This is a genomic window from Sphingomonas sp. DC4900 (genome assembly GCF_049896485.1).
GTDB classification, from domain to species: Bacteria; Pseudomonadota; Alphaproteobacteria; order Sphingomonadales; family Sphingomonadaceae; genus Sphingomonas; species Sphingomonas aquatilis.
The window spans coordinates 113,970-340,350 of sequence record NZ_JAFCUK010000003.1; the positions used below are offsets into that span (position 1 = coordinate 113,970).

Sequence of the window (226,381 nt, forward strand, 5' to 3'; positions counted from 1 at the left end):
AAGCGAGGGAGGACTTTTCAGCCATTCCTCCCCCGCCAGGGGGAGGTGGCAGCGAAGCTGACGGAGGGGGAGGTCACGGCGCGCTCGCGTCCCCCCGCCCCTCACTTTTTCCGCGGCAGCACCGCCAGCGTCCAGTCCTTCTCCGGCACCAGATATTTGGCCGCGGTCGCCTGCAACACCTGCGGCGTCACTTCGCCGAAGTCGCGGCCCAGGCGGCGGACCGCGTCGATGCGGCGTTCGTCGAACGTGCCGCCCGACATTTCGCGCAGCCAGAACAGGCTGCTCGTCGCGGCGCGGGCGTAGCTTTGTTGCAGCGGGCCCTTCACGCGCTCCAACTCGTCGGCGGTGACCGGCGTCTTGGCGAGGTCCGCGGCGATCTTGCGGGCGAGGCTGAAGAACAGCGGCACGTTGGCGGGCGCGACCTGGCTTACCGCCATCAGGCGGCCGCCGCCGGGCAGGCCGCGGGGCCAGCTGCTCGCGACGCCGGGGCTGTAGCTCGCGCCCTCGGCCTGGCGCATCTGTTCGAACAGACGGTCGCTGAACACCTGGGCCAGCACGTCCAGTCGCCGCGCCTCTGCGATATCGGTCAGGCCCGCGCCGGTCGGCCAGGCGATCACCGCGCTCGCCTGATTGTCGGGACCGTTGTGATAGCGCAGCACGGGGCTCGCGACATGCGCGGGGAAGCGCACCGGCGGCGGCGCGGTGGTGGTGTCCACGCGCGGCGGCAGCGCGCCGAAGCTCTTGGCCACCGCGGCGATCGCCTCGTCCGGGTTGATCTGGCCGAAGACGTCGACCTCGATCGGGCCGCTGGCGAGCAGCGGCGCCCAGAACGCCTTGAACTGCTCCGGCGTCAGCGACGACACCGTCTTGGCACTCGGCGTCAGCCAGCGCTGGTCGCCATCGTGCAGCAGCCCTTCCAGATCGCGCGACAACACGCCGTCCGCCGACGAATCATAGCCGGGGATCGCGGTCAGCGCAGACGACTTCGCCCGCGCGACCGGCGCCGCATCCCAGCGCGGATAGGCGAGCTTCGCCGCCGCCAGCGTCAGTTCGTCGGCATAGTCCTTTGGACTGCTCAGCGTCGCGATCGAAAAGGCATCGTCGTCGATCCCGAAGTCGAGGCCCAATTGCCGCCCCGCGGTCAGCTGATCGAGGTCGTCCTGGCTGAGGGTGCCGATGCCGCTTTCCATCAGCGCGAGGTCGCCCGCCCAGGCGGGGCTCGGCTTGCTTGCGGGCAAGGCGTTATAGCCGCGCCCGAAGCGCACGCGCACGAAGACGCGGCCGGTATCGTCGGGATTGGCGAAGGTCAGCAGCCGCACGCCGTTCGAAAACACCACCTTTTCCGATGGCAGCCCGGCGATCTGCGTCCGCGACACGACCGTGCCCGGCTTGCCCAGCGCGGGCAGCTTGCTGAAATCGACCGCCGCCTGCGAGGCGCGCTTGATCGTCAGTGTCGACACGTCGGCCTTCAGCGCCGCCGCCAGCTTTTCCGCCGCGCCCTTTTCGGCGGTGCGCGTGTTGACCAGCGCGCGCGTCGCGACGCCGGCGAAGATCTTCTTCGTCGAGGCGAGCACGTCGGCGGGGTTGAACATGCCCTTCGCCTTGGCGTCGGTCAGGATGGCATAGCTGTTGGCGGGTGCGGTCACGGTTTCGCGGATATCGAGCGCGCCGGCCATGTCGTCGGCCTGCTTGGCGCTCGCTTCGACCTGCGCGGTCTCCACGCCGTTGCGGATCGCGACTTCGTAATCGGCATATTCGCGGTCGATCTCGGCCTGCGTCGGCGGCGTCTTCTGCGCGTCGGCGATCACCGCGCGCACGTCCTTCAGCGCCTGTTCCCACTGATCGCCGACGGGCAGGATCATGACCGTCGTCATGTTCGCCGAGCGCGACCGGTCGTCGAGGTCGACGCCCGCCTGCACGAAGCTGGCACCGGCACGCGCACGCCGCTCCAGCCGCCGGCTGATGACGCGTGCCGCGATCGTGTCGACCATCCGCTTCTGATTGAAGATCTTGGTGTCGTCATTGTACTGCCATGGCCGCACGACGCCCATCATGACGAGCGGCGGCAGGCCCGGTTCGACCATCACGGCAGAGGTCGGCTCGTTGGGCGACGGCTTGCCGAAATCGGGTGCGGGCGTCGCCGTGCCGTTGCCCTTCCAGCCAGCGAAATGCTGCGTCACCATCCGGCCGAGCGTCGCCGGATCCATATCGCCCGAGATGATCACGACCGCGTTTTCGGGCCGATACCAGCGATCGTGGAACGCCTTGACGCTCGCGCCATTCGCCGCCTCCAGCGTCTGGAGCGTGCCGATCGGCGACCGTTCGGCGAGCGGCTGGCCGGCGAAGAACAATTTGCTCATCGCCTCCTGCAACTTCACCTGCGGCCCCGGCTGTTCCCGGCGCTCGGCCAGCACGATCGGCCGTTCGGCGGAGACCGCCGCATCGGTCAGCGTCGGCTGCTCCATCATGCCCGACAGGATCTTCAGGCTTTCATCGACCGTCTGCTCGGTCGCGGACGGGAGGTCGAGCTTGTAGAGCGTCTGCGTCGGCGTGGTCGAGGCGTTGCTGTCCGACCCGAAGGTCGCGCCGAACCGCTGCCATACGCGCTTCGCCTCGCCATCGGGCACATATTCCGATCCGCGGAACGAGAGATGCTCGATGAAATGGGCGTAGCCGCGTTCGCTGTCCTTTTCATTGAGCGAGCCTGCGTCGATGCGCACGCGGATCGACACCTGGCCCGGCGGCACGCCGTTCTTGCGCACCGCATAGCGCAACCCGTTCGGCAGGGTGCCGAACACCCAGGCCGGATCGTGCGGCAGGTCGCTGCCCTTGTAGAGCCAGGCGGTCGGATCGACCTTGACCGCGGGGGTCGCCTGAGCCGCTACCGCGGAGCGGGGCGCCTTGACCTGGGCGATGCCGCCGGTGGCCAGAGCGAGGACGAGTACGGGCGCGAATGCGCGGGAAAGATACGCCATGGCCCCTGCTGTAGCGTGGCACGACGGACGCCGCCAGCGAGGACACCATCTGTGCCGACGCTCCATGTTTCGGTCATGATTTGGCCCCGGTATGCCGATACCCAAGCCCTACAGAATAATCAGGATAAGCGACGCCCGCGCCTCTTGGCCGCGGCGAACGCCAGGATGACGACGGCAGGGGCATGACGATCGCGACGACCAGGACGGCATCGGCAATGTGGCGGGATTCGGGCGCCCCGGCCCCGACTCCCCCGACGCAGCCACAGCCGCACGGCCTGCTGCGTGGGCTCGACCTGCCTGCGGGCCTGCGCCGCCGGATCGATCGCGTGATCGCCGCCTCGTCGCTGGTCGCCACCGATCCGGTGCTCGACATGCGCCAGTTCGCCTGGACCGCCCTGCTGCGCGATCACTGGCGAACGATCCGCGACGAGGCGATGAGCGCGCTGTCTGCCGACACCGCCCCCGCCGACCGCACCGTGACGCTGTGGAGCCGAGACGACGACACGCCCGCCCCCTGCCCGCAGACGCATCGCATCGTGTCGACCATCCCCGGTCTCGACAGCGCCGCGCTCGCCATCCTGCCGCCGGGCGCGCATCATGCGATCCGGCGCGGTGCCACCAAGGGGCTGATCACCTGCCACCTCGGCCTCGTCGTGCCGCGCGACGGCGACGTCCGCATGCGCGTCGGCGACCGCGTCGTGCGCTGGTCGGAGGGCGAGACGCTGGTGTTTGACGACACCTACGACCACGAAGTCTGGAACGAGGCGAGCGGCACCCGCATCGTCCTGCGCATCCGCTTCGACCGCCCGCTGCGCAACCCCGGCAAATGGGTCGCCGACCGCGTCCGGCGCCTGCCGGGCTTGCGGGTGCCGGACGAGGCGTAACGCGCGATACTGCCGCCCCTACTCCCCCTACTCCCGTCACCCCGGACTTGATCCGGGGCCCCGCTTTATCCGGCGGCGAAGAAAAAGAAGCGGGACCCCGGATCAAGTCCGGGGTGACGATGGACGAGGGACCCACTGATCGCCCCACCCGATCACAGCCTTCGCGATTAAGCGTTATCCCGATCAGACGGACTGCGATATCCCTAAGCAACAGCATCGCTGCGGCCGCGTTCATGCCCGCAGCGGACGTAGCGTTTTGAGGGAGAGCAGGACATGGACGCGATCACCGAAGGCAGCCCACTCAGCGACCCGAACAAGAAGCCCGCAGCGCTGCGCAGCCTGCTGGGCCGCACCTCGCGCGACTGGTGGCCGGAGGCGTTGTCGGTCGACATCCTTCATCAGAAGGGCGTCAGCGGCAATCCGATGGGCGACGACTTCGACTATCGCTCCGAATTCCTGACGCTCGATTACGACCAGCTGAAGCGCGACCTCACCGCGCTGATGACCGACAGCCAGCCCTGGTGGCCGGCCGATTATGGTCACTACGGCCCCTTCTTCATCCGCATGGCCTGGCATTCCGCCGGCACCTATCGCACCGGCGACGGCCGCGGCGGCTCGTCGGCGGGCCAGCAGCGCTTTGCCCCGCTCAACTCGTGGCCCGACAACGGCAACCTCGACAAAGCGCGCCGCCTGCTGTGGCCGATCAAGCAAAAGTACGGCCGCAAGCTCAGCTGGGCGGACCTGTTCATCCTGGCGGGCAATGTCGCGATCGAATCGATGGGTGGCCCGACCTTCGGCTTCTCCGGCGGCCGCGAGGACGTCTTCGAGCCCGAGAAGGACGTCTACTGGGGCACCGAGGAGGAATGGCTCGGCCAGACCCGCATCGAGGAACAGGAGGGCCGCGCGCTCGAAAATCCGCTCGCCGCGATCCAGATGGGCCTCATCTACGTCAATCCGGAAGGCCCCGGCGGTTGCCCGATGCCCCAGGGTTCGGCACGCGACATGCGTGAAACGTTCGCCCGCATGGGCATGAACGACGAGGAAACCGTCGCGCTCACCGCCGGCGGCCACACCTTCGGCAAAGCACATGGCGCGGGCGATCCGAAGCTGGTCGGCGTCGAGCCGGAAGGCGCCGACATCGCCTCGCAGGGCCTCGGCTGGGCGTCGACGCACGAAAGCGGCATGGGCGATCACACGATCACCAGCGGCATCGAAGGCGCGTGGACGCCGACGCCGACGACGTGGGACATGAGCTATTTCGACATGCTCTTCGACCACGAATATGAGCTGACCAAAAGCCCCGCCGGTGCGCATCAATGGCACCCCGTCGGCGATCCCGACGAGACGCTGGCGCCGGCCGCGCACACCGCGGGCAAGCGCGTGCCGACGATGATGACCACCGCCGACATGGCGCTGAAGGTCGACCCGTCGTACAATGCGATCTGCCAGAAATTTCGTGCGGACCCGGCCTATTTCGCCGACGTCTGGGCGCGCGCCTGGTACAAGCTGACGCACCGCGACATGGGCCCGAAGATCCGCCTGATCGGCCCGGAAGTGCCGCAGGAAGAGCTGATCTGGCAGGATCCGATCCCGGTCGCGGACTATTCGCAGATCGACGACGGCGACGTCGCCGACCTCAAGGCCGCGATCGCCAATTCCGGCCTGTCGATTGCCGAGCTGGTCACGACCGCCTGGGCGTCGGCCTCGACGTGGCGCGGGTCGGATCATCGCGGCGGCGCCAATGGCGGCCGCATCCGCCTGGCGCCCCAGAAGGACTGGGAGGTCAACAACCCCGAACAGCTCTCCAAGGTGCTCGGTGTCTATGAGGGCATCAAGGCCGACTTCGACAGCAAGGGTGAGAAGAAGGTATCGATCGCCGACCTGATCGTGCTCGGCGGTTCGGTGGGGATCGAGGCGGCGGCCAAGGCCGCGGGCCATGCGATCGAGGCGCCCTTCACCCCCGGCCGCACCGACGCCTCGGCCGAGCAGACCGACGCCGAAAGCTTCGACGTGCTGGAGCCGAAGGCCGATGCCTTCCGCAACTATCTGCAGGTCAAGTATAACGTGCCGACCGAGGAGCTGATGATCGATCGGGCGCAGTTGCTCGGCCTGTCGGCGCCCGAGATGGCGGTGCTGGTCGCGGGCCTCCGCGTCCTCGGCACCAACCATCCCAAGGCGGGCCAGCACGGCGTCTTCACCGACCGGCCGGGTCAGCTGACCAACGACTTCTTCGTGAACCTGCTCGACATGGGCACCGCGTGGAAGCAGGTCAGCGATGACAGCGACGAGGAATTCGTCGGCACCGATCGCCACACGCACGAACAGAAGTGGACCGCCTCGCGCACCGACCTGGTGTTCGGCTCCAATTCGCAGCTGCGCGCGATCGCCGAAGTCTATGCGTGCAGCGATGCCGCGCCGATGTTCGCCGATCACTTCGTGAAGGCGTGGACCAAGGTGATGAACGCCGACCGCTACGACCTGCTGGTCGGTTCGCCGGCCTGAGACATACGGTTCGTCCCGGTCACCGGGAAGGAGCGACCCTTCCGGCCGGGATGACGGACCGCCGGTGCGATCCCCTCTCGCACCGGCGGTCTTTTTTCGTAGGTGTCTGAGATTTAGGCACGTCCTCGCCCCGTTCGTGTTGAGCCTGTCGAAGCACGGTGGCCGCGGGCGACCGCCGCGCGTGTGGAAACACGCCCTTCGACAGGCAACGCGGCGCAGCCCCCTTCCCCGCCAGCCCCACTCCTCTTATCGTAGTGCCATGCTGAAGCACGTCCTGCGCGTCGCCGCGCTCATCGCCGTCATCGCCGTGGCGGTCGTCGTCTATCTCGCCTGGCCGGATACGGCGAAGCTGTCGGTCGATCAGGTCGCCGGAAAGCGCCCCGCCATCACCGAACCCCGCGACCAGACGCTGCCCACCGTCAAGGTCGCTGACGTCGTCGGCTGGCAGGGCAATGAAACGCCCACCCCCGCCGCGGGCCTGACGGTGAAGGCGTTCGCCCGCGGCCTCGAGCATCCGCGCTGGCTGTATCGCCTGCCCAACGGCGACGTGCTGGCCGCCGAAACCAATTCGCCGCCCCGCGAAGGTGGCGGCATCGAAGCCTGGGTGATGGGCCGCCTGCTCAACAAGGCGGGCGCGGGCGTGCCCTCTGCCAATCGCATCACGCTGCTGCGCGACGCGAACGGCGATGGCGTTGCCGAGGAACGGCATGTCTTCATGACCGGGCTGAACTCGCCGACGGGCATGGCCCTGCTCAATGGCCAGCTCTACATCGCCAACACCGACGCGCTCGTCCGCGTGCCCTATGCCGACGGCGCGACGCAGATCACCGCCAAGCCCGAACTGGTCGTCAAGCTGAACGGCGGCGGCAACCATTGGGCGCGTACGCTGATCGCGGCACCGGACGGCAAGACGCTGTTCGTCGGCGTCGGCTCGGCCTCGAACATCGCCGAAAAGGGGCTGGAGGCGGAGAAATTCCGCGCCAACATCCTGCAGGTCTATCCCGATCAGAAGACCTTCCGCATCTACGCATCCGGCCTGCGCAACCCACAGGGCATGGCGATCAGCCCCTACAATCAGCAGCTGTGGACCGTCGTCAACGAACGCGACATGCTCGGCTCCGACCTCGCGCCCGATTATTTGACGCAGGTCGAGCTCGGCGACCAGTTCGGCTGGCCGTGGTTCTATTGGGGCGGCTATCCCGACAATCGCGTCGAGCCGCAGCGCCCGGACCTGCAGCAATATTCGAAGCGCCCCGATTACGCGCTCGGGCCCCACGTCGCCGCCCTCGGCCTCGCCTTCGCCAACGGCATGAAACTCGGCGACCGCTACGCGCAAGGCGCGCTGATCGGTGAGCATGGCTCGTGGAACCGCAAGCCGGTATCGGGCTATAAGGTCGTCTTCGTGCCCTTCGCGGCGCGCGGCTTCCCCGTCGATGGCGTCAAGCCGCAGGACGTGCTGACCGGCTTCCTTAACGCCGACGGCAAGGCGCGCGGCCGCCCGGTGGGCCTGGAATCGGATCGCACCGGCGCGCTGCTGGTCGCCGACGACGTCGGCAACACGATCTGGCGCGTCGCGGCGAAGTAACACTCGCCCGCCCCAAATCCCCCGTCACCCCGGACCCGTTCCGGGGTCCACTCATCAGCACGGGGACGGCCAGAGGCTCCAGCCGCGCCATGCCAGCCTCATCCGGCCTTACGCACGCAGCGATGCAATCCAAGGCGGCCTGGTCCGGCTCTGGATGGCTTCGCTACGCACGCAACGACAGCCAAGGTTCGATCCACCATTAGCGCTGTCAAACAAACGCCGCGCCGAACCGCGCGCGCGCCTATTTTCCCGCGTCGGTAAACTTCACCGCCGTACCCGTGGCATTCGTCTTGCCCCAACTGATCGCCGTCACGTGCGCCTCGCCATATTTGGCATTGATGACCGCATCGGCGCCCATCTTCTTCGCCCGCTCCCACAGCTCGCGATAGATTTTCGCTTCGGACGACGCCTTGCTGAACACCGTCGCCTTGCGCACCCCGGCCTTCACCTCGCCGATCACCTGATAGGGCCGATCCGTGATGTCGCCGGCAAAGACGGGCACGCCCGCCTCCGGATTGACGAGCGGCGCCTTCGCCTCCTGCGCAGCGGCGACCCCAGCACACCCCAACAGCGCGGCACACAGCGCCATGCGAACGATCGTCATGAAAACCCCTCCTGCCTCACCGCACGCCTGATCCGCGCGGCCGCCCGAATGTGCCCAAGGTCGCGCCGCGAATCCAGCGCCACCGGATCGCCCCGATGCGCGTCACCCACCGGCAAAGATCGTCCTCGCGATACCGCTCCCAACCGCCTACAGATCGGACGATATGGCTCCGCTCGATTCCGTCCCTGCCCATCCGTCTCAACCGGCCTCCAGCGTGACGCCCACCGGCGATGCCGCGAAGCAGCTCGCCACCGTAATGGCGCATATGCGCCATGGCATGGTCGTGTACGGCGCTGACGAGCGTATCCGCCTCATCAACCCTCAGGTCAGCGCGATCTTCGGTCTGGAGCCGGCCAATCTGCCCGTCGGCACGATGCTGGGCGACTATCTTGCGCAGATCGGCCGGGCCGTCGGCTGGTCGACCGATCGCGTCGCCCGCGTCCTCGACAACCACCGTATCTGGCTCGCGCAGGGCGAGCGCCAGACGCTGGACCACCATTTCGACGATGGGCAGGTTTTCGAAATCATCTTCACGCCCGGATGTGGGGGCGGCGCGGTGCTGACCTACGTCGACGTCACCTACGAACGCTCGATGCAGCGCGTCGTCGACGAGCGCGCAGCCCTGACGCGCCGCGCGCATGCCATGCTCGCCACGGTGACGAAGATCGCCGCCGACACCCGCGTCCTCGCCTTCAATGCCCGGATCGAAGCCGCCCGTCTCGGCGACCATGGCCGCGGCTTTGCCGTTCTGGCCGATGAAGTGCGCGAATTGTCGCGCCAGACATCCGACGTCCTGCTCGAAATCGCCCAGGTCAACGAAGCCTCGCTCAACCTCGCTTAGGCTCGGGCAAGGGCGCGACAGCCCACGTCCTGCTACACTCGTAACAGTCGCTCAGGCCTTAGATTTATTGGGAAAATTGAATCAGGCTTTTCAGCCTCTTCGGAACGGATGGTGGAGCCGAGGGGGATCGAACCCCTGACCTCTGCAATGCCATTGCAGCGCTCTCCCAGCTGAGCTACGGCCCCATCGTTCCGGGAGGCGCCCCACTAACCGGGGCGCCCTGGCATGGCAAGCGCCGATTTGCGCCTGCCATGCACTTATCCACAATTATGTTTGAAATTCGCGGAAGAGCGAATTTGCGGCGGTTCCGGCCCGCTCCCCCTCCCGGCCACCCATCAAGGATACTTTGTGGGTGGCCGGGAAGGTTAGCGGGCCGGAACCGCGAAACGCGCCTCGGCGCGTTTCAAAACTTAATGATCGTCATCTTCGGTCGGCGCTTCCACGCCCAGATCGTCGTCGCCGCCGAGGTCCACCTCGTCGTCGGCCGAGGGTTCTTCCTCCTCGCCCAGCGCTTCCAGATCCTCGTCCTCACCCTCGAGATCGCTGTCCGCTTCCTTCGAATCGGGCTTGATCTGCTCGAACGGCAGCGGCTGCTTGGACTTCAGGATGGGCTCCGGGTTCCACGTCGTGCCGCAGTTGATGCAGGTGACGGGATCGTCCTTTTCGAGGTCGTAGAAGCGCGTCGCGCATTTCGGGCACGTACGCTTCGTGCCCCACTCCGGCTTGACCATGCCGTCTGATACCTTTCGGAAATGGGTTTCGCGAGCCAAAGGTCGCCCTTGGCCCGAGGTGGAGCGCGCCTTGCCATAGCGCAAGGGGACTGTCAAAGCCCGCGGCCAGCCATGTCGAACGCCTCCCCTCCCCGCCCGCTCTCCATCGCCGCCGCAGGGCCCCTGCGCGGCACCGTCACCGTGCCCGGCGACAAGTCGATCAGCCACCGTTCGCTGATGTTCTCCAGCCTCGCGATCGGCGAGAGCCGCATCCAGGGCCTGCTGGAGGGCGAGGACGTGCTCGCCACCGCCGCCGCGATGCGGGCGATGGGCGCGCGGATCGATCGCAGCGACGACGGCATCTGGACCGTCCATGGCGTTGGCGTCGGCGGGCTGCTCCAGCCGCAGACCGCGCTCGACATGGGCAATTCGGGCACCTCAACCCGATTGCTGATGGGCCTCGTCGCCAGCCATCCGATCACCGCGACCTTCGTCGGCGACGCCAGCCTGTCGAAGCGGCCGATGGCACGCGTCACTGAGCCGCTGGCGCAGATGGGCGCCGATTTCATGACCAGCCCGGGCACGCGCCTGCCGCTCACCATGCGCGGCGCCTGCCCGGCAGTGCCGATCACCTATACGCTGCCCGTCGCCTCGGCGCAGGTGAAGTCGGCGGTGCTGCTCGCCGGCCTCAACACCCCCGGCATCACCCGCGTCATCGAACCCGTGCCGACGCGCGACCATAGCGAGCGCATGCTGCGCGGCTTCGGCGCGGAGCTGACCGTAGAGGACACACCTGAGGGCAGGCTGATCGCGATCCATGGCGAGGCAGAACTAAAGCCGCAGGACATCACCGTCCCCGGCGATCCCTCATCCGCCGGCTTCTGGATGGTCGCCGCGTCGATCGTGCCGGGATCGGACGTGACGATCCGCAACGTGCTGATGAACCCGACGCGTACCGGCCTGCTCACCGCACTGCGGCTGATGGGCGCGTCGATCGACGAGGTCGACGGCCGCGAGATCGGCGGCGAGCGCGTCGCCGACCTGCGCGTCCGCCACGCAAGCCTGTCGGCGATCGAAGTCCCGGCCGATCTCGCCCCCAGCATGATCGACGAATATCCCATCCTGTTCGTCGCCGCCGCCTTCGCGCGCGGCACGACGGTCGCCCGCGGCGCGCACGAACTGCGCGTCAAGGAATCGGACAGGATCGCCGCCATGGCCGCCGCGCTCGGCCTCGCCGGCGTTAGCGTCACCGAGCACGAGGATGGCCTGTCAATCGAAGGCCGTGACGGTGAGCCCCTGACCGGCACCGGCAATGACCGCGTCGCCTCGCTGCTCGACCACCGCATCGCGATGAGCATGGCGGTCGCCGGCATGCACAGCAGCCGCCCCGTCCGCATCGACGACGCCGCGCCGATCGCGACCAGCTACCCGGCTTTCGTCGACACCGCGACGCGCCTGGGCGCCGCCCCGCAATGGCTCAACGCATGATCATCGCCGTCGATGGACCCGCCGCGAGCGGCAAGGGCACGATCGCCAAGGCGCTCGCCCGCCATTACGGCCTGCCGCATCTCGATACCGGCCTGCTCTACCGCGCGGTCGCGCTGACCGTGCAGCGGATGGAGCTGGACCCAGCCATCGAGGCCGACGCCGTCGCCGCCTGCAACTTCGACGAAGGCCTGCTCGACGACCCCGCGCTGCGCCAGGACGCGATCGGCCAGCTCGCCTCGATCGTCTCGGCGCACCCACTCGTCCGCGCCGCCTTGCTCCAGCGCCAGAAGCGCTTCGCCCGCCAGCCCGGCGGCGCGGTGCTCGACGGCCGCGACATCGGCACCGTCATCGCCCCCGACGCCGACGCGAAGCTGTTCGTGAAGGCCACCCCCCAGGTCCGCGCCCAACGCCGGCACCGCGAATTGCAGAGCCACGGCAGCGACGTATCCTTCGACAAGGTTCTCGCCGACATTCGCGCCCGCGACGCCCGCGACAGCGCCCGCTCCACCGCCCCGCTGACGATGGCCGCCGACGCTGCCCTGCTCGATACGAGCGCGCTCACCATCGAGGCGAGCGTGGCCAAGGCGATCGCCATGGTCGAGGCGCGGCGGGCCGGCCGGGCATAACGCCCCGCCGATCCGCCGCACGCCCGCTCAGAACTCGAAGTGCAGGCTGGCGACGACCGTGCGCCCATTGCCGAAATTGACCCAGCCGCCATCCCGGATCCGCGCGGCCGTCCCGACGTTGCTGTAATAGCGCGTGTCGAGCAGGTTGGTGACGTTGATCTGCAGATAGGTCTTGGGCAGGCCGGCCCAATCCAGCTTCGCCTGGGCATCCAGGTCGACCAGCGTGTACCCCGCCGAGATGGCGTCATTCTCGTCGGTGATGAAGCGATCGCCGACGTGCTTGGCCGACGCCCCCACCACGACGTACGGCAGCGTCACCTGCGCACGGCCGCCATATTGCCAGTTTGGCGTATCGACCAGCGACTTGCCCTTGGTGGCGATCAGCACCGCGCCCGTCGCGGCGTTCAGGATATTCTCCTTCAGCTCGGCCTTCAGATACGATCCGAAGCCGTACAGCGACAGCCAGCGCGTCGGGTTGACGATCAGCGTCCCATCGATCCCCTTGCTGTCGACCCGGCCGACGTTGCGGCTGGCGCTGATCGTGCCGCCACCGTCCAGCGGCACCGTCGTGCTGACGATGCGGTTGTCGTAGCGGATGTACCAGCCGCCCAGCTGCGCCTGCACGATGCCGCGCGAATAACGCAGGCCCGCGTCGTAGGAGTCCGTACGCTCGGGCACCGCCTCCTGATCCTTCAACGAGATGACCTTGTCGTCATATGCGTAGATGTCCGTGGTCGGCGCCGAGAAGCCGCGGTTGTAGCTTGCGTACAGGCTCGCCGTCGGCGTCATCTGCCAAACCAAGCCGGCATTGGGCAGGAAGGCGTGATATTCGCGGATGCGCCCCACGTACGGCGCGCCGAACGTCGCGCCGCGGCCGTCCGCCGCGACCTGCTGCGCGCTCTGCGAGGTGCAATAGGCCTCGTTGCTGCTGCCCGGGATCGTGTAGCAGGCGTTGCTCATGTTGCGGCGGAAGAAGGCCGCGCGCAGGCCCAGCGTGATCGACAGATCGTCCGAGAAGGGTCGGCCGCGATATTCGCCCGACAGCTGGTGCAGGATCGAATAGGTCAGCCGGTTGCGCTTGTTCAGCACGTTGCCCGCCGCATCGCGCACCGCGACCGACCCGTCGCGTCCGCCGAAATCGGCGCTCGGATAGCCGTTGACGCCCAGATACGCCGCCTCGCCCGTCTGCGCGGTCCGCGCGCGATCCCAGGTATAGGCGAGCCGCAGCAGGTTGGCGGCGTCGATATCGTACCGCAGGCCCGCGATCGCGATCAGCCGGTGCGTCTGCGTGTTGGAGGGGTAGAAGACGCGGACATAGTCGAGCATGTCGCCATCGCCGTTCAGGTCGCGCCCCGCCGCGATCCCGGCACCGATGCGGCCGATCTGGTTACGAGACACGCCGCGCGAGCCGGCATTGGCGTCGCTCTCGGCAAACACGGTCGAGCCGCCGCCATTGGCCATCGTATAGCTATAGCCGCCGTCCAGCGTGAAGGTCAGCCGATCGGACAGCGTGAACAGGCTGTTGAAGCGCGCATTGCCGGTATCGACCGGGTTGATCCCGACCTGACGCGTGTTGGTGCAGAGCGACCGGTCGTCCTGCACCGTGCCCTTGCCGGGCGTCGCGGAGGCGAGCGTGCAGTCTGCCGTGTTGGTGAACGTCGTCGCCGCGCCCAGCACGCGGTCATATTGCGCGCGGGTCAGGTCGACGCGCAATGGCGTCGCGGTGGTCGCGGTGGCGATCGGCAGCACGCCGCCCAGGATCGTGTTGACCGTGGCGACCGACGCCCCCCCAAAGCCCATGTTGCGATGCTGGTAGAAGAAGCCGGCCAGCGACAGGAAATCCTTGCCCGACCCCAGCGGCTGATAGAGGCGCGCATTATACTGGCTCTTGCGCACGATCGAATAGGGATAGAGCGCGTAGCTCTGGTGGCTTGCCGACACCCAGGCCCGCGTACCGCTGGCGTTGAGGTCGCCGGTGTTGATGAGGCCGAACACGCGGTTCATGTTGCCGCGGCCGTGCGAATAGACCGCGGTCGCGCTCACCTGTTCGGTCGGCATGATCGTGCGATAGTTGACCGTGCCGCCGGAGGCGCTGGCGGTGGGCGTATCGACGTCGGTCGACCCGAAGCTGACGTTGACCGTCTGCACCAGTTCGGGATCGATCTGCTGGCTCGAATAGATGGCGTAATTGCCGGCATCGTTCAGCGGCAGCCCGTCGAAGCTGAAGGCGATGCGCGACGCATCGAACCCGCGAATACGGATACTGCCGCCGTTGCCGCCATAGGGATCGCCCGCGACGTAATTGACGCCCGGCACCATGTTGATCGCATTGAAGATCGACTGCCCCGGAACGGTATGTTCGATATAGTCCCGCGTCACGATCGCGCGCGCCTTGGGCGCATCGACGATCTCGATCCCCGTGGTCGGCAGCTTCTTGCCCGACACGATGATGTCCTCGCCGGCCTTGTCCTCGGCAGCGATCGTTCCGGCCGTTTGCGCCAGCACCAGTTGCGGTGCGACAAGCATCAGGCACGCGCCACCGACCCCGGCGACGCGGATGAATTTGGATGTCATGATGTTCCCCAGACGACCTTATTGGCCTGCTGGGTCCATTATGGACTGTTTACGACGGGACAGTTACACAGGCGCAAATTGGCGGCGATAGTCCGGCATCCGCGACAGCGCCGCTGCGGCGCTGATGATCGCGGAAGAAGCGGCAAATGCGATCGCGCTGGCCGGGGCTAGAACAGCGATCCGCGGCATCGACGGCGATTAATGCCGTGAAAACGCATATTCGCTACCATCAAGTCGAATGCCGCATCGCACGACCGTCGAATTGCGCCGTTCGCCAATCGTATCGGGTGGAGGATCAATTGAATTTCCCCTCATCAGAGAACCAATGGGAGCTGCGGACGGAGAGGGTCGTACCCTGCAAACGTCATCATGCCTACCGCGTCTTGGTCAACAACTTCGACGACCTTTGGTGGCATCGATCGGATCGGTCGGATTGCGCCTTCTACGCCGACATATGGTCCGGTGGACACTTCTCATTGCGAAGCTCTGAACGAGAATTCATGAATGCAGGCACGGTTTTCAACAAGCGGCCGGGATGGTTCTTCAGCATCACCGATGCCATTGCCCACGGCCGTCCGGGAATAGCATCGATGGTTGCACGCTGGTCTATCGTCACCACGCCGCGCAACGATCCGGGCTACTCACAATGCAACCGGTCGACCTACTCCGTCACGATTCGCCATTTTTCGGAAGCGGCTTACCGACGCAACATTTCCCTCGGCATCGAGCGGTCGTTGAAAGACTCCGCAGATCGCTTCGTCAGGCTCTGCGAGGAACGAGCGCTCAAATACAATTAGGACCCATTCCAGTCAGTCCCTTCCGTGTCGGCACCTGTCCTACACACCCCGTTTCTGCTACACCCCCTCCATGACCCGCCCGTCCCCCGCCCCGCCACCTTCGGCCGGGCGCTGCGGACCCCTGGTTTCCGACGATTACGTACCGTCCACTTCGTCCACTTCCGCGGGCCCTCGCGCCCCCGAACGGCGATTCGCGGCTACCCCGTCGCGCCCCCGCCGCGCCTTGCCAAAAGCCCGCATTTCCCCTATGGCGCGCCGGTCCGGCGAGCAGGTGTTCGGCGGGGGACGGCGCGACCGCTTGGCGGACCGCGCCCTTTTCGCATTCAGCGCATCGCATTCCTCCCGCTGCACGCCCGCCCGATGGATGCCGCGACCGGCATGGGGTCGCCGCGGCGTTTTCAGCCAAGACCAGCGGACCCAACCGCTTGGCCGGAAACAGAATAACTCGAGGACACTCTAACCCTATGGCTACCCAGCCCCAACCCACCCGCGACGATTTCGCCGCGATGCTCGATGACATGTTCGGCGGTGCCGACAGCTTCGAGGGCCGTGTCGTTCACGGCACCGTCACCGCGATCGAAAACGACATGGCCGTCATCGACGTCGGCCTGAAGTCGGAAGGCCGCGTGCCGCTGCGCGAATTCGCCGCACCGGGCCAGAAGGCCGATCTGAAGGTCGGTGACGAAGTCGAAGTCTATGTCGACCGCGTCGAGAACATGCATGGCGAAGCGATGCTCAGCCGCGACCGCGCCCGCCGCGAAGCCGCCTGGGACAAGCTGGAGCTGGAATTCAGCAAGACCGCCCGCGTCGAAGGCGTGATCTTCGGCCGCGTCAAGGGCGGCTTCACCGTCGACCTGTCGGGCGCCGTTGCGTTCCTGCCGGGTTCGCAGGTCGATATCCGTCCGGTGCGTGACGTCACGCCGCTGATGGACATCCCGCAGCCGTTCCAGATCCTGAAGATGGACCGCAAGCGCGGCAACATCGTCGTGTCGCGTCGCGCCGTTCTGGAAGAAACCCGCGCCGAGCAGCGTTCGGGCCTCATCCAGAGCCTGGCCGAGGGTCAGATCATCGACGGCGTCGTCAAGAACATCACCGATTACGGTGCGTTCGTCGACCTGGGCGGCATCGACGGCCTGCTGCACGTCACCGACCTCAGCTACAAGCGCGTCAACCACCCGTCGGAAATGATCGCGATCGGCGACACCGTGAAGGTGCAGATCATCCGCATCAACAAGGACACGCAGCGCATCAGCCTCGGCATGAAGCAGCTCGAGTCCGATCCGTGGGATGGCGCGAGCGCGAAGTATCCGGTCGGCGCCAAGCTGTCGGGCCGCGTCACGAACATCACCGAATATGGTGCGTTCGTCGAGCTGGAGCCGGGCATCGAAGGCCTGGTCCACGTTTCGGAAATGTCCTGGACCAAGAAGAACGTCCACCCGGGCAAGATCGTCTCGACCTCGCAGGAAGTCGATGTCGTGGTGCTCGAGGTCGACGAGGACAAGCGTCGCATCAGCCTCGGCCTCAAGCAGGCGCAGAACAATCCGTGGGAAGCGTTCGCCGCCGCCCATCCGATCGGTTCGACCGTCGAGGGCGAAGTCAAGAACGCGACCGAGTTCGGCCTGTTCATCGGCCTGGACAACGACGTCGACGGCATGGTCCACATGTCGGACATCGCCTGGGGCGTGTCGGGTGAGGATGCCCTCAACCTGCACCGCAAGGGCGAGACCGTTCAGGCGATCGTTCTGGACATCGACGCCGAGAAGGAGCGCATCAGCCTCGGCATGAAGCAGCTCGAGCGCGGCGGCCCGGCGGCCGGCGGTATCGCGGCAGCGGGCGACCGTCTGAACAAGAACGCGATCGTCACCGTCACCGTCCTCGAAGTCCGCGACGCGGGCCTCGAAGTGCAGCAGGGCGACGATGGCGCGACCGGCTTCATCAAGCGCACCGATCTCGGCCGCGACCGTGACGAACAGCGTCCGGAGCGTTTCCAGGTCGGCCAGAAGTTCGACGCGATGGTCACCGGCTTCGATCGTTCGAAGAAGCCCACCTTCTCGATCAAGGCGATGCAGATCGCCGAAGAGAAGCAGGCGGTTGCTCAGTACGGCTCGTCCGACTCGGGCGCGACGCTCGGCAACATTCTGGGCGAGGCGCTGAAGGCCCGCTCGGACGCCGAAAAGAAGTAAGTAACGCTTACCCATGTGTCAGGTCGGGGCAGAAATGTCCTGACCTGACATATTTTTCATTGGATCGGCTTCGTTGCGGCCCTATACGTCGTGGGCATTGATCTTCATCAATCTCCGCAACCTGGCGCCGGGGGGAGCCCGTACCGTGATCCGATCTGAACTCGTTCAAAAACTCTGCGATCTCAACCCTGAGCTGACGAGCCACGACGTCGAGGCGATCGTGAGCACGTTCTTCGATGAGATCACGCTGCGGCTTGCCGCGAACGGCCGCGTCGAATTGCGCGGCTTCGGTGCCTTTTCGACCCGCGCCCGCGATGCCCGCGTCGGTCGCAACCCGCGCACCGGCGAAACCGTCGATGTCGACGCCAAGCGCGTCCCCTATTTCAAGCCCGGCAAGGAAATGCGCGCCCGTCTCAACGTGTGACGTGACGCACCGCGTGGTCGCCCGGCGGGCTATCTTCGCTTCGCACGGCGATGAAATGCCGGTCGTGACTTGACGCCCGCACCCACGTGCGCTTGTCGTGCCCCTGTGTGCGGACGTGGCGAAACCGGTAGACGCAGCCGACTTAAAATCGGCTTCCTATGGAGTGCGGGTTCGAGTCCCGCCGTCCGCACCATGGCTTTTGCGCTGGCGTTGACCGCGACGCTGGCCGGTTGTGACCGGCGGCCCGATTCGGGGCCGGTCGTTGCCAGTGCGATCGGCACCGCACCGCGGCTTGCCGATCCCAGCCGCACGTTGCCCAATACGCCGACCCGGCTGCTGCTCGATGCGACGGCAGAGGGGCTGGTGCGGTTCGACGCCAGCGGCCAGATCGAACCGGGGCTCGCCGAACGCTGGATCGTCATCGATCAGGGCACCAGCTACATCTTCCGCCTCCGCGACGCCCAATGGCCGGATGGCAGCGCGGTCACCGCCGACCAGGTCGTCGCGCAGCTGCGGCGCCAGATCGCCCCCGGCTCACGCAACCCCCTCGCCCCCTTCCTGACGGCGATCGACGAGATCGTCACGATGACGCCGCAGGTCATCGAAGTGCGGCTGCTGCGCCCTCGCCCCGATCTGCTCAAGCTGTTCGCCCAGCCCGAACTCGCGCTGTGGCGCAGCGGCGGGATCGGCAGTGCAGGTGGCGCGGGGCCGATGCGGATCGTCAGCGCCGCCCATCACAGCCTGCTGCTCCGCCCGGCGTTCGACCGGACGCGTGCCGATCCCGAGGATCACCGCACCACCCGCCCCGAAGACGACGTGCGGCTGATCGGCGAACGGGCGGCGCGCGCCATCGTCCGCTTCGTCGCCCGCGATTCGGACTACGTCACCGGCGGCACCTTCGCCGACTGGCCGCTGCTGAGCCTCGCGCAGGTCGCGCCAGCCAATCTCCGCCTCGATCCCGCCGTCGGCCTGTTTGGCTTCGCGATCGCCTCACGCGACGGCTTCCTCGCCGATCCCGGCAATCGCGCAGCCCTGAACGGCGCGATCGATCGCGCCGCAGTGACCGCGGCAGTGATGCCGGGTTGGGAGACGGCCGAGCGCATCCTGCCAGAGTCGCTCGATTCGGGGGCACCGCCAGCGATCCCCGGCTGGGCACTGCTGTCGCCCGAGCAGCGGATCGCGGACGCCCAGGCGCGGGTCGCGGCGTTCGGTGCGCCTGTGCGGATGCGGATTGCCCTGCCGCTGGGGCCCGGCGCGACGTTGCTTTATGGTCAGATGGCCGCGGCGCTCTATGCGATCGGGATCACGCCGGAACGCGTCGCGATGACCGCACCCGCTGAATTGCGCCTCATCGATCAGGTCGCGCCCTATGACAGCGCGCGCTGGTATCTCGCCACCGCCTGTGCGCCGTGCGGGGACGAGGCCCGTGCCGCACTGATCGCCGCCCGCGATGCGCCGACGATGGCCGACCGCGCCCGGCTGATCGGCCAGGCCGATGCCGCGCTGGCAGTCGACACCGCCTTCATCCCGATCGCGCGGCCGCTGCGCTGGTCGCTGGTCGCGCTGCGGCTGAGGCAGTGGCGCCCCAACACGCGCGCCTGGCACCCGTTGAACCGGCTGCGCGACGACACCAATTAAGCGGCATGGCACAGACCACGCCCCGCCGGCCCCGTCCCATGGACATGCGTCCGCTGATCGCAACCTTGCCGACCGGGCGCGACCCAGCCTCGGTCCGCATCCGCCTGGAAGCGATGGAACGCGTGATGGAGGGGCTGTTCACGCTGCCCGGCACCAATCGCAAGGTGGGCATGGACGTGTTGCTCGACCTCGTGCCCGTCGTCGGGACGACGATCGCGGCGCTGATCGGGTCGTGGCTGGTCTGGGAAGCGCGCAACCTCGGCATGTCGAAGCTGCAGATGGCGCGGATGTTCGGCAATGTCGGGATCGACTGGGCGCTGGGCCTCATCCCCTTCGTCGGCGCGGTGCCCGACTTCTTCTTTCGATCGAACACGCGCAACCTGCGGATCATCCGCAAGCATCTGGACCGTCATCACCCGGCGACAGCGACGATCATCGGCTGACCGCCGGGCCGGTGCGTACCGGCCCGGACGGCAACGGGATCAGCGCATGCCGCGCCAGATCTTCACGCTGGCGTTGGGCGCCAGTCCGCCCTGATGCGCCGGACAGCGTTGGTAACGGAACGTCTTGTCGAGGCAGAGCCAGATTTCGTCCAGCCAGCCGCGACGGTTCGCGGTGATCCGCATCATGTCGGCGGTGAGGCCCGGATTGGCATCCGCCACCGCCTGCGCCAGCTTGCCCGCGGTCAGCGGACGGCGCGACAGGGCATTCATGTCGGGATAGCGCAGCTTCGCGTACAGGCCGGTGGACTGCGCGAAATAGCGCTCCGGCGTGTAGCCCGACATGCAGGTGCCGTGCTTCGACCATTCGTGCTGGAGCAGCTGCGCCGACGGCGTCGAGCAGATGCTCTGCTGGATCACCTCTCGCGACAGCAGCGGCGTCGCCTGGCAATATTGCGGCCAGTCCTTGCCCACGCCATCCGGCCACAGGCCGTGCAGCGTGAAGCCGAAGCGATTGCCGCTGCCGCACTGAAAGCGGGCCGAGGCGTCGCGCGCATGCTCGTGGCAGAATTGCGGAGCCCAGGTGATCGCCAGCGTATAGCCGCCGATCGGCAGCAGCCGCTGCGGCTGGCGGGCGTCGGCCAGATCGGGGCGCGGCCGATCGATCTGGGTCGGGGCCGAGCAGCGATAGCTTTGTGCCTGCGCCGCGGCCGGCACCGCGATCGCCGTGGCGGCGAGCAGAAGTCGGCCGATCATACGCGCGGCGCCTCGATATCGTCGGGGTCGCGCCCCTCGCCCAGCCATTCCTTGGCGTCCGGCTTGAACAGCATCACTGCGGCGGCGATGTAGAGGATGTTGGCCACGAGCCCGAGCACAACCTGGATGGTGACCGGCACACGCCCCATCGCCAGCATGAACAGCGCCGAGGCTATGCCGAACGCGCCGAGAGCAGCGAAGACGACCTGGATCCACTTGGCCACGACGCTGGGCCGGCGGACGATGAAGAACCAGAGCAGCACGGCGATAATCAGGCCGATCACTTGCGTTACCGGTACGATCCAGCTGGCGCCGGCGAGGACCGGATTGGCGGCAATCAGCGCCTGCGAGGTCTTCCAGTTGAGGGCGGTGTTGATCAGGCCGAGGATGACCGAGGCCCAGTAGAATTGTTCGAAACGCGCGATCGACGGTGGTTTGATCATGGGTGCCCCCAAGCAGAACAGATGCGCGGCAGCCTAGCCGCGTAGCGGCGCCGTGCAAGCCGCCACGCTCACAGCAGCGCGAAATCCAGGCCGATATCCGCCGCCGGCGCCGACTGGGTCAGCCGCCCCACCGAAATATAGGTCACGCCCGTTTCGGCGATGGCGCGGATCGTGTCGAGACGGACGCCGCCCGACGCCTCGGTCGGCACGCGGCCGCCGATCATCGCCACCGCCTGTCGCAGCGTATCGGGCCCCATATTGTCGAGCAGCAGATGCGTCGCACCCCCGTCCAGCGCAGGCGCGATCTGGTCGAGCGAATCGACCTCGACGATGATCCGCTCGATTTCGGCTGCGACTGCACGCTGCACCGCCGCAGTGATGCCGCCCGCGACCGCGACGTGATTGTCTTTGATCATCGCGGCATCCCACAGACCCATGCGATGGTTCTGCGCCCCGCCGACGCGCGTGGCGTATTTTTCGAGCCGGCGCAGCCCCGGAATCGTCTTGCGCGTATCGAGCAGGGTCGCGCCCGTACCCGCGATCGCATCGACGTACTGACGGGTCAGCGTGGCGATGCCGGACAGATGCTGCACGGTGTTGAGCGCCGAACGTTCGGCGGTCAGCATCGCACGCGCCGATCCCTCGATCCGCATCAGGTCTGTGCCGGCCGGCACACGATCGCCATCGGCCGCGAGCGGCGTGATCACCGCCTGCGGATCGAGCGCGCGAAAAAAGCCATCTGCCAGCGCCAGCCCCGCGACCACGATCGGCTCGCGCGTGTCCATCACGCCTGCGAAGCGCGCCTCTGCCGGGATCACCGCGGCAGAGGTGATATCGCCCGCCCCCCCCAGGTCCTCCGCCAGGGTGGCGGCGATAAAGGCGTCGGTGTCGAAGCCGTCCAGACGGAAGCGCATGGCTGGATCATCCTATTGGGGCGCCGGAAGGAAAAAGCGGCGATCACATGTGACGGGAACGGGAGGGCGACAGATGGATGACGATGCTGACGAGGCCGAATTGCGCCGGTTGCTTGCGGCTGCTTTGGCCTTGGCCGATACGCTGGAGCTGACGATGGTGGCGATCCACCTCGGTTCCGCGCACGATCTTCTCGGGGCGCCGACCCCGACATCGTCACGCTGACGCGTCAGTCCCCCGTGACGGGGACCGGCGCCACCGGCGCCGGCCCCAGATCGCCCTTGCCGACGCTGGTCGAGGCGAGCGCCAGCATGGCATCCAGGCTCTTCTTCGCCTTGATCCGGAGCCCTTCCTCGATTTCGATGCGTGGCGTGAGGTCGCGCAGGGCGATATACAGCTTTTCCAGCGTGTTGAGCGCCATGTACGGGCAGATGTTGCAGTTGCAATTGCCGTCCGCGCCCGGCGCACCGATGAAGCGCTTGGTCGGCATCGCCTTTTCCATCTGGTGGATGATGTGCGGCTCGGTCGCGACGATCAGCGTGTCGCCGGGCATCGCATTGGCATATTCCAGAATGCCGCGCGTCGAACCGACGTAATCGGCGTGATCCAGGATCACCGCGGGGCATTCGGGGTGCGCCGCGACGGGGGCGCCGGGATATTCCGCCTTGAGCTTCAGCAGCTCGGTCTCGCTGAATGCCTCATGTACAATGCATACGCCCGGCCAGAGCAATAGCTCGCGCCCGGTCTTGCGCTGGAGGTAGCCGCCGAGATTGCGGTCGGGGCCGAAGATGATCTTCTGATCGCGCGGCAATTGGGCGAGGATCGTTTCCGCGGATGAGGAGGTGACGATGATGTCGCTGAGCGCCTTCACCTCGGTCGAGCAGTTAATGTACGTCAGCGCGATGTGATCGGGATGCGCGGCGCGGAAGGCAGCGAATTGTTCGGGCGGGCAGCTGTCTTCCAGACTGCACCCGGCATCCATGTCGGGCAGCACGACCGTCTTGTCGGGACTGAGAATCTTCGCGGTTTCGGCCATGAAGCGCACGCCGCAAAAGGCGATGACGTCGGCATCGGTCGCCTGCGCCTTGCGGCTGAGATCCAGACTGTCACCGACGAAATCGGCTAGGTCCTGCAACTCGGGCTTTTGATAGTAATGCGCGAGGATGACGGCGTTGCGCTCCTTGCGGAGGCGGTCGATCTCGGCGCGCAGGTCCAGCCCTGCCAGATTGGTCGTCAGTTCCATGACACCCCCGTTAGGCGATACCCACGCCGGGCTCAACGCCGGGCCTCACTCCGCGTTGCCAAGAACTTCCTGCAACGACCGGCTGGTATCCCAACGCTCGCCCGATGGCGTCGGGTCGTCGGCAAAGCGCACTTTCACCTGCGCGTCGATCCCGGCCGCGCGCAACGGCATGGCGAAGCTGGTCTCCACCGCGCGGCGCGTCGCATCGCGGGCGAGCTTCATCGGTGCGGCGTCGCGCGCCTGCCGCACCAGTTCCGCCTGACCGGCCCGCCGGTTGGCCGTATCGAGCCGCGCTTCGGCATCGGTGACGTGCGACAGGATGCCGCCGCTGCCATATTCGCGCAGCTGCGCCAGATCGATCTGCGGCCCGTCGATCTCCACCGGCGGCAGGCGTACCGACAATGTCTTGGTGCCGGCGTCCCAAATGACGTCGGATGGCGTCAGCTTGGCGAGGTCCACTTCGTAGCGGACAGTGCCCGGCATGATCAGCGTCTTTTCGGTCGAGAGGCCAAGCTGCGACTGGCGCGAGGTCGATACCGCGACGAAGCGCGCCGCGAAGGCGGACAGCCGGTTCTGTTCGCGCAATCCCTGCAGGCTGGCGCTGGCGACCGTGGTGGGATCGGGCGCGAGCCGCCGTTCGACATAGCGCTGGATCGCCCACAGGCCGAGCAGCACGGCGAGCGCCAGCAAGACGATGACGCCCGCGGCCTTGCCCAGAAACGATCCGGTCGATCCGCGGGCCGGCGGCGTTGCGGGATCGATCACGCGCGTATCCGCCATGTGTCTCCTTCCTCCTCCACCAGTAAGCGATGGCGCAGGTCGTACAGATGCGCGAGCACCGATCGCTCCGCCGCGCCGAGCAGCCGCGGATCGAGCCCGACGTACATGCGCGCGGTCATCGCCGGGATGGCCATGGGAGCTTCGCGGAGCAGGCGCAGGATCTGCCCCTCGCGCTGCTTGCGATGACCGAGCATGCCGCGCACCAGCCGCTGCGGATTGTCCACCGCCTCGCCATGCCCCGGATAATAGACGCGATCGTCGCGGCCCATCAGCTTGTCGAGGCTCGCCATATAGTCGCCCATGTCGCCATCGGGCGGCGAAACGACGCTGGTCGCCCAGCCCATCACATGGTCGCCCGAAAACAACGCGCCGCTTTCGGGCAGCGCATAGGCGAGATGGTTGGAGGTGTGGCCGGGCGTCGCGATGGCGCGCAATGTCCAGCCCTCGCCGCTCACGGTGTCGCCCTCCTCAAGCACACGGTCGGGCGCGTAATCGGCGTCGAAGGCGGCATCCAAAGGCAGGGCATCGTCCGCGACATGGTGCGCGCGGGGGCCGACGATCGGCGCGCCGGTGGTGGCGGCAAGCGGCCGGCTGGCGGGGCTGTGATCGCGATGATGATGCGTGATGACGATCGCCGTCACCGGCCGGCCGGCGACAACGTCCAGCAGGGCGGCGATATGCGCGGGATCATCGGGACCCGGATCGATGATCGCGAGATCGGTGGTGCCGACGACGTGCGTCTGCGTGCCGCTATACGTGTAGGGCGAGGCGTTGGGCGCGAGCACGCGCGTGACGAGCGGCTCGAGCTGGATCGGGATTCCGGTCGGATGCGCGGGCATTGTCCATGGATGTGGCGTGCGGTGGCCCTGGGCGCAAGCAAAACCTCCCCACGCGGGACCGTGCGCGGGGAGGTTCGAGGCCGGTATCGGATCGGGACGTCAGTCCTTGCCGATATCCGCCATCTCGTTGCGCAGCTCGACCAGCGCGTCGTCTATGTCCTTCAGGGCGGAGGCGCGATCGGCGGGCGGGATGCTGGCGTTGTTGGCGATGCTGGCGCGCGTCACCATGACGCTCGACAGCGCCGTTTGCAGCGCGTCGCGCTTCACGACCGCGGCATGGGCGGATGCCATCGCACCCGCTGTGGCCGCCGCCTCGATCCGGTTGGTGCAGACGATCATCGCGCGCTTGCCGGCACGCGTCGTGTGGACCACCAGCTGGCGCGGGCCGCCGTCGCGGCCATCGGCGCAGTTGCGCGAGCTGACCTCGGGGGCGCGGCTGCGGGCATCCGCGGCCATGCGCTCGATCGCGGCATCGTCGAAATGGCCATCGGCGTTCGACGTGAACGTGGCGACCTTGCCATCCTGCATCGTGTTGATGACGATGCGATGAGCCTTTGCAGGCACGGCGGGGACCCGCGGTGCGGCAGGCGCGTCGGGCGCCTCGAGAGCCGGGGGCGGCGCAGGCACGGCCGCGATCGCCGCCACGTCGGGCGCTGTAGCGGGTGCCGGGTGCGCTGGCGCGACGGGAGGGGCCGGCGGCGCCGGCGGCTGGGCTTGCAGGTCGACGCCGATCGTATCACCCACCTTGCCGCTGATCGCCTTGGCAGCGCTGGTGCCCGAGGCGGTGAGGCCAAGGCCGGTAAGGACGACGGCGGACATCAGCACACCCCCGGTCGCGAGACGCCGACGCGAACGGGGCATGGTGGTCAGCATACGGATTCTCCCTTTCAGATCGTCGATGGTGTGCAGGTGGCAGGCGGCGGACACGGCCCCGCCGTGCGCCGCCTTCACGATGGCGCAGGCATAGGCGTGACGGTCGATGGCGGAGCGGCCGGCGAGCACGCGGGCGTCGTTGGCCAGCTCCTGATCGGCGCGGAAGGCGCGGAAGGCGCGCCAGGCGACGGGATTGAACCAGTGGAGCGCGAGCACCGCCAGGGCGACCCAGTTGGCGATCAGATCGCCGCGCTGGTGGTGGCCGATCTCATGCTCCAGCGCGAGTTCGCGCTCGTCGGCATCGTAGCGATCGGCGAAGTCGAGCGGGAAGGCGACGTAGCGGCGGAGCACGCCGAAGGCGAGTGGACCGGGCGCCGCATCGCTGGCGATCACGCACACGCCGCGCATCTCCTCCACGTGCGCGGCGGTGCCGAGCAGGCGACGGCAGAAGCGCGTATGACTTGTAAGATGCCACAGCAGGAAGCCGAGCGCGCCGACGCCCCATAGCAGCGCTAGGGATCCACCGACGATCGGGCCCCAGGCGATCGGCGCACCTTCGGTCATCGGCGCGACGGCGGGCGCGACCGCGGTGGCGCCCTGCCCCACGACCATGATCGTGATCGTCTCGCTCGCCTGGCTGAGCGGGGTGGCTGCGGCCTGCCGCAGGCCGGCCGGCAAAGGCGGTAATAGCAGCCGGAGCAGCGGCAGCGCCCAGAGCGAATAGGCGATCTGCGGTCCGAATGCCTCGCGGACCGGACGGCGGATGACCAACGCCAGCCCCATCAATAGCGTGGAGGCGGCCAGCGCCTCGATCAGCCAACCTAGGAACGGCGCGCCGGGTAGCAGCACGCTCATTGTTTCAGGTCCTTCAGCAGCGCCTCGATTTCGGCGATATCCTGCGCGCTCAATTCGTCACGCTCGGCGAGGTGGGCGACGAGCGGGGTCAGCTTGCCGCCGAAGAGACGGTCAATCAGCCGCTTCGATTCGCCGGACACGTAATCGTCCCGTGCGACGATCGGGCGGTAGAGATACCGGCGGCCATCCTCCTGATGCGCGATCGCCGATTTGGCGAGCAGCCGGCCGAGCAGTGTCTTGACCGTATTGGCGCTCCAGCCCCGCGCCGGATCGACCCGCTCCGCCACGTCCTGCGCGGTGAGTGGCGATTCGTCCCACAGGACCTCCATCACCGCATGCTCGGCATCGCTGATTCGTTCGGCCACGGTTACGCTCCTCTATCGACTACAGCTGTGATCACTTCGATTACGAGCGTAGTCAATAGGGCATGTGGCTGTTCCAAATCGCGAGAGGCGACGGTGCGCGGCCCTTGTCGAAGAATTTTACAGCTGCGTCTGCGAGCCTCGTGGCGTTAACCAATCGGGGGCAGCCATTTTCGTCGGTTGGCGCAATTGGCACGCCGGTTGCTTATGCCAGGGCAGCCGAGCGTTCGACGCTTCAGCAGGGTGGGCCAGACGCGGGATCGTATCCCGCACCGGCCCACCCGCACCCGGCAGATGTGCCATGCGAGGCCCATCCTCCCTAAGCGGACCGCCAGACCGGCAAGCAAACAACAGCCCGAACAAACAAAAGGCGGACGCCATACGGCGCCCGCCCGATGCCCGATCCTGCCGGGCAGGCATCGAAGCCCGCGCTTACTGCGCGGCGGCTTCGCCCTTCAGCAGCGTCGCCAGTTCGCCGCTTTCGTACATCTCCATCATGATGTCCGACCCGCCGATGAATTCGCCGCCGGCATAGAGCTGCGGGATCGTCGGCCAATCGGAATAGGCCTTGATGCCCTGACGGATGGCCTGGTCCTGCAGCACGTCGACGCTTTCGTAGCTGACGCCGAGATGGTCGAGGATCGCCACCGCGCGGCTGGAAAAGCCACATTGCGGGAACAGCGGGCTGCCCTTCATGAACAGCACCACCGCGTTGTTCTTTACGACGGCGTCGATGCGGGCGTGGGTATCGTCGGTCATGGTGTCTATCCTCAGGCTGCTGCGGTCTTGAGTTGCAGCGCATGGAGTTCGCCGCCCATCCGGCCGCCGAGCGCCGCATAGACCGCCTGATGCTGCTGGCGCAGCGGCAGGCCCGCGAAGCTCGCCGACACGACGCGTGCGGCATAATGGTCTCCGTCGCCGGCAAGATCGGTGATCTCGACCTCGGCATCGGGAATGGCGGCGCGGATCAGCGCGGCGATATCGTCAGCGGCCATCGGCATCGCGATGCTTACTCCGGCTGCATCAACTGGCGACGCGCTTCGATCGCCTTGTCGGCGAGCGCGCGGCGCACGGTGGCATCGTCGGTCTCGACACGCGCGGCGGTGAGATCGCCCAGCAACTTGCGAACGACGTCTTCATCGCCCGCTTCCTCGAAATCCGCCTGGACTACCGACTTCGCATAGGAGTCCGTTTCCTCCGGCGTCAAACCCATCAGCTCCGCGGCCCACTGGCCCAGCAGACGGTTGCGGCGCGCGGTGATGCGAAACGCCATTTCCTCGGCGCGGGCGAACTGCCCCTCAAATGCCTTTTCCCGATCGTCGAACATCGTCATCGCGGCCATTTCCCCCGGGGCGGTCTGTTTCGGTCTCCACATAGGAGCGGGTGACCGCCCGCGCAACGCACGCTGCTGTGCCGCGCGTTCAGCCCTCGAGACGGGACATGCAAAATAAGTAAAACGTAACGCCTACGTTATGGAACCGTTAAGCGGGTTATGAGATATTGAATATAGGGTACGACGCAAAGATCGGCCCGCTGGAGAAGGACAATGACCAACGCGCCTCTCACCGCCGGCACACATTCCGGCACTCACGACCACCGCGCCACGCCGCTGACCGGCGTGATGATCGGCACGGGGATCTCGCTGTTTTTGTGGGCGATGATCCTGGCTGTCGTATTCGCGGTACGCTAACCGCCCCGCCCGGTGGCCGAGGTCAACCGACCTCGACCACCAGTTTGCCGATCGCCCCGCGTGCGGCCATCTTGGCGATCGCATCGCCACCCCGTTCGAACGCAAAGGTTTCCGTGACGCGCGGCGCGATGCGCCCCTCCCGCCACAAACGGAACAGCGTGTCGACATGCGCCGCATTCGCCTGCGGATCGCGTGCGGCGAACGCGCCCCAGAACACGCCGCAGACATCGCAGCTCTTCAGCAGCGTGAGATTGAGCGGCAGCTTCGGGATACCCGCCGGGAAACCGACGACCAGATAGCGCCCTTCCCAGGCGATCGAACGCAGCGCCGGCTCAGCATAGTCACCGCCCACCGGATCGTAGATCACATCGAAGCCGCCGCGGCCGCCCGCCGCCTTGAACTGTTCGGCGAGCGCCTTGGACTGATCCTTATCGAACGGCGCGCGGCCATAGAGGATCGTCTCGTCCGCGCCCGCAGCCTTGGCGGCCGCCGCCTTCTCCTCCGACGACACCGCCGCGACGACCCGCGCGCCATAGGCCTTGCCGAGTTCGATCGCCGCCAAGCCGACACCGCCGGCCGCACCGAGCACGAGCAGCGACTGCCCTTCCGCCAGGCGTCCGCGGTCGAGCAGTGCATGGATGGTGGTGGCGTAGGTGAGGATCAGCGCCGCGCCCTCGGCGAAGCTGCGGTCTTCCGGCAATCGGTAGAGGCGCTGCGGCTCGGTGGCGATCTTGCTCGCAAGGCCGCCGTGGCCGATGACGCCCATCACGCGATCGCCGACCTGCCAGTTGGTGACGCCCTCGCCCAGCGCCTCGATCACGCCGGCGATCTCGCCACCGGGTGCGAAGGGGCGCTGCGGCTTGAATTGATATTTGTCTTCGATGATCAGTACATCGGGATAGTTGATCGCGCAGGCCTTCACCGCGACCAGGACCTGCCCCTTGGCAGGTACGGGATCGGGCGATTCCGTCAGCTCTAGAGTTTCAGGTCCGCCCGGCGCCGTCGACAGCAATGCTCGCATACCCGCTCCTACTCCCGATCCAGGGGCGGCTCTGCTCGACCGCACCTTCGAATTTCGAAATCGCGGTATCTCTTGCCAGTGTCAGACCGACTTCGTCCAGCCCCTCCATCAGGCAACGGCGACGAAACGGGTCGAGTTCGAAGGTGAAGCGATCCTGATAGGGGGTCGTGACCGTCATCGTCTCGAGATCGACGGTAATCGGCTGCTCCCTCGCAACCTCGACCAGCCGGTCGACCGCTTCCTGCGGCAGCACCACCGGGACAATGCCGTTCTTGAAGGCGTTGCCGGAGAAGATGTCGGAGAAACTGGGCGCGATGACGGCTTTTACGCCCATGTCGGCGAGCGCCCAGGCGGCGTGTTCGCGGCTCGATCCGCAGCCGAAATTGTCGCCCGCGATCAGGATGGGCGCGCCGGCATAGCGGGGATCGTCGAAGACGTTACCCGGCTGCGCGCGTACCGTTTCGAACGCGCCGCGGCCGAGCCCGGAGCGCGTGATGGTTTTCAGCCAATGCGCCGGGATGATGATGTCGGTGTCGATATTCTTGGCACCCCAGGGGTAGGCGGTGCCACTGACGATCGTAACGGGCTGCATCGGCGTCAGCGCTGGGTCGCGGCCGGATGGGTGAGCACACGCGCACCGGCGACATAGGCGGCGACGCCGCTCATCATCGCGCCGGCCACGAGCAACACCAGAACCTTCTTCATCATCGTCCTCCCATCACATCGCGCACATCGGCGAGCCGTCCCGTCACCGCGGCAGCAGCCGCCATTGCCGGCGACAACAAATGAGTACGCGCGCCAGGTCCTTGACGTCCCACGAAATTTCTATTGGAGGTCGAGGCACAGCGCTCGCCCGCGGGCACCTTGTCCGGGTTCATCGCGAGGCACATCGAGCAGCCGGGCTCGCGCCATTCGAAGCCCGCCGAGACGAACACGCGGTCGAGGCCCTCCGCCTCCGCCTGCCGCTTGACCAGCCCCGATCCGGGGACGACCATCGCGCGCACGCCATCCGCGACGCGGCGTCCATCCGCCACCGCCGCTGCGGCGCGCAGATCCTCGATTCGGCTGTTGGTGCAGCTACCGATGAAGACGTGCTGGATCGCGACGTCCTGCATCGCGGTGCCCGGCGTCAGGCCCATATAGTCGAGGCTGCGCCGCGCCGCCTCGCGCTTGGCGGGATCGGAGAAGCTGTCGGGTTCGGGGACGACGCCGGTGATCGGCACGACATCCTCGGGACTCGTACCCCAGGTGAGCGACGGTGCGATCTCGCTGGCGCGCAAAGTAACGCTCTTGTCGTAGCGCGCGCCAGCATCGGTCGCGAGGCTGCGCCACCAGGCCACCGCCCGCTCCCACTCGTCGCCCTTGGGCGCCATCGGCCGGCCCTTCAGATAGGCGAAGGTCGTGTCGTCCGGCGCGACGAGTCCGGCACGTGCACCGCCCTCGATCGACATATTGGCGAGCGTCATCCGCCCCTCGATCGACATGTCGCGCACGACGTCGCCGGTATATTCGAAGACATGGCCGGTGCCGCCCGCCGCGCCGACGCGGCCCATGATCGCGAGGATCACGTCCTTGGGGCTGACGCCATAGCCGAGCGTGCCGTCGACGCGGACCTCCATCGTCTTCGACGGACTGAGCAGCAGCGTCTGCGTGGCAAGGACATGCTCGACCTCGCTGGTGCCGATCCCGAAGGCGAGCGCGCCGAGCGCACCGTGGGTCGAGGTATGGCTGTCGCCGCAGACGAGCGTCGTGCCGGGCAGCGTGAAGCCTAGCTCCGGGCCCACAACATGGACGATGCCCTGCTCCGCCGCGGTCGCATCGATATAGTCGACGCCGAACTCCGCGGTGTTGCGGCGGAGCGCGTCGAGCTGCTGCGCGCTTTCGGGGTCTGCGATCGGGATCAGGCGCCCGCTGGCATCGACGCGCGGCGTCGTCGGCAGATTGTGGTCGGGCACCGCTAGCGTCAGCTCGGGACGGCGCACCCGGCGCCCGGCGGCGCGCAGCCCCTCGAACGCCTGCGGGCTGGTGACTTCGTGGACGAGGTGGCGGTCGATGTAGATGAGGCACGTGCCATCGTCGCGCGTTTCGACGACGTGCGCGTTCCAGATCTTTTCGTACAGGGTCTGTGGTCGGGATGCCATGATGGCGCTCGCGTTAACCGAAACGATGCGTCGGCGAAAGGCTGTGCGACAGATTATTGCCGGGAGGATCGCCTATTTGCGATGGTCTGCCGTTATCGTCCCGCAGGCACGAATATCCGCCTCATGCGCCTGCTCACGCCAGGTCTCGGTCAGCGCCACCGCCTCCCAGCGAAGGACATCGGGATGCGCCAGGATCGTATCGACCCAGCGCCGCCCCGCCTTTCCCACGTCGATCCCATAGGTGCGCACGCGGAAGGCGACGGGAGCGTAAAAGGCGTCGACCGCGGTGAAGGCGCCACCAGCCAGCCATGGTCCACCGAATCGATCGAGCCCCTCGCCCCACAATTCCGCGATCCGCGCGACATCGCGCGCAAGAGCGGCGGAGCCCGGCTTAGGATCGGCACGCACCCCGACGTTCATCGTCCGCTCGTTGCGCAACGCCGCGAACCCGCCATGCATTTCCGCGACCGCGCTTTGCGCCCAGGCGCGCGCATCCTCGTGCGCCGGCCTGACACCCTCGTGCCGATCGGCGAGGTACATCACAATGCCGAGCGAGTCCCAGATCTTGCGGTCACCGTCGATCAGGACGGGCACCTGACCCGTCGGCGAGAAGGCGCGGAACGCCTGCCAACTGTCGGCCTGTGCGAAGGGTTCGATCCGATCCTCGAATGGAATGCCGAGGGCCGTCATCAACAGCCAGGGCCGCAACGACCAGCTGGAATAATTGCGGTTGGCGGTGATCAACGTATAGCTCATCGCACCCTCCCCTTCCCCAATATTCGGTCCAGGAACGCGACGCTGTCATGCAGCACCGGCGCCTTGCCGCGGAACGGCACCGAGAGCGCCATGACGACGTCCTCGTGGCTGAGGCCGCTATAGTTGCGCAGTTCCACCGGCGAACCCGCTGCCTTCAGCCGCTGCGCCAACGCAATGGCGTTGCGCGGCTTCACCTGCGTGTCGGCGCTGCCCGTCACCAGCAGCATGGGCGGCAATTCGGGGCGGGCATAGTGGATCGGCTGCGTCGCGGGGCCGTCCGCTACTCCCGCGAAAGCGTCGATTGATCGTTTCGAATCGAACGGGAAGAAGTCGTACGGGCCGCACAGCCCCACCACCGCCTTGATCGTATCGGGCGCCAGCCCGACGTCGCGCAGCCAGCGTGGGTCGATCGCCAGCATCACCGCATTATAGGCGCCGGCCGAATGGCCCGCGACCGCGATCCGCTCCGGATCGCCGCCGTATTGCGCGACGTGATCATGCACCCAGCGCAACGCATCGGCGCCGTCCTGAACGAAGGCCGGGAATCGCACGCCCGGCACCTTGCGGTAATCGGGCGCCACCACGACGAACCCCGCCTTGGCGAAGGCCCGCGCGGCAAAGGCATAGGCGGCGCGGTCGCCATTCACCCAGCCGCCGCCATAGATGAAGATCACAACGGGCCGCCGGCTCGCTGCCCCGCTGGGCCGCCACACGTCGAGCGTCTGCCCGTGCGACCCGAACGGCACGCCGTCCGCGACCCGCTCGACCCCGCGGCCACCGCCCATCACGCCATCGGCTATACTGAGCCATCGCGGCCCGGACACGGTCGCGTAGAGGATGCCGACGATCAGCCCGATCAACCCGATCCCGATCAGCCAGCGCATCGTCCCTCCTCAGGCGTCCGGGCGCAGCGTGCCGATCGTTACAGCGCCACCTGATAGGCAGCCGTCGTCTTGGCCGCGACCTCGTCCGCGGTCACGCCGGGTGCGAGTTCGACCAGCTGGAAGCGCGAATCGTGATCGGGCCGCCGGAACACGGCGAGGTCGGTGACGATCATGTCGACGACGTTCTTGCCCGTCAGCGGCAGCGTGCAGGCGGGGATGAACTTCGGGCTGCCATCCTTGGCATTGTGATCCATCACGACGATGATCTGCTTGACGCCGGCGACGAGGTCCATCGCGCCGCCCATGCCCTTGATCATCTTGCCGGGGATCATCCAGTTGGCGATGTCGCCACCCTCGCTGACCTCCATCGCACCCAGAACGGTCAGGTCGATATGCCCACCGCGGATCATCGCGAAGCTCTGTTCGCTGCCAAAATAGGCGCTCTGCGGCAGCTCGCTGATCGTCTGCTTGCCGGCGTTGATCAGATCGGGATCGACCTCGTCGTCAAACGGGAACGGCCCGATGCCGAGCATGCCGTTCTCGCTCTGCAGCGTGACGGTCATGCCCGCGGGGATGTTGTTCGCGACGAGCGTCGGTATGCCGATGCCGAGGTTGACGTAATAGCCGTCACGCAGTTCCTGCGCGGCGCGTGCCGCCATCTGATTGCGGTCCCAAGCCATTAATGCACATCCCTGTTGGCGGTGATGGAGATCGGATCGGTGGTGGGCGCAGCCCGCTCGGCGTCGAGCCCTTCCCAGATGCGCGCGAGCGCTGCCTCCTCGTCGATGTTCACCGCACGGGCATAGGCCCTGGCGGCGTGGCGGACGCAATCGACCATGGCGAGGCCGAAGGCGAAGGGATCCGGCCCGATCGGCACCGGATTGACGAAGCAGGTGACGGGGCCGTCCTGCTTGGCCCAGACGCGCAGGAACTCGGCGCTGCCGCCGATCATGTCGGCGTAGCGATCGAGGTTCATCGGAACGGGCTTGTCGCTCATCGCGCACCCCCGTCGACCCAGCGTTTGTCGGCCGGGAAGACGTCGTCGAAGCCGCCCTTCAGCCCGGTGCCGTAGACGGGATTGGGCAGGACGAACCAGCCATTGCCCCACATCTCGCCGATCGCGCCCGCATCGGTGGCGCGACGGCGGTCCGCCGGAGAGGCGATCGCACCGAACAGGTCGCTGAAATCGCCGAGCTGATCGCCCGCCATCGCGACGACGCAATACCGTTGGGCAATGGCGGCGCGGCGTGCGTCCTTGCCATTGATGCCCTGGCGCAGGAACAGATTGTCCCCCGGCGTGAAGTCGCCGAGACCGGCAGCCTTCAGCGTGGCGACCGTGCCCGGCGCTGTGGAGGCATCGCGATTGGTGTTGATGATGATCGCGATGTTCGCGGCGCGCAGCGCGGCGAAGGCCTCGATCGCGCCGGGCGCCGCCACGACGGCCTTCGCGCCCGTCCGCTCCCATCGCGCCCATTGCGCGGCATCGAAGGGGGCGGCGGGATCGCGCGCGGCCAGCGCCTCGACCCCGAGATTGAGGATCACGGTTTCGTCCGCGTCGAACACGGCAGCGCGCGGCTTGCCGGCGCAGGCGGTCCAGCTCGGCGCGGCGAGCGTGGCATTGGGTGCGAGGACGACGCTGTCGCCCGCCGCCTTGCGATAGGTGGCGTAGGAAACGAGCGCGCGGAACGCCTGCCGGCTGAGCGCCAGCGCTTCGCCCGAACCGTAGAGGAACTGGAACTGCGGCGGGACGACGGCCGTATCGGCGCTGGCGGCACCGCCGGGCGCAGGCAAAGCCTTCAGCCGGGTGATCTGCACGACCTTGCCGTCGGCGGTGTAGCTCTGCCCCGGCGCGGGCAGCGTCGCCACCCGTTCGCCGCGCCCGCCACAGGCCGTCAGCAGCGCCGTGGTGGCCAGCGCGAGGACGAGGCGGCGCATCATGCGCTCTCCCGCTCGCGGACCGTGCGGAACTCGATCTTCTTGTCGTAAGGACTGCCGACGATCATCCGCTTCACGTAGATGCCCGGCAGATGGATGTGATCGGGGTCGAGGCTACCGACCGGCACGACCTCTTCGACCTCGGCGACGCAGATCTTGCCCGCGGTGGCCATCGGCTGGTTGAAGTTGCGCGCCGTCTTGCGGAAGATGAGGTTGCCGCTTTCGTCCGCCTTCCAGCCCTTGATGATGCTGAGGTCGGCGCGGATGCCGCGTTCGAGGATATAGTCCTGACCGTCGAAGGTCTTCACCTCCTTGCCCTCGGCCATCAAAGTGCCGACGCCGGTTTTGGTGTAGAAGCCCGGGATGCCCGCGCCCCCTGCCCGGCAGCGTTCGGCGAGCGTGCCCTGCGGGCAGAATTCCACCTCCAGCTCGCCGGAGAGATACTGGCGCTCGAACTCCTTGTTCTCGCCGACGTAGCTCGAGATCATTTTCTTGACCTGGCGGCTGCGCAGCAGCTTGCCGAGGCCTTCGCCATCGATGCCGGCATTGTTGCTGGCGATCGTCAGGTCCTTGACGCCCGAGGCCTGGATCGCGTCGATCAGCCGTTCGGGAATGCCGCACAGGCCGAAGCCGCCCGCGCAGATCGTCATGCCGTCATGCAGCAGGCCTTCTAGGGCCGCGGCGGCATCGGGATAGAGCTTCTTCAACGCCTCTCTCCTGTCGTTGCCGCGGCGATAGCGGGGCCGGCGGCGCGGGGTCAAGCAAACCTGAATGAGGTTTCAGGTTTGTTGTGGGGGCTGTCACCCCGGGCTTGCCCCGGGGTCCCGCTTCTTCCTCTTAGCCAGGGCAAAAGCGGGACCCCGGCTCTTCGGCCGGGGTGACGTGAACAGGGTTACTTCAGCGCCGCCTGCGCCGCCGCGAGGCGCGCGATGGGCACGCGGTAGGGGCTGGCCGAGACGTAATCCAGGCCGACCTTTTCGCAGAAGGCGATGCTCGCGGGATCGCCGCCGTGCTCGCCGCAGATGCCGAGCTTGATGCCGGGACGCGTTTTCCGCCCGCGCTCCGCCGCCAGCTCGACCAGCTCGCCAACGCCATCGACATCGAGGCTGACGAACGGGTCCTTGGCGTAGATGCCCTTTTCGACATAAGCGCCGAGGAAGCGGGCGGCGTCGTCGCGACTGACGCCCAAAGTCGTCTGCGTCAGGTCGTTGGTCCCGAAGGAGAAGAATTCGCCCGTCTCGGCGATCTCGCCTGCCTTCAGTGCGGCGCGGGGCAATTCGATCATCGTTCCAACGAGATAGTCGATGGTCTTGCCACGTTCTGCGAACACCGCCTGCGCCGCCTGATCGACCACCGCCTTCATCAGATCGAGCTCGCGCTTGGTGGCGACGAGCGGGATCATGACCTCGGGGATCGGCGCCGCGCCCGATTTGTCGGCGACGTCGAGCGCGGCTTCGAAGATCGCGCGGGCCTGCGTTTCGTAGATTTCCGGGTAGGTGACGCCCAGGCGGCAGCCGCGGTGGCCGAGCATCGGGTTGAATTCGTGCAGCTCGGCGGCGCGGCGCTTGAGCACCTCGACATCGACGTCAGCCGCCGCGGCGACCTCGGCGAACTCATTCTCCTCGTGCGGCAGGAATTCGTGCAGCGGCGGATCGAGCAGGCGCACCGTCACCGGCAGGCCGGCCATCACCTCGAAGATCGCGGTGAAGTCGCTGCGCTGCGCGGGGAGCAGCTTAGCGAGCGCGGCACGGCGGCCGGCCTCGCTGTCGGCGAGGATCATCTGGCGGACCGCGGTGATGCGGTCGGCGTCAAAGAACATGTGCTCGGTGCGGCACAGCCCGACGCCTTCCGCGCCGAAATCGCGCGCGGTCTGGCAGTCGAGCGGGGTTTCGGCATTGGCGCGCACCTTCAGGCGGCGGACGCCGTCGGCCCATTCCATCAGCGTGCCGAAGTCGCCGGCGAGTTCGGGCTGCACGGTCGCCACCGCGCCGAACATCACCTCGCCACTGGCGCCGTCAATGGTGATGACGTCGCCTTCGCGGATCTCGCGGCCCGCGACCTTCATCACCTTGTCCTTGGCGGAGATCGACAGCGATCCGGCACCCGAGACGCAGGGGCGGCCCATGCCGCGCGCGACGACGGCGGCGTGGCTGGTCATGCCGCCGCGAGCGGTGAGGATGCCCTCCGCGGCGTGCATGCCGTGGATATCTTCCGGCGACGTTTCGACGCGGACGAGGATGACCTTGTCGCCCGCCGCCTTGCGCTTTTCGGCGGTGTCGGCGTCGAACACGACCGCACCGGACGCCGCGCCCGGCGAGGCGGGCAGGCCCTTGGCGATCACGTCGCGCGGGGCGTCGGGGTCGAGCGTCGGGTGGAGCAATTGATCGAGCGCCATGGGATCGACGCGCAGGATCGCCTCTTCGCGGGTGATGAGCCCTTCGCTCGCCATGTCGACCGCGATCTTGAGCGCGGCCTTGGCGGTGCGCTTGCCCGAGCGGGTCTGGAGCATCCAGAGCTTGGCCTGTTCGACCGTGAACTCGATGTCCTGCATGTCGCGGTAATGCTTTTCGAGCCGGTCGAAGACCGCCGCCAGCTCGGCATAGACCTCGGGCATCGCCTCTTCCATCGAGGCGGGCTTGGCGCCGGCCTCTTCGCGGGCGGTCCTGGTGAGATATTGCGGCGTGCGGATGCCGGCGACGACGTCCTCACCCTGCGCATTGATCAGGAATTCGCCGTAATAAGCGTTCGCGCCGGTCGAGGGATCGCGGGTGAAGGCGACACCGGTGGCGGACGTATCGCCCATGTTGCCGAAGACCATCGCCTGGACGTTGACCGCGGTGCCCCAGTCGGCGGGAATGTCGTTGAGGCGGCGATAGACCTTGGCGCGTTCCGACTGCCACGAGCCGAACACCGCGCCCACCGCGCCCCATAATTGGTCATGCACGTCCTGCGGGAAGGGCTTGCCCCATTCCTTCTCGACCAGGCTCTTATATTCGGCGACCAAGGCCTTGAGATCGCTGGCGGTCAGCTCGGTATCGAGTGTGAAGCCGTTGTCTTCCTTGGCGATCTCAAGTGCCTCTTCGAAGGCGCCATGGTCGAGTTCGAGCACGACGTCCGCGTACATCTGGATGAAGCGGCGGTAGCTGTCCCAGGCGAAGCGTTCGTCGCCGGACTTGATTGCGAGGCCCTCTACAGTCGTGTCGTTGAGACCGAGGTTGAGGACGGTGTCCATCATGCCCGGCATCGAAACGCGGGCACCGGAGCGGACCGAGACGAGCAGCGGATTTGATGCGTCGCCGAAGCTCTTGCCCGTAACCCCTTCGATATGGGCGATACCCTGCGCCACTTCGTCGCGCAGCGACTGGGGGAATTGCTCGCCCTCTTCGTAGTAGCGCGTACACATGGCGGTGCTGATCGTGAAGCCGGGGGGCACGGGCAGGCCGATCGACGCCATTTCGGCAAGGTTCGCGCCCTTGCCGCCGAGCAGATTCTTGTCGCCCTTTCCGCCGTCCGAAACTCCGCCACCGAAACGGTACACGTATTGGGTCATCGCTGGTCCTTAAGAGCTGACGTGTTGGCCTGATCCCCGGGGAGGAAAGAGCATACCGAACGTTCGGAAGTGGACGATGTGGAATAGGCGTGGGGGCTTGGTTCCTACCCCTCGATTTTCGAAAAGTCGGCGACGGTGTGGACCGCCGCGCGGACGCGGGCGAGCAGCGCGAGGCGCGCGGTGCGCTTCGCCGGATCGGCATCGTTGACGGTCACACTGTCAAAGAACGCATCGATCGGCGCGCGCAACGACGCGAGGGCCGCCATCGCGCGCTCGAAATCTTCCGCCTCCACCGCAGCCGCGGCGGCGGGTTCGGCCGAGTCGAGCGCGGCGATCAGATCAGCCTCTGCCTTTTCGGGCGTGTAGGACAGCGTTTTCGGATTCCCCTCGGTATCCGGGGTGTACGCCTCCTTCTTGAGGATGTTGGCGGCGCGCTTGTAGCCGGCGAGCAGGTTGGCGCCGTCGTCGGTGGTGACGAAAGCTTGCAGCGCGTGAACGCGGGCGAGCAGGCGGACGAGGTCGCGCTCCCCACCGAACTCACTTTCGCCGCCGGGCAGGACCACAGCATCGATCACATCGTGCCGAACGCCATTGCTGCGCTGCTGAACCTTCAGGCGGTCGATAATGAAATCGTGGAAATATCCACCTGCCACAACGGTGCCAACGTTCGCATTTGCGTCCCCAACGGCTTGATAGAACAAGTCAAAGTCGGAACAGCGCAGCGAATTGTCGAGTATCAGCCCGATCAGGCCAAGCGCAGCGCGACGCAAGGCAAAGGGATCCTTAGACCCGGTCGGCCGCTCATCGATCTGGAAGAAGGATACAAGCGTATCCAGCTTGTCCGCCAGCGACACCGCCACCGTCACCGGCGCGGTGGGCACGTCGTCGCCCTGCCCGACCGGCTTGTAATGGTCGCGGATGGCGTCGGCGACTTCGCGGGGTTCGCCCTGGGCGGCAGCGTAATAGCCGCCCATCAGGCCCTGGAGTTCGGGGAATTCGCCGACCATGCCGGTGACGAGGTCCGCCTTGGCGAGGCGCGCGGCGCGTTCGGCCATGTCCGCGAGGGACGGTCCCTCTCCCCCTGTGGGAGAGGGAGGGAGCGCCGTAGGCGCGGAAGGGTGAGGGGGAGTTTGGGGCGCGACAGTTGCCGCGTCCCCCTCACCCTTCCCACTCGCTGACGCGAGCGGGCCCCTTCCCTCTCCCACGAGGGGAGAGGGAGATTGGATGATGCCCTCTTCGACCAACCACCTTGCCAGCTTGGCGACGCGGTCGACCTTGTCCGCCACGGTGCCGAGCTTTTCGTGAAAGACGATGTTCGAGAGCTTTGCGGCCTGTTCCTCGAGCGGGGTCTTCAGATCGGTGTCGTAGAAGAAGCGCGCGTCCGACAGGCGGGCAGCAAGGACCTTGCGGTTGCCCTCTACGATCTTTGCGCCGCCGTCGGTCGCTTCGATATTGGCGGTGCAGACGAAGGCGTTCGCCAATGCGCCGGACGCGTCGCGGCAGACAAAATACTTCTGGTTCACGCGCGCGGTGAGCTGGATCACCTCGGGCGGTACGCTGAGGAAGTCGGCGTCAAAACGGCCGAGCAGCGGCACCGGCCATTCGGTGAGGCCGGCGTTTTCGGCGACGAGGCCTTCGTCTTCAACGAGGGTCAGGCCCGCATCGGCGGCGAGCGCGGTGGCTTGGGTGCGGATCAGCGCACGGCGTTCGTCCTGATCGACGATGACGTGACAGGCGCGCAGCTTTTCGACGTAATCCGCGGCCGAGCCGATCGTGATCTGGCCCGGGTGGTGGAAGCGGTGGCCATAGGTGGCGACGCCCGAACGGATGCCGGCGATCTCGACGTCGACGAGGGTTTCGCCGAGCAGCGCGACGATACCGTGCAGCGGGCGGACCCAGCGCAGCGCTTCAGTCGAGGCGGAGGCGGCGCCCCAGCGCATCGACTTCGGCCAGGGGAAGGCGCGGACGATCGCGGGGATCGCCTCGGCAAGCACGGCGGCGGTGGCGCGGCCGGGCTTTTCCGTGACGGCGTAGAGGACGCCATCACGCTCGGTGAGCTGGTCGCGCGTCAGGCCGGTCTTGCGCAGGAAGCCGGCGAGCGCCTGTTCGGGGGCGTTGGCCTTGGGACCCTTCAGCTCTTCGCTGACCGCCTGCGTTTCGGTCGGCAGACCGCGTGCGATCAGCGCGAGGCGGCGCGGCGTGGCGTAGGTGACGGTTTCGGTCGCGGCGAGGCCGGTCTTGGCGAGTTCGGCGGCGAACAGGCGGGCGAGATCCTCGCGCGCCTTGTCCTGCATGCGCGCGGGGATTTCTTCGGAGCGGAGTTCGAGGAGGAAGTCGGTCATTGGGTGGCGCCGAAGAAGAGGTTTGGTTCACGCGAAGACGCGAAGACGCGAAGAGGATTTGGTTCGCGCAGAGGCGCAGAGAGCGCAGAGGTGTTGCACTCGACGCGGAGCGTCCCTTCACAACCGCTACCGCTCGACATGTGCTGGCCGCTAACGCGGCCGGATTGCCGCGGGCGGCTCTGCGTCCTCTGCGCCTCTGCGCGAAACCCCTTCGCGTCTTCGCGTCTTTGCGCGAACAACAGGATGCTCACGCCGCCCATCCGTTCTTCTCCATCCAGGCGCCGCAGGCGCCTTTGGCGAGGTCGCGGACCCGGCCGATATAGGCTTGGCGTTCCGCCACCGAGATGACGCCGCGCGCCTGGAGCAGGTTGAAGGTGTGGCTGGCCTTGATCGCCTGTTCGTACGCCGGGATTGGCAGGCCGGCGGCGAGGCTGTTCTCGCATTCCGCCGCGGCCTTTTTGAAGGCGTCGAAGAGGGTGGCGGTGTCGGCGACCTCGAAGTTCCACGTCGACATCTGACGCTCGTTCTCAAGGAAGACGTCGCCATAGCTGACGCCATGGTCGTTGAAGCGCAGGTCGTAGACGTTGTCGACGTCCTGGATGTACATCGCGAGGCGCTCGAGGCCGTAGGTCAGCTCGCCCGCCACGGGCTTCATGTCGAAGCCGCCCATCTGCTGGAAATAGGTGAACTGCGTCACCTCCATGCCGTCGCACCACACTTCCCAGCCGAGGCCCCAGGCGCCCAGCGTGGGCGATTCCCAGTCATCCTCGACGAAGCGGATATCGTGTTTGGTCATGTCGACGCCGATCGCGGCGAGCGACCCCAGATACAGGTCCTGCAGATCGGGCGGCGACGGCTTCAGGATGACCTGATACTGGTAATAATGCTGCAGGCGATTGGGGTTTTCGCCATAGCGGCCGTCGGTCGGCCGGCGGCAGGGCTGGACGAAGGCGGCGTTCCACGTCTCCGGCCCCAGCGCGCGCAGCGTCGTGGCGGGGTGGAAGGTGCCGGCGCCCATTTCCATGTCGTAGGGCTGGAGGATCACGCAACCCTTGTCGCTCCAGTAATCGTGGAGCGTCAGGATCATCTTCTGGAAGGAAAGCGGTGTGGCAGCCATGACGCGCCCGGCTTTGGCCGATGGCGCCGCGTCTAGCAAGTGGTGCGGCGCGGCATTAGGTGAAGGTCTGGCCCCACCACCCGGATACTTCCCGCATGATACGAACCCTTGCCGCCGCCGTGTCCGCGGTCGCCTTGTGCCTGTCGCTGCCGGCCTGTGCACAGCAACCCGCCCAGGCACCTGCGCGCGCCGCGAACGATGCCGATCCGGCGCTGTGGGTGGTGAAGGGCAAGCAGACGACCGTCTATCTGTTCGGGACGATCCATGTGCTCAAACCCGGCCTCACCTGGTTCGACGAGGCGGTCAAAAGCGCGTTCGACAAGGCGGACGAGGTGAAGCTGGAGATCGTGATGCCCGATCCCGCCACGATGCAAGGACTGGTGCAGGCGACCGGCGTCGCGCCCGCCGGCACGCCGCCGCTGACGCAGCGCCTGCCCGAGGGCAAGCGCGCGGCCTTTACCAAGGCGGTGACCGATCTGGGACTGCCGGCCAATGCGCTCGACCGGTTCAAGCCGTGGCTCGCGGCGACGCAGTTGTCGGTCGCACCGCTGTCGAAGCTGGGGTACGATAGCGCCAATGGGCCGGAAGAGGTGATCACCGAAGCGGCGAAACAGGCGCACAAGCCGCTGTCGGGGCTGGAGACGCCGCAACAGCAACTGGGTTTCTTCGGCAGCCTGTCGGACAAGGCGCAGCTCCAGTTCCTGGAAAGCACGGTCGACGAATTGCCTACGCTGGACAAGCAGATGGCATCGATGGTCGACGAATGGGCGCGCGGCGACCCCGAGGCGCTGGCGCGCGAGATGAACGACGAGCTGAAGAGCTCGCCCGAGGTCGCCAAGGTCCTGCTGGTGGATCGCAACCGCAATTGGGCCCAGTGGATCAAGCAGCGGATGACCAAGCCGGGGACGGTGTTCATCGCGGTTGGCGCGGGGCATCTGGCGGGGCCGGATTCGGTGCAGGCGCAGCTCGCCAAGCTGGGGCTGAAGGCGGAGCGGGTGAAATATTGAGCGCGAGACCGTAATAGCGCGAGCCGCCCCCACTCCCGTTCGCCCTGAGCCTGTCGAAGGGCGGGTTACCGCAAGCGCCGCCGTCGCCTGTGGACACCCGTGCTTCGACAGGCTCAGCACGAACGGTAAGGAACGGTGAGAAGGTCGGGTTCACCGTAACCGAGTTGCTTTTTCCCGCCCTTCTCGCTATGCGCGCCCGCTTCCGGCCTTGGTCATCCCTGGAGGCGAGGCTGCGGAAAGACACTTTAGCACGTTTCGGAAGGTATTCTGCATGAGCGACACCATCACGCTCGCAGCCGAGACGCGCGACCGGGTTGGCAAGGGAGCCTCCCGGGCGCTGCGTCGTGACGGCCGCGTCCCCGCCGTGATCTACGGCCAGAACAAGGAGCCGGCCTCGGTTCATCTCGAGGAGAAGGCGCTGGTCAAGGCGCTGATGACGGGTCACTTCATGAACTCGGTCATCATGGTCGGCGGTCAGCGCACGCTGGCGAAGGACGTTGCGTTCCACCCGGTCACCGACCGTCCGGTGCATGTCGACTTCCTGCGCATCGGTGAGCACACCACCGTCACCGTCGCGGTGCCGGTCGTGTTCGCGGACGAGGACGAGTGCCGCGGCCTGAAGCAGGGCGGCGTGCTCAACATCACCCGCCACGAGGTCGAGCTGGTCGTCGACGCCGCCGACATCCCCAGCGAGATCACGATTTCGCTGAAGGGCCGCGAGATCGGCGATTCGATCCACATCAGCGACGTGACCCTGCCCAAGGGCGCGACGCCGGCGATCGAAGACCGCGACTTCGCGATCGCGACGATCGTGCCGCCGACCGTCCCGACCGCCGAGGACGAGGCGCTCGAGGCCGAGGTCGCCGAGACCCAGGCTGCCGAAGCCGCCGCGGAGTCGGACGCCGAGAGCGACGAGGATTCGGCCGAGGGCTGATCCGGATCGATCCGGTTTGCGAAAGGGGCAGGGTGGCGAGCAGCTCCCCTGCCCTTTTTGTTATCACCGTCATTCCCGCGAAGGCGGGAATCCATAACCTCTGACGTCTGCGCTCCTGCCGTGAGGTCAGCCAGTCTGGATTCCCGCCTTCGCGGGAATGACGAATACCGGTAGGAGGGCGCGCCTTCCGCCAACGTTGAGGAAAGACACCGCGCCATGCAGATCTGGGCAGGCCTGGGCAATCCGGGGCCGCAATATGCGATGCACCGGCACAATGTCGGGTTCATGGCGCTCGACCTGATCGCCGACATGCACGGCTTCGGGCCGGTGAAGAAGCAGTTCCAGGGCTGGACGCAGGAAGGGCGGATCGGCAGCCATAAGGTGCTGCTGCTGAAGCCGGCGACCTTCATGAACGAGAGCGGCCGTGCGATCGGCGAGGCGCTGCGCTTCTACAAATTGGGGCCGGACGCGCTGACCGTGTTCCACGACGAGCTCGACCTCGCGCCGTTCAAGGTGAAGGTGAAGCGCGGCGGCGGCACCGCGGGGCATAACGGGCTGCGCTCGACCGACCAGCATCTGGGGCCGGAGTTCCGCCGGGTGCGGATCGGCATCGGCCATCCGGGGCATAAGGATCGCGTTACCGGCTATGTGCTGGGGAATTACGCCAAGGCGGAGCTGGACGCGCTGTCCGACATGCTGGGCGCGATCGGGGCGGAGGCGCCGTGGCTGGCGACAGGCGACGACGTGCGGTTCATGAACGATATCGCGATGAGGTTGGCACAATGACGGTCCGTACGCTGTTCGCGACGCGCTTCTACGAGGGCGAGCTGAGCGATGCCGGGCTGATCGAGGAGCTGGAGGAGGCGTGCCTCGATCTGGCGCGGGAGGATCGCGCGGGCGTCGCCTGGTCGAAGGCGCATGGCTATCGCGGCTATACCTCTTATGCGTCGCTGAACGACCTGCCCGCGCGCGACCCGCGCTTTGCCGACCTGGTCAAACTGCTGAACAAGCATGTCGCGCGCTTTGCGGAGGCGTGCGCGTTCGACCTGGGCGGGCGCAAGCTGAAGCTCGACAGCCTGTGGGTCAACGTGCTGAAGCCCGGCGGCACGCATTCGGGGCATATCCACCCGCATAGTGCGGTGAGCGGCACGATCTATATCGCCACCCCGGCGGGGGCGGGCGCGCTGAAGCTGGAGGATCCGCGGCTGCCGATGATGATGGCGGCCCCAACGCGGCGCGCCGATGCGGGCGAGGATCACGCGACCTTCGTCTATGCCGAACCGAAGCCGGGCAGCGTCTTTCTGTGGGAAAGCTGGCTGCGGCACGAGGTGGTGCCCAATGCCGCCAAGGGCGAGCGGATCAGCATCAGCTTCAACTATCGGTAAGGCCGGCCATCGCTTTGCCGTAATCGACGGTCAGCTTTCCCCAAAATTGGGAGAGCGGACCCCATGCGGCTGGCGATGATGATGGCGATGCAGGCGGTCGCGGGGCCACCGCTGCCGGCGGACATGCGGCCGGTGAAGCCCGCCCCTGCCCCGGATGCGCCCAAGGCCACGTGCGGCGAGCCCGACGCCGACGGCACGATCGTGATCTGCGGACGACCCGTCAATGCCAACCGGCTGCGCCCCGTCGACGAGCCGCGCTACGCCGAAAAGCCGATCCGCGCGCGGACGACGATCGGCAAGGTCGGGGTATCGGGTGAGGCGGAACAGGGCAGTCTGCCCAACGGCATGAGCAGCCCGCGCGCGATGGTGAAGTTCAAGGTGCCGTTTTAGAGGAGGCTTTGCCGCTCTTTCCGTCCCCCGGCCTTGAGCCGGGGTCCCGCTTTTCGGGCGGTGAACGAAGAAGCGGGACCCCGGCTCAAGGCCGGGGTGACGGGCTGGGAGGGGTACAGCGCGACAAGCCGTCGTTCACCTGTCGCTACTATCCTGTGCGCCATGTCCATCACCAAACGCCAGATCGGCCTAGCCGCCGTCATCCTGCTCGCACCCGGCGGGTTCATCCTGGGGGCGGCGTTGCTGGCCAACCGTTATCGCAAACCCAGAGCCGAGGCGGAGACGGAAACCCCGCCGAAACCCTGAATGGTTTCCTGAACGGAACGTTGTGCCCAGTTCATGCAACCGTCATTATAGCCCGACGTTATCGAAACCACAGTCAAACGATGACGGGAGATTCAGATGCGTAAGTTGATGCTGGCGATGGGGTGTGCCGCGATGGTCGTACCGGCGACGATGGTCGTGCCGGTCTCGCAGGCGGGCGCACAGCGCTACAAGTATCGCGAATGGCGCGACAATCGCGGTCGCCTGCGCTGCCGCAAGCCCGATGGTACGACCGGTGCCGTCGTCGGCGCGGTCGGTGGCGCGCTGCTGGGCCGCACGATCGACACCCGCGGCGACCGGACGCTGGGCACGCTGGGCGGCGCCGTCGCCGGCGGCCTGCTGGGCCGCGAGATCGAGCGCAGCGGTGGCAACCGTCGCTGCCGCTAAGCTCCGGATAAATTAGACCGGAACGGGCGCTGTGGGGCAACCTGCGGCGCCCGTTCTGCGTATGGCCTCGTGAAACACGAGGAGACGTATATGACGACCCGCAGCGCATCGGCCCGGTACGAGGGCCTGGGCAAGGACGGCAAGGGCCATATCTCGACCCAGTCGGGCCTGCTGACCGACGCCCAATATGGCTTCAACACGCGGTTCGAGGACGGCCCCGGCACCAATCCCGAAGAGCTGATCGCCGCGGCCCACGCCGGCTGCTTCACGATGGCGCTCGCGTTCGCACTGGCCGGCGCCGGCAAGACGCAGGGCAATCTGGAGACCAAGGCGAAGGTGACGCTGGAGAAGGATGGCGACGGATTCACCATCACGCGGTCCGACCTGACGCTGACCGGCCATGTCGACGGCATGGAGCGCGATGAGTTCGAGCGGATCGCCAATGAGGCGAAGGCGGGCTGCCCGGTGTCCAAGGTGCTCAACTGCGACATCACGCTGGATACCACGTTCGGCTGATCGACCGCGCCGCCGGCGCCTGTCGCGGGGATGAACCGACGGTAGTTTTCGGTTCACGCAACTCTCTTTGCGCGCTGGCGGTTCTTTGCCCACATCATCCGAAAGGAGCCCAGACGATGCGTATTGCCCTTCTGACCGCCGCGCTGGCGGCGACCACGCTGAGCGCGATCCCCGCGCAGGCGCAGGACACACGCCGCGAAGCGGATCGTGAATATCGCAACGAGGTGCGTGACGCGCGCCGCGATTATCGCAACGACCTGCGCGATGCCGATTCGCGTCGCGACGTCCGCGATGCGCGCCGCGAATATGCCGAGCAGGTGCGCGACGCCCGCCGCGATCGCCGCGAAGACCTGCGCGATATCCGCCAGGATCGCCGCAACGATTGGCGCCGCTATCGCAACTACGACTATAACCGCCTGCCGCCGGGTCAGCGCGCCTATTATGCGGAAAACTATTATCGCGATGGCCGCTATTACCAGCCGCGCCGGCTGACCCGGAATGACCGCATCTATCGCGGTGGCAACGGGCGTTATTACTGCCGCCGCAACGACGGGACGACCGGTCTGGTGGTCGGCGGTCTGGCCGGCGGCGCTCTGGGCAATGTGATCGCGGGCGGCGGATCGCGCTTGCTCGGCACGCTGATCGGCGCGGGCGGCGGCGCGTTGCTCGGCCAGTCGATCGATCGCGGTCAGGTGACCTGCCGCTGATCATCCAGAGACGCTGACGATACGGGCCCGGTCGACAGACCGGGCCCGTTGTCGTTTAGAAGATGCCGCCGCCGAGGCTGAGGCGGATCGCGAAGATGACGATCAGCACGAGGTTGAGGTTGCGCCCGCTGGTCGAGGACGACAGCGCGCCCACCGCGGCGCCGACGATGCCGATCGGGATGACCAGCCAGTTCATCCAGCCGAGCAGCGGCACGAACGCGACCAGACCCAGCACCAGGGTGACGAGGCCGATCGCAACGGAGATGATGTTCAGCATGACGGGAACATGGCCCCTGCCCCATCGCGCGGCAAGATGCGGGGGCGATCGGCGAAGCGCACGTTAACCAAGCCCGCGGATGGCGACTTAACGGCCGATGCGCCATGGTCGCCCGCGATGCACGCGAATCGCCTTCTTGCCGCTGCTGCGCTGTTGCTCGCCGGATGTGCCAAGCCGGCGGCGACGCAGCAGGACCTCGACAGTCTGGACAAGGAACTGACCGCGGGCGCGGCCGGGAACGAGCGCGACCCGGCGCTGACCGCGGCGCTGCGCGACCAGATCATGGTCGATCCCGCGCTGACCCGGACCGCCAATACCGACGCCGTGCGCCCCCCGAGCCGGCCGGACCCGCTGTCGATCCCCGCCGACCCCACCGCCGGCCGGCCGGATGGCGTCACCGCTGCCGACCTGAAGGCGACGCCGCCCGCCAAGGGCGACTGCCCGTCGTGCAAGGCGGCGGCGGGGGCGCTGACGCTGGCGGAGCTGGCGGCACGGCAGCGGCCGGCGGATGCGGGCTGTGCACAGCGCGTCTCCTATTCCGCCACCTGGGCGGCGCGCCTGCCCGCCGCGGTGCCGCTCTACCCCGACGCGCGCGTGCAGGAGGCGGCGGGCAACGATGCCTGCGGGCTGCGCGTCGTCAGCTTCGCAAGCAATGCGCCGGCTGCGCGCATTCTCGACTGGTACAATGCGCGGGTGACGCGAGCGGGCTATAGCGCGGAGCATCAGGCTGAGGGCGACGAGCATGTGCTGGGCGGCACCCGCGGCGATGCGTCCTATGTGGTGCACGTGACGCCGGGACCGGGCGGCGGCAGCCGGGTGGACCTGCTGGTCCGGTAGCGCACGTCCCGGCCGCAGAACCGATCGGCGCTTGCCTTCGGCTCGCCCACGCCCATATTGTGCGATGCAGCAAGACGGGTTCGCCGATGATCCCGCCCGGTCGGAGACCCCAACATGCCCCGCTTGTCGGATACGATCGGTCGCCTCGTCGGCCAGCGCATGGCCGATGCCATGACGACCGCCCCTGGCGAGGACCGGCTGAGCAACCTGACCGATTTCGGTCCCAATCCGGGCAATCTGCGCGCGCGCATGTACGTGCCGGCGCAGCTGCAACCCCGCCCCGCGCTGGTGGTCGTGCTGCATGGCTGTACGCAGACGGCGGCGGGTTATGACAGCGGCGCGGGCTGGTCGCAGCTCGCCGACGAAGCCGGGTTCGTGCTGCTGTTTCCCGAGCAGCGGCGCGCCAACAATCCCAATCTGTGCTTCAACTGGTTCGCGCCCGAGGACATGGCCGGCGGCCATGGCGAGGTGGCGTCGATCCGCGCGATGATCGCGGCGATGGTCGCGGCGCATGGTATCGATCCGTCGCGTGTGTTCGTCACCGGCCTGTCGGCGGGTGGCGCGATGGCGGCGGCGATGTTGGCCAATTACCCTGAGGTGTTCGCCGGCGGCGCGGTCATCGGCGGGCTGCCCTATGGCACCGCGCAGGGCGTCAGCCAGGCGCTGGAGCGGATGCGTGGGCGTGACCTGCCCGATGCCGCAGCGCTGACCGCCGCCGTGCGGGGTGCCAGCCGCCACGACGGGCCGTGGCCGACGCTGTCGGTCTGGCATGGCGGCACCGACGCCACCGTCCACCCCGCCAATGCCGAAGCGCTGCTGAGCCAATGGCGCGGGCTGTTCGGAATCGGCGAGACGCCCGCCGAGGAGACGCTGGTCGGCGGCAATCCGCATCGCGTGTGGCGTGACCGGCATGGCCGCGCGGTGATCGAGGATCATCGTATCCTCGCCATGGGCCATGGCACGCCGATCGCGACGCAGGGGGCCGAGGCCGCCGGTCAGGCCGGGCCGTTCATGCTGGATGTCGGCCTGTCCTCGACCCGGCGGATCGCCGCTTTCTGGGGCATCGCGCGGGCGGTCGGCGCGGCACAGGCGCGCGCGGCCGATGCGGGCGGCGTGCGGGATGGCGGCGTGGCGGGGATCGTGAACGACGCGCTGAGGGCGGCGGGGTTGTTGCGGTAGAGCCCTTCGTCACCCCGGACTTGTTCCGGGGTCCACTCTGCGGCGAGGGGGATGGTTCGAGGCTCCAGCCATCCCCCTGCGGCCCGGTGGACCCCGGAACGAGTCCGGGGTGACGGGGTGGAGGGGGCAGCGTTAGCCACCCCCCTCACCCACGCATTTCCTCTTTGCACGAACTTGCTCTAGGGCAGCGATCATGCCTCCTCTTCTTCTCGTCATGGCCGGCGGTGCGCTGGGTTCGGCGGCGCGGTATCTGACCGGCCGGATCGCCCTCACTGCGCTCGGCCCGAATTTTCCTTATGGTACGCTGGCCGTGAACCTGGTCGGCGGGCTGCTGATGGGCTTGCTGGCAGGTGTGCTCGCACGGATCGGGGGCAGCGAGAACTGGCGCCTGTTCTTAGGCATCGGCGTGCTGGGCGGGTTCACGACCTTTTCGTCGTTCAGCCTCGACGTCGTGACGCTGGTCGAGCGTGGCGCGGTGGCCACGGCGGCCCTGTACGTCTTCGTATCGGTCGCGGGCGCGATCGGCGCGCTGTTTGCCGGGCTGATGCTGGCCCGCGGCCTGTTTGGGAGTGCGGTGGCATGAGCGGCGACGAGGGCAGCATTCGCCAATTCAACGTCGGCTATGACGACGACGGCATCCGGCTGGATCGCTGGTTCAAGCGGCATCTGCCCGACACGAGCTTCACGACGGTCGCCAAATGGGCGCGGACCGGCCAGCTGCGCGTCGATGGCGCGCGCGCGACGCCGGGAGACCGGATCAAGGCGGGCCAAACGCTGCGCGTGCCGCCGCCCGAACCCGAGGTGAAGGACGAAACCGGCGCCATCGTCGCCAAGCCGAAGCGCGAACGGCCGCCGCTGAGCGAGGACCAGATCGCCTTCGCGCGCGAGATGGTGATCCACAAGGATCTGCAGGCGCTGGTCCTCAACAAGCCGCCGGGCCTCGCAACGCAGGGTGGCACCAAGACCGCCGAGCATGTCGACGGGCTGCTGGATGCGTTGCAATATGATGCCGAGGGACGGCCGAAGCTGGTTCACCGGCTCGACAAGGATACGTCGGGCGCGCTGCTGATCGCGCGCACCAGCCGTGCCGCCGCCTTCTTCGCCAAGGCGTTTTCGGGGCGGACCGCGCGAAAGGTCTATTGGGCGCTGGTCGTCGGCGTGCCATCGATCGAGGATGGCATGGTCGACCTGCCGATCGCCAAGCAGCCGGGCACCGGCGGCGAGAAGATGCACGTCGACGAGGAGAACGGCCAGGCCGCGCGCAGCCGCTATCGCGTGATCGAACGGGCGGGCAACCGTTGCGCCTGGGTTGAGCTGCAACCCTTTACGGGCCGCACGCACCAGCTGCGCGTCCACATGGCGGCGATCGGCCATCCGATCGTCGGCGACGGCAAGTACGGCGGCGCGGCGGCGTTCCTGACCGGCGGGATCAGCCGCAAGATGCACCTCCACGCCCGGCGCATCCGCGTCGACCATCCCGATGGCGGCAGCATCGACGAGACGGCGAGCCTGCCGACGCACTTCGCCGAAAGCCTGAAGAGCCTGGGCTTCGAAGAGGCGCAGGGCGATGCGCTGCCGCTGGAGGAGCCCAAGAAGGGCCCGCCGCCCAAGGACGTGCTGAAGCAGCGCGCCAAGGCGCATGCGAAGACGGTGCGCAAGGAAAACCGCGGCGAGCGGCGGCGGCGTGGCGCAGCCCCGACCGGCAAGGATGGCGGCAAAGGCAGCGGTCCGAAGGCGGGTAAGCCGAAGACGGGTGGCCCGAAAAGCAGTGGTCCGGGCGGCCGCCGGGGCTGATGCATCCCAATCCGCTCTTCCGGCCGGAGGCGGCGGCATTGCTGGCGGAGGCCGAGCGGATCGGCTTCGCGCATGTCTTTGCCGCGACCGCCGATGGCCCGATGGTGGTGCATGCACCCGTGACGCTGCATGACGACGGTTTGCGCTTTCACGTCTCGCGCGCGAATCGCATCGTCCGCCACCTGGAGGGCGCGGCGGTGGTGGCGAGCGTGGCGGGGCCGCACGGCTATGTCAGCGCGAACTGGTATGCGGTGCCGGGTGATCAGGTGCCGACGTGGAATTACCAGACGATCGAGATCGACGGCGTGGCGCATGAGGTGAACGCCGCGGGCCTGACCGAACAGCTGGACCGACTGGCGGCGCTCCACGAGCCACGCGACAATCCCTGGGATCGCGGCAAGGTGGCGCCCGAGGCCTTTGCGAAGCAACTGTCGGGCATTCGCGGGTTCACCATTACCGTCAGCGCAGTGCGCGGCACGACCAAGCTGAGCCAGAACAAGACCGCCGCCGACCGGGCGGGGGTGATCGCGGGCTTCGACCGGCAGGGCAAGGACGACATCGCCGCGCTGATGCGGTGGGCGGCCGCGAAGGATTAGGGCTGGGATTCGCTGGGGCGGAGCGTTTTGCGGTTTGGGACGCAGCGGGACCCCGGCTCAAGGCCCAGGTGACGGTGGGGGCATTGAGGGCCGAGCGATTTGCGCTTTGCGTGCCCGCCCTTGCCCGGTAGGCGTCTGGGAATGACCAAACTTGCCGTGTTCGACTGCGACGGCACGCTCGTCGATAGCCAGGCCAATATCTGCCAGGCGATGGAGGATGCGTTCCGGATCGCCGCTCTGCCCGCGCCGCCGCGCAGCGCGATCCGCCGGATCGTCGGCCTGAGCCTGGTCGAGGCGATCGCGACCTTGCTTCCGCAAGCGGAGGATGCGCTGCACCGGCAGATGGCGGCGGATTACAAGGCCGCCTTCTTCCACCTACGGACGACCGGCGCGATGGCGGAAGAGCCACTGTTCGACGGGATCGCTGCGGTCTTGCAGGGCCTTGCGGACGATGGCTGGCTGTTGGGCGTGGCGACGGGCAAGTCGGACCGCGGTCTTGCGCATATTTTGGCGCATCATGGCCTGACCGATCATTTCGTCACCCTACAAACCGCGGACCGGCACCCCTCCAAGCCCGACCCCGCGATGCTGATCGCCGCGATGGACGAAGCGGGCGCGACGGCGCAGGAGACGGCGATGATCGGCGACACCAGTTTCGACATGGCGATGGCCAAGGCCGCGGGCGCGCGGGCGGTGGGCGTCGCCTGGGGCTATCACGACGTCCGCGACCTGGCCGATGCGGGCGCGGACGTGGTGGCGGAGCGCGTGGCCGCGCTGCCCGGGCTGCTGGCGTGAGCGGCGATGCCCTCGCACGGCGCCGCTGGCTGGCGATGGTCGGCAGCCGCATCGCCGGCAGCCTCGGCGCGGTGTTCGGCCTGATGCTGGCGGTGCGTGCGCCCGATATGGTCACCAAGGTGCTGGGTGTCGCGATCACGCTGTCGGCGCTGGTCGTCATCGCCACGGTGCCCGCCGCCCTCGCCCACCGCTGGCGGACGCCGCCCCGGCCATGAAGCGTTTCTGGACAGAGGTAACAATCGACGCCGATCGGGTGGTGACGCTCGACGGGCGGCCGGTGCGAACGCCGGGCCGCGTGCCGCTGGCGCTACCGACCGACGCGCTGGCAGAGGCGGTCGCGGGCGAATGGCGCGCGGTGCCCGAGGTGGTGGACCCGCGCGCGATGCCGCTGACCGGCCTTGCCAATGCGGCGATCGACCGGATCGCGGCCGACCCCGCGTCCTTCGCGGCGGGGCTGGCCGCCTATGGCGCGACCGACCTACTCTATTATCGGGCCGAATCGCCCGACGATCTGATTGCACGGCAGCAGGCGGCGTGGGATCCCTGGCTCGACTGGGCCCGGACCCGCTACGACGTCCATTTCGAGCCGACCGCGGGGATCGTCCACCGCGCCCAGCCACCCGCGACGCTGACGCGCCTCGGCGAGGCGGTAGCGACGCTCGACGCCTTCCACCTCGCAGGCCTGTCGCCGGTGGTGACGATCACCGGGTCGCTGGTGCTGGCACTCGCGCTGATCGAACGGGCGGGCGATCCCGATACGCTATGGGCCGCCGCGCATGTCGACGAGGATTGGCAGGCGGAATTGTGGGGCAGCGATCTGCTGGCCGAACAGGCGCGGGCGAACAGGCGGCGTGACTATGACGCCGCCGTCGCGTTTCTGGCCGCGCTCGACTGACCACCGTCAGGCGGTGACCGCCCTCGGCATCACCGCCGCCTCGTAATCGCTCTCGGCCAGGCGGATCAGGTCCCGGTCGTCGTGCTTCCACGGGTGGAAGCCGGGCAGGAAATAAGCCGCCCAGACGCCCGCCACCTTGCGCGCCATGCCGGGATTGCCGAACGCATACCAGGCGAGCCGCGCCCAGACGCGCGGACCGGTGAGGCCATCCTGCCGCAACAGCTCGAGCATGCCGCGCGTCCGGCCGACGAAGAAATGCTTCGTCGTCATCAGCATGACGAACGACTTGACCCACCAGCGGCGGAAGCGCGGCCAGTCGCGCGTCGCGTGCAGCCACGTGTCATAGGCGACGCCCTTGTGCTCGATCTCCTCGGCCGCGTGCCACAGCCACAGAGCGCGCGCCTGGTCCTCGCCACCAGCAAGATGGCGGGGATTGGCGATCAGCTCATGCGCCAGCATCGCGGTGAAATGTTCGAGCGCGGTGGTCGCTGCAAGGCTGGCGATCGGCGGACGCCCCTTGGTCAATGCCAGCGCCGCATCGACGTCGCGGTCGAGCAGCGTCACGTCATAGCCCTGGTCGTTGACATGACGGTTGAACGCGACATGTTCGCGCGTGTGCAGCACCTCTTGCTTGATGAAGGCGTTGATCTCGCGCGTCAGGCGTGGCGACGTGGCCTCGCGAAAGCGGCGCACGCTGTCGACGAAGAAGCCCTCCCCCTTGGGAAAGGTGACGGACAAGGCGTTGTAGAAGGCGGTCGCGATCGGATCGTCGTTCAGCCACCAGCGGCCCATCCGGGCGCCACGACCGAAGCGGCGATCGCGCGCAGTAATGACCAGATCGTGCGGCGTGGTTGCTTTCGCCATGATTTCCTCCGTACTAGGACGATATCCGCATTTGCTTACATCAATGTAAATAGGCCATCGTCCTGAGCGCTTCAACCCCCGTCCCGGCCCCTTTGCGCCGCCGCCTGTCCCCCACCGAAAGCCGGGAAGCCGCGCTGATCGCTGCCCAGCAATTGCTGGTCGAAAGCGGCCCGCAGGCGGTGACGCTGAAGGCGGTCGGCGCGCGGATCGGCCGCACGCATGCCAATCTGCTGCATCACTTTGGCTCGGCGGAAGGGCTGCAACAGGCACTGATCGCGCGGATGGCGGCGCAGATCACGGGGGTGATTCGCGATGCCGTGCTGGGCAACCGCGGCGGGGAGCCCGATCCGCGGCGCATCGTCGACCTCGTCTTCGATGCCTTCGACAGCGGCGGCGCGGGTGCGCTGGCGAGCTGGATGATCCTGTCGGGCAATCGCGATGCGCTCGATCCGATCCTGTCCGCCGTCCACGATCTGGTCGACGAACTTGCCGATGGCGTGCAACCACCCGAGCGGCCGATCCAGGAAGAGACGCTGCACCTGATGCTGATGGCGCTGGGCGACGCGCTGCTCGGCGCGGCAATGGCGCGCGCGCTCGACCTGCCGCGCAGCAAGGCGCGCGATCTGGCGGTTGGGATGCTGTTGCGCAACGAAGCACCCGGCGAGACGCCAGCGTGAGACGCGATCAATAGCGCCTGCAACACCGACAATGGCCAAGCCCCTGATGCGGCACGCTCTCTTTCCCTAAAGAGGCCGCATCGAGTGGATGACCTGGCATGAAACGCGTTTTAGCTCCCATCTGTCTGGTCATCGGCCACAAGCGTTCGCGTCGTCGGGTCTGGTCGGACGGATCACGGTGGCGGTGTACGTGCAGCCGCTGCGGCACCGAATTGGTCAAATCCCAGAGCGGTGGAACGTGGGGCGTACTCGATCGATCCGAACGCGATCCGGCCTGATGGCTTCGATCGCGGGACGGATGCGCGTTGCTGCCGAACCGCTTGTCGCGGCCTAGGGAGTGACGATGCGGCCGGCCGGCATTGCGATGGGGGTCGCGATGCCGGTCGGTGGCAAGCCGCTTGCGTGCATCGCGTGATAGTCGCCCGGCGTCATGCCATAGGTTTCGCGAAACGCGCGCCCCAGATAGGCGGCATCGCAAAAGCCCCATCGGTCAGCGAGCGCCGCGATCGTCTGGCGGTCGCCGCGCCGCTGCAAGGCCTCTGCCACCTTGGCCAGCCGGCGCGCACGGATATAGGCCTGTACGCCGCCCTCATCCTGCAACAAGCGATATAGCGTCGAGCGTGACACCCCGAGCGTGCGGCTGAGACGCGCGACGCTGAGCGAGGGCGAGCCGAGGTTGCGTTCGATCTCGTCACGCAACTGGACGCGCAGCGCGCGGTCATGCTGTTCGCGGTCGCCGGGGCGCTCGCCGAGGCTGGCATGGACCACCAGTGCGAGCAGATCGACGACGGTCTGCGCCACCGCGGGGCCGCTGCTTGCTGGCAGGTGACGGGCGTGGTGCCGCAGCGCCGTGAGGTGGCTGGTCAGCAATGCTGCCTGCTCGGCGGGCACGACATGGCCGTGCAGGCTGCGGACCGAGGGCAGGACACGTTCGGCAAGCGCGCGCGGCAGCACGAAGCTGGTCGAGACCGAGGCTTCGGACACATGCGTATTGCCCAGCGCCATGTCGGTCAGCACCACCGCGCCATCCCGCGCGCGAACGTCGCGATCGCCCATCCGACCCCAGGCGCCGCCGGCGTGTCGCACGTTGACGACGAGCCCGTCGGCCTGATCGCGCAGATGCGCCGCGCCGCGGTGCCAGTCCTGGGCCGAGATATGGACGTGGTTGAGCAACATCGTGCCGAGATCGAGCCCTTCGATCCGTGCCTGGAACGGCTGGGTCGGCCGGGTTTCGAAATGCTGTGAGAGATTGCGGATGTCGGAATCGCGCCACGCGCTGAACCGGTCCCGCTCCGCCAGCGCTGCCGTATCGAAAAAGGGAATCCAGCCCAAGCGGGAGGATGATGGCGCCGAAGGGAAGCGTTCGTTCTCAGGGACCTGCGACATGGTGCTGACGATAGAGTTTGGTCCCGAACCGGTCCATAGGCATGACGGCCTATATCGTGCTGCCGGTGCGCGTCAGACCCGCGGATGGGCGGCGTGCATCGCGTGATAGTCGCCGGGCGTCATGCCATAGGTCTCGCGAAAGGCGCGCCCCAGATAGGCGGCATCGCAAAAGCCCCAGCGTTCGGCCAGCGCCGCGATCGTCCCCCGCCCGCCTTCGCGGCGCAACGCCTCCGCGACCTTTTCCAGACGCCGCGTGCGGACATAGGCCTGCACGCCGCCTTCGTCCTGCAACAATCGGTACAAGGTGGAGCGCGAGACGCCGAGCGAACGGCTGAGGCGCGCCACGGTGAGCGAGGGGGAGCCGAGGTTGCGTTCGATCTCGTCGCGCAGCTGGACGCGTAAGGCGCGCTCATGCCGATCGCGATCCACCGGCCGCTCGGCGAAGCTCGCCGCGACCGATACCGACAGGAGATCGAGGATCGTCTGCGCCAGCATCGGCCCGCTGGCCGCCGGCAAATGCTCCGCCTGCCCGCGCAACAGCGCCAAATGCGACACGAGAAGCGCGGCATGTTCCGGCGCGACGACGTGGCCGTGCAGCGCGCGGGTCGAGGGGAACAGGCGCTCCACATCTGCCCGTTTCAACGCCATGCCGGTGCTGATCGAAGCTTCCGAGAAATGGTGCTTCGGACGCGCCATGTCGGCGATGACGATCGATCCGGTCGGCGCAATGGCCTCCCGCCCGTCCATCTCGAAGATCGCGGCGCCGGCATGGCGCACGTTGATCACAAAATCGTCATTGTCGTCGCGCGCCGCTTTCTGCCGGGTGCGCTCCCACTGCTGCGACGTGAAGACCGCATGGCCGATCCCAAGCGTACCGAGATCGAGCCAATCCATCGCCGCCGTAAAGGGTTCTTCCGGCGTCGTTTCGTAGCGGGTCGACAGATTGGCGACGTCGCCGTCGCGCCAGACCTCATAGCGCTCGTTTGCCGGCAAGGAGGCGGTATCGAAAGCGCGCACCCACCCCAGCCGAGCGGGGGGTGGCAACGAGGCTTGGGGATCGGACGCCGACTTCACTGCGCCCCTCATAGCGCTACTCATTATGGCGGTACAACCTCGTCGCCCTGCGGGGCGTCAGGATGCGCCGGCAGGGGTGGCCGTTCGCGCGCCTTTCGCTAAAGAGGCGGCATGCATTTCCTCGACCAAGCCAAGATTTTCGTCCGTTCGGGCACCGGCGGCCCCGGCGCCGTCAGCTTCCGGCGCGAAAAGTTCATCGAATATGGCGGCCCTGATGGCGGCAACGGCGGCAAGGGCGGCGACATCGTCTTCGAAGCGGTCGCCGGCCTGAATACGCTGATCGACTTCCGGTACACGCAGCACTTCCGCGCGCAACGCGGCCATGGCGGATCGGGCAGCAACCGCACCGGCGGCGGTGGCGACGATCTGGTCATCAAGGTGCCGGTCGGCACGCAGGTGCTGTCCGAAGACAAGGAAGAGGTGTTGCTCGACTTCACCAAGGTCGGCCAGCGCGAGGTGTTCCTGCGCGGCGGCGACGGCGGGCGCGGCAATGCAAGCTACAAGACCTCGACCAACCGCACGCCGCGCCAGCACGGCACCGGCTGGCCGTGCGAAGAGGCGTGGGTATGGCTGCGGCTGAAGCTGCTCGCCGATGCCGGGCTGGTGGGGCTGCCCAATGCCGGCAAATCGACCTTCATCAACGCCGTCACCAATGCGCAGGCGAAGGTCGGCGCCTATGCCTTCACCACGACCCGCCCGCAGCTGGGCGTGGTGCGCCACCGCAACCGCGAATTTGTCGTTGCCGACATCCCCGGCCTGATCGAGGGCGCGGCGGACGGCGCCGGCATCGGCGACCGCTTCCTGGGGCATATCGAACGCTGCCGCGTGTTGCTGCATCTGGTCGACGCCAACGACGCCGACGTCGCCGAAAGCTATCGCATCGTCCGCGACGAGCTGGAGGCCTATGGCGGCGGGCTGATCGACAAGCCGCACGTCATCGCGCTCAACAAGATCGACATGCTCGACGACGAACTGATCGAGGCGCTCTCCGCCGAACTCGCCGAGGCGAGTGGTGCGGACGTCATCCCGCTGTCCGGCGCGGCCGGCACGGGGGTCGACTGGGTGCTCGACCGCCTGCTCGACAGCATCGGGCCCGGCCCCGAAGCGGTGCCCGACAGCGACGAGGGCGAAGACGAGATCAGCTGGTCGCCGCTCTGATCCCATGCAGGACGCACTCTTCCCGCCGACCGCCTGCTCTCGCCTGATCGTCAAGGTCGGGTCGGCGTTGCTCGTGGCGCCGGACGGAGCAGTGCGGCGCGCGTGGCTGGCGACGCTGGTGGCGGATATCGCCGGGCGCGTCGCGGCGGGGCAGCAGGTGGCGGTGGTATCGTCCGGAGCGATCGCGCTGGGTGCGCGGCGGCTAGGCCTTGCCAAGGGCGGGCGCGCCAGTCTGGAAGATGCGCAGGCGGCGGCGGCGACGGGGCAGATCGCGCTCAGCCAGACCTGGACGGAGCTGCTCGGCGCGCACGGGCTGACGGCGGCGCAGATGCTGGTGACGCTGGACGATCTGGAGGATCGGCGGCGCTATCTGAATGCCGCGGCGACGCTGGGGCGGCTGCTGGGCCTGGGCGTCGTGCCGATCATCAACGAGAATGACAGCGTCGCGACCGAGGAAATCCGCTTTGGCGACAACGACCGGCTGGCGGCACGCGTCGCGCAGGCGGCGGGCGCGCAGGGCGTGGTGCTGCTGTCCGACGTCGATGGTCTGTACGACGCCAACCCGCATACAAACCCCGACGCGCGCCACGTCGCGCGGGTCGAGCGGATCGATGCGGTCGCAGGCATGGCGGACGGCGGATCGGCGTCGGGCATGGGATCGGGCGGCATGGTGTCGAAGATCGCCGCCGCGCGGATTGCGACCGGGGCGGGCGCGCACCTCGCCATCGCGAGCGGCCGGATGGAGCATCCGTTGGCCGGCGATCCCCGCCATACGCTGTTCGTGGCGGAGCGGGCAGCGTCGGCACGCAAGGCGTGGCTGGCGGGCGGGCTGACGGCGCGCGGGCGCGTGCATGTCGACGCTGGGGCAGCGCGTGCTTTGGCCGCAGGTGGCAGCCTGCTGGCAGCGGGCGTGACGGGGGTCGAAGGTGCGTTCGGGCGCGGTGACCTGGTGTCGATCGAGGGACCCGACGGGACGGTCGCGCGGGGGCTGTCGGAATATGACGCCGCCGAGGCGGTGCGGCTGGTGGGGACGCGGTCGGAGGAGCAGGCGGCGATCCTGGGCTATGCGCCGCGCGCGGCTCTGGTGCATCGCAACCATCTGGCGTTGGTGTGATGCGGCCCGCCCCGTCATCCCCGCGGAGGCGGGGATCCATAACCTCCAGCGTTGGCGATGGAGCCGAGAGGTTCGCCAGTCTGGATCCCCGCCTGCGCGGGGATGACGGTGAGTGTGGAGCGGGGTTTGGGTCGTGACCACCCTCGCCATCACCGGGGCGACCGGCTTCGTTGGCGGGGCGCTGGTCGAGCGGGCGCTGTCCGTCGGCCATAGCGTGCGGGCCCTCACCCGCCGGCCGCAACGGGCGCGGGACGGCGTGACGTGGATCGAGGGCGCGCTCGATCGACCCGAAAGCCTCGCCGCACTGGTCGAGGGCGCCGACGCGATCGTGCATGTCGCGGGTGTCGTCAGCACGCCGACGAAGGCGGGCTTCGTCGCCGGCAATATCGATGGCACGCGGGCGATGATCGCCGCCGCGCAGGCCGCAGGCGTCCGGCGGTTCGTCCATGTCTCGTCGCTGTCGGCGCGCGAGCCGGATCTGTCGATCTACGGCTGGTCGAAGGCCGAGGCCGAGACGCTGGTCGAAGCGAGCGGGCTCGACTGGAGCATCGTGCGGCCGAGCGGCGTCTACGGCCCCGGCGACATGGAGATGCGCGACCTGTTCCGCGCCGCGCGGATGGGCCTCGCCTTGCTGCCACCGCGCGGGCGCGTGTCGCTGATCGCGGTGGACGATCTGGCGCGGCTGCTGCTGGCGCTCGCTACGACGCAGGTGCCGCCGGCGGTGTACGAGGTCGATGACGGCCATGTGCTGACCCATGCCGCGATGGCGCAGGCGATCGCGCGCGCGGTGGGGCGGAAGCGCGTGCTGACGCTGCATCTGCCCAAGGCGGCGCTGATGCTGGGCGCCAAATTGGATCGCGCGGTCCGCCGCGACGGGGCGAAGCTCACCGCCGATCGTGTCGGCTATCTCGCGCACCCGGACTGGACCGCCCGCCCCGCGATGCGACCGCCCGCCGACCTGTGGACGCCGGAGATCGCGCCCGAGCATGGCCTCGCCGCAACGGCACGATGGTATCGCGCCCGCGGGCTGCTATAGCGCCGCAACACCGCCGCATTTGGCCGCCATTCGGATGACCATCATGACCGACCGCACCCAGATCCTCGATACGATCAAGAGCCAGATCGAACCGTTCAACAAGAAGGGCGTAGCGCTGACCGAAGCGACGACCTTTCAGGGCGACCTCGAATGGGACAGCCTGACCGTGATGGACTTCGTCGCGGCGATCGAGGACGAGTTCGACATCATCATCACGATGAACATGCAGGCGGAGATCGAGAATATCGGCCAGCTGACCGATGCGGTCGCCAAGCTGAAGGCCGAGGCATGACCGAGACCGGCCTGCAGCCCGAGGCGCTGGACCTCGACCCCGCCCCGGTCGCTCCGGAACGCGATCTGATGTCGAAGTTCGACGGCCTGATCGCCGAGCGGCAGGCGCTGATCGATACCGGCGTCACCGATCCGTTCGCAATCGTGATGGAACAGGTGAAGAGCCCGACCGAAGCGGTGATCGCCGGCCGCGACACGATCCTGCTCGGCACCTACAATTACATGGGCATGACGTTCGACCCCGACGTCATCGCCGCCGGCCATGCCGCGCTCGACCAGTTCGGATCTGGCACCAACGGCAGCCGCATGCTCAACGGCACCTTCCGCGACCATATGGAAGCCGAGGCGGCACTGCGCGACTTCTACGGCGTCAGCGGTGCGATCGTCTTTTCGACGGGCTACATGGCCAATCTGGGCATGATCTCGACATTGGTCGGCAAGGGCGAATATGTCATCCTCGACGCCGACAGCCACGCCTCGATCTACGATGGCTGCAAGCAGGGCGTCGCCGAGATCGTCCGCTTCCGCCACAACAGCGTCGAGGATCTCGACAAGCGGCTGGGTCGCCTGCCGAAGGACGCGGGCAAGCTCGTCGTGCTGGAGGGCGTCTATTCGATGCTCGGCGACGTTGCGCCGCTGAAGGAAATGGTCGCGGTCGCCAAGAAGCATGGCGCGATGGTGCTGTCCGACGAGGCGCATTCGATGGGCTTCTACGGTCCCAACGGCCGCGGCGTGTATGAGGCGCAGGGGCTGGAGGGCGAGGTCGACTTCGTCGTCGGCACCTTCTCCAAATCGGTCGGCACGGTCGGCGGCTTCTGCATTTCGAACCATCCCAAGTTCGAGGCGATCCGCCTCGCCTGCCGCGCATACATCTTCACCGCCAGCCTGCCGCCGAGCGTCGTCGCGACCGCGACCGCATCGATCCGCAAGCTGATGACCGCGACTGCCAAGCGCGAGCAATTGTGGTCGAACGCGCGCCAGTTGCATGGCGGGCTGAAGGCGCTGGGCTTCCGCCTCGGCACCGAACAGCCGGACAGCGCGATCGTCGCGGTGATCCTGGATGACCAGACGCAGGCGGTCGCGATGTGGCAGGGGCTGCTGGAAGCGGGCGTCTACGTCAACATGGCGCGCCCGCCCGCAACGCCGGCCGGCACGTTCCTGCTGCGCTGTTCGCTGTGCGCGGAGCATACGCCGGCCCAGCTGGATACGGTGATCGAACGATTCCGGGCGGCGGGCCAGGCCGTGGGCGCGATCGGCTGAAGCCGGTCGCCCTCACCTTTCCTTGACCGGACAAACGCGTTAGCGTCGCTGCCGTGATGCGGGACGGCGCCGAGATGGCCCCGGGGGGGGATTCCGAACGCAATGCGGCGTGGCGGACCGTCACGCTGGTCGTAATGGGTCTGCTCGGCGCGGCGGTGCTCGTCGCACTGATCGTGACGCTGGGCGAGGCGAACCGGCAGCGGGACCGGGCGCTGGCGGCACAGGCGCATAGCTATGACGTGATGATCCTGGCCCGCACCCTGTCGGGCACGATCGCCCGATCGGAGGCGTCGTTGGGCCGCTACGTCATCAGCGGCAAGGCCGAGCAGGAGCTGGGCCAGCTCTATTACGATCAGTGGCGGCTGGCGGGTACGCAGCTCAACAAGCTGGAAGGGCTGACGCGCGAGACCGGCGAGCAGAGCGCACGCGTGGCGCGGCTGCGCGAGGCGTACCAGCAGCGCGGCGAGGAGCTGTCGCTGACCGCACTCAGCACCACTTATGGCAAGAACGCCCAGGCGCTCGCCCGCTATTACAAGGCGCGCCAGTCGCCGACGCTGGCGGCGATCGACCGGACGTTGGACGAGATCATAGAGGGCGAGCGCGCGTTGCTCGATGCGCGCACCGCGGATGCGATGCGCACCGTCGACCGGTCGAGCCGGATCGCGGGCGTGCTGGCGGTGTTCGGCGGGCTGATCGTGATCGGCGCGGTCGTGCTCGGCTGGCTGACGGTGCGGGCGATCGGCGAGCGGGCGCTGGCGCGGGCCGATGCCGATGCCGCGCGCGAACGGGCCGAGGCGCTGGCGAATGCGGTGCGGCAGGCGACCGACGAATTGCGCGTGCAGGAGGCCAAGCTGCGGCAGGCGCAGAAGATGGACGCGGTCGGGCAGCTGACCGGCGGCATCGCGCATGACTTCAACAATATGCTCGCGGTGGTTCTGGGCGGACTCGAGTTGGCGCGACGGTCGCTGGTGGGGGATCCCGACGCGGCGGCGCGACACCTCGACAATGCAGCCGACGGCGCCAATCGTGCGGCGGCGCTGACCCGGCGGCTACTCGCCTTCAGCCGTGAGGAATCGCTGAAGCCCGAACCCATCGCGGTGGCCCAATTGGTGTCGGGCATGTCGGAGCTGATCGACCGCACGCTGGGCGACGGCATCACCGTGACGACGCGCGACAGTGCCGGGGGATGGCAGGTACGCGCCGACCGCGTGCAGCTGGAAAATGCGATCCTGAACCTCGCGGTCAATGCGCGCGATGCGATGCATGGCCGAGGCGAGCTGGCCATTGCGACCGGCGCGGTGACGCTGGACGAGCATCAGGTCGATCATTGCGCGGCGGGCGATTACGTGACGATCGCGGTGACCGACACCGGCGAGGGCATGACGCCCGAGGTGGTCGAGCGGGTCTACGAACCCTTCTTCACCACCAAGGCCGCCGGCAAGGGCACGGGGCTGGGCCTCAGCCAGATCTTCGCGCTGGTGCAGCAGCTGGGCGGCGCGATCGCGATCGACACCGCGCCGGGCGAAGGCACCACCGTGACGCTGTACCTGCCGCGCGACCGGCAGCAGCCGCAGGCCGAGACGACCGTCGTGGCCGCGACCCCGCCGGCACCGGCCGTCGCGCCGGAGGGCCTCCACGTGCTGGTCGTCGAGGACGATCCGCGCGTGCTGATGGCGACGATGGGCGCGCTCGACGAGCTGGGCCACCATGCCATCGCCTGCGACGCGCCGACCAAGGCGGCGGGGCTGCTGGCGAGCCATGCGGGGATCGACCTCATCATCTCCGACGTGCTGATGCCGGGGCAGACGGGGCCCGAGCTGATCGCGGAGATCGGGCCTGCCTATCCGCATATCGCCGTGCTGTTCGTCACCGGCTTTGCGGGCGAGGCGAATGCGAGCGAGTTCGGCCACCATCAGGTGCTGCGCAAGCCGTTCACGCTGGGCGGTCTGGAGCGCGCGATCGCGACCGCCATGGCGCAGGGCGACCGCCCCGCCCCGCCGCACCAGATCGCCGCGGAGTGACGGGCGGCGACACAGGCTGTCGCCGGGGGCTGACGTGCCCCGCCATCCCGCTTATAGCCTTGGCTCCTTTCCCTGGCGCGAGCCTTCGTTCAGCATGACTTCCCTCGATCGTTACATGGCCCGGCTGATCGCGTTGCCGTTGTTTTCGACGCTGACGATCGCCGCCATGCTGCTGGTGCTCGACCGCATCCGCCGGCTGTTCGACTTCGTCGCGACCGAGGGCGGGCCGATCAGCGTCGTGTGGCGGATGCTCGCCAACCTGCTGCCCGAATATCTCGGCCTTGGCATTCCGATCGGGCTGTTGCTCGGCATCCTGCTCGCCTTCCGCCGGCTTGCCGCCAATTCGGAGCTGGATGTGCTGCGTGCGGTGGGGGTGAGCTATTCGCGGCTGCTGCGCGTGCCGTTCATGTATGCGCTGATCCTCGCCGCACTCAACATCGCGATCGTCGGCTTCGTCCAGCCCAAGGCGCGATACTATTATGAGCAGCTGCGCTTCGAGCTGCGCACGGGTGCGCTGGGGGCGTCGATCAAGGTCGGCGAATTCACCCATTTCGGCGACCGCATGACGCTGCGCATCGAGCAGAGCCATGACAGCGGGCGCAAGCTGGACGGCATCTTCGTGCGCTACAGCGACAAGGGCACGACCTATTCGGTGACGGCGCAGTCGGGCCAGTTCCTCGCGACCGACGATCCCAACACGATCATCTTCCGCCTGACCAATGGCACGTTGGTGCACAAGGCGCCCAATTTCGCCGTGCCGCGCGTGCTGACCTTCACCAGCCACGATCTGCCTATCCCCCTGCCCCGCTACGAGAATTTCCGCCAGCGCGGGGGACGCAACCTGGAGTTCACGCTGCCCGAACTGGCCAAGCTGGGCCATGCCTCGGCCAGCGAGCAGCAGCGCGACAGCAGCCGGTCGGAGTTCCATTTCCGCCTGGTCGAGGTGGCGACGATGTTCCTGTTGCCACTGCTCGCGGTGGCGCTGGGCGTGCCGCCGAAGCGATCAAGCTCGGGCGTCGGCGTGTTCCTGGCGATCGTGATGATCGTCGCGTACCACAAGGTGAACGAATATGCCGCGTCGATCGGCGAACTGGGGCGGATCGACCCGCTGATCGCGCTCTGGGTGCCGTTCGTGATCTTCGCCGGCCTGATCATCTGGATGTATTATCAGATCGCCTATGTGCCCGGCGGCCAGCCGATCGGCGCGATCGAGCGTGCCTTCGGCAAGATCGGAAAGGCGATCACCCGCTACCTGCCCGGCCGCGGTCGCAAGAAGGGAGTGGCGGCATGAGCAGCTTCTTCCCGTCACGTACCGTCGCCATCTACATGGGGCGGATGTTCCTGGTGCGCACCTTCGGGCTGCTCGCCGCGCTGCTGCTGATCCTGCAGACGCTCGATCTGCTGAGCGAATCGGGATCGATCCTGGCGCATCCCGGCAACACGCAGGCGCAGGTGTGGACGTACGTGACGCTGCGCGCGCCGCAGATCATCGCGTTCCTGCTGCCCTTCTCCGTCCTGCTCGGCACGATCCTGACGCTGATCACGATGAACCAGAACAGCGAGGTCATCGCGCTGAAGGCCGCCGGCCTGTCGGCGCATCAGGTGCTAGCGCCGCTGCTCGTCGCGAGCCTGGGGGTCGCGGCGGTGAGCTTCGTGTTCAACGAGCGGATCGTGACGCGCGCGACCGCGACGCTCGACCAGTGGAAGGACGTCGATTACGGCGCACTGCCGATCGATCGGGGCGAGCGCACCAACGTCTGGGTGCGCGATGGCGACGACCTGATCGCGGTGCAACAGGTGCGCGGGCGGGGCAATGCCACGCGCCTGGGCAACATCACCGTCTACGACCGGACCGCCGGGCGGCTGGAGGCGATCATCACCGCGCCGCACGGCCACCGCGTAGCCAACGGCTGGGACATCGAACCGGCGACGCGCTTCGACGTGGCGAGCGGCAAGCTCCAGTCGCTGGGCCGGGTGACGATCGCCGGCGACGTGCGCCCCGACCAGTTCACGCTGGGCAACGTCAATCCCGACGGGCTGGACTTCACGCAGCTCAATGCCGCGATCGGCGACCTGCGCGATGCGGGGCGGCCGACCAAGTCGCTGGAGGGCACGCTGTGGCACAAATTCTCCGGGCCGCTGTCCGCAGTGCTGATGCCGTTGCTGGGTGCGGTGGCGGCGTTCGGCATCGCGCGATCGGGGCAGCTGTTCGTGCGCGCGGTGATCGGCATGGCGCTGGGCTTCGCCTATTTCGTCGCGGACAATTTCGCGCTGGCGATGGGCAATCTGGGCGCTTACCCGCCCTTCCTCGCTGCCTGGGCGCCGTTCCTGCTGTTCCTGCTGATCGGCGAGGCGGTGCTGATCCGCACCGAGGAATAGGGTCACGCGGAAAGTCACAAAAGTCTCACCCGCGCAGGTGTTTTCCGAATCCCGCGTCGGGGAGTGAAAGAGCGGTGGCGCATGACCGACACACGGGTGGCACATCCCGTTGCGTGTAGGACAGCGGCATATCTGCCGATCCTATGATGAGCTGGCGGCCCAAGGACTTACAGCATGATATTCGGGTCTGTTCACGACCCGCGATCCAACAGCGCCCGGTCCTGACGCTTCGTTAACCATGGAGACCTATCCTCCTCCGGCGTCGTGCGCTGTGTCGCACGGCGGCAGGGGATATCGGGCGATGGCCAATCTGACCGGAACGGGTGCTGCGGCACTGATGCAGGCGCAACTGGCATCACGCTATGGCGTGACGGCCCGCACGTCGACCGCTGCCGTCACCGCGACCGGCACCGCGCCGGCGGCACAGCCGGCCAAGGCCGCGACGAGCGCGAGCAAGGGGGACGTGGCGACGATCTCCCCCGCCGCCAGGCGCGCGTCCGCCCAGATCGCCGACGCGAAGAAGGATTTCACCGCACTGTCCAAGGAGGTGCGCGCGACGCTGGACGCGCAGTATAAGAGCGCGGGCAAGACGGCGACGCCCAAGCTGGACGAGCTGTCGGGCCGGGCGCTGGCGGCGATCGCGCTCAACCAGACCGGCGGCTTTTCGCGGACCGAGGTGAGCGCCGCCAAGGCCGCGTTGCAATCGCGCGAGCGGGAGAGTGCGACGGGCGCGATCAAGGGCGGCAGCTTTGCGGCCTACAGCCAGACACTGGTGACGCAATACGATGCGATGAGCAGCGAGGAACGTCAGGCACGCGGGTGGAGCGAGCGCACGCGCGATGCGGCCGCGACGCTGGCGGCGCAGACGAACGGAGCGATGCCGAGCCTGTTCGACCAGATGGGGTGATCCGCCGGTCAGGGGATCGACAGCGCGCCATCCAGAATGGCGGGCATGCGCACCACCAGCGCATCGGCTAGCTTCGTGCCGAGCACGTGCGGATCGTCGGCAGGCGTGCCACCGACCTGCGTCGTCACCGCGGTGCCGGTCCATAGGGTGCGATCGCTGCGCACGTCGACGAGGGTCAGCGTCATCCGCGTCACGACCAGGGGCCGCAGATCCTGCTTGCGGGTCGGCAGGCTGATCCGGACGCCACTGCCCCAATTGCCGACGCTGACGTCGGGGCCCGCCACGGGAGCGGGTGCCGTGACGAGGCCGCGGACGTCGCGATCGATCGTGACGCGGGCTTGGTAGCGGCTCGGCCCGGCCGGCGGGAGGACGAGGAAGTCGGCGGCGGAGAGCGACGATCCGACCGTTTCGGCAAAGGCCGCCGCCTGATCGTCGTCAGCGCGTATCGCGACCGTGACGGTGCCCTTCGGAAGCGGGTTCGGCGTTGCGGTGACCGCTTCGGCAAGCAGGGCCATGACCAACACGATGCTCATGCGGCCATTCCCCCTCGATATGCCCCAATCGGCCGACCCTACGCCGGTTTAGCGGGCGACGAAAGTGCTCCGCACGATCTTGTTCACCAGGCCCGGCAGGCCAGCGTAGCTCGCCTTGTGATAGGGCGAGTCCTGCTCCAGCGCGGCGGTGATGCGGCGGTGCGCCTCGCCAAGCGAATGATAGGGCAGGCTAGGCAGCAGGTGGTGCAGCGCGTGGTAGCGCAGGCCGACGGGCGCCCATAAAGCCGGCAACAGCGCGGGCGGGGGCACGTTGACCGAGTCGAGATATTGCGCGGTGACGCTCATCGGCTCGCCGTCATTTTCCCACAGGTGCGCCACCAGCGTACGCACCTGATTGACCACCGCGACGCCCGATCCAATTCCCAGCGCGATCAGCACGCCACGCAGAGAGAAGACGCCGGTCGCGGTCAGCACGACGATCGCGATCGCCCAGAGGCTTGCGGCGGTTTCGACGCGGTTCCACAGCACCTTCGCCTCGCCCTCCGGCGCGCGGCGGCGGAAGGCCGGGTTGATCGCCAGCGCCGAATAGCGTTCGACGATCGTCGTGCGCAGCTTGGGCGACAGCAGCGAGATCGGCGACAGGATCGCATAGCGGATCAGCAGACCGATCGGCGCGAGCGCGGAAATGACGACGAACGCGGGCAGCGTCCACGGCTTCATCAGCGCGAGCGGCAGATATTCGGGATCCTCCGACGTGCCGTAGCGCGTCTTGGCATGGTGCAGGTTATGCACGCCTTCGTACATGAAGCTGGGGGTGAGCATCGGCACGCCGACCAGCGCGTTCCAGCCGCCACGGAAGCGCGGCAGCGCGCTGTGCTTCATGTGGCTGACTTCGTGGATGAAGCTGAGCGCGCGGTACAGCGCCAGCGCCGACACCACTGCCGCCAGCACGACCCAGCCGGTGCCCTGCACCGTCACCGCAACCGCCAACGCGCCATAGCCGATCACCGCCGAGGCGATCAGATCGGCCCAGTAGATGCTGGGGCGCGGCGCGATGAGGTCGCGCGTCAGTTCGGCAGCGGCGCGCAGCATCGCCTTGTCGTCGGCGATCCGCGGGCGCGGGGTCCGCGCGGCGGCCGCCGCCGGAGCGGGGCTGCGCGAGAGGGTCAGCGAGCTTTCCATGGCGTGGTCCATTGCGCTTAGATAGTGGCGACAGCGTGGCATTTACAGGCGTGCGACGGCGCATCCTCTCGATCACAGATGACGGAATCGTCACTCGACCCCGTTGTCCGACGTGCTAGAGCCGACCGATGTTCGGCGCCGCAGCTTAGTCCTCCCCCGCCAAGGGGGAGGTGGCGCCGCCGAAGGCGGTGACGGAGGGGGCGGACAGGAATGTCCTCGATTACGAGGCGCTTCCCTAACCTCCCCCTCCGTCATGCCTCACGGCATGCCACCTCCCCCTGGCGGGGGAGGACTGAATGGAGTGCATGGTCCGACATGGGAGGGATATGTTGAGCGACCTGACGATTACGCCCGTCACCAGCAAGAGCGACCGCAAGGCGTTCGTCGACCTGCCGTTCCGGCTGTACAAGGATGATCCCAATTGGGTGCCGCCGCTGAAGGGCGAGGCGCTGGGCCTGATCACGCCCGAAAAGAACGGCTGGTACAGCCACGCCAAGGCGCAGCTGTTCCTGGCGCGCGAGGGCGGCCGCGTGGTCGGGCGCATCTCTGCGCATATCGATACGCTGGCGCTGACCATGCCGGCGGTGCAGGGCTTCGGCCCCGGTGTCGGCCAATGGGGCCTGATGGATGCCGAGCGCGAGGATATCTTCGTCGCGCTGCTCGCCAAGGCCGAGGGCTGGCTGCGCGCGCAGGGCATCACGCGCGCGCTGGGGCCGATCTCGCAGTCGATCTGGGAAGAGCCGGGCCTGCTGGTGCAGGGTTTCGACCATGCGCCGACGATCATGATGGGCCATGCCAAACCGGAGTATCAGGGGTGGATCGAGCGTGCGGGCTATACGGCGGCCAAGCAGCTCTTCACCTACGAGCTGGATATCACCCAGGAATTCCCGCCGATCGTCAAACGGATCATCAAATCGGGCGAGAACAATCCGCGCATCGTCGTGCGCGAGGTCGACAAGCGTAAGTTTGAGGAAGAGGCGGCGATCATCCTCGCCATCCTGAACGATGCGTGGAGCGACAATTGGGGGTTCGTCCCCCTCACCCCGCCCGAAATCAAGGACGTGGGCGTCAAGCTGAAGCCGATCGTGTTCAACGACCTGATCCGTATCGCCGAGTTGGACGGCAAGCCGGTGGCGTTCATGATCACGCTTCCCGACCTCAATGAAGCAATCAAACCGCTGAACGGGTCGCTGCTGCCGTTCGGCTGGGCGAAGCTGTTGCTGTGGCTGCGCCATCCCAAGGTGCGCACGATGCGCGTGCCGTTGATGGGCGTGGTGAAGGAGCTGCAATCGTCGCGGATGGCGAGCCAGCTCGCCTTCATGATGATCGAATATATCCGCCGCGCGTCGGTGGAGCGCTATGGCGCGAGCCGCGGCGAGATCGGCTGGATCCTGGAGGACAATCAGGGGATGCGCTCGATCGCCGAGACGATCCAGAGCCGGGTCAACAAGACCTACACCGTCTACGAAAAGACGCTGTAGGCGATAGCGTCAGGCCGCGTTGCGCGGCGCGGCCTGACGGGCGGCCTGTCGGTGGCGGCGGCGCTTGGCGGCATAGAGGGCGGCATCCGCATCGGCAAGCAGCCGCGCGGCGCCATCGACCACGAGCGAGCCGCTCGCGCAGCCGAGGCTGACGCCGACGCTGACCAAGGCGCCGTGTTCGCGCAGATGGATCGGGCGGGTGATGGCTTCGCGTACGGCGGCGGCCATGACCTCCGCCATCTGGGCGCCGGCATCGGGCAGGACGATCACGAATTCGTCGCCGCCGAGCCGCGCCACCACCTGTTCCCCGGCCACCGCACGCAGCCGGGCGCCGATCTCCACCAGCAGCCGATCGCCCGCGGCATGGCCGTAGCGATCGTTGATGCCCTTGAACCCGTCGAGGTCGAGGAACAGCAGCGACACGGATCGGGTGCTGGTGCCGGCCAGGCGTTCGAGCTCGATATCGAGGCCGGCGCGGTTGACCAGCTGCGTTAGCACGTCGGTGCGCGCGAGCTGCTGCGCCTGGCGCTTGGCGGCGAGGACCGCCAGCAGCGTGCGATTGTTCTGGACGGTCAGCACGATCGACCCGATCGCGAGCACCGCGAACAGCAGGAGCACGAACGCGCCGATCCCGGCGAGTGCGCAGGCCATCGGCGCGCCCACGACCACGTGCATCGCGATGCTGAGCCGCGGCAGCGCCGCCCAGCGGATCGCGAGGCCGGTGAACAACGCCATGACCGCCATCGTCGCGGCCAGCTGCAATTCCTGGATGCCGGTCGCGAAGCTGAACGCACAGCCGACGCCGAAGGTCGCGAACATCAGGCTGGCGAGCAGGAGGATGATGCGGGCGATGCGATAGGGCACGCGGCTGTTCGTCCGCCACGCGATCCACGCCGGCACGATGCGCGCAGCGAGCAGGACAAGGTCCGTGACGAGCCAGGCGACGGCCCAGCCGGTCCGTGCGAACCAGCAGGCCGACGCGCTCATCAGCAGAAAGCCGAGGCTTGCGGTCAAGACGCCGACGGGGCGCAGCATCATCGTGTCGATCAGATCGGCGCGCAACGCTATATCATCACGTGGGACACCCAGCGCGCGATCGAACGCCCGCTCCGCCCTTCGCAGGAATGTCCCGATGACCGACACAACCAACTCCGTTCCGGCGAGACTCATATCCGGCGCGTCTTAACATTTTGTGCAAAACGGACCAATCACGCGTGGCCGCGATCGCGACGAGGCAGAGGCGGCGTCACACCGTGACGCTGCGCGCCGGCCGGCCCTCGTCGCCGAAGATGCGACGATAGCGGGCGATTTCAGCAGGATCGCCGGTCGCCTTGGCGGGATTGTCCGAGAGTTTCACCGCCGGGCGGCCGTTGGCGGCGATGACCTTCGCGACCAGCGAAATGGGTTCGAGCGCATGGCCGCCCTCAGGATCGCAGCCCCGGAAGTCGTTGGTGAGGTTCGTGCCCCAACCGAAGCTGGTCCGCACCCGGCCGCGGAAATGGCGCGCGGTCGCCTCGATGCTGTCGACGTCCATCCCGTCCGAAAAGATCAGCAGCCGCTGGCGCGGGTCGACGCCATGCGCCTGCCACCAGGCCATGATCTGTTCGCCACCCTCGATCGGCGGCATCGAATCGGGGCGGAAGCCGGTCCAGTCGGCCAGCCAGTCGGGGGCGTGCCGCAGGAAGGCCGCGGTGCCGAAGGCGTCGGGCAGCGCGATCAGCAGATTGCCGTCGTAATGCGCGCGCCACTCCTCCAGCACGCGATAGGGCGCAGCGGCGACCCCGGCATCGTCGCCCGCCAGAGCCGCCAGCACCATCGGCAGTTCGTGCGCGTTGGTGCCGATCGCCTCCAGGTCGTTGTCCATCGCGAGCAGGACGTTGGAGGTGCCGATGAAGCGGCTGCCCAGCCCTTCCTTCACCGCCTCGACGCACCAGCGCTGCCACAGGAAGCCGTGGCGCCGGCGCGTCCCGAAGTCCGACAGGGCGAGATCGGGGATGGCGCGCAACCGCTCCACCTTGTCCCACAATTTCGCCTTGGCGCGGGCGTAGAGGATGTCGAGCTCGAACCGCCCCCTGCCCTTCAGCGCGGCGCGCGAGCGCAGTTCGTTGACGATGGCGAGCGCCGGGATTTCCCACATCGTCGTGTGTGTCCAAGGCCCGTCGAAATGGAGTTCGAACTGGCCGTCGATGGTGCGCAGTTCGTAGTCGGGCAGGCGGAAGTCGGCGAGCCAGGCGAGGAAATCGGGTGCGAACATGCGCTGCTTGCCGTAGAAGCTGTTGCCGGCGAGCCAGATCAGCTCACGCTTCGAGAAGCGCAGCGACCGGGCGTGGTCGAGCTGTTCGCGCAGCTCGCGTTCGTCGATCACCGCGCCGAGGCGCACCGAGGTGGTGCGGTTGATCAGCGCGAAGGTCGCCTGCACGTCAGCGTGCCGCTGCCAGATGAGCTGCAACATCAGCAATTTGTAGAAATCGGTGTCGAGCAGGCTGCGCACCACCGGGTCCAGCCGCCAGCCGTGATTGTAGACGCGCGTGGCGATATCGGTGACGGGCATGAGAAATCCTGAGGCGCGAAGAATGTTTAGCGATCGGGTGTAGCCGATCGCCGGGCGAGGTCACACACGCGACGGCGCGGCCGCCGCGTCCTGCTCCAGCGCGCGCATCGGGGCGGCGAACACCTTGGGACCCGCCAGCGCCGCGGCGAGATCGGCCTCGCGGAACGGCTTGGGGAGATGGGCGAGATCGGGCGAGAGCGTCTCGACATCGGCATAGCCCGAGACGATCAGCACACCCAGATCGGGCCTGTCGGCGCGCAGGCGGCGCGCCAGTTCGGTGCCGGTCATGCCGGGCATCAGATGATCCGACACGAGCAGGTCGGGCGACAGGCCGCCGCGCATCAGGCGCAGCGCCGCGTCTGCACTGTCCGCCTCGACCACGCGATAGCCGATATCGTACAGCATCTGCGCCGCCGCGGCCCGTACCGCGCCCTCGTCGTCGACCAGCAACACGCAGCCCGCACCATGCACCGGCGCCGCGCCGGCCGCGTCAGGAGCGGGCGCGACGGAGACGAGGCTGGCCGGCAGCCACAATTCGGCGACCGTCCCCGCACCCGGCGTGCTGGCGAGCCGGAACGTGCCGCCGAGCTGGCTGGCGAGACCATGGACCATCGACAGGCCCAGCCCGGTGCCGCGGCCGACGCCCTTGGTGGAAAAGAACGGCTCGATCGCGCGGGCGAGCGTGGCGGCGTCCATGCCGTGGCCCGTGTCAGAGACGCTGAGACAGACATAGTCACCGGGCGCGAGCGGGTCTTCCGCCTCTGTCAGGCGCGTGTGACCCAAAGCGACACGCATCACGCCGCCGGTGGGCATGGCGTCGCGAGCATTCACCGCGAGGTTGAGGAGCGCCATTTCGATCTGGTTGCGATCGGCGATCGCCGGCAGCAGCCGTTCGGGCGCGTCGATGACCAGCTGTATCTGCGGGCCGACCGTCGTCGTGAGCAGCGACGCCATGTCGCGCGTCAGGGCGACCAGATCGACCGCATCGGGCTGCAACGGCTGGCGCCGCGCGAAGGCGAGCAGGCGCTGCACCAGGGTGCTGGCGCGCTCGGCAGACTGGATCGCGCTGTCCAGCAGGCGGGCGCCACGGTCGCCATCGGGGAGCTTGCGGCGGAGGAAATCGAGACCGCCGAGGATCGGGGTCAGGAGATTGTTGAAATCGTGCGCGACGCCGCCGGTCAGCTGGCCGATCGCCTCCATCTTCTGGCTCTGCCGCAGCGCTTCTTCGGTGCGTTGCAGCGCCTCGTCCTTCCGCCGCGCCTCGGTCACGTCGCGGCCCGAACCATAGATCAGGCCGCCCTCGGTCGAGGTCAGCCAGGAGATCCAGCGCAGCGATCCGTCATGGGCGAGATAGCGGTTTTCGACGACCGGTACGTCGGCGCCCGACGCCGCCGCCGCGAGGGCCGCCTGGGTCATGGCGATATCGTCGGGGTGGACGAAATCCGTTACGGGACGCCCCGCGACATCGTGCTGCGAATGGCCGAACAATGCCGTCCAGGCGGGGTTGACCGAGCGGAACCTGCCATCGGGTTCGACCACGACGAGAAGGTCGCGCGAGAGATTCCAGACGCGGTCGCGCTCGGCGGTGCGTTCCTCGACCCGCCGTTCGAGCCGTTCGTTGGCGGACTGGACCGCGGCGAGCAGGCGCGCATTCTCGATCGCCACCGCCGCCTGCGCGGCAAGGCCGAGGATAAGGTCCTCGTGACGCTGCGAGAAGCGATCGGCATGGGGGTGGCCGAACAGTAGGCCGCCCAGCACCTGTCCATGTCGCGACACCACCGGTACGGCGAGGTAGCTCGTCACCTCGGGATGGCCCGGCGGCATGCCGGCAAAGGGCGCGTTGGCGCCGTAGCGGGGATCGCGGGTGATGTTGCCCGACCGGATCACCTCGTTGCGGAAGATCGGGCCCAGCACGTTGGTGCCACGCGGGCGGCCCAGCCGGATGAAGTCGCTGCGTTCGCCGCCCGACAGCGTGAACAGGTGCAGCCGTTCGCCGCTGTCGTCCATGACGTTATGGAAGAACGCGCCGACCGACGCGCCGGTCAGCTCGACCCCGGCATCGGTGACCATCTGTACGAGCCGTTCGAGATCGTGTTCGGCCGCGAGCGCTGTGTTGATCCGGTTGAGCGTGGCGATGGCGCGTTCGGCGCGACGTTCCTCCGTCACCTCCTGCACCGACACGCCGATGCCGGTGAGCTGGCCGGCGTCGTCGCGGATCGGCAGCCAGTTCTGCCGCCACATACTGGCGCCATCAGGGCCGGTCATCTCCAGCCCCTTGACCGTTTCGCCCGCCAGCACTCGGGCGGCCAGCGCTACAGCGGGGTCGGCGCGGTCGGGCGTGATCTCACTCACGGTGCGCCCGATGTGATCGGCGACCGATACGCCGCTGAGCCGCGCGAAGCGATCGTCCACCCAGACGTAGCGCAGATCGGGATCGAGGATGGCGAGCCCGACCGACGATGCCGCATACATCGCCGCCAGCTGTTCGGCCGGATGCGCCTTAGACCCCGAATGCCTCACTCGACCCTCAATCCTCGAAGGCGCCTGGCCTTCCGAACCGCACGCACAACGCCGTTGCGTCGCGGAAGTTCTGAGGGTCTGCTTTAACGCTTTGAAGGGCAAGCGCTATCCGTCATGCGGCCAGCGGGGCCGTTCGCCGGCGCGGCCGATGTCTGCCCGTTCCAACGTCAATATTGCGCAAAGGCCATGGCCGTTCGCCCCGGTCGATAGATGGAGCGCCCCGTCGTGCGCCGCCGCGACCCGCGCGACGATCGAGAGGCCCAGGCCGCTGCCGCCGCTGCGCGTCGCGCTGCCGCGCCAGAAGCGCCGCGTCATCTGCGCCAGCGTGGCGGGGTCGATCGGCGGTCCGTCGTCGGTGACGCTCACCTGCGCGCCCGGCCCGACCGCGACGGTGATGCCGGTGCCCGGCGGGGTGTGGCGCAGGACGTTCTCGATGAGGTTTTCGACCGCAAGCTGAATGGCGTGGGCGTAGCCGCGGACCGGCGTCGGCCCGCGATCCTCCAACGCGATACGATAGCCTGCGTCGATGACCATCGGTGCGCGGTCGGCGACGACCTGTTCGGCGAGGGCGAGCAGGTCGACCGGCGTGCCAGCGTCCTCCGGCGGGCGTTCGAGGTCGGCGAGCGCGAGCAATTGGGCGATGACGTGCGCGGCGCGGTCCACCTCGGCAAGCAGCGCGATGCGCACCGCGGGATCGGTGACGCCGTCGGCGCGCAGGCGGATGACCGACAGCGGCGTGCGCAGTTCATGCGCGACGTCGGCGGCGAAGGCGGCTTGGGTCACGAACGACTGTTCGAGGCGGTCGAGCGCGGCATTGGTGGCGATCGCCAGCGGCTCGACCTCGGCGGGCAACGTGCCCTGCGGCAGGCGGCGGTCCAGCGTGCGCGGGCCGATGTCAGCGGCGATCGTCGAGACCGCGCTCATCCGCCGGGTCAGCCGCCGGGCCATCCACGCGCCGACCAGCGGCACGATGAGCGTCACCGGCAACAGCAGCCACACGAAGCGCGACAGGAAGGTGCGGACGATATCGTCGGTCACCACCTCCGGCGCGGCGGCATCCTGCGACACCACGACCCAGCGCCCCCCGACCGGCCGGCTGACCGCGGCGAGCGCGCCACGGCGGACATGCCGGGTGCGCGAATCGAGCGCGATCCCCGTCACCAGTTCGGGCCGCGCGGGCCCGCGTTCGGCGAGCACGTGGCGCGAGCGATCGACGACGGCGAGCGTCAATCCGCCCGCCAGCAGATCCACCGCGCGCACCGCGCGATGCGGCCGGTCACCGGGCAGCAGCATCGCCACCGCATCCGCCTGCCGTTCCAGCATCACGCGCTGATATTGGCCCGCGATCTGGTGGAGCAGCATCGCCGTGCCGAAGGGCAGCAGGATCGCCGCGGCGAGTGCCGTCGCGCCGTAGAGCAGCGCCACCTGCCCGAACAGCGAGCGCGGCAGGCGCAGCCGCCAGCCCTTGCTCATGTCGCCGGGCGAAGCAGGTAGCCGACGCCGCGCACCGTCTCGATCCGCACGCCGCTGCCCGCATCGTCCAGTCGCTTGCGCAGGCGGTGGACATAGACCTCGACCGCGTTCGAGCCGAGATCGCCGCCGACGCCGAACAGATGGTCCTCGACCAGGCGCTTGGGCACCACCTTGCCGAGGCGGCGGAGCAGCAGGTCGAGCAACTCCGTCTCGCGCGCCGACAGCGTCAACCGCTGCTCGCCCACCCAGGCGACGCGCGTGTCGACGTCGAAGCGTAACGCCCCGCACGCCAGCGCATTGCCGAGGTAGCCGCCCTGCCGGCGCAACACCGCGAGGATGCGCGCGTGCAGCTCGTCCGGGTCGAACGGCTTGACCAGGATATCGTCGGCGCCGTCGTTGAGGCCGCGGATGCGCACGTCGACGCCGCCGCGCGCGGTGAGGACCAGCACGGGACAGGTGTTGCCGCGCGCGCGCATGCGGCGCAGCACCGCGAGGCCGTCATCGTCAGGCAGGCCCAGATCGAGCAGCACCGCGGCATGGCCGGCGGTCGCAAGATAGGCCTCCGCCTCCTCGGCATCGGTGGCGAGATCGACCGTCAGCCCGCGCTGCACCATCGCCGCCGTCAGGGCGTCGGCCAGCCCGCGATCGTCCTCCACCAACAAAATCCGCATCGGACCCTTTCGCGCCGCAGCATTTGTCAGCATTCTGTAAGCGAGCCGGCCTACCGGCTCCAGCCTCATTGCCTGCGAGACGCATCATGCACGCCACCGATACCCCGGAGACGCTTCCCCCCGCCACGACCCTGGGTCGGTCGGCGCAATGGCGGTGGCTGGGGATCGCCGCGGCAGTGCTGATCGGCATCGGCCTGCTCGTTTCGCTGATCGGCAAACTGACGCACCATGAGGAGGCGCCGCCGCCCGCGTCGCCGCCGGGCACCTTCCGCCCCAGCGCCGAACAGATGGCCGCGCTGACGACGATGCGCGTCGGCGATTCGCTGTCGGACGCGGCGACGCTGGCGAGCGGTGCGATTACCGTGGACGGCGATCGCAGCACGCCGGTCGTCATGCCCTATTCGGGCCAGGTCGTGCGCGTGCTGGTCGATGCGGGCCAGCGCGTCAGCCGGGGCCAGGCGCTGATGCTGGTGCGGACCACCGATTTCGTCGATGCGCGCAGCGGCCTGTTCGCGGCACGCGCGGCGTATCAGAATGCGCAGGCACAACTCGCGACGGCGCAGCGGACCGCGGAACGGCAGAAGCAAATCTACGAAACCGCGGGCGGCGCGCTGAAGGATTACCAGCAGGCGCAGGCCGACCTCGCCGCCGCACAGGCGACCGCGCGCACCAACGCCGCAGCCCTGGGTGCGGCGCGCGACAAGCTCGCGGTGCTGGGCAAGTCGCCGGGCGAGATCAATCGGCTGGAGGGCGTCGGCGAGGTCACCGGCATCCATGACGTCACCACGCTGCATGCGCCGATCAGCGGCCTGGTCGCCTCGCGCGATGTGGCGCCCGGTCAATATGTCACGCAGGGCGGCGACAAGCCGGTGATGACGATCACCGACCCCTCGCGCGTCTGGCTGGTCGCGCAGGTGCCCGAAACGCAGGCCGCGTCGATCCATGTCGGCGATGCCGCGACCGTCACCACCCCCGCCCTGCCCGGCCGCCAGTTCACCGCGCGCATCGATCTGGTCGGCGCCGCGCTCGATCCCGTGACGCACCGCCTGCCGGTGCGCGCCGCGATCGCCAATCCCGACGGCGCGCTGAAACCCCAGATGTTCGCGAGCTTCGCGATCCACCGCGCCACCTCGACCAAGGCCATCGTCGTGCCCGCGGTCGCGGTGATCCACGAAGGCGACAATGCGCGCGTCTGGGTCGTGCGGCCTGACGGCCTGCTCGTCTCGCGCAATGTCACCACGGGCGATGCGCAGGACGGCAAGGTCACGATCACGTCCGGCCTGCAACCGGGCGAGCGCATCGTCACGGCGGGCGCGCTGTTCGTCAACGAAGCGGGCCTTGGCGAATGAACCGGATCGTCGCCTTCGCGCTGCGCCAGCGGCTGCTCATCGTCGGCGTCTTCGTCACGATGCTGCTCGCCGGCGTCATCGGCTTCATCAACCTGAATATCGAGGCCTATCCCGATCCCGTCCCGCCGATGGTCGAGGTCATCACGCAGACGCAAGGCCTGTCCGCGGAGGAGATGGAGCGCAACGTCACCATCCCGATCGAGGTGCAGATGGCGGGCATTCCGCACCTGACCGCGATCCGCGCGATCAGCCTGTTCGGCCTGTCCGACATCAAGATTCAGTTCAGCTACGATTACACCAACGAACAGGCCAAGCAGCAGGTCATCAATCGCCTGTCGCAGCTGCCGCCGCTGACCGGCGGGGCGCAGCCGACGCTGTCGCCGACGAGCCCCGTGGGCGAAATCTTCCGCTACAAGCTCACCGCGCCCAAGGGCTATTCGGTGATGGACCTGAAGACGTTGCAGGACTGGGTGCTGCAACGCCGCTTCAAGCGAATCCCGGGCGTGATCGACGTCACCGGCTGGGGCGGCAAGCTGCGCGCGTATGACGTGGTGATCGACAACGACCGGCTCGCCGCGCACAACGTCACCGTCAGCCAGGTGTTGCAGGCGATCGCTAAGAGCGACGGCAACGTCGGCGGCCAGACGATCAACTTCGGCAGCCAGGCCGCGATCGTCCGCGGCGTCGGCCTGATCCAGTCGGTCAGCGGCATCGAGAACGTGCTGGTCGGCAGTGCCAACGGCCAGCCGATCCTGCTGAAGGACGTGGCGCACGTCACGATCGGCAACAGCCCGCGGCTCGGCATCGCCGGCTACAACGACCAGGACGATATCGTGCAGGGCATCGTGCTGATGCAGCGCGGCGCCCAATCGATGCCGACGATCAAAGCGGTGCAGAAGGAGGTGGCGGATATCAACGCCTCCGGAATCCTGCCGCCGGGCGTGCAGTTGCAGCGCATCTACGACCGGTCGGACCTGATCAATCTGACCATCCACACCGTGCTCGAAAACATGGTGGTCGGCATCCTGCTGATCTTCGCGCTGCAATGGCTGTTCCTGGGCAATCTGCGCAGTGCGATCATCGTCGCCGCTACCATCCCCTTCGCGCTCGCCTTCGCGATCCTGATCCTGGTGTTGCAGGGGGAAAGCGCGAACCTGTTGTCGGTCGGTGCGCTCGACTTCGGCCTGGTGGTCGATGCCAGCGTCATCATGGTCGAGAACATCTTCCGCCACATGGTGGAGCGATCGGCGCATGTGGAGAGCGGCAAGGGGCATTTCACGCTGGCCAACCGCTTCTCGGCGGTGCTGGGCGCGTCGAGCGAGGTCAGCCGCGGCATCTTCTTCGCCGCCGCGATCATCATCGCGAGCTTCCTGCCGCTGTTCACGCTGACCGGCGTCGAAGGCCATATCTTTGGCCCGATGGCCAAGACCTATGCCTATGCCATCACCGGCGGCCTGATCGCGACCTTTACCGTCGCGCCGGTGCTGGCGACGCTGCTGCTGCCGGACAAATTGTCCGAGGTGGAGACGTGGATCGTCGGCAAGCTGCGCCGCGTCTACGAACCCGCCGCCGCCTTCGCGCTGGGCAACCGGGTGATCGCGCTGGGCGGTGCGGTGCTGATGCTGCTGGTCGCCGTCGTCGGTGTGCGCTCGCTCGGCATCGAGTTCCTACCGCACCTCGAAGAGGGCAATATGTACATCCGCGCGACGCTCCCTGCGTCGATCAGCCTCGAAGGCGGCCAGCCGGTCGTCAACGAGGTGCGGCGGATCATCATGAAATATCCGGAGGTCCAGTCGGTCCTGTCGGCGCAGGGTCGCCCCGACGACGGCACCGATTCGACCGGGTTCTTCAACGCCGAATTCTTCGTGCCCCTGAAGCCGTTCGACAGCTGGCCCAGCGGGGTGACCAAGGAAACGCTGACCGAGGAATTGTCGAAGAAGCTGCAACAGCGCTTCCCCGGCGTCGATTTCTCCTTCTCGCAATATATCGAGGACAACGTCGAAGAAGCGGCATCGGGCGTGAAGGGCGCCAATTCGATCAAGCTGTTCGGCCCCGACCTGCCGACGCTGGAAAAGTACGCCGACCAGATCAAGGACCAGATGAGCAAGGTCCGCGGCATCGAGGATCTGGGCGTGTTCCAGTCGCTGGGCCAGCCGACCGTGCGCGTCGACGTCGATCGCGCCAAGGCCGCGCGCTATGGCCTGACGCCCGACGACGTGAACCAGACGGTCGCCGCGGCGATCGGCGGCAGCTCGACCGCCGACCTGTACGAGGCCGGCACCGACCGCCACTTCCCGATCATCGTCCGGCTGAAATCGGAACAACGCGATTCGATCGAGGCGATCCGCCGCATCACGATCGGCGCGCCGGCCACCGACGGGAGCAATACCACGATCCAGGTGCCGCTGTCCGAAGTCGCCAACGTCCACCTGACCAGCGGCGCCTCGTTCATCTATCGCGAGCATCAGGAACGCTACATCCCGATCAAATTCTCGGTGCGCGGCCGCGACCTGGGCGGCGCGGTGGACGAAGCGCGCGCACGCATCCAGCGGACCGTGCATCTGCCGTCGGGCTATCACCTGGAATGGGCGGGCGAGCTGGACAATCTCAACAACGCCATCGCGCGTCTCGAGATCGTCGTGCCGATCAGCCTGCTGCTGATGCTGCTGCTGCTCTACGCCAATTTCGGGTCGATCCGTGACAGCCTGCTCGCCTTTGCGGCGATCCCGCTCGCCGTCGTCGGGGGCGTGCTGGCGCTGGCCTTGACCGGCACGGCGTTCAGCATTTCCTCCGCAATCGGCTTCGTCGCCCTGTTCGGCATCGCGGTGATGGACGGCATCCTCGTCGTGACGACGTACAACAATGCGGTCGACGAAGGGCATGACCGCAAGACGGCGCTCGCCACCACCGTGCGCCACAGCCTGCGCCCGGTCGTGATGACCTGTCTGGTCGCAGCGATCGGCCTGCTGCCCGCGGCACTGTCGCACGGCATCGGCAGCCAGGTGCAAAAGCCGCTGGCGCTTGTCGTCGTGGGTGGCATGACGCTGGCGCCGGTGCTGATCCTGCTGATCCTGCCGGTGCTGATCGACCGCTTCTCGAAGCGCGTGCCGCCCGAGGATCGCGGTGCGCATGGTCGCGACGTCGGCCACCATCCGCACCCCGATCCCGATGCGCCCAATCCCGATGCCCCCGGTGAGGAGGCCCTCGCATGACCCGTTCCCTCGTCATCCTGCTCACCTGCTCGACCGCGGCGTGCGCGAGCACCGTCCACGACCTCGACGCGCATGCGCCGCTGCCCGCCGCCGCGACGCCCGCCACGATCGCCCCCGCGACCGGGCCGGCGCAGGGCTTCACCACCGCGCCGGGCGCGGCCGACTGGTGGACGGCGTTCGGCAGCCCGCAGCTCAACGCGCTCGTCGCTGAGGCGCTGGCGCGCAACAATGACATCGCGGTCGCCGACGCCGCGCTGCGACAGGCGCGCGAGCTGGCGGGCGCGGCGGGCGGACAGGCCCTGCCGCAGATCGACGGCAGCTATCAGGCGGAGCGCACGCGCGTCTCCAACGCGCTGTCGCCCGCGGTCGCGGACCAGAACCAGCAGCTGTATACGCTGCACACCGCGCAGGTCGCGGTCAGCTATCCGGTCGATCTGTTCGGCGGGGTGCGATCCAAGATCCGCTCGGCGCGGGCGCAGGCGGAGGTGCAGCGCCACCGGCTCGACGCGGCGCGCGCCAGCGTCGTCGCCAATCTAGTGCAGGCGATCGTCCAGCGCGCGGTGCTCGCCGATCAGGTCGAGGCGGCGCAGATCGCCATCACGGTCAATCGCGACATCCTGAAGAGCCAGGTGCAGCGCCAGCGCCTGGGCGCGATCGGCGCCGCCGACGTGGCGACGCAGCAGACCGCGCTCGCGACTGCGGAGGGCGCGTTGCCGCCGCTCGTCCGGCAGGAGGCACACCAGCGCGTCGTCATCGCCGCGCTGCTCGGCCGGCCGGCGGGTGATCCCCTGCCCGCGCTGCCGACGCTGGCGGCGCTGCAATTGCCGACCAGCCTGCCCGCCGTCCTCCCCTCCGACCTCGTCGCGCGGCGGCCGGACGTGCGCGCCGCCGCGGCACAGCTGGAGGGCGCGGGCGCCGACGTGCGCACCGCGATCGCGGCGCGGCTGCCATCGATCACGCTCAGCGGCACCGCCGGCGGATCGGCGCAGCGCTTCGGCGACATGTTCAAGGACGGCAATCCGTTCTGGACGCTGATCGGCGGCCTCACCCAGCCGATCTTCCACGCCGGCGCGCTGCGCCATCAGCAGCGCGCGGCCGAGGCGGCGCTGGACGGCGCCAAGGCGCAGTACCGCACGGCGGTGCTGACCGCGTTCGGCGACGTGTCCGATGCGCTGACCGGCCTGGCGACCGATGGCGTGGCGCTGGATGCCGCGACGCGGGCGAGCGATGCGTCGAACCGCGCCCTCACCTTCACCCGCCGGCAGCTGGCGCTGGGCGGAGTCGATTCGCTGGTGCTGCTCAACGCCACCGCCGCCGATGCCCAGGCGCGTGCGCAGCTGGTGCAGGCCAAGGGCGCCCGGCTGAGCGACACGGTGGCGTTGTTCCTGGCGAGCGGCGGGCCTGTCGCCAGCCGGTGATCGGTCACTGCGAGCGGGAGCGACGCATCAGGACGCTCTGGATTGCTTCGCTGCGCTCGCAATGACGATCCGGGATCCGTCGAGCGGTATCGAAGCCAACGAAAAAGGCCGGCGCTGGGGATACCAGCGCCGGCCTTTTCATGTGTCGAAAGCCCGGATCAGCGGCGGGGCTGCGCGCCCGGGGGAACCGCACCCGGGGGCATCGCGCCGGGCATACCGGGCATGCCGCCCTGCTGGGCCTGCATCTGCATCTGGCGGACCACCGCTTCCGGCAGGAAGTCGATCAGGTCGATGTCGAAGACGAGCGTCGAATTACCGGGGATCGGGCCCTTGGTCTCGGCGCCATAGCCAAGCGACGGCTTGATCCACACTCGGTACTTCGAGCCCTTGGGCATCAGCTTCAGCGCTTCGGAGAAGCCCGGGACGACGCCGGCGACGGGCATCGGGGTCGGCTGCTGCGACTTGTCGAAGACGGTGCCGTTGAGCAGCTTGCCTTCGTAGTTGATCAGCGCGACGTCCGCGTCGGTCGGCTTGGGCGCACCCGGCGCGCCGGGCTGCAGCACCTTGTACTGAAGGCCGGACGGAGTGGTGACGACGCCGCGGGCGCGGGCGTTGCGGGTCAGGAAGTCGTCGCCCTGGCGCGCTAGCGCGAACGCCGCGATGCAGGCGAGCGCGATGCCGACCCAGAGGTAGACGAGGTAGCTGCGCTTGACGGGCTGCAGCGGAACGGCGGTGACGGTGGACATCAGAGCACCTGGAGCTGTGGTGCCGGGCCGGCCGTCACCGGTTCAAAAGTCGCAAAAGTCACACCGGCGCACGTGTTCTGCACACGCACGCCGGTGATTTTACAATGACTTACCGTGCGCCGTCGCGCTCAGCGCGCTTGCGCTCGAGCTTGCGGGCGCGACGGACCGCAGCGGCACGCTCGCGCGCGCGCTTTTCCGACGGCTTCTCGTAGTGACGGCGCAGCTTCATCTCGCGATACACACCCTCACGCTGCAGCTTCTTCTTGAGCGCGCGAAGAGCCTGGTCGACATTGTTGTCGCGGACGACGATCTGCATAAAACCCAATCACTCCGGTCAATAGCTAATGCGGCCGCAGACAAGGGGTCCGCGCCGTGCGAACGGTGCCCCTAGCAGCGACATGCCCCATTGGCAACCCGTGACGACACGCGATGCCCGATCCGGCGCGGCCGGCATGGCGGCAAGCGTTGACAGGGTGGATAAGAAGAACGAGTGGTAACGCTAACCGCTAAATTGACAGACAAATAACAGGAGAGTGCCGGCCCATGACCGCCTGTGTGTTCGACCCTGCCGACGCGCTGGGCGCGGAATGGCGCGAAGGCCGCTGGATCGGCCGCATCGATCGCGGCAAAGGCCCCTGCCCCGTGCTGGTGGTGGACGGCATCATCCATGACATGAGCCGCGTCGCGCCGACGGTCGCCGATCTGGTCTCCGCCGCCGCCTTCGATCCGGCGGCGGGCGAGGTGATCGGTGCGCTGGATGCGATCGGCCTGTCTGTCGATGGCCCGGTCCGCCTGCTCTCCCCCATCGATCTGCAATGCGTGAAGGCGGCGGGCGTGACCTTCGCCGTATCGGCGATGGAGCGCGTGATCGAAGAGCGCGCCCGAGGCGATTCGAGCGCGGCGGCCGAGGTGCGCGGCCGACTCGAGGGGCGGATCGGCGGCAGCATGCGCGCGGTGGTGCCGGGATCACCCGAAGCCGCGGCGCTGAAGCAGGCGCTGATCGACGAGGGCCTGTGGTCGCAATATCTGGAGGTCGCGATCGGCCCGGATGCGGAAATCTTCACCAAATCGCCCGTGCTGTCGACGGTGGGCTGGGGCGCGGATGTCGGCGTGCGGTCCGATTCGACGTGGAACAACCCGGAGCCCGAGGTCGTGCTGCTGGTCGATGCCCAGGGCAAGGCGGTGGGCGCGACCTTGGGCAATGACGTCAACCTGCGCGATTTCGAAGGGCGATCCGCGCTGCTGCTGGGCAAGACGAAGGACAATAACGCGTCCTGCTCACTGGGCGCGTTCGTGCGGCTGTTCGACGATCAGTTCACGATGGACGACGTCCGCACGGCCGAGATCACGCTGCGGATCGAGGGCACCGACGGCTATACGCTGGATGGCAGCAGCGCGATGAGCCAGATCAGCCGCGATCCCGAAGACCTGAAGCGACAGGCGCTGAGCGAGCATCACTATCCCGACGGCTTCGTGCTGTTCTTGGGGACGCTGTTCGCCCCGACGCAGGATCGCGACGTCGCCGGTCAGGGCTTCACCCACAAGGTCGGCGATACGGTAGCGATCGCGACGCCGCGGCTGGGGCGGCTGGTCAATCGCGTCGTCCATTCGAAGGATGCGCCGGCATGGGAGTTCGGGATTGGTGCGCTGATCCGCAATCTGGCGGCACGGGGGCTGTTGCAATGACCGACACGACGATGACCGACACTCGGGCCATCTACCCCTCGCTGCGCGACCGGCGCGTGATCGTGACCGGCGGCGGATCGGGGATCGGTGCGGGGCTGGTCGAGGCATTCGTACGGCAGGGTGCGAAGGTCGCCTTCGTCGACGTCGCCGAGGCCGAATCGCAGGCGCTGGTCGAGCGGTTGAGCGCAGGCGCGACGCATGTGCCGCTGTTCCGCCGGCTCGACCTGACCGACCTCGACGCGGTCGCCCGCGTGTTCGCCGACATGCAGGAAGCGCTGGGCGGGGTCGACGTGCTGGTCAATAACGCCGGCAACGACGATCGCCACACGGTCGCCGACGTCACGCCCGCCTATTGGGACGAGCGGATGAACGTCAATCTGCGTCACCAGTTCTTCGCCGCCAAGGCGGTGGTGCCGGCGATGCAGGCGGCGGGCGGCGGCGTGATCGTCAACTTCGGGTCGATCAGCTGGCATCTGGGTCTCGAAGACCTGATCGTCTACCAGACCGCCAAGGCCGCGATCGAGGGTCTGACGCGCAGCCTGGCGCGCGATCTGGGCCGCAGCAACATTCGCGTGAATGCGGTGGTGCCGGGCAATGTGAAGACGCCGCGCCAGGAGAAATGGTACACGCCGGAGGGCGAGGCGGAGATCGTCGCGGGCCAGTGCCTGGACGGGCGCATCCTGCCCGAGGACGTCGCGGCGCTGGTGCTGTTCCTGGCGTCGGATGATGCGAAGATGTGTACGGGGCATAATTACTGGGTGGATGCCGGCTGGCGGTAAGCGGTTTGGGGTGACGGCCTGTTCGTTTCCGTTCGTCACCCCGGACTTGGTCCGTGCTCCACGCCGCGGCTAGGGGACGGCAAGAGGCCAGCCGACCCCCTGCGGCCCGGTGGACCCCGGACCAAGTCCGGGGTGACGGTGTGGATGGTGCTACCGTTGCCCCTCCCAGCGTGACTTTCGCCCCCCTCTTCGACTAGGCAGCGGGCTTCGCAACGCATGGGAGCTGGCGGCTTGGGCAGGGTGATGAGGGCGGTGGCGCGGGTTTGGGCGATGCTGCTGCTTGCCCTGGCGATGCCGGCGCTGGCGCAACCCTCCCCCGTCGACACCGCGAGCCGTGAACTTGCCGGGGCGGAGACCGACCTTGCCGCGGTCGATTCGGCGCTCGATGGCAAGGTCGATCGGGCCGGCCGGGCCGACCTGCGCACGCGGGCGCTCGCCGCGCAAAGCGACGCGCGCGATGCGGCGGATCAGCTGCGCGGGCAGCTGGCGCTGGTCGATGCCCGGATCGCCGGGCTGGGGCCACCGGCCGCCGGCGTCACCGAGGCGCCCGACATTCGCGCCGAACGCAAGGCGCTGGCGCAGGCGCGCGATGCGCTCGATTCGAAGGTGAAGCGCGGACAGCTGATCGCGGTGGAGGCCGGGCAGTTGGTCGCCGAGATCGATGAGGCGCAGGCGGCGGAGATCGGCCAGCGTATCTCCGTCCGGTCGCCTTCCCCCGTCTCGCCCGCATTCTGGGAGGAACTGCTCTCCGCAATGCCGCGCGATGCGCGCCGGGTCGCGACGCTGATGCGGCGCGAATGGTCGCAGGGCGATGTCGCGCTGCGCGCGGGCAAGCCGTGGACCGCGCTGCTCGGCGCGGTGCTGGCGCTGCTGCTGCTGTTCCCCGTGCGGCAGCGGCTGCGCGGGATCGGCCAGCGCTATCTGGTCAGCGACGCGCCGGGCCACCGCGTGCGACGATCGGCCAATGCGATGTGGCGGGTGCTGATCGGCACCGCGATGCCCACCGCCGCCGCGTTCGTGCTGGTGCAGGGGTTGCGCTGGGCGGCGCTAATAGCCCCCGCCTGGAGCCAGCTGGCCGACGCGCTGATCGGCGCTGCGGGCTTTTCGGGCTTCACCGCCGCGGCGGGCGCCGCCTTCCTGATGGCGCGTCAGCCATCGTGGCGGGTGGTGCCGCTGACCGATGCGGTCGCGACCGCGCTGCGCCCGACGGTGTGGGTGTTTGCCGCGCTGACCTTCGTCGTCATCCTGCTGGATGCGTTCAACACCGCGATCGGCGCCAGCCCGCCCGTACTGTTGGCGTCGCAGGTGGCGGAGGCGATCGCCAATCTGCTGCTGATCGGCGGTACGCTGCTGGTGATCGGGCGGCTGCGTGCGCGCGCTGCGGCGAATGGCGCGGATGCGCAGGAGGCGGCGACCAGCGTCGGCGTCGGCGCGGCGACGGTGGCGCTGTGGCTGGTCGTCACGGGCGCGGGGCTGGCGCTGCTGGCGGGCTATATCGGGCTGGCGGCGACGGTGTTGCAGTTCGTGCTGTGGGCGACGCTGCTGGGCATCTGCACCTATCTGCTGATGATCGTCATCGACGATGTCGCGACCAGCCTGTTCCAGCGCGACAGCCGCGTCGGCACGACATTGCGCCACGGCGTCGGCGTGGGCGGCAGCGCGGTGGACCAGTTTGGCGTACTGCTATCCGCGGCGCTGCGGCTGGCGATCCTCGCCATCGCGCTGGGGCTGGTTCTGTATCCGTTCGGCGCGGGCTTCGGATCGGTCCTCGACCGGCTGAGCGGGCTGGCGCGTGGCGTGCAGATCGGCGGGATCGCGATCTCGCCAGGCAGCATCCTGCGGTTCATCGCCGTGCTGGCGATCGGCCTGTTCCTGGTGCGGCAGTTCATGGGCTGGCTCGACCAGCGCTATCTGCCGACCACCGACCTCGACGGCAGCGTGCGCAATTCGATCCGGCTGGTCGCGCGCTACGTGGGCATCGCGCTGGCGGTCATTTGGTCGCTCGCCTCGCTCGGCATCGGGATGGAGCGGATCGCCCTGCTGTTGTCGGCGCTGTCGGTCGGCATCGGTTTCGGCTTGCAGGCGATCACGTCCAACTTCGTATCCGGTCTGATCCTGCTCGCCGAGCGGCCGATCAAGATCGGCGACCTGATCCGCGTCGGCACCGACGAGGGCGACGTGAAGCGGATCAACGTCCGTTCGACCGAGATCGAGCTGGCCGATCATTCGACGCTGATCGTCCCCAATTCGGAGCTGATCACGAAATCGGTACTCAACAAGACGCTGAGCGCGCCGCTGGGGCGTATCCAGGTGCAGTTCACCGTGCCGATCGAGGCGGATGCCGATCGTGTGCGCGAACTGGTGCTGGAGACGTTCGCGGCGGAACCGGCGATCCTCGACACACCCGAGGCTAAGGCGTTCATCGACGGGATCGCCGACGGGCGCGTGCGCTTCAACTGCTTCGCCCATGTCGAAAGCCCGCGGGCGGCATATAGCGCCCGCAGCAACGTGCTGATCGTCCTGCTGCGGCGGATGCGCGAGGCGGGGATCGAGCTCGGCACGGTGCCGCAGAAGCTGGAGCTGGTGTCCGCACTCCCCGCCCCCGAACCGGCCGCGGCCGAGCCCAGCGCGCCCTGACCGGCTTGCCCGGCACTGGCGAAGGGGATAGCGCTCCGCCCCATGACCAGCCTGCCGGACTGCCCGCCCGCCCCGCCGCGCCAGCATGACCATGTCGTCATCGTCGGCGGCGGCTTTTCGGGGACGCTGTTCGCGATCAACCTGCTGCGCCACGAAGGGCCACGCGCGACGCTGATCGAGCGGCGGCCTCACCAGATGGCGCGCGGTGTCGCCTATAGCGCGGCGCATGCCGAGCATCTGCTGAACGTGCGCGCCGGCAACATGAGCGCGTTGCCCGACGATCCCGGCCATTTCGTGCGCTGGTTGGAGGCGGAGGGACTGGGCGATGCCAAGACCTTCGTCTCGCGGCGCATCTATGGGCGCTATCTGCGCGGGCTGCTCGACGCGGCGATGGCGGCGCATCCGGGGCGGATCGCGCTGGTCGAGGGCGAGGTGTGCGCGATCGACCGCAGCGGCGCGGGCGTGACGCTGTCGCTGCGGAGCGGCGAGGCGATTGCCGCGGATGCGGCAGTGCTGGCGCTGGGCAACCTGCCGCCGCATACGCCGGGCGGACTCGATCCGGCCGCGCTGCCGGCGGGCTGCTATCTGTCCGATCCCTGGGCGGGTGACATTGCCGCGGAGCTGACCGACGCCGATCGCGTGGTGCTGATCGGCAGCGGGCTGACCGCGATCGATGCGGCGCTGACGCTGGAGGCGGCGGGGTTCCGCGGCGAGATCCTGGCACTGTCGCGGCGCGGGCTGTCGCCGCGGGCGCATGCCGACCTGCCGGGGCAGCCGGGGTTGCGCGAGAAGCCGGCGGGGACGCTGTCGGCGCTCGTGCGGCATGTGCGGACCCGGGCCGAAGCGATCGGCTGGCGCGCGGCGGTCGACGAGCTGCGCCCGGTCACGCAGCTGATGTGGGGCGCGGCTGATGCGGGGACGCGGGCGCGGTTCCTGCGGCATGTGCGCCCCTATTGGGATGTGCATCGGCATCGGCTGGCGCCCTCGATCGCGGCCAAGATCGATGCGCTGGTCGCGGAGGGGCGGTTACGCTTCGTCGCGGGGCGGATCGTCGGGGCCGAGGCGGAGGGCGATGGCGCCTCGCTGACCTGGCGACCGCGGGGCAGCGCGGAGATCGAGGTTACGTCGGCGCGGCGGATCGTCAATTGCACCGGGCCGCAGGGGGATCTGTTGCGATCCGAGGAGCCGCTGCTGCGGCAGCTGATCGCCGCGGGGCTGGCCCGGCCGGACGAGTTGCGCATCGGGCTGGACGTCGACCACCAGTCGCAGGTGATCCATGCCGACGGGACGGTCGACGACCGGCTATTCTGCATCGGGCCGATGACCCGCGGCGACCTGTGGGAGGTCGTGGCGGTGCCCGATATCCGCCAGCAGAACTGGACGCTCGCGCGGCGCTTCGCACATGCGCAATGGGTGGGCGGCGAGGGACTGTAACGTCCCCCGCCCCTCCCGATTTACCAGTTGATGCCGACGCGGGCGTACAGGTAGCGGCCGTTGAACCCGAACGGCGAATAATAAGGGAAGCCCAGCACGCCGGTGGAGTTGTTCGCGGCGATCTGGCGATCGGGATAGACGTCGAACAGGTTGCTGACGCCGAGGCCGATCTGCGCGCCCTTGGGGGCCGAATAGCGCAGTTCGAAATCGGTGATCGCATGCTGGCCAGTGTGGACGTCGGCGGTGCCGCTCGCCAGCGTACCCGGCTGATTGACGTCTCCGTAATAGGTGACGCGGGCGAGCGCGCCGAGCTTGTCGAGCGACCAGTCGATCGTGCCGGTGATCTTCTCGCCCGGCGTGCCCTGTTCCAGCGTCAGGATACGGCTGCGCGCGAACAGCGTCGGTGCCGGGTTGAGCGTCGCGGTCGAGGTGGGGACGCGGGTCACGTCGATCTTGTTGATGTTGCCCGCCAGCGTGAAGTCGAACGCGCCGGCGCTCTCCGTGCGCCAGCGGTAATGGGCGACGGCGTCGATGCCCTTCGTCGTCGAGGCAAGGCCGTTGATGAAGAAGCGTGCCGCCGAAAATCGCTGGTCTGTACTGTTAAGCAGATTTGCAACCTGCGTGCTAAACGTGCCAGGAATATTCTCCGACAGGCCGATCTGGTTGCGGATGCGGATCGAATAGGCGTCGACCGTCAGGTCGAAGCCGCCGGCGCGGATCACCGTGCCGAGCGAGATGTTGGTCGACTTTTCCGCCTGCAACGGCCGCCCGCCGAGCGCGACGCCGACCGGATCGGTCGACGGCACGGTGCCGGTCAGGATCGGCACGCCGTTGGTGACGACGGAGGCGACCTGGGTGAAATATTGCTGCTGCAACGACGGCGCACGGAAGCCGGTGGAGATCGTGCCGCGCAGCGCGAACCAGGGCGCGACGTCGTAGCGTGCCGAGAATTTGCCGTTGGCGGTGCTGCCGAAGTCCGAATAATCCTCCGCACGACCGGCGAGACCGATCAGCAGCGCGTCGGTCAGTTGCGCTTCGAGGTCGAGGTAGACGCTGCCGCTGCGGCGGTTGCGCTTGGTGGCGTTGCGGGGGGCGAAGCCGCCGAAGCCTTGCGCGCCCGGTGCCGACCCGGCGACCGCATCGGTCGCACCGGCAGGGTAGTCGTAGGAGGCGCGCTCGCCCGGCGTGATCTTATAGCCTTCGCGGCGCCCCTCGATGCCGAAGGCGACGTTCAGCGACTGGAAGACGTCGAACTTGCGGGTGACGTCGAGGCCGGCGACGTACTGGTCGTAGGCGACCGCGCCGTCGTAGAAGTTGCGCGGGGTGCTCGACCCATAGGCGTAGTTCGCCGAATTGAGCGTGCGGAAGTCGACGGTGTTGCGGCCGTAGCTCAGCGACAGGTCGACGTCGAAGTCCGACACGGTGCCCCGCAGGCCGACCGCCGAATTGATATCCTTCGACTTGGTATTGATGATCGGCAGGAAGCCGTTCGGATAGCCGGCAAGCGTCAGCTGGGCGATCGTCGCGGCGCTGGCATTGTCGGCGCGGATGCGCGGGAAGGCCGCGCCGCGGGTGTCGCGGTCCTGGTAGCCGCCGAACGCATATAGCTTCAGATTATCGGTCAGCGAGGTGCCGGCGTTGACGAAGCCGGTGAACTGTTCGACCTCCGGGTCGCCATAGCGGCCGGTGACGCGGGTCGGCGTCACGCGCGGATCGAAGTCGGCGCGGTTGGTCGGCTGGCGCTTGAGGTATTCGCCCGAGACGGTGACGAAGCCGTCGCTGCCGAAGCCGATACCCTGCCAGGCCGAGGCGGTGACGGTGTGTTCGCCGGTGACGTGGCGGCTGCCGCGCGCCGTATCGACCTGCGTGTCGTAGAAGCCGTAATTGACCTGCGCGCCGCCGCCCGAACGGGCTTCGCGAAGGCGCAGGTTGACGACGCCGGCGATCGCATCCGAGCCGTACTGCGCCGAGGCGCCGTCGCGCAGCACCTCGATCCGGTCGAGCGCCACCGTCGGGATGGTGTTGAGATCGACCGCCGCCGAGCCGCGGCCGACGGTGCCGTTGGTGTTGAGGTTGGCGGAGGTGTGACCGCGGATGCCGTTGATCAGCACCAGCGTCTGGTCGGGCGACAGGCCGCGCAGCGTCGCCGGGCGGATCGCATCGGTCGCGTCGTTGGCGGAAGGCCGCGGGAAGTTGATCGACGGGGCGACGGTGGCGAGCGCGGTCGCGAGTTCGGTGGTGCCCTGCCGCTGCAGGCTGGCGCCGCTCAGCACGTCGACGGGGGCGACGCTGTCGAGGCGGCTGCGGCCGGTGGCGCGGGTGCCGGTGACGATGATGTCCTGGCCTTCATCTGGATTATTGGCATCAGCCGTCGAGGCGGCATCGGCGACGGGGGCCGATTGGGCGGCTTCGGTCTGCGGCGCGGCTTGCGGCGCGGCCTGGGCAAGCGCTGCGGCGCTGGCGGCGGCGAGGAGTTCGCTGATGATGGTCACGGTTCAGCCCCTTTTGGAATCGTTGCGCTGGGTAGCGGATGGGGCGGGATAGCCCATCGATCCGGTGGATGAACCGCAAGAAAAACTTTGCTGCGGTGCGGTAGGGGTTGCCCCCTCGTCACCCCGGACTTGGTCCGGGGTCCACCGGGCCGCGGGGGCAGCGCTCGAGCCTCCAGCCCGCCCCCTCGCCGCAGAGTGGACCCCGGACCAAGTCCGGGGTGACGGGGGGGATGAGTTACGCCCCCTTCCGCTTGAGCAGAGCGGTGCGGAGGCACTGGCACACCGGCTCGTCCCGCTGGTTGAGGAGGATGTGGCGAAAGGTGACGAGGCCGGCGTCGGGGCGCGATTTGCTGTCGCGCAATTCCACCACTTCGGTTTCGGCGCGGAGCGTGTCGCCGATGAACACCGGCTTGGGCATCACCAATTTGTCGTAGCCGAGGTTCGCGACCAAAGTACCGAGCGTCGTGTCGCCGACCGACAGGCCAACCATCAGCGCGAAGGTGAAGGTGCCGTTGACGAGGATCTGGCCGAACTCGCTCGCTTTCGCCGCTTCGGCGTCGAGGTGCAGCGGCTGCGGGTTGTGCGTCATGGTCGAGAACAGGAGGTTGTCCGTCTCGGTCACGGTGCGCCGGATGTCGTGCGTCAGGCGGTCGCCGACCTGCCATTCGTCGTAGAAGCGGCCGGCCATTATTGCTCTCCCTGCGGTTCGATGCGGACGAGCAGCGTGCCTTCGGGCACCTGCGCCTCGGGCGTGGCGGTGAGGTCTGCGACCACGCCGTCGAAGGGGGCGGTGAGGCTGTGTTCCATCTTCATCGCCTCCAGCGTGATGAGGCGCTGGCCCTTGGTGACGGATTGGCCGGCGGTGACGTCGACCGCGATGATGCGGCCGGGCATCGGCGACAGGATCGCGCCATCCCCTGCCCCGCCGGCCGCGGCGGCGGCGGCGCGATAGGGGGTGATTTCCCACGTCTGGCCGCCTTCGGTGACGAGCAGGCGATCGAGGGCCACCACATCCGTTCGCCCTGAGCCTGTCGAAGGGCTGGTTTCCAAACGCGAACCGGTCGCTTGGGGGGAGCCGCCCTTCGACAGGCTCAGGGCGAACGGGGTGTGGGGTTGGCTCAGCCCGAACGGGGTGCGGCGTTGACTGAAATCCACCTCCACCGGCTCCCCCGCCACCGACAGCATCGCCATCTGGCGCGGGGCGGCGTTGAGGCGGAAGCCCGGCACCGGTTGCGGCCCGGCGAGCGCCTGGGCAGCTTCGACGAGCACCTCTTCGCTGGGCAGCGCGGGCGGCATCAGCGCATCGCCTTCGCGGGCGATCAGGCCGGTGTCGAGGGTCGCGGCGACGAAGGCGGGGTGGTCGAGCGCCTCGACGAGGAAGCCCGCATTACTGCGCAGCGGCCAGACGATCGCGGCGTCGAGCGCGTCGGCGAGCGTTTCGCGCGCCTCTTCGCGGGTGTCGCCATGGGCGATCACCTTGGCGATCATCGGATCGTAATAGGGGGTGATCGTCGCGCCCTGTTCCACCCCGGTATCGACGCGCACGGTGTCGCCGAGATCGAAGGCGTCGAGGCGGCCGATGCTGGGGAGGAAGCCCTTGGCCGGGTCTTCGGCATACAGGCGCGCTTCCATCGCATGGCCGTGGATCGCCAGTTGGTCCTGGCGGCAGGGCAGCGGTTCGCCGCTCGCGACGCGCAGCTGCCATTCGACGAGGTCCTGGCCGGTGATCATCTCGGTCACCGGATGTTCGACCTGCAGCCGCGTGTTCATCTCCATGAACCAGATGCGGTCGGCGTTCAGGCCCTCGCTGGCGTCGGCGATGAATTCGATCGTGCCGGCGCCGACATAGTCGACCGCCTGCGCGGCGCGGACGGCGGCGGCGCAGACCGCCTCGCGGGTCGCGGCATCCATGCCGGGCGCGGGGGCTTCCTCGATCACCTTCTGGTGGCGGCGCTGGAGCGAGCAGTCGCGTTCGAACAGATGGACGACATTGCCATGGGCATCGCCGAACACCTGCACCTCGATATGGCGGGGGCTCAGCACGTATTTTTCGAGCAGGACGCGATCGTCGCCGAACGAGGCCGCCGCCTCGCGCTGGCAGCTGGCGAGCGCTTCGGCGAAATCGGCGGCATCGTCGACGCGGCGCATGCCCTTGCCGCCGCCGCCCGCCACCGCCTTGATGAGGACGGGATAGCCGATCGCGTCGGCCTCGGACCGGAGGCGATCGGGCGACTGGTCTTCGCCGAGGTAGCCGGGTGTGACGGGCACGCCGGCGGCGATCATCCGCGCCTTGGCGGCGTCCTTCAGGCCCATCGCGCGGATGCTGTCGGGATTGGGGCCGACCCAGATCAGGCCGGCGTCCTGCACCGCTTGGGCGAAGTCGGCGTTTTCGCTCAGGAAACCGTAGCCGGGGTGGATCGCCTGTGCGCCGGTGGCCTTGGCCGCGGCGATGATGCGCTCGCCGATCAGATAGCTTTCCGCCGGGCGCGGGCCGCCGATCGCGACGGCTTCGTCGGCCTCGCGGACGTGCAGCGCGGTCGCGTCGGCGTCGGAATGGACCGCGACGGTGCGGATGCCGAGGCCGCGCGCGGTGCGGATGATGCGGCAGGCGATCTCGCCGCGATTGGCGATGAGCAGCGATTCGATCACGGGGCGCTCCGGGGGAAATGTTGCTGGAAGTGGACGAAGTGGAGGGTACGTCGTGTCCCGGACACCGGGGGTTGCGGGGGCGAGAAACGTACCGGGGTGTGCGAGGGCGAAGCGAGGAGCGCGGCCATGCGATTCCGCCATACCACAGGCGCTATCGTGTAGGACAGCGTCAGTGGGCACCCCCCTTTCCTCCCCGAGCTTGTCTCGGGGAGGGGGACCATGCGAAGCATGGTGGAGGGGCGCGCGCAGCGCGAGACGGGCGACACGCGATGCTCAAGGGGACAGGAAAGGCCTATCGCCGGTCGCGTGCATTGCGCCGCGAGTTGAGTCTGCCCGAAGTCCTGTTGTGGCAGGCGCTGCGCCGCCGCTCTACCGGGTGGAAGTGGCGCAAGCAGCATCCCGCGGGTCCCTTCACGCTCGACTTTTACTGCGACGCCGCAAAGCTGTGTGTCGAGGTCGATGGCGAAGCGCATGATCGCGGGGATCGACCGGAACGCGACGTGCGTCGTGACGCCTGGCTCGCCGACCGTGGCGTGGAGACGGTGCGGGTGCCGGCGGCGGCGGTGCTGCGCGATCTGGATGCGGTCGTACGTGGCATCGCCGCACGCGCGCTGGAGCGCGCGCCCCTCCACCACCGGCCTGCGGCCGGCGGTCCCCCTCCCCAAGCGGCGCTTGGGGAGGAATAGGCGGGTCCCGCCGATCACATCCGGAACACGCCGAAGCTGGGCCGCTCCGGGATGGGGGCGTTGAGGCAGGCGGCGAGGCTGAGGCCGAGGACGTCGCGGGTCTGCGCGGGATCGATGATGCCGTCGTCCCACAGGCGCGCGGTGGCGTACCAGGGGTTGCCCTCGTCTTCGTATTTGGCGCGGACGGGGGCCTTGAAGGCTTCGGCCTGTTCGGGGGTCCAGCTGTCCGCGTCGCGGTGGACGGTGGCGAGGACGGATGCCGCCTGTTCGCCGCCCATCACGCTGATCCGGCTGTTGGGCCAGGTAAACAGAAAGCGGGGCGAATAGGCGCGGCCGCACATGCCGTAATTGCCCGCGCCGAAGCTGCCGCCGATCAGGATGGTGATCTTCGGCACGCTCGCGGTGGCGACGGCGGTAACGAGCTTGGCGCCATGTTTGGCAATGCCGTCCGCCTCATATTTCCCGCCGACCATGAAGCCCGAAATGTTCTGGAGGAACAGCAGCGGGATTTTGCGCTGGCAGGCGAGCTCGATGAAATGCGCGCCTTTTTGCGCGCTTTCGCTGAACAGCACGCCGTTGTTAGCGAGGATGGCGACGGGCAGGCCGTGGATGGTGGCGAAGCCGCAGACCAGCGACGCGCCGTACAGCGCCTTGAATTCGTGGAATTCGGAGCCGTCGACCAGGCGCGCGATCACCTCGTGCACGTCGTACGGCGCGCGGACGTCATCGGGGATCAGGCCGTAGAGGTCTTCCGCCGGGTAGAGCGGCGCGCGGGCCGGCGCGATCTGCGGGCCGGTCTGTTCGGGCAGCGTCGCGACGATGTCGCGGACGATCGACAGCGCGTGGTCGTCGTTTTCGGCGACATGGTCGACCACGCCCGATCGGCGGCCGTGCGTGTCGGCGCCGCCGAGGTCTTCGGCGCTGATCACCTCTCCGGTCGCGGCCTTCACCAGCGGCGGGCCGGCGAGGAAGATCGTGCCCTGCCCGCGGACGATGATCGTCTCGTCGGACATGGCGGGGACATAGGCGCCGCCCGCGGTGCAGCTGCCCATGACACAGGCGATCTGCGGGATGCCGAGCGCCGACATGTTCGCCTGGTTAAAGAAGATGCGGCCGAAGTGATCGCGGTCTGGGAAGACCTCCGCCTGATGCGGCAAATTGGCGCCGCCGCTGTCGACGAGGTAGATGCACGGCAGGCGGTTTTCCTGCGCGATTTCCTGGGCGCGCAGGTGCTTCTTCACGGTCAACGGGAAGTAGGTGCCGCCCTTCACCGTCGCGTCGTTGCAGACGATCATCACCTGCCGGCCCGAGACGCGGCCGATGCCGGCGATCATGCCGGCGCCGGGGACGTCATCGTCATAGAGGCCGTAGGCGGCGAGCTGGCCGATTTCGAGGAAGGCGCTGCCGGGATCGAGCAGGCGTTCGACGCGATTGCGGGGGAGCAGCTTGCCGCGGGCGGTGTGGCGCTCGCGGGATTTGGCGTTGCCGCCGAGGCCCGCCGCCGCGACGTCGGCGCGCAGGCGGTCGGCGAGCGCGCGGTTGTGCGCGGCGTTGCGGGCGAAGGCCTCGCCGTCGCGGGCGACGGTGGTGGTGGGGAGCGTGGGGCCCATCAGATCCTCCCCAAGCTTGCTTGGGGAGGGGGACCGCCGCGGAGCGGTGGTGGAGGGGCGGTGCGAAGCACCGGCTGCGCCGGCCCCTCCACCACCGGTCTGCGACCGGCGGTCCCCCTCCCCGCGCTACGCGCAGGGAGGAATTGGTAGGCCCTCACTGCGCCACCTTTGGCGCGGCGCCGATGAGTTCGCGGCCGATCAGCATGCGGCGGATTTCGTTGGTGCCGGCGCCGATGTCGAGCAGCTTGGCGTCGCGCATAAAGCGTTCGACCGGCCAGTCCTTGGTGTAGCCGGCGCCGCCCAGTGCCTGGATCGCCTCGAGCGCGACCTTCACCGCATTTTCGCTCGCGAGCAGGATCGCGCCGGCGGCGTCGAAGCGGGTGGTCTTGCCGGCGTCGCAGCTCTTGGCGACCGCGTAGACATAGGCGCGGGCGGAGTTGAGCGCGACGTACATGTCGGCGATCTTGCCCTGCATCAGCTGGAACTGGCCGATCGGCTGGCCGAACTGCTTGCGATCACGCACGAAGGGCACGACGACGTCGAGGCACGCCTGCATGATGCCGAGCTGGATGCCGGCGAGCACCGCGCGCTCATAGTCGAGGCCGCTCATCAGCACGCCGACACCGCCGTTGAGCGGGCCCATGATCTGCTCTGCGGACACGTAGCAATCGTCGAACACGAGTTCCGCGGTCGGCGAGCCGCGCATGCCCATCTTGTCGATCTTCTGACCGATGCTGAAGCCGGGCATGTCCTTTTCGATCAGGAAGGCGGTGATGCCGCGCGACCCCTCACCCGTCTTCGCATAGACGACGAGCGTGTCGGCGTAGGCGGCGTTGGTGATCCAGAATTTGGTGCCGTTGAGGACGTAGCCGTCTCCTCGCGCCTCGGCGCGCAGCTTCATCGAGACGACGTCGCTGCCCGCGCCCGCTTCGGACATGGCGAGGCTGCCGACATGTTCACCGCTGATCAGCTTGGGCAGGTATTTCGCCTTTTGCTCCGCGTTTGCCCAGCGGCGGATCTGGTTGATGCAGAGGTTCGAATGCGCGCCGTAGCTGAGGCCGATCGAGGCCGAGGCGCGGCTGACTTCCTCCACCGCGACGACATGTTCGAGATAGCCGAGGCCGAGCCCGCCGTCGGCTTCCTCGACGGTGATGCCGTGGAGGCCGAGGTCGCCCATCGCGGTCCACAGCTCGTCTCGCGGGAACCAGTCGTCGGCGTCGATCTTGGCAGCGAGCGGCGCGATCCGGTCGGTGGCGAAGCGCTGCGTCGAGTCGCGGATCATGTCCGCGGCCTCGCCGAGGGCGAAATCGAAATCGGGTGTCACATCCGCTCCTTATGTCTTTGCGCCCCTGCTACCACAGGCACGTGCGGCAGGGAAAATCGACAGCGGACGCGGCGACGTATAGATGGCATCTATGATCGACCGCTATCTGATCCGCTATTGTCTGGGCGTCGTCGATCAGGGGAGCTTTTCCGCCGCCGCGGCCAGCGCGCGGGTGACGCAGCCGACGCTGTCGGCGGGGATCGCCAAGCTGGAGGCGTTGCTTGGCCAGCAACTATTCGATCGCAGCGGGCGGCGGGTGCGATTGACCGACGCGGGGACGCGCTTCGTCGATCATGCCCGGCGGATCGAGGCGGAGTTCGCCGCCGCCGAACGCGCAGTGCAGGCGACGCCGCCGCACCGGCTGATCCGCATCGGCGTGGCGCCGACCGTCTCCACCATCGCGCTGGGCGAGGCGCTGGCGGCCGCGCGGGCCGCGGCGCCGAATGAGCGGATCGAGATCGTCGAAGGGCGGACGAGCGAATTGCAGGGCAAGCTGGACCATGGCCGCATCGATGCGCTGCTCGGCCCCGGCGTGGCGCGCGATGCGGATGACGTGCGGTTGTTCGAGGAGGGCTATGGCGTGGCGATGGCGACGGCGCACCCCCTCGCCCACCGCGCCAGTGTGACCGCGGAGGATATCGCGGGCGAGACGATGATCGTGCGGCGCCAGTGCGAGGCGCTGCCGCTGGTCAGCCGCTTCTTCACGGCGCGCGGCGTCCGCCCGTTCATGGCGGCGCGGACACTGAGCGACGATCGCGCGGGCGCCTATGTGGCGGCGGGGCTGGGGATCACGGTGATGCCGTACAGCCTGCGTGGGCCGGGCGTCGCGATGCCGGCGCTGGCGGGGTTCGAGCTGACGCGCGTGGTGGGCCTGCGCGTGCCGGCCGCGGCGCGGGCGCGGCTGGCGCCGAGCGGGGCGTGGCAGGCGTTCGTGGCGGGGATGAGGCACGACACGGTGCCCGCCTGACGCAAACGGCGGGTCGTCTGGTCTTGGTGTCAGGTCACCCCTCCCCTTGCCAATTGCCTCGATCCAGGCATTCTATAGCCGGCTATAGAATGGAGGCGTTATGGACGGCGTGGTGGAGGGCAATCCGCATCTGTTTCTGGGTAGCCGGTTGAAGCGGCTGGGCGACCGGATGCAGGCGGATGCGGCGGCCTTTACCGGGCAGGCGGGCCTGTCGGTGCCGCCGGGGCTGTTTTCGGTGCTGGCGACGCTGGATGCGCAGACCGAGCTCAGCGTCGGCGCGCTCGCCAGCGCGCTGGGTGTTACCCAGCCTTCGATGACCAAGGCCGTGACGAAGCTGGCCGATGCCGGCCTGGTGGCGGTGTCTCGGCCGGCCGCGGACCGGCGGCAGGCCATCGTTGCGCTGACCGAGACGGGGATACATGCGGTGGCGGTGGGGCGCCGATCGATCTGGCCGATGGTGGACGCTGCCGTGCAGGAGGTCACGCACGATCTGCCGGGCAGTTTCATCGCGCAGATCGCCGAGATCGAGCGCCGTCTGGACGCCCGATCGATCAGCGAGCGGGCATCCAGCAAGATCGCGGTGGACTTGCAGCCGGCCACCGACGACGCATTGCCCGCGATCGCCGCGCTGCTGAACCGGGCCTATCGCGGTGCGGACAGCGGCGCCGGCTGGAACAGCGAGGCCGCGCTGATCGATGGCGACCGCACCACGGTAGCGCTGCTGCACCAGGAGCGGTCGGACTATCCCGACGCCACATTGCTCGTCTGGCGGTTCGGCGAGGCCATACAGGGGTGCGTATGGCTGAAGCCTGAGGGCGATGGCGATGGCGATTGGTATCTTGGGTCGCTGGCCGTCGATCCGCGGCTTCAGAATGGCGGCGCGGGCCGGCGGCTGCTGGCGGCCGCGGAGGCATGGGCCCGGGCGCGCGGGGGCACCCGCATCCGCATGACCGTCGTCCACGTCCGAGACACGCTGATCGCCTGGTATGCGCGGCGCGGCTATCGCCCGACCGGTGACACCGAACCGTTCCCCTATGCCGACGAACGCTTCGGCCGACCCAAGCGCCCCGACCTGCATTTCATCGTGCTGACCAAATCGCTGGCAGAGGAGCGCGGGTAGCCGCGTCGGTCGCGCACAAAAAAAGGCGCGGGAATTGCTCCCCGCGCCCTTCGTGTCTCGCGACGCGGCGGATTACTCCGCGGCGGCGGTGCCCTTCGCCGGACGGGTGTCGCGGCGTTCGGCGATACGCGCCGACTTGCCGGTGCGGCCACGCAGATAATAGAGCTTCGCGCGACGCACGGCGCCCTTGCGGACGACGTCGATCGAATCGATGTTCGGCGAGTACAGCGGGAAGACGCGCTCGACGCCCTCGCCGAAGCTGATCTTGCGGACGGTGAACGAGGAGCCCATGCCCTTGTTCGACCGCGCGATGCACACGCCTTCGTAGTTCTGGACGCGGGTACGCTCGCCTTCGACGACCTTCACGCCGACCTTCAGCGTGTCACCGGGACGGAATTCGGGGATCGCGCGCTTGGCGGTCAGCTTTTCGATCTGCTCGGCTTCGAGCTGCTGAATGAGGTTCATGACTTCAGTCCTTACGTCGCCGCGCGCCAGAGGGAGGTTGGACCCGAGCGCCCTCGTGGCGCTCCCAAAGGTCCGGCCTCCGTAGCCGTGTATCGACCTCTGCCTGGTGTTTCCGCCAGGCCGCGATCTTCGCATGATCCCCCGATCGCAGCACTTCGGGGATCGTGCGCCCTTCCCATTCATAGGGGCGGGTATATTGCGGATATTCGAGCAGCCCCGTTTCGAAGCTCTCGTCATCCCCGCTGGAAGGCGCGCCCATTACGCCGGGACGCAGCCGAATGCAAGCGTCGAGCAGCACCAGTGCCCCCATCTCGCCGCCCGACAAAATATAGTCGCCGATCGAGACCTGTTCGATCGCGCGGCCGTCGAACAGGCGCTCGTCGAAGCCTTCGAACCGGCCGCACAGGATGATGACGCCGGGGCCGTTCGCGAGGGCGCGGACGCGGCTCTGGGTGAGCGGCGCCCCGCGAGGGGTCATGGCGAGGATAGGGCGACCGTCCGCGACGCTGTCGACCGCCGCCGCCAGCACGTCGGCGCGCAGCACCATGCCGGCGCCGCCGCCCGCGGGCGTATCGTCGACCGAGCGGTGCTTGTCGGTGGCGAAATCGCGGATCTGGACGGGATCGCAGGTCCAGCCCCCTTCCCTGAGCGCGCGACCGGCGAGCGAGACGCCCAAGGGGCCGGGGAACATCTCCGGGTACAAAGTGAGGACGGTGGCGGCGAAGGTCATTGGGTCCAGTTTTCGATTTGGAGGCCGGGGATGTCGGCGAAGTCGGCTTCGTTGTTGGTGACGATCGTCAGGCCGGTCGCCAACGCGTGGGCTGCAATGAAGCGATCGAGTTTGCCGCGTCGGAACGGCACATCCGGGAAACGCCGGGCTTCCGGCATGCCGAAGGGCAAGGGTTCGATGACGGTCAGCAGCCGATCGAGTGCAATTTTCTGGTCATCGTCGGTAATGCCGTACAGCGCTTCCGCCACGCACAATGTCGACGTCACGATCGTGCCCGGCTCGTGCTGCTGGACGCGATCCCGGAGCAGATCGCGTTCGCCGGCAATGAGATAGACGAGGATATTGGTATCGAGCAGAAAGCGCGGCGCAGTCATCGGCGAAGCAGCTTTCCTTCCCAGTCCAGCTCGCGCGGCGCCATATCGAGCCGTTCGACCGGCTTGATCCCCGGACACGAGCCGTAGATGCCGGTGAGGTCGATCTTCTTCGGGACGACCGGCGCGGGTTCGACGATGAAACTGCCCCGCTCCTCGCGCAGCAACATCTCGTCGCCTTCCTTCAGGCCGAGCGCCTTCGGCAGGCGCAGCGCGACCGAATTGCCCGATTTGAACACCTTGGCGCGATATTCGTTACCCATGCCATGCCTCCGTATAGACAGGATGTATATACATGACGGACGTGGGGCAAGGCGACGGTTCAGGGGACGACGGCGTGGACGATTGCATCATCATCGGCGCGGGGCCGGCCGGGCTGACCGCGGCGATCTATCTGGCGCGCTTTCACCTCTCCATCCGGCTGTTCGACAGCGGATCGAGCCGCGCGGCGATGATCCCGTGCACGCGCAACCACGCCGGCTATCCCGAGGGGATCGCGGGCAAGGAACTGCTGCGCCTCATGCGCGAGCAGGCTGAACAATACGGTGCGTATCGCGAGGAGAAGAAGGTCACGGCGATCCTGCCGGAGGGCGACGATTTCCGCATCGTCACCGACGATGGCGACTTTCGCGCGCGCACCGTGTTGCTGGCGACGGGGGTGGTGAACCACCGGCCCAATATCCTGCCGGAGGTGCACGACCCGGCGCTGGAGCGTGGGCTGATGCGCTATTGCCCGATCTGCGACGGCTATGAGGTGACCGACAAGCGCGTGGGCGTGATCGGCACCGGCGACCATGGCATGCGCGAGGCGCTGTTCCTGCGTGGCTATACGCGAGACGTGACGCTGATCGCGCCCGAGGCGGAGCATATGCTGGATGCTGCCTGCGCGGCGAAGCTGGACGAGGCGGGCATTGCGCGCGTCGACGGGCCGTGCGGCGGCTGGGCGATCGAGGGCGACCGGATCGCGCTGGATACCGCGGGTGGGCGGATGGCGTTCGACAGCGTCTATCCGGCGCTGGGGTCACGGATCCGGTCGCACCTGGCGATCGCGGCGGGCGCGCGGGCGAGCGACGAGGGGTGCCTGGAGGTGGACGACCATCAGCGCACCAGCGTGCCCGGGCTGTTCGCGGCAGGTGATGTGGTGAAGGGGCTGGACCAGATCAGCCATGCGATGGGCGAAGCAGGCGTGGCGGCGACGACGATCCGGAATTTGCTGGCGGAGCGTGGGCGGTTGTGGCGGTGAGGTGATGGGGGTTCCGCGACCCCGTCACCCCGGACTTGGTCCGGGGTCCACTGGGCCGCTGGGGAGCGATGGAGCCTCTAGCCGTCCCCCTCGCCGCGGAGTGGACCCCGGAACGAGTCCGGGGTGACGGGGGATTTGGGGAAGCGTTACTCCACGAAGTCGGCGTTTACCGTCAGGCTATCCGCGCTCCACTCCGGCACGGCGTCGGCGTTCATGGGGATCATGAAGCGTTTGCCGTTGGCGCGTTCGATTTCGAGCACGTCGCCGGCACCGAAATTTTCGACGAGCACGACGCGGCCCAGTTCCTCGCCCGTGGTCGACACGGCGGCCAGCCCGATGAGATCGGCGTGATAATATTCGCCCTCCCCTAGCGGTGGCAGCGCCGAGCGGGGGACGGTAAGTTCGGTGCCGCGCAATGCCTCGGCGGCGTTGCGATCGGTGACTTCGGCGAAGCGTGCGATCAGGCCGTTGTTGCCCGATTGCGTCGACTTCAGCGTCAGCGCGCCGCCGTTGAAGCTCTTATAGGTGCCGAAATCCTCGGCGAAGACCTTGAGCCGCACCTGGCCGTTGACGCCATGCGCGCCGATGACGACCGCGAGAACGACGGGCGCGTCAGCCTTGGTCGGGTGATCCATCGGTGCCTGCTGGGGCATCGTCATCCCCTTCTGCGGGATCGGTGGCGGAAACGCCCTCGTTGGGCGCATTCACCGCAGCATCCTCGAACGTTTCGTCGGGCGCGGTGCGGGGATCGGGATCGATGGCCATGGTGCGTGAACCTCCTCGGGTAAGGACGGCTCAACGCACCAGTTTCACCTTCGATGCCTGCGCATCGGAGGGTCGGCCTCGAAGCTTACGCCTCGGTGGTCTCTTCGGCCGGAGCCTCTTCCGCCGGGGCGGCGGCAGCGGCGGCGGCCGCTTCTTCCTGCGCCTTCAGCTTCTCGGCACGCTCTTCGGCGCGCTCGGTGGCCTTTTCGCCCGGCTTGCCCTTGTTCGGGTTGTTGCGCGCCGCGCGCTCACGCACGCCGGCCTGATCGAGGAAGCGCGCGACGCGGTCGGTCGGCTGCGCGCCGTTCGACAGCCAGTACTTGGCGCGCTCGGCGTCGAGCACGATGCGGTTCTCGGCGTCCTTGGCGAGCAGCGGGTTGTAGTTGCCGATCTTCTCGATGAACTTGCCGTCGCGGGGCGAGCGGGCGTCGGCAACGACGATGCGGTAATACGGACGCTTCTTGGAGCCGCCGCGCGACAGACGAATGCTGAGTGCCATGGTAGTTAGTCCTTCGTTCTAATGCAGTTACGGTGTTCTGTTATTTCTTCTTGAGAAGGTTCTCGAAGCCGGGTGGCAGCTTGGGCATGCCGTCCTGACCGCCGCCGAGGCCGGGCAGGCCCTTGGGGAGGCCACCGCCCGCCTTGTCCATCATCTCGCCGAGGCCGGCACCGCCGAGCGCGTTGCCGAGGCCGCCCATGCCGCCCTTGCCGAGCATCGCCATCATGCCCTTCAGCCCGCCCATCTTCTTGATCTTCTTCATGGCGGTGGACATTTCCTGGTGCATCTTCAGGAGCTTGTTCACCTCCTGCACCGTGGTGCCCGATCCCTTGGCAATGCGGATCTTGCGCTTGGCGTTGATCAGTTCGGGCTTGGAGCGCTCCTTCACGGTCATCGAGCCGATCATCGCGTCCATGTGGATGAGGACCTTGTCGCCGCCCGCCTGCGCAAGCGCGCCCTGCGCCTTCTTCATCCCCGGCATCATGCCGGCGAGCGCGCCGAGGCCGCCCATGCGGCGCATCTGCGCGAGCTGGCCGCGCAGGTCGTTCATGTCGAACTGACCCTTGGCGAGCCGCGCGGTCATCCGCTCGGCGTCTTCCTGCTGGATCGATTCCGCGGCGCGCTCGACCAGGCTGACGACATCGCCCATGCCGAGGATACGGCCGGCGACGCGGCTGGGGTGGAACGCCTCCAGCGCGTCCATCTTTTCGCCGGTGCCGGCGAACTTGATCGGCTTGCCGGTGACGGCGCGCATCGACAGCGCCGCACCGCCGCGCGCATCGCCGTCCATGCGGGTCAGGACGACGCCGGTCAGCGGCACCTGTTCGGAGAAGTTGGTCGCGACGTTGACCGCGTCCTGGCCGGTCAGCGAATCGACGACGAGCAGGATTTCCTGCGGGGTCGCGATGTCGGCGACCGCCTTCATCTCGTCCATCAGCGCCTGGTCGACGTGCAGACGACCGGCGGTGTCGAGCATCAGCACGTCGAAGCCTTGCAGCTTCGCGGACTGGAGCGCGCGGCGGGCGATGTCGACCGGCTGCTGGCCAGCGACGATCGGCAGCGTCGCGACGTCGATCTGCTTGCCGAGCGTCGCGAGCTGTTCCTGCGCCGCCGGGCGATTGACGTCGAGCGACGCCATCAGCACCTTCTTGCGATCGCGGCCCGACAGGCGCTTGGCGATCTTGGCGGTGCTGGTCGTCTTGCCCGAGCCTTGCAGGCCGACCATCATGACGACGGCGGGCGGCGTGACCGACAGGTTCAGCTCGCTCTCGTCCGCGCCGAGCATCTCGACCAGCGCGTCGTTGACGATCTTGACGACCTGCTGCCCCGGCGTGACCGAGCGCAGGACGTTCTGGCCGACCGCCTCTTCCGTCACCTTGTCGACGAACTGGCGGGCGACGGGCAGCGCGACGTCGGCCTCGAGCAGCGCGACGCGCACTTCGCGCATCGCGGTCCGCACATCGGCCTCGGTCAGCGCGCCACGGCCGCGGAGGCGGTCGAATACGCCGCCAAGCCGGTCGCTCAGACTGTCGAACATCGCCTCAAATCCTCATCATACCACACAACGCAAAAGACGCCGGCGGGCGAAACCTCGCCGGCCAGCGTGCACCCGTGGGCGCGTCCTCGATCGCATTCCGTGGTGGAACGTGGGTGGGCGTGTAGGGGAAATGGGGTGTGGTGGCAAGGGGGTGGGGTTTGGGGGTGGCCTATGCGCTCGGCCGCCTCGGATTATTCGCATGCGTTGGAGAGGAAGCGGGACCCCGGCTCAGGGCCGGGGTGACGAGGGGTGGGTGTGGCGGGGTGCCGATGCCGCTCAGCCCGCGTCATTCCCGCGGAGGCGGGAAACCATAACCTATGCCGTCGGCGATAGAAGCGTGAGGTTTGCCAGTCTGGATTCCCGCCTTCGCGGGAATGACGGGCTTTCTTGGCGGGGGCGCGCCCTACCCCTCGTCATCCCGGCGCACGCCGGGATCCATGGTTGCGACGCATTTCGAGCGGGTGCGCAACGCTGGCCTTGCCGTGTCCATGGATCCCGGCGTGCGCCGGGATGACGAAGAAGGAGGTGCTCCTACCAACCCGCATCCGGCTGCGCGAGATACGTCTGTTCCGCCTCGGTCGACTGCCGCCCCAGCGCGGCGTTGCGGCTGGGGAAGCGGCCGTATTGGGCGATGACGTCGCGGTGGTCCTTGGCGAAGGCGATGTTCTCCGCCAGCCCCAGGTCCTCGAACTTCTCAACCGACAGGTTCTGCAGGCCGAGGTTCTCCGCGTGCATCAGCGGCATGTACAGGAACACGCGCCGTTCCCGGGGAAAGCGCCCTTCCCAGCCCTTGGCGATCGCATCCAGCGTCAGCTCGACGGCGAGATCGTCCGCCGCGAATGCCTGCGCCGTATCGCGATGGATGTTGCGCGAGAATTGGTCGAGCAGGATGATCGCGGCGAGCAAGGCGTCGGGGTCGTCGCGCCACCCCTCCGCATCGCCGCGCAGCACGCCGTCGCGCATCGCGCCGAAGCGGTCGGCGATCTGCCGGTCGAGGCCATCGTCCTTGGCGAAATGCTGTTCCTGGGTCAGGCCGAACCAGAAGTCCAATACCGCGGCCGCCATGTCATGGACTTGGGCGCCGTCCCTCACTAGATCGCGCGTCATGTCTGCTCCCGCGCCAGAGGTCATCTCCCTCGGCTGCCGTCTCAACATCGCCGAGAGCGAAACGATCCGTGCCCTGCTGGCGGGGCGCGACACCGTGGTCGTCAATTCCTGCGCGGTGACCAACGCGGCGGTGAAGGCGAGCCGGCAGGCGGTGCGGCGCGCGCGGCGCGACCGGCCGGATGCGGAGATCGTCGTCACCGGCTGCGCGGCACAGATCGACCCCGCCGGCTTCGCCGCGATGGCGGAAGTGGACCGGGTGATCGGCAATGGCGAGAAGCTGAACCCCGCCGCCTGGGCGAGCCTGGAACCCGTCGTCGTCGGCGACATCATGGCGTTGCGCGAGACGGCCCCTCACCTCGCCGCGAGCTTCACCGGCCATGCGCGCGCGTTCGTCGAGGTGCAGAATGGCTGCGACCATCGCTGCACCTTCTGCGCCATCCCCTTCGGCCGGGGTCCCAGCCGATCGGTGCCGGCGGGCGCGGTGGTCGATCGGATCGCGGGCCTGGTCGAAGCGGGCCATCACGAGGTGGTGCTGACGGGCGTCGATCTGACGAGCTATGGCCACGATCTGCCCGGCGCGCCGACGCTGGGCCTGCTGGTCGAACGTATCCTGCGGCACGTGCCGGCGCTCGCGCGGCTGCGGCTGTCGTCGCTCGATTCGATCGAAATCGACGACCGGCTGTTCGAGCTGGTGACGGGCGAGGCGCGGGTGATGCCGCACCTGCATCTGTCGTTCCAGGCGGGCAGCGACATGATCCTGAAGCGGATGAAACGGCGGCATTCGCGTGCACAGTCCGTGGATATGGTCGCGCGGCTGAAGGCGGCGCGCCCCGACATCGCGATCGGCGCGGACCTGATCGCGGGTTTCCCGACCGAGGGTGAGTTCATGTTCGCTGACACGCTGGCGCTGATCGACGATGCCGATATCGTCCATGGCCATATCTTTCCCTATTCCCCGCGCGCCGGCACCCCCGCCGCGCGCATGCCGCAGGTCGCGCCCGCTGCGATCAAGGACCGCGCCGAACGGCTGCGCGCGAGCGCCGGACGACGCCGGGCGGCCTGGCTTGCGAGCCTCACCGGCAGCGCGCAGGACGTGCTGGTCGAGCGGCCGGGAACCCGCGGCCACGCCGGCAATTTCGCCGAGGTGCTGCTGGACGCTCCCGCCGAACCGGGGACGATCGTCTCCGCCCGCATCACCGCTGCAACCGACACCCATCTGCTAGGTACGATTTCATGAGCACCACCCCCTCCTGGCACGAGCGCCTGCTCGGCGGCTTCAAGAAGACGTCCGATCGGCTGGTCGGCAACCTCGCCGGACTCGGCGGCGCACGCCTCGACGATGCGACGCTGGATGAGGTGGAGGAAGCGCTGATCGCGTCCGACCTCGGCCCCGATACCGCGGGCAAGATCCGCGCGCGGCTGGCCGAGGGCACGTTCGAGCGCAACATGGAAGAGCTGGGCATCCGGCTGGTCGTCGCCGAAGAGGTGGAAAAGGCGCTCGCCAAGGTCGCCAAGCCGATCGAGATCGAAGCCTTTCCGCGGCCGCAGGTGATCCTGGTGATCGGCGTCAACGGATCGGGCAAGACGACGACGATCGCCAAGCTGGCGCACCTGCTGATGGAGCAGGATTACGGCGTGATGCTGGCCGCGGGCGACACGTTCCGCGCCGCCGCGATCGGCCAGCTCGCCACCTGGGCGGAGCGGGTCGGCGTGCCGATCGTCACCGGGCCCGAGGGCGGCGATGCCGCGGGCGTGGTGTGGGATGCGGTGAAGAAGGCGACCGAGACGGGCATCGACGTGCTGATCGTCGACACCGCCGGCCGCCTGCAGAACAAGCGCGAGCTGATGGACGAGCTGGCGAAAATCCGCCGCGTGCTGGGGCGGATCAACCCGGCTTCGCCGCATGACGTCGTGCTCGTGCTGGATGCGACGACGGGGCAGAATGCGCTGTCGCAGATCGAAGTGTTCAAGGAGGTGGCGGGTGTCACCGGCCTTGTAATGACGAAGCTCGATGGGACCGCGCGCGGCGGCGTGCTGGTCGCGGCGGCGGAGAAATACGGCCTGCCGATCCACGCGATCGGGGTGGGCGAAGGGATGACCGATTTGCGCCCGTTCGATGCGAACGAGGTGGCGCGGATCATCGCCGGTGTCGATGCGGGGGGGCGGAAGTGATGTTGCCCGCCCCAGACCGTCATTCCCGCGCAGGCGGGAATCCAGATTGGCGAACATCTGCGATGGAGCCGCAAGGCCAGCCCGTCTGGATTCCCGCCTGCGCGGGAATGACGATCATGGAATGGGAAGAGTCCCCTGCACCTCGTCACCCCGGCCTTGAGCCGGGGTCCCGCTTGTCCGCGCGGGTGGAAGAAGAAGCGGGACCCCGGATCACGTCCGGGGTGACGGGTTGGGAGATGGCGGCGTGACCCAGATGACCCACGCCCCCCAGAAATCCTCGCCCGGCGTGCGACTGGGCGTCGAATACGGGCCGTTGCTCGTCTTCTTCGCGGTCAATTTCCTGTTCCCCGCTGCCCTCGCCATCCGGCTGGTGGGCGCGAGCACCGGCTTTCTGTCCGACCTCGACCGCGCAGGCGCGCTGGTGATCGCCAAGGTGATCGTCGCGACGACCGCCTTCGTGCTCGCCACCATCGCGGCGATGATCGTGTCGAAGCGCAAGCTCGGCCATATCTCGCCGATGTTGTGGATTTCGGGCGGGTTCGTCGTCGTGTTCGGCGGGCTGACCGTCTATTTCCACGACCCCAAGTTCATCCAGATGAAGCCGACCTTCGTCTATGCGATGTTCGCGATCGTGCTGGGCTTCGGCCTGCTGACCGGACGGCCGCTGCTGGAAGGGCTGCTCGGCACCGCCTATCCGGGGCTGACCGCGCAAGGGTGGCGCAAACTGACGCGCAACTGGGCGCTGTTTTTCGTCGTGATGGCCGCGCTGAACGAAGCGGTGTGGCGCAACACGAACTGGGATTTCTGGGTCGGATTCAAGCTTTGGGGCGCGATCCCGCTGACCCTGCTGTTCGCGTTCGCGAATATCCCGATGCTGCTGCGGCACGGGCTGAATACCGAGGCTAATCCGGAAGCGGATATTCCGGTGGAGTAAGTTCTCCCCCGCCAGGGGGAGGTGGCGCCGCCGCAGGCGGTGACGGAGGGGGCGGATACGCGACGCTTGCGTTCGCGGAGACGCCCCCTCCACCACCGGCTGCGCCGGCGGTCCCCCTCCCCCGCTAAAGCGAGGGAGGGATTTTGCGTTACGCGGCGTCGAAGCGCTTGCCCGCCTCGTCCCAATTCACGACATCCCACCACGCCTTCAGATAGCCGGGGCGGTCGTTCATGTAGGTGAGGTAATAGGCGTGTTCCCACACGTCGTTACCCAGGATCGGCGTGCCGGGTTCCTTGGCATCGTCCATCAGCGGATTGTCCTGGTTCGGCGTCGACGTCACCTTCAGCGCGCCCGACGAATCCTTGATCACCCAGGCCCAGCCCGAGCCGAACTGGCCCGCGCCCTTGGTGTTGAAGTCTTCCTTCAGCTTGTCGAGGCCGCCATAGGCGTCGATCGCATCCTTCAGCGCGCCCGACGGCTGGGTCGAACCCTTCGGCCCCATGATCTTCCAGAAGAAATCGTGGTTCCAGAAGCCGCCGCCGTTGTTGCGGATCAGCGGGGGCAGCGACGAGATCATGCCGAGGATCTCCTCGATCGTCTTGCCTTCGAGCTTCGGATCGGCGGCGACGCCTTCGTTCAGCTTGTTGGTGTAGGCGGCGTGATGCTTGTCGTGGTGGAAGGTCATCGTCTCCTTCGAGATGACCGGCTCCAGCGCGTCATAAGCGTAGGGCAGCGGCGGCAGTTCGAATGCCATGGGAAAGGCTCCTTCCAAAAGGTGGGGACGTTGCGTCCCCGCGTTAACGCGGAAGCGGGCCTAACGCTCCCACGCCGTTACGCAAGCGTGATGACGACGAACCCGTCACCCCGGACTTGATCCGGGGTCCCGCTTTTTGCGACGGGCGGGGGGGGGGAAGAAGAAGCGGGACCCCGGCTTAAGGCCGGGGTGACGGTGATGGCGGGAGTGCCCCCCCCTACTTCGTCCCCCCGGACTTGGTCCGGGGTCCACTCTGCGGCGAGGGGGACGGCCAGAGGCTCTTGCCATCCCCTTGCGGCGCGGTGGACCCCGGAACGAGTCCGGGGTGACGGAGTAGGTGGGGCGGGCGGGCGGCCGCGCCTACCCGTTCGCGTTGATGAGGTCGTGCCGCCGCAGCGCGTGGCGCAGCTGGTCGTAGCTCAGGCCCAGCGCCTCTGCCGTCGCGCGCTGATTGAAGCGGTGTTCGGCGAGTGCGCGGGCCAGCAGTTCGCGTTCGAAGCGGGCGACGCGCGACTTGAAGTCGGACGGGCCGGCATCGCAGGCGGCGACGGGGCTGTCCTCCACCTCCGCCGACGGAGAGGATGGCGCGGGGGCCGGCGTCGGCGTGCTGCCGCCGCTTGCCCCGCGCCGCGCGCCGTCCTGCGGGCGATAGGGCGAGGCGAAGGGGTCGATCTCGATGCCGTCCACCGGCCCCTCGCCCTCCCAGCGATAGACCGCGCGCTCGACGACGTTGCGCAGCTCGCGCACGTTGCCGGGCCAGCGATGCGTCAGCAGTTGGTCGAGCGCGCGCGGGCCGAAGCCGGGCCAGCGTTCCCAGCCGATCTCCGACGCCATGCGCCGGCCGAAATGATCTGCCAGCACCGCGATATCGCCCGATCGGGCGCGCAAGGGGGGCAGCGTCACCACCTCGAAGCTCAACCGGTCGAGCAGATCGGCGCGAAATTCGTGCGCGTCGACCTTGTCGGGCAGATGTTCGTTGGTCGCCGCGACAATGCGCACGTCGACGCGCATCGGCCGCGACGATCCGATCCGCGTCACCTCGCCATATTCCACCGCGCGCAGCAGCCGGTCCTGCGCCGCCATCGACAGCGTGCCGAGCTCGTCGAGGAACAGGGTGCCGCCATGCGCCTCTTCGAACCGCCCGGCGCGCGCCTTGGTGGCGCCGGTAAAGGCCCCCGCCTCATGCCCGAACAATTCGGCCTCGATCAGCGATTCCGGCAGCGCGGCGCAGTTCATGATGACCAGCGGCTGGTCCCAGCGTGGGCTGAGGCGGTGGAGGCGTTCCGCCACCAGCTCCTTGCCGGTGCCACGTTCGCCGATCACCAGCACCGGACGGTCGAGCGCAGCGGCGCGACTGGCCCGTTCCAGCGCGTCCAGAAAGGCGCCCGATTGACCGATGACCTGTGTCGTCCGCTGCATCGCCAACTTCTGGCGGAAAACACCAAGAATGCGCAAGTGTTCATCGGTGGTTCAGGAAGATAATACACTCCAAAACGGCGGAAATTCGCCATTTTTGGAATTGGCACGCCTCCTGCAATGCTGCTGGCATACCGCATCGAGCGGCACACAGACACCAAGGTTTTCAGGAGGTTTCCATGTTCAATACCGAGATCGGTCGCAAGTTTGCCGCCATCGTCTGCACCGTCCTGTTCAGCGCGACCTGCGTCGCTGGCGCGGTGGGACCGGCGACGGCACACCAGACCAGCGTGACGACCGCCCGCCAGGTTGCGTAAAGCGGTCCCAAACCGGGGCGGGCCACGGTCCCGGCCCGCCCCGGCCATGATTTTGAGGAGCACCGACACGATGGGCATCTTTTCCCGCACCCGCGACATCGTCGCCGCCAATTTCGCCGACCTGCTGGAAAAGGCGGAAGATCCGGCGAAGATGATCCGCATGATCATCCTCGAAATGGAGGAGACGTTGGTCGAGGTGCGCGCCAGTGCCGCCCGCACGATCGCCGACCAGAAGGAAATGCGCCGCCACATCAGCAAGCTCGACCAGCTGCAGGCGAGCTGGCAGGAAAAGGCGGAGCTGGCGCTGTCGAAGGACCGCGAAGACCTGGCCAAGGCCGCCCTCGTCGAGAAGCAGAAGGCCGGCGACATGGCCGAGCAGCTGATGATCGAGGTGAAGGTCCTCGACGATGCGCTCCGCGCGTCGGAAGAGGATATCGCCAAGCTGCAGAAGAAGCTGACCGAGGCGCGCGCCAAGCAGTCCAACGTCCAGACGCGGCTGGAAAGCGCCAACAACCGCTACCGCCTGCGCGAGATGTATGCCGGCCCCAAGACGCACGAGGCGTTCAGCCGCTTCGACATCCTGGAACGCCGCGTTGACGATGCCGAGGGTCGCGCCGAACCGCTGGGCCTGGGCGTGCCGAAGACGCTGGAAGAAGAGATCGCCGAGCTGCGCCAGAGCGACAAGGTGGATGCCGAACTCGCCGCGCTGAAGGCGCGCCTCAAGAAGGAGGATTGAGATGGAGGATATCGTCGTCCCGGCCATCCTGTTCGGATCGCTTTTCATCGGCGCGCCCTGGGTGATCCTGCACTATGTCACCAAGTGGAAGCAGGCACCCAAGATCACCGACGAGGACGAGAAGCTGCTGGACGAGATGTATAATCTCGCCCGCCGGCTGGAGGATCGCCTCAACACCGTCGAGCGGATCGTCGCCGCCGACAACCCCGACTTCAAGCCGAGCCTGACCGCTCAGCAAGCCCATTATCAGCTCGACCGGAGGAACTGAGATGTCCGCCCGCACCCAATTCTACCTCGACAAGCCGAACGGCAAGGTATCCGGCGTGTGTTCGGGGATCGCCGACTACACCGGCTTCGACATCACCCTGGTCCGCGTCGCCATGGTCATCCTGACCGTCGCCACCTCCGGCTGGGTCCTGCTGGGCTATATCGCCGCCGCGTGGTTGGCGCCCAAGAAGCCGGTCGACCTGTACGAGAGCCACGAAGACGCCAAATTCTGGCAGGGCGTGCGCACCAATCCGAAGCGGTCGACCACCGAGGTTCGTAGCAAGCTGCGCGATATCGACCGCCGCCTCGCCGACATGGAACTGCACTATACCAGCCGCAACAGCCGGCTGGCCGAGGAAATCGACAGCCTCCGCTGAGCCTTTGCCTCGCGAGCTGAAAGAGGGGATACGACAATGAGTAACTTGGGGATACTCGTACCGATCGCGATCTTCACGATCGGGCCGGCAAGCTGGGTCATCAACAACTGGATCCGCGTTCGCCACGGCTATGAACCCGATCGCTGGCGCAGCCGCCACGAGCGCCGCCACGGCAGCTCGCCCGACGCCGAGCGCACGATCGGCCTGCTGACCCAAGAGAACGACAAGCTGACCGGCCAGGTCAGCCGCCTGGAGGAACGGATCGCCGTCCTCGAACGCATCGCCACCGATCCCGCCGAGCGCACCGCCCGCGAGATCGAAGCGCTCCGCGACCGCTGACGCGAAAGGGAAAACGTCATGTCTCCCGAAGTCTATTCCATCGTCCAGGGTATGTTTCCCTTGACCGCCCTCATCATGGTGATGGCGATGGCCGGCTGGATCATCACCACCTGGCTGCGGGTCAAGAACGGCTATCCGCTCGACGGCGCCTGGGGCCAGGCCGTCTACCCGCAGAAGAACGAGGAGACGGCCGAGCGCGTCAAGCTGCTCAGCCAGGAAAACGCGCAGCTGCGCGCCGAACTGGGGTCGATCAAGGACCGCCTCGCCGTTGTCGAACGCATCGCCACCGATCCTGCCGAGCGCACCGCTCGCGAGATCGACGCGCTGCGCAGCCATTAAGAAGGACACGTAATATGGGTCCCGAACATGTCTTCTGCATGGCGCTGGGTGCCGCGATCACGCTGGCGATCCAGTGGTACGGCCAGCGCAAGGTGAAGAAGGCGATCTCCGCCCCCGATCTGGCGGCGCGCCACGATATCGAACTGCTCGACGCCGAGAATGCCCGGCGCATCGGCCAGATCGACCGGTTGCAGGAACGGCTCGCCACCGTCGAGAGCATCGTCACCGATCGTTCGCACCGCCTCGACCGCGAGATCGAAGCGCTTCGGCTGGAGGCCAACTGACATGTCCGCCATGCTCATCCCGATCCTCGGCATCTGCTGCGGCCTGCTTGCGATCTTCGGCGGCGTCTTCGTCAAGCCCTGGTTCGCGCTGCAACAGCGCCGGATGGAGATCGAGGCGGATAAGGTCGCCGAGAAAGCGGCGCAATATGCCGCGCAGACCGAACGGCTGGAGGAGCGCGTCCGCGTGCTCGAACGCATCGTCACCGATCGCGGCGCCGACCTGGCGCAGGAGATCGAACGGCTGCGCGACGAGCCGGCGGTGAAGCGCCTGCCGGTCAACTGATCCTCCTTCCCTTCCCCACGGAAAGACGACACCCATGAACCCCGCAGAAATGATCGTCGCGATCGTCGCGCTGGTGGTGATCGGCGGCGTGCTCCGCGCCCGCTTCAACGCCTTCGGCCCGCGCCATGCGGACCGGTTTCAGCCAGACATGACCGACGACACCCGCCGCCTCACCCAGGAGGTGCGCGACCTGAAGGAGCGCATCCAGGTGCTGGAGCGCGTGATCACCGATAATCGCAGCACGTCCGATCTCGACCGCGAGATCGAGCGGCTGCGCCACCGCTGAGGAGACGGACGATGACCGATCCCGAACTGTATCTGACGCTGTCGCTGTCGGGCCTCGCCGGCCTGGCCATGGTGACCACCGCGGGCCTGTCCGGCTGGCGCAGCTGGCTGACGCTGAAGCATTCGCAGCTCGATGCGCAGGCCGAGGCGCTGCCCCCCGTCCATTCCGCCGGATCGCGGATCGAGATCGCGGACCTGAAGGAGCGCATCCGCAAGCTGGAAGCGATCGCGGCGGGCGTCGACCTGTAAGGCGGATCCCCATCCGGCCAAATGAGAAAGCTCCTCCCCCTCCAGGGGCCGGACGGCAAGATGCCCTGCGGCCGAGCGTCGCCCTTACCTCCCCCTCCGTCATGCCTGCGGCATGCCGCCTCCCCCTGGCGGGGGAGGCGTGAGTTGGCCCTGTGGGATCGGGATCAGCCGCCGGTGGCAGGCTTCAACGTCGCCGAATCGAGATGCCAGCGCAGCTGTGCCGCGCTCGCGCCGTCCACGCCGTTGACGCGGCGGACGACATAGCTTCCCACAAACCGCTGGCGTGCGCCGCTATCCGTCGTTGCCTCCACCGTGACGGGCACGGTCTGGTAGACGGAGCCGGCAGCGCCCTCCGCGGGGGGCAGCGTGCCGATCGTCACGCGGGTGGCGCGGGTCTTGGCGAACCCCTGTTCGAAGCCCTTGAAGGTCTGGCCCGGTCGGCCATCGTCACCCCATTGCGTCCAGGCGGTGGCATAATCGCGCGCGTTGATCGCGGCATAATAGCGCCGCACCACATCGGCCGCGGCCTGTCCGCTGGTCGGATCGACGGTGCAGCCGGCCATGCGCGATCCCTTCCCGTCGAATAGTGCGCAGGACCGGGCGATCTCGTCCTCGATCATCGCGCAGCTGTTGGCGGCGTTGCACGGCGGATGCGTCGCGGGCGAGACGTTGCGGCAGATCGCCACCCGCTTCGCTGCGGCCGCCGTTCCGATCTCCGCGGCGCAGGACAGGGGCTGCGACGCGGCGACGCTGGTGCGCGCCGGCTTGGGGGTCGATAGCGCGCGCGGCGTGGCGCTAGCTGCGACCATGGGCGTCGCCTCCGCCTCGCCGGTCGTGGAGGCGCCCCGCTCGCCCGACCCGCAAGCGCCGAGTGCCAGCAACGGCAGCGCGATCAGGCAGCGGATGGCGGTCATGGCAGGCTCCTTCACGATTCGGTACGGCGGCGACAACGTCCGACACCGCCGAAGGTGTCGCGCTGTGCGACGACCTGCTAGGCGCGCAGCCCCGTTCACCAGGATTCGAACACACGTGGTCGACAAGAGCTGGGGCGTCGGCCCCTCCACCGGATTGCGCGTCCGCACCAACGCGAGCCCCGACGCGCGCGCCGCCGAACGCGCACAGGCGCGCGAGGCCCGCGCCGCCGCGCGCGCCGCCGACACCGAGCGCCGCCTCGAAACCCGCGCCGCCGAGCGCGAGGCGGAGGCCGCGCAACGCGAACAGGCGCGCACCGCCCGTCGCGAGGCCGAGGAACAGGCCGCCGCCCGCGACCCCCATGCCCGCGAGGCACGCCGCCCGCGCGGCTCCGGTCGCAAGGATGTCGTCCGCGAACAGCGCGACACGCGTGGCTATACGACGCTGGTCGACGCCGACCGCATCCGTGTGCTGGCGAAGCGCGGCGCATCGGTGACCGGCCTCGCAGGTGCGTTCGGAATTTCGGAGGACGAGGTGGCGGCGGTGCTGGCTGTGGAGGACTAATACGCCCCCGTCACCCCAACAATCCCGTCACCCCGGCCTTGAGCCGGGGTCCCGCTATTGGCCGACCGATGGAGAAGCGGGACCCCGGCTCAAGGCCGGGGTGACGAAGGAAGCGCGCCCCTACCCCCGCGCCACCCACTCGGCCAACGTCATCTCCTTCGTCGGCTCGACCAGCGCGTCCATGCTGTTGCGCATGATCTCCAGCGCCCAGCGCGTCCGTTCGGGATGGTTGCCCGCGACGGCATCGCCCGGCACCCACAGATCATATTGCCGCATATGCGCGTCCGCCGCGGTGAACAGCACGCAGATGTCGGCGGCGACGCCGGTCAGGATCAGCCGGCTCACCCCCAGTTGCGGCAGCAGCACCGGCAGATTGGTCGCGTAGAAGCCCGAAAACTGCGGCTTGATGATGAAATAATCGTCGTCGCGCGGGCACAGCGCCTCCGTCACCGCGCGGCCGGGCGTGTCCTTAGCCAGCGTGTCCTCGACCAGCCGCGTGCGTTCCGAATGCCACTGGCCGTTGTTGTCGTTGACGTAGATCACCGACACGCCCGCCGCATCTGCCGCTTCGCGCAGCCCTAGGATCGGCGCGACGATATCCTCGGTCGCGGCGCGCAGATCGTCGCCGCCCTCAAAATCGAGCGCATTGACCATGTCGATGAGCAACAGCGCAGTCTTGCCCGGGGCCGGGTCGGGTGATGGGTTGGTCATGCTTCGTTCTACCGCAAACGCAACGGCAACGCCTTGATCTGCGATGGGTTTGGCGGGATGGCTGCACGATGGCCGACGGCGCGACGCCCCCCATGCGCAAGATCATTCACGTCGACATGGACGCCTTCTACGCCTCGGTCGAACAGCGTGACGATCCTGCGCTGCGGGGCAAGCCGGTGGCGGTCGGTGGCAGCCGGGCGCGCGGCGTGGTGGCGGCGGCGAGCTATGAGGCGCGGGCGTTCGGCGTACGATCGGCGATGCCCTCGGTCACCGCGATCCGGCGCTGCCCCGACCTCGTCTTCGTCCGCCCACGGTTCGAGGTGTACAAGGCCGTGTCGAACCAGATCCGCGCGATCTTCGCCGATTACACCGACGCGGTCGAACCGCTGTCGCTCGACGAAGCCTATCTGGACGTCAGCGAAGACCGCCATGGCCTGGGCTCGGCCAAGGCGATCGCCGAACAGATCCGCGCGCGGATTAAGGACACGACCGGCCTCACCGCCTCTGCCGGCGTCAGCTACAACAAGTTCATCGCCAAACTGGCATCGGACCAGAACAAGCCCGACGGCCTCTGCGTCATCCCGCCGCACAAGGGCGCCGCCTTCGTCGCCTCGCTGCCGGTCAAGCGCTTCCATGGCGTGGGGCCGGTGACGGCGCGGCGGATGGAGCAACTGGGCATCGTCACCGGCGCCGACCTGCGCGACCGGCCGCTCGCCTTTCTGCAACAGCATTTCGGCTCCTATGCAGATTATCTGTATGGTGCTGCGCGCGGGCAGGATTTCCGCCCGGTCCGCGCGCATCGCGCCGCCAAATCGATCGGCGCGGAGCGGACGTTCGAGACCAATCTGACCGATCCCGCCGACCTCCACGCCGCGCTCGCCCGCGTCGCCGATGCGGCGTGGGAGCGCGTCGAACGCTCGGGCGCGCGCGGCAAGACGGTGACGATGAAGCTGCGCCACGCCGACTTTCAGACGATCACCCGCGCCCGCTCGCTCGCCGTGCCGGTGGCGAGCAAGGCGGCGTTCCTCGGCATCGGCATCGACCTGCTGACCGCGCAACTGCCCGTGCCGGGCGGCGTCCGCCTGCTCGGCCTGACGCTGTGCGGCATCCTGCGGCCGGGCGCGGAGCCGGCGGACGACGCGGTGCAGCCGAGTTTGCCTTTGTAGGGTGTGCTGCGGTCCTGAGCCGGGGGCTCACTTTTGGTGGTGGGGCAAGAAGCGGGACCCCGGATCAAGTCCGGGGTGACGATGGGGGGTGCGCGAGCCGGGCGGTATGCGGTGGTGCGCGTATGTGGGAAGCCATAACCGAGGCCGGACCCTTGAGGGCCAAGCTTGCCGCTGTAGGTCACGAAACCCCTGCCCCACCCACCCCGTCACCCCAGACTGGTTCCGGGGTCCACTCCGCGGCTTGGGGGACGGCAAGAGGCTCCAGACGTCCCCTCGCGGCCCGGTGGACCCCGGATCAAGTCCGGGGTGACGGCGTGGGTGGGCGAAGGCCTCGGATGAAAACGGCCATCCGTTCTGCCGCCGACTTCGCGAGACGCCCCCGCCCCCTCGACGGATTTACCATCATCGTTTACGCCTCGTTCACCAAGAAGGTGGGGGAATGACGGTCGAACCTTGGTTCATCGTGGCGATGGTGCTGAGCCTGTCGGGCTATGCCATTTATCTGGCAGGGCTTCGGCGGCATCTGCTTGAGCCGAGCCGCGCGTCCTGGCTGATCTGGACGGTGGCGACGGGGGTCGAGGCCGCCACCTATGTCGCGGTCAACCCGGGTGAGCCGCAGGGCTTCGTCTTCATCGTCTCCGCGCTCGCCTGTATCGTCGTGACGCTTGCCATGTGGCGCCGCTCGCGCTGGACGCGGCCGTCCTCGACCGAGACGATCTGCATGGCCGCCAGCCTCGCCGCGATCATCCTGTGGCTGCCGCTGCAGGAAACGTTCTGGGCGCATATGCTCGTCGTCGCGGCGGTGCCGCTGGGCTTCTGGCCCACCTGGGCGAGCGTGTGGGAGGATCGCGCGCGCGAACGCTCGCCGGCCTGGGGGCTGTGGACGCTGGGCGATATGGCGACATTGCTGGTGACCATGCGCAGCCCCGGTTCGGGCGTGGGCGAATATGGCTATGTCGTCGTCGAGCTGCTGTGCCACGCCAGCGTGTGGTTCATGGTGGGGCTGGCGACGCTGAACCCGATCCGTTCGTTCGGGCGGCGCGAGGGCAAGCTGCGCGTGCTCGACGCCTATCTGCCCGCCAACCCGTTCGCGGTCGGCGAGACGCATATCGGCAAGGCGGTGTTCGCGGCACAGGGCTTCGCGCAAGCCGAGACGATCGTGCGCTTCTCCGGCCCGATCGTCCCCGCCGCGCGTCTGCCGCAAGGGTTGAGCGGCGCGTCGGACCGCTATCTGCAGATCGGGCGCGACCGCTACATGGGGCCGTCGGGCCGGATCGACGATCTGATCAACCATAGCTGTTCGCCCAATGCGGGCCTGCGCTTCACCGACGATGGCGTCTTTCTGGTCGCGCTGCGCCCGATCGCGCCGGGCGAGGAGATCGCGTGGGACTATTCCACCACGCTCGCCGACCCCGACTGGTCGATGCAATGCGCGTGCGGCAGCCCCGAATGCCGCGGCGTCATCCGTGCCTTTGCGCTGCTGCCGGCCGAGGTGCAGGATCGCTATCGCGCAATGGGGATCGTCGCGCCGTATCTGGACGAGCGCGACATGGGACGCCGCGTCGCGTAGATTTAGACGCGTGCAATGCCCCGCGCGCGCCCAACCCCGTCACCCCGGACGTGATCCGAGGTCTGGCTTTATCAACGGCCGAAGAAAGAAGCGGGATCCCGGCTCGAGGCCGGGATGACGAGGGAAGGATTGGCAAAAGAGAACGACCACCCCTGTCCTAGCTGCCGGGCGGTCCATGTTGCCCCACCCCCTTGCCCCCGCGCGCCTTTACGCGTAAGGGCCCGCGCTTCCACGCTCATGCCTGGAATGCTTGCGGGAGGGGCTTGCCCCGTCTGGACCGCTAAACTTGAAACGAGAGTGACATGGCAAAGAAGATCACAGGTTACATCAACCTGCAGGTTCCTGCAGGCGACGCCAAGCCCGCGCCGCCGATCGGCCCGGCGCTGGGTCAGCGCGGCGTGAACATCATGGAATTCTGCAAGGCGTTCAACGCGCAGACGACCGACATGGACAAGGGCACCCCGCTGCCCACCAAGATCACCGTCTATGCCGACCGTTCGTTCAGCTTCGAAATCAAGACGCCGCCGGCGTCGTTCCTGATCAAGAAGGCCGCCGGCCTGAAGTCGGGTTCGAAGGAGCCGGGCAAGGTCGTCGCGGGCAAGATCGCGCGCAGCAAGCTCGCCGAGATCGCCCAGACCAAGATGAAGGATCTGAACGCCAACGACATCGAGGCTGCGACCAAGATCATCGAAGGCTCCGCCCGCGCGATGGGCCTCGAAGTGACGGAGGGCTGATAGAATGGCCAAGCTGACCAAGAAGCAGAAGGCGAACGCCATCAACCCGGAAACGCTGCACGGCGTCGATCAGGCGATCGCGCTCGCGAAGCAGAACGCCACCGCCAAGTTCGACGAGACGATCGAAGTCGCGCTGAACCTGGGCGTCGATCCGCGCCACGCCGACCAGATGGTCCGCGGCGTCGTGACGCTGCCCGCCGGCACCGGCAAGACCGTTCGCGTCGGCGTCTTCGCCCGCGGTCCGAAGGCTGACGAAGCGCGCGCCGCCGGCGCCGACGTCGTCGGTGCGGAAGACCTGATGGAAACGATCCAGGGCGGCACGATCGACTTCGATCGCTGCATCGCGACCCCGGACATGATGGGCGTCGTCGGCCGCCTCGGTAAGGTGCTGGGCCCCAAGGGCCTGATGCCCAACCCGAAGCTCGGCACCGTGACGATGAACGTCGCCGAAGCGGTGAAGGCCGCCAAGGGCGGTCAGGTGGAATATCGCGTCGAAAAGGCCGGCATCATCCACTCGGGCATCGGCAAGGCGTCGTTCAGCCAGGAAGACCTGCGTCGCAACTTCGACGCGCTGGTCGATGCGGTCGTCAAGGCGAAGCCGTCGGGCGCCAAGGGCAAGTATGTCCGCAAGGTCGCCGTCAGCTCGACGATGGGCCCGGGCATCCGCGTCGACACCGCCGAAGTCGCGGGCGCGTAAGCCTTTCCGATCGTTCGGAAACACGAAAAGGGCCGGGAGCGATCCCGGCCCTTTTTGCGTGCGGGCTCAATGCGCGAAGGCGCGCCCTACCCACGCCGTCACCCCGGACGTGTTCCGGGGTCCACTCCGCGGCGAGGGGAACGGCCGGAGGCGAGAACGCCCCCCCTGCGGCCCGGTGGACCCCGGAACTAGTCCGGGGTGACGGGGCGCTTGGAGCTGCCCGGCGGGCCCTATTGGCCTCCCGCATGGCGGGCGATCCCGGCCCATCTCGCGTTGGGCGTGGTTCGGAACGCCTGCCTCACCCATTCGTAACCTCGGACTTGGTCCGGGGTCCACTCCGCGGCGAGGGGATGGCCAGAGGCGAGAACGCCCCCCCGTGGCCCGGTGGACCCCGGAACACGTCCGGGGTGACGGAGCGTTTGGAGCTGTCCGGCTGGCCCTATTGCCTTCCCGCGCATGGCGGGCGATCCCGGCCCGTCTCGCGTTGGGCGTGGTTCGGAACGCCTGCCCCACCCACACGTCACCCCGGACTCGTTCCGGGGTCCACTCCGCGGCGAGGGAAGCGGCCGGAGGCGAGAACACCCCTGCGCGGCCCGGTGGACCCCGGAACAAGTCCGGGGTGACGGGGCGTTTGGAACGGCCCGGCGGCCTTACTTGCCGTCGAGCGCGGCGCTGACGGCGGCGAGCGGGGTGGACAGCACGCCCGAGACATATTGCACCGCGATCAGTCCCGCAGCGCCGATGCCGATCAGCATGACGACGAACTGGAAGCGCGCGGCAAAGCGGCGGCTCTTGGCCTCCCGCTCGGCGACCGAGACGGCCCGGTTGGCGCCGCGCCGATCCGGGCCGGATGCGCCCGCCTCGGTCCCCGGCTTCTGCGCCGGCGGCTTGGCCGACACGATGCCGTCGATGTCGATCTTGTCCTGCGTGCGGACGCCGAAATACTGGCCCTTCGCCCACACGACGCGGCCGACGATGATGTGATGGATGCGACGGATCTCGATGACCGTGCCGGGGCGGAATTCCTCGTCCGCGGTGGCGAGCAGTCCGCGCGACGACATATTGTGGATCGTGACGTCGCCCCAACCGGTGCCCCGGCGCATGCGGGCGCGCACCATTACCTTCCGGCGCGGTTCCCGCTGCTTCACGGCCGCTCCCCTGGGCGAACGGGGCCCACGATTGGCGACAGAGGGGTGGCACTCGGGATCATGGAGCCTGCTATGCCGCGCCAGTCTTTAACGGGAGGTTCCCGACACGGGTCGAAAGCGGACTTTTTTTGAAACAAGCGACCGCGGGTGGTTTTACCCGCGGTCGCCCCGGTCCGATTACAGGCCGATGATGCCGCCATCCGTCTTGGTGATGACGATCGTTGCCGAGCGCGGACGACCGGTGCCGGTGCCGGTCGCCTGGCTCTGCGGCCAGTTGCTGGTGATGTTGGTCGGGCCGCCGTTTTCGCCCGGATGCTGGATGTTGACGAACAGCGTCCGGCCGTCCGGCGTCGAATCGATGCCGGTGATCTCGCACTGCTTGGGGCCGACCAGGAAACGTTTCAGCGACGTGCCGGGCGCTTTGCCGATGCGCGTCGTCTGGCTCGCCGTGACGCCGTTCAGGCTGTTGGTGATCGTCCGCGTTCCGCCATCGCCGACGGTGCCGGGGATCGCGGCGAGCATCATGCAATTGGTGACGTCGGTATAGGCGCCGTCGTCGGTCTGGATCCACATCAGCGGCGTCCCCTGCCCCGCGACGTTGCTGGGCCGGGCGAACCACAGGCCGTCCGGCGACGAGAAGTCGTTGGTCGCGTCGAGGTTCGACAGGTTGATGTTGGCGGGGTTGAGGTCCGCGCCCGCCCCGAAGGCGTAGATATCCCAGGTGAAGCTCGTCGCCTCGCTGGTGTCGCCGGTTTCGCGCAGGCGGATGACGTGGCCGTTGGGGTTGCCGTTGGTCTGGCCGCCGGTCGTCTTGGGATCGCTATAGGCGCGCGGGTTGGCGGCATCGGTGTTGGCCGCGGTGCGCGACGAATTGTTGGTCAGCGTCAGGTACATCTGGCCGTTGACCGGATTGACCGCGGTCCATTCGGGACGATCCATCTTGGTCGCGCCCAGCGCGTCGCCAGCCAGGCGGGCATGGGTCAGCACGTCGGCCTGATCGGCGAAGGCATAGGCCGCATTGCCCGCGGTCAGCGGCCCCTGCCCGAACACCAGCGGCAGCCACTGGCCGCTGCCGTCCGCGTTGAGCTTGGCGACGTACAGCGTGCCGCTGTCGAGATATTTGTCGCCGATCGCCAAGCGGTTGCTCGCTGTAGCGTCGGCATCCGACCAGGGCGTCGCGGAGACGAACTTGTAGAGATATTCGTTCTGCGCATCGTCACCCATGTAGAAGGCCGGGCGCACGCCCGCGATGGTGCGCCCGACGACGCAGCCTTCGTGGTTCATGCGGCCGAGCGCGGTGCGCTTGCGCGGGGTCGACGACGGGTCGAACGGGTCGATTTCGACGATCCAGCCATATTGGTTGGGCTCGTTGCGGAAATCCTGCGTGCCGTCAGCCGCCTTGGTCGGATCGATCGTCGCGTTGAACTTGGCGACGCGGGTCGTGTCGCCCAAGGTCGGCGCGTCGGAGAAGGTCCAGCGATAATTGCCCGCGCGTTCGCTGAGGCCGTAGCGCGAGAAAGCGGTGACCGACTTCGCCCCCACCGCGGCGGCGCGGCGCGTGTTGTCGCCCGAATCACGGCGGAAATAGCCCGCCCAATTCTCTTCCGCGGTCAGATAGGTGTTCCACGGCATGCGGCCATTAGCGCAATTGTTGATCGTACCGCGACCGGTGCGGCCGTTGGTCGCATAGGCGGTGTAGAGCAACGCGCTGCCGGCGACCGGCCCCGAAAAGCTGGTCGGCGTGAACGGCGTGATGCGGCGGTTGAAGCTGCTGGTGCTGCTGTAGCTCCAGGCGCTGGTGCCGCGCGTGATCTCGATCACGCTGACGCCGTGGCATTCCATCTCCTTCAGCACCTCGGCGGTCGGGCGGACGCCCGACGACAGGTTGGTGGGACCGTTGGGGTGCAGGTAGCTTTCGGTGATATTCTCGTGGTTCATCACCAGCAGGCCGCGGCGGCTGTTGCTCGCGTCCGGCGTGGTGCCGCTGGCGGCGAGGCCGAAATAGCTCATGCCGTCGTGATGGTCGCCCGCGCGCGCGGAGAAGGTCGTGTCGCTGCCATCATTGGCATAAGCGCCGACGCTGCTGTTGATCGGATCGCCGAGGCGGTAGAGGATGGCCACCTGATAGCCCGAGGGTACGGCGACGACGTCGGCCAGGCTCTTGGACACCGCGGTGAAATCGAGGATCGCAGGCGCGACGGTGACGCTGGTATCGGCGATCGAGCGGATGCCATCCGACGAGGTGCTGGCGAACTGAAAGCCGAGGACGGTGCTCTGCGTCACCGCGGGTGCGGTGAAGGTGGCGGTGCCGGTCGAATTGGAGCTCAGCGCGACCGTCGGGCCGCTCGTCTGCGTCCAGCCTGTGCTGCTCGCCGTGCCGCTGGTGACGGTGCCGACCAACGTCACCGTCTTGCCGCTGGTGGTGCTGGTGGCGTCGCCTGCGGTCACCGTCGTCGCGCGGCGGGTATCGTCCTTGTCGCAGCCCGCCAGCATCGCGCCGCCGAACACCGCCATGCTCATCGCCGACAGGCCGCCACGCAGCGTCTGGCGGCGCGAGTAACGCAGTGCGATCAGATCGTTGATATGGCCGTTCGTGCTGACATTGGTATCGATGTCGCCGTCGTCATAGCCGATGGCCGGCTGGTCGAGCATGGTCATGATGAAATTCCCCCTTGATCGCGGCCCGTTGGCCGGCGGTGCGATCCCCATTTTGGCGGGGGAAAGCGGCAGGGGGATTGCGATCGGATGACGGCTGGATGAAACGAACATGACGGATTGGAGACATGCAAATTCCGGGGGAGGTGGCAGCGCGTAACGCTGACGGAGGGGGTGGTCGGCGATGATCTTTGCGACGGGGGGGCATCGTTTCCCTCCCCCTCCACCACCCGGCTTGCGCCGAGCGCCCTCCCTGGCGGGGAGGAATTGATGGCCCGATTGACTCGGCCCGTAATTCCGCTATGTGCGCGGCCTTGCCGGCGGGTTCGCCCGTCGTGCATCCGTCCAAGACAGCAGGTGCCGCGGAATATGCCGCGGCTTAATGTCCTGCCGAGACGGGGACAGGAATTTGACGGACCGGTCGGGCGATAGCCTCGCGTCGGTCTGCTACACCTTCACGGGTGCCCTTCCCCATCGATGGACAACCCCGGCCGGGGTTCTCCCCTGCCGGTTTGTAACCGGGAGGGCCGCTTCGCGTGGCCTTCTCAAACGTGGAGAATGGCATGGATCGTGCTCAAAAGGCCGCGGCCGTTGCCGAGTTGAATCGCACCTTTTCCGAGGTCGGCGTGGTGGTTGTCACCCGCAACAACGGAATGACGGTGGCGCAGTCCACGCGACTGCGCAATCTGATGCGTGATGCCGGCGCGACCTACAAGGTCTCGAAGAACAAGCTTGCCAAGATCGCACTCGATGGCACCGACTATGGCGCGCTGGGCGATATGCTCACCGGCCCGGTCGGCCTTGCCTCCTCGGTCGATCCGGTCGCCGCAGCCAAGGTTGCGGTCGAATTCGCGAAGACGAACGACAAGTTCGAAATCGTGGGCGGATCGATGGGCGCGACGGCTCTCGACGTAGCCGGTGTGCAGGCGCTCGCCACCATGCCGTCGCTGGACGAACTGCGTGCGAAGATCGTGGGCCTCATCGTTGCTCCGGCAACGAAGCTCGCGACGATCACCCAGGCTCCCGCGGCGCAGATCGCGCGCGTGCTGTCGGCCTATGCCGAGAAGGAAGCCGCCTGATCTTTCAGGAGCTTGGCCTCAAGCGATTTTGTGAACGACACTCCGGGGCGATGCCCCGAACTATGAAGGAAGTACCATGGCAGACCTGAACGCGCTCGTTGAGAGCCTGAGCGAACTGACCGTCCTCGAAGCCGCTGAGCTGTCGAAGATGCTCGAAGAGAAGTGGGGCGTTTCGGCCGCTGCGGCTGTTGCCGCTGCTCCGGCTGCTGGCGGTGGCGCTGCCGCTCCGGCCGCTGAAGAGAAGACCGAGTTCGACGTGATCCTGACCGGCGACGGTGGCAAGAAGATCAACGTCATCAAGGAAGTCCGCGCGATCACCGGCCTGGGCCTGACCGAAGCGAAGGCTCTCGTCGAGGGCGCGCCGAAGCCGGTCAAGGAAGGCGTGAACAAGGACGAAGCCGAGAAGATCAAGAAGCAGCTCGAAGAAGCCGGCGCGACCGTCGAGCTGAAGTAAGCTGTAGCGGGAGAGACGGCGGGCCTGCCCGCCGCACTCCCGCACGGCCGGCCAGGCTCGGCACCGCCGAGCTTCGACGTCATGGGGCTTGCCCCCATGACGGCCGACCGAAGCGATACGAAAAGGGCGGCCCCCGCAAGGAGGCCGCCCTTTTTCGTCGGCGGAGAAGCGCGGGATATCTCGTGCCAAATCCCCCGTTCGTGCTGAGCCTGTCGAAGCACGATCATCACCGCAAACCTGCCGCGCTTGTTGCAGCCCGCCCTTCGACAGGCTCAGGGCGAACGGACGTTCGGCGAGATGTGCGTGAAAGCCCCACGCCCGGTTGCCCCGCCCCGCCCCCGCCTGTACCGCGCGTGGCATGACCAGCCTCGCCGACCTTCGCGACGAATATGACTTTCTGGACGCCGACGATCGCTATCGGCTGCTGATCGATCTCGGCCGCGCGCTCGAACCGATGCCGGATGCGTTGAAGACGGAGGCGACGCTGGTGCGCGGCTGTTCGGCGTCGGTGTGGGTCTATCCGACGCGGCGCGACGACGGCACGCTGCATTTCCTGGCGGACAGCAATGCTGCGATCACCAAGGGGATCATCGCGCTGGTGCTGCTGACGGTGCAGGATCGCGCGCCGGGCGATATTCTGGCGACCGATATCGAGGGCGAACTCGCGTCGTTCGACCTCAAGAACCAGCTGAGTTCGAACCGGACGCAGGGGATTCCGAACATGATCGCGCTGATCCGCGAGACAGCGGCGCGGTACGTTTGAGGGGTTGGGGGCGCCCCCCCCATCCACGCCGTCACCCCGGACTGGGTCCGGGGTCCACCGGGCCGCTAGGGGACGTTTACGCCTCCAGCCATCCCCCTCGCCGCGGAGTGGACCCCGGACCAAGTCCGGGGTGACGGAAGGTGTGGGGCGAAGGTCAGCGCGCCTCGGGCTGCGGCGCCAGCCGCGCCGCCAGTTCCGCCACGTCGGCGCCCTGTGGCACCACCAGCCAGCGGTGTGGGTCGCGGCCATCGATCAGCGCCACCGCACCGCGCGGGCATACCCCCAGGCAGCGCGTCTCGACCACGCCGAGCGGTGCCTTGCGGCCCTTCTTCAGCCCCAGGATCTTGCGCAACACCTTGGCCAGCGGCGTGCGGCCCTTCTTGCCGAAGCCGCCGTCGATCTTCTTCGAACATTTGCCGCAGACCAGGACGGCGCCGGACCAGGCGCTGGGGACGTGCTTCAGCTGGGGCGCCACTCGCGCCGCTCCTCTGCCGTCCGCAAGACCTCATAAGCCGCCTGCACTGCCTGGAAGCGGACGGCCGCATCGGCATCGCCGGGCCGGACGTCGGGGTGGTTCGCCTTGGCCAGCCGGCGCCACGCCGCCTTCACCGCATCGAAATCGGCGTCGCTGTCCAGCTCCAGCGCCTCCAGCGCGCGCATCTCGTCGCGCGAGCGGCTGCCGTCGCCGGGGCCGCCCCAGGCGTAATGGCTGGCATTGGCATAGCCCGATGCGGTGCGGCTTTCCGATGCCTCGCGCTGGGCGGCTTCCTCGGCTGACAGACCTTCGAAATAATTCCAGCCGCGATTGTATTCGGCGGCATGCGCCTCGCAGAAATACCAGCGGTCGGGGCTGTTGGGCGACTTAGGGGCGGGGCAATTGCCCGGCGCGTCGCAGCCATGCCGGTCGCACAGGCGGACCGTGGTCGCCTCGCGCGACGAGCCGTAGCCGCGCCAGCGGGGAAAGCCCCAGTCGTTCGAACGGGTGGGATTACGCGCCATCCCCGCCCACATAAGCGCTGGGCGGCGGCGCGCAACCGCCGCGGCAATCAGTGCCTAGACGGCAGCAGGAACCGGACCTGCCGCGTCGCCGCACCGCATGCGAGAGCGCCGGCCGGGCGATAGGTCTTCGAAAAGACGAAGCTCTTGGCCGTCGCATTGCCGGCCTGGGTGAAGATGAACGGCGGATAGGACACGATCACGCGCGGCGCGACGACCGCGCCATCGGCCGCGATGTCGAACTGCGTGCGCGTCCAGCCCTCGAAACCCCAGGACATCGCTTCCTCGGGGAAGGTGCCGCCGGCATGGCGCAGCTGCGGCGCATCGCCGACCAGCGCGCACTGATTGGCGGACAGGCCGCTCTGGGCGAAGGCGTCCTTCGCGGCGACCGCATCGCCCCGCGCCTGGGCCAGCGACGCCAGGCGGATCAGCGCGCCGGTTCGCAGTGCGTCGTGCTCGCCGAGCGCCTGATCCTTGACCACCTGATCCAGCAGCGCCGCCCGCCGGTCGCTGCGCGGTTCCTCCTTGTCTGCCAGGAGCAGCCGGATCGCGGCGCGCGCCTGCGGATTGCCGGCATAGGGTGGCTGGTCGAGCAGCGGCGCCACGACGCGACGGTAGGCAGAGGCGCCCCACATATCCGCGCGGCTGTTGGTACGTTCCTCAAGCGCGAGGCCAAGCTGGCCCGTCACGGGCGCCTTGGCCCCCTGCGCGATCTTTAACGCCTCCTCGGCGAAGGCCTGCTTTTCCTCACGCGGGACCACCGGCGACCGGATCAGCGCCACCAGCGCGACGAGGCGCGGCAAACCGTCGGGCGCCGCCGCCAGCGCCGCGCGTTCGCCGGGAAGCGCTTGAGCCGGGTTCTCCGGTTCTTCCGGCACCGGCTGTCCCTGGGCGCGGAGCCATTCGGTCAGCGTCGTCATCAGTCCATCACCGATCGACGGCCGCGGAAAGGCGAGGTTGCAGCGCAGTTCGACGCGGACGTTGTAGCGCAGGAACGAAGGGATCGCCTTGACCTGCTCGACGCTCCACGACCAGCTCCGCGCGGCCTGGGCGAAGGCGAGCGCAACCGCGCCGCCGCCCTCTGCGTAGATGGGTTCGGCCAGCAGCACCGTTCCGTCGTCCCGGATCGAGAACTGCACGATCGCCATGTCCTGCGGCTTCAGTCCAGCCTCGCCGCCGCAATCGGGCGGCATCATCGCCGCGCCCGGATCGAAATTGCCGTCGGGCACGCGACCGGCGCCGGTCATCGCCATGTAGCGGCGGGCCTCGTCCTTGCGGCCCGACAGCAGCAGGGCGAGCGCGGCGGTCGAGCGGGCAGCGGCATCGCGCAGATCGGTCTTGTTGGTCAGGCCGCCCAGGTCCTTCACCGCATCCATCGCCTGCGCCGTCGCGGTCGGCAGGTCGTGGCGATTGAGCGCCAGCACGGCCTTAGCGGAGGCAAAACTCGCCAGCACGTCCTTGTCGGCCTTCACCTGCGCCAGCAGCGCATCGGCGCGCGCGGCCGCCGCCGCGGCTGCCGCCGGATCGGTGAAGGTCGCGGTCCGGATTTGGCCGAGCAGCGCCGCGAGCTTATCGGTAGGGTTCGTCGCCTGCGTTTCCGCCTGGGCGTAGAAGGACGCGGCGCTGGCGTAATCGAGCGTGCGGTGCGCGACATGCGCAAGGTTGGTGTAGGCCGAATAGCGATCGTCGCGCAGCGACGCGTCGGTCGCCGGCAGCAGCGCAAGTCCGCGGCGCGCGGCGGCGACCGATTCGTCGCTGCGGTTCATCGCATCCAGGACAACGCTTTTGCGGACCAGCACCAGCCCGAGATTGCGTGGTCGATCCGCGACTCGCTTTTCCAAAGCCTCCCACGCGGTGAGCGCGGCCGCCCGATCGGTGCCGCTCGACAAGGCCGTCGCGGCTTCGAAATCCTGCTGCACGGTGCGCGGCTCCGCCGGGCGCTGTGGCGCTTGCTGGGCCTGACCGATGCTGCTCGCGGCCAACCCCAGCGCCGCGATTGCGGCCATCCGTCCCTGCATGTCGTCACTCCCCCACTCGGGGTGCATCCTGACCGCAGTGGGAGATAAACGCCAGAGGGTCTGTAAGCCGGGTTCTGTCCATCCCCGAAGAGACTGGGCGACCATTCCTCTAGGACGACGCTTGCGCGCCGCCTCCAGCAACCAACCCGGACGACGAGCTGAAACGAAGCCCCTATGCCGTCCCTATTCGGTTTTGCTCCCGGTGGGGTTTGCCGTGCCGCTTCCGTTACCGGTCGCGCGGTGCGCTCTTACCGCACCCTTTCACCATGACCGTCCCGAAGGAGTGGCCGTCTGCTCTCTGTGGCACTGTCCCTGGGGTCGCCCCCGCCGGGCGTTACCCGGCACCGTCGTTTCGCGGAGCCCGGACTTTCCTCGCGCATCTTGCGATGCCCGCGGCCGCCCGACCCTCTGACCTGGCCTCTCTACTCATCCCCCTGCGGTTTGGGAAGCAGCAGCGCGAGCAGGATCATGCGGCATTCGGCATCGATCTCGCCATCGATAAGCTCGGGGCGGAAGCGGCGCTGGAACGCCATGATCGCCGCCATCGGATCGGTGACGTCATAGCCGAAGCGTTCGAGCGCGAGCAGGAAGCCCGCCTGCGTCCACATCGGGTCGAGCAAGTTGCGCGTCGGCCGGGGCAGCGCGAGCCGCAGCCGGGCGAGCCGGTGCCAGGGGAAGAGCTCGCCCGGATCGCGCTTGCGCACCGGCGCGACGTCGGAATGGCCGACGATATTGCCGCGCGTGATCCCGTGGCGCTCCTTGATGTCCGCGACGAGCGGCAGTAGCGCCTCGATCTGCGCGTCGGGAAACGGGCGATAGCCCCATTCATGCCCCGGATTGACGATCTCGATCCCGATGCTCGCCGAATTGACGTCGGTGATGCCGCGCCAGTGCGAGGCGCCGGCATGCCAGGCGCGATGCTCCTCACGCACGAGCTGGTGGAGCGTGCCGTCCTCGTCGAGCAGATAATGCGACGAGACCTTGGCCTCGGGATCGCACAGGCGCGCCCGCGCGGAGGCGGCATCCTGCATGCCGGTGTAATGCAGCACGATCATGCTGATCGGCAGCGTCCGCTCGTCGAAGTTCGGCGAGGGCGTGTCGAGACGGTCCATGGCGATGCACGTTAGCCGAGCCGCACGCGCTAGGTAAGGGGGACCGGACGATCCGCGGTCAGGCGCCGCCGCGGCCCTGCGATGCGCCGGCGATGCCGCCGCCGGACGTCGGCACGGCCGACCGTTCGTAGAAGCCCCGCAGCGTCCGGCTCGGCTGAAACAGCTGCGTCTGGCCGATCACCGTCTCCCCCGCCCCCAGGACCAGCAGGCCGTCGGGGCGCAGGGCGTCGGCGAAGGTGCGGAAAACCGCCTGTTTGGTTTCGGGCGATAGATAGAGCAGCACGTTGCGGCATAATATGACGTCGAACGCGCCCGCCGGTGGGCGGTCGGCGACCAGATTGTGCTGCCGGAACATGACGCGTCGGGCGAGATCGGGCTTGATCGTCCATTCCCCGCCCTCGCCATCGAACCAGCGCATCAGCTGGCGGATCGGCAGGCCGCGCTGGATCTCGAACTGCGTATACCGGCCGGCGCGGGCGCGGGCGAGCGCGAGGTCGGATACGTCGGTCGCGAGGATTTCGGGCATGGGGGCGCCCGCCTCCGCCCGCTCGGCGAACAGCATCGCCAGCGATTGCGGCTCTTGCCCGGTCGCGCAGCCGGCGCACCAGATGCGCGCACGGTGGCCGCGCCGTTCGGCCGCCGCCACCGCCTCGACGACGAGGTCGAAGATCGGCGCGTCGCGGAAGAACGAGGTTTCCTGATTGAGCAGCGCGTCGACCACCTCGTCGGCCAGCGGGCGATCGCGCCCGTCACGCAGCAGCGCGACGAGCTGGTCGAGCGTTCCGAGGCCGCGATCGCGCATCAGCGATTTCAGCGCCGTGTCGATGCGCCAGGATCGATAGCTGGCGATCCGCTGGCCCGTGCGCGCCTCGAGCAACGCGCTGAACATCTGCAATGTCGCGGGCGATACGGTGCTGCCGGCCGCGGGCGGGCGCACGGCGGTCGCGCGCGACGGGGCGATCATGGCCGCTGTCCGGCGGCGGCGAACAGGCCGATGTCGCGCGGCGACAGGACGACGTCCGCATGGCCCGCCTGCACGATGGTGCCCGGCATGCCCCAGACGACCGAGCTGATCCGGTCCTGCACGATCACGCTGCCTCCCGCCTCATGCACCGATCGCGCACCATCGGCGCCGTCGCGCCCCATGCCGCTCAGCACGATGGCGAGCACGCGGGGCCCGAAGATGTCGGCAAGCGACGCCAGCATCGGGTCGACCGACGGCATGCAGCCGCTGTCGCTCGGTTGGTCGGTCAGGCGCACCGCGGCCGACCCGTCGGGCAGGCGGACGCAGCGCATATGCGCATCGCCCGGCGCGACGATGATCCGCCCGGGGCGCACGCGCATCCGGTCGCAGGCGACCTCGCACGGCCGGCCGCCGATCACCGCGAGTTGCGCCGCAAAATAGGGCATAAAGGCCGCGGGCAGATGCTGCGTGACGAGGATCGGCAAACGGAATTCAGCCGGTATCGCCCGCAGCAATTCGCTGAGCGCATGGATACCGCCGGTCGAGGCGCCGATCGCCACCACGTCGTAATCCGCCGCGGCCGTGGCGAGCGGGACGGTCACGCCCTTCGCATCGCGCACGGGTGCCGGCGTGCGGCTCGCTATCGCCGAGGGATGCTCGTCGAGCGCGGCGGGTGCGGGGTCGACGGCCAGCAGCCGATCGATCTTGCCGAGCAGCGATTCGCTGAACTGGGTGATGCGCTGGCCGGCTTCGGGCTTGAACAGCGTGTCGATCGCGCCCGCGTCGAGCGCCTGCTGCGCGACGTCCCCGCTCGTGTTGAGCGCGCCCGAGACGACCAGCACGTGCGCCGCGTTGCTGGCGGCGAGCAGCGCCGGCAGGGCGGTGAGGCCATCGGTATCGGGCAGATTGATGTCGAGCAGGATCAGGTCGATCGGTTCCCGCGCCAGCGCCGCCAGGCCGGCCGCGATCGTGCTGACGCTGGCGACGACGACATAGCGGCCGCTGGCGGTGACGATCCGCTCCATCACCGCACGCGTGACGGCCGAATCGTCGACGATCAGGATGCGCGGCAGGGGCCGGGGCGGCGTTGCGGGACTGTCGTCCTCCGCCTGCACGTCGTCACGTAAAGGTTGGGGAAGCGGCGCCATGCACCCGGACCGGCTCAGGCGAGGCCGACGATCTGGAGCTTGGATTCGAGCGTGTCGCGGTCGAACGGCTTCATCACATATTCGTCCGCGCCGGCGTCGATCGCCGCGCGGATATAGGCCATGCCGTTCTCGGTGGTGCAGAACACGACCTTGGGTCGCGAGGGGATCGCCGATTCGCGCAACGCGCGCAGGAAATCCATCCCGCTCATCACGGGCATGTTCCAGTCGAGCAGGATCACGTCAGGGGCAGACGCCAGGCAGGCGTCGAGCGCCTCACGGCCGTCGCAGGCCTCCGTCACGGTAAAGTCCAGCGTTTCCAGAATGTGCCGGGCCACCTTGCGGATCACCTTCGAATCGTCGACGACGAGGCAGGTCTTCATGGATACGCCTTTTCACGAAGGAAGTGTTCGTTCTGATGCCTGTGTGACAGGCAAGGGTAAGCGGGCCGTTAAGCCGCCACGGCCTGTTGCGGAACAATCGCCGCGAGATCGACGATCAGCAGCGCCTCGTCGTCCCGTTCGATCAGCCCGACGCCCACCCGCGCCCAGCCGCGATCGAGGGCGAGGCCGGGAGAGAGCGACTGGCGATCGAACAGCGCGACATCGTCGAGCGAATCGACCAGCACCGCATAATCATGGCCATCGACCCGCGTGATCACCGCGCGGCGCGCATGGGCGGGCATCGGTGCGAGGCCGAGCGCGGTGCCGGTGTCGATCACCGTCACGACGCGGCTACGCAAGGCGACCAGCCCACGGATCGCGCGCGCGGTGCGCGGCACGGCGACCGTTTCGGCGATGTCGACCACCGAATCGATCTGCGACGTGGCGATCGCGACGCCGCGGCCCGCGATCTGGGCGATCAGGAACAGCTCCATCATCCTTCCCCCACCGCGCGCGCCAGCGCGTCGAACAAGGCCGACCGGTCGTAGCGATAGATGCCCTCGCCCACCCCCGGATCGCGCCGCAGCCGCACGACATTGCGCGCGACGGCGGGTGCGACGGGTCGATCGTCCATCACCAGCGCGACGTCGACCGGCACGTCGGCCGGCGGCTGGGTGACGCAGCGATAGCCCGCCGCATCCAGCATCGGCCGCAGGAAGGTTTCCATCCAGCCGCTGCCATCCCCTTGCAACAGGCACAGACGCGGTTCGGCCGGTCGCAGCGCTTCGCCCGCGAACAGCGCATGCGCGTCGAGCAATTCCACCTGTTCGCCGCCGATGATCGCGACGCCGGCAACCGGCCCGCAGCCGAAGACGGGCGCGATCTGATCGGGCAGATGGACGATCTCGACCGGTTCGTGGATCGCATAGGCGATCTCGGTCGAACCATCGGTCAGGCGCAGCACGGGTACTTCGCGTCGGTCGCCGAACGGGGCGACGGCCTGCAAGGGGACGAGCGCCCCGCCGATCGCCAGCCGCAGCTTGCCCGCGGTCAGGCGGATCGCGTCGACCGACACCGGCTCGACGCGGTCGATCGCCGCGAGCGGCATCACGCGGCGCTGGCCGTCCAGATCCTCGAACAACAGGGCCGGAATGGCGTCCGCGCGCGTCTGTTCGACCGGCGCCTCGTCGGCGATCAGCGTCTTGTCGAACCGCAGGCCCGCCATGGTCGCCATACCCGATCCGTCGAGCAGCAGCATCGGCTGGCCCGAATCGGGCAGCGTCTGGCCGGCGTACAGGCCCGTCGCCATCACGGCGGGGGCCGCCGGCTTGACCACCAGATCCTCGGTATCGATCACCTGATCGATCACCAGCGCGTAATCGCCGCCGCGCGTCGACACGATCGCGAGCGTTGCGGCCTGGTCCTTTTCGCCGGCAAGGCCCATCAATTCGGCGAGCGATACTATCGGCAGGCGCCGTCCGCGCACGGTCGCGACTGCCGTGTCGCCGATCGTGTCGATCCGCACCGATTCGCCGCGAATGCGCAGGATTTCGTCGACCGACTGACGCGCGATCGCGAAGCGATGATCGCCGACGCCGACGACGATCGTCGACATGATCGATAGCGTCAGCGGCACGAAGATTACGATGCTGAGCCCGCGCCCCGGCTGGCTGGACAGATGGATGCGCCCGCCAAGCTGTTCGATGTTGGCGCGCACCACGTCCATGCCGACGCCGCGCCCCGAGATCGCGGTCACCGTATCGCGGCTCGACAGGCCGGGGTGGAAGATGAGGTCGAGCTTGGCAGCGTGATCCATCGCGGCGGCCTGGCTGGCGGTCAGGATCTTTTGCGCCCTGGCCTTCTCGACCAGTCGATCGACGTCGATGCCGCGGCCGTCGTCGGTGATTTCGACGAGGATCTGGTTGCCCGACTGACGCGCGGAGACGATCAGGCGGCCGGTGTCGCGCTTGCCCGCCGCGCGGCGATCCGCCGGCGCCTCGATACCATGGTCGACCGCATTGCGGATGATATGGAGCAAGGGATCGCGCATCAGCTCGATCATCTCGCGATCCAGCTCGACGTCGGCGCCCTCAATGGTCAGCGCCACCAGCTTGCCGAGCTCCCCGGCGGTATCGCGGACCATGCGCGGCAAGGCGGAGAATAGAGCGTCGATCCGCTGCATGCGGGTGCGGGTGACGGTATCGCGCATGTCGGCGACGGTCAGCGACAGGCGCTCCAGCGCCGCCTCGACCAGCGGGTCGTTATCGACATCGCGCAGCCGCCGCGCCAGCTCGTTGCGGGCGAGCACCATGTCGGACATGCCGCTCATCATCCGGTCGAGCAGGTCGACGTTCAGCCGGACGGAGCGGGAGCCGACTCGCGGCTGGTGCGCTGCCTGAACCGCCGCGACCGGCTGCGCATCCTCCGCCAGCGCCGCGATCAGCAGGTCCTCGCCCGTATCGTCCAGCGCTTCGCCGCCATCGATCGCCTCGACGATGTCTCCGATCCGGTCGACGATCGCGAGGACGGCATCGACCAGCGCGGTATCCGGGGTCCGGCGGCCGTCGCGCACCGTCGCCAGCGCATCTTCGGCGGCATGGCTCAGCCGGGCAAGGCGCGGCAGATCGAGGAAGCCGCAACTGCCCTTCACCGTGTGGACGAAGCGGAAGATCGCATCCAGCCGCGCGCGATCGCCCGGATCCGCTTCCCACGCGACGATCTCGCCCGACAAAGCGTCGAGCGTCTCGCGGGTTTCAGCGATGAATTCCTGCAGCAGGTCGTCCATGGGTCCCCGGGCGATAGTCGCGTGGGGTCATGGCGGATGAGGGGTTAAGAGCGCGTTTACTGCGGCGCCCGACTCCGATCAGCCGTTCGGAAAGGCGACGCCGAAGATCATGACATTCTCGGCCGGTTCGCTGACCAGTACCGTGCCGCCGGCCTGGGCGGCGAGCGTGTGGACCAGATAGGCGGCGGCGGCGCGCGGGGTGACGCCTTCGGCCCCCTCGCCTTCGGTCAGCGTACGGCGCAACTCGGGGTCGAGGATGATCCGCGGTCCTTCGATCTTGACCACGATCTCCAGCTGCCCGCCATTGTCTTCGCCGCCGACATCCAGCGTGCCGCCGCGCACCAGCGCCTCGCTGGCGATCAGGGCGAGGTTCAGCATCACCTTCAGCGCGGACTTGGGCAGCGTCTCCGTTTCCACCCACCAGTTGAACTGCGTGCGCTTGTTGTCGGCAAGCAGGCCCTCGATCGCGGTCTTCGCCTCGCGCGCGTCGACCTGTTCGCCGAACCCGCCGGCGGCGCCGAAGGCGAGGCGGAAGAATTTGAGCTTGTTGGCGGATACGCGTGCGCTCTCGCTGAGCAGCTGAAAAACGCGGGTGCGCATCTCGGGATCGTTCTCGTCGCCGAGCAGCTCCAGCCCGTTGTTGAGCGCGCCGACCGGGGACAGCAGGTCATGGCACAAGCGCGAGCAGAGCAGGCTCGCAAAATCGATCGGGCTGACGGACATGGGTATCCCCTGAAGTATCGCTCTGATGTGGCGGGGATGAGTCACGGGTGCAAGCGCAGCGAGGCATGCGAGCTACTTTCGTCATTCCCGCGCAGGCGGGAATCCAGACGCGCCAGCGTGGCGGATCGAGCCGAAAGGGTAGAGGTTATGGATCCCCGCCTCCGCGGGGATGACGGCAGTTCCTATAATACCCCGAGCGCCACCGCCTCGAACCGCCCCTCGACCGGCCCATCCTCCACCGCGCGCCACGCGCGCAGCGCGCCACCCGCCGCGATCAGCCACAGCATGCCGTCGGGCGCGGCGCTCGCAGCGTCGCGAGGGGACGGCATCGCCAGCCCGTTCGGGTGCGAATGATACCAGCCGACGATCGCGGGCCCGCCGATCCGTGCCGCACGGTGCGCCGCCAGCAGAGCGGCCGGGTCGATCTCGAACCAGCGCGACGGATCGGCGGCGACGTTGCGGCACGGCTGCACCGCCGCGATCGCGTCGGCCGTACCGAACAGCAGGCCGCACACCTCTTCCTCCGGCGACGCTGTCGTAGCGCGCAGGATTTGGCGGGCAAGGTCGCTTGCAATCGTCACCATCGTTCCCACATCGTTACGGTATGGACCGGGGGGTTTCCATCCTTGAAGCGACGATCGCGCCTGCCGCCGATGGCTGGCGGCTCGACCGTGCGCTCGCCGATGCGGTGCCGACGCTGTCACGCGAGCGGCTGAAAGTGCTGATCGCCAGCGGCGCGGTGACGCGCGACGGGGTGATGGTGCGCGATCCCGCCAAGCGCGCGAGCGCGGGGGATCGGCTGAACGTCGCCGTGCCCAATCCGACGCTGCCGCACAACGAGGCGCAGGATATCCCGCTCGTCATCGCTTACGAAGACGAACATCTGATCGTGATCGACAAGCCCGCTGGCCTCGTCGTTCACCCAGCGGCGGGCAATCTCGACGGCACATTGGTCAACGCTTTGCTCCACCATTGCCAGGGCAGCCTGTCGGGCATCGGCGGCGTCGCGCGGCCGGGGATCGTTCACCGGATCGACAAGGATACCAGCGGGCTGATGGTGGCCGCCAAGACCGATCGCGCGCACGAAGGCCTCGCGCGCCAGTTCCACGATCACAGCATCGATCGGCGCTATCGCGCGATCGTCGGCGGGCGGCCGCGACCGGCGGAGGGCAAGGTCGACGCCCCCCTCGCCCGCTCGGCGACCAACCGCAAGAAGATCGCGATCGTCCAGGGCGGCAAGCGCGCCGTGACGCATTATCGCACGATGGAGCTGCTGCGCGACGCGGCACTGGTCGAATGCCGGCTGGAGACGGGGCGCACGCATCAGGTGCGCGTCCACATGGCCTCGATCGGGCATGCCTTGCTGGGCGACCCGATCTATGGTAGAACAAAGGGTGCTCAAAAAGCGCTTCTCGAAACCCTCGGTTTCCACCGCCAGGCCTTGCATGCGGCGCATCTGGGGTTCATCCATCCGGTGAAAAGCACCGCTTTGGCGTTCGATAGCGATATGCCTGCAGACATGCAGGAACTGTTCACCGAGCTTCACGTATAGGTCCGGACCGTTCGTTGCCGCGACAGGGACGACACGCCTCCGCAAGATAAGGGAGATCAGATCATGGCAGCCCGCAGCAACGTCCCCGCGACGATACCTGCCCTCGGCGGCGAGCAGAGCCTCAACCGCTACCTCGCCGAGATCAAGAAATTCCCCATCCTGCAACCCGAGCAGGAATATATGCTCGCCAAGCGCTTCCAGGAGCATGGCGATACCGAGGCGGCGGCGCAGCTCGTCACCAGCCACCTGCGTCTCGTCGCCAAGATCGCGATGGGCTATCGCGGCTATGGCCTGCCGACGTCGGAGCTGATCAGCGAAGGCAATATCGGCCTGATGCAGGGCGTGAAGAAGTTCGAGCCCGATCGGGGCTTCCGCCTCGCCACCTATGCGATGTGGTGGATTCGCGCGTCGATCCAGGAATATATCCTGCGCTCGTGGAGCCTCGTGAAGATGGGCACCACCGCGGCCCAGAAGAAGCTGTTCTTCAACCTGCGCCGTATGAAGTCGAAGCTCGATGCGTTCGAGGACGGCGATCTGCGTCCCGAACACATCACCAAGATCGCGACCGACCTGGGCGTCGCCGAAAGCGACGTGGTCAGCATGAACCGTCGCATGGCGATGGGCGGCGACACGTCGCTCAACGTCTCGATGCGCGAAGATGGCGAGGGCCAGTGGCAGGACTGGTTGCAGGACGATGCGCCGCTGCAGGACGCAGTCGTCGCCGACGCGCAGGAGGCGGACGTCCGCCACGACATGCTGGTCAGCGCGATGGACGATCTGAACGACCGCGAAAAGCACATCCTGACCGAGCGGCGTCTGACCGACGATCCCAAGACGTTGGAAGAGCTGAGCCAGGTGTACGGCGTGTCGCGCGAGCGCGTGCGCCAGATCGAGGTGCGGGCGTTCGAGAAGTTGCAAAAGGCGATGATGCGCATCGCCGGCGAAAAGCGCCTGATCGCGGCCTGAGGTGAGCGTGCCGGCCGGCCTGACCGTCGTCGTCGGCGGCGGCGCGGCCGGCATCGCCGCGGCGCGGGCGCTGCACGATGCAGGCGCCGAGGTATTGCTGGTCGAGGCGGGCGACCGCCTTGGCGGGCGAGCGCGCAGTGTGCGGTTGCCGCTCGATGGAGGCGCGGCGCTTGCCCCACTCACCCCGTCACCCCGGACTTGTTCCGGGGTCCACCGGGCCGCTGGGGGATCGTTCGAGCCACGAGACGCCCCCCACGCCGCCAAGTGGACCCCGGAACAAGTCCGGGGTGACGAACGAATTGGGTCGAAGGCTTCCGTTACCATCGACGCCGGCTGCGGCTGGCTCCACTCCGCCAAGCGCAACCCCTGGACCCGGATCGCCGAGGCCGCCGGCGTCACCATCGACCGATCGTCCCCCAATTGGGGCGTCCAATGGCGCGACCTCGGCTTCCCTCCGCACGAACAACGCGCATTCGGCGAAGCCTACGACCGGTTCGAAACCGCCGCGCACGCTGCACTGAACGGCCCCGACCGCCCCCTGTCGGATTTCGTCGCGACGGACGACCCGTGGCGCCCGATGATCGATGCCATCTCCGGCTACGCCAATGGCGCACCGCTGGGCCGCGTGTCGCTCCACGACTGGGCGGCCTACGAAGATGCGGCGACCGAGGACAATTGGGCGCTGCCCGCAGGATATGGCACGCTGATCGTCGGCCATGCCCGGGGCGTGCCGGTACGGCTCGACACGCCCGTCACGCGGATCGACCATCGCGGGACGAGGATTCGGCTCGACACGCCTGCGGGGACGATCGAGGCGGCGCGGGTCATTCTCGCGCTACCCACGACGGCGTATGACGGACTGGTCTTCGACCCGCCGCTGCCCGACAAGCAGCAGGCCGCGGCGAACCTGCCGCTCGGCCTCGCCGACAAGGTGTTCCTCGCCGTCGAAACGCCCGAATGGCCGGCGCATGCCCACCTCACCGGCAACCCGCACAGCGCCTGCACCGCCAGCCACCGGCTGTCGCCGTTCGGGCTGCCGATCATCGAAAGCTTCTTCGGCGGCGCCTGCGCGGAAGCGATGACGGACGAGCGGGCGGCGATCGACTTTGCGATTCGTGAGCTGATCGCCCTGCTGGGCAGCGACTGGCAGCGGCGGCTCCATCCGCTCGGTGCGACGCGCTGGCGGGACGCGGCGCATATCCATGGCAGCTACAGCCATGCGGCGGTCGGCCATAAGGGGGCGCGGGCCGCGCTGGCGGCGCCCGTCGACGACCGGCTGTTCTTCGTCGGCGAGGCCTGTTCGGCCCACGACTTTTCGACCGCGCATGGCGCCTACCAGACGGGCATCGACGCCGCGGCCGCGATCCTGGGCTTGATGCCGGAGCGCCCCGCCCCGTAAAGCGCGGCGATGAGCCGCGTCCTCCGTATCCTGCTGAAAGCCGTGCTGGCGTTCGTCATCGTGTCGGTGCTGATGGTCGGCATCTTCCGCTTCGTGCCCGTGCCCTTCACCTGGACGATGGCAGGCGATCTGCTGGGCGGCCGCAGCGTCACGAAGCAATGGATGCCGCTCTCCGAGATGGACCCCGACATGGCCCGCGCCGCGATCGCGGGAGAGGATGCGCGCTTCTGTTCGCACCATGGCTTCGACTGGAAGGGGATCGCCAGCGCCGCCTACAGCAACGCGCAGGGCAAGCGCCTGCGCGGCGGATCAACGATCAGCCAGCAGACGGCCAAGAACGTGTTCCTGTTTCAGGGCGGCGGCTATGCACGCAAAGCGCTGGAGGCCTATTTCACCGTCCTGATCGAGACCCTGTGGGGCAAGCGCCGGATCATGGAGGTGTACCTCAACGTCGCCGAGACGGGGATCGGCACCTATGGCGCGGATGCCGCCGCGCTCCGCTATTTCGATCACGACGCAACGCATCTGTCGCCGACCGAAGCGGGCCGGATCGCCGCGGTGCTGCCGCTCCCCAAGAAACGCGCCGCGATCGACCCGCGCGGCTTCGTGCGGCGGCATGGCAACGCGCTGGCGCGCTATGTCGGCGTGGTGAAGCGGAACGGGCTGGATAGCTGTCTCGGCAAGGGGTTCTGAACCCCACGTCCTCGTCATCCCGGCGAACGCCGGGATCCATGGAGACGCGACGCTGATGGCGGCACGCTGACGCACGCTTACCGTTTCCATGGATCCCGGCGTTCGCCGGGATGACGGAGGAAGGAGTCAGCCCGCAATCGCCCGCGCATAGGCGTCGATATCGACATTGCCGCCGGACAGGATCACCAGCAGCCCCGGCTCCATCGCCACCTTCCCCGCCAGCACCGCCGCCAGCCCCACCGCGCCGCCCGGCTCGACCACCAGCCGCAGATGCTCCGCAGCCCAGCGTTGCGCGGCGGCGGTCTCCGCCTCGCTGACCGCGACGCCGGTCGCATCGCGGCGGGCCAGCACGTCAAACGTCAGCGGCGATACGCGCGGCGTCTGCAACGAATCGCAGGCGGTCGGCGGCGGATTGGGGCCGACCGGCTCGATCCATGATGCCTCCAGGCTGCGGCGCATGTCGTCCCAGCCCTCGGGCTCCACGACGGTGATCGCCGCATCCTTCAGGGCGAGCGCCAGCCCCGCGGACAAACCTCCGCCACCGCACGGCACCGCGACGCGGCGCGGCGCGCCCAGGCCGAGCGCCGTCATCTGCGCCTCCGCCTCGATTCCCGCACTCCCCTGCCCCTCGATCACCCAGGGATCGTCGAAACTCGGCACCAAAGTCGCGCCGCGCGCCTCCGCCAGCCGCGCGGCGATGGCCTCGCGGCTTTCGGTCGCCCGGTCGTAGCGGACCACCTCCGCCCCCAGCGCCAATGTGCCCTCCAGCTTTGCGCGCGGCGCGTCGGCGGGCATCACGATCGTCGCCGGCATGCCCAGCCTCTTCGCAGCCCAGGCGATTCCCTGCGCATGGTTGCCGCTGGAGAAGGCAACGACGCCGCGGGCACGCGATTCCGCGTCCAAGGCGGTCAACCGATGCCAGGCGCCGCGGATTTTGAACGCACCGATCGGCTGCAGGGACTCCGCCTTGAAGGCAACCTTCATCCCCTTGATTTCATGCACATAAAGCGGCGTCGGCGGCAGGATGCGCGCGATCTTTTCGGCCGCGTCCCGCACCCCTGCCCGCGTCGGCTGTCGCAAAATCGTCACTTTTCGTCCTTTCGTGCGATCAGCCACTTTACATGCAGGCCAAGCAACCATAGATCGCGCCTCCGCTGCCCCATGGGACTTCCAACCGCAAGGCAGCTTTTGTCACCGTATGCCGTAAGGCAATTGGAGGTCCCTTGAATTGGCCAAGCACCATAGCGCGCTGGGGTTAGCGCCCCTCTCGACCGCCCGTTCCTCCGTTCTCGGTGGGGGCATCGACATCGCCCAGAGTCGCCCGGTCGATCCGGTGACGCTCGTCCGTCCGCACGCCGCTGCGCGGGCCGCCCGATTCTTCGTCGAGAAGTTTCCGGGGCGTCCGATGTATGCGGTGAAGGCGAACCCGACGCCCGCGTTGCTCCAGATCCTGTGGGACAACGGCATCACGCATTACGACACCGCTTCGATCGCGGAAGTGCGTCTGGTGAAGGCGACGCTGCCGGAGGCCACCTGCTGCTTTATGCACCCGGTGAAGTCGGAAGAGGCGATCGCCGAGGCGTATTTCGTCCATGGCGTGAAGACCTTCTCGCTCGATTGCCTGGAAGAGCTGGCGAAGATCGTGCGTGCCACGCAGGGCGCGACCGACCTGACGCTGTGCGTGCGCCTGCGCGTCTCGTCCGAATATGCCAAGCTGAGCCTCGGTTCGAAGTTCGGCGTCGGCCAGTCGGAGGCGAAGGAGCTGCTGATCGCGACCCGTCAGGTGGCGGACGCTTTGGGCATCTGCTTCCACGTCGGCAGCCAGACGATGTCGCCGGACGCCTATTCGAACGCGATGGAGCGGGTGCGCGCAGCGATCGTCGATGCGGCGGTGACGGTCGACGTCATCGACGTCGGCGGCGGCTTCCCCTCGGCCTATCCGGGCATGACCCCACCGCCGCTGGAGCGTTTCTTCGAGACGATCCATCGCGCATTCGAAAGCCTGCCGGTCAGCTATTCGGCCGAATTGTGGGCGGAGCCGGGCCGCGCGCTGTGCGCCGAATATGCCTCGGTCGTGGTGCGCGTGGAGCGCCGCCGCGGGCATGAGCTGTACATCAACGACGGCGCCTATGGCACGCTGTTCGATGCGGCGCATATCGGCTGGAAGTATCCGGTGCAGCTGCTGCGCGAGCCGGAATCGGACGCGCGCGACATGGACTTCGCCTTCTGGGGTCCGACCTGCGACGATCTCGACTATATGGCCGGCCCGTTCCCGCTACCCGCGGATACGAACACCGGCGATTATTTCGAGATCGGCATGCTCGGCGCCTATGGCCAGGCGATGCGCACCGGCTTCAACGGCTTCGGCACCGGCGACACCGTCGTGGTGACCGACGAGCCCATGCTGTCGGTCTACGCCGAGGACCGCCTCGTCGCGGAGCAGCGTGCGGGCAACGTCGTCAAGCTGTAACGCCACTCCCGTAATCGATCCTTTCCCTCCCCTCGCGCGCCCGCGCGGGGGGAGATCATTGGGTTTCCGCGTCCCCAACAGTGAATGACGACGGGTATTGGATAGCCAAAGGCGAACCATGACCGACACCCTCACCAAGACCGCAAGCGCCAACGCGCCGATCAACGACACCCGCAAGGCCGAGCTGCTGTCCAAGCAGGTCAAGCATATCGACATCAAGAGCTTCGACGCGCGCCCGATCGTCGAGGCGATGGCGGACATGAGCTTCACCAGCCGCGATCTCGGCCGTGCGACCAACATCTACAACCAGATGCTGGCCGACAAGGATTGCTCGATCTTCCTCGTCATCGCGGGTTCGACCTCGGCCGGCGGCTGCATGGATCTGTATGCCGAGCTGGTGAAGAACAACATGGTCGACGGCATCGTCGCCACCGGCGCGACCATCGTCGACATGGATTTCTTTGAGGGTCTCGGCCACAAGCACTATCAGGCGCTGGAAATCCCCGACGACGACACGCTGCGTTCGCTGTACATCGACCGCATCTACGACACGTACATCGACGAGGAAGCGCTCCAGCACGTCGACCACACGATCTTCGAGATCGCGGAATCGCTGCCGGCCGGCCCGTATTCGTCGCGCGCGTTCATCCGCGAGATGGGCAAGTATCTGGTCGAGCACGGCAAGAAGGAGAACAGCCTCGTCAAGCTCGCCTACGAGCATGACGTGCCGATCTTCTGCCCGGCGTTCGTCGACAGCTCGGCCGGCTTCGGCCTCGTCAAGCATCAGGTCGATGCCGCCAAGGCGGGCAAGCCCTATGTCATGATCGACGCGGTCGCTGACTTCCGCGAACTGACCGAGATCAAGATCGAAGCCGGCACCACCGGCCTGCTGATGATCGGCGGCGGCGTGCCGAAGAACTTCATCCAGGACACCGTCGTTTGCGCCGAAATCCTGGGTCATGACGACGTGCAGGTGCACAAATATGCCGTGCAGATCACCGTCGCCGACGTGCGCGACGGCGCCTGCTCGTCCTCGACGTTGCAGGAAGCGGCCAGCTGGGGCAAGGTGAACACCGGCATCGAACAGATGGTGTTCGCCGAAGCGGGCAGCGTTATGCCGCTGCTGGCGTCTGACGCCTATCACCGCGGCCTGTGGAAGGACCGTCCGGTCCACCGCTGGGGCAAGCTGTTCGACAAGTAAGTCGGGCCTGCGGGCTGCATGATGAGGGCGCCCCGGTTCGATCCGGGACGCCCTTTTTTTGTTATTGGGAGCCCCCAAAACTCCGTTCGCCCTGAGCTTGTCGAAGGGTGGGTCGCCGCACGCGCTGTCTCTCGTGCGGAAAGCCGTGCTTCGACACGCTCAGCACGAGCGGGTGTGGGATTATGCAGAGGCGTTCCCCTCCTCCCGCGCTTTCCGCGCGAAATCGTTGAGCTGCTTCATCGTGGCGTCGAAATTGCCGTCACGTTCGGCGTTGCGGAAGCCACGGACGCGCTCGACCAGAATCTCCTTCGGCGTCGGCTGCTCGCCAAACAGCCGCATCACCTCGTCGGCGAAATCGTCGAGCGGCTGGTACATCGACCGCTTCTCCTGCCCCGGCGTCAGCGTCGTCTGCACGCCCGGCGGTGCCAGTTCGATGACCTCCACCTTGCCTTCCAGCGCGTTGCGCAGCGACAGCGTGTAGCTGTGGATCGCCGCCTTGGTCGCGCAATAGGTCGGCGCATCGACCAGCGGCACGAAGGCAAGCCCCGAGGTGACCGTGACGATCACCGCATCGTCCTTGCCCTTCAGGTGATCGATCAGCGCATTGGTCAGGCGGATCGGCCCCAGCAGGTTGGTCGTCACCGTCTCTTCGGCATCCGACAGGTCGCGCTGCGTTTCCAGCGTCTCGAAGCGCATGATGCCGGCATTGTTGATCAGCACGTTGAGGTCGGGATGCGCCTCGATCACGCGCTTGGCGAAGTCGGTGACGCCCTCCGCGCTGTCGACGTCGATCGTCATCGTATGGATATTGTCGCGCCCGTTCGCGACCTCGTCCAGCGCCTCCTGCCGGCGGCCTGCGATGATGACGGTATTGCCCGCATCGTGCCAGCGCTGTGCCAGCGCCGCACCGATGCCGGAACCGCCGCCGGTGATCAGGATCGTATTGCCGGTCTGCTTCATCGTGCCTCGTCCTTGGCTTGGGAGCCCCGAGTGATCCGGAGCCGCCGATATGAAAGGTTGCGGGACGAAACGCTGTGCGTCAGGTTCCGCTCCCAACGGAGGGGACAACATGCACAGCGACATCCTGCGCCCGATGGTGGCTCTCATCGCCTGGACACTTGTCATGTTCGTCTGGATGCTGGCGACGCGTATGCCTGCGATGAAGGCGGCGGGCGTCGATATGGGCAAACTGGTCGGATCGACCGCCGCCGATGCGGATCGGGCGCTGCCGCGGCACATCCAGTGGAAGGCACACAATTACAATCACCTGATGGAACAGCCGACGCTGTTCTACGCCGTCTGCACCGTCATCGCGCTGAGCGGCACGGGCGATGGCCCGAATGCGGCGATCGCCTGGGCCTATGTCGGCCTGCGGATCGCGCATTCGCTGGTGCAGGCGACGGTCAATCGCGTATTGCCCCGCTTCATGCTGTTCCTCGCTTCCACGCTCGCGCTCGTCGCGCTGACCCTCCACGCCGCCCTGGCGGTGTTCTGATGGCCAAGGGAGAGACGTTCGAACGCCATCGCCAGCCCTGGACCGCGGACGAGATCCAGAAGCTGCACACGCTCGCCAAGAAGGGCATGGCGCTGAAAGCGATCGCCAAGGCGCTGAAACGCAGCGAGGAATCGACCAAGGATCGCGCGAAGGCCGATGGCCTGTCGATCGCCAAGCTGCGCTGAGGCCTACAACGACGCGGTGAGCTGCACGAAGCTGCGCGCGCGCGACTGAAGACGGCCGGTGGATTCGGCCAGCGTCCGCGACACCGCCTCCAGCCCGGACACGTCGTCACCGATCGCCGCCGACTGATCGCTGATCGCACGCGCGCGATCGTCGATGGCATGGCCGGCCTCTGCCGATTGCTCGACATGGCTGGCGATACGCCGCGTCGCGCCCTGCTGCGCGGCGACCGCTTGTTCGATCGCGACACCCGTATCGGCGATGGCGGCCATGGTCGCCTCCAGCGTGCGGTGGCCGCCGACGACGTCGCCGAGCAGGCCGTGCATGTCCGCCACGCGCGCCGCAATGTCCTTGGCCGCCGTGCCCGTCTGTTGCGCCAGCATCTTCACCTCGCTCGCCACCACCGCAAAGCCACGCCCCGCCTCTCCCACGCGCGCCGCCTCAATCGCGGCATTGAGGGCGAGCAGGTTGGTCTGGCTAGCGATCGTCTGGATCAGGCGCAGCATGTCGTCGACCGCGGTCGCCTTCTCCACCAGTCGCGTCACACGATCGCCGGCGGCGATCACCGCGACGCGCGCGTCGCTGCGCAAGGCCGCGGCGCGGGCCGTCTGCCCGCCGATGCCGTCCAGCGTCGTCGCCAGGGTCCGGCCGAGTTCCGCGATGTCGGTCAGCGCGGTGACCATCTGCCCAGTCGCACCCGCCACCGACGCCGCATCCCGGCGCGAGGCCCCCGCGCGCGTGACGACCAGTCCGGCCATTGCGGCGATCCGCTCCGCCGCCTCGGCCAGTTCCGCTGCCAGATGTGCGACATCGGCGGTGAAGGCCTTGCCCGCCGCATCGATCCGCGCCGCCCGCGCCTCGCGATCGGTCATCACCTGCGTACGACGCTGGATGGAGAGCCGCTCGAATGCGGTCGCATCGACCACCGAATCAAAGACGCCATCACGGGTCAGCACCAGTCCGTCCCCGCCCGCGTCGAGATAGGCGAGCACGAGCGCGTCGGCATCCAGCCCCGCATCGGCGGTCCCACAGGGCCGAATCAGCGTCGTCAGCGATCCGCCGATGCTGGGATTCTGCATCAGCGCGTGGCCGAAGGGGTTGAACAGGATGGTCCGGACATCGCGTTCCCGGATGACGCCCACCGGACGGCGCTGCGCATCGACGATCGCGAGCAGCCGAAGATCGGGCGATTGCCGGAACATATCCACCGCCTGCGCCAGCGAGGCGGTGTGGATCAGGCAAACACCCTCTCCCTTCACCGACGCCTGCACGCCACCGAAAGCGCCGTTGCGCAGCAGATCGATGTCGAACAACATGGCCGCGACACTAGGGGGCGAGCGGTAAATGGCGGGTTAGGATTTGATGACAGTGCGGTGACACCGCCCCCGAAACGATCAGCTGAACAGGCGGCGTCCGGCGCGTTCCAGCATCATCAATTGCCACAGCGTGCGACCGTGGTCGGCGCGCCCGCTGCGATGCGCCTCGACCAGCCGCGCGACCGTCGGCATCGCCAGCCAGCCACTGTCGGCGAGGAAGCGCGACCGGGTCAGTGCCTCCGCCTCGTCGGCCAGCGCGCCGCGGAACCAGTCGCTGATCGGCGTGACGAAGCCCATCTTGGGCCGGTAGAGGATGTCGCGCGGCAGATAGCGTTCCAGGCTGCGCTTCATCAGCCATTTGCCCGTCCCCCGGTGCAGCCGCATCGACGCGGGCAGTCGCGCACCGAACTCGACCAGCCGATGATCGAGCAACGGCTCGCGCGCCTCCAGACCCACCGCCATGCTGGTGCGGTCGACCTTGGTCAGGATATCGCCGGGCAGCCAGATCTTCAGATCGGCGTATTGCGCGCGATCGATCGCGTCGCGCGCCGGGGCCGCACGCATCGCGGCAATGTAGCGATCCTCCGCGCGATGGCCCTGCAGCGCGGCGCGCACGTCCGCGCCAAGCAACGTGCCCCGCAGCTCGGGCGAGGTGACACCGACGGCCCGCGCATAAGCCTCGTCGCCATCGCTCGCGAGCGCGAGCAACGTCGTCTTCGCGCGCAAGGGCCGCGGTGCCCAATCGGCTTTGGGATAATAGCGCCCCAGCGTCCCGAAGGCCGCGCTGCGCCATGCGGGCGGCAGCAGGCCCCGCACGCGCTCTTCGGCTGCCTGGAAGCGGTAGCGGCGATAGCCGGCGAAGATCTCATCCGCGCCATCGCCCGACAGTGCCACCGTCACCCGCGCCCTTGCCAATGCCGCGACCTGATATGTCGCAAGCGCGCTGCCATCGGCAAAGGGTTCGTCAAAATGATGCACCAGCGTGTCGATCAGCGCGAAATCGTCGGGGCGCACGACCTGCGCATGGTGATCTGTGGCGAAGCGCTGCGCGACCGCCGCGGCATGCGCGCGCTCGTCATGGCCCGCCTCGTCGAAGCCGATCGTACAGGTGCGCACCGCCGCCTTGCTCGCCTCCGCCATCAGCGCGACGACCGCCGAGCTGTCGACCCCGCCCGACAGGAAGGCGCCGAGCGGCACGTCGGCGACCATACGGCTGCGCACGCCCTCGCGCATGTGCGCCAGCAGCTCCTCGCCGAGCGAACGCGCAGAGCCGGTCGCGCGGTTGGCGAAGCTGACGTCCCACCAGCGGCGCGGCGCCGGTACGCTTTGCCCGCGCCGCACCAACAGGCAATGGCCGGCGGGCAGCTTGCGCACGCCGGCGATCAGACAGGCGTCGTCGGGGACGTAGCCGAATGCCAGATAATCCTCGATCGCGGTCGCATCGGGCACGCGGCGCAGTAGCGGGTGCGCGAGCAGGCCCTTCAGTTCGGACGCGAAGGCGAGGCTGCCGTCGGACAGCTCGACATAATGGAGCGGTTTCACGCCCAACCGGTCGCGAGCGAGGAACAGCGTCCCCGCCTCCGCATCGTGGATCGCGAAGGCGAACATCCCGTTCAGCCGGTCGAGCAGCCCCGGCCCCCAGGCGCGCCAGCCGTGCAGCAGCACCTCGGTATCGCCATCGGTGACGAAGCGTGCGCCGCCCCGCTCCAGCTGCGCGCGCAGCTCGGCGAAATTGTAGATTTCGCCATTGTAGGTGACGCTGAGCGCGCCCGCATGCATTGGTTGCGGCGAGCCTTCCAGGTCGATGATCGACAGCCGGCGATGGCCAAGGCCAACCCCCGGCGCGGTCCATATGCCTTCGCCGTCAGGGCCGCGATGCGCCTGTACCGCGATCATCGCGGCAATGCGGGCGGGATCGACGGGCTTGGGGGTGCCGGGGTGAAACAGCCCCGCAATGCCGCACATCAGCGCGCGCCCGTCAGGCGATCCGCCACGCCATCGATCGGGCCCAAGGCCGCGGCGAAGGCGGCGATGTCCGCGCGCGCGTCGCGGCCCGGCGTCACTTCGGCCGACAGATGGATCGCCACCGCTCGCTGCGGGCCGCCGAGCAATTTTGCCGTCATCGTCTCGATCTTCACCACGCGCTCGTCCGCCGTAACCCTGTTGCCGACGACGTACCATGTCGTGACGATGCGCTCCACCGCATGGCCGTCGCTCCCCGGCACGGTCATGCGCAGCGTAGAGCCGCCATCGATCGGCGCGGCGTCGGCGATGCGGACCCAGCGGTCCTCCTCGCGGATCGGGCCGGTGCCAAACGCACCGATCTTATGCCCCTCGCCCTGCGATGCGAACACCGCGACGGCCAGGTCGACCGCGGCGCCATCGCGGGCGTAGCGGCCGAACAGGACGTGGTCGGCGCCGGGGTAGTAAGGCTGCCACGCCGCGCGCTGGCTGATCGGCGCGCGGGTCCAGCCGGCGACCACCGGAAGGTCGATCTGCGCTGGCAGCGGCATGGCGCGATGCGCGATGGCGGTGCTCCACATCGGCCAGATCCCGGCGGTGGCGACGGTCAGCAGCACGCCGAGCGGCAACGCGATCCGCCCCCTCCGCACGGGCGGCAGGCGTGCAGGATCGAAGGCGGGTGCATCGGGTGCGCGGTCGAACCAGCGCCAGCCGATCGCCAGCACCGCCGCCATCACCAGCCCGAAGAACAGCCAGCCATAGACGATATGGTCGAACCCCGTCGCCGCCTCCACGCTGGTCAGGTTCGCGGCGTAGATCGTCCCGAAGGCCCGCAGGCCGTTGGCGATCACCGGCACCACCAGCGCGGCGATCATGAACCCGATCCGCCGCCGCCACGACACGAAACAGACGTTGGCGACGAGCACGCCGAACGCGAGCATCGCGATGACGAACTTCGCGCCCGAACACGCCTCCGCCACCTCGAAATAATAGCGGCCGGCGTGGATCAGCACGCCGTTCGACGTGGCAGGAACACCGACCAAGTGCAGCAGCGGCATGACGATCCGCACCGTCACCGCCTGCAACGGCGGCTCCAGCGCCTCGCCGAAGGGGACGAGGAACAATGCATAGGCCAGCGGGAACAGCAGTCCGCGCGCGACCTGCGCACCGAGCAATGTCACCACCGCGCCTTGCAGCATCAGCACCACACCCAATTGCCGCGCGAAGCTGACCGAACCCGCATCGCCCATCAGCCAGCCGGCGCCCCCCGCCGCGACGAGCAGCAGCCCCGGCCACCAGGCCGTCGGCGTCAAGGCGGCAAGCTCGCGCCGCCGCTGCCAGACCAGCCAGCCGATCACTGGCCCGATGAACAGGCAATGCCCGAAGGTCGTGCTGGTCCACCAGATCGTGACGAGGCGCACGACATCGGCGCGGAAGATCAGCAGGATGAGTGCAACAGCCAGCGCCAGCGCGATCCCATGCCGCCGCCAGCCGCTCATGCGCTGAGCCCCAGCAGGGCGTCGAGCGGCGCCAGCCGCGCCGCCCAATCGTATCGCGCCAACACCCGTGCCCGCGCCGCATCGCCCAGCGCGGATGCCGCGTCCGGATCGTCCAACAGCGCGCCGATCGCCCGTGCCTGCTCGGCCGCGCTCCCCGCCACTCGCAGCGTGCCGGCATGGTCGATGCCCTCGGCGGCGGCGGGCGAGGCGACGACGGGCCGCGCCATCGCCATCGCCTCCAGCACCTTGTTCTGAATGCCCCGCGCCAGACGCAGCGGCGCGACGCACACGCTCGCCGCCGCCAGCCAGGGGCGGACGTCGTCGACCGCACCGGTGACGATCGCGTCGGGCGCGGCGAGCGCCTGCACCGCGGCGGTCGGCGCACGCCCGACGATCGCGAAGCGGACGCCGGGGTGCGTCTGCCGCAGCTGCGGCATTACCTCAGTCGCGAACCACACCACCGCCTCCACGTTCGGGCGGTAATCCATCTGGCCAGTGAAGACGAGCAATGGGCCCTGCGTCACGGGGACGATGCCGACGGGATCGAACGCCGCCGCGTCGATGCCATTCTCCACCGCAACGACCTCCCCTGCCCCGCCGCCGTTGAGGAACAGAGCCGCCTCCGCTTCGCTGACGAACAGGCTGGCGCGGACGCTTGCCGACACCTGCCGCTCAAATGCGCCGAGCAGCCGTGCCTCCCGCCGCATCATCCAGCGCATGGTCATGCTGCCGGCATCGGCAAATTGCGCGAACTTGGCGGAATCGACGTCGACGAAGTCCATCACCGCCGGCACGCCCGCGGGCAGATATTGCGCCATCTGCCCGGAAAAACAGTAGATGGCATCGACCCGTCGCGCCGCGACCGCCCGCCGCATCGCCGGGGCATTGAAGGCGGTCAGCGACACCGGCCGCCCCGTCGCCAAGGCCTCGACCGCCGCCAGCGCCTGTGGCTTGGTGCGGCGGATCAGCGTGATGCTCTCCAGGCCTTCCGCGATCGGCGCTGGCACATCGAAATCCGCATCGCCTTCCCCGAACGCGACCAGATGGACGCGCGCGCGTGCCATCAGGTGACGCAGGACGTGATAGCTGCGGATCTTGTCGCCGCGATCGGGCGGAAAGGGCGCGCGGTGCGCGAGGAACAGCAGCTCCATCAGCCCAGGCCGCGGGCGATCCACGGTCCCATCAGATTGGCGAGCGGCAGCGGCAGCCGCTTCCATGTCGCCACCATCATCGCATATTTGGGATTGAGCGGATTCACTTCGCGCGCCGGCCCGTCGCTGCGCGTCGCATAGCAACGCGGCACGCCGGTGAAGCCCCAGTTCTTTTTGAACGCCGCTGCGCCCGTACCGGTCTTCGACCGGCCGAAGTCGAACCGCGTGCAGCCGCGATCCCGCGCATGGCTCATCAGCGCGAAATACATGCGATCGTTGGCGCGCAGCCCCCGCGCCGCCTCCGTCCCGCCACCCCAATAGGGAAAGACGGTGCCACGGAAATACAGGCTCAGCACGCTCGCCACGGCTTTGCCCTGATGCCGCACCGTCAGCACATCGCTGTCGAGCGCCCCCGCCACGTGGCGGAACAGATTGGCCGGAAACACCGGCGTGCCGAGGTTGCGCACCGATTCGGCGTAAACGCCATAATGCTCGCGTAGCAGCGCCTCGCCACCGGTAACGACCTCCAGGTCCAGCCCCAGCGCGCGGCGCACTTCCGCACGCTGCTTGCGCGGCACAGCGAGCAATTCCGCATCGTCATCCGCCGCCAGATCCCGGACAAAGCCGAGATAGGCGGTATCGTTGGTCGCCCAGCCCCGCGGCGCCGGCCCGCCCCGCAATTCGACGCCGGGGCAGCCCAATCGCTGCGCCAATGCCCAGGCCGCCCCCGCCAACGCCTCCACGCCATCGCCCAATATGCCGCCGTCGACACCGAAACCGGTCGACACCAGCGCCCGGCCGAACAGCGGCGATCGCATCTCGGTCAGTGGCAGCACGCCGGCGATATCGCCGTCGGGATAGCTCGCGACCAGATAGCGGGCACGCTGGCCGCAACCGCGCTCAACCGCGCGGCTCCAGCCAGTCAGGTGGAACGGCGTCGCCTCCGCCGCCGCACGGACGAAGGCGTCGATCGCGCCGCTCTCCCGGACATCGCCCAGGTTTGCCTCGCGCACGTCCAGCCGCGGCTCGATCGGCGCGTGCATCACGCGAGCAGCGCCGCCTCGCGCGCGACGACGGCGTCGACGCGGCCCCAGTCGTGCCGTGCGATCAGGCCGCGCAGCTTGCCGGCCATCGCGCCGAGCCGGCTGTAGTGCCGCACCTTCGACCGCAGCGGCGCATTCGCGACGCGCGGCTGGTCCGGGTCGACCTCCCACGGATGGAAGTAGAAAATGCCCGCATGGCCCTCCGCATTGACCTGCCGTACCGCAAAATCGGTCAGCGCGCCGGGCAGCATGCGGAAGAAGCCGCCGCCGGTCGCGATATGCCGCCCCGCCACGCGCGCGACCGTCACCGGCAACTCGACCAAGGGCGAGTCCTTCAGCGGGCGGAAGGCGTAGCGCGGCGCATCGCGCCAGCCGTAATGATCGTGGGCGACCGGCGCGACGCTGGACGAATAGGCATAACCCGCCTCCGCCAGCACCGGAAAGGCCCACAGGTTGCGGGGGTCGATCGAGAAACTGGGCGCACGATAGCCGGTCACCGCCTGCCCGCTGGCGTTCTCCAGCGCCGTACGCGCCTTGGCCAGATCGGCACGGAAGCTCGCGGCATCCATGGTGAAAACGCGCTGGTGGTCCCAGCCGTGGCTCGCGATCTCATGCCCCGCATCCGCAATGCGGCGGATCAGCCGCGGATGGCGATCGGCGACCCAGCCAAGCGTGAAGAACGTCGCCGTCACCCCGCTTTCGGCAAACAGGTCGAGCACCGCGCCCGTGTTCGCTTCGACGCGGCTCGCGATCGTATCCCAGTCGGCGCGGTCGATCGTGCGTTCGAACGCGCCGACCTGAAACCATTCCTCGACATCGACCGACAGGCCGTTGCGGAGCGGCTCAGGCAGCATGGTTCCACGCGGCGGGCGAGCGAATGGGGACGGCATCATGGCCGTGGTGCAGGTCGGCGACGCCAGCGACCATCGCGGTTGCCGCCGCCTCGCTACGGTCGGCCTCGACCCAGTCGACCAGCAGCGTCAGCACGCGGCGCAGCGCCTCTTCCTGTTGCGCGATCCGCGCTTCCAGCGCCGCAATGCGCTCGGCATCGCTCGACGCGTGGGCCGCCGGTGCCGCTTGCCGTTCCGGTTCGGTCGCGGCCGGCGCGTCTTCGGTCGTCGGCTCGTCCACCGACGGCTCCGGCGTCACGTCATCAGACGCATGCGCGCCGATCGGCGCGAACGCAGGCTCTTCGGCCGGTTCGGCCACAGGCTCCGCCACGATCGGCAGCGGATCGCGCGGCGCATCGGCGACGGGTTCGAGCCATTGCGGCGTGCGCGGCACGAAGCGGCGGATCGGCGTCACGTCCTCATTGGCCGGTTCGTCAACGGTGGTTTCCGGTTCCGCCTCGACCGTCACGACCGCGGGCTCGACAGCAACCGGCTCCGGCGTGACAGCCGCCTCGGTCACGGGTTCGGGTTCAGGGGCCGGCTGCAACACCGTCGGCGTAAAGCTCGCCGGCAGGTCCGCCTCCAGATCGCGCACCACCTGGCGCACCAGACGGCCGTCGATCAGCTCATGCCCCTCCAGCGCCGCCGCCAGCATCACGCGCGCGGCAAGCTGATTGAGCCGCCGCGGCACGCCGCCCGACCCGCGATACAGCGCCTCGAACGCATCGTCCGCAAAGTCCGGCCGCCCCTGCCAGCCGACCACCGACAGGCGGTGCGCGACATAATCGGCGACCTCATGCGGCTCCATCGGATCGAGGTGGTGGATGGCGATGACGCGCTGGCGCAATTGCTCCAGCCGCTCCGATCCCTGCAACCGCTCGCGGAACTCGGGCTGGCCGAGCAGCAGAATCTGCAGCAGCGCATGCCCGCCCGCCTGGAAGTTGGACAGCATGCGCAGCTCTTCAAGCGAATCGACCGGCAGCGCCTGCACCTCGTCGACGATCAGGAGCGTCCGCCGGCCGGAGCGCTTCACCGCATGCAGTCCGCGTTCGATCGCGGTCAGCAGCTGTGCCTTGGTCAGGTTGGCCGGATCGACGCCCAGCCCCGTCGCGACGACGCGCAGCAGGTCATCGGCGGCGATCGCGGTCGACACGATCGTGATGACGTTCAGCGCGGCAGGATCGAGCAGGCCGGTCAGATGCCCCACCAGCGTCGTCTTGCCCGCGCCGATATCGCCGGTCACGACGATGAACCCCTCGCCCTGCGCGATGCCATAGCCCAGATAGGCCATCGCCTTGCGATGCGTCGCCGTCTCATACCAGAAGCGCGCGTCCGGGGTGAGTTGGAAGGGGCGTCCGGTCAGCCCGAAATGATCTTCGTACATCCTGTGCGGCCCCTAAAAGGAATAGCGCGCGGCGATCAGCGCCTGCGCGGACCAGGTGGTGTCCAGATCGCCCGTGTCGAACGCATAGACGCCCGCACTGGCCGAGGTGGTGATCCGGCCGAAGCTGTGCCCATAGCTGGCGGTGCCGCCATAGGCCCAGACGCCGGCCGCCTGCGCAACGCCCGATTCGTAATAATTGACGAACAGGTTGCCGTCGATGGTCGAGACAGGCGACAGCTGGCGGTTGAGGAACAGCTGGCCATAGGCGCTCTGATCCTCGATCCCGTACAGCGTCACGCCGGGCACGTCGTCGCGGTTGAACAGCTTGCGATTGGCATAGCCGATACCGCCGCCATAGGTGGTGCGACCGCGCGTGACCGACAGCACCGCGTCGACGCCGCGCGCGCGATAGCTGGCGGTCTGGATCGACTGGAACACATCGTTCAGGCAGCCGCCCGGCGTCGCCCCGCTGGTCGAAAAGACGCAGCCGTTGAACTGCTGCGTGAAGGCATCGCGGGCGGAGATGAAGCTGGTCGGCAGCTGTTGCAGCCCGTTGCGCAACTGCTGGCCGAAGGTCGTGACGCTGTCATAGACGCTCACCGCCATTCCGACATGTTCGGACGCTTGATAGGTCGCAAGGCCGCTGTAGCTGATCGACCCGAAGCGCTTGCCGACGCGCGCCTCCGCCGACACGCGGCGGTTGGGGCGCCAGACGACACCCGCATCGTAATAGACGCCGTCGGTGCGATAGGCGATCTGGCGCGGCGCGGCGCTGTTGGTCACGAAGCGGCCATCGCCATCGACCACCGGCTGGCCCGCCGCATTGGTCAGCGCCGGGCGATTGCTCGTCTCGATCCGTTCGTAGCCGACACCTGCGGTCAGCGCGACATAGGGCGATACCGGCAACAACGCGTCGCCGCGCACGCGCCAGCCCTCGTAGCGACCATCGAGCTGGCCCGCATCCTCGCGGTCCCAGCCGGCGCTAGCGGTCAGGCCGACGGGCAGGACCTGGCCCGGCCGCACGCCCGCGCTGATCCCGGCGGACTGGTTGAAGGCGGTATCGTAATAATCGAAGCGCGGCTGGCCGGGGCCGACGCCGACGAAGCTGGGGCTTTCGACCTTCGTATAGCCCGCCAGATAGCTGGCGGCGACCGCCACCGGCCCGACGTTTGTCGCGTAGCTGGGGCCGGCATAGACCGAATAGATCTGGCTGATGTTGTCGACATTGCCGACCAGCACGCCCGGCGCCGCACCGCGGATGTCGGCACGCGCGCGCGTCGCGATGCCGCCCGCTTCCAGCGTCAGGCCGCGCGCGACCTTCGCGGAGACGCGCGCCAGACCGGTGTGGACGTCCGAATCGCCGATCCGGTCGTCCCAGGCGATCCGCCGTTCGTAGCGATAGGACAGCTGCCCGTTCACCCGCGCGGTATTGGCGGCCAAATCGATCCCGGCCGCGATGGTCGAATAGGTCAGCACATCGCCGTTGTTGAGGTCGGCGTCGAGCACCTGCCCCAGTTCGATATAGGGCGTCGCGGTGACGCGCCGTCCCTGCGCCTCGGCCGATCCGGCAAATGCACAGGCACCCAGCGCCAGCCCCAGAGAGATAGACCGCATCACTTGCCCCCCTCCTGACCGTAATAGGTGCCGTAGCGTCGTCCGCCGGGCACGAACGACACGGCGTTGAGCACCAGCGCGATCTCGTCGCAGCCATCGAGCCGCTGCACCGCCTCGCGCAGTTCGTTTTCGGGCGTGTCGTCGGCGCGCACCACCAGCATGACCTGCCCGACCAACATCGCCAGCACCGCCGCGGGCGAGGCGGCAAGCGCGGGCGGCGAATCGAAGATCACGATGCGGCGCGGATTGGCGTCGAGCAGGCGCGATAGCACCGTCCGTGTGCGCGCGGAGGCGAGCAGTTCGGTGTCCGTCGCCGTCTTCGTCCCCGCGGGCAGGATCGACAAGCCGCCGATATCGGTGCGGATGACGAGATTTTCGACATCGATCCGGCTGTCGGCCAGCGCGTCGAGCAACCCCGGCTGTTCGGCGAGGCCCAGGCGCGCCAGCACGTCGGGCTTGGCGAAATCGGCGTCGACCAGCAGTACCTCGGTATCGCGCTCCATCGCCATCGAGAGCGCGAGATTGACCGCGCAGAAGGTCTTGCCGTCGCCCGGTCGCGCCGAACAGACGAGCACGGTCCGCGCCTTGTCGCCCTGATGGCCCTGCGCAATGCGTTCGCGCGTGATCAGCAGTTGGCGCTTGATGAGGCGAAATTCCTCGGCGAGCGGCCCCACCGGCGCGCCGGGCACGATCATCCCGGCTTCGGCCAGCATGCCGCGATCGATGCCGGCGATGTCGCTCAGCTCGGGCGTTTCGTAAAAGGCCGGCGGCAGCTCCTGCCCCACGGGCGCGCGCAATTCGGGCGGGATGGCGAGGAAGGTCGGATCGTCGATCGGCGCCGCCGCCTGCCATGCCGGCTCTTCGGCGACCGGTGCCGGCTCCACGTCGGGCGCGGGCATGGGTGCCGACACGGCGTCGTCCTGCGCCGGATCGCCGGCGTCCTTCACCGGCGCGCGGAACCCCGCGCTGAAATCATAGGCGCGCGCGGCCCGTTCGAGCAGCGAATCGCGGCGGATGGGCTTGTGCATCATATCGTCCCCGTCACGCCGCCAGACCGCGTTGCAGCACTTCGACGCCGAGCAGCAGCACATAGGCCGCCACCAGCCCCGCGGCACCGCCCGCGAAGATTTTCAGGCGCTTCGCCCGCTGCTCCGCCTGAACGCGCGTCACGACTTCGCCGATCGCGCCGATCACCGGCATGCCGGTCGCCTTTTCCAGCCGTGGTGCGGTGGCAAAGGTCGCGCGCAGCTGACCCATCGCGAACGCCGCACCGATGCCCGCGCCCAGCCCCGCAATGAGGACGCCGGTGAGCAGCAGCATGCGGTTGGGCGCGGTCGGCGCACGCGGCACCGTCGGCGGGTCGATGACCGAGAATTTGACGTTGTCCGTCCGCGTCGCCGCCTGCCCGCGGAGCGCAACCTGCTGGCGCTGGGTGAGCAGCTGATCGTATTGATCCTTCAGCACCTGATAATCGCGGTCGATCTGCCCTTGTTCGGCGGCGACCGCCGGGTCCTGCGACAGTTTCGCGGTCAGCTGGTCGAGATCGCCCTGCAACTGCGCCTTGCGCATCCGCAGCCCCGCGACCGCCGATTGCTTGTCGGCGAGCATCGATTGCAGCGACTGGTAGACCGGATTGGGCGTGCCCGCAGGCCCGGCACCCGCCGGCTCCCGCTGCGCCGCCGCCTGCGCGACGGCAAGCTGGCGCTTTAGCGCGATCACGTCGGGATGCTGGTCGGTATAGCCCCGCGCCCGCGCATCGGCGAGCTGACCCTGGATGGCCGCCAGCGCCGCACGCGCCGGTCCAGCGGCGATGCCGCCGGTGCCCGCAACCGTCTGCGGCGTACCCGCCATCTGCGCCTGCAACGTTGCGAGGCTCGACTGCGCGGTGGCGAGATCGCCATCGACCTGCGCCATCTGCGCGCGCGACGCGCCGATCCGGTCGGCGACCGTACCGGTCCCGGGCAGCGATCCGAGGTAGCGCGTCTGGAAATCGGACCGCTTGGTGTCCGCATCCGACAGCCGCTTCTGCAGCTGCGCCAGCTGCGCATCGAGGAAGTCGAGGCTCTGCGTCGTCTGGCTGCGATCGCGGCCCAGGTTGGTTTCGACGAAGATGTCGATCAGCTTCTGGGTGATCTGCTGCGCCAGCTTGGGGCTGGCCGCGGTGGTGGTGATCTGGAACAGATTGTCCTGCTGGCTTTCCACCTTGATCGCCTGCGCGAGGCCCGCGACGCGATCGGCGACGTCGCGGTCGCTCGACACGGTCTGCGCAAGGTCGGTGCCGCGTACCACCTTTTCCAGGTTCACCGCGCTGACCAATGTCTGGCGGATCGTGTCGACGTCCTTCTGCTGCGTCTGGGGGGCGGCATCCATCGACGCAGGCAGGATCGACTGCATCTGCACGAACACGCGCGCCCGCGATTCGTAGCGGCTCGGGATCTGGCTCACCACGAACCAGCCGAGCACGCACACGCCCCAGGCGACCGCCAGCGCCAGCCAGCGCCGGGTCCAGATCGCATGGAGCGCGAGGCGCGCTTCGTCGTAGAGGCCGTTCATCCGATCAGAACATCGATTCGGGGATGATGATGACGTCGCCGGGCTGCAGGCTGACGTTGGCGCTCGAATCACCGCGCTTCAGCAGATCGGCAATGTGCAGCTGATATTCGTGCTGTTCGCCGGTATCGCGATCGTGCCGGATCAGCTTCGCCTTGTTGCCGGCCGCATATTGGCTGAGGCCGCCGACCGCGATCATCGCATCCAGCAGCGTCATGTTGGCGCGATAGGGGATCGACGCAGGCTTTTCGGTCGCGCCGATCACGCGCACCTGCTGGCTGTAGGTGCCCGAGAAATTCTCCACGATCACCGACACGCGCGGGTCGGTCACGTACTGGCTCAGCGCCTTCTTGATGTCGGCGGCAAGCTGCGCGGGCGTCTTGCCGACCGCGGGCATGTCGTTGATCAGCGGCGTGGTGATGCGGCCATCAGGGCGCACCTGGACCTTGGCGGTCAGTTCCGGCTGGCGCCAGACGAAGACGTTGAGCTGGTCGAGCGGGCCGATGACATATTCCTCGCCCGGCTGTTCCTTCGATGCGACATAGCTGGCGGGCGGCAGTTCGGGATGGCTGGCGCCGCCACCGACGCATCCGCCGAGCGCGCTGGACGCGGCGCCGATGGCGAGCAGGACACGGACGGACTTACCGGAACGCATGCAATGTCTCCTGACGCCCATGGACCGCCACGCACACGTGAGATCAAGGGCTTGAGCGATGGCTATGGCGCGAGAGAGGTGAAGATAGCGTTAGTGACGCTGCAGGGAAGGCCACCGTCGTCCCTCTCGCAACAGAATGACGGCGCGGGTATGCTGGCCGGATGACACGGCTTTTCCTGCCCACCGGCCTCATGCTGGCGCTTACGCCGGTGGCGGCGGGTGCGCAATCCGCCCCGCCGTTGACCGGCCTTCAGATCGTCGCCGTCAGTTCCGCGACGCAGTCCGAACGGATCGCCCCCGACCAGACGCACACCAACCGGCCACATACCGGGCCGATCAGCGTCGTCGTGCAGGAAATCGGCATCGGCCGGGCGCGTGTCGTTCGCATCGACGGTGCGGTCGCGGCCCCACCCTCCACCCAGCGCCCCTTGTGCGGCAGCGCGGTGACCGCGGGCGCCTGCCGCCCCGGCGAGCCGATGACGGGCGTGGAGATCACCTACCATCTCGGCCCCTTGCGCAAGGGCGCGACGGTCGCGTTGCAGGACACGTCCGCCAACCTGCCGGCGGTAACGCTCGACACGACGATCACGATCGACTGATCCCGCGCAGACCAATACCGACGCGGTAGCATTAATTCCTCCCCCGCCAGGGGGAGGTGGCATGCCGAAGGCATGACGGAGGGGGAGGACGCGCAAACCGATATGTCGCTTCCCCCCTCTAGCACGGCTTCTCCGTTCCCCTGGCGGGGGAGGAATTGGCGGCGGCATACCTGAATGCCGATTTCCCCTAACCCGCGACGATCTCCACCGCGGGCGGATGCCCCAGAAAGCCGGACGGACTGGCGCTGGCACCATAGGCCCCCGCCATGAAGATCGCGATCAGGTCGCCCGCGTCGGCATGCGGCAGCGCGATCCGGTCGCCCAGCCGGTCGAGCGGCGTACACAGCGGCCCCACCACCGACACCGTCTCGTCGCCCACGCCGCCCACGCCGCCCACGTCGCGCGCCAGCGCAAGCGGATAGTTGCGCCGTACCACCGTGCCGAAATTGCCCGACGCGGCGAGCTGGTGATTGAGGCCGCCATCGGTGACCAGGAACGTCTCGCCTTGGCTCTCCTTGCGATCGACGATCCGCGTCAGATAGACGCCCGCCTCCGCCACCAGCCAGCGCCCCAGCTCGATCGCGAAGCGGGCCTGTCCCAGAACGGCGGGCCGCGTGGCCAGTGCCTCGCTCAGCGCCGCGCCCACCGCCTCGACGTCCAGCGGCACGTCGCCGGCGAAATAGGGCACGCCGAACCCCCCGCCCAGATTGACCAGCGGCGGCGCGGCGCCCGCCTCGTCGGCGAGTCGCGCAGCAAGCGCCAGCGTCGCGGCCTGCGTCTCGGCGATCGCGCCGGCATCCAGCGCCTGACTGCCGGCATAGATGTGGAAGCCCCGCCAGTCCGCCCCGCTCGCGACGATCGCGCGGACCAGCGCTCCCGCGCGGGCGGCATCGACGCCGAAAGGCGACGGTCGCCCGCCCATCCGCATGCCCGAACCGCGCAATTCGATGTCGGGATTGACCCGCACCGCCAGCTGCGGCGCGATGCCGAGCTCCTCACCCAGTCGCAGCGCCCGCGCCGCCTCGCCGTCCGATTCGACGTTGAGCGTCGCGCCTGCCCGGATCGCCGCGCGCAACTCGACATCGCGCTTGCCCGGCCCGGCGAAGCTGATCGCCGACGCGGGCTTCACCGCCAAGGCCTTCTCCAGCTCGCCCCCCGACGCGACGTCCAGCCCGTCGACCAGCGACGCAACCCGGTCGAGCAGCGCGGGCAAGGGGTTGGCTTTGATCGCATAATGCAGATCCACGTCGGGGAAGGCCGCCCGGAACCGCGCCACCCGCGCCGCGACGATGCCGACGTCATAGACGAAGACGGGCGTCGCCTCCGCCCAGTCGTCCGCAGGTCGTCCTGCGATCGTCAACCTGCCGCGCTGCCCGGCAAATTCGGGCGGCAGCGTCCCCATCGGCTTCATGCTCTCGTCTCCGTCCGGATCGCCGCCCGGTCCAGCTTGCCGTTCGCGTTGCGCGGCAATTCCTCGCGCCAGTCGTAGCGCGCCGGCTGCATGAAGCTCGGCAGCAGCCCGCGCAACCGCGCGCGCAAGGCGTCTTCGCCCGCCGGATCGCCCGCCAGCACCACCACAATCGCCTGACCGGTGCGCAGATCGGGCACGCCGACCGCCACCGCCTCGCGCGCCTCACCACCGGCGAGTACCGCTTCCTCCACCTCCAGCGGACTGATCCGGTTGCCCGCGCTCTTGATCATCTCGTCATCGCGCCCGACGAAACGCAGCAGGCCGTCCGCGCCCTCCAGCACCGTGTCGCCCGACCAGACCGCCATGCCACCGCTCGCCATCCACGCGGGCGCCGGACGAAAGCGCTGCGCAGTCCGCTCCGCATCGCGCCAATAGCCCTGCGCGACCAGTGGCCCGGCGTGGACGAGTTCGCCCGGCTCGCCGACCGCGCGCGTCCCGTCCGCCTTCACCACCGCCACCTCGGCAAAGGGGATCGCCCGGCCCATCGCATCGGGATGCGCATCGATCAGCGCCGGGTCGAGCCATGTCGACCGGAACGCCTCGGTCAGGCCGTACATCGCCACCAGGTCCGCCTGCGGGAAGCGCGACCGCAGGCCGCGCACCAGCCGCTCCGTCAGCGCGCCGCCCGAATTGGTCAGCCGCCGCAGCCGCGCCGCCGTCTCCGCCGGCCAGTCCGCCTCCAGCAGTTGCACCCACAACGGTGGCACCCCGGCCAGCGTCGTCGCCTGCGTGCGCTCGACCGCCTTCACCACGTCGCGCGCGGTCAGATAATCGAGCGGTGCTACCGCGGCCCCGGCATACCAGCTCGAAAGCAGCTGATTTTGCCCATAGTCGAACGACAGCGGCAACACCCCCAACACGCGATCCGTGGGCGACAGGCGCAGATAATGCGCGACCGACACCGCCCCGATCCACAGGTTCGCATGGCTCAGCATCACGCCCTTCGGCCGCCCCGTCGACCCGGAGGTGTAGAGGATCGCCGCCAGCGATGCCGGATCGCGGTTCGACCGTCCCGGCCCGGCATCCGCCATCGGCACCGCGTCCGCCTCGACCAGCCGGCAATCATCGGGCCGGTCACCAGCCTCCAGCGTAGCCGCGCGCGCCGCCTGCGTCACGAGCAACGCCGCGCCACTGTCCGCCAGGATGTGCGCCACCTGCGCCCGGCGCAGCGCCGGGTTGACCGGCACATGCACCAGCCCCGCCCGCGCCGCAGCGAGCGGCATGACGCACGCCAGCGCCGTCTTGGGTAGCCATGTCGCGACCCGCGCCCCCGGCGCCAATCCAGACGCCGCAAGCCAGCCTGCGACGCTCGCCACCGCCGCCTCCATCTCAGCGAAGCGCCACGTCCGCGTGCGCTCGATCAGCGCCGGGGCGTCGGGGTCTCCCCGCAGGAGATGGTCGATCGGAAACGGTGTCGGGTCTGGCGCCATATCCCCTCATAGCGTCACGTTATTGCCGAATGCAGCCCCAGCCTCTAACGCAGCCGCGCACGTCCCCGATCGAAGGCCGAACGCTTTGCTTCCCGAAGGCTACACCCAGGTCGAAACCACCGTTCGCGCCGTCCTTGCCGATGTGCTGGGCCTCTCGCCCGAGCGGGTCGCGGACTTCCGGGCGACGACGCCGCTGTTCGGCGCGCTGCCGGAACTCGATTCGATGGCGGTCGCGGGCGTCCTGACCGAGATCGAGGATCGGCTTGGCATCCTGATCGAGGATGACGAGGTCGATGGCGACATGCTCGAAACTTTCGGCGCGCTCGTCGAATTTGCCGCGGGCAAGGCGCTGGTCTAGCGTCGGGCGGCATGGCGCCGCGCATCGATCATTACGACTGGAGCGGCGGCCGCGAGGTGCTGCTGCGCTTCGGCCCCGACACCGGGCCGGTGGTCATCCTCGCCCTGCCCCTCTTCGAAGAAGCCAACCGCACGCGCACCTTCGCCGTCGGCCTGTTGCGCCGACTAGCCGAACGCGGGATCGCCGGCCTGCTGCCGGACGTGCCGGGACAGGGCGAGAGCGTGGTGCCGCTTGCGGGACTGTCCGTGCCGCGCATGGCGGAAGCCCTGACGGCTTTGACCCATCGTTGCCTCGCCAACGACCGTCGCGCCTATGCGGTCGGCATACGCAGCGGCGCCCTGCTCGACACCCTCGCGCCGTGTAGCGGCCGATGGCATCTTGCACCCCAGGACGGAGACTCGCTGCTACGCGACCTGCACCGGACGTGGCGGGCGGCGGGTAACGACGGCGATCGGGAGGCAATGATGCACGGCGCAGATGCCGTCGAGGTTGCAGGCAACGTCCTGTCGCCGGACCTGCTCGCGTCGTTGGCCGCCGCCACCCCCTTCGATCAACCCGGCACGCCCCGCCGCGTCGTGCGCCTGTCATCCGATCCCGCCCCCGCCGACCGTCACATCGACGCAGCCCCACTCTGGCGCCGCGTCGAACCAGGCGACGACCCTGCCCTCGCCGACTTGCTCGCCGACGACATCGCCGCCTGGATCGCCGCATGCGAAGCCTGATCGCCTTCCCCTGCGCGGGCGACACGCTGATCGGTACGCTCGACGCCGCACCCGGCACGACCGGCCTGCTCATCGTCTCCGGCGGCAACGAAATCCGCTGCGGCGCGCATCGCGGCATGGCGCTCCTCGCACAGTCGGTGTCAGCGGCGGGCCATCCGGTGTTTCGCTATGACCGCCGCGGCATCGGCGACTCGACCGGCGAAAACTGCGGTTTCCTGTCCGCTCGAGACGATCTGATCGCCGCAACCGCCGCCTTTCGCGCCCACGCCCCACAGGTCGACCGCATCGTCGGCTTCGGCAATTGCGACGCGGCGAGCACGCTCGCGCTGTTCGGCCGCGACGCCGGCATTGATCGCCTGTTGCTCGCCAACCCCTGGACGATCGAGGACAACGACGCCCTGCCCCCTGCCGCCGCGATCCGCGCGACCTACCGCCAGCGTCTCACCGACCCCACGGCATGGCGCCGCCTGCTCACCGGCCGCATCGACCTCGCCAAGGCAATGAAGGGCCTGCGCAAGGCCGCCGCCTCATCGCCGCAAGCGCTCGCCACCCGCGTCGTCTCTGCGATCGAAACTTGGGGCGACGCGGCGACCATCTTGCTCGCCAGCGGCGACGCCACCGCGAAAGCCTATGCCGCTGCCGCGCGCCACCTGCCCGCGACGCGGATCGACACCGGCTCGCACAGCTTCGCCCGGGCGGAAGACCAGCGCGCGCTCCGCAACGCCGTCCTCTCCGCCCTCGCCTATCGTTAGACGCAACGCGACCAACTCAGCGTTATCCCTGCGCAGGCGGGGATTCCGATTAAATCGCACTTCAAGAGCCGCCAACGACCCCAGCCTACGCTGGGGAGACGTTTCGCGGCGGAAGCGGCAGCGAAGCGCTTACTCCGCCGCCTCTGCCATCTCAGCGAACTCCGCCGCCGCCAGAAACCGCTCGGCATCCAGCGCCGCCATGCAACCGGTGCCCGCCGCCGTCACGGCCTGCCGGTACACCTTGTCCGCCACGTCGCCGCACGCGAACACGCCTGGCACGCTGGTGCGCGTCGAGCCGGTCTCCACCGCGATATAGCCATCGTCGTCGAGCGCCAGATGGCCGCGGAACAGCTCGGTCGCCGGATGATGGCCGATCGCGACGAAGCCGCCCTGCACATCGAGCCGCGAATGCTCGCCGGTCTGCGTATCCTCCAGCTCCAGCGCGACGAGGCCCGCGGTGCCGCCACCGTCGACGAACTCGCGGACTTCCTTGTTCCACAGCACTGTGATGTTGGGATGCGCGTGCAGCCGCTCCTGCAGGATGCGCTCGGCGCGTAACGTGTCGCGGCGGTGGATCAGCGTCACGTCATCACTGTGGTTGGTGAGGTAGAGCGCCTCTTCGACCGCAGTGTTGCCGCCGCCGATCACCGCGACCTTCTTGCCACGATAGAAAAAGCCGTCGCAGGTCGCACAGGCGCTGACGCCCTTGCCCTTCATCGGCTCCTCGCTCTCGATGCCCAGCCATTTGGCCTGCGCGCCGGTGGCGATCACCAGCACCTCGCCTTCATACACGTCGCCGCCATCGCCGATCAGGCGGAACGGGCGCTTCGACAGGTCGACCTCGACGATCGTGTCCCACATCAGCCGCGTGCCGACATGTTCCGCCTGCTTCTGCATCTGCTCCATCAGCCAGGGCCCCTGGATGACGTCGGCAAAGCCCGGATAATTCTCGACGTCGGTCGTCGTGGTCAGCTGACCGCCGGGCTGGATGCCCTGCACGACGATCGGCTGCATCCCCGCCCGCGCGCCATAAATCGCGGCGGACAGTCCCGCAGGCCCCGAACCGAGGATCAGCATGCGGGTGGTATGAGTGGTCATGGAAAAGTGCCTGTCGGATGAAAGAGTCGTGGACCGATCTAGGCGATCGGCCCACGATTTTGAACCATCCGATAGGCAAAGGCGCGCTATTAGAAGCGCGCGGTCGCCCCCACGACGATCTGCCGACCGAGCAGGTCGTAGCGGAACAGCGTATTGCTACGCAGCAGGCCCAGCACGTTGCGCGAGTCGGGAAGCAGCGGCGGGTCGCGATCGAACAGGTTGTTCACCGACACCCGCAGCGCAAAGCGCTTGGCGATATCGAAGCTGGTGGACAGATCGATGTAATCGTACGTCGGCACGCCCGTGTAGAACCGGCGGAACTGCGCCGTGTTCGCCGGAATGCCGGTGTCGGCCGGCGCGTTGTAGCTAAGCGTCATGCCCGAGATGTGCCGCCAGTTGAGCGACACGCTCGCCACCTTGTCGGCGCTGGTCCAGGTGGTGCGCAGGCCGTGCGACCAGCGCGGCATGCTTTCGCCACAGCCCGGCCCGTAATAGCCGACGCAATTGCGCGGCGTGGCATCGGGCGTATCCTGGCTGCCGACGCGGGTCGTCAGCGTCCCGTTGAACGACGTGTCGAGCGACCCCGCCCCCGCCAGGCCCAGCGTATACTGCCCCTGGAAGTCCCAGCCATGCGACTGGGACTTGTAGCTGTTGCTCGTCCCGCGCGCATAATAGCCGGTCGTCGGATTGCCGCCCGGCGCGCTGTTCAGCGTGTAGGTGCCGGGGTTTCGCACGATACCGCGACAGTAATATTGCAGCCCCGTGGTCAGACACCCGTTGAGGAAGTCGTTGACCTGGAAGAAGTTGATCGAGTCATTCAAGTTGATGATAAAGCGATCCGCCGACACCGTCAGCCCGCGGACGAAGCGCGGGCGCAGGATCACGCCGAACGTCTTGGTATAGGCGGTTTCGGGCTTCAGGTTGAACCCGCCGTTGCGCACGGTGCAGCCGGTGTTAAGCGCCGAACAGTCCAGCGTCGCGCTGCCGTACAGATTGTCGGGCAGGCCGGTGCGACGGCATTGCTCGATCGACGCCGTGGGTGCGACCCGCACGTTGGGGTTCGACGAATTGGGATCGCGGGTCGATGCGCACGGATCGTTCGGACCCGACGTCGTATAGTTGACGTTGCTCGCCTGATCCGCCTCGATCACCGTCGGCGCGCGCTGCGCCTTGTTGAACGACGTGCGGAAGCCGATGTCGGCGATCGGCGCCCAGATGCCCTCGACCTTCCAGGTGTTGAAGGTGCCGTTCAGCCGGTTGTACTTCGACACACGATAGCCGCCGTTGACCTGCAACAGGTCGGTGTACGGCTTGTGCTCGATCAGCGGCGCCTGCACCTCGACGTTCGATTCGACGACGTTCTGCGTGAAACGCGCGTCGGTGCCGCCGTTGCTGGCGCGGAACTGGGCATCGGCGCTGCTCTTGTACAGTTCGGCGCGGAATTCGCTGGCGAAAGCGACCGCGACGCCCTGCTCCGCGAGCGGCGAGGTGATGCCGTACTTTCCAAGGTCACCGTTCAGGACCGCGAGCGCCTGCCACATCAACGACGTGCTGTTCTGCGACCCGTCGGTGCTGGTGAACATATAGTCGTTCAGCGCCAGGTTGCTGTTACCTGGGATGAAGGCGTTGAACGGCACGCAGGCGCGGTCGGCACCGCTGACCACCGACGCGCAGGTCGGCGTGCCGTTGACGTTCACCACGTTCAGCGACCGGTTGACGCGGTCGTAATCCGGTTGCGACGGGTAGATCGTCTTGGCGCGCATCATCGAATAGACGCCCGCGATGTCGTACCGCCAGGCATCGTCGAGCACCTTGCCGCGCAGGCCGCCCGCAATGCGCACGCCCCGGTTCTCGAACCCCGTCTCGACCAGCGGCAGCGCATCGAAGCGATAGCGGACGTCGAGCGGCACGAGCCCGGTCGTCCGCGTACCGCACAGCGTCGTGCGCTGCGACGCCGACAGGAACGGATTATCGCAGTTGGTCTGATACGCCGGCGCGCCATAGGCGCTGTACGAATAGACGCGGTTGGGTAGCGTGTTGAACGACCGGTCGCGATAGAACATCGCGGTCGAGTACAATTCGATGTCGCTTGAAATCCTGGCGTTCAGGAAGGCGCCGGTGTTCAGGCGATTGAACGGCCGCTGGAATGCCAGTTCGTCGAACGGATTGGTCGAGGTGCCGGGACCGGAGTTATACGGCACGAACCGGCCCGACCCGCTGGGATCGTTGACCAACGTACTGCCCACACCGATCCCGCCCGGTACGATCGTGCCCGCCTGCGTATAGGTACTCCGCGTGCAGTTGAGCACACCGGTCGCGATCGTCTGCGTGACTTCGCACGCCGACAGCGACCGGTCGCCCAGGTTCACCTGGTCCGACTGGCGATAGTTGAGGTAGCCCGACAGGCTGACCGCCCCGTCCAGGAAGGTCTTGCCCGCGGTGAGCGTCACGTTCGCCCGACCGCCGTCGTTGGTCCAGCCCTGCTTGGCCGGGAAGAAAGCCCGACCCGCCGCTTCGGTCACCGGATTGGCGCGATTGTCGTGGTTGAAGAAGCTGTAGTTGCCGGTCAGCGCGATGCCGTTGAAGTCCTTCTTCAGCACGAAGTTGACGACGCCTGCGACCGCGTCCGATCCATAGACCGACGAGGCACCGCCCGACAGAACGTCGATCCGCTCGACCAGCTCGTTGGGGATCAAGCTGACGTCCATGCCGTTCTGGATGCCAAGCCGCAGCCCGTCGACCAGCGTCAGCGTGCGTTCGAAACCCAGGCTGCGCAGCTTGATACGCTGGCGGCCGTCGGAATCGGCGTAATTCTGTTCGGCGTTGGCCTGCACCTGCGGCAAACGGTTCATCACCTCTTCGATCGTCGTCGCGCCTTGGGCAGCGATGTCGGCGACCGTGACGGTGGTGATCGGTGCCGCGGAGCGGTTGTTCGGCCGCGCGATGCGCGTGCCCGTCACGATGATGTCCTGCGATTTGTCTGCGTTGACCGAATCGTCGCGTGCCCGATCGGCGGCGAGCTTCGCAGAAGCGACCGGATCGCCGATCTGGGTCGCAGCGTCCTGATCGGTCGTGACCTGGGCGTGCGCCGGCATGGCGAGCAACGCCGCCAGACAACAGGTGGAGGCGAGTATCCCCTTGTACATCATCATATTCTTTCCCCTTCGTGATCCGGGGATGATTGCATTTCGCCGCGACCGATCAGCGCGAATGTCCGTGTGTCATCGCCACGGATCACCCGGTTACAGCCAACAATAAAGGACAGCATAGCGCCCCTTATTTGCTTGCGGTTTGTTTGAAACCACCCCTCAGAACCATCGTGGTCTCACTCCTTTCAGATCAATACAATACCAATTTGCGCAAAGCTGCTTCAAATTGTGAGGTTTGGCCACGCGCCGGCCGGCAGGCGTGTGATAAGATATCGGATGGCGTGTACATAAGCGGTGGCATGCGGCATGCATCCAACCGCCGGGCGGGACGTTGGCGTCCGGACGAGCGGAGGGACTGCGACGTGAGCGACGACCAGACGATCAGCACCGAACCTTACACCGGTCCCGCCGGTGGCTGGGGATCGATGAAGTCGGTTGCGGAGATTAACCTTCGCGAGAAGGTGCGGCCGGAAACCGCGCGCGAGCTGACCCGGCTGAACAAGCCCGGGGGCGTCATGTGTGTCTCGTGCGCTTGGGGGAAGCCGGCGCATCCGCATATCGCCGAATTCTGCGAAAACGGCGCGAAGGCCACCGCGTGGGAACTGACCACCTATCGCACCACCCCCGAATTCTTCACGCAGCATACCGTCAGCGACTTGCGCGGCTGGAAGGATTACGATCTGGAACAGGCCGGGCGCCTGACGCATCCGATGAAATATGACTCCGCCACCGATCGCTATGTCGCGGTCAGCTGGGCGGAGGCGTTTGCTGATATCGGCACGCATCTGAAGCGCTACGATCCCAAGAAGGTGATCTTCTACGCGTCCGGCCGCGCGAGTCTGGAAACGAGCTACATGTGGGCGTTGATGGCGCGCCTGTACGGCAGCCAGAACCTGCCCGATTCCTCCAACATGTGTCACGAGACGACATCGGTCGGCCTCAAGTCTGCAATTGGTTCGCCCGTCGGCACGATCCATTTGTCGGATTACGACCAGTGTGACGCTATTTTCTATTTCGGCCAGAATCCGGGGGTGAACTCACCCCGCTTTCTTCACCCCTTGCGCAGTTGCGCCAAGCGGGGCGTCGAGATCGTGGTGTTCAATCCGCTGAAGGAACGCGGCCTCGAACGCTTCACCGATCCCCAGAACCCGATCGAGATGGCGACGCGCAAGTCGACACCGATCGCCACGCAATATCATCAGGTGAAGGCCGGCGGCGATATCGCCGCTCTCGTCGGCATCTGCAAATACGTCATCGAGGCGGACGACCAGTGCCAGCGGATCAATGCCCCCGCGATCCTCGATCACGCTTTCATCGCCGAGCATACCACGGGGTTCGAGGCGTTCGCCGACATGGTCCGCGCGACCGACTGGGCAACGCTGGAGCATGAAAGCGGCATCACCCGTCAAGACATGGAGGCCGCCGGGGCCGTCTACGCCAAGTCGAAGCGGGTCATCTGCGTCTACGGCATGGGCCTGACCCAGCACGTCCACGGCATCGACAACCTCCACACGCTGGTGAACCTGATGCTACTGCGCGGCAACGTCGGCAAGCCCGGCGCCGGCTTCGGCCCGGTCCGCGGCCACAGCAACGTGCAGGGCCAGCGCACCGTCGGCATCACCGAAAAGCCCGAGCTCGCCCCGCTCGACCGGCTGCAGCAGCTCTATGACTTCGATCCCCCGCGCGACAAGGGCTGGGACACGGTCGAGGCGTGCGAACATATCATCGACGGCAGCGCGCAGGCGTTCCTGGGCCTGGGCGGCAACCTCGCCCGCGCGGTGCCCGATACCGCACGGATCGAGCCGGCATGGCAGACGCTAGACCTCACGGTCAGCATCGCGACCAAGCTCAACCGCACGCATCTGTTGCCCGGCAAGACCTGCTACCTTCTCCCCTGCCTGGGCCGGATCGAGACCGACGAACAGGCGACCGGACCGCAGGCGGTGACGATGGAGGACAGTTTCAGCCGCATCTATGGCAGCCGCGGCCGCGCGACGCCGGCGGCGGAGACATTGCTCAGCGAACCCGCGATCCTCGCCGGCATCGCCAAGGCGACGCTTGATCCCAACCCGAAGGTGGATTGGGACGCGTGGGTCGGCGATTACGGCCTCGTCCGCGACGCGATCGAGGCGACCTATCCGGACAAGTTCGCCCGCTTTAACGAACGAATGTGGATCCCCGGCGGCTTCTGGAAGGGCGTGCCGGCCGCCCACCGCCAGTGGCTCACCGACAGCGGTCGCGCCGAATTCAACGTACCAAGCGCGTTGAACGCCACCGGTTTCAAGGACGCCCCCGGCCGCTTCCGCCTGATGACGCTGCGCTCGAACGACCAGTTCAACACGACCGTCTATGGCTATCACGACCGGTTCCGCGGCATCAAAGGCACGCGCGACGTCGTGCTGATGAACCGCGCCGACATGGCGGAACTGGGCCTGGCCGAGCACGACAAGGTCGATTTGGTCGGCGACGAGGGCACCAACGGCGACAAGCGCGTCGATGGCCTGCTCGTCGTGCCCTATGACATTCCGCGCGGCTGCCTGGGCGGCTATTACCCCGAATGCAACATCCTGATGCCGGTCACGCACAAGGCCGAACAAAGCCATGTTCCGGCGGGGAAATCCGTGCCGGTGCGGGTGGAGAAAGCGGCCTGATCCTCGCCGCGATCCTCGCCGGCGGCCAGTCGAGCCGCTTCGGCAGCGACAAGGCCGCCGCGCTGTGGGACGGCCGGCCGCTGCTGTCGCATGTCCGCGACGCCTGCGCACGCTGGGCCGACGCGGTGGTCGTCGTGGGGCGAGAGGGCGGAATCGCGGATCGCCCTGCCCCCGGCCTTGGCCCGCTCGGCGGCATTGCGGGCGCGTTGCACCACGCAGCGACGCAGGGCTTCGACAGCGTCCTGACGGTGCCTTGCGACACCCCGTACCTGCCCGAGGCGCTCGTCGCTTCGCTGCTGCGCCGCGCGCCCAGCTATTGCAGCGACGCGCCGGTCATCGGCCACTGGCCCGCCGACCTCGCCGACGCACTCGTCGACCATATCGCGCGCGATGCCCGACGCTCGGTGCGCGGCTGGGCGCAACAGATCGGCGCGCTGCCGATCGCCGCGCCGGGGCGGATCGCCAACGTCAACACACCCGAGGATCTCGCCGCGCTGTGAGCGTGTCGCGGCCCGAGCCGATCCGGGTGCTCCACGCCGATGGCCGCGCCACGAGCGGACTGCGCGACGTCGCGGTCGAGGCCCCCGTCGCGATCGAGGTCGACGGCCTGGGCTATGCGGTGATGATGATGACGCCGCGCGATCTCGACGTCTTCGCGCTCGGCTTCATGTTGACCGAACGCCTCGCCGACACCGCCGCCGACGTCGAGGATATCGACGTCTTCGCGGCAGAGGCGGGCTGGATCGTCCGGATTGCGCTTGCCGCGCACTGCCGCCCCCGCATCCGTGATCGCGTCCGCCATCGCAGCAGCGATACGGGATGCGGCCTGTGCGGGATCGCCAGCCTGGAACAGCTTGCCCGGCCCGTGCGCCAGCGGCCGCCCCGCCCTGCCGTCGAGCCGGCCGCGATCTTTGCCGCGCTGGCGGCGATTCGCGCGCACCAGCGCCTCAACGCCGCGACTGGCGCCGTCCATGCCGCTGCCGCCTGCACCGCCGATGGTGCAATCGCAGCAATCTTCGAGGATGTCGGCCGCCACAATGCGCTCGACAAGCTGATCGGCTCGCAGGCGCAGGCGAGCGCAGGCTCGGCCTTCACGCTCGTCACCTCGCGCATCAGCTTTGAAATGGTCGACAAGGCGCTGGTCGCGGCGACGCCGCTGCTGGTCGGCATCTCCGCCCCCACCAGCTTCGCGCTGGATCACGCCCGCACCCACGGTCTGACGCTGATCGCGCTCGCGCGGTCCGACGCGATGCTGGTGATGAACGATCCGTTTTGCGCCTTCGCCTAAGCGCGCCAGTCCCAGACGTGATCGGACCAATAGCGCACGCTGGCGACCCAGTCGGCAATGCCACCCGTCACCATGTGGCGATATGCCCCGTCGAGCCATACGCTGTCGGACAGGACCAGAACCATCAGAACCGCCGCCCACAGCACGCCGCGATGCATCGGCTGCGGCTTGCGGACCAGCTTCACCTCGGTCGCCCGGCGCTCCGCCAGACGACGCTCGGGCCCCGAATGGGGCTGCTTGGCGACCCGCCGATCGGCGGTCCGACGTTCATTGGAAAAGTGATAGGGCATCGACGCGACCCGAACCGACCAGCGCCTACCATCGCACGGCAATGGTGAACAAAGCGTTCCGTCTGTCGATGGCGTCACACGCGCGGCGCTACCGATGTGGTAGCGGAGGAGGGACTTGAACCCCCGACCCCAGGATTATGATTCCCGTGCTCTAACCAGCTGAGCTACTCCGCCCCGCCGTGTGGAGGGGCGCCTATAGGAGCGGGATGCGGCCCCCGTCAAGCGAACATGTGACGGGAAAGTGCTTCCCATGGACCGCCACGATACCACCATGCCGCCAGCCCCGCGATTTCGACGTCGCGGGGGGCGAAATCGCGCGACAAAGCGGTCAGCAGCAGCTTCGCGATATTGGGCTGGACCTTGTTCTAGACGGTGACGTGCGGGCGCCAGCCCCCGGCGTCCTGCGGCGTCAGCAGGCCCGTAAAGGCGTCGGCCAGATCGCGCCGGATCGCGACCAGATCGGGCGATTCGATCCGATAGGCGACGCCGCGCCCCAGCGACATCAGCCCGCCGACGCGCGCCTGCGGCGCCCGCACGCCGCGGGTCAGGCCGGTCAGGCGATGCTTGATCTCCCCCTCTGCCGAGGGCGGCAGGTGATGGAAGAGCGTCAGATGCGCGGCCAGCACGTTGCGTTCGGGCGGAAAGTGCGCCGCCCGCTGCGCGTCGAACCAGCCTTGGTCGCGCCGCCCGAACAGGGCCGTCACGATGATGGGCGCCGGCTCGGTCAAATCTCCACCTGGCTGCCCAGCTCGACCACGCGGTTCGTCGGCAGGCGGAAGAACTCCATCGCGCTTTCGGCGTTGCGCAGCATCCAGGCGAACAGCTTTTCGCGCCACAGCATCATGCCCGGTCGTTCGGAGGCGAGCAAAGTCTGGCGCGACAGGAAGAAGCTGGTGTCCATCATCTTGAAATCGGTGCCGCAGCCATGGACGCGCTTGAGCGCCGCCGGCACGTCCACCTCCTCCATGAAGCCGTAGCGCAGGACGAGGCGGTAGAAGCCCTCGCCCATTTCCTCGCGCGTGGCGCGGTCGGTTTCCGGCCAATAGGGTTGCTGGACGATCTTCACGGTCAGCAGGATGATTCGCTCGTGCAGCACCTTGTTGTGCTTCAGATTGTGAAGCAGCGCATGCGGCACGCCATCGGCGCTGGAGGTCATGAACACCGCCGTGCCCGACACGCGGCTCGCCGAATTGATCGCGGAGGTGATGAACACCTTGGTCGGCATCGCCGCCTCGCGCAGCCGCTCCATCATCAGCGTCCGCCCCTTCGACCAGGTCGTCAGGAAGGTGAAGACGATCAGGCCGATCATCAGCGGGAACCAGCCGCCATCGGGCACCTTGGTCAGGTTCGCGGCGAAATAGGCGCCGTCGACCAGGAAGAACAGGCCGAGCAGCGGCGCCGCGGCATAGAGCGGCCAATTCCACAGCCGGGTTAATGCGACGCCGAGCAGGCACGTATCGATGAACATCGCCCCCGTCACCGCGATGCCATAGGCCGAGGTGAGGTTCGACGAGGTGCGGAAGAACAGCACCAGCAGGATTACCATCGTCATCAACAGCCAGTTGATGAGCGGGATATAGATCTGCCCCACCGTCGCCGCGCTGGTATGTTCGATGCGCAGCCGCGGCATGAAGCCCAACTGGATCGCCTGTTGCGTGACGGAGAAGGCGCCGGAGATCACCGCCTGGCTGGCGATGATCGCCGCCATGGTCGCCAGCAGCACCAGCGGCAGCTGCAGGCTGTCGGGTGCGAGCATGTAGAACGGGCTGCGCAGCGCCGCCTCGCCTTCGCGGAACAGCAGCGCGCCCTGCCCCAGATAGTTGCACATCAGCGCGGGCAGCACGAACCCCAGCCACGACAGGCCGATCGGCTTGCGCCCGAAATGCCCCATGTCCGCGTACAGCGCCTCCGCCCCCGTCACCGCAAGCACGACGGAGCCGAGCGCCAGGAACGCGCGGACCGGGTCGGCGAGGAAGAAGTGGATCGCGTGGTGCGGCGAAAACGCCCACAGGACGTGCGGCGTCTGGACGACGCTGAGCAGCCCCAGCACCGCGATCACCCCGAAATAGACGAGCATGATCGGCCCGAAGATCAGGCCGATTCGCGCGGTGCCGCTGCGCTGGACCCAGAACAGCGCGATTAGGATCGCGAGCACGATCGGCAGCACCAGCCCAGAGAAGGCCGGCGCCGCGATCGCCAACCCCTCGACCGCGCCGAGTACGGTCACCGCGGGTGTGATCATCGAATCGCCGTAGAACAGCGAGGTGGCGAAGACGCCGAGCAACACGATGCCGGTCGACCAGCGCTTGCTCTTCGTCCGCCCCGACACGAGCGCGAGCAGCGCCAGGCTGCCCCCTTCCCCATTGTTGTCGGCGCGCATGATGATGGCGACGTACTTGATCGTCACCACGATCATCATCGACCAGAACATCAGGCTCAGCACGCCCATGATGTGCAGCGGATCGAGCGCGAGCTTGTGATGCCCTGCGAAGGTTTCGCGGAAGGCATAGAGCGGACTGGTGCCGATATCGCCGAAGACGATGCCGATCGCACCGACCGCCAGCTTCAGCAGGCCATCGCTGTGGTGAACGGGGGTTTCATCCTCCGCGCGGGCGTCGGGAGGGGCTGCCGGTACGGGGCTGCTCACGAGCGGCTCGATCGGTCCGTCGGTACGCGACCGGCGTTGTTCGCAAGCTGTTGCATCGGCGCTGCCTTAGCATGGCCTGAACGGCGGGAGCAACGGCGGCGGAAGGCGACCAGAGGCCTCGCGCAGGCCATGAAGCGTCACCCTACATCGCGCGTTGCCCGGCCGCGCGAGCGCGTACCGCATTGGAAGCAAACGCGAGTTAGGGCCTGCGAAAGACCTCACGAATCACGAAATGCGACGCCAGCCGGGTGACGCCGGGCAGCCGCGACAGCGTTTCGCGGTGGATGCGTTCGAACGTATCGTCGCGCCGCACCTCGACGTGGAGCATATAGTCCGCCTCGCCGCTCATCAGAAAACAGTCGCGGATTTCGGGGACGTCGACGATCTGGCGCTCGAACGCGGCCATCGTCTCCTCGCGCTGGTCGCGCAGCGTCACGTTCACCATCACGACGCTGGGATTGCCGCGCGCCGCCTTGCTGAGAACGGCGCGGAAGCCGGCGATCAGCCCGCGATCCTTGAGCGATCCGACGCGCCGATGCGCGGCGCTGGGCGACAGACCCACCTTCTCTCCCAGTTCGGCGCTGGTGAGGTCCGAACTGACGAGCAATTGTCCGAGGATCTTCTGGTCGAGGGCGTCGAGCATGATCCTCGCTCTACAACTCCCATTCACGCAAGGAAATCCCGCAGTGGCCGCTGACAGGCAATGACATTGCAAGCCTCTCCCGCCCTGCGCGTAGTAAGAGCGCCGTCGGAAGAGGAGATTCCCATGCGCATCGGTGTTCCCAAGGAAATCAAAAACCACGAATATCGCGTCGGCCTGACCCCGCCGTCGGTCGCCGAACTGGTCGCCGCCGGTCATGAGGTGGTCGTTGAGACGAAGGCCGGCTCCGGCATCGATTTCGAGGACCAGGACTATATCGACGCGGGCGCGACGATCCTGGCCGATCCCGCCGCGGTCTTCGCTGCCGCCGACATGATCGTGAAGGTCAAGGAACCGCAGGCGAGCGAGATCGCGCTGCTCGAACCGCGCCACCTGCTGTTCACCTACCTCCACCTCGCCGCCGACAAGGCGCAGGCCGAGGGGCTGGTGAAGTCGGGCGCGACCTGCATCGCCTATGAAACGGTCACGGCAGCACGCGGCGGCCTGCCGCTCTTGAAGCCGATGAGCGAGGTCGCGGGCCGCATGTCTGTGCAGGTCGGCGCGCATTACCTCGAAAAGGAACAGGGCGGTCGCGGCGTCTTGCTAGGCGGCGTCCCCGGCGTGGCGCCGGCGAAGGTCGCGATTCTGGGCGGCGGCGTGTCGGGCGTCAACGCCGCGCAGATGGCGGTCGGCATGCGCGCCGATGTGACGATCTACGACATTTCGAACGATCGCCTCGCCGAACTCGACATGTTCTTCTCCAGCCAGATCAAGACGGCCTATGCGTCGAAGGCGGCGATCGCATCGGCGGTGAAGAACGCGCACCTCGTCATCGGCGCGGTGCTGGTGCCGGGCGCCGCGGCGCCGAAGCTGGTGACGCGTGAGATGATCAAGACGATGAAGCGCGGCGCGGTGATGGTCGATATCGCCATCGACCAGGGCGGCTGCTTCGAAACCAGCCATGCGACGACGCACGAAGACCCGGTGTTCGAGGTCGACGGCGTGATCCATTATTGCGTTGCCAACATGCCCGGCGCGGTCGCACGCACCAGCACCTTCGCGCTCAACAACGCCACGCTGCCGTTCGCGATCAAGCTCGCCAACATGGGCGCCGAAGCGGCGATGAAGGCGGACGCGCACCTCGCCAACGGTCTCAACGTCTATCACGGCAAGATCACGCATCATGCGGTGGCCGAGGCGCTGAACATGCCGTTCACCGGCTGGAACGGATAAGGAACAGGAATGTTGGGGTCTTCTGAAAGGAAGACCCCATGTCCACGACCGAGAATCCCAAGGACCACCCGACCGGCAACGCCGAAAAGAACCCCGACGACTGGACGACCGGCGACGAGGCGATGACCGGCGCGCAGGCGAGCTACCTCAAGACGCTGAGCGAGGAAGCCGGCGAAACGTTCGACGACACGCTGACCAAGGCGGAAGCGTCGAAGCGGATCGATGCGCTGCAGGAAGCGACCGGTCGCGGGAAGTAACGCGCCGCTTGCCTCGGTTAGCGCGGCAGTCGGCTACCGCGAGACACCTGATATTTGCTCGTCGCCCGTCATCGCGACCGTAGCGACCAGACACGGCGAAATTCGCGCTCGCCTCTCACATAACGGAGGCGAGCGCTTCTTATTAATCGCGGGCCAGCGTTGCCCCGCCGCCCCGCGTCATCGTCAGCATCGCCGGGTCCGCCGCATTATAGCGCCGCCATGGCACGGCGCCCTTGCCGTTGGGGTCACTCGTCTTGACGAAATTGACAAGATAGCGGCTCGCCACGGTCGCCGCGCCGCGATCGGTCGATGTGGTCGCCGCGCCATATTTGACGTCGGCCGTGTCGAAGAAGAACGGGATGTCGGTCGCATGCCCCGCCCCTGCACCGTCCGGCGTCGCCGCCGACGTCGCGACATAATCGAAGCGATAATAATAGACCGGCACGCCCTGCTTCGCGAGCAGCCCCGCGACCTCGCGTGCGCCCCCGATCATGACGCCATCCGGTCCGCCGATATCGTTGCTGGTCGCCCCCACCATCACCGGTACGTGCGCGAAGCGACCGGCGCGATAGGCGTCGCGGCCGTCGACGAAGGTACGGCCATCGGGCACCGGACCGCTGTACGTGCGCCCCTCGCCCTGCTGCTGCCCCAGGGTGGCGAGGTTGAGGCCGTCGACCACCTGCTCACCGGACAAAGCATGCAGTGCCGCCGAGGCCGCGGGGCCTGTACCGTCGATGCCCTTGGCGCGCGCAAAGGCGGTCGCCGCCGTCTCTGCGGTCGCTACGCTTGCGCCCTTATACGATCCGTCCCCGCCCGACTGGATGACCGCGGCGCGGAACAGGCCCCGCGCCGCGGGCGAAGTCAACATGGCGTGGACGGACATGCCACCCGCGCTTTCGCCGATGATCGTCACGGCATCGGGATCGCCACCGAAAGCCGCGACGTTCCGCTTCACCCAGCGCAGCGCGGCGAGCTGGTCGAGCAGGCCGAAGTCCACCTCGCGCGGTGTGGTGGCGAGTGCGGGATGCGCGAAGGTGCCGAAGCGCCCCAGGCGATAGTTGAAGCTCACCATTACGATGCCCTGCCGCGCCAACGCCGCGCCACTGTAGGTCGGCGGCGAGGACCCGCCGTTGACGAAGCCGCCGCCGTAGATCCACACCAGAACGGGCAGCTTGGCCCCCGCCTTGACGCCCTCAGGCCGCCATACGTTTGCGTAGAGGCAGTCTTCGGCCGGATCCGTGCCGAGCGGCGCTGCATCGCTGGGGAACGGCAGCTGCATGCAATCCGCCGCATAATGCGTGGCGTCGCGCGGCGCCGTCCAGGCCTGCACCGGCTGCGGTGGCTGCCAGCGCAACGCGCCCACCGGCGGGGCCGCGAACGGAATGCCCTTGAACGCGTCCACGCCCGCCTCCGTCGCGCCGCGTACCGGCCCACTGACGGTGCGCGCCTGCGGCACGGCTTGCGCCAGCGCGGTGCCGCTCGTGCCGGCGATCGCCAGGGCCAAGACAAAATGAAGGGGATTCAAGTTCATAGGGCGCTCCGGGTCACATCGCGGCGGGCGAGCCTCGCACGGCATGACCGGGCGGGCAACAGAGCGGGTGCAGATCGCCGCAGCGGGCGTTCGCGGCAGCGGGCCACAGCCAACGGTCCGTCGCAAATCATCCACATTGGTGGTTAATGTCGGAACGGCTCCATTCCTGACCAGTTAGACGCGGATGAGCGAGACACCCGAAACGTTGTTCGCCCTTGTCGAAGCGGATCATCTGACCCGCATCCACCTGAAGCTCGGTCTCGAAGACGTGGGCTTCGCGGTGAAGGAGCAGAACGACACGATCGCCCTCGTCGGAACACCCGACCCGACTGTGGCCGAAGACAGCCCGATCCTGCCTACGCGGCCGTCGACCGCCGACGACAGCGGTGCGGCTTAGCCGATCGTCGCGCCACCGGGGTCCTGCGCCAGGATCCGCCCCATGGCCTCGAACAGCGCATCCATCGCCACCGGCTTGAACAGGACCTCGTTCGCGCCCGCGGCCAGGCAGCGTTCGCGCAGGTCCAGCGCCGTGTCCGCAGTGATGACGATGATCGGCACATTGGCCTTGTCATCGGGGCGCGCGCGAATGTGCCCGATCGCAGTGATGCCATCCATCCCTGGCATGCGCAGATCGATGAGCAGCATGTCGAAGGTTTCGGCTTCGATCGCCGCCAGCCCCGCCTCGGCGTTCTCCGCCTCGACCATGCCGACGCCGGCAACGTCCAACATGTCGCGGACGACGCGGCGATTCATCCGGTCGTCCTCGATGAACAAGACGTTCATCGCACCATGGTCCGGCATCCGCGAGGGCAATGGGTCAACATGGCTGCGCGTCTACGCCTCATGCCGCCTGCGACACAAGCGTTGCGTCGCGGCTGGCGAACAGGACGGCGAGCAGATCGCTCGCCGCTATCGGTTTGAGAAGGTGCAGGACTTCGATTTCGGGATCGAAGGCCGCATGCGCCACGGCGGCATCCGCCGGCCACAACAGCAGCACTGTCGCTTCGCGGCCCGCCGCTGCGACCAGACGCCGCACCTCGGCATGGGGGTCGTCGCACGCGCGCAGCGCCGCAACGTCGACGACGATCCGGTCGACGGGGTCGGCGGCCAGCCGGTCGAATGCCTCGTCCAGCGTCGCGAGCGGTACGACGTCCGCCGCCCGCGTCGCGATCACCGTCTTCAGCATTGCGCGCGTGATCGGATGTGGGTCGACGATCAGGACGCCTGCCTGCGCCTGATTCTTCGGCTGCTCCGGCCGGTCGGCATGACGTAGCGGCAGGTCGACCGTGAAGCAGGCGCCCTGCCCCGGCACGCTCGCCAGCGTCACCTCGCCGCCCATCGCCCGTGCAAGGTTGCGGCAGATCGACAGGCCAAGCCCCGTGCCGCCGAAGCGGCGCGTGGTGCTGGTATCCGCTTGAGTGAACGATTCGAAGATCGCCTGCTGCTGTTCGACCGCAATGCCGGTGCCCGTATCCGTCACCACGATTCGGATGCGCTCGCTTTCGCCCGCCGCGATCGCTTCGACGGTCAGCGTCACGCTGCCGCTCGCAGTGAACTTCAAGGCGTTGGACATCAGGTTGAACACGATCTGCCGCACGCGCAACGCATCGCCGACGATCCAATCGGGGCAGCGCGACAGATCGGCGTGGAAGACGAGGCCCTTCGCCGCCGCCTGATCCTGCCACAGGCGCAGGCAGTCCCGCAGCATCGCAGCGAGATCGAACGGCGCGTCTTCGATCGTCAGGCGACCGCTTTCGATCTTGGCGGCATCGAGGATGTCGTCGACCAGTGCGCGCATGGTCACGCCGGCCCCGTGGACGACGGTCAGTCGATCGCGCAGATCGCCCGCGACGCTGCCATCCGCCAGCATCACCTGCGTCATACCCAAAATGCCGTTCAGCGGCGTGCGAATTTCGTGGCTGGTCGTCGCAAGGAATTCGGACTTGGCGGCCAGCGCCTTTTTCAGGTCCGCGTTGACGGCACGCACACGATCGCGACTCCGCCGCAGCGTGATGACGCCGATGCCGAGCATCAGCAGCACCGCCAGCACGCCGACGGCGAAGCCGACGAACACGGTCTGCTGCGTGCGGACACGCGCCTTTTCGAACGCGACGCTCCGCCGGGCTTCGTCGCGTTGCAGGTTGGCGATCCGCAGTTCCTGGTTCGCAAAATCGAAGCGCGCCGCCATCAGCGCGGCATTGGTTGACCGGGCAAGCGTGGTCGCCTCGTCGTCCAGCCGCTTCAGCGCCATCAGATGCTGTAGCGCAAGGTCGGGCGCGCCGCTCGCACGGTAGATCGTATATGCAGTCCGGTGCGCCTCACGGTCGATCAGCGTCGATTTGGCAAAATCCTGGCCCGCGAACCGCTCGCCGATCAGCCGCGCCGCCGTTGCCAGATCGTGGCGCTGATACGCCGCCTGCGCCGCCAGCCCGATCAGGACCGTGCGATAGGGCTGACCGGCGCCGTCCTGCCTCGACAGACGCAAGCCTTCGTCGATCGCGCGCTGCGCGCCCGCGACATTGCCCATCGCCAGCCGCGTCTCCGCGATATTGCCGAGAACCAGCGACCGCAGCAGCGGGCTGCGCATCTGCGCGGTCAGCGCCAGTGCCTTGTCGAACTGCGCCTCCGCCTCGCGCAGCCTTTTGAGCGACTTCAGCGCGCCGCCGCGGTTGTTGTACAGCGACAGCGCCAGCATCGGATCGCCGCGGTAGGTCGCAAGCGCCTGGTCGAAATAGCGTAGCGCATTCACATGGTCGTTGGCGCCGCTGTACAGCGCGCCGATCGACTGCAACGCCTTGGACTGGCTGCGCACCTCGCCCTGCCGGCGGAAGATCGCATAGGCCTTCTGATAGTCGCTCAGCGCATCCGCGACGTCCACCTGCGCGGTGTTGATCCAGCCCCGCGCCAACAAGGCGTCGCCATGCAGCATCGCGTTCGGCGCCAGCCGCGCCGACACGCGCACCGCATGTTCGATCAGCGGACGGGCGCCATCGACGTCGTTCAATCGCAGCAGCGCCTCACCCCGCAACCACTGCGCCGTCGCCTGCATCATCGCGCGTTGCGACGCGGTCGCGGCACCGGCGGCCATCCGTTCGGCTTCGCGCGCACGGGTCACGGTCTGATGCGGATCGGTGAGCATCGCCGCACGAGCGTCTGCGATCAACGCATCGAACCGGTCGCCGGCCTGGACCGCCGCCGCGGGCGTCGCCAATATCAAGGCAAGGGCAGCGAGCATCATGCGGCCCGACCGCGATGCAGGCCGGTACGTGGCCATGTCAGCGCCGCTGCACCTGCAAGCCACCGAAGGCGGCAAGCGGCTGCGGTCTGACGAGGCGATGAAGTCCGTCGTCCATATATTGGACCAGTGCGTCGAGCGGCACCGGCCGGCTGAGCAGGAATCCCTGCACCATATCGCAGCCCATCACCGTCAGCAGCGCAAGCGCGGCATGCGTTTCGACGCCCTCCGCCACCACCTCCATCTCCAGCGCATGGGCGAGGTCGATGGTGGATCGCACGATCAGCGGATCGCGATTGGAGCTGGTGAGCTGCGTCACGAACAATTTGTCGATCTTCAGTTCGCGCGCGGGCAATTGCTTCAAATAGGCCAGCGACGACAGGCCGGCACCATAATCGTCGATCGAAATGACGATGCCGAAATCCGCGAAGATCTGAAGGTTGGCGATTGCGCTGGCAGGATCGCGGATCACCGACGTTTCGGTGATCTCGAACCCCAGCCGGGCATCGCTGTCGCCCACCAGCACGCAGGCTTCGCGCACGAAGGCGTCGTCGGCCAGCAATTGACCCGAGATGTTGATGAACAACCGCAGATCGTGGCCGCGCGATACGAGGTCACGCTGATCGGCGATGGCACGACGGATCGTCCACAGCGTCATCGCGCCGATCAGATTGCACTGCTCCGCCGCCGCAATGAAATCATTGGGCATCACCAGCCCGCGCGTCGGATGGCGCCAGCGCACCAGGGCCTCGGCACTGGTGATCTCCTGCCGCCGGACGTGGACCTTGGGCTGATAGTGGAGGATCAGTTCGTCGCAGGCGATCGCCCGCTCGAATTCGTCACCCAGCGCGATCAGCTCCGCGGGCAGCGCGGATGGGGCGAGATCGCGCGACAGGCGGGTGCGGGCGAGCGCCGCCTCGGCCGCTTCGACCAGCGCCACCTCGTCGACGGTCGATGCGGGCGCGGAGGCGGCACCGAAATCGAGCGAGAACAAGACACTGGCATCGCCGATCAGGAACGGTTCGCGAAACCCCGCGGCGATGGCGGCGGTCCGCATATCGATCGCCGCAGGATCGTCGTCGAGGAACGTACAGGCCAGTTGATCGCGGCCGATGATCGCCACCGAGGCATCGGGCAGTAACCGACTGATTCGGGCCGCAGCGATCGACGCGATCCCCTCCGCGCGCGCGCAGCCGACCCGGCGGCGCAAATCGGCGAAGTTGGCGATGGCGACCAACAGGTGAAAGCGCTGCGAAACAGCCGCTGGCGTGGGCGCGCTGACCGCCCTATCCTTCGGAATTTGCTCGTTTTTCGTGCGGGGCGCGCGCGTCATGACGGGTCCGGGCTACGCCAGATCGCTGAAGATAGCGTTAATCCTCGCGATGCCCCTAAGCGCCTGAATGCCAGATTGAGTAATCCTTAATGTACTGTTAAGGTTAACGGGCATCCTCGCGGTGCGACCATAAGGGAGATAAGCATGTTGGAACTGTTCTTCGCGATCGTCGCCGCTGCCATCACCGTCGACATCAAGCCCTGGTAATCACGACCGGTTCGGGATGGCGGCGGGCTACGCCTCCAGCCATCCCGAACCGGATCCGTTGCGGCGCCCCATCGCGCCGGCATTTCTCTATCGATTGTACCGAACCTCGCCCCTGTTGGGTGACATCACGGCGCCGGCGCATCGTCCGCCAACAGCCGCCCTCCTTCATCGCATCGGCACGGCCCGACACAGGCCAGCGCACCGCGCTCAAGCCGCGATGCTGTCCGTCCCCCTGCGCTCACGCGCCGGATTGCTGAACACCATATCGTCGTCCACCGACCCGAAGCGCAACGCCAGCACGTCCAGCGCGTAATTCTGGTTGAGCTTCCACGGCTTGCGTGAGCCCTGCTTGGGCAGATCGCGTTCGGCGCGCTGGATATAGCCCGAGGTGAAATCGACGAACGGTTCGGTCGTCATCGTCGTATCGTCGGTATGCGGCGTCGCCTGGCGCACCCCGCGCTTTGTCATCGTGTTGAGCAGGCGGCAGACATAGGTCGCGACCAGATCCGCCTTCAGCGTCCATGAGGCATTGGTATAGCCGAACGTATAGGCCAGGTTCGGCACGTCCGAGAACATCATCCCCTTATATTGCAGCGCCTTGCTGAGATCGATCGGCATGCCGTCCTGGCTGAAGCGCACCCCGCTGAGCAATTGCAGTTCCAGCCCCGTCGCGGTGACGATGATGTCGGCGGGCAATTCCTTGCCCGATGACAGCCGGATACCCGTCGGCGTGAAACGATCGATCGTCCCCGTCTCGACCGACGCATCGCCGCGCTTGATCGCATCGAACAGATCGGCATCGGGCACCAGGCACAGCCGTTGGTCCCACGGATTGTAGCGCGGGGTGAAATGGGTATCGACGTCATAGTCCGGCCCCAGATGCTCGCGCACCATGCCGATCAACCGCTCCTTGAACTTTTGCGGCCGCTTCTTGGCGATGCGGTAGAAGATCATGCCGGTCAGCACGTTCTTCCAGCGCGTGGTGCCGTAGGCGAGCTTTGCCGGTAGCCGGTCGCGCAGCCAGTTGGCGAAGCGATCCTCCGCCGGACGCGACACGACATAGGTGGGCGAGCGCTGCAGCATCGTGACGTGGCCGGCGCGCTTCGCCATTTCGGGCACCAGCGTCACCGCCGTCGCGCCACTGCCGATCACGACGACGCGCTTGCCGTCATACTGCAGGTCTTCGGGCCAGAGCTGTGGGTGGACGATCCGCCCGCCGAAGCTGTCCACGCCTTCGAAATGCGGCGTGTAGCCGTTGGCATATTTGTAATAGCCCGAACACATGCACAGGAAATTGCAGGTGAAGGTCAGCGGCTCGCCGTCCGGTCCGGTCGCCTCCACCGTCCAGCGTGCATCAGCGGTCGACCAGGACGCCGCGGTGACATGGTGCCGGAAGCGGATATGGCGATCGATGCCATAGGTCTGCGCCGTTTCCTCGACATAGGCCCGGATCGAGGGGCCGTCGGCAATCGACTTGGCCGCGCGCCACGGGTGGAAGGCGAAGCCCAAGGTGTGCATGTCGCTGTCGGATCGGATACCGGGATACCGAAACAGGTCCCACGTACCCCCCAGCGCAGCCCGCCCCTCCAGGATCACATAGCTGCGGTCAGGGCAGCGTTTTTGCAGGTGATACGCCTGCCCTACCCCGGAAATTCCCGCGCCCACGACGACGACGTCAAAATGCTCGGCCACCGCTCTCTCCGCATACCCGTTATTCGGATTTGCGGAGAAGCTACCGTAGGTCGCGTCAATAGTCTCGCGAATATTTCAGGCGGACGTCCGATCCGCCCTGCGAGCCCGTCGCGGTCAGCAGGCTGAGCGTGCGGGTCAATGCGATCTCCAGCTGCGTCGCGGTATAGCCACGCGCGTCGGTGACGATCTCCACATAGATGTTGTCGGTGATGTATTTGCCCGCGGCGAGGCTGGTGCCGCGTCCGGTCGCCTGATCGGCGCCGAGCACGCGCAGCCGGTCGAAGCCCGTCGCCGAGCGCAGCTTGCCGAGCGGGTTGAGTCCACCGCCCGAGCCACGCAGCGAATTGAGCGCGCTCGCCAGCTGGATCGCCTCCGTCGCCGACAAGTTTTCGGGGTTAGTGCCGAACAGCAGGCGGCTCAGCACCTCGTCCTGCGGCAAGGCGGGCGTCGAGGTGAAGGTGATCTGCGGGCGCTGGCCGGTGCCCGTGATCTGGATCACCGCGGTGATGCCATTGACTGTCGTGGTAGCCTGGATGTTGATGTCGGGATCGCTCAGCGCGCCGCCGTTGAAGCGGATCGTGCCGCGATTGACCTCGAACCGCTTGCCCGCGAACGAATAGGTGCCGCGGACGAGATCGAGCCCACCGGTCACCACCGGCGCCGCCGATGTGCCGCCGACATGCAGCTTCATCTGCCATTCGGATTCGAGGCCCATGCCCGACACGAACAGCTGGTTGGGCGCACTGACGTTGAGGTCGAGGCGGATCGTGCTGACCGGTGCCGGCGTCGGGCGGTCAGTGGGCCGCGGGGTGACGATCTGGCTCTTGCGCCGCACGCCCGTCAGTTCGGGCACCTCGGCCGCGCCCTGACGGATGATCTGATAGCGTGCCTCGGGAATGGTAAGATTCCCCTGCAACAGCCCGCCATCACGGCCGTGCGTGAAGCGGATCGTGCCCGACGAGGTCGCCGCGACCGCATCGCTTTTCGCGAGCTGCGCATTGTCCAGCCGCGCGCGCACGTCGACCGGGAAGCCGGCATCCGCTGCCAGGCCGATCGTACCCTGCGCCTGCACCGTGCCGCTGCCCGCCCGCGCGGTGAGGCCGGTGAGTTCGAGCCGGTCGTTGTTGAACCGCGCCGCGACCTTCATCTGCGACAGGCGCGTGCCGAAGGTTTCATTATCGTAGGTCAGATTGTCGGCACGGATCAGGCCGTTGAGCTGCGGTGCCGAGACGCGACCGGAGAAGTCCGCGGCGACTGCGATCGGTCCGGACAGCTGTTGGTTGGGCAGCGCGGCTAGGCTGAACAGCACCGCCGACGGGCCGTTATAGCGGATGCCGCCACCAAGCGGCGCCTGCATCAGCCGCGTCGTCCACGACCCCGCGCCCGGCGGCAGCGGCCGCAGCGTCGCGAGCAGGCGCCCGATCGCCATCGGCCCACGCTTTACGAGCGCCCGCATCTCGCCACCATCGGGCAGCAGCTTGCCGATCACCTGCACGTCGACCGGCTCGGACACGGCCGACAGGCTGGTGCGCTGGAAATTGGCGATCGTCAGCCGCGCATCGGCCGCCGGGATCGCCTGCCCCTGCTGACGATAGTCGAGGCTGCCAGTCACGGCGCCCGATACGCCCAGATTCGGCACGAACGCCGACAGGATCGACAGGTTGAGCGAGTCGAGTCGTGCCTGCGCCGCGGTGACGCCGCCGCCGAACGATCCCGCAAGGCGTGCCGAACCGGCGTTGGTGCCCTGGCCGAAATCGATCCGCGTCGGCGCGAGCGTATAGACACCGCGAGCCGCCGTGATCCGCGCCGGCGTTCCGGTGCGGAACGGGATGCCGTTCGCCTGCCCCTGCGCCGCGACCAGATAGGCATCGGGCGACAGCCGTGCGTTGATCGCCAGACGCAGCGGCACGCCGCTCGATCCGTTGAGCACCGCCTGCGCGGTGCCGCGACCGCCGGCATAGTTCACCTTGGCGCGCATCGCCTGGATGACGAAGGCATTGTAGCGCGTATCGCCCACCTGCACGTCGGCAACCACCTGCGGTGCCTTGGGGACCATCACGACGCTGGCGTTGACGATGGCGCGACCGATGGTGAAGTCCGACTGGCCGGGAATGGTGGCGTTGAATGCGCGTGCGGCGACGTCAGCGCGCTGATAGCCGCCCTGATCCGCCAGACGCACATTGCCGGTGATGCCACGGCCGGCGAACTGCAGCGCGCCCGCGAACGGCCCCGCCGGTGTGGCGGCGATCCGCCCCTGTCCGACGATCCCGGCAAAGACGAGGCGGTTGACGTCCACCGTCAGCCGCGGGCTGGGCCGCACGAGCACATCGGCGGTGAAGGGCCCATAATCGGTGCCGCCCTTCGCGGTCACGGCATAGGCGCCGCCGCGCCCGACGATCCGCGCATCGACATCGATCAAGCCAACGCCGAGCCCCGGCCGTGCCGCGTGCAGCACGACGACAGGTGCATCGGCGGTGCCGGTGATACGTGCCGTGACGGGGCCATATTGCGCCGAATAGGCATCGGCATTGACCGCGACGGCCCCGGTGCCCGGGTCGAACCGTCCTTCGCCGCGGGTGATGCGGAACTGTGGCGCGTTCATCCGAAGGTTGCGGAAGGTGACGATGCCTTCGGGGCTATAGCCGATGTCGCTGCGGACGATCGCATTGCCGCCCAGGAAATCGCGCACGCCGCTGTTGAACAGCTGCTTGGTCTGCGCGACGACGCGGCCAGTGATGCCGAACCCGCCGCGCGCACCGGGCACCAGCTTGGCGTCGGTGGTCAGGTCGATGATGCCGATGCTCTCGACGCGGTAATTGTTGACCCGCCCCTTCAGCGCGCCGGTGTAGCGGCCCGTCTGCACGTTCGCGACGACCACCGCGGTCGCATCGATGTTATCGGACCGGATGCGCAGATTATCCGACAGGATATTGGGCATCGAAATGGCAAAATCGCCATTGATCCGCACATTGTTCGTCAGCCCACCGACGGCCGCATTCAGACCGGTCACGCGGCGCGCGCGCGCATTGACGGGCACCAGGATGCGATCGGCATTCACCCGCGCCAGCCCCTCGGCATAGACGGTCTCGACCGTCGTCGTGCCGAAGCCCAATGCCGCCGCGCTGACCTTATAATCCACCGTCGGCGTCGCAAAGGCGCCATCCAGCACCAGCCGCGCCATCACGTCACGACCGCGCAGGTTGGGTGCGATCGCGCCCGGCGTCAGCAGCCGTGCGTTGACCGCGAAATTGCCGAAGCGGCTGTTGCCCAGATCGAGCAGACCGCCCGCATCCACCGCCAGCGCGTCGGACTTCAGCGTCATCCGCGTATCCGCCTTGCGATCGTTCAGCGTCGTATCGATCGCAAGGTTCAGCCGCGGCGCGGTCAGCCGCTCGACCGGACCGGTCAGGTACAAGCCCGGGGTGGCAAAACCACGCAACTCGATATGGCCGTTCCTGGCGGTGATGCCGATGTCGGCGAGCTGCCCCTGCCCCAGCGTCGCCAGCGCGCGACCTTGCCACGCCTGCCAGCTCCCGCGCCCGTCGACGCTCGCGGTCAGCGGCGCCTTCAGCGAAGCCATCGTGGCCACCACGCCGCCGACGGGTGCCGACAGCTTGGCATTCACGTCGAGCATGTTGCGATCGGGGACCGCATTCAGCGTCAGCCGCAGTCGGTCGCCACCCGCGATGCCCGGCCCGCGCAACGCCGCGGCGTCCGCCACCAGCTGCGCGCGGCGATCGGCGATATGCACCGCGCCATCGATACGCAGCACATGCGTCTCGCCCGTCACCGGCTTCGCCAGCACCAGTCGGCCGATGTGCAGCCGATTCACGTCGATATCCAGATCGGGCAGCAGCGGCGCGTTGGGGTCGCTCGGCGTCGCCTTCAGCTCCGGCCGGCGCGCCAGCGTGACGAGATCGGTCGACAGCCCCCGCACATCGACATGGTTGCTGGCGAAGGCGAACGGCCGCCAGTCGACGTCGAGCCGCGGACTGGTGAGGAATACACCCTTGGGATCGCCGACGCGCACGTCGCTCAGCACCATCTTGCCGTAGAGCGACCCGTCGATCCGCCCGACCTTGATATTGAGGCCCGACGCCGTCGTATAACCGCCGATACGGTTGGCGACGAAGCGGCGGCCGGGATCGGTGTTGATCCCCAGCACGACGACACCGACCAGCACGACGAGCGCGAGGATCGCGACCAGCAACCACTTCAGGATTCGCTGCCCCAGCGGGCGCTTCGCAGCCACGATCACGGCGGAATCGGCAACGGCGGGTTCGGTGGCAGGCACGGGCGTGTCGTCGCTCATCAGTATGCCTGCCCGATCGAAATGTAGAGCGCGACGCGGCCATCGCCCGGCCGCCGGTTGAGCGGCGTTGCGACGTCGATGCGCATCGGCCCGAAATTGGTGTAGAAACGGCCGCCGATGCCCGCACCGAATTTCAGGTCGGTGCCCTTGGGCAGGCTCGATTCATAGCTGTTGCCGGCGTCGAGGAACGGCACGATCCCGAAATTGCCGAAGCGATAGCGCGCCTCGATCGAGAATTCGTTGAGCGAACGTCCGCCGACCGGATTGCCCTGCGGATCGAGCGGCCCGAGCCGTTGGTATCCATAGCCGCGCACCGACCCGCCGCCGCCGCCATAATAGCGGCGCGACGGCGCCAGCGCATCGCGATCGATGCCCTGGATCGATCCCGCCTTGGCGCGGCCGGCGATCACCAGGCTGTTCGACACGGGATAATAGAAGGTCCCCTCGATCATCGTGCGCACGTACGGGCGCACGCCGTCGCTCACCGCGCCTTCGGGGCTGAGGTTCAGGCGCAGGCGATAGCCGCGCGTCGGGTTGAGCAGGCTGTTCGACGTGTCCCATTCAACCTGCGCCGGCAGCGCGACGATGCCATAGTTGCGCCGCACCCGGTCACCCCGCGTGAAGTCGAAGACGCTTTCGTTCGTCGCGACCAGCTCGCCACCGTAATAATAGGTGAAGCGCTTCTGCCAGATCGGCGTCGACACATAGCTCCAGCGACCGGAAATCGTCGCGGTATAGGCTTCGAACGCGTCGTAATTGTTGTGGTTGGCGCTGGCGAAGGCGAGGAAGGTCTTGTCGCGCTTGCCCGCGTTCGAGCGGCGGAAAGTCGCCGACAGACCCTGTTCCTGCGTACCGGCGACGATCGTCCCGATCACCGCGCCCTCGGGCGGGAACAGGTTGCGGTGGGTCCAGCTGCCCTCGGCCTTGAAGCCCTGCCCGGTCGAATAGCCCGCGCTGCCCGCAAGGCTGCGGGCCGGCCCTTCGGTCTGCCGAACCATCAGGTCGACCGCCTCGGTGCCGTCGGCGTTGACCCGCCCGGTCTTCTCCGGCTGCACGGACAGGCTGGAGAACAGCCCCGTCGCGACCAACGCGTCGCGCAGATCGTCGGTCTTGCGGCTGTCGTACAGGTCGCCGCTCTTGAAGCGCGGGAAGACGTTGAGGTGGTCGAGACCGAACACCGGATCCCCGGTGGTCACCAACTGCCCGAAGCGCGCGCGCGGACCGGTATCGACCGGCAGCGTATAGGCGCCGGTCGCCTTGTCCGACTGGTCGTCGAGCAGGATGTCGCGGTCGCCGACCTTGACGAAGGGATAGCCCTGTTGCGGCAGGACCAAGCTGACGTTCGCCTCCGCCGCCTGGATGCGCGCGGCCTCGATCGGATCACCCACCTTCAGCGGCAAGTTGCTCGTGATGAGGTCGGCCGGGATGACCGGCTGGGCTTCGACCTTGATCGACGACAGGCGATACAGCCGCCCCGGGGTCGCCGTGACGGTGGCGCGCAGCCGGCCCGAAGGCTTGCCGTCCGTGCCGGGCTCCGCCTCGATCAGCGAAATCGCGGTGCCGTCATAATAACCGAGCGACTTCATCAGCCGCACCGCCAGCCCCTCGTCCTCGCGCGCCCGGGCTGCGACCTGTGTCGCATTCGCCGCCTTGCCCTTGCCCTCCTGCAAGGCGGACAACGACTTGAACTCGTCCTCCAGCCCCAGTTTCTGCAAGCCGGTCAGCACCGTGTCGTACCGGATTTCGGGCGCGTTGGCGCTCTTGACGTCGGCGGCGGTTTGCAGCGGCGTCGTATCGAATTGCGTCAGCGGGATCAGCGGCTGCGCCAGTTCGGGATTTTCCGCCGCGGCGGGGGGCAGCGTCGCATCGCCTTGAACGGCGCCCGCCTGTCCGGCGGCCTGAACCTGAGGCACAGCCGCCTTCGCGGCATCCTTCGGCATGGGCTCAAGCGGCGCGTTGATGTCGCCGCTCAGCGTCGGCAATGCGGCATCGAATGCGGAATCGGGGATGATCGGCCCGGTGTCGACCGCGGGATCGTTCGCGGTCGTCGGGATCGCCTGATCCTTGACCTTCGGCGCATCGGGCCCTTGCGCGGGCGCCGTGCCCTGCTGCTGATTGAACTGAGCCGATGCCGGCGTCGCGGCGAGCAGCGCGACGGCAAGCCAATAATGTCGTCCGGTCAATACTCGCACGCGGTAACGTTCCCCTTTTCGAGAGCGTTCGCGTTCGAATACACCCCCAAGCCCTCGGACAACGCCGAAGCCCGGTTTTGGTTGCCCGGCCTGAGGCTCTTTCTGTCAGCGACCCAGACTTATCCCGCCGCCAGCGATCACGTCAGGACTGGATTTGCCGCTTGATAGCTGCGGGGATCGCCTTGCCATACGGCGGCTTGATCCCCGCGAGCTTGGCGACGTCGATCCGCGGCTGCCGCAACACCGCCTTCGCGTGGCTGAAGGTACGGAAGCCGTGAATGCCGTGATAGCTGCCCATGCCCGACGGCCCGACGCCGCCGAACGGCAGATCTTCCATGGACACGTGGAAGACCACGTCGTTCAGCGTCACCCCGCCCGATATCGTCCGGTCGAGCACCTGCCGCTGTTCGGCGGCGTCCCCGCTGAAATGATACAGGCCGAGCGGCCGTCCCCCGCGGTTGATCCGGTCGATCGCGGCGTCGATCCCGTCGTACCGGACAATCGGCAGCACCGGGCCGAAAATCTCCTCCTGCATCAGGATCATGTCGTCGGTCACGTCCCGAACGATATGCAGCGGCATCTTGCGCCCGTTGGCGGTCGCGATGGCCTCGTTCGCCGGATTGACGACCTCGACGCGCGCGCCCTTGGCGCGGGCATCCTCGATCCAGGCGGTCAGGCGCTGGTGATGCCGGTCGTTGATGATCGCGGTGTAATCGGGATTGTCGAGCAGGGTGGGATACATCGCACCCGCCGCGCGGGTCAGGCCGTCGACGACCGCCTGCTCCTGCGCTTCGGGCACCAGCACATAATCGGGCGCGAGGCAGATTTGCCCGGCGTTCAGCATCTTGCCCATCGCGATCCGCTCGGTGGCGCGGGGCAGGTCGGCGCCCTTGCCGATGATCGCCGGGCTCTTGCCCCCCAGTTCCAGCGTCACCGGCGTCAAATTATTGGCAGCGGCGTGCAGGATGTGTCGGCCGATCCCGGTCGCACCCGTGAACAGCAGGTGATCAAACGGCAGCGCGGCAAAGGCTTGGCCGACATCGGCACCGCCGCTGACGAACGCCAGCTCGTCGGTCGCGAAATAGTGCGGCGCCACCTCTTCGAACAACGCGGCGGTGGCGGGCGTGAATTCGCTGGTCTTCACCATCACCCGGTTGCCCGCGGCAAAGGCGCCCGCGATCGGCCCCATCACCAGATTGACCGGGAAATTCCACGGCGCGATGACGCCGACGACGCCCTTGGGCTGATATTCGATCCAGCCCCGCGCGCCCAACAGGCCTAGCGGAAACTCCAGCTTGCGCTTTTCGCGGCGCATCCAGCGCTCGACGTGTTTCAGCGCATAGGCGATCGGCGCGATCGAGCCGGCGATGTCAGTGACCATCGATTGATAGGGGCTGCGATGGCCGAAATCTTCGCTCATCGCCGAGCAGAATCGCTCGCCATGATCGCGGATCATCGCGGCCGCGCGGCGCAGCCGGTCCTTGCGGGTCGCGGCATCGACCGGCAGCTCCGCGGTGAAGGCGCTGCGCTGCGCCGCGAGGATATCCGTCAGCGTCATGCCGCGCATCCGATCAGGCCTGCGACCGGGACCACGACTCCGTCCGCGCCGGGACGATCGATCTGCAACGCGCCGCTCGGTACGCGCGCGCCCGCCGTCAGCCCCTCCTGCTGCACCACGTCCATCGTCAGCCGCGCGCTCATCCCCTCACCCCGATATTCGGTGCTCGCCGCAAACCCCAGCGGCGCCGTGCCGCTGGCCGCGCTGCGTGCCAGATCCAGGGTCTTCCCCCCGACCGACACCCGCAGCGTCGCACGGTCCACGCTCGCCATGGCGACCAATTGGCGATCGGCGGTGCTCCACAGATAGGCCGCACATCCCTTGGCGGGCAGCGCCTGCTGGCCGATCGGCCCCAGCAGGGGCGACGCCGCGGACACAATGGGCGGAGCGGCCGGCGCGGCCGCCTGGAGTGCGAGGGCGAGCAACGGTGCGATCATCATGCCGCAAATGCTATCATGGCGAGCCACGCTGCGTAAGCTGCGATAGCGAGCAGCGCACCGAACGGCAGCGGCATATCCGCCGTGACCTTCGCGCCCCTCACCCGGGCAAATAGCGCGACACCGAGGCCGATCAGGCTCGCGATCACGAGCACCGCCGGCAGCATGCGCCAGCCAAGCCACAGGCCGATCGCGCCCATCAGCTTCGGATCGCCTCCACCCATCCCGTCGCGTCCACGCCAGCGGCGATAGCCCCAGGCGATCGCGGCGAGCGAACCATAGCCGGCAATGCCGCCGATCAGCCGCTCGTCCAGCGTCGGCGCAACACCCGCCAAGCCTGCGGCAAGACCCGTGACGGCGAGCAGACCGGTCAGCCGATCGGGCAACCAGAAAGCGCGTACGTCGAGCGCCGCGAGCGCCAGCAGCAGCCAGCCGAACACGGCGCCGGCCCCGCCGTCCCACCCCGGCGCGGCAAACCCCGCCAGCACGCCGATCACCACACCCCCCAGTTCCACGCCCGGATGCCACGGATCGATCGGCGCCCCGCATCGGCGGCAGCGGCCCCGCTGCACGACATAGCTCACCACTGGCACCAACTCGCGCGGGGTCAGCGTCGCCCCGCAGGCGTCGCAGGCGGAGCGTCCCCGCATCACCGACCGTCCCTCCGGCCAGCGGATCGCGAGCGCCGCGATGAAACTGCCCAGGATTGCGCCCATAACGCCCAGCCCCAGCGGCCACGGCGCCGCGGTCACGTCATTCCTCCGCAGGCTCCGGACCGCGGATGAGGTAGCGGTAGACCCCGAGCAGATCGATGCCGAGCAACACGACATTCTGCGATCCCAGCGCCCAGTCGCGCATCAGCATCGCGCCGGTGATCCACGCGATCGCCGACAGGCAGAACAGCGCCATCGCCCAGCCGGTATCGCGCCGCCCCCAATCGAGGGCCACGACGGCCGCAGCGATCATCCCGCTGATCGACGCAAACCACCGTAAAGGCTCGATAAATTCTTCCACCCCGCCACAAAGCGCCGGGCGGTGTTTGTATCCGTGCGGCGATCATTGCCCCTGATCCTCCCACCCTTTAGATCACCGGCCCAGTAGAAACGCAGGAGAGCCTATGTCCACCGATCCCGTCGTCATCCTCGGCTACGCCCGTACGCCGATGGGTTCGTTCCAAGGCGCACTGTCGGGTGCGACCGCCACGGAGCTCGGCGCGGCAGCGGTGAAGGCCGCCGTCGAGCGCGCGGGCGTGTCGGCCGAGGCGGTCGAGCGCATCTATATGGGCTGCGTCCTGCCCGCCGGCCTCGGCCAGGCACCCGCGCGGCAGGCCGCGATCGGCGCGGGCCTCGGCACCCATGTCGAAGCGACGACGGTCAACAAGATGTGCGGATCGGGCATGCAGGCCGCGATCATGGGGGCCGAAGCGCTCGCCGCCGGATCGGTCGACATGCTGGTCGCGGGGGGCATGGAGAGCATGACCAACGCCCCCTATCTGTCCAAGGCCCATCGCAGCGGCGCGCGCATCGGCCATGATCGCCTGCTCGATCACATGTATCTCGACGGTCTCGAGGACGCGTACGAACCCGGCAAGCTGATGGGCAATTTCGCTGAGGATACGGCCGCCGACTATCAGTTCACGCGCGCCGCGATGGACGATTATGCGATCCGCTCGCTCACCCGCGCACAGGCCGCGCAAGCCTCTGGCGCGTTCGATCGCGAGATCGTCCCCGTCGAGGTGAAGGGGCGCAAGGGCTCGACCACCGTCGCGCTCGACGAACAGCCCGCCAAGGGCGACATCGCCAAGATCCCGACGCTGAAGCCCGCCTTTTCGCGCGACGGCACGATCACCGCGGCCAACGCCTCGTCGATCTCGGACGGTGCCGCCGCGCTGGTGATGACCCGCGCCAGCGTCGCCGAGCGGCTGGGGCTGAACCCGATCGCGCGCATCGTATCGCATGCCGCGCACGCGCATGCGCCGGCCCTGTTCACCACCGCCCCCGTCTTCGCGATGCGCAAGGCGATGGAGCGCGCCGGCTGGGGCCGCGATGACATCGACCTGTTCGAGGTGAACGAGGCGTTCGCCGCCGTCTCGATGATCGCGATCCACGATCTCGGCATCGATCCCGAGCGGCTCAACATCCATGGCGGCGCCTGCGCGCTGGGCCATCCGATCGGTGCGAGCGGCGCGCGCATTCTCGCGACCTTGCTGTCGGCGCTGGAGACGACGGGCCAGAAGCGCGGCCTCGCATCGCTGTGCATCGGCGGTGGCGAAGCGACGGCGATGGCGGTGGAGCTGCTGTAACGGCGACGGTTTCGGGCGGGGCACGCTAGGCGCTCGCCCCGCCCTATCACCGCCGATCGGCAGGTCGCAGCATCGACCAAAAGCGCGGGCCGTCGCGTCCGACGCGCCATTCGTCGGTCATTACAAAGCCCACGCTCGCGTAGAAGCCCAGATTACGTTCGGTCGCGGTCTCCAGATAGCAGGGCGTTCGCCCGGCCGCCCGCTCCAACCCGGCCACCAGCGCACGGCGACCAAAGCCCCTGCCCTGCGCCGCGGGATCGCATCCGGCGATGTGCAGATACCAGAAGTCGCCCTGCGGCATATGCGCCTCTACCGCGCCGCTGACCTGCAAGGCGCGTGGTATGGCCGTCCCCAGGGCGTCCGCGAAGGGTATCAGATGGCGGACGATCTCGCCCCACCCCATGGCGGCCCGTCCCGGCCCACGCCACAGCGTCGCCGCCTCGCCGCCCTCGCTCACCAGCCGCATCCCCGCAGCACCGTCGCTGTCATACAGCAGCCTGAACAGCCGCGGCAGCTGCCGCGCCCGCGCCGCCGGATCGGGAAAGATATATCCGAACGCCGGATCGTCCTGAAAGGCGCGCGCCAGCATGCCGGCAACCGCACTCCGATCGCGTCCCGTCGCAAGCCGCATGACGTCAGGGCACCACTGTCGTGAACAGATAGGCGGCGAAGATGACGAGGTGGACGACCCCCTGCAAGATCGTCGTCCGCCCGGTCCCGAGCGAAATCGTCGTCACGAACAGCGACAGCGCCAGCAGCGTCATCGCCTTGGCGCCGATGCCGAGCGCCAGCGGCAACCCCAGCACCAGACTGACGATCGCGACTGCGGGGATCGTCAGGCCGATCGTCGCCAGCGCCGATCCCAGCGCCAGGTTCAGGCTGGTCTGCAACCGGTCGCGCCGCGCCGCATTGAACGCCGCGAGGCTTTCGGGCGCCAGCACCAGCCCCGCAATCATCACGCCGACCACGGCGAGCGGCAGGCCCGCTGAGATCACCGCCTGTTCGATCTTCGCCGACAGCCCCTTGGCGAGCAACACGACGACGACCAGCGCGACGAGCAGGACGCCGAACGCCGCCCATGCGGTCTGGTCGCTGGGCGGCGCGACATGCGCCTCCGGCTCGACATCGCCCGCGGGCAGGAAATAGTCGCGGTGCCGCACCGTCTGCACCAGCACGAACGTGCCGTAGAGGACGAGGCTGACCACCGCGACGAAGATCAGCTGCGAGGGGGCATAGGTCGGCCCCGCCGCACTGGTCGTGTAATTGGGCAGGATCAGCGACAGGACGGTCAGTGCCGCCAGCGTCGCCAGCGCTGCGCTGATCCCGCGCAGCGTGAAGCGTTGCTCGCCGTGCATCACCCCGCCGGTCAGCAGGCACAGCCCGATGATGAAGGTCAGGATGATCATGATCGCGGCGAACACCGTGTCGCGCGCCAGCGCGGACACGTCGCCCGATCCCGACACCATCAGCGACACGATCAGCGATACCTCGATCACCGTCACCGCGACCGCCAGCACCAACGTGCCAAAGGGTTCGCCGACGCGGTGCGCGACGACTTCGGCCTGATGCACCGCCGATACGACCGCCCCGATCAGGATCACCGCCGCGGCGATCAGCCCGATCGTCCCCATGGCATACAGCGACACAAGCACCGCCGGCACGCCCACGATCGGAAACGCCAGCGACCACAGGGGCAAGCCCAGCCACCCCTTGCCACCATGCGCCACCGTGCCGTCGTTCGCTGCCCCTGCCACGTCTGTCATCGCCTCCCAGATCGTTACGCAAGGCCAATGCTCCAGCGCCGCGAAAGCTCCCCATGACGAGGCCCTCGCGAGGGACGGCTTCACTTACCGCTGCTCTAGGTTGCACCTCGCGATCGGAGGCAATTGCGCGCCCGACCCGCGCTATCGGGACAGGCAGCTCAACACGGCGACGGAGGAGACCGGCCATATCGCGATGATGGCGACCGCTGCCGTCCTCAACCGCGACACGGTGCCTACCGCGCTACACGATCACTTGCCCATAACGATCAGAAGCGCTGGAAACAGGTTCTGTAGGATGTGAACCGAGGCGACGATGGCCATGGCGCGCCAGGCGCCGTGGGGGCGCCACGTGACGTAGAGCGTCGAGAAGATCAGGAACGGCCACCAGATCACCACGCCCCACCAGGGTGAGGACAGGCTGTGCGCGATGCCCCACAGCAAGGCACTGGCGATTACCGCATGCCATGGCCGCAGGAAGCGGAGCAGCAGGCTGAGGACGCCGGCCATAATCAGCGTCTCGACCACGGGGCTGAAGAGCGCGATCAGGAACAGCTTGGTGGCACCAGAGACGTCGCCGAAGTCGGGGCCGCTATTGTCGGGCGCGATACGGGCGACGATCCAGCCGATCAGCGTGCTGCCAGCGATCGTCAGCAGCCAGCCGACCAGGATCGCCAACCACGGCCGTTCGTCGCGAAACAGCACGCGTGGCAGGATCGCGAGCGGCCCCGCACCGCCGCGCCAGCCGGGGCTCTGGGCCGGTGCCGTTTCGATCCGGGTTCCTACCACGCATTGCTCCTGTGTCGTCGGCGCCGGTTATGGCGGACGGGGCGTTAACGACGCGTGTGGGCGGCGGGTCCTTGGGGGGCGCGACATAGCCATCCCCGCCTCGTCACCCCGGACTGGTTCCGGGGTCCACCGAGCCGCAAGGCTGCCGATAGAGCCGCTGGCCTTCCCCCTCGCCGCGGAGTGGACCCCGGACCAAGTCCGGGGTGACGCCGTGGGGAGGCAGCCCTCGCCCGACACACGCAACTGCTCACAATCTCTAACGAAAAAGGGCGCCACTTTCGCGACGCCCCTTCCCTTGCCGTCTCACAATCTTACGCCGCCGCGCCGGCGCCGTCCTTCTTCTTTTCGGCATAGACGCGGATCGGTTCCTTGCGGCCCTCGATCACGTCCTTGTCGATCATCACCTCGTCGACGCCGTCCATGCCGGGCAGGTCGAACATCGTGTCGAGCAATATGCCCTCCAGGATCGACCGCAGGCCGCGGGCGCCGGTCTTGCGCTCGATGCCCTTCTTGGCGACCGCAACGAGTGCATCGTCGGTGAAGCCCAGTTCCACCTGCTCCATCTCGAACAGCTTCTGGTACTGCTTCACCAGCGCGTTCTTCGGCTCCTTCAGGATCTTGACCAAAGCCTCGACATCGAGGTCTTCCAGCGTCGCGATCACCGGCAGACGGCCGACGAATTCGGGGATAAGGCCGAACTTGAGCAGATCTTCCGGCTCGGTCTGACGCAGATACTCGCCGGTCCGCTTTTCCTCCGGCGCGGCGACATAGGCACCGAAGCCGATCGACTTGCCCTGCAGGCGGTCGCCGATGATCTTTTCGAGGCCGCTAAACGCGCCGCCGCAGATGAACAGAATGTTCGTCGTGTCGACCTGCAGGAATTCCTGCTGCGGATGTTTGCGGCCACCCTGCGGCGGCACGCTGGCGGTCGTGCCTTCCATCAGCTTGAGCAACGCCTGCTGCACGCCCTCACCCGACACGTCGCGCGTGATCGACGGATTCTCGGCCTTGCGGCTGATCTTATCGATTTCGTCGATATAGACGATGCCGCGCTGCGCCCGCTCGACGTTGTAATCGGAGGCCTGAAGCAGCTTGAGGATGATGTTTTCGACGTCCTCGCCGACATAGCCCGCTTCGGTCAGCGTCGTCGCGTCGGCCATGGTGAACGGCACGTCGAGGATGCGCGCCAGCGTCTGCGCGAGCAGCGTCTTGCCGCAGCCGGTCGGGCCGACGAGCAGGATGTTCGACTTGGCGAGCTCGACGTCGGCGCCCTTCGCACCGTGGTTCAGGCGCTTGTAATGGTTGTGGACCGCCACCGACAGGACGCGCTTCGCCTGCTTCTGGCCGATGACGTAATCGTCGAGGACGTTGCAGATTTCCTGGGGCGTGGGGACGCCGCCGTCCTTCTTGCTGACGAGTGCCGACTTCGTCTCTTCACGGATGATGTCGTTGCACAGCTCGACGCACTCGTCGCAGATGAACACGGTCGGTCCCGCGATGAGCTTGCGCACCTCGTGCTGCGACTTGCCGCAGAACGAGCAATAGAGGGTGCTCTTCGAGTCGCCACCGCTCAATTTCGTCATTCACACTTCCTTGTCGCGGGGCTTTCCCCGCTGGTGAGGCCGGTCATGGTAGACCGGCCGGTACGCATATCACAACGTCGAAAAGTCACTAAAGTCACGCCCAGGCGTGTTCTCAGGCCGCTTGGGCGACGTCTTCGGCCGGGGTCGGACGCTTGTCGAACACCTCGTCGACAAGGCCGAACTCCTTGGCTTCATTGGCTTCCAGGAACGTGTCGCGGTCCATGCGACGCTCGATCTCCTCGAGCGGCTGACCGGTGTACTGCGCGTACAGGTCGTTCATCCGCTTGCGGATACGCAGGATTTCCTTGGCCTGGATTTCGATGTCGCTGGCCATGCCCTGCGCGCCGCCCGACGGCTGGTGGATCATGATCCGGGCGTTGGTGAGCGCGACGCGCATGCCCGGCTCACCGCTGGCGAGCAGGAAGCTGCCCATCGACGCCGCCTGACCGATGCACACCGTGCCGACGCGCGGACGGATATACTGCATCGTGTCGTGGATCGCCATGCCCGCCGTGACGACACCGCCCGGCGAGTTGATGTACATGAAGATGTCCTTCTTCGGGTTCTCGGACTCGAGGAAGAGCAGCTGCGCGGTGATCAGGCTGGCCATGCCGTCCTCGACACCGCCGGTGACGAAGATGATCCGCTCGCGCAGCAGGCGGCTGAAGATGTCGAACGAGCGTTCGCCGCGGTTCGACTGTTCGATCACGATCGGCACGAGGCCAGCCTGGGTCTGCTGCAAGCCAAGGCCTGCGCGCCCCAGATGGTTCGCGAAATCGCCGGTCTCGAACGGATTGTGCATGAAAGTCTCTCTTATGCCCTTGAGGCCGCCAACATCGGCGCTCGCGCGGGGGAGTTCAAGCCCCGCTTTGGGGCGCCTTGTGTCCCAGATAGGCAAGGCGGCGCACCTCACGCCGGCCGCGCACCACCGTGTCGAGGATCAGCCCCGCAAAGCCGCACAGCGCGGCGATGATCATCAGCCCGGTGATGAGGACCGCGGTGGGGAAACGCGGCACCAGATGCGTGTGCATGTACGTGATCGCCAGCGGTACGCCGAGCACGATCGCCACCGCCGCAAACAATGCGCCGATCGCGCCGAAGAACAGCAACGGCCGTTCGATCCGGTAGAGGGTCAGGATGGTGTTGAGGATGCGGAAGCCGTCGCCATAGGTGCTGAGCTTCGACGCCGACCCTTCCGGACGCGCATAATAGGGCGTTTCGATCTCGGCACAGGGCATCTTGAGTTCGAGCGCGTGGACGCTGATCTCGGTCTCGATCTCGAAGCCCGACGACAGGGACGGGAAGCTTTTGACGAACCGACGCGAAAAGACACGATAGCCCGATAAGATGTCGGTGAAGCTGCGCCCGAACAGGCGCGCCAGCATGCCGGTGAGCAGCGCATTGCCGAAGCGATGGCCCCGGCGATAGCTTTCCTGCACCTGGCTGACGCGGCTGCCGACGATCATGTCGCATTGCTCGGACAGCAGCCGCGCGACCAGCGCCGGTGCCGAGGCCGCGTCATAGGTCGCGTCCCCATCGGCCATCACATAGACGTCGGCATCGATGTCCGCGAACATCCGGCGGACGACATTGCCCTTGCCCTGGATGCGCTCGGTGCGCACGACCGCGCCAGCCTCACGCGCGACGGCGATCGTCGCGTCGGTGGAATTGTTGTCGTAGACGTAGATGGTCGCATCCGGCAGCGCGGCGCGAAAGCCGGCCACCGTCTGTCCGATCGCGGCGGCCTCGTTGTAACAGGGCAGCAGGACTGCGATCGTCGGCTGCGTCACGATGCTCATGCCTCCACCCTCACGGAGCCGTATACCCAGATACTCGTCATCCCGGCGGACGCCGGGATCCATGGATACGGAACATCGGGAGCGGGTCCACCGCCAGCCGCGCGCGTCCATGGATCCCGGCGTTCGCCGGGATGACGAAGAAGGGAAGAGGGCCGCAGCCCCCTCCCCCGATCATGATCAGCCTTCGGTCTTCGCCGCGGCCTTCTTCGCGCGCGGCTTCTTCGCCGGCGCGTCGGCGGCTTCCGTGCCCTCGGCGGCTTCGGCCGCTTCCGGCGACGATTCGGTCACCGCGGTTTCGGCCTCGACCGGAGCGGCGGCCTTCTTGGCGCGCGGCTTCTTGGCGGGAGCCGCCTCGTCACCGGCAGGCGCTTCGACCGCGCCGGCGTCTTCGCCCTTGGCGGCCGGCTTCTTCGCCGCGGCCTTCTTGGCGGGCTTGGCTTCGCCGCCTTCGTCCTTGGCACCCGCGTCGGCCTTCTTCGCCGACTTGCGCGGCTTGTGGTTGTCGTGGTCGTGGCTGTGCGTGCCGGTCGCGAAGCCGTCTTCGCTCTCGATCGCGGCTTCCAGCTCTTCGCGGGTCGCGTCGCGATCGGTCACTTCGGCCTTGCCGAACAGGAAGTCGACGACCTTGTCCTCATACAGCGGCGCACGCAGCTGGGCGGCCGCCATCGGCTCCTGCTGGATATACTGGATGAAGCGACGCTGGTCCTCGCCGCGATACTGCTGCGCGGCCTGACCGATCAGGCGGTTCATTTCCTGCTGGGTCACTTCGACGCCATTCGCCTGGCCGATTTCCGACAGCAGCAGGCCCAGGCGCACGCGGCGCTCGGCGATCTTGCGGTAATCGTCGCGCTCGGCTTCCATCTCGGCCATCGCCGCGGCGGGGTCTTCCTCGTGCGTCGCTTCATGCTCCAGCTGCTGCCAGATCTGCGCGAACTCGGCTTCGACCATCGACGGCGGCACTTCGAAGTCGTGACCCTCGGCGAGCTGGTCGAGCAGCTTGCGCTTCATGTGCGTGCGGGTGAGGCCGTTATGCTCCTGCTCGATCTGACCCTTGATCAGGCCACGCAGCTGCTCGAGGCTCTCGAGGCCGAGGTTCTTGGCCAGATCCTCGTCGATCTTGCTTTCGCCAGCGACCTGGATCTTCTTGACGGTGATGTCGAACGTCGCGGGCTGGCCGGCGAGTTCCTTGGCGCCATAGTCTTCCGGGAAGGTGACGTTGAGCGTCTTTTCCTCGCCCAGCTTCACGCCGACGAGCTGATCCTCGAAGCCCGGGATCAGGCGACCCGAGCCGAGCTCGACGCCCATGTCGGTGCCGGTGCCGCCGTCGAACGCAACGCCGTCGCTGGTCTTGCCGACGAAGTCGACGGTGACGAGGTCGCCCATCTCGGCCGCCTTGTCCTCGGCCGCATCGTCCCACTTCTTCGACTGGTCGGCGAACTTCTGCAGCTGCTCGTCCACCGCTTCATCGGCGACGGGGACGGTCAGACGCTCCAGCTTCAGCGCGTCGATCGCCGGGGTCGGCACGGCAGGCAGCACTTCCATCTCGACGGTGACGACGGCGTCCTTGCCCGGCGCATAATCGTCGTTCAGCGCGACCGAGGGCTGCATCGCGGGGCGCAGCTGCTTGTCGGCGATCAGCGACTGTACGCCTTCCTGGATCGCGCTGTTGAGCGCGTCGGCGGCCAGCGCCTCGCCGTGCATCTTGCGCACCAGGTTCACGGGCACCTTGCCGGGACGGAAGCCGGGCATCTTCACCTGCGGCGCGACGCGCTTCACTTCGGCATCGACCTTGGCATCGATGTCCTTCGGCGTGATGGTCAGCGTGTAGGTGCGCTTCAGGCCCTCGTTCAACGTCTCGACAGTCTGCATATCCGGCCTTCAATCTTGAGAAATCTGACGAAAAATCTTTAGCTGCCGTCCCGCGCTCGGAGCGGCGGGACTGGTGCGGGCGAAGGGACTCGAACCCCCACATCTTGCGATGGCAGGACCTAAACCTGCTGCGTCTACCAATTCCGCCACGCCCGCACGAAGGACCCGCCGATAGGAATCCCATCGAAGCGGTACTTCGAAGGGCAATCCCTTGGGCGCGCGTCTATACCAGCACGGCGCGTGCAAGCAAGGGGCGCCGCAACCCGCTGGGCTGCGGGACGTTTGGCCGGGTGAAGGAGAGTGTCACCATGGCCACCCAGCCCCCACCCGAAACGCCCGCCCAGCCCAGCCAGCCGGTCCAGCCGAGCGCACCGCCGCCCGAAATCACGCCGCCGACGCCCGACGTCGACATCCCCTCGCCCACCACGCCCGCCGGCGATCCCGGCACGTCGCAGCCGGCGGAGATCTGATATGACCGATCGGCACAACGACACGGTCGAGGCGCTGCCGGACGACGCGCCCGAGAACAATCCCGACGCGTTGCGGGCGGATACGCGCAAGGACGAGCGCAGCGATATCGAACAGGCGGTCGAAGCACGCGCCGATGCGGTCGCGCGCGGCGAAGGCGGCCCGGAACCGGTGCGCTTCACGGACACCGGCGAGTTCGACGGCAACAGCGGTACTGGCGGCGAGGTCAAGAACCAGGACCTGACGCAGCAATAAGGCAACTGGGGCGGTCGACATTCCGACCGCCCCTTCGTCAGGTCACCGCCCCCGCCTCAAGGCTTGACCGCAATCGCCACCGGCACCCGCCGCGCGGTGATGACCTTCACCGCCGCCACAGGCACCTCGCCCTTGAACGATCCCTGGATCGTCGCGGTCGGCGATACGGGTGCGTCCATGATCTTCGTCACCACATCCATCCCTTCGACCACGTGACCGAAGGCGGCATAGCCCAGATTGTCGCCCGGTTTCGACGGATCGGCGTCAGGCGAGGCGCGCTGATCGCCGACGCTGATGGTAAAGTCTCCGCGCGCGGTGCCGGGCGCGAACCGCGCGACCGACAAGGCACCATCGGTGTGATGCAGCCCGGTCTGCGTCGTGGGCTCATGCTTGATCGGCGGAAGCACGCGCTTGGGATCGCCGTTGGCGCCGAACTGAACGAAGCCGAATTTGTCCGCGACCTTGACCGCACGGTAGAAGACGACGCCGTCCAGCCGCTTGCCGTCGACATATTTCAGGAAATTGCCGGCCGTGATCGGCGCGGCCCGCGTATCGGCTTCGATGACGATACGGCCCGCGGTGGTGTCGAGCGCGACGCGGGGGAGCGGCGTGGAGGGTGACGGCATCTGCTGGGCCGCGCCCGGCATCGCCATCAGTGCAAACGCCACGCAGGCGAGCCTCTTCATTTCCATGCCCCTGTCCTCGTCGAACACATCGCGACGTTACGCAGAATCCTGCGTCATTGCGAGCACAGCGAAGCAATCCAGAGCCGGACCAAGACGCCCTGGATTGCGTCGCTCCGCTCGCAATGACGAAGAACTGGCGGATACGATCTCACTGGCGGGTGCAGATCAGGCGAAGTGCTCGATCCCCTCGCCGGCCACCGCCACCCAGGCCAGCTTGCTCTCTTCGAAGATGGACAGCGTCGGGGTCGGCGCATCGTCATCGGCAAAGGCGCCGATCGGGATTGCCGGCATGTCCTCATAGCCTTCGTTGACGAACATCACGGTGGCACCGCAGCTCGGACACCAGCGAAACCAAGCACGACGACCGCTGTCGCCAACGCGCTCCCATGTCTGGAACGCGCCTGCCAGAGTCACCGCCTCGGCGGGAAAGCGCGCCTGCGCGGAGAAGGCGCCGCCGGTCAGCCGCCGGCACCCGCGGCAATGGCACACCGACACCCGCACCGGATCGCCCGTGCAGGTCGCGGACAATTGTCCGCACCGGCACCGGGCGACCCGCTCGATCATCAGCCGGCGAGCGCCTTTTTGAGCAGTTCGTTGACGACGCCCGGATTGGCCTTGCCGCCCATCGCCTTCATCGTCTGGCCGACGAAGAAGCCGAACAGCGCCTCCTTGCCGCCGCGATACTGTTCCAGCTGGCCGGGGTTCTTCGCCAGCACCTCGGCGATCACCGCCTCGATCGCGCCGGTGTCGCTCGTCTGCTTGAGCCCACGGTCCTCGACGATCTTGGCCGGCGCCTCGCCCGTTTCCAGCATCACCTCGAACACCTGCTTCGCCAGGCTGCCCGACAGCGTCCCGTCGGCGACCAGTGCCAGCAGTTCGGCCGCCTGGGTCGGCGACACCGGCGATTCGGCGATGCCCTTGCCGACGCGATTGAGCGCGCCGAACAGCTCCGACGTCGTCCAGTTCGCCGCCGCGACCGGCTTCGCGCCCGCGTCGAGCAGTGCGTCGAACCAGCGCGCCGCCTCGACTTCGGCGGTCAGCACGCCCGCCTGATAGGGCGAGATGCCGGCGGCTTCGTAGCGCGCACGCTTGGCGTCGGGCAGCTCGGGCAGGCTGGCGCGGCAGTCCGCCAGGAACGCCTCGTCCAGCTCCAGCGGCAGCAGGTCGGGATCGGGGAAATAGCGGTAATCGTGCGCGTCTTCCTTGGACCGCATCGACCGCGTCGTGCCGGTGTCCGGATTGAACAGCCGCGTTTCCTGCACGATCGTGCCGCCGCTCTCGAGCACCTCGACCTGGCGCAGCGCCTCATGCTCGATCGCCTGCATCACGAAGCGCACCGAATTGACGTTCTTCGTCTCGGTGCGCGTGCCGAATTCGTCGCCCGGCTTGCGGACCGAGACGTTGACGTCGGCGCGCATCGACCCCTGATCCATATTGCCGTCGCAGCTGCCGACATAGCGCAGGATCGAGCGCAGCTTGGTGAGATACGCCCCCGCTTCGGCCGGCGAACGCATGTCCGGCCGGCTGACGATCTCCATCAGCGCGACGCCCGAACGGTTGAGGTCGACATACGACCGCGTCGGATGCTGGTCGTGCATCAGCTTGCCCGCGTCCTGCTCGACGTGGATGCGCTCGACGCCGATCGTCTTGGTCGCGTCCGGATTCTTGTCGTCCGGCGCGATCTCCACCGCGCCCTCGCCGACCAGAGGATGGTAGAGCTGGCTGATCTGATAGCCCTGCGGCAGATCGGCGTAGAAATAGTTTTTCCGGTCGAACCGCGACCACGTATTGATCTGCGCGTCGATCGCCATGCCGGTGCGCACCGCCTGGCGGATGCACTCCATGTTCGGCACCGGCAGCATGCCCGGCATCGCTGCGTCGACCAGGCTGACCTGCGTGTTCGGCTCCGCGCCGAAGGCGGTCGCGGCGCCCGAGAACAATTTGGCGTTGGACGTGACCTGGGCGTGGACTTCCAGGCCGATCACGACCTCCCATTCGCCGGTGGCGCCCTGGATGCGATAGTCGCTCATGTTCGATTCCGATGATGAAGATAGTTGATCGCGGTCAGCGCGACGTTGCTGCCGAGCAGCGCGACGACCCAGCAGCCGGCCAGGATGCGCAGGATTGCGCCCTCAAAGCGCAGCACCGTGCCTTCGTGATGCGCGAAGACCGCGGCGATCAGCGCCAGGATCAGGAAGATCGCGCTCAGCCGGAATTCGCCGCGCAGGATCAGGCTGTTGCCGACCGACAACCCCAGGATGAACACCGCCAGCGCGATGAAGAACCGCGCGAGCACGTGGTGATCGAACGGATGGTTGTCGATCTCGGCGAGCGAAATACCGACATAGGCGCTGAGGATCGCCCCGAACGCGACGTTGAGCGCGGCCTGCGCCTCGCGCAGCATCGCGACGTTGCGTGTCGTGAAGGTCCGGTCGGTTACCACCACGATCCCGGCCGCGCGACGAAGCCCGCACGCTCCTCGATCGCGAGCCCTGCGTTCAGCACGCCCTGCTCGTCCAGCGCCTTGCCGATGATCTGCAAGCCCAGCGGCAGGCCGTCCTTGTCGAGCCCGCCCGGCACGCTCATCGCCGGCAGGCCCGCGAGGCTCGACGGCACGGTGAACACGTCGTTGAGGTACATCGCCAGCGGATCGGCCGACTTGTCGCCCAGCGCGAACGCCGCCGACGGCGCGGTCGGTGCCAGCAGCACGTCGCACTGCTGCCACGCCCGCTCGAAGTCGCGCGCGATCAGCGTCCGCACCTTCTGCGCCTGCGTGTAATAGGCATCGTAGAAACCGGCCGACAGCACATAGGTGCCGATCATGATCCGGCGCTTCACCTCGGCGCCGAAGCCCGCGGCGCGCGTCGCGGCATACATGTCCTGCAGCCCCGCGCCCTCCGGCAGGTCGCGCAGGCCGTAGCGCACGCCATCATAGCGCGCGAGGTTCGACGACGCTTCCGCCGGCGCGATGATGTAATAGGCCGGCAGCGCGTACTTGGTGTGGGGCAGCGACACCTCGACGATCTCGGCACCCGCATCCTTCAGCCAGTCGATCCCGGCCTGCCACAACGCCTCGATCTCGGCAGGCATGCCGTCGACGCGATATTCCTTGGGGATGCCGATGCGCTTGCCGGCGAGGTTGCCGGTCAGCCCCTGCTCCCACTTCGGCACGTCGAGCTGCAGCGAGGTCGCGTCCTTCGCGTCAAAGCCCGCCATCGCTTCCAGCATGATCGCGCAGTCGCGCACGTCGCGCGCCATCGGCCCGGCCTGGTCGAGCGAGCTGGCGAAGGCGATCGTGCCCCAGCGCGAACACCGGCCATAGGTCGGCTTGATCCCGCTGATGCCGGTGAAGGCGGCAGGCTGGCGGATCGACCCGCCGGTGTCGGTGCCTGTCGCACCCGGGCACAGCCCCGCCGCGACCGCCGCGGAGCTGCCGCCCGACGATCCGCCGGGGGCGAGCGGCGCGTCGCTGCCCGGCTTGCGCCACGGCGACACGACATTGCCGAACGCGCTGGTCTCGTTCGACGATCCCATCGCGAACTGGTCCATGTTCAGCTTGCCGAGCATGCCCGCACCCGCGTCCCACAGGTTCTGCGACACGGTCGATTCATAGGTCGGCGTGAAGCCTTCCAGGATGTGGCTCGCCGCGGTGGTGGCTACGCCCTTCGTGCAGAACAGATCCTTCATGCCGATCGGCACGCCGGCCAGCGGCTTCAGCGTCTCGCCAGCGGCACGCGCGGCATCGGCGGCCTTGGCAGCGGCGATCGCATGGTCGGGCGTTTCGACCAGGAACGCGTTGAGCGGCTTGGCCTTGGCCACCTTCACCACGAAGGCATCGGCAACCTCGACCGCGGAAAAGCTGCCGGCGCGCACGCCGTCGCGGATCGCGGCGATGCCCAGATCGGTCAGGTCGGTCATTATTCGATCACCTTGGGAACGGTAAAGAAGCCGTGCTCCGCCTGGGGGGCATTGGCCATCAGGTCGTCACGGATGCCGCCGCCGGTCAGCGGATCGGCGTTCACCACGTCGTCGCGCAGGCGCAGCGTGTTGGGGATGACCGCGGTCATCGGCTCGACCCCGGCGGTATCGACCTCGCCCAGTTGCTCGATCCAGCCGAGCAGGTTGCTGAGTTCGGGTGCGAGGCGGCCGGCGTCCTCGTCGGTGATCGCAATGCGCGCGAGCGCGGCGACCTTCTTTACGGTGGCGGTGTCTACGGACATGCCGATGCGGCTACACCAAGCCCGCGCTGCGGCGCAACAGCTTCGGTTGCGGACGGATCGACCCGCCGCCCCTCGTTCGTGCTGAGCCTGTCGAAGCACGGGGTTCCACAGGCGACTCCAGTGCTTGCGGCCACCCGCCCTTCGACAGGCTCAGGGCGAACGGATAACGGGTACTCTATCCCTGTGCGGCGACATACTCCTCCACGGACCGCATACCGGCGCTCCCGCCGTCGATCCCCAGCTTCTTCAGCCGCAACGCCACCTCTTCACCGATCTTCTTCTCGGTTGCGTCGCGCTGTTCGGGCGGCATCGCCTTCAGATCGTCCTCGGTGATCTTCATCTCCTTCATCACCTGCCGCCGCATCCGCTCGGCCGGCGTCATCTTCCCTTCCTTGCGGAAGGCCTCCAGCGCCGCGTCGAGTTTGGCGCTGCCGGTCGCGGACGAGGGCGTCGACGACGCTAGCGTGGTCGCGCCCGCGGGCCGATCGCTCTTCATCTGGAAACGTTGCAGGGCTGCGGTCGCCGATTGCAGGTACGGAATGATTCCGGTTTCGTGCCGTGCCCGCGCGTTGGCGATCTGATCGTCCGCCACGGCGAACCAGTCCGTCGCCCGATCTATCGGCACCGACTCTCCTGACGGGCCCATCGGCCTTGCCTGCATCGCCAGATGCACAATGTCGCCGAATTTCACTGCCCCGCTCATCACGAGATGACCCGTCGCGATACGCAGCTCGCGCGGCGTCATGGCAGTAAAATCGTACCGCCCTTCTGGCAGCCCCTGCGCCGCGCTGACGTTGCGCGCCCCCTCCGCATAGTAGGCTTCGTAATCGGCCTGGCTGTGTTCGACATTGCTGTAATCGAGGTCGAACGCCGCGACCGCCGCGGCGGCACTGGTCCGGCTGTCCTGGCCCCTTGCCGGGGCCGACGCCTGGGTCGTCAGCACGGCCTCGAAATCCCCACCGCTTGCGACGGTACGCGGCACGGCGATCGTCCGATCGGCTCTGGTCACGGCAGCAATCATCATGGTCCATCCCCCCCCGGTGACGTCGCATCCCGTCTACGCCGGAATGATGAACAAACCGTACCGTTTCGGACCGAATGCCGGTCCCACCACCCTGCATTGCTCCGCCGCCCCGCATCGGGCAGAGCACGCCCATCGAACCGGGAGCCTCGCTTGGCGCGCAAATTTCTCTATGTCTTCGCCGTCCTGATCGCGCTCGTGATCGCCGGGGCGATCGCCTATCGCCTTGCGGGCAACCGCATCCTGCGCATGGCGCTGGTGCCGTCCGAGACGTTCCAGGCGCAGGCGAGCGTCGATCCGCGCGTCTACGCAGAGCGTAAGATGTGGATCGCCCGGCCCGACATTCCCGGCAATCCCGCGCGGTGGACGCCCGCCGGCTACACCCCCGCCGCCGCCGGGCAGGCCAGGGCCGCGGTCTTCTTCATCCACCCCACCTCGTACATCGGCCGCGCGCACTGGAACGCCGCGCTCGACGATGCCGAGACCAACGCCCGCGCCGCGATCTTCCTGCGCGGCCAGGCGAGCGCGTTCAACGACAGCGCCGACATCTGGGCACCGCGCTATCGCCAGGCGACATTCGGGGCGTTCCTGACCAGCGAGGCCAGCGCCACTCAGGCGCTCGACCTCGCCTATCGCGACGTCGCCGCCGCCTTCGACGCCTTCGTGCACCAAGTCGACCCCAAGCGCCCGATCATCCTCTCCGGGCACAGCCAGGGCGCGCTCCACCTCACCCGGCTGCTGCGCGAAAAGATCGCCGGCACGCCGATCGCGCGCCGGATCGTCGCGGCCTATGTCGTCGGCTGGCCGGTGTCGAAGACGACCGACCTCGCCGCGCTCGGCCTGCCCGAATGCAGCCGCCCCGATCAGGCCCGCTGCCTGCTGTCGTGGCAGAGCTTTGCCGAGCCCGCCGACCCGTCGCTCATCACCGACCTTTACGACACGACGACCGGCTTCGACGGCCGCCCGCGCAAGGGCACTCCGATGGTCTGTACCAACCCGTTGACCGGCACCGCAGGTGCCGCCGCGCCGGCCAGCGCCAACCGCGGCACGCTCTACCCAAGCGCCGACCTCAGCACGGCGACGATCCAGCCGGGCAAGGTGCCCGCGCGCTGCGACCCGCGCGGTGTCCTGCTGATCGGCACGCCGCCGGACGTGGGGGGTTACGTCCTCCCCGGCAACAATTACCACGTCTACGACTACAGCCTGTTCTGGGCCAATGTCCGCGCCGACGCCGCGCGCCGCCTCGCCGCGTTCGGAGCCGCCGCATGATCACCCTCGACCGCACCGATTTCCGCGCGGCCTTGCCGCAGGGTGGTCGCCTGATCGGGCTCGATCTCGGCACCAAGACGATCGGCACGGCGCTGTGCGACGCCGGCTGGAGCTTCGCGAGCCCCGCGGACCTTATCCGCCGCACCAAGTTCACCGCGGACAAGGCCGCGATCGCCAAGCTGATCGCCGCCCAGCACGTCCGCGGCATCGTGCTCGGCCTGCCGCTCAACCTCGACGGGACGGAAAGCCCGCGCAGCCAGTCGACCCGCGCCTTCGCGCGCAACTGCGCCGATCTCGCCCTCCCCATCCTGCTGTGGGACGAACGCTGGAGCACGGTGGCGGTCGAACGCACGATGATCGAACAGGATATGAGCCGCGCGAAACGCGCCGAACGGATCGACAATCTCGCCGCCGCGCACATCCTGCAGGCGGCGATCGATGCCTTGGTGATGGTGCGGGCGCCGACGAACTGATCGATCCGACGACCGCCGCCAAAACTCCTCCCCCGCCAGGGGGAGGTGGCGCGGCGAAGCCGTGACGGAGGGGGAGGTAAGGACGCCGATCGGTACGACGCGCGCATGAACCTCCCCCTCCGTCAGCGCTCGCGCGCTGCCACCTCCCCCTGGCGGGGGAGGACTGATCGGCGCAGCACCCTTTTTGTAATCGACTGAGCCGATCCAACTTATCGAAACGATCCCCGGGACCCTCCGCGTCCTTACCGCGTTGCAGCATAAGGGAAACGTTCCGTGGGACGTCCCTCACCTATCTCCATTCCAAAGGTTTCCATCATGCCCACCGCCACCCAGGGCTATGCCGCCCAGGCTGCCGACACACCGCTCGCGCCCTTCAGCTTCGAACGCCGCGATCCCGGTGCCAAGGACGTCGCGATCGACATCCTGTATTGCGGCGTCTGCCATTCCGATCTCCACACCGCGCGCGGCGAGTGGGACGGGACGCTCTACCCCTGCGTCCCCGGCCACGAGATCGTCGGCCGCGTCACCGCGGTCGGCAGCGAGGTGACGAAGTTCAAGGTCGGCGACATCGCCGGCGTCGGCTGCATGGTCGACAGCTGCGGCCACTGCCCCTCGTGCAACGATGGCGAGGAGCAATATTGCGAGACGACGGGCTTCGTCGGCACCTACAATGGCCCGGACGAGGTGATGGGCGGCCACACCTTCGGCGGCTATTCCGACCATATCGTCGTGACCGAGGATTTCGTCCTCCACATCGGCCATGACGAGAAGGACCTCGCCGCGGTCGCGCCGCTGCTCTGCGCCGGCATCACCACCTATTCGCCGCTGCATCACTGGAAGGTCGGGCCGGGCCAGAAGGTCGGCATCGTGGGTCTCGGCGGCCTCGGCCATATGGGCGTCAAGATCGCCGCGGCGATGGGTGCGGAGGTCTATGTCTTCTCGACCTCGCCGGGCAAGCGCGACGACGCCAAGCGCCTCGGCGCCAAGGACCTGATCGTTTCGAAAGACGCCGACCAGATGGCCGCGCACGAGGGCTCGTTCGACTTTATCCTGAACACGGTCGCCGCTCCCCACGACCTCGACGCGCTGCTCGTCCAGTTGAAGCGCGACGGCACGATGTGCCTTGTCGGCGTGCCCGCGGAGCCGCACCCGGCGCCGTCGGTCGGCAACCTCGTCTTCCGCCGCCGCGCGCTGGCCGGTTCGCTGATCGGCGGGATCAAGGAGACGCAGGAGATGCTCGACTTCTGCAAGGAGCATGGTCTGACCAGCGATGTCGAGATGATCCGCATGGAGCAGATCGACGAGGCTTACGAGCGGATGGTGAAGGGCGACGTCAAGTATCGTTTCGTCATCGACATGGCGACGCTGAAGGCTGCCGCCTGAACCGCGTCGCCCGCCCGTCCGGTTCGTGCCGGACGGGCGGTTTGGGCTAGCGCTCTACGCCGGCACCATAAGGGCGGACCGCCAGCTGTTCGTGCATGCGCGCAGGCTGGTCGAGCCAGAAGGGCGCGAGCTTGGCGCTGTCGACGCGCTCGACGCCGACGGCGAACCCGCGCGCACTCTGCCCGGCGATGCCTGCGCCGGCATCGTACAGCGCGTTGACCGCGACGACGGGGACGAACAACGTCCGGCCGCCTGCGGTGAGCGGGACGATATCCGCTCGCGCCTGCGCGACGACCAGACGGATCCGCCGCTCCTCGCCGGGGCCCAGCGCGAAGGGCGGGGTCGCAGGGCGGACGACGGGCTGGTCGAACACCGGCGCGATCTCGTCGCCCTGCCCCGGTGTCGCACCGATCAGCGCCGCGCCGATGCGGATCGCCTGAGCTGGCGCGCTGCCGTCGTTCCGGACGACCAGCTCGGCCTCCACCGTCGCGCTGAGCAGATTCAGGCCGGCGCGGCGCGGGTGAAGGCTCAGCGACAACCGCCCGCGATCCCCGACGGGTGCGGATGGCGGCGCAGGTGCGGGCGTCGGCGGCGTGGCGGGTGACGCAGCCGGCGTGCGCGGCCGGACCGGTTGCGGTTTCGGAATGGGCGCAGGCGCAGCAGGGGTGATCGGCTCATCCGCGGCGTCGGCGCGGCGGCGACGCCACCACCAGGCCCCTGCCCCACCGAGACCCAACGCCACTGCCAGCCCGATCAGCCAGCCGTAACCGGAACCGCTATCCGGTACGGTCGCCGGTACGGTCGTGGCTGCGGGCGACGGCGTAACGGCCTCGACCGGCGTGGGCGATGCTGTGGAAGTCGCGGTCGCCGTTGGGGTCGGGGTCGGCGCCGCTATCGCAGTCGGCGTGGCGGCCGGCGTTGGCGATGCGGTCGCCCGCGGCGTCGGGGTCGCTGTAACACGCGGCGTCGGCGTCGGTGTGGCACGCGGGGTCACGCGCGGTGTCGGCGTCGCCCGCGGGGATGCCGTGGGGGTCGGCAAGGGCGCGATGACCGGAGCCGGCGTCGGGCTTGGCGTGGGCGTCGGCTGCGAGGGCGGCAGGCTGAAATTGTCCAGCCCCGGCAACGTCTGCGCCGCCGAGCCATTGCCGGTCTGCGCGGCGGCCGGAGCGATCGTCGGCGCGATGGCGGTCGCCATCAGGAAGGGGATCGTGCGCCGACGCACACCCCGGAAACTCGTCATCGGTGCGGAACTCTTCCAAAGATAAGCCCCCGCTCCTGCGGCATGCAGCGACGACCGCCAGTCGCGCTGCGACGAACCGCCCCGCCAAGGCGACCGGCCGAACCGGCAACCAAGCTGCAGCTCGTGTTGGATCGCTGTTGGACGTCCGCCCTTTGACAGCATCCAACACCGCGCCTATATGAGCGGCTCACCACAGCTTTTCGGGACATGAAGCGCCGTCGCGCAGCGCTTCGTACGGATAGAGGGTTGCGGTTTCAGACGCCAAAGGCCGACGCAGTATCATGCGATCGGCTTTTTTGCGTCGCTTCGTGCGTCCGGTCCGGGGATTTCCGGGCACGACATTTCGGCGGGACCCATCCGGGTCTCGCCAGCGACTTGAGGACAGATAACGCTCATGGCCACCAAGGCGATCCAGGGCAGCACCGCCAAGCGGCGCATCCGCAAGATCTTCGGGGATATCCACGAAGTCATTCAGATGCCGAACCTGATCGAGGTTCAGCGCGAAAGCTATGAGCAGTTCCTGCGCTCCGACAAGTCGACGGGCCACGTCTCGGGTCTGGAAAAGACGCTGCGCAGCGTCTTCCCGATCCAGGATTTCGCCGGCACCGCCTATCTCGACTTCGACGATTACGTCCTCGAACCGCCGAAGTTCGACGTCGAGGAATGCCGCCAGCGTGGCATCACCTATGCCGCGCCGATGCGCGTCACGCTGCGCCTGACCGCGTTCGAGGTCGATCCCGATACCGAAGCCAAGTCGGTCATCGATATCAAGGAGCAGGACGTCTACATGGGCGACATGCCCCTGATGACGGAGAACGGCACCTTCTTCATCAACGGCACCGAGCGCGTCATCGTCAGCCAGATGCACCGCTCGCCGGGCGTGCTGTTCGACCATGACCGTGGCAAGACGCATGCGAGCGGCAAGTATCTCTTCGCCGCGCGCGTGATCCCGTATCGCGGCTCGTGGCTGGACTTCGAGTTCGACGCCAAGGACATCGTCAACGTCCGTATCGACCGCAAGCGCAAGCTGCCGGTGACGGCGCTACTCTATGCGCTGGGCATGACCAGCGAGGACATCCTCAACCACTTCTACAACCGCGTGACCTACGTCCGCGGCGAAGGCGGCTGGCGCATTCCGTTCGCGGCCGAGAACTGGCGTGGCGTGAAGCCGCTGTTCGACATCGTCGACGCCTCGTCGGGCGAAGTCGTATTCGCGGCGCAGCAGAAGATCAGCCCCCGCGCAGCCAACAAGGCAGCCAAGGACGGCCTGACCGAGTTGCTGATCCCGACTGAGGAAATCTACGGCCGCTATTCGGCCTATGACCTGATCAACGAAGCGACCGGCGAGATTTACGTCGAGGCGGGTGACGAAATCGGCGCCGAAAACCTCGAAAAGCTCGACAAGGCGGGCATCGACCGCATCGAACTGCTCGACATCGACCATGTGTCGACCGGCGCGTGGATCCGCAACACGCTGAAGGCTGACAAGGCCGAAGAGCGCGAGCAGGCCTTGAGCGACATCTACCGCGTCATGCGCCCTGGCGAACCGCCGACGCTGGAAACCGCCGAAGCGCTGTTCGCCGGCCTGTTCTTCGATCCCGATCGCTACGACCTGTCGGCCGTGGGTCGCGTCAAGCTGAACATGCGCCTGGACCTCGACTGCCCGGACACGGTGACGACGCTGCGCACCGAGGATATCCTCGCCGTTGTGAAGACGCTGGTCGACCTGAAGGACGGCAAGGGCGAGATCGACGACATCGACAATCTCGGCAACCGCCGTGTGCGGTCTGTGGGCGAGCTGCTGGAGAACCAGTATCGCGTCGGCCTGCTGCGCATGGAGCGTGCGGTCAAGGAGCGTATGTCCTCCGTCGACGTCTCGACCGTGATGCCGAACGACCTGATCAACGCCAAGCCCGCGGTTGCCGCGGTGCGCGAGTTCTTCGGCTCGTCGCAGCTGTCGCAGTTCATGGACCAGACCAACCCGCTGTCCGAAGTGACGCACAAGCGTCGCGTCTCGGCGCTCGGGCCGGGCGGTCTGACGCGTGAGCGTGCGGGCTTCGAAGTCCGCGACGTTCACCCGACGCATTATGGCCGCATCTGCCCGATCGAAACGCCGGAAGGCCCGAACATCGGTCTGATCAACAGCCTCGCCTCCTTCAGCCGCGTCAACAAGTATGGCTTCATCGAAACGCCGTACCGCAAGATCATCGACGGCAAGGTGACCGACGACGTCGTCTATCTGTCGGCGATGGAAGAGGCCAAGCACACGATCGCGCAGGCCTCGGCCGAGCTGAAGGACGACGGCAGCTTCGCCGAAGACCTCGTCTCGGCACGTCAGGCGGGCGAGTTCCTGATGGCGCTGCCGGAAACGATCACGCTGATGGACGTCAGCCCGAAGCAGCTCGTTTCGGTCGCCGCGTCGCTCATTCCGTTCCTGGAAAACGACGACGCCAACCGCGCGCTCATGGGCTCGAACATGCAGCGTCAGGCCGTGCCGCTGGTGAAGGCGGAAGCGCCCTTCGTCGGCACCGGCATGGAAGAGACCGTTGCGCGCGATTCGGGCGCGGCGATCGCCGCCAAGCGTGCGGGTATCGTCGACCAGGTCGACGCCAGCCGCATCGTCGTGCGCGCCACCGGTGACGTGGACGCGGGCAAGTCGGGCGTCGACATCTACACGCTGATGAAGTTCCAGCGCTCGAACCAGTCGACCTGCATCAACCAGCGTCCGCTGGTGAAGGTGGGCGACGTGGTCAACGCCGGCGACGTCATCGCCGACGGCCCCTCGACCGAGTTCGGCGAACTGGCGCTGGGCCGCAACGCCCTCGTCGCGTTCATGCCCTGGAACGGCTACAACTATGAGGACTCGATCCTCATCAGCGAGCGGATCGTGAAGGACGACGTGTTCACGTCGATCCACATCGACGAGTTCGAGGTGATGGCGCGCGATACGAAGCTCGGGCCGGAAGACATCACCCGCGACATCCCGAACGTCGGCGAGGAAGCGCTGCGCAACCTCGACGAGGCGGGCATCGTCTACGTCGGTGCCGAGGTCGAGCCGGGCGACATCCTGGTCGGCAAGATCACGCCGAAGGGCGAAAGCCCGATGACGCCGGAAGAGAAGCTGCTCCGCGCGATCTTCGGTGAAAAGGCGTCGGACGTGCGCGACACCTCGCTGCGCCTGCCGCCGGGCGTTGCCGGTACGATCGTCGACGTCCGCGTCTTCAATCGCCACGGCATCGACAAGGACGAGCGCGCGATGGCGATTGAGCGCGAGGAGATCGAGCGCCTGAAGAAGGACTCGGACGACGAGCGTACGATCCTCAACCGGGCGACGTGGAGTCGCCTGCGCGAGATGCTGCTGGATCAGGTCGCGACCGCGGCGCCGAAGGGCGTCAAGAAGGGCTCGACCATCGACATGGACCTGCTTGACAGCGTCGACCGCCACGAATGGTGGAAGTTCGCCGTGCAGGACGACGCGGTCCAGTCGAACCTAGAAGCCGTCAAGCAGCAGTATGACGAAGCAGCCAAGCGGATCACGGACAAGTTCCATGACCGTCGCGAGAAGCTGGAGCGGGGCGACGAGCTGCCGCCGGGCGTGCTCAAGATGGTCAAGGTCTTCGTCGCGGTGAAGCGCAAGCTGCAGCCGGGCGACAAGATGGCCGGCCGTCACGGCAACAAGGGCGTCATCAGCCGCATCCTGCCGCAGGAGGACATGCCCTTCCTCGCGGACGGTACGCCGGTCGATCTCGTGCTGAACCCGCTGGGCGTGCCGTCGCGCATGAACGTCGGTCAGATCTTCGAAACCCACCTCGGCTGGGCGGCCCGCAACCTCGGTATGCAGGTCGCGGCGCAGCTCGAAGAGTGGCGTGAGGCCAATCCGGACGCCAAGGCGGGCGACATGCCCGACGCGGTCAAGACGCGCCTCGTCGAAGTCTATGGCGATCATTATGCCGAAGACATCCAGAGCCGCGAGCCGGAAGAGATCGCCGAGCTGGTGAAGAACATCCGCACCGGCGTGCCGATGGGCACCCCCGTGTTCGACGGCGCGCGCGAAAGCGACGTGTCGGCGATGCTGGAGCTGGCGGGTCTCGACACGTCGGGCCAGTCGGAGCTGTTCGACGGCCGCACCGGCGACAAGTTCGACCGGCGCGTGACCGTGGGCATCATCTATATGCTGAAGCTGCACCACCTGGTCGACGACAAGATCCACGCCCGGTCGATCGGGCCGTACAGCCTCGTCACCCAGCAGCCGCTGGGCGGTAAGGCGCAGTTCGGCGGCCAGCGCTTCGGCGAAATGGAGGTCTGGGCGCTGCAGGCGTATGGCGCTGCCTATACGCTGCAGGAGATGCTGACGGTGAAGTCGGACGACGTCGTCGGCCGCACCAAGGTCTACGAGGCGATCGTCAAGGGCGACGACACCTTCGAGGCCGGCATCCCCGAGAGCTTCAACGTGCTCGTCAAGGAAATGCGCTCGCTGGGCCTCAACGTCGACCTCAAGTCCATGCAGGACCTGGAAGACGAAGGCGGCCTCGCCGAGGCGGCGGAGTAAAGCCACGGCCTTCCCTCTCCCGGCGGGAGAGGGAGGGAGGCGCGAAACGCGCCGGAAGGGTGAGGGCAGCGGTCTGCCCTGCCCTCACCTTCCCACCAGCTTCGCTGGCGGGCCCCTTCCT

Annotated in this window: 215 protein-coding genes, 4 tRNA genes, 1 other RNA gene and 1 pseudogene; 99 read left to right on the top strand and 122 right to left on the bottom strand. The window is 67.7% G+C overall.

Going from position 1 to position 226,381, the window contains the following annotated elements:
* Positions 1–101: 101 nt before the first annotated feature.
* Positions 102–2,975, bottom strand: coding sequence for a M16 family metallopeptidase (locus tag ACP690_RS05080; protein WP_426260462.1), 2,874 nt, complete (start codon positions 2,973–2,975; stop codon positions 102–104).
* A 182-nt stretch (positions 2,976–3,157) separates the two neighbouring features.
* Between ACP690_RS05080 and ACP690_RS05085 the strand changes: the two genes are divergently transcribed.
* The 3 genes from ACP690_RS05085 to ACP690_RS05095 all read left to right on the top strand — a co-directional run bounded on the left by ACP690_RS05085 (position 3,158) and on the right by ACP690_RS05095 (position 7,946).
* A complete protein-coding gene (locus ACP690_RS05085) occupies positions 3,158–3,859 on the top strand; it encodes an aspartyl/asparaginyl beta-hydroxylase domain-containing protein (protein WP_426260461.1) in 702 nt (233 codons plus the stop codon).
* Between the two features lie 273 nt (positions 3,860–4,132).
* On the top strand, positions 4,133–6,361 hold the full coding sequence (katG, locus tag ACP690_RS05090) for a catalase/peroxidase HPI (RefSeq protein WP_426260460.1): 2,229 nt from the start codon (positions 4,133–4,135) through the stop codon (positions 6,359–6,361).
* 259 nt (positions 6,362–6,620) lie between these two features.
* Complete coding sequence (locus tag ACP690_RS05095) at positions 6,621–7,946, top strand: PQQ-dependent sugar dehydrogenase (protein ID WP_426260459.1); 1,326 nt, start codon at positions 6,621–6,623, stop codon at positions 7,944–7,946.
* Positions 7,947–8,187: 241 nt separating this feature from the next.
* Here ACP690_RS05095 and ACP690_RS05100 read toward each other — a convergent pair whose 3' ends face one another.
* Positions 8,188–8,535, bottom strand: coding sequence for a heavy metal-binding domain-containing protein (locus ACP690_RS05100; RefSeq protein ID WP_043060160.1), 348 nt, complete (start codon positions 8,533–8,535; stop codon positions 8,188–8,190).
* Positions 8,536–8,713: 178 nt separating this feature from the next.
* On the opposite strand from ACP690_RS05100, the gene ACP690_RS05105 reads away from it, so the two are divergent.
* On the top strand, positions 8,714–9,391 hold the full coding sequence (locus tag ACP690_RS05105; RefSeq protein ID WP_426260458.1) for a methyl-accepting chemotaxis protein: 678 nt from the start codon (positions 8,714–8,716) through the stop codon (positions 9,389–9,391).
* A 109-nt stretch (positions 9,392–9,500) separates the two neighbouring features.
* Here ACP690_RS05105 and ACP690_RS05110 read toward each other — a convergent pair.
* Positions 9,501–9,576, bottom strand: a tRNA-Ala gene (locus tag ACP690_RS05110).
* A 225-nt stretch (positions 9,577–9,801) separates the two neighbouring features.
* Entirely contained in the window at positions 9,802–10,122 is a 321-nt protein-coding gene (locus tag ACP690_RS05115) for a TIGR02300 family protein (RefSeq protein WP_017978348.1), read from the bottom strand.
* 111 nt (positions 10,123–10,233) lie between these two features.
* Here ACP690_RS05115 and aroA point away from each other — a divergent pair, with 111 nt between their 5' ends.
* Complete coding sequence (gene aroA / locus ACP690_RS05120) at positions 10,234–11,589, top strand: 3-phosphoshikimate 1-carboxyvinyltransferase (RefSeq protein ID WP_426260457.1); 1,356 nt, start codon at positions 10,234–10,236, stop codon at positions 11,587–11,589.
* The gene (locus ACP690_RS05125) at positions 11,586–12,215 is read left to right on the top strand and encodes a (d)CMP kinase (protein ID WP_426260456.1); all 630 of its coding nucleotides are present in this window, start codon (positions 11,586–11,588) and stop codon (positions 12,213–12,215) included. The genes aroA and ACP690_RS05125 overlap by 4 nt, the downstream gene beginning before the upstream one ends.
* Before the next feature lie 27 nt (positions 12,216–12,242).
* Here ACP690_RS05125 and ACP690_RS05130 read toward each other — a convergent pair whose 3' ends face one another.
* Positions 12,243–14,789: a TonB-dependent receptor gene (locus ACP690_RS05130; RefSeq protein WP_426260455.1), complete on the bottom strand. Its 2,547-nt coding sequence runs from the start codon at positions 14,787–14,789 to the stop codon at positions 12,243–12,245.
* A 146-nt stretch (positions 14,790–14,935) separates the two neighbouring features.
* On the opposite strand from ACP690_RS05130, the gene ACP690_RS05135 reads away from it, so the two are divergent.
* The 6 genes from ACP690_RS05135 (at position 14,936) to ACP690_RS05160 (ending at position 20,274) form a co-directional block, all read left to right on the top strand.
* Positions 14,936–15,586 (top strand): hypothetical protein, encoded by a 651-nt coding sequence (locus ACP690_RS05135; RefSeq protein WP_426256961.1) that lies wholly within the window; start codon positions 14,936–14,938, stop codon positions 15,584–15,586.
* A gap of 464 nt (positions 15,587–16,050) precedes the next feature.
* Complete coding sequence (gene rpsA / locus ACP690_RS05140) at positions 16,051–17,769, top strand: 30S ribosomal protein S1 (RefSeq protein ID WP_020486448.1); 1,719 nt, start codon at positions 16,051–16,053, stop codon at positions 17,767–17,769.
* A gap of 145 nt (positions 17,770–17,914) precedes the next feature.
* Entirely contained in the window at positions 17,915–18,193 is a 279-nt protein-coding gene (locus tag ACP690_RS05145) for an integration host factor subunit beta (protein WP_024310504.1), read from the top strand.
* A gap of 109 nt (positions 18,194–18,302) precedes the next feature.
* Positions 18,303–18,386 (top strand) — tRNA-Leu (locus ACP690_RS05150).
* Complete coding sequence (locus ACP690_RS05155) at positions 18,386–19,831, top strand: ABC transporter substrate-binding protein (protein ID WP_426260454.1); 1,446 nt, start codon at positions 18,386–18,388, stop codon at positions 19,829–19,831. Before ACP690_RS05150 ends, ACP690_RS05155 begins: the two co-directional genes overlap by 1 nt.
* Positions 19,832–19,869: 38 nt before the next feature.
* Positions 19,870–20,274, top strand: coding sequence for a DUF4112 domain-containing protein (locus tag ACP690_RS05160; RefSeq protein WP_063688490.1), 405 nt, complete (start codon positions 19,870–19,872; stop codon positions 20,272–20,274).
* A gap of 39 nt (positions 20,275–20,313) precedes the next feature.
* Here ACP690_RS05160 and ACP690_RS05165 read toward each other — a convergent pair whose 3' ends face one another.
* From ACP690_RS05165 to nadC, 3 genes are all read right to left on the bottom strand, one after another.
* Entirely contained in the window at positions 20,314–21,027 is a 714-nt protein-coding gene (locus ACP690_RS05165) for a ribonuclease T2 family protein (RefSeq protein WP_426260453.1), read from the bottom strand.
* Complete coding sequence (locus ACP690_RS05170; protein WP_017978339.1) at positions 21,024–21,470, bottom strand: hypothetical protein; 447 nt, start codon at positions 21,468–21,470, stop codon at positions 21,024–21,026. Before ACP690_RS05170 ends, ACP690_RS05165 begins: the two co-directional genes overlap by 4 nt.
* Positions 21,471–21,538: 68 nt before the next feature.
* Positions 21,539–22,384 carry a carboxylating nicotinate-nucleotide diphosphorylase gene (gene nadC / locus ACP690_RS05175; RefSeq protein WP_426260452.1) on the bottom strand — a complete coding sequence of 282 codons (846 nt, stop codon included), beginning with the start codon at positions 22,382–22,384 and terminating at the stop codon, positions 21,539–21,541.
* A gap of 73 nt (positions 22,385–22,457) precedes the next feature.
* On the opposite strand from nadC, the gene ACP690_RS05180 reads away from it, so the two are divergent.
* Positions 22,458–22,607 carry a hypothetical protein gene (locus ACP690_RS05180; RefSeq protein ID WP_426260451.1) on the top strand — a complete coding sequence of 50 codons (150 nt, stop codon included), beginning with the start codon at positions 22,458–22,460 and terminating at the stop codon, positions 22,605–22,607.
* 4 nt (positions 22,608–22,611) lie between these two features.
* Here ACP690_RS05180 and nadA read toward each other — a convergent pair whose 3' ends face one another.
* The 8 genes from nadA to ACP690_RS05220 all read right to left on the bottom strand — a co-directional run bounded on the left by nadA (position 22,612) and on the right by ACP690_RS05220 (position 28,667).
* A complete protein-coding gene (gene nadA, locus ACP690_RS05185; RefSeq protein ID WP_294316079.1) occupies positions 22,612–23,625 on the bottom strand; it encodes a quinolinate synthase NadA in 1,014 nt (337 codons plus the stop codon).
* 45 nt (positions 23,626–23,670) lie between these two features.
* Entirely contained in the window at positions 23,671–24,405 is a 735-nt protein-coding gene (locus ACP690_RS05190; protein WP_426260450.1) for a DUF4230 domain-containing protein, read from the bottom strand.
* Complete coding sequence (locus ACP690_RS05195; RefSeq protein WP_426260449.1) at positions 24,387–25,244, bottom strand: MBL fold metallo-hydrolase; 858 nt, start codon at positions 25,242–25,244, stop codon at positions 24,387–24,389. Before ACP690_RS05195 ends, ACP690_RS05190 begins: the two co-directional genes overlap by 19 nt.
* A gap of 99 nt (positions 25,245–25,343) precedes the next feature.
* Positions 25,344–26,972 (bottom strand): M56 family metallopeptidase, encoded by a 1,629-nt coding sequence (locus tag ACP690_RS05200; protein ID WP_426260448.1) that lies wholly within the window; start codon positions 26,970–26,972, stop codon positions 25,344–25,346.
* Positions 26,969–27,337, bottom strand: coding sequence for a BlaI/MecI/CopY family transcriptional regulator (locus tag ACP690_RS05205; protein ID WP_017978332.1), 369 nt, complete (start codon positions 27,335–27,337; stop codon positions 26,969–26,971). The genes ACP690_RS05200 and ACP690_RS05205 overlap by 4 nt, the downstream gene beginning before the upstream one ends.
* Positions 27,338–27,766: 429 nt before the next feature.
* Positions 27,767–28,093, bottom strand: a complete 327-nt coding sequence (gene grxD, locus ACP690_RS05210) for a Grx4 family monothiol glutaredoxin (protein WP_017978331.1) — start codon at positions 28,091–28,093, stop codon at positions 27,767–27,769.
* An 11-nt stretch (positions 28,094–28,104) separates the two neighbouring features.
* Positions 28,105–28,335, bottom strand: coding sequence for a BolA family protein (locus ACP690_RS05215; protein WP_020486447.1), 231 nt, complete (start codon positions 28,333–28,335; stop codon positions 28,105–28,107).
* Positions 28,336–28,343: 8 nt separating this feature from the next.
* On the bottom strand, positions 28,344–28,667 hold the full coding sequence (locus tag ACP690_RS05220) for a DUF1476 domain-containing protein (protein WP_426256953.1): 324 nt from the start codon (positions 28,665–28,667) through the stop codon (positions 28,344–28,346).
* 213 nt (positions 28,668–28,880) lie between these two features.
* Between ACP690_RS05220 and ACP690_RS05225 the strand changes: the two genes are divergently transcribed.
* Positions 28,881–29,024: a hypothetical protein gene (locus tag ACP690_RS05225; RefSeq protein ID WP_017978328.1), complete on the top strand. Its 144-nt coding sequence runs from the start codon at positions 28,881–28,883 to the stop codon at positions 29,022–29,024.
* Between the two features lie 22 nt (positions 29,025–29,046).
* On the opposite strand, the gene ACP690_RS05230 is transcribed toward ACP690_RS05225, so the two are convergent.
* The 12 genes from ACP690_RS05230 to ACP690_RS05285 form a co-directional block, all read right to left on the bottom strand.
* Entirely contained in the window at positions 29,047–30,045 is a 999-nt protein-coding gene (locus tag ACP690_RS05230) for an NADPH:quinone oxidoreductase family protein (RefSeq protein ID WP_426260447.1), read from the bottom strand.
* Positions 30,008–30,637 carry a 3-isopropylmalate dehydratase small subunit gene (gene leuD / locus ACP690_RS05235; RefSeq protein ID WP_426260446.1) on the bottom strand — a complete coding sequence of 210 codons (630 nt, stop codon included), beginning with the start codon at positions 30,635–30,637 and terminating at the stop codon, positions 30,008–30,010. The genes ACP690_RS05230 and leuD overlap by 38 nt, the downstream gene beginning before the upstream one ends.
* Positions 30,638–30,749: 112 nt before the next feature.
* On the bottom strand, positions 30,750–32,186 hold the full coding sequence (leuC, locus tag ACP690_RS05240) for a 3-isopropylmalate dehydratase large subunit (protein ID WP_426260445.1): 1,437 nt from the start codon (positions 32,184–32,186) through the stop codon (positions 30,750–30,752).
* 72 nt (positions 32,187–32,258) lie between these two features.
* The gene (locus ACP690_RS05245; RefSeq protein ID WP_426260444.1) at positions 32,259–32,942 is read right to left on the bottom strand and encodes a glutathione S-transferase family protein; all 684 of its coding nucleotides are present in this window, start codon (positions 32,940–32,942) and stop codon (positions 32,259–32,261) included.
* A complete protein-coding gene (locus ACP690_RS05250) occupies positions 32,939–33,826 on the bottom strand; it encodes an alpha/beta hydrolase (protein ID WP_426260443.1) in 888 nt (295 codons plus the stop codon). Before ACP690_RS05250 ends, ACP690_RS05245 begins: the two co-directional genes overlap by 4 nt.
* Before the next feature lie 38 nt (positions 33,827–33,864).
* Positions 33,865–34,506 (bottom strand): 3-oxoacid CoA-transferase subunit B, encoded by a 642-nt coding sequence (locus ACP690_RS05255; protein ID WP_294284444.1) that lies wholly within the window; start codon positions 34,504–34,506, stop codon positions 33,865–33,867.
* A complete protein-coding gene (locus ACP690_RS05260) occupies positions 34,506–34,823 on the bottom strand; it encodes a DUF5076 domain-containing protein (RefSeq protein ID WP_020486446.1) in 318 nt (105 codons plus the stop codon). The genes ACP690_RS05255 and ACP690_RS05260 overlap by 1 nt, the downstream gene beginning before the upstream one ends.
* Positions 34,820–35,764, bottom strand: a complete 945-nt coding sequence (locus ACP690_RS05265) for an HAD family acid phosphatase (RefSeq protein WP_426260442.1) — start codon at positions 35,762–35,764, stop codon at positions 34,820–34,822. Before ACP690_RS05265 ends, ACP690_RS05260 begins: the two co-directional genes overlap by 4 nt.
* Positions 35,761–36,468: a CoA transferase subunit A gene (locus tag ACP690_RS05270; RefSeq protein WP_426260441.1), complete on the bottom strand. Its 708-nt coding sequence runs from the start codon at positions 36,466–36,468 to the stop codon at positions 35,761–35,763. The genes ACP690_RS05265 and ACP690_RS05270 overlap by 4 nt, the downstream gene beginning before the upstream one ends.
* 185 nt (positions 36,469–36,653) lie before the next feature.
* A complete protein-coding gene (ppdK, locus tag ACP690_RS05275) occupies positions 36,654–39,311 on the bottom strand; it encodes a pyruvate, phosphate dikinase (RefSeq protein ID WP_426260440.1) in 2,658 nt (885 codons plus the stop codon).
* Positions 39,312–39,415: 104 nt separating this feature from the next.
* Positions 39,416–41,653, bottom strand: coding sequence for a glycine--tRNA ligase subunit beta (glyS, locus tag ACP690_RS05280; RefSeq protein WP_426260439.1), 2,238 nt, complete (start codon positions 41,651–41,653; stop codon positions 39,416–39,418).
* A 247-nt stretch (positions 41,654–41,900) separates the two neighbouring features.
* Positions 41,901–42,770, bottom strand: a complete 870-nt coding sequence (locus tag ACP690_RS05285; RefSeq protein ID WP_017978314.1) for a glycine--tRNA ligase subunit alpha — start codon at positions 42,768–42,770, stop codon at positions 41,901–41,903.
* A 95-nt stretch (positions 42,771–42,865) separates the two neighbouring features.
* Between ACP690_RS05285 and ACP690_RS05290 the strand changes: the two genes are divergently transcribed.
* From ACP690_RS05290 to ACP690_RS05330, 9 genes are all read left to right on the top strand, one after another.
* Positions 42,866–43,777: a TraB/GumN family protein gene (locus ACP690_RS05290; RefSeq protein WP_426260438.1), complete on the top strand. Its 912-nt coding sequence runs from the start codon at positions 42,866–42,868 to the stop codon at positions 43,775–43,777.
* A 271-nt stretch (positions 43,778–44,048) separates the two neighbouring features.
* Positions 44,049–44,711, top strand: a complete 663-nt coding sequence (locus ACP690_RS05295; RefSeq protein WP_426260437.1) for a 50S ribosomal protein L25/general stress protein Ctc — start codon at positions 44,049–44,051, stop codon at positions 44,709–44,711.
* A 216-nt stretch (positions 44,712–44,927) separates the two neighbouring features.
* A complete protein-coding gene (gene pth, locus ACP690_RS05300; RefSeq protein WP_426260436.1) occupies positions 44,928–45,497 on the top strand; it encodes an aminoacyl-tRNA hydrolase in 570 nt (189 codons plus the stop codon).
* Positions 45,494–46,096 (top strand): TIGR02466 family protein, encoded by a 603-nt coding sequence (locus tag ACP690_RS05305; RefSeq protein ID WP_063688440.1) that lies wholly within the window; start codon positions 45,494–45,496, stop codon positions 46,094–46,096. Before pth ends, ACP690_RS05305 begins: the two co-directional genes overlap by 4 nt.
* A gap of 63 nt (positions 46,097–46,159) precedes the next feature.
* Positions 46,160–46,486, top strand: coding sequence for a 5'-nucleotidase (locus tag ACP690_RS05310; RefSeq protein WP_426260435.1), 327 nt, complete (start codon positions 46,160–46,162; stop codon positions 46,484–46,486).
* Positions 46,487–46,648: 162 nt separating this feature from the next.
* Positions 46,649–46,792 (top strand): hypothetical protein, encoded by a 144-nt coding sequence (locus ACP690_RS05315; RefSeq protein WP_426260434.1) that lies wholly within the window; start codon positions 46,649–46,651, stop codon positions 46,790–46,792.
* 96 nt (positions 46,793–46,888) lie between these two features.
* On the top strand, positions 46,889–47,197 hold the full coding sequence (locus ACP690_RS05320) for a glycine zipper 2TM domain-containing protein (protein WP_018251088.1): 309 nt from the start codon (positions 46,889–46,891) through the stop codon (positions 47,195–47,197).
* 90 nt (positions 47,198–47,287) lie between these two features.
* Positions 47,288–47,713, top strand: a complete 426-nt coding sequence (locus ACP690_RS05325) for an OsmC family protein (protein WP_017978306.1) — start codon at positions 47,288–47,290, stop codon at positions 47,711–47,713.
* A gap of 116 nt (positions 47,714–47,829) precedes the next feature.
* Positions 47,830–48,420, top strand: a complete 591-nt coding sequence (locus ACP690_RS05330) for a glycine zipper 2TM domain-containing protein (protein ID WP_426260433.1) — start codon at positions 47,830–47,832, stop codon at positions 48,418–48,420.
* 55 nt (positions 48,421–48,475) lie between these two features.
* Here the strand turns inward: ACP690_RS05330 and ACP690_RS05335 are convergent, their stop codons facing one another.
* Positions 48,476–48,697: a hypothetical protein gene (locus ACP690_RS05335; protein WP_241892063.1), complete on the bottom strand. Its 222-nt coding sequence runs from the start codon at positions 48,695–48,697 to the stop codon at positions 48,476–48,478.
* 117 nt (positions 48,698–48,814) lie between these two features.
* On the opposite strand from ACP690_RS05335, the gene ACP690_RS05340 reads away from it, so the two are divergent.
* From ACP690_RS05340 to ACP690_RS05375, 8 genes are all read left to right on the top strand, one after another.
* The gene (locus ACP690_RS05340) at positions 48,815–49,534 is read left to right on the top strand and encodes a hypothetical protein (protein WP_426260432.1); all 720 of its coding nucleotides are present in this window, start codon (positions 48,815–48,817) and stop codon (positions 49,532–49,534) included.
* 114 nt (positions 49,535–49,648) lie between these two features.
* Complete coding sequence (locus ACP690_RS05345) at positions 49,649–50,713, top strand: extracellular catalytic domain type 1 short-chain-length polyhydroxyalkanoate depolymerase (RefSeq protein WP_426260431.1); 1,065 nt, start codon at positions 49,649–49,651, stop codon at positions 50,711–50,713.
* 193 nt (positions 50,714–50,906) lie between these two features.
* Positions 50,907–51,296 (top strand): fluoride efflux transporter CrcB, encoded by a 390-nt coding sequence (crcB, locus tag ACP690_RS05350; RefSeq protein WP_426260430.1) that lies wholly within the window; start codon positions 50,907–50,909, stop codon positions 51,294–51,296.
* Complete coding sequence (locus ACP690_RS05355; protein WP_426260429.1) at positions 51,293–52,507, top strand: RluA family pseudouridine synthase; 1,215 nt, start codon at positions 51,293–51,295, stop codon at positions 52,505–52,507. Before crcB ends, ACP690_RS05355 begins: the two co-directional genes overlap by 4 nt.
* Positions 52,507–53,103: an FMN-binding negative transcriptional regulator gene (locus ACP690_RS05360; RefSeq protein ID WP_426260428.1), complete on the top strand. Its 597-nt coding sequence runs from the start codon at positions 52,507–52,509 to the stop codon at positions 53,101–53,103. Before ACP690_RS05355 ends, ACP690_RS05360 begins: the two co-directional genes overlap by 1 nt.
* A 141-nt stretch (positions 53,104–53,244) precedes the next feature.
* Positions 53,245–53,898 (top strand): HAD-IA family hydrolase, encoded by a 654-nt coding sequence (locus ACP690_RS05365; RefSeq protein WP_017978298.1) that lies wholly within the window; start codon positions 53,245–53,247, stop codon positions 53,896–53,898.
* Entirely contained in the window at positions 53,895–54,113 is a 219-nt protein-coding gene (locus tag ACP690_RS05370) for a hypothetical protein (protein WP_020486445.1), read from the top strand. The genes ACP690_RS05365 and ACP690_RS05370 overlap by 4 nt, the downstream gene beginning before the upstream one ends.
* Positions 54,110–54,793 carry an ATP12 family chaperone protein gene (locus ACP690_RS05375; protein ID WP_426260427.1) on the top strand — a complete coding sequence of 228 codons (684 nt, stop codon included), beginning with the start codon at positions 54,110–54,112 and terminating at the stop codon, positions 54,791–54,793. The genes ACP690_RS05370 and ACP690_RS05375 overlap by 4 nt, the downstream gene beginning before the upstream one ends.
* 6 nt (positions 54,794–54,799) lie before the next feature.
* Here the strand turns inward: ACP690_RS05375 and ACP690_RS05380 are convergent, their stop codons facing one another.
* Positions 54,800–55,657, bottom strand: a complete 858-nt coding sequence (locus tag ACP690_RS05380) for a metal-dependent hydrolase (RefSeq protein WP_426260426.1) — start codon at positions 55,655–55,657, stop codon at positions 54,800–54,802.
* Between the two features lie 92 nt (positions 55,658–55,749).
* On the opposite strand from ACP690_RS05380, the gene ACP690_RS05385 reads away from it, so the two are divergent.
* Positions 55,750–56,334, top strand: coding sequence for a TetR/AcrR family transcriptional regulator (locus ACP690_RS05385; RefSeq protein ID WP_043060135.1), 585 nt, complete (start codon positions 55,750–55,752; stop codon positions 56,332–56,334).
* A gap of 330 nt (positions 56,335–56,664) precedes the next feature.
* Here ACP690_RS05385 and ACP690_RS05390 read toward each other — a convergent pair whose 3' ends face one another.
* A complete protein-coding gene (locus tag ACP690_RS05390; protein ID WP_426260425.1) occupies positions 56,665–57,666 on the bottom strand; it encodes a helix-turn-helix domain-containing protein in 1,002 nt (333 codons plus the stop codon).
* Between the two features lie 126 nt (positions 57,667–57,792).
* Positions 57,793–58,737, bottom strand: coding sequence for a helix-turn-helix domain-containing protein (locus ACP690_RS05395; protein ID WP_426260424.1), 945 nt, complete (start codon positions 58,735–58,737; stop codon positions 57,793–57,795).
* 168 nt (positions 58,738–58,905) lie between these two features.
* Here ACP690_RS05395 and obgE point away from each other — a divergent pair, with 168 nt between their 5' ends.
* The 9 genes from obgE (at position 58,906) to ACP690_RS05440 (ending at position 68,960) form a co-directional block, all read left to right on the top strand.
* Positions 58,906–59,952, top strand: a complete 1,047-nt coding sequence (gene obgE / locus ACP690_RS05400; RefSeq protein ID WP_017978291.1) for a GTPase ObgE — start codon at positions 58,906–58,908, stop codon at positions 59,950–59,952.
* 4 nt (positions 59,953–59,956) lie between these two features.
* Positions 59,957–61,066 carry a glutamate 5-kinase gene (gene proB, locus ACP690_RS05405; RefSeq protein ID WP_426260423.1) on the top strand — a complete coding sequence of 370 codons (1,110 nt, stop codon included), beginning with the start codon at positions 59,957–59,959 and terminating at the stop codon, positions 61,064–61,066.
* 133 nt (positions 61,067–61,199) lie between these two features.
* Entirely contained in the window at positions 61,200–62,102 is a 903-nt protein-coding gene (locus ACP690_RS05410; protein WP_426260422.1) for an SDR family oxidoreductase, read from the top strand.
* A gap of 43 nt (positions 62,103–62,145) precedes the next feature.
* A complete protein-coding gene (locus ACP690_RS05415) occupies positions 62,146–62,394 on the top strand; it encodes an acyl carrier protein (RefSeq protein ID WP_241892080.1) in 249 nt (82 codons plus the stop codon).
* On the top strand, positions 62,391–63,653 hold the full coding sequence (gene spt, locus ACP690_RS05420) for a serine palmitoyltransferase (protein WP_426260421.1): 1,263 nt from the start codon (positions 62,391–62,393) through the stop codon (positions 63,651–63,653). The genes ACP690_RS05415 and spt overlap by 4 nt, the downstream gene beginning before the upstream one ends.
* A gap of 56 nt (positions 63,654–63,709) precedes the next feature.
* Complete coding sequence (locus tag ACP690_RS05425; RefSeq protein WP_426260527.1) at positions 63,710–65,674, top strand: ATP-binding protein; 1,965 nt, start codon at positions 63,710–63,712, stop codon at positions 65,672–65,674.
* Positions 65,675–65,789: 115 nt separating this feature from the next.
* Positions 65,790–66,965: an LPS export ABC transporter permease LptF gene (gene lptF, locus ACP690_RS05430; protein WP_017978285.1), complete on the top strand. Its 1,176-nt coding sequence runs from the start codon at positions 65,790–65,792 to the stop codon at positions 66,963–66,965.
* The gene (lptG, locus tag ACP690_RS05435; RefSeq protein WP_017978284.1) at positions 66,962–68,053 is read left to right on the top strand and encodes an LPS export ABC transporter permease LptG; all 1,092 of its coding nucleotides are present in this window, start codon (positions 66,962–66,964) and stop codon (positions 68,051–68,053) included. Before lptF ends, lptG begins: the two co-directional genes overlap by 4 nt.
* 301 nt (positions 68,054–68,354) lie before the next feature.
* Positions 68,355–68,960, top strand: a complete 606-nt coding sequence (locus ACP690_RS05440; RefSeq protein WP_426260420.1) for a hypothetical protein — start codon at positions 68,355–68,357, stop codon at positions 68,958–68,960.
* Between the two features lie 8 nt (positions 68,961–68,968).
* Here ACP690_RS05440 and ACP690_RS05445 read toward each other — a convergent pair whose 3' ends face one another.
* Positions 68,969–69,493, bottom strand: coding sequence for a hypothetical protein (locus ACP690_RS05445; protein WP_426260419.1), 525 nt, complete (start codon positions 69,491–69,493; stop codon positions 68,969–68,971).
* 48 nt (positions 69,494–69,541) lie between these two features.
* Complete coding sequence (locus tag ACP690_RS05450; RefSeq protein WP_426260418.1) at positions 69,542–70,636, bottom strand: fatty acid desaturase family protein; 1,095 nt, start codon at positions 70,634–70,636, stop codon at positions 69,542–69,544.
* 326 nt (positions 70,637–70,962) lie between these two features.
* On the opposite strand from ACP690_RS05450, the gene ACP690_RS05455 reads away from it, so the two are divergent.
* Positions 70,963–72,117: an N-acetyltransferase gene (locus ACP690_RS05455; protein ID WP_426260417.1), complete on the top strand. Its 1,155-nt coding sequence runs from the start codon at positions 70,963–70,965 to the stop codon at positions 72,115–72,117.
* Positions 72,118–72,126: 9 nt separating this feature from the next.
* Here ACP690_RS05455 and ACP690_RS05460 read toward each other — a convergent pair whose 3' ends face one another.
* From ACP690_RS05460 to ACP690_RS05480, 5 genes are all read right to left on the bottom strand, one after another.
* Positions 72,127–73,179 (bottom strand): diguanylate cyclase domain-containing protein, encoded by a 1,053-nt coding sequence (locus ACP690_RS05460; protein WP_426260416.1) that lies wholly within the window; start codon positions 73,177–73,179, stop codon positions 72,127–72,129.
* 184 nt (positions 73,180–73,363) lie between these two features.
* The gene (gene pncB, locus ACP690_RS05465) at positions 73,364–74,668 is read right to left on the bottom strand and encodes a nicotinate phosphoribosyltransferase (protein ID WP_426260415.1); all 1,305 of its coding nucleotides are present in this window, start codon (positions 74,666–74,668) and stop codon (positions 73,364–73,366) included.
* 60 nt (positions 74,669–74,728) lie between these two features.
* Positions 74,729–77,188: a PAS domain-containing protein gene (locus ACP690_RS05470; protein ID WP_426260414.1), complete on the bottom strand. Its 2,460-nt coding sequence runs from the start codon at positions 77,186–77,188 to the stop codon at positions 74,729–74,731.
* A gap of 105 nt (positions 77,189–77,293) precedes the next feature.
* Positions 77,294–78,661, bottom strand: coding sequence for a sensor histidine kinase (locus ACP690_RS05475; protein WP_426260413.1), 1,368 nt, complete (start codon positions 78,659–78,661; stop codon positions 77,294–77,296).
* The gene (locus ACP690_RS05480) at positions 78,658–79,332 is read right to left on the bottom strand and encodes a response regulator (protein ID WP_018251091.1); all 675 of its coding nucleotides are present in this window, start codon (positions 79,330–79,332) and stop codon (positions 78,658–78,660) included. Before ACP690_RS05480 ends, ACP690_RS05475 begins: the two co-directional genes overlap by 4 nt.
* An 86-nt stretch (positions 79,333–79,418) precedes the next feature.
* On the opposite strand from ACP690_RS05480, the gene ACP690_RS05485 reads away from it, so the two are divergent.
* The 3 genes from ACP690_RS05485 to ACP690_RS05495 are packed head-to-tail and all read left to right on the top strand — an operon-like array spanning position 79,419 to position 85,311.
* Entirely contained in the window at positions 79,419–80,681 is a 1,263-nt protein-coding gene (locus ACP690_RS05485; protein WP_426256418.1) for an efflux RND transporter periplasmic adaptor subunit, read from the top strand.
* The gene (locus ACP690_RS05490) at positions 80,678–83,893 is read left to right on the top strand and encodes an efflux RND transporter permease subunit (protein WP_043060143.1); all 3,216 of its coding nucleotides are present in this window, start codon (positions 80,678–80,680) and stop codon (positions 83,891–83,893) included. The genes ACP690_RS05485 and ACP690_RS05490 overlap by 4 nt, the downstream gene beginning before the upstream one ends.
* On the top strand, positions 83,890–85,311 hold the full coding sequence (locus ACP690_RS05495; protein ID WP_426260412.1) for an efflux transporter outer membrane subunit: 1,422 nt from the start codon (positions 83,890–83,892) through the stop codon (positions 85,309–85,311). Before ACP690_RS05490 ends, ACP690_RS05495 begins: the two co-directional genes overlap by 4 nt.
* A gap of 158 nt (positions 85,312–85,469) precedes the next feature.
* Here ACP690_RS05495 and ACP690_RS05500 read toward each other — a convergent pair whose 3' ends face one another.
* Positions 85,470–86,057, bottom strand: a complete 588-nt coding sequence (locus tag ACP690_RS05500) for an FKBP-type peptidyl-prolyl cis-trans isomerase (RefSeq protein ID WP_017978270.1) — start codon at positions 86,055–86,057, stop codon at positions 85,470–85,472.
* 109 nt (positions 86,058–86,166) lie between these two features.
* On the bottom strand, positions 86,167–86,373 hold the full coding sequence (rpsU, locus tag ACP690_RS05505) for a 30S ribosomal protein S21 (RefSeq protein ID WP_017978269.1): 207 nt from the start codon (positions 86,371–86,373) through the stop codon (positions 86,167–86,169).
* 227 nt (positions 86,374–86,600) lie between these two features.
* Here rpsU and ACP690_RS05510 point away from each other — a divergent pair, with 227 nt between their 5' ends.
* The 4 genes from ACP690_RS05510 (at position 86,601) to ACP690_RS05525 (ending at position 92,593) form a co-directional block, all read left to right on the top strand.
* Positions 86,601–87,743 carry a fumarylacetoacetate hydrolase family protein gene (locus ACP690_RS05510; RefSeq protein ID WP_426260411.1) on the top strand — a complete coding sequence of 381 codons (1,143 nt, stop codon included), beginning with the start codon at positions 86,601–86,603 and terminating at the stop codon, positions 87,741–87,743.
* Positions 87,740–88,522, top strand: a complete 783-nt coding sequence (locus ACP690_RS05515) for an SDR family NAD(P)-dependent oxidoreductase (protein ID WP_426260410.1) — start codon at positions 87,740–87,742, stop codon at positions 88,520–88,522. The genes ACP690_RS05510 and ACP690_RS05515 overlap by 4 nt, the downstream gene beginning before the upstream one ends.
* Positions 88,523–88,792: 270 nt before the next feature.
* Positions 88,793–91,159 (top strand): DUF3772 domain-containing protein, encoded by a 2,367-nt coding sequence (locus tag ACP690_RS05520; protein WP_426260409.1) that lies wholly within the window; start codon positions 88,793–88,795, stop codon positions 91,157–91,159.
* Positions 91,160–91,201: 42 nt separating this feature from the next.
* Positions 91,202–92,593, top strand: a complete 1,392-nt coding sequence (locus ACP690_RS05525) for an FAD/NAD(P)-binding protein (protein WP_426260408.1) — start codon at positions 91,202–91,204, stop codon at positions 92,591–92,593.
* Between the two features lie 20 nt (positions 92,594–92,613).
* Here ACP690_RS05525 and ACP690_RS05530 read toward each other — a convergent pair whose 3' ends face one another.
* From ACP690_RS05530 to ACP690_RS05540, 3 genes are all read right to left on the bottom strand, one after another.
* On the bottom strand, positions 92,614–95,085 hold the full coding sequence (locus ACP690_RS05530) for a TonB-dependent receptor plug domain-containing protein (protein ID WP_426260407.1): 2,472 nt from the start codon (positions 95,083–95,085) through the stop codon (positions 92,614–92,616).
* Between the two features lie 235 nt (positions 95,086–95,320).
* Positions 95,321–95,773: a MaoC family dehydratase gene (locus tag ACP690_RS05535; protein ID WP_017978263.1), complete on the bottom strand. Its 453-nt coding sequence runs from the start codon at positions 95,771–95,773 to the stop codon at positions 95,321–95,323.
* Positions 95,773–97,734 (bottom strand): biotin carboxylase N-terminal domain-containing protein, encoded by a 1,962-nt coding sequence (locus ACP690_RS05540; protein ID WP_426260406.1) that lies wholly within the window; start codon positions 97,732–97,734, stop codon positions 95,773–95,775. Before ACP690_RS05540 ends, ACP690_RS05535 begins: the two co-directional genes overlap by 1 nt.
* 269 nt (positions 97,735–98,003) lie before the next feature.
* On the opposite strand from ACP690_RS05540, the gene ACP690_RS05545 reads away from it, so the two are divergent.
* The gene (locus tag ACP690_RS05545; RefSeq protein ID WP_426260405.1) at positions 98,004–98,420 is read left to right on the top strand and encodes an endonuclease domain-containing protein; all 417 of its coding nucleotides are present in this window, start codon (positions 98,004–98,006) and stop codon (positions 98,418–98,420) included.
* A 14-nt stretch (positions 98,421–98,434) separates the two neighbouring features.
* Here ACP690_RS05545 and ACP690_RS05550 read toward each other — a convergent pair whose 3' ends face one another.
* Together ACP690_RS05550 and ACP690_RS05555 are read right to left on the bottom strand one after the other, a co-directional pair.
* Entirely contained in the window at positions 98,435–100,030 is a 1,596-nt protein-coding gene (locus ACP690_RS05550) for a carboxyl transferase domain-containing protein (protein ID WP_426260404.1), read from the bottom strand.
* 154 nt (positions 100,031–100,184) lie between these two features.
* The gene (locus ACP690_RS05555) at positions 100,185–101,312 is read right to left on the bottom strand and encodes an isovaleryl-CoA dehydrogenase (protein WP_426260526.1); all 1,128 of its coding nucleotides are present in this window, start codon (positions 101,310–101,312) and stop codon (positions 100,185–100,187) included.
* 124 nt (positions 101,313–101,436) lie between these two features.
* Between ACP690_RS05555 and ACP690_RS05560 the strand changes: the two genes are divergently transcribed.
* Entirely contained in the window at positions 101,437–102,321 is an 885-nt protein-coding gene (locus tag ACP690_RS05560) for a LysR family transcriptional regulator (protein WP_426260403.1), read from the top strand.
* A 100-nt stretch (positions 102,322–102,421) separates the two neighbouring features.
* Positions 102,422–103,441 carry a bifunctional helix-turn-helix transcriptional regulator/GNAT family N-acetyltransferase gene (locus tag ACP690_RS05565; RefSeq protein WP_331361262.1) on the top strand — a complete coding sequence of 340 codons (1,020 nt, stop codon included), beginning with the start codon at positions 102,422–102,424 and terminating at the stop codon, positions 103,439–103,441.
* A gap of 72 nt (positions 103,442–103,513) precedes the next feature.
* On the opposite strand, the gene rplS is transcribed toward ACP690_RS05565, so the two are convergent.
* Genes rplS through ACP690_RS05585 form a run of 4 tightly spaced genes read right to left on the bottom strand, consistent with a single transcriptional unit; the run spans position 103,514 to position 105,270 of the window.
* Complete coding sequence (rplS, locus tag ACP690_RS05570; RefSeq protein WP_017978256.1) at positions 103,514–103,906, bottom strand: 50S ribosomal protein L19; 393 nt, start codon at positions 103,904–103,906, stop codon at positions 103,514–103,516.
* Between the two features lie 4 nt (positions 103,907–103,910).
* Entirely contained in the window at positions 103,911–104,636 is a 726-nt protein-coding gene (trmD, locus tag ACP690_RS05575; protein ID WP_426260402.1) for a tRNA (guanosine(37)-N1)-methyltransferase TrmD, read from the bottom strand.
* A complete protein-coding gene (locus ACP690_RS05580; protein WP_241892114.1) occupies positions 104,633–105,010 on the bottom strand; it encodes a type II toxin-antitoxin system VapC family toxin in 378 nt (125 codons plus the stop codon). Before ACP690_RS05580 ends, trmD begins: the two co-directional genes overlap by 4 nt.
* Positions 105,007–105,270, bottom strand: a complete 264-nt coding sequence (locus ACP690_RS05585; protein ID WP_241892115.1) for an AbrB/MazE/SpoVT family DNA-binding domain-containing protein — start codon at positions 105,268–105,270, stop codon at positions 105,007–105,009. The genes ACP690_RS05580 and ACP690_RS05585 overlap by 4 nt, the downstream gene beginning before the upstream one ends.
* Before the next feature lie 32 nt (positions 105,271–105,302).
* Between ACP690_RS05585 and ACP690_RS05590 the strand changes: the two genes are divergently transcribed.
* Positions 105,303–106,250, top strand: coding sequence for an NAD(P)/FAD-dependent oxidoreductase (locus ACP690_RS05590; protein WP_426260401.1), 948 nt, complete (start codon positions 105,303–105,305; stop codon positions 106,248–106,250).
* Positions 106,251–106,396: 146 nt separating this feature from the next.
* Here the strand turns inward: ACP690_RS05590 and rimM are convergent, their stop codons facing one another.
* The 5 genes from rimM to ACP690_RS05615 form a co-directional block, all read right to left on the bottom strand.
* The gene (gene rimM, locus ACP690_RS05595) at positions 106,397–106,909 is read right to left on the bottom strand and encodes a ribosome maturation factor RimM (protein ID WP_426260400.1); all 513 of its coding nucleotides are present in this window, start codon (positions 106,907–106,909) and stop codon (positions 106,397–106,399) included.
* Positions 106,863–107,015 carry a hypothetical protein gene (locus ACP690_RS05600; RefSeq protein WP_167509783.1) on the bottom strand — a complete coding sequence of 51 codons (153 nt, stop codon included), beginning with the start codon at positions 107,013–107,015 and terminating at the stop codon, positions 106,863–106,865. The genes rimM and ACP690_RS05600 overlap by 47 nt, the downstream gene beginning before the upstream one ends.
* An 85-nt stretch (positions 107,016–107,100) precedes the next feature.
* The gene (gene rpsP, locus ACP690_RS05605) at positions 107,101–107,514 is read right to left on the bottom strand and encodes a 30S ribosomal protein S16 (RefSeq protein ID WP_017978250.1); all 414 of its coding nucleotides are present in this window, start codon (positions 107,512–107,514) and stop codon (positions 107,101–107,103) included.
* Between the two features lie 40 nt (positions 107,515–107,554).
* Complete coding sequence (ffh, locus tag ACP690_RS05610) at positions 107,555–109,051, bottom strand: signal recognition particle protein (protein ID WP_017978249.1); 1,497 nt, start codon at positions 109,049–109,051, stop codon at positions 107,555–107,557.
* A gap of 531 nt (positions 109,052–109,582) precedes the next feature.
* Entirely contained in the window at positions 109,583–110,158 is a 576-nt protein-coding gene (locus ACP690_RS05615; RefSeq protein WP_426260399.1) for a DUF924 family protein, read from the bottom strand.
* On the opposite strand from ACP690_RS05615, the gene mtaB reads away from it, so the two are divergent.
* From mtaB to ACP690_RS05630, 3 genes are all read left to right on the top strand, one after another.
* Positions 110,157–111,395: a tRNA (N(6)-L-threonylcarbamoyladenosine(37)-C(2))-methylthiotransferase MtaB gene (gene mtaB, locus ACP690_RS05620; protein ID WP_426260398.1), complete on the top strand. Its 1,239-nt coding sequence runs from the start codon at positions 110,157–110,159 to the stop codon at positions 111,393–111,395. The two genes, ACP690_RS05615 and mtaB, sit on opposite strands and share 2 nt — an antisense overlap.
* On the top strand, positions 111,392–112,330 hold the full coding sequence (ftsY, locus tag ACP690_RS05625) for a signal recognition particle-docking protein FtsY (protein ID WP_147037452.1): 939 nt from the start codon (positions 111,392–111,394) through the stop codon (positions 112,328–112,330). The genes mtaB and ftsY overlap by 4 nt, the downstream gene beginning before the upstream one ends.
* Before the next feature lie 253 nt (positions 112,331–112,583).
* The gene (locus tag ACP690_RS05630; RefSeq protein WP_426260525.1) at positions 112,584–113,264 is read left to right on the top strand and encodes a septation protein A; all 681 of its coding nucleotides are present in this window, start codon (positions 112,584–112,586) and stop codon (positions 113,262–113,264) included.
* Between the two features lie 148 nt (positions 113,265–113,412).
* Here ACP690_RS05630 and ACP690_RS05635 read toward each other — a convergent pair whose 3' ends face one another.
* The gene (locus ACP690_RS05635; RefSeq protein WP_017978244.1) at positions 113,413–114,018 is read right to left on the bottom strand and encodes a superoxide dismutase; all 606 of its coding nucleotides are present in this window, start codon (positions 114,016–114,018) and stop codon (positions 113,413–113,415) included.
* Between the two features lie 360 nt (positions 114,019–114,378).
* Entirely contained in the window at positions 114,379–115,437 is a 1,059-nt protein-coding gene (gene pspF / locus ACP690_RS05640; RefSeq protein WP_017978243.1) for a phage shock protein operon transcriptional activator, read from the bottom strand.
* Between the two features lie 176 nt (positions 115,438–115,613).
* On the opposite strand from pspF, the gene ACP690_RS05645 reads away from it, so the two are divergent.
* From ACP690_RS05645 to ACP690_RS05690, 10 genes are all read left to right on the top strand, one after another.
* Positions 115,614–115,751: a hypothetical protein gene (locus ACP690_RS05645; RefSeq protein WP_017978242.1), complete on the top strand. Its 138-nt coding sequence runs from the start codon at positions 115,614–115,616 to the stop codon at positions 115,749–115,751.
* 70 nt (positions 115,752–115,821) lie between these two features.
* The gene (gene pspA, locus ACP690_RS05650; RefSeq protein ID WP_426260397.1) at positions 115,822–116,487 is read left to right on the top strand and encodes a phage shock protein PspA; all 666 of its coding nucleotides are present in this window, start codon (positions 115,822–115,824) and stop codon (positions 116,485–116,487) included.
* A gap of 1 nt (position 116,488) precedes the next feature.
* Positions 116,489–116,755 carry an envelope stress response membrane protein PspB gene (gene pspB / locus ACP690_RS05655; RefSeq protein ID WP_426260396.1) on the top strand — a complete coding sequence of 89 codons (267 nt, stop codon included), beginning with the start codon at positions 116,489–116,491 and terminating at the stop codon, positions 116,753–116,755.
* 1 nt (position 116,756) lies between these two features.
* Positions 116,757–117,131: an envelope stress response membrane protein PspC gene (gene pspC / locus ACP690_RS05660; RefSeq protein WP_017978239.1), complete on the top strand. Its 375-nt coding sequence runs from the start codon at positions 116,757–116,759 to the stop codon at positions 117,129–117,131.
* A gap of 36 nt (positions 117,132–117,167) precedes the next feature.
* Positions 117,168–117,470, top strand: coding sequence for a hypothetical protein (locus ACP690_RS05665; protein ID WP_426260395.1), 303 nt, complete (start codon positions 117,168–117,170; stop codon positions 117,468–117,470).
* An 18-nt stretch (positions 117,471–117,488) separates the two neighbouring features.
* Complete coding sequence (locus ACP690_RS05670; RefSeq protein ID WP_018251094.1) at positions 117,489–117,809, top strand: hypothetical protein; 321 nt, start codon at positions 117,489–117,491, stop codon at positions 117,807–117,809.
* A gap of 14 nt (positions 117,810–117,823) precedes the next feature.
* The gene (locus ACP690_RS05675; RefSeq protein ID WP_241892123.1) at positions 117,824–118,093 is read left to right on the top strand and encodes a hypothetical protein; all 270 of its coding nucleotides are present in this window, start codon (positions 117,824–117,826) and stop codon (positions 118,091–118,093) included.
* Between the two features lies 1 nt (position 118,094).
* Positions 118,095–118,376, top strand: coding sequence for a hypothetical protein (locus ACP690_RS05680; protein WP_017978235.1), 282 nt, complete (start codon positions 118,095–118,097; stop codon positions 118,374–118,376).
* Between the two features lie 34 nt (positions 118,377–118,410).
* Positions 118,411–118,662, top strand: a complete 252-nt coding sequence (locus ACP690_RS05685; RefSeq protein WP_063688309.1) for a hypothetical protein — start codon at positions 118,411–118,413, stop codon at positions 118,660–118,662.
* A gap of 11 nt (positions 118,663–118,673) precedes the next feature.
* Positions 118,674–118,910 carry a hypothetical protein gene (locus ACP690_RS05690; RefSeq protein ID WP_426260394.1) on the top strand — a complete coding sequence of 79 codons (237 nt, stop codon included), beginning with the start codon at positions 118,674–118,676 and terminating at the stop codon, positions 118,908–118,910.
* 164 nt (positions 118,911–119,074) lie between these two features.
* On the opposite strand, the gene ACP690_RS05695 is transcribed toward ACP690_RS05690, so the two are convergent.
* Positions 119,075–119,824: a hypothetical protein gene (locus ACP690_RS05695; RefSeq protein ID WP_426260393.1), complete on the bottom strand. Its 750-nt coding sequence runs from the start codon at positions 119,822–119,824 to the stop codon at positions 119,075–119,077.
* 115 nt (positions 119,825–119,939) lie between these two features.
* Here ACP690_RS05695 and ACP690_RS05700 point away from each other — a divergent pair, with 115 nt between their 5' ends.
* Positions 119,940–120,386, top strand: a complete 447-nt coding sequence (locus ACP690_RS05700) for a hypothetical protein (protein WP_426260392.1) — start codon at positions 119,940–119,942, stop codon at positions 120,384–120,386.
* A gap of 120 nt (positions 120,387–120,506) precedes the next feature.
* Here the strand turns inward: ACP690_RS05700 and ACP690_RS05705 are convergent, their stop codons facing one another.
* Positions 120,507–121,097 carry an isochorismatase family cysteine hydrolase gene (locus ACP690_RS05705; protein ID WP_426260391.1) on the bottom strand — a complete coding sequence of 197 codons (591 nt, stop codon included), beginning with the start codon at positions 121,095–121,097 and terminating at the stop codon, positions 120,507–120,509.
* Between the two features lie 68 nt (positions 121,098–121,165).
* Between ACP690_RS05705 and dinB the strand changes: the two genes are divergently transcribed.
* The 4 genes from dinB (at position 121,166) to rplA (ending at position 125,264) form a co-directional block, all read left to right on the top strand.
* Positions 121,166–122,263: a DNA polymerase IV gene (dinB, locus tag ACP690_RS05710; protein WP_426260390.1), complete on the top strand. Its 1,098-nt coding sequence runs from the start codon at positions 121,166–121,168 to the stop codon at positions 122,261–122,263.
* Between the two features lie 439 nt (positions 122,264–122,702).
* Positions 122,703–123,833 carry an SET domain-containing protein gene (locus ACP690_RS05715; protein WP_426260389.1) on the top strand — a complete coding sequence of 377 codons (1,131 nt, stop codon included), beginning with the start codon at positions 122,703–122,705 and terminating at the stop codon, positions 123,831–123,833.
* A 302-nt stretch (positions 123,834–124,135) separates the two neighbouring features.
* Positions 124,136–124,567, top strand: a complete 432-nt coding sequence (rplK, locus tag ACP690_RS05720) for a 50S ribosomal protein L11 (RefSeq protein ID WP_017978227.1) — start codon at positions 124,136–124,138, stop codon at positions 124,565–124,567.
* A gap of 4 nt (positions 124,568–124,571) precedes the next feature.
* Positions 124,572–125,264: a 50S ribosomal protein L1 gene (gene rplA / locus ACP690_RS05725; protein ID WP_017978226.1), complete on the top strand. Its 693-nt coding sequence runs from the start codon at positions 124,572–124,574 to the stop codon at positions 125,262–125,264.
* 650 nt (positions 125,265–125,914) lie between these two features.
* Here rplA and ACP690_RS05730 read toward each other — a convergent pair.
* Positions 125,915–126,412, bottom strand: coding sequence for a PilZ domain-containing protein (locus ACP690_RS05730; protein ID WP_017978225.1), 498 nt, complete (start codon positions 126,410–126,412; stop codon positions 125,915–125,917).
* A 177-nt stretch (positions 126,413–126,589) separates the two neighbouring features.
* Positions 126,590–129,064, bottom strand: coding sequence for an alkaline phosphatase PhoX (locus ACP690_RS05735; RefSeq protein ID WP_426260524.1), 2,475 nt, complete (start codon positions 129,062–129,064; stop codon positions 126,590–126,592).
* A gap of 566 nt (positions 129,065–129,630) precedes the next feature.
* Between ACP690_RS05735 and rplJ the strand changes: the two genes are divergently transcribed.
* The 3 genes from rplJ to ACP690_RS05750 all read left to right on the top strand — a co-directional run bounded on the left by rplJ (position 129,631) and on the right by ACP690_RS05750 (position 131,363).
* The gene (gene rplJ / locus ACP690_RS05740; protein WP_017978222.1) at positions 129,631–130,146 is read left to right on the top strand and encodes a 50S ribosomal protein L10; all 516 of its coding nucleotides are present in this window, start codon (positions 129,631–129,633) and stop codon (positions 130,144–130,146) included.
* Positions 130,147–130,222: 76 nt separating this feature from the next.
* Positions 130,223–130,600, top strand: coding sequence for a 50S ribosomal protein L7/L12 (gene rplL, locus ACP690_RS05745; protein WP_017978221.1), 378 nt, complete (start codon positions 130,223–130,225; stop codon positions 130,598–130,600).
* Positions 130,601–130,958: 358 nt separating this feature from the next.
* On the top strand, positions 130,959–131,363 hold the full coding sequence (locus ACP690_RS05750) for a SufE family protein (RefSeq protein ID WP_017978220.1): 405 nt from the start codon (positions 130,959–130,961) through the stop codon (positions 131,361–131,363).
* Positions 131,364–131,517: 154 nt separating this feature from the next.
* Here the strand turns inward: ACP690_RS05750 and ACP690_RS05755 are convergent, their stop codons facing one another.
* From ACP690_RS05755 to ACP690_RS05810, 12 genes are all read right to left on the bottom strand, one after another.
* Positions 131,518–131,838, bottom strand: a complete 321-nt coding sequence (locus tag ACP690_RS05755) for a (2Fe-2S) ferredoxin domain-containing protein (RefSeq protein ID WP_043059904.1) — start codon at positions 131,836–131,838, stop codon at positions 131,518–131,520.
* Entirely contained in the window at positions 131,823–132,362 is a 540-nt protein-coding gene (locus ACP690_RS05760) for a J domain-containing protein (RefSeq protein ID WP_017978218.1), read from the bottom strand. The genes ACP690_RS05755 and ACP690_RS05760 overlap by 16 nt, the downstream gene beginning before the upstream one ends.
* Before the next feature lie 47 nt (positions 132,363–132,409).
* A complete protein-coding gene (locus ACP690_RS05765) occupies positions 132,410–134,377 on the bottom strand; it encodes a hypothetical protein (RefSeq protein WP_426260388.1) in 1,968 nt (655 codons plus the stop codon).
* 47 nt (positions 134,378–134,424) lie between these two features.
* Positions 134,425–134,789: RNase P RNA component class A (rnpB, locus tag ACP690_RS05770), an RNA gene on the bottom strand.
* A gap of 10 nt (positions 134,790–134,799) precedes the next feature.
* Positions 134,800–135,489, bottom strand: coding sequence for an N-acetylmuramoyl-L-alanine amidase (locus tag ACP690_RS05775; RefSeq protein ID WP_426260387.1), 690 nt, complete (start codon positions 135,487–135,489; stop codon positions 134,800–134,802).
* 58 nt (positions 135,490–135,547) lie between these two features.
* Positions 135,548–136,453, bottom strand: a complete 906-nt coding sequence (locus ACP690_RS05780) for a CheR family methyltransferase (protein WP_426260386.1) — start codon at positions 136,451–136,453, stop codon at positions 135,548–135,550.
* Positions 136,450–137,568, bottom strand: coding sequence for a chemotaxis protein CheB (locus ACP690_RS05785; protein ID WP_426260523.1), 1,119 nt, complete (start codon positions 137,566–137,568; stop codon positions 136,450–136,452). Before ACP690_RS05785 ends, ACP690_RS05780 begins: the two co-directional genes overlap by 4 nt.
* A 47-nt stretch (positions 137,569–137,615) precedes the next feature.
* Positions 137,616–137,981, bottom strand: a complete 366-nt coding sequence (locus tag ACP690_RS05790) for a response regulator (RefSeq protein ID WP_017978214.1) — start codon at positions 137,979–137,981, stop codon at positions 137,616–137,618.
* A gap of 68 nt (positions 137,982–138,049) precedes the next feature.
* A complete protein-coding gene (locus ACP690_RS05795) occupies positions 138,050–138,475 on the bottom strand; it encodes a chemotaxis protein CheW (protein WP_294253783.1) in 426 nt (141 codons plus the stop codon).
* Complete coding sequence (locus tag ACP690_RS05800; protein ID WP_426260384.1) at positions 138,475–140,766, bottom strand: chemotaxis protein CheA; 2,292 nt, start codon at positions 140,764–140,766, stop codon at positions 138,475–138,477. The genes ACP690_RS05795 and ACP690_RS05800 overlap by 1 nt, the downstream gene beginning before the upstream one ends.
* Before the next feature lie 78 nt (positions 140,767–140,844).
* Entirely contained in the window at positions 140,845–141,489 is a 645-nt protein-coding gene (locus ACP690_RS05805; protein ID WP_043059910.1) for a histidine phosphotransferase family protein, read from the bottom strand.
* Between the two features lie 182 nt (positions 141,490–141,671).
* Entirely contained in the window at positions 141,672–142,073 is a 402-nt protein-coding gene (locus ACP690_RS05810; RefSeq protein WP_426260383.1) for a Mov34/MPN/PAD-1 family protein, read from the bottom strand.
* 20 nt (positions 142,074–142,093) lie between these two features.
* Between ACP690_RS05810 and ACP690_RS05815 the strand changes: the two genes are divergently transcribed.
* From ACP690_RS05815 to mtgA, 4 genes are all read left to right on the top strand, one after another.
* Positions 142,094–143,041, top strand: coding sequence for an RluA family pseudouridine synthase (locus ACP690_RS05815; protein ID WP_426260382.1), 948 nt, complete (start codon positions 142,094–142,096; stop codon positions 143,039–143,041).
* A gap of 63 nt (positions 143,042–143,104) precedes the next feature.
* The gene (gene rpoH / locus ACP690_RS05820; RefSeq protein WP_017978208.1) at positions 143,105–144,007 is read left to right on the top strand and encodes an RNA polymerase sigma factor RpoH; all 903 of its coding nucleotides are present in this window, start codon (positions 143,105–143,107) and stop codon (positions 144,005–144,007) included.
* A 1-nt stretch (position 144,008) separates the two neighbouring features.
* Positions 144,009–145,406 (top strand): flavin monoamine oxidase family protein, encoded by a 1,398-nt coding sequence (locus ACP690_RS05825; RefSeq protein ID WP_426260381.1) that lies wholly within the window; start codon positions 144,009–144,011, stop codon positions 145,404–145,406.
* A gap of 9 nt (positions 145,407–145,415) precedes the next feature.
* The gene (mtgA, locus tag ACP690_RS05830) at positions 145,416–146,099 is read left to right on the top strand and encodes a monofunctional biosynthetic peptidoglycan transglycosylase (RefSeq protein ID WP_426260380.1); all 684 of its coding nucleotides are present in this window, start codon (positions 145,416–145,418) and stop codon (positions 146,097–146,099) included.
* Positions 146,100–146,225: 126 nt separating this feature from the next.
* Here mtgA and ACP690_RS05835 read toward each other — a convergent pair whose 3' ends face one another.
* Positions 146,226–147,188, bottom strand: coding sequence for a threonine ammonia-lyase (locus ACP690_RS05835; protein ID WP_426260379.1), 963 nt, complete (start codon positions 147,186–147,188; stop codon positions 146,226–146,228).
* A gap of 139 nt (positions 147,189–147,327) precedes the next feature.
* Between ACP690_RS05835 and ACP690_RS05840 the strand changes: the two genes are divergently transcribed.
* Positions 147,328–148,569, top strand: a complete 1,242-nt coding sequence (locus tag ACP690_RS05840; protein WP_426260378.1) for a type III PLP-dependent enzyme — start codon at positions 147,328–147,330, stop codon at positions 148,567–148,569.
* Positions 148,570–148,687: 118 nt separating this feature from the next.
* Positions 148,688–149,770 carry a 1,9-bis(guanidino)-5-aza-nonane synthase gene (locus ACP690_RS05845; protein ID WP_426260377.1) on the top strand — a complete coding sequence of 361 codons (1,083 nt, stop codon included), beginning with the start codon at positions 148,688–148,690 and terminating at the stop codon, positions 149,768–149,770.
* A gap of 180 nt (positions 149,771–149,950) precedes the next feature.
* On the opposite strand, the gene ACP690_RS05850 is transcribed toward ACP690_RS05845, so the two are convergent.
* Entirely contained in the window at positions 149,951–150,730 is a 780-nt protein-coding gene (locus ACP690_RS05850) for an SDR family oxidoreductase (protein WP_426256380.1), read from the bottom strand.
* A gap of 109 nt (positions 150,731–150,839) precedes the next feature.
* Here ACP690_RS05850 and ACP690_RS05855 point away from each other — a divergent pair, with 109 nt between their 5' ends.
* Positions 150,840–151,265, top strand: a complete 426-nt coding sequence (locus tag ACP690_RS05855) for an MAPEG family protein (protein ID WP_053111625.1) — start codon at positions 150,840–150,842, stop codon at positions 151,263–151,265.
* Entirely contained in the window at positions 151,265–151,450 is a 186-nt protein-coding gene (locus ACP690_RS05860) for a hypothetical protein (protein WP_017978200.1), read from the top strand. The genes ACP690_RS05855 and ACP690_RS05860 overlap by 1 nt, the downstream gene beginning before the upstream one ends.
* A gap of 3 nt (positions 151,451–151,453) precedes the next feature.
* On the opposite strand, the gene ACP690_RS05865 is transcribed toward ACP690_RS05860, so the two are convergent.
* The 11 genes from ACP690_RS05865 to ACP690_RS05915 form a co-directional block, all read right to left on the bottom strand.
* The gene (locus tag ACP690_RS05865; protein WP_017978199.1) at positions 151,454–152,764 is read right to left on the bottom strand and encodes a methyl-accepting chemotaxis protein; all 1,311 of its coding nucleotides are present in this window, start codon (positions 152,762–152,764) and stop codon (positions 151,454–151,456) included.
* Positions 152,765–152,842: 78 nt separating this feature from the next.
* Entirely contained in the window at positions 152,843–154,729 is a 1,887-nt protein-coding gene (locus tag ACP690_RS05870; protein ID WP_426260376.1) for an XrtA/PEP-CTERM system amidotransferase, read from the bottom strand.
* On the bottom strand, positions 154,729–156,225 hold the full coding sequence (gene xrtA, locus ACP690_RS05875; RefSeq protein WP_426260375.1) for an exosortase A: 1,497 nt from the start codon (positions 156,223–156,225) through the stop codon (positions 154,729–154,731). Before xrtA ends, ACP690_RS05870 begins: the two co-directional genes overlap by 1 nt.
* On the bottom strand, positions 156,222–157,376 hold the full coding sequence (locus ACP690_RS05880; protein ID WP_426260374.1) for a TIGR03087 family PEP-CTERM/XrtA system glycosyltransferase: 1,155 nt from the start codon (positions 157,374–157,376) through the stop codon (positions 156,222–156,224). Before ACP690_RS05880 ends, xrtA begins: the two co-directional genes overlap by 4 nt.
* On the bottom strand, positions 157,376–158,419 hold the full coding sequence (locus tag ACP690_RS05885; protein WP_426260522.1) for a FemAB family XrtA/PEP-CTERM system-associated protein: 1,044 nt from the start codon (positions 158,417–158,419) through the stop codon (positions 157,376–157,378). The genes ACP690_RS05880 and ACP690_RS05885 overlap by 1 nt, the downstream gene beginning before the upstream one ends.
* Positions 158,419–159,273, bottom strand: coding sequence for an XrtA system polysaccharide deacetylase (locus tag ACP690_RS05890; RefSeq protein WP_426260373.1), 855 nt, complete (start codon positions 159,271–159,273; stop codon positions 158,419–158,421). The genes ACP690_RS05885 and ACP690_RS05890 overlap by 1 nt, the downstream gene beginning before the upstream one ends.
* Entirely contained in the window at positions 159,263–160,693 is a 1,431-nt protein-coding gene (locus tag ACP690_RS05895; protein WP_426260372.1) for an AAA family ATPase, read from the bottom strand. Before ACP690_RS05895 ends, ACP690_RS05890 begins: the two co-directional genes overlap by 11 nt.
* A gap of 12 nt (positions 160,694–160,705) precedes the next feature.
* Positions 160,706–162,307, bottom strand: a complete 1,602-nt coding sequence (locus ACP690_RS05900; RefSeq protein ID WP_426260371.1) for a hypothetical protein — start codon at positions 162,305–162,307, stop codon at positions 160,706–160,708.
* Entirely contained in the window at positions 162,307–163,338 is a 1,032-nt protein-coding gene (locus ACP690_RS05905) for an AAA family ATPase (protein ID WP_426260370.1), read from the bottom strand. Before ACP690_RS05905 ends, ACP690_RS05900 begins: the two co-directional genes overlap by 1 nt.
* A gap of 10 nt (positions 163,339–163,348) precedes the next feature.
* Positions 163,349–164,860, bottom strand: coding sequence for an XrtA system polysaccharide chain length determinant (locus ACP690_RS05910; protein WP_017978190.1), 1,512 nt, complete (start codon positions 164,858–164,860; stop codon positions 163,349–163,351).
* Between the two features lie 4 nt (positions 164,861–164,864).
* Positions 164,865–165,512: an XrtA/PEP-CTERM system exopolysaccharide export protein gene (locus ACP690_RS05915; RefSeq protein ID WP_017978189.1), complete on the bottom strand. Its 648-nt coding sequence runs from the start codon at positions 165,510–165,512 to the stop codon at positions 164,865–164,867.
* Positions 165,513–165,673: 161 nt separating this feature from the next.
* Between ACP690_RS05915 and ACP690_RS05920 the strand changes: the two genes are divergently transcribed.
* Positions 165,674–166,111 (top strand): DUF4879 domain-containing protein, encoded by a 438-nt coding sequence (locus ACP690_RS05920; protein ID WP_426260369.1) that lies wholly within the window; start codon positions 165,674–165,676, stop codon positions 166,109–166,111.
* A 187-nt stretch (positions 166,112–166,298) separates the two neighbouring features.
* On the opposite strand, the gene ACP690_RS05925 is transcribed toward ACP690_RS05920, so the two are convergent.
* Together ACP690_RS05925 and ACP690_RS05930 are read right to left on the bottom strand one after the other, a co-directional pair.
* The gene (locus ACP690_RS05925) at positions 166,299–167,522 is read right to left on the bottom strand and encodes a pyridoxal-dependent decarboxylase, exosortase A system-associated (RefSeq protein ID WP_426260368.1); all 1,224 of its coding nucleotides are present in this window, start codon (positions 167,520–167,522) and stop codon (positions 166,299–166,301) included.
* Entirely contained in the window at positions 167,519–169,012 is a 1,494-nt protein-coding gene (locus tag ACP690_RS05930) for an acyl-CoA ligase (AMP-forming), exosortase A system-associated (protein WP_426260367.1), read from the bottom strand. Before ACP690_RS05930 ends, ACP690_RS05925 begins: the two co-directional genes overlap by 4 nt.
* Positions 169,013–169,097: 85 nt before the next feature.
* Between ACP690_RS05930 and ACP690_RS05935 the strand changes: the two genes are divergently transcribed.
* From ACP690_RS05935 to ACP690_RS05945, 3 genes are read left to right on the top strand one after another with little or no spacing between them, the layout of a single operon-like run.
* The gene (locus ACP690_RS05935; protein ID WP_017978185.1) at positions 169,098–169,370 is read left to right on the top strand and encodes an acyl carrier protein; all 273 of its coding nucleotides are present in this window, start codon (positions 169,098–169,100) and stop codon (positions 169,368–169,370) included.
* A gap of 11 nt (positions 169,371–169,381) precedes the next feature.
* Complete coding sequence (locus ACP690_RS05940; protein ID WP_426260366.1) at positions 169,382–170,092, top strand: hypothetical protein; 711 nt, start codon at positions 169,382–169,384, stop codon at positions 170,090–170,092.
* Positions 170,080–170,844 (top strand): hydrolase 1, exosortase A system-associated, encoded by a 765-nt coding sequence (locus tag ACP690_RS05945; RefSeq protein ID WP_426260365.1) that lies wholly within the window; start codon positions 170,080–170,082, stop codon positions 170,842–170,844. Before ACP690_RS05940 ends, ACP690_RS05945 begins: the two co-directional genes overlap by 13 nt.
* 129 nt (positions 170,845–170,973) lie before the next feature.
* Here the strand turns inward: ACP690_RS05945 and trxB are convergent, their stop codons facing one another.
* Together trxB and ACP690_RS05955 are read right to left on the bottom strand one after the other, a co-directional pair.
* On the bottom strand, positions 170,974–171,942 hold the full coding sequence (trxB, locus tag ACP690_RS05950) for a thioredoxin-disulfide reductase (RefSeq protein WP_147034968.1): 969 nt from the start codon (positions 171,940–171,942) through the stop codon (positions 170,974–170,976).
* Positions 171,943–172,031: 89 nt separating this feature from the next.
* Complete coding sequence (locus tag ACP690_RS05955) at positions 172,032–175,094, bottom strand: TonB-dependent receptor domain-containing protein (RefSeq protein ID WP_426260364.1); 3,063 nt, start codon at positions 175,092–175,094, stop codon at positions 172,032–172,034.
* A gap of 359 nt (positions 175,095–175,453) precedes the next feature.
* Here ACP690_RS05955 and ACP690_RS05960 point away from each other — a divergent pair, with 359 nt between their 5' ends.
* Genes ACP690_RS05960 through fdhD form a run of 3 tightly spaced genes read left to right on the top strand, consistent with a single transcriptional unit; the run spans position 175,454 to position 179,030 of the window.
* Positions 175,454–177,742 carry an FdhF/YdeP family oxidoreductase gene (locus ACP690_RS05960; RefSeq protein ID WP_426260363.1) on the top strand — a complete coding sequence of 763 codons (2,289 nt, stop codon included), beginning with the start codon at positions 175,454–175,456 and terminating at the stop codon, positions 177,740–177,742.
* Complete coding sequence (mobA, locus tag ACP690_RS05965) at positions 177,649–178,242, top strand: molybdenum cofactor guanylyltransferase (protein ID WP_426260362.1); 594 nt, start codon at positions 177,649–177,651, stop codon at positions 178,240–178,242. The genes ACP690_RS05960 and mobA overlap by 94 nt, the downstream gene beginning before the upstream one ends.
* Positions 178,239–179,030: a formate dehydrogenase accessory sulfurtransferase FdhD gene (fdhD, locus tag ACP690_RS05970; RefSeq protein ID WP_426260361.1), complete on the top strand. Its 792-nt coding sequence runs from the start codon at positions 178,239–178,241 to the stop codon at positions 179,028–179,030. Before mobA ends, fdhD begins: the two co-directional genes overlap by 4 nt.
* Here fdhD and ACP690_RS05975 read toward each other — a convergent pair.
* From ACP690_RS05975 to ACP690_RS05995, 5 genes and pseudogenes are all read right to left on the bottom strand, one after another.
* Positions 179,027–179,320, bottom strand: a complete 294-nt coding sequence (locus ACP690_RS05975) for a hypothetical protein (RefSeq protein ID WP_426260360.1) — start codon at positions 179,318–179,320, stop codon at positions 179,027–179,029. The genes fdhD and ACP690_RS05975 overlap by 4 nt on opposite strands.
* Positions 179,321–179,417: 97 nt before the next feature.
* Positions 179,418–179,494, bottom strand: a tRNA-Met gene (locus ACP690_RS05980).
* A gap of 44 nt (positions 179,495–179,538) precedes the next feature.
* A pseudogene (locus ACP690_RS05985) lies at positions 179,539–180,048 on the bottom strand (2'-5' RNA ligase family protein).
* On the bottom strand, positions 180,045–181,967 hold the full coding sequence (locus tag ACP690_RS05990) for a potassium transporter Kup (RefSeq protein ID WP_426260359.1): 1,923 nt from the start codon (positions 181,965–181,967) through the stop codon (positions 180,045–180,047). Before ACP690_RS05990 ends, ACP690_RS05985 begins: the two are co-directional and overlap by 4 nt.
* 199 nt (positions 181,968–182,166) lie before the next feature.
* A complete protein-coding gene (locus ACP690_RS05995) occupies positions 182,167–182,610 on the bottom strand; it encodes an Lrp/AsnC family transcriptional regulator (RefSeq protein ID WP_017978174.1) in 444 nt (147 codons plus the stop codon).
* A 123-nt stretch (positions 182,611–182,733) separates the two neighbouring features.
* Between ACP690_RS05995 and ald the strand changes: the two genes are divergently transcribed.
* Positions 182,734–183,840: an alanine dehydrogenase gene (gene ald, locus ACP690_RS06000; RefSeq protein ID WP_294315525.1), complete on the top strand. Its 1,107-nt coding sequence runs from the start codon at positions 182,734–182,736 to the stop codon at positions 183,838–183,840.
* Between the two features lie 38 nt (positions 183,841–183,878).
* Positions 183,879–184,097 (top strand): DUF3072 domain-containing protein, encoded by a 219-nt coding sequence (locus ACP690_RS06005; protein ID WP_017978172.1) that lies wholly within the window; start codon positions 183,879–183,881, stop codon positions 184,095–184,097.
* A gap of 142 nt (positions 184,098–184,239) precedes the next feature.
* Here ACP690_RS06005 and ACP690_RS06010 read toward each other — a convergent pair whose 3' ends face one another.
* Positions 184,240–185,628, bottom strand: coding sequence for a carboxylesterase/lipase family protein (locus tag ACP690_RS06010; protein ID WP_426260358.1), 1,389 nt, complete (start codon positions 185,626–185,628; stop codon positions 184,240–184,242).
* Positions 185,629–185,812: 184 nt separating this feature from the next.
* Here ACP690_RS06010 and ACP690_RS06015 point away from each other — a divergent pair, with 184 nt between their 5' ends.
* On the top strand, positions 185,813–186,025 hold the full coding sequence (locus tag ACP690_RS06015; RefSeq protein WP_294212131.1) for a hypothetical protein: 213 nt from the start codon (positions 185,813–185,815) through the stop codon (positions 186,023–186,025).
* Here the strand turns inward: ACP690_RS06015 and ACP690_RS06020 are convergent.
* The 10 genes from ACP690_RS06020 to ACP690_RS06065 form a co-directional block, all read right to left on the bottom strand.
* The gene (locus tag ACP690_RS06020; RefSeq protein WP_043059996.1) at positions 186,022–186,411 is read right to left on the bottom strand and encodes a response regulator; all 390 of its coding nucleotides are present in this window, start codon (positions 186,409–186,411) and stop codon (positions 186,022–186,024) included. The genes ACP690_RS06015 and ACP690_RS06020 overlap by 4 nt on opposite strands.
* Positions 186,412–186,469: 58 nt before the next feature.
* Positions 186,470–188,866, bottom strand: coding sequence for an ATP-binding protein (locus ACP690_RS06025; protein ID WP_426260357.1), 2,397 nt, complete (start codon positions 188,864–188,866; stop codon positions 186,470–186,472).
* Positions 188,867–188,903: 37 nt separating this feature from the next.
* A complete protein-coding gene (locus ACP690_RS06030) occupies positions 188,904–190,196 on the bottom strand; it encodes an EAL domain-containing protein (RefSeq protein WP_426256358.1) in 1,293 nt (430 codons plus the stop codon).
* A gap of 414 nt (positions 190,197–190,610) precedes the next feature.
* On the bottom strand, positions 190,611–192,095 hold the full coding sequence (locus tag ACP690_RS06035; RefSeq protein ID WP_426256357.1) for a flavin-containing monooxygenase: 1,485 nt from the start codon (positions 192,093–192,095) through the stop codon (positions 190,611–190,613).
* A 55-nt stretch (positions 192,096–192,150) separates the two neighbouring features.
* Positions 192,151–196,407 carry a translocation/assembly module TamB domain-containing protein gene (locus ACP690_RS06040; protein ID WP_426260356.1) on the bottom strand — a complete coding sequence of 1,419 codons (4,257 nt, stop codon included), beginning with the start codon at positions 196,405–196,407 and terminating at the stop codon, positions 192,151–192,153.
* Positions 196,407–198,590, bottom strand: coding sequence for a BamA/TamA family outer membrane protein (locus tag ACP690_RS06045; protein WP_426260521.1), 2,184 nt, complete (start codon positions 198,588–198,590; stop codon positions 196,407–196,409). Before ACP690_RS06045 ends, ACP690_RS06040 begins: the two co-directional genes overlap by 1 nt.
* A gap of 151 nt (positions 198,591–198,741) precedes the next feature.
* Complete coding sequence (locus ACP690_RS06050) at positions 198,742–200,157, bottom strand: coniferyl aldehyde dehydrogenase (protein WP_426260355.1); 1,416 nt, start codon at positions 200,155–200,157, stop codon at positions 198,742–198,744.
* Entirely contained in the window at positions 200,154–200,597 is a 444-nt protein-coding gene (locus ACP690_RS06055) for a hypothetical protein (RefSeq protein ID WP_426260354.1), read from the bottom strand. Before ACP690_RS06055 ends, ACP690_RS06050 begins: the two co-directional genes overlap by 4 nt.
* Complete coding sequence (locus ACP690_RS06060) at positions 200,594–201,346, bottom strand: prepilin peptidase (RefSeq protein ID WP_426260353.1); 753 nt, start codon at positions 201,344–201,346, stop codon at positions 200,594–200,596. The genes ACP690_RS06055 and ACP690_RS06060 overlap by 4 nt, the downstream gene beginning before the upstream one ends.
* Before the next feature lies 1 nt (position 201,347).
* Entirely contained in the window at positions 201,348–201,560 is a 213-nt protein-coding gene (locus ACP690_RS06065; RefSeq protein WP_426260352.1) for a hypothetical protein, read from the bottom strand.
* A gap of 151 nt (positions 201,561–201,711) precedes the next feature.
* Between ACP690_RS06065 and ACP690_RS06070 the strand changes: the two genes are divergently transcribed.
* A complete protein-coding gene (locus ACP690_RS06070; RefSeq protein WP_147034952.1) occupies positions 201,712–202,896 on the top strand; it encodes a thiolase family protein in 1,185 nt (394 codons plus the stop codon).
* 46 nt (positions 202,897–202,942) lie between these two features.
* Here the strand turns inward: ACP690_RS06070 and ACP690_RS06075 are convergent, their stop codons facing one another.
* The 8 genes from ACP690_RS06075 to ACP690_RS06110 form a co-directional block, all read right to left on the bottom strand.
* The gene (locus tag ACP690_RS06075; protein ID WP_426260351.1) at positions 202,943–203,527 is read right to left on the bottom strand and encodes a GNAT family N-acetyltransferase; all 585 of its coding nucleotides are present in this window, start codon (positions 203,525–203,527) and stop codon (positions 202,943–202,945) included.
* Between the two features lie 4 nt (positions 203,528–203,531).
* Positions 203,532–204,659, bottom strand: coding sequence for a calcium:proton antiporter (locus ACP690_RS06080; RefSeq protein WP_063688295.1), 1,128 nt, complete (start codon positions 204,657–204,659; stop codon positions 203,532–203,534).
* Between the two features lie 249 nt (positions 204,660–204,908).
* Positions 204,909–205,445: a hypothetical protein gene (locus ACP690_RS06085; RefSeq protein WP_294285151.1), complete on the bottom strand. Its 537-nt coding sequence runs from the start codon at positions 205,443–205,445 to the stop codon at positions 204,909–204,911.
* Between the two features lie 311 nt (positions 205,446–205,756).
* On the bottom strand, positions 205,757–207,028 hold the full coding sequence (gene clpX / locus ACP690_RS06090) for an ATP-dependent Clp protease ATP-binding subunit ClpX (protein WP_017978154.1): 1,272 nt from the start codon (positions 207,026–207,028) through the stop codon (positions 205,757–205,759).
* 112 nt (positions 207,029–207,140) lie between these two features.
* Positions 207,141–207,830 carry an ATP-dependent Clp protease proteolytic subunit gene (locus tag ACP690_RS06095; RefSeq protein ID WP_017978153.1) on the bottom strand — a complete coding sequence of 230 codons (690 nt, stop codon included), beginning with the start codon at positions 207,828–207,830 and terminating at the stop codon, positions 207,141–207,143.
* A 55-nt stretch (positions 207,831–207,885) separates the two neighbouring features.
* Entirely contained in the window at positions 207,886–208,827 is a 942-nt protein-coding gene (locus ACP690_RS06100; RefSeq protein ID WP_426260350.1) for a glycosyltransferase family 2 protein, read from the bottom strand.
* Between the two features lie 177 nt (positions 208,828–209,004).
* Positions 209,005–210,696, bottom strand: coding sequence for a trigger factor (gene tig, locus ACP690_RS06105; RefSeq protein WP_063688289.1), 1,692 nt, complete (start codon positions 210,694–210,696; stop codon positions 209,005–209,007).
* 71 nt (positions 210,697–210,767) lie between these two features.
* A tRNA-Leu gene (locus ACP690_RS06110) sits at positions 210,768–210,852 on the bottom strand.
* Positions 210,853–211,004: 152 nt separating this feature from the next.
* Between ACP690_RS06110 and ACP690_RS06115 the strand changes: the two genes are divergently transcribed.
* Positions 211,005–211,166: a hypothetical protein gene (locus ACP690_RS06115; RefSeq protein ID WP_017978150.1), complete on the top strand. Its 162-nt coding sequence runs from the start codon at positions 211,005–211,007 to the stop codon at positions 211,164–211,166.
* 1 nt (position 211,167) lies between these two features.
* Positions 211,168–211,419: a hypothetical protein gene (locus tag ACP690_RS06120; protein WP_295560800.1), complete on the top strand. Its 252-nt coding sequence runs from the start codon at positions 211,168–211,170 to the stop codon at positions 211,417–211,419.
* Between the two features lie 56 nt (positions 211,420–211,475).
* On the opposite strand, the gene ACP690_RS06125 is transcribed toward ACP690_RS06120, so the two are convergent.
* The 7 genes from ACP690_RS06125 to ACP690_RS06155 all read right to left on the bottom strand — a co-directional run bounded on the left by ACP690_RS06125 (position 211,476) and on the right by ACP690_RS06155 (position 217,349).
* Positions 211,476–212,111, bottom strand: coding sequence for a peptidylprolyl isomerase (locus ACP690_RS06125; protein ID WP_426289601.1), 636 nt, complete (start codon positions 212,109–212,111; stop codon positions 211,476–211,478).
* A gap of 159 nt (positions 212,112–212,270) precedes the next feature.
* Positions 212,271–212,669, bottom strand: a complete 399-nt coding sequence (locus ACP690_RS06130) for a GFA family protein (RefSeq protein WP_426260349.1) — start codon at positions 212,667–212,669, stop codon at positions 212,271–212,273.
* Complete coding sequence (gene gatB, locus ACP690_RS06135; RefSeq protein WP_063688283.1) at positions 212,669–214,135, bottom strand: Asp-tRNA(Asn)/Glu-tRNA(Gln) amidotransferase subunit GatB; 1,467 nt, start codon at positions 214,133–214,135, stop codon at positions 212,669–212,671. The genes ACP690_RS06130 and gatB overlap by 1 nt, the downstream gene beginning before the upstream one ends.
* Entirely contained in the window at positions 214,132–214,551 is a 420-nt protein-coding gene (locus tag ACP690_RS06140; protein ID WP_043059948.1) for a hypothetical protein, read from the bottom strand. Before ACP690_RS06140 ends, gatB begins: the two co-directional genes overlap by 4 nt.
* Positions 214,542–216,023, bottom strand: a complete 1,482-nt coding sequence (gatA, locus tag ACP690_RS06145; protein ID WP_426260348.1) for an Asp-tRNA(Asn)/Glu-tRNA(Gln) amidotransferase subunit GatA — start codon at positions 216,021–216,023, stop codon at positions 214,542–214,544. Before gatA ends, ACP690_RS06140 begins: the two co-directional genes overlap by 10 nt.
* Positions 216,023–216,325: an Asp-tRNA(Asn)/Glu-tRNA(Gln) amidotransferase subunit GatC gene (gatC, locus tag ACP690_RS06150; RefSeq protein ID WP_017978143.1), complete on the bottom strand. Its 303-nt coding sequence runs from the start codon at positions 216,323–216,325 to the stop codon at positions 216,023–216,025. The genes gatA and gatC overlap by 1 nt, the downstream gene beginning before the upstream one ends.
* A gap of 175 nt (positions 216,326–216,500) precedes the next feature.
* Positions 216,501–217,349, bottom strand: a complete 849-nt coding sequence (locus ACP690_RS06155; RefSeq protein ID WP_426289604.1) for a hypothetical protein — start codon at positions 217,347–217,349, stop codon at positions 216,501–216,503.
* 150 nt (positions 217,350–217,499) lie between these two features.
* Between ACP690_RS06155 and ACP690_RS06160 the strand changes: the two genes are divergently transcribed.
* From ACP690_RS06160 to ACP690_RS06170, 3 genes are all read left to right on the top strand, one after another.
* The gene (locus ACP690_RS06160; protein ID WP_426260346.1) at positions 217,500–218,615 is read left to right on the top strand and encodes a DUF3089 domain-containing protein; all 1,116 of its coding nucleotides are present in this window, start codon (positions 217,500–217,502) and stop codon (positions 218,613–218,615) included.
* Positions 218,612–219,088 (top strand): Holliday junction resolvase RuvX, encoded by a 477-nt coding sequence (gene ruvX / locus ACP690_RS06165; protein ID WP_426260345.1) that lies wholly within the window; start codon positions 218,612–218,614, stop codon positions 219,086–219,088. Before ACP690_RS06160 ends, ruvX begins: the two co-directional genes overlap by 4 nt.
* A gap of 315 nt (positions 219,089–219,403) precedes the next feature.
* On the top strand, positions 219,404–220,471 hold the full coding sequence (locus tag ACP690_RS06170; protein WP_426260344.1) for an NAD(P)-dependent alcohol dehydrogenase: 1,068 nt from the start codon (positions 219,404–219,406) through the stop codon (positions 220,469–220,471).
* Positions 220,472–220,517: 46 nt separating this feature from the next.
* Here ACP690_RS06170 and ACP690_RS06175 read toward each other — a convergent pair whose 3' ends face one another.
* The gene (locus ACP690_RS06175) at positions 220,518–221,711 is read right to left on the bottom strand and encodes a hypothetical protein (RefSeq protein ID WP_426260343.1); all 1,194 of its coding nucleotides are present in this window, start codon (positions 221,709–221,711) and stop codon (positions 220,518–220,520) included.
* Between the two features lie 394 nt (positions 221,712–222,105).
* Here ACP690_RS06175 and rpoB point away from each other — a divergent pair, with 394 nt between their 5' ends.
* A complete protein-coding gene (rpoB, locus tag ACP690_RS06180; protein ID WP_017978136.1) occupies positions 222,106–226,260 on the top strand; it encodes a DNA-directed RNA polymerase subunit beta in 4,155 nt (1,384 codons plus the stop codon).
* Positions 226,261–226,381: the final 121 nt, after the last annotated feature.

Excerpts from the sequence above, each read along its gene's own strand:
- ACP690_RS05080 (WP_426260462.1), bottom strand. The coding sequence starts at position 2,975 with ATGGCGTATCTTTCCCGCGCATTCGCGCCCGTACTCGTCCTCGCTCTG.
- ACP690_RS05085 (WP_426260461.1), top strand. The coding sequence starts at position 3,158 with ATGACGATCGCGACGACCAGGACGGCATCGGCAATGTGGCGGGATTCG.
- katG (WP_426260460.1), top strand. The coding sequence starts at position 4,133 with ATGGACGCGATCACCGAAGGCAGCCCACTCAGCGACCCGAACAAGAAG.
- ACP690_RS05095 (WP_426260459.1), top strand. The coding sequence starts at position 6,621 with ATGCTGAAGCACGTCCTGCGCGTCGCCGCGCTCATCGCCGTCATCGCC.
- ACP690_RS05100 (WP_043060160.1), bottom strand. The coding sequence starts at position 8,535 with ATGGCGCTGTGTGCCGCGCTGTTGGGGTGTGCTGGGGTCGCCGCTGCG.
- ACP690_RS05105 (WP_426260458.1), top strand. The coding sequence starts at position 8,714 with ATGGCTCCGCTCGATTCCGTCCCTGCCCATCCGTCTCAACCGGCCTCC.
- ACP690_RS05115 (WP_017978348.1), bottom strand. The coding sequence starts at position 10,122 with ATGGTCAAGCCGGAGTGGGGCACGAAGCGTACGTGCCCGAAATGCGCG.
- aroA (WP_426260457.1), top strand. The coding sequence starts at position 10,234 with ATGTCGAACGCCTCCCCTCCCCGCCCGCTCTCCATCGCCGCCGCAGGG.
- ACP690_RS05125 (WP_426260456.1), top strand. The coding sequence starts at position 11,586 with ATGATCATCGCCGTCGATGGACCCGCCGCGAGCGGCAAGGGCACGATC.
- ACP690_RS05130 (WP_426260455.1), bottom strand. The coding sequence starts at position 14,789 with ATGACATCCAAATTCATCCGCGTCGCCGGGGTCGGTGGCGCGTGCCTG.
- ACP690_RS05135 (WP_426256961.1), top strand. The coding sequence starts at position 14,936 with ATGCGATCGCGCTGGCCGGGGCTAGAACAGCGATCCGCGGCATCGACG.
- rpsA (WP_020486448.1), top strand. The coding sequence starts at position 16,051 with ATGGCTACCCAGCCCCAACCCACCCGCGACGATTTCGCCGCGATGCTC.
- ACP690_RS05155 (WP_426260454.1), top strand. The coding sequence starts at position 18,386 with ATGGCTTTTGCGCTGGCGTTGACCGCGACGCTGGCCGGTTGTGACCGG.
- ACP690_RS05160 (WP_063688490.1), top strand. The coding sequence starts at position 19,870 with ATGGACATGCGTCCGCTGATCGCAACCTTGCCGACCGGGCGCGACCCA.
- ACP690_RS05165 (WP_426260453.1), bottom strand. The coding sequence starts at position 21,027 with ATGATCGGCCGACTTCTGCTCGCCGCCACGGCGATCGCGGTGCCGGCC.
- ACP690_RS05170 (WP_017978339.1), bottom strand. The coding sequence starts at position 21,470 with ATGATCAAACCACCGTCGATCGCGCGTTTCGAACAATTCTACTGGGCC.
- nadC (WP_426260452.1), bottom strand. The coding sequence starts at position 22,384 with ATGCGCTTCCGTCTGGACGGCTTCGACACCGACGCCTTTATCGCCGCC.
- ACP690_RS05180 (WP_426260451.1), top strand. The coding sequence starts at position 22,458 with ATGGATGACGATGCTGACGAGGCCGAATTGCGCCGGTTGCTTGCGGCT.
- nadA (WP_294316079.1), bottom strand. The coding sequence starts at position 23,625 with ATGGAACTGACGACCAATCTGGCAGGGCTGGACCTGCGCGCCGAGATC.
- ACP690_RS05190 (WP_426260450.1), bottom strand. The coding sequence starts at position 24,405 with ATGGCGGATACGCGCGTGATCGATCCCGCAACGCCGCCGGCCCGCGGA.
- ACP690_RS05195 (WP_426260449.1), bottom strand. The coding sequence starts at position 25,244 with ATGCCCGCGCATCCGACCGGAATCCCGATCCAGCTCGAGCCGCTCGTC.
- ACP690_RS05200 (WP_426260448.1), bottom strand. The coding sequence starts at position 26,972 with ATGAGCGTGCTGCTACCCGGCGCGCCGTTCCTAGGTTGGCTGATCGAG.
- grxD (WP_017978331.1), bottom strand. The coding sequence starts at position 28,093 with ATGACCGACGATACCCACGCCCGCATCGACGCCGTCGTAAAGAACAAC.
- ACP690_RS05215 (WP_020486447.1), bottom strand. The coding sequence starts at position 28,335 with ATGCCGATGGCCGCTGACGATATCGCCGCGCTGATCCGCGCCGCCATT.
- ACP690_RS05220 (WP_426256953.1), bottom strand. The coding sequence starts at position 28,667 with ATGACGATGTTCGACGATCGGGAAAAGGCATTTGAGGGGCAGTTCGCC.
- ACP690_RS05225 (WP_017978328.1), top strand. The coding sequence starts at position 28,881 with ATGACCAACGCGCCTCTCACCGCCGGCACACATTCCGGCACTCACGAC.
- ACP690_RS05230 (WP_426260447.1), bottom strand. The coding sequence starts at position 30,045 with ATGCGAGCATTGCTGTCGACGGCGCCGGGCGGACCTGAAACTCTAGAG.
- leuD (WP_426260446.1), bottom strand. The coding sequence starts at position 30,637 with ATGCAGCCCGTTACGATCGTCAGTGGCACCGCCTACCCCTGGGGTGCC.
- leuC (WP_426260445.1), bottom strand. The coding sequence starts at position 32,186 with ATGGCATCCCGACCACAGACCCTGTACGAAAAGATCTGGAACGCGCAC.
- ACP690_RS05245 (WP_426260444.1), bottom strand. The coding sequence starts at position 32,942 with ATGAGCTATACGTTGATCACCGCCAACCGCAATTATTCCAGCTGGTCG.
- ACP690_RS05250 (WP_426260443.1), bottom strand. The coding sequence starts at position 33,826 with ATGCGCTGGCTGATCGGGATCGGGTTGATCGGGCTGATCGTCGGCATC.
- ACP690_RS05255 (WP_294284444.1), bottom strand. The coding sequence starts at position 34,506 with ATGGCTTGGGACCGCAATCAGATGGCGGCACGCGCCGCGCAGGAACTG.
- ACP690_RS05260 (WP_020486446.1), bottom strand. The coding sequence starts at position 34,823 with ATGAGCGACAAGCCCGTTCCGATGAACCTCGATCGCTACGCCGACATG.
- ACP690_RS05265 (WP_426260442.1), bottom strand. The coding sequence starts at position 35,764 with ATGATGCGCCGCCTCGTCCTCGCGCTGGCCACCACGGCGCTGCTGACG.
- ppdK (WP_426260440.1), bottom strand. The coding sequence starts at position 39,311 with ATGACCCAATACGTGTACCGTTTCGGTGGCGGAGTTTCGGACGGCGGA.
- glyS (WP_426260439.1), bottom strand. The coding sequence starts at position 41,653 with ATGACCGACTTCCTCCTCGAACTCCGCTCCGAAGAAATCCCCGCGCGC.
- ACP690_RS05285 (WP_017978314.1), bottom strand. The coding sequence starts at position 42,770 with ATGGCTGCCACACCGCTTTCCTTCCAGAAGATGATCCTGACGCTCCAC.
- ACP690_RS05290 (WP_426260438.1), top strand. The coding sequence starts at position 42,866 with ATGATACGAACCCTTGCCGCCGCCGTGTCCGCGGTCGCCTTGTGCCTG.
- ACP690_RS05295 (WP_426260437.1), top strand. The coding sequence starts at position 44,049 with ATGAGCGACACCATCACGCTCGCAGCCGAGACGCGCGACCGGGTTGGC.
- pth (WP_426260436.1), top strand. The coding sequence starts at position 44,928 with ATGCAGATCTGGGCAGGCCTGGGCAATCCGGGGCCGCAATATGCGATG.
- ACP690_RS05305 (WP_063688440.1), top strand. The coding sequence starts at position 45,494 with ATGACGGTCCGTACGCTGTTCGCGACGCGCTTCTACGAGGGCGAGCTG.
- ACP690_RS05310 (WP_426260435.1), top strand. The coding sequence starts at position 46,160 with ATGCGGCTGGCGATGATGATGGCGATGCAGGCGGTCGCGGGGCCACCG.
- ACP690_RS05315 (WP_426260434.1), top strand. The coding sequence starts at position 46,649 with ATGTCCATCACCAAACGCCAGATCGGCCTAGCCGCCGTCATCCTGCTC.
- ACP690_RS05320 (WP_018251088.1), top strand. The coding sequence starts at position 46,889 with ATGCGTAAGTTGATGCTGGCGATGGGGTGTGCCGCGATGGTCGTACCG.
- ACP690_RS05325 (WP_017978306.1), top strand. The coding sequence starts at position 47,288 with ATGACGACCCGCAGCGCATCGGCCCGGTACGAGGGCCTGGGCAAGGAC.
- ACP690_RS05330 (WP_426260433.1), top strand. The coding sequence starts at position 47,830 with ATGCGTATTGCCCTTCTGACCGCCGCGCTGGCGGCGACCACGCTGAGC.
- ACP690_RS05335 (WP_241892063.1), bottom strand. The coding sequence starts at position 48,697 with ATGCTGAACATCATCTCCGTTGCGATCGGCCTCGTCACCCTGGTGCTG.
- ACP690_RS05340 (WP_426260432.1), top strand. The coding sequence starts at position 48,815 with ATGCACGCGAATCGCCTTCTTGCCGCTGCTGCGCTGTTGCTCGCCGGA.
- ACP690_RS05345 (WP_426260431.1), top strand. The coding sequence starts at position 49,649 with ATGCCCCGCTTGTCGGATACGATCGGTCGCCTCGTCGGCCAGCGCATG.
- crcB (WP_426260430.1), top strand. The coding sequence starts at position 50,907 with ATGCCTCCTCTTCTTCTCGTCATGGCCGGCGGTGCGCTGGGTTCGGCG.
- ACP690_RS05355 (WP_426260429.1), top strand. The coding sequence starts at position 51,293 with ATGAGCGGCGACGAGGGCAGCATTCGCCAATTCAACGTCGGCTATGAC.
- ACP690_RS05360 (WP_426260428.1), top strand. The coding sequence starts at position 52,507 with ATGCATCCCAATCCGCTCTTCCGGCCGGAGGCGGCGGCATTGCTGGCG.
- ACP690_RS05365 (WP_017978298.1), top strand. The coding sequence starts at position 53,245 with ATGACCAAACTTGCCGTGTTCGACTGCGACGGCACGCTCGTCGATAGC.
- ACP690_RS05375 (WP_426260427.1), top strand. The coding sequence starts at position 54,110 with ATGAAGCGTTTCTGGACAGAGGTAACAATCGACGCCGATCGGGTGGTG.
- ACP690_RS05380 (WP_426260426.1), bottom strand. The coding sequence starts at position 55,657 with ATGGCGAAAGCAACCACGCCGCACGATCTGGTCATTACTGCGCGCGAT.
- obgE (WP_017978291.1), top strand. The coding sequence starts at position 58,906 with ATGCATTTCCTCGACCAAGCCAAGATTTTCGTCCGTTCGGGCACCGGC.
- proB (WP_426260423.1), top strand. The coding sequence starts at position 59,957 with ATGCAGGACGCACTCTTCCCGCCGACCGCCTGCTCTCGCCTGATCGTC.
- ACP690_RS05415 (WP_241892080.1), top strand. The coding sequence starts at position 62,146 with ATGACCGACCGCACCCAGATCCTCGATACGATCAAGAGCCAGATCGAA.
- spt (WP_426260421.1), top strand. The coding sequence starts at position 62,391 with ATGACCGAGACCGGCCTGCAGCCCGAGGCGCTGGACCTCGACCCCGCC.
- ACP690_RS05425 (WP_426260527.1), top strand. The coding sequence starts at position 63,710 with ATGCGGGACGGCGCCGAGATGGCCCCGGGGGGGGATTCCGAACGCAAT.
- lptF (WP_017978285.1), top strand. The coding sequence starts at position 65,790 with ATGGCCCGGCTGATCGCGTTGCCGTTGTTTTCGACGCTGACGATCGCC.
- lptG (WP_017978284.1), top strand. The coding sequence starts at position 66,962 with ATGAGCAGCTTCTTCCCGTCACGTACCGTCGCCATCTACATGGGGCGG.
- ACP690_RS05440 (WP_426260420.1), top strand. The coding sequence starts at position 68,355 with ATGGCCAATCTGACCGGAACGGGTGCTGCGGCACTGATGCAGGCGCAA.
- ACP690_RS05445 (WP_426260419.1), bottom strand. The coding sequence starts at position 69,493 with ATGAGCATCGTGTTGGTCATGGCCCTGCTTGCCGAAGCGGTCACCGCA.
- ACP690_RS05450 (WP_426260418.1), bottom strand. The coding sequence starts at position 70,636 with ATGGAAAGCTCGCTGACCCTCTCGCGCAGCCCCGCTCCGGCGGCGGCC.
- ACP690_RS05455 (WP_426260417.1), top strand. The coding sequence starts at position 70,963 with ATGTTGAGCGACCTGACGATTACGCCCGTCACCAGCAAGAGCGACCGC.
- pncB (WP_426260415.1), bottom strand. The coding sequence starts at position 74,668 with ATGCCCGTCACCGATATCGCCACGCGCGTCTACAATCACGGCTGGCGG.
- ACP690_RS05475 (WP_426260413.1), bottom strand. The coding sequence starts at position 78,661 with ATGAGCAAGGGCTGGCGGCTGCGCCTGCCGCGCTCGCTGTTCGGGCAG.
- ACP690_RS05480 (WP_018251091.1), bottom strand. The coding sequence starts at position 79,332 with ATGCGGATTTTGTTGGTGGAGGACGATCGCGGGCTGGCCGACGCCCTG.
- ACP690_RS05485 (WP_426256418.1), top strand. The coding sequence starts at position 79,419 with ATGCACGCCACCGATACCCCGGAGACGCTTCCCCCCGCCACGACCCTG.
- ACP690_RS05490 (WP_043060143.1), top strand. The coding sequence starts at position 80,678 with ATGAACCGGATCGTCGCCTTCGCGCTGCGCCAGCGGCTGCTCATCGTC.
- ACP690_RS05495 (WP_426260412.1), top strand. The coding sequence starts at position 83,890 with ATGACCCGTTCCCTCGTCATCCTGCTCACCTGCTCGACCGCGGCGTGC.
- ACP690_RS05500 (WP_017978270.1), bottom strand. The coding sequence starts at position 86,057 with ATGTCCACCGTCACCGCCGTTCCGCTGCAGCCCGTCAAGCGCAGCTAC.
- rpsU (WP_017978269.1), bottom strand. The coding sequence starts at position 86,373 with ATGCAGATCGTCGTCCGCGACAACAATGTCGACCAGGCTCTTCGCGCG.
- ACP690_RS05510 (WP_426260411.1), top strand. The coding sequence starts at position 86,601 with ATGACCGCCTGTGTGTTCGACCCTGCCGACGCGCTGGGCGCGGAATGG.
- ACP690_RS05515 (WP_426260410.1), top strand. The coding sequence starts at position 87,740 with ATGACCGACACGACGATGACCGACACTCGGGCCATCTACCCCTCGCTG.
- ACP690_RS05520 (WP_426260409.1), top strand. The coding sequence starts at position 88,793 with ATGCTGCTGCTTGCCCTGGCGATGCCGGCGCTGGCGCAACCCTCCCCC.
- ACP690_RS05525 (WP_426260408.1), top strand. The coding sequence starts at position 91,202 with ATGACCAGCCTGCCGGACTGCCCGCCCGCCCCGCCGCGCCAGCATGAC.
- ACP690_RS05535 (WP_017978263.1), bottom strand. The coding sequence starts at position 95,773 with ATGGCCGGCCGCTTCTACGACGAATGGCAGGTCGGCGACCGCCTGACG.
- ACP690_RS05545 (WP_426260405.1), top strand. The coding sequence starts at position 98,004 with ATGCTCAAGGGGACAGGAAAGGCCTATCGCCGGTCGCGTGCATTGCGC.
- ACP690_RS05550 (WP_426260404.1), bottom strand. The coding sequence starts at position 100,030 with ATGGGCCCCACGCTCCCCACCACCACCGTCGCCCGCGACGGCGAGGCC.
- ACP690_RS05555 (WP_426260526.1), bottom strand. The coding sequence starts at position 101,312 with ATGATCCGCGACTCGACGCAGCGCTTCGCCACCGACCGGATCGCGCCG.
- ACP690_RS05560 (WP_426260403.1), top strand. The coding sequence starts at position 101,437 with ATGGCATCTATGATCGACCGCTATCTGATCCGCTATTGTCTGGGCGTC.
- ACP690_RS05565 (WP_331361262.1), top strand. The coding sequence starts at position 102,422 with ATGGACGGCGTGGTGGAGGGCAATCCGCATCTGTTTCTGGGTAGCCGG.
- rplS (WP_017978256.1), bottom strand. The coding sequence starts at position 103,906 with ATGAACCTCATTCAGCAGCTCGAAGCCGAGCAGATCGAAAAGCTGACC.
- trmD (WP_426260402.1), bottom strand. The coding sequence starts at position 104,636 with ATGACCTTCGCCGCCACCGTCCTCACTTTGTACCCGGAGATGTTCCCC.
- ACP690_RS05580 (WP_241892114.1), bottom strand. The coding sequence starts at position 105,010 with ATGACTGCGCCGCGCTTTCTGCTCGATACCAATATCCTCGTCTATCTC.
- ACP690_RS05585 (WP_241892115.1), bottom strand. The coding sequence starts at position 105,270 with ATGGGTAACGAATATCGCGCCAAGGTGTTCAAATCGGGCAATTCGGTC.
- ACP690_RS05590 (WP_426260401.1), top strand. The coding sequence starts at position 105,303 with ATGACGGACGTGGGGCAAGGCGACGGTTCAGGGGACGACGGCGTGGAC.
- rimM (WP_426260400.1), bottom strand. The coding sequence starts at position 106,909 with ATGACGATGCCCCAGCAGGCACCGATGGATCACCCGACCAAGGCTGAC.
- ACP690_RS05600 (WP_167509783.1), bottom strand. The coding sequence starts at position 107,015 with ATGGCCATCGATCCCGATCCCCGCACCGCGCCCGACGAAACGTTCGAG.
- rpsP (WP_017978250.1), bottom strand. The coding sequence starts at position 107,514 with ATGGCACTCAGCATTCGTCTGTCGCGCGGCGGCTCCAAGAAGCGTCCG.
- ffh (WP_017978249.1), bottom strand. The coding sequence starts at position 109,051 with ATGTTCGACAGTCTGAGCGACCGGCTTGGCGGCGTATTCGACCGCCTC.
- mtaB (WP_426260398.1), top strand. The coding sequence starts at position 110,157 with ATGTCTGCTCCCGCGCCAGAGGTCATCTCCCTCGGCTGCCGTCTCAAC.
- ACP690_RS05615 (WP_426260399.1), bottom strand. The coding sequence starts at position 110,158 with ATGACGCGCGATCTAGTGAGGGACGGCGCCCAAGTCCATGACATGGCG.
- ftsY (WP_147037452.1), top strand. The coding sequence starts at position 111,392 with ATGAGCACCACCCCCTCCTGGCACGAGCGCCTGCTCGGCGGCTTCAAG.
- ACP690_RS05630 (WP_426260525.1), top strand. The coding sequence starts at position 112,584 with ATGACCCACGCCCCCCAGAAATCCTCGCCCGGCGTGCGACTGGGCGTC.
- ACP690_RS05635 (WP_017978244.1), bottom strand. The coding sequence starts at position 114,018 with ATGGCATTCGAACTGCCGCCGCTGCCCTACGCTTATGACGCGCTGGAG.
- pspF (WP_017978243.1), bottom strand. The coding sequence starts at position 115,437 with ATGCAGCGGACGACACAGGTCATCGGTCAATCGGGCGCCTTTCTGGAC.
- ACP690_RS05645 (WP_017978242.1), top strand. The coding sequence starts at position 115,614 with ATGTTCAATACCGAGATCGGTCGCAAGTTTGCCGCCATCGTCTGCACC.
- pspA (WP_426260397.1), top strand. The coding sequence starts at position 115,822 with ATGGGCATCTTTTCCCGCACCCGCGACATCGTCGCCGCCAATTTCGCC.
- pspB (WP_426260396.1), top strand. The coding sequence starts at position 116,489 with ATGGAGGATATCGTCGTCCCGGCCATCCTGTTCGGATCGCTTTTCATC.
- pspC (WP_017978239.1), top strand. The coding sequence starts at position 116,757 with ATGTCCGCCCGCACCCAATTCTACCTCGACAAGCCGAACGGCAAGGTA.
- ACP690_RS05665 (WP_426260395.1), top strand. The coding sequence starts at position 117,168 with ATGAGTAACTTGGGGATACTCGTACCGATCGCGATCTTCACGATCGGG.
- ACP690_RS05670 (WP_018251094.1), top strand. The coding sequence starts at position 117,489 with ATGTCTCCCGAAGTCTATTCCATCGTCCAGGGTATGTTTCCCTTGACC.
- ACP690_RS05675 (WP_241892123.1), top strand. The coding sequence starts at position 117,824 with ATGGGTCCCGAACATGTCTTCTGCATGGCGCTGGGTGCCGCGATCACG.
- ACP690_RS05680 (WP_017978235.1), top strand. The coding sequence starts at position 118,095 with ATGTCCGCCATGCTCATCCCGATCCTCGGCATCTGCTGCGGCCTGCTT.
- ACP690_RS05685 (WP_063688309.1), top strand. The coding sequence starts at position 118,411 with ATGAACCCCGCAGAAATGATCGTCGCGATCGTCGCGCTGGTGGTGATC.
- ACP690_RS05690 (WP_426260394.1), top strand. The coding sequence starts at position 118,674 with ATGACCGATCCCGAACTGTATCTGACGCTGTCGCTGTCGGGCCTCGCC.
- ACP690_RS05695 (WP_426260393.1), bottom strand. The coding sequence starts at position 119,824 with ATGACCGCCATCCGCTGCCTGATCGCGCTGCCGTTGCTGGCACTCGGC.
- ACP690_RS05705 (WP_426260391.1), bottom strand. The coding sequence starts at position 121,097 with ATGACCAACCCATCACCCGACCCGGCCCCGGGCAAGACTGCGCTGTTG.
- dinB (WP_426260390.1), top strand. The coding sequence starts at position 121,166 with ATGGCCGACGGCGCGACGCCCCCCATGCGCAAGATCATTCACGTCGAC.
- ACP690_RS05715 (WP_426260389.1), top strand. The coding sequence starts at position 122,703 with ATGACGGTCGAACCTTGGTTCATCGTGGCGATGGTGCTGAGCCTGTCG.
- rplK (WP_017978227.1), top strand. The coding sequence starts at position 124,136 with ATGGCAAAGAAGATCACAGGTTACATCAACCTGCAGGTTCCTGCAGGC.
- rplA (WP_017978226.1), top strand. The coding sequence starts at position 124,572 with ATGGCCAAGCTGACCAAGAAGCAGAAGGCGAACGCCATCAACCCGGAA.
- ACP690_RS05735 (WP_426260524.1), bottom strand. The coding sequence starts at position 129,064 with ATGCTCGACCAGCCGGCCATCGGCTATGACGACGGCGACATCGATACC.
- rplJ (WP_017978222.1), top strand. The coding sequence starts at position 129,631 with ATGGATCGTGCTCAAAAGGCCGCGGCCGTTGCCGAGTTGAATCGCACC.
- rplL (WP_017978221.1), top strand. The coding sequence starts at position 130,223 with ATGGCAGACCTGAACGCGCTCGTTGAGAGCCTGAGCGAACTGACCGTC.
- ACP690_RS05750 (WP_017978220.1), top strand. The coding sequence starts at position 130,959 with ATGACCAGCCTCGCCGACCTTCGCGACGAATATGACTTTCTGGACGCC.
- ACP690_RS05760 (WP_017978218.1), bottom strand. The coding sequence starts at position 132,362 with ATGGCGCGTAATCCCACCCGTTCGAACGACTGGGGCTTTCCCCGCTGG.
- ACP690_RS05765 (WP_426260388.1), bottom strand. The coding sequence starts at position 134,377 with ATGCAGGGACGGATGGCCGCAATCGCGGCGCTGGGGTTGGCCGCGAGC.
- ACP690_RS05775 (WP_426260387.1), bottom strand. The coding sequence starts at position 135,489 with ATGGACCGTCTCGACACGCCCTCGCCGAACTTCGACGAGCGGACGCTG.
- ACP690_RS05780 (WP_426260386.1), bottom strand. The coding sequence starts at position 136,453 with ATGATCGCCCCGTCGCGCGCGACCGCCGTGCGCCCGCCCGCGGCCGGC.
- ACP690_RS05790 (WP_017978214.1), bottom strand. The coding sequence starts at position 137,981 with ATGAAGACCTGCCTCGTCGTCGACGATTCGAAGGTGATCCGCAAGGTG.
- ACP690_RS05795 (WP_294253783.1), bottom strand. The coding sequence starts at position 138,475 with ATGGAGCTGTTCCTGATCGCCCAGATCGCGGGCCGCGGCGTCGCGATC.
- ACP690_RS05800 (WP_426260384.1), bottom strand. The coding sequence starts at position 140,766 with ATGGACGACCTGCTGCAGGAATTCATCGCTGAAACCCGCGAGACGCTC.
- ACP690_RS05805 (WP_043059910.1), bottom strand. The coding sequence starts at position 141,489 with ATGTCCGTCAGCCCGATCGATTTTGCGAGCCTGCTCTGCTCGCGCTTG.
- ACP690_RS05810 (WP_426260383.1), bottom strand. The coding sequence starts at position 142,073 with ATGGTGACGATTGCAAGCGACCTTGCCCGCCAAATCCTGCGCGCTACG.
- ACP690_RS05815 (WP_426260382.1), top strand. The coding sequence starts at position 142,094 with ATGGACCGGGGGGTTTCCATCCTTGAAGCGACGATCGCGCCTGCCGCC.
- rpoH (WP_017978208.1), top strand. The coding sequence starts at position 143,105 with ATGGCAGCCCGCAGCAACGTCCCCGCGACGATACCTGCCCTCGGCGGC.
- mtgA (WP_426260380.1), top strand. The coding sequence starts at position 145,416 with ATGAGCCGCGTCCTCCGTATCCTGCTGAAAGCCGTGCTGGCGTTCGTC.
- ACP690_RS05845 (WP_426260377.1), top strand. The coding sequence starts at position 148,688 with ATGACCGACACCCTCACCAAGACCGCAAGCGCCAACGCGCCGATCAAC.
- ACP690_RS05850 (WP_426256380.1), bottom strand. The coding sequence starts at position 150,730 with ATGAAGCAGACCGGCAATACGATCCTGATCACCGGCGGCGGTTCCGGC.
- ACP690_RS05855 (WP_053111625.1), top strand. The coding sequence starts at position 150,840 with ATGCACAGCGACATCCTGCGCCCGATGGTGGCTCTCATCGCCTGGACA.
- ACP690_RS05860 (WP_017978200.1), top strand. The coding sequence starts at position 151,265 with ATGGCCAAGGGAGAGACGTTCGAACGCCATCGCCAGCCCTGGACCGCG.
- ACP690_RS05865 (WP_017978199.1), bottom strand. The coding sequence starts at position 152,764 with ATGTTGTTCGACATCGATCTGCTGCGCAACGGCGCTTTCGGTGGCGTG.
- ACP690_RS05870 (WP_426260376.1), bottom strand. The coding sequence starts at position 154,729 with ATGTGCGGCATTGCGGGGCTGTTTCACCCCGGCACCCCCAAGCCCGTC.
- xrtA (WP_426260375.1), bottom strand. The coding sequence starts at position 156,225 with ATGAGCGGCTGGCGGCGGCATGGGATCGCGCTGGCGCTGGCTGTTGCA.
- ACP690_RS05880 (WP_426260374.1), bottom strand. The coding sequence starts at position 157,376 with ATGGAGCTGCTGTTCCTCGCGCACCGCGCGCCCTTTCCGCCCGATCGC.
- ACP690_RS05885 (WP_426260522.1), bottom strand. The coding sequence starts at position 158,419 with ATGCACGCGCCGATCGAGCCGCGGCTGGACGTGCGCGAGGCAAACCTG.
- ACP690_RS05890 (WP_426260373.1), bottom strand. The coding sequence starts at position 159,273 with ATGCTGCCTGAGCCGCTCCGCAACGGCCTGTCGGTCGATGTCGAGGAA.
- ACP690_RS05895 (WP_426260372.1), bottom strand. The coding sequence starts at position 160,693 with ATGTACGAAGATCATTTCGGGCTGACCGGACGCCCCTTCCAACTCACC.
- ACP690_RS05900 (WP_426260371.1), bottom strand. The coding sequence starts at position 162,307 with ATGCGGTCTATCTCTCTGGGGCTGGCGCTGGGTGCCTGTGCATTTGCC.
- ACP690_RS05905 (WP_426260370.1), bottom strand. The coding sequence starts at position 163,338 with ATGATGCACAAGCCCATCCGCCGCGATTCGCTGCTCGAACGGGCCGCG.
- ACP690_RS05910 (WP_017978190.1), bottom strand. The coding sequence starts at position 164,860 with ATGAACGGCCTCTACGACGAAGCGCGCCTCGCGCTCCATGCGATCTGG.
- ACP690_RS05915 (WP_017978189.1), bottom strand. The coding sequence starts at position 165,512 with ATGCGTTCCGGTAAGTCCGTCCGTGTCCTGCTCGCCATCGGCGCCGCG.
- ACP690_RS05920 (WP_426260369.1), top strand. The coding sequence starts at position 165,674 with ATGACACGGCTTTTCCTGCCCACCGGCCTCATGCTGGCGCTTACGCCG.
- ACP690_RS05925 (WP_426260368.1), bottom strand. The coding sequence starts at position 167,522 with ATGAAGCCGATGGGGACGCTGCCGCCCGAATTTGCCGGGCAGCGCGGC.
- ACP690_RS05930 (WP_426260367.1), bottom strand. The coding sequence starts at position 169,012 with ATGGCGCCAGACCCGACACCGTTTCCGATCGACCATCTCCTGCGGGGA.
- ACP690_RS05940 (WP_426260366.1), top strand. The coding sequence starts at position 169,382 with ATGGCGCCGCGCATCGATCATTACGACTGGAGCGGCGGCCGCGAGGTG.
- ACP690_RS05945 (WP_426260365.1), top strand. The coding sequence starts at position 170,080 with ATGCGAAGCCTGATCGCCTTCCCCTGCGCGGGCGACACGCTGATCGGT.
- trxB (WP_147034968.1), bottom strand. The coding sequence starts at position 171,942 with ATGACCACTCATACCACCCGCATGCTGATCCTCGGTTCGGGGCCTGCG.
- ACP690_RS05955 (WP_426260364.1), bottom strand. The coding sequence starts at position 175,094 with ATGATGATGTACAAGGGGATACTCGCCTCCACCTGTTGTCTGGCGGCG.
- mobA (WP_426260362.1), top strand. The coding sequence starts at position 177,649 with ATGCAACATCCTGATGCCGGTCACGCACAAGGCCGAACAAAGCCATGT.
- ACP690_RS05975 (WP_426260360.1), bottom strand. The coding sequence starts at position 179,320 with ATGCCCTATCACTTTTCCAATGAACGTCGGACCGCCGATCGGCGGGTC.
- ACP690_RS05995 (WP_017978174.1), bottom strand. The coding sequence starts at position 182,610 with ATGCTCGACGCCCTCGACCAGAAGATCCTCGGACAATTGCTCGTCAGT.
- ald (WP_294315525.1), top strand. The coding sequence starts at position 182,734 with ATGCGCATCGGTGTTCCCAAGGAAATCAAAAACCACGAATATCGCGTC.
- ACP690_RS06005 (WP_017978172.1), top strand. The coding sequence starts at position 183,879 with ATGTCCACGACCGAGAATCCCAAGGACCACCCGACCGGCAACGCCGAA.
- ACP690_RS06010 (WP_426260358.1), bottom strand. The coding sequence starts at position 185,628 with ATGAACTTGAATCCCCTTCATTTTGTCTTGGCCCTGGCGATCGCCGGC.
- ACP690_RS06015 (WP_294212131.1), top strand. The coding sequence starts at position 185,813 with ATGAGCGAGACACCCGAAACGTTGTTCGCCCTTGTCGAAGCGGATCAT.
- ACP690_RS06020 (WP_043059996.1), bottom strand. The coding sequence starts at position 186,411 with ATGAACGTCTTGTTCATCGAGGACGACCGGATGAATCGCCGCGTCGTC.
- ACP690_RS06025 (WP_426260357.1), bottom strand. The coding sequence starts at position 188,866 with ATGATGCTCGCTGCCCTTGCCTTGATATTGGCGACGCCCGCGGCGGCG.
- ACP690_RS06030 (WP_426256358.1), bottom strand. The coding sequence starts at position 190,196 with ATGACGCGCGCGCCCCGCACGAAAAACGAGCAAATTCCGAAGGATAGG.
- ACP690_RS06040 (WP_426260356.1), bottom strand. The coding sequence starts at position 196,407 with ATGAGCGACGACACGCCCGTGCCTGCCACCGAACCCGCCGTTGCCGAT.
- ACP690_RS06050 (WP_426260355.1), bottom strand. The coding sequence starts at position 200,157 with ATGACGCTGACGGATATCCTCGCGGCGCAGCGCAGCGCCTTCACCGCG.
- ACP690_RS06055 (WP_426260354.1), bottom strand. The coding sequence starts at position 200,597 with ATGATGATCGCACCGTTGCTCGCCCTCGCACTCCAGGCGGCCGCGCCG.
- ACP690_RS06065 (WP_426260352.1), bottom strand. The coding sequence starts at position 201,560 with ATGATCGCTGCGGCCGTCGTGGCCCTCGATTGGGGGCGGCGCGATACC.
- ACP690_RS06070 (WP_147034952.1), top strand. The coding sequence starts at position 201,712 with ATGTCCACCGATCCCGTCGTCATCCTCGGCTACGCCCGTACGCCGATG.
- ACP690_RS06075 (WP_426260351.1), bottom strand. The coding sequence starts at position 203,527 with ATGCGGCTTGCGACGGGACGCGATCGGAGTGCGGTTGCCGGCATGCTG.
- ACP690_RS06080 (WP_063688295.1), bottom strand. The coding sequence starts at position 204,659 with ATGACAGACGTGGCAGGGGCAGCGAACGACGGCACGGTGGCGCATGGT.
- clpX (WP_017978154.1), bottom strand. The coding sequence starts at position 207,028 with ATGACGAAATTGAGCGGTGGCGACTCGAAGAGCACCCTCTATTGCTCG.
- ACP690_RS06095 (WP_017978153.1), bottom strand. The coding sequence starts at position 207,830 with ATGCACAATCCGTTCGAGACCGGCGATTTCGCGAACCATCTGGGGCGC.
- ACP690_RS06100 (WP_426260350.1), bottom strand. The coding sequence starts at position 208,827 with ATGAGCATCGTGACGCAGCCGACGATCGCAGTCCTGCTGCCCTGTTAC.
- tig (WP_063688289.1), bottom strand. The coding sequence starts at position 210,696 with ATGCAGACTGTCGAGACGTTGAACGAGGGCCTGAAGCGCACCTACACG.
- ACP690_RS06115 (WP_017978150.1), top strand. The coding sequence starts at position 211,005 with ATGGCCACCCAGCCCCCACCCGAAACGCCCGCCCAGCCCAGCCAGCCG.
- ACP690_RS06120 (WP_295560800.1), top strand. The coding sequence starts at position 211,168 with ATGACCGATCGGCACAACGACACGGTCGAGGCGCTGCCGGACGACGCG.
- ACP690_RS06125 (WP_426289601.1), bottom strand. The coding sequence starts at position 212,111 with ATGGAAATGAAGAGGCTCGCCTGCGTGGCGTTTGCACTGATGGCGATG.
- ACP690_RS06130 (WP_426260349.1), bottom strand. The coding sequence starts at position 212,669 with ATGATCGAGCGGGTCGCCCGGTGCCGGTGCGGACAATTGTCCGCGACC.
- gatB (WP_063688283.1), bottom strand. The coding sequence starts at position 214,135 with ATGAGCGACTATCGCATCCAGGGCGCCACCGGCGAATGGGAGGTCGTG.
- gatA (WP_426260348.1), bottom strand. The coding sequence starts at position 216,023 with ATGACCGACCTGACCGATCTGGGCATCGCCGCGATCCGCGACGGCGTG.
- gatC (WP_017978143.1), bottom strand. The coding sequence starts at position 216,325 with ATGTCCGTAGACACCGCCACCGTAAAGAAGGTCGCCGCGCTCGCGCGC.
- ACP690_RS06155 (WP_426289604.1), bottom strand. The coding sequence starts at position 217,349 with ATGATGATTGCTGCCGTGACCAGAGCCGATCGGACGATCGCCGTGCCG.
- ruvX (WP_426260345.1), top strand. The coding sequence starts at position 218,612 with ATGATCACCCTCGACCGCACCGATTTCCGCGCGGCCTTGCCGCAGGGT.
- ACP690_RS06170 (WP_426260344.1), top strand. The coding sequence starts at position 219,404 with ATGCCCACCGCCACCCAGGGCTATGCCGCCCAGGCTGCCGACACACCG.
- ACP690_RS06175 (WP_426260343.1), bottom strand. The coding sequence starts at position 221,711 with ATGACGAGTTTCCGGGGTGTGCGTCGGCGCACGATCCCCTTCCTGATG.
- rpoB (WP_017978136.1), top strand. The coding sequence starts at position 222,106 with ATGGCCACCAAGGCGATCCAGGGCAGCACCGCCAAGCGGCGCATCCGC.